This window comes from Xanthobacter pollutisoli, from assembly GCF_040044995.1.
Classification (GTDB): Bacteria; Pseudomonadota; Alphaproteobacteria; order Rhizobiales; family Xanthobacteraceae; genus Xanthobacter.
Window position 1 is genome coordinate 447,116 of record NZ_JBDZDP010000001.1, and the last position, 222,310, is coordinate 669,425.

The window sequence follows — 222,310 nt, forward strand, 5'->3', positions numbered from 1 at the left end:
GTCGAGGAAATAGGCGGCCACCATCACCATGTTCTGGAGGATGGCATTGGCGGCGAGCGTCACGTCGCCGGCGCGGGCACCCTGCGCGGCGAAGAAGGAGAAGGCAAACATCAGCGCCGCCGTGCGGATCATGATGTCGCGGTTGAGCATGAAGGTTTCGGCAAGCCGCACGCGATCGAACAGCACCGCGCGTCGCACCCCGGGCATGCCGCCGAGGGTGTGGGCGCACAGGGCGAGGCCCGCCACCGCTCCGGCGATCTCGGCGATGAGCGTGCCCGCGGCGGAGCCGGCGACGCCCCAGCCGGCGCCAAGCACGAGGGCGGCGCTCAGCCCCATGTTCAGCACGTTGATGCCGACCTGAAGCGCCAGCGCCCGCCCGGTGCGGCCGAGGCCGACGAACCAGCCCAGCACCACGTAATTTGCGAGGGTGAAGGGCGCCGCGAAGATGCGCACGGCGTAATAGTCCATCACCGCCGCGTTCACCTCGGCGCTCGCGCCGGCCAGGGCGAGTGCGGCCTGCGCGATGGGCCGCTGAAGCGCCACGAGGGCGAGGCCGAGCACCAGGGCGACGAGGAGCCCGCGCACCAGCACCGCCCGTTCTTCCACGGTGTCGCGGCGGCCCAGCGCCTGCGCGGCGAGACCCACCGTGCCCATGCGCAGGAAGCCGAACACCCAGAACAGCATGTCGAAGATGACAGCGGCGAGCGCCACGCCGCCGAGCAGCGCGGCATCGCCCAGCCGACCTACTACGGCGGCATCCACCACGCCCAGAAAGGGCGTGGTGAGATGCGCCAGCGTCATGGGCAGCGCGATGGCGAGCACGCGCCGGTGCGTGACCGGGCCGGCCCTCTGCGCGGTCATGGCTGCGGCCTCAGCGGCGGCCGATGAGGCGCATGATGAGCCAGAGGGGGATCACGATCACCGCGCCCAGCAGGAAGTAGCGCCACAGCCGCTCGACCGCCTCGAAGCTGAAGTTGAAGGTGTTGCGCACCAGCCGCTCGAGGCTGGTGAGGATGTTCATGGGGTCGAGGCCAAGCGCGGCGAGGATGACGCCGACCACCACCGAGAGAATCACGAGACGCACCAGGACCCAGGCGGGGGATCCGCCGAAGAAGCGGGTGATCTCGTTGTTGTCAGGCATGGGTCTCTCCTCGCAGGCCGTGATCTAGCACGGGCGCCCGCGAAGGGGGAGAGCGGGCGGCCACCGCCTAGGGCGCATCGAGAAACGGCACGACCAGGGCGATGGTTGCACCGGGATTTTCCTCCATGATCCAGTGGCCACTGCCGGGCACGACGCCGCCCGTCACGTCGGTGGCGGCGAAGCGCATGACGTCGGCCATGGCGGCGCCGAACGACGTCTCGCCGCCGAGAGCGAGCACCGGCACCGAGAGCTTGCCGTCGGCGGCGAGCAAGGCCGCATTGTCGACGGCATCCTGGTCGAAGGCGGCGAATTGCGAAAAGCCCGCGTGCATGGCGCCGGGCAGCGCATAGAGCGCCGCGTAATGGGCCCGCGCGGCCTCGCCGAAATGGCTCGGATGGGCGGAGAATTCATTCCAGAACCGGTCGAGGTAGATGCGTTCGCGCCCCTCCACGAGGCGCTCCATGTCCGGGCCACCGAAGCGGAAGTGCCACAGCAGCGGGTTCTTGAGAATCTCCTCCCAGGGCCCCACCCCCGGCAGCGGCGCGTCGATGAGGACGCATTTCGTCACCCGGTCGCGGTACACAGCGGCGAACGCGAAGCCCACCATGTTGCCGATGTCATGGGTGACGAGGGCAGCCTTCTCGATCTTGAGCGCGTCGAGCACGCCCGCCACGTCGCCGGCCTGGGTCTTCTTGTCGTAGCCGCCGGGCGGCTTGGCAGAGAGTCCCATGCCGCGCAGGTCCGGGACCACCACCGTGTAGCGCGGCGCCAGCGCCGCGGCCATGGCGCCCCACATGTCGCCGGTCTCGCCATAGCCGTGCAGCAGGACCACGGCCGGGCCCTGCCCGCCGGAGCGTACATGGATGGTCGTGCCGTTGGTGGCGATCTCGTCGATACGGAAATCGGCGGGAAAGGGGACGATCTGTCCGGCGGCGGCTGGGGCGGCTGTCTCTGGCGTGTCGGACATGATTTCCTCCCCGCCGATGCCGGCGGACCGTGCTCGCGTGATAGCGCATGACGATACGCTTATAATGACGCCGGAACAGCGGCGTCCGCGCACTTTGGCCACTCGGATTTGCCTCCGCGGCGCAAAGCTGCTACTTACCCGCGCTTCACGAGGACGGCCATGCCGATCCCGCCGACCGGGCCGAGAGCCCGGAGGCCACCGCCCGACAGCGCGTTGCGCTCTCGGGCGCGATGGGCGTTGGCTTGTCCTTCGTGAGCCCAAACAGACGGACACCCATGTTCGATACCCTTTCCGACCGCCTCGGCGGCATACTCGACAAGCTGAAACGGCGCGGCGCTCTCACCGAGACCGACGTCGGCGAGGCCATGCGCGAGGTCCGCCGGGCGCTGATCGAGGCGGACGTGGCGCTCGACGTGGTGCGCTCCTTCACCGACCGGGTGAAGAACCGCGCCGTGGGCGTCGAGGTCATCAAGTCGGTCACCCCCGGCCAGATGGTGGTCAAGATCGTCCACGACGAGCTCGTGGCGACACTCGGCGCCGACGCCGACCCCATCGACCTGAACGCCCCCGCCCCGGTGCCGATTCTGATGGTCGGCCTGCAGGGCTCGGGCAAGACCACCTCCACCGCCAAGATCGCCAAGCGCCTCACCGAACGGATGAAGCGCAAGGTGCTGATGGCCTCGCTCGACACCCGCCGTCCGGCGGCCATGGAGCAGCTGGCCACGCTGGGCAAGCAGGTGGAGGTCGCGACCCTTCCCATCGTCGCCGGGCAGAGTGCGGTGCAGATCGCCAAGCGCGCCATCGAGGCCGCGAAGCTCGGCGGCTACGACGTGGTCATGCTCGACACCGCCGGCCGCGTCACCCTCGACGAGGGGCTGATGGCCGAGGTGGCGGAGGTGAAGGCCGCCACCAATCCGCACGAGGTCCTGCTCGTCGCCGACAGCCTCACCGGCCAGGACGCGGTCAACACCGCCAAGGCGTTCGACGGCCGAGTCGGCCTCACCGGCATCGTGCTCACGAGAGCCGACGGCGACGGCCGCGGCGGCGCCGCCCTCTCCATGCGCCACGTCACCGGCAAGCCCATCAAGCTGCTGGGCACCGGCGAGAAGATGGACGCGCTGGAGGATTTCGATCCCAGCCGCGTCGCCGGCCGCATCCTCGGCATGGGCGACGTGGTGGCCCTGGTGGAGCGGGCCGCCGAGGCCATCGACATCGAGAAGGCGAAGGTCACCGCCGAGCGCATGCGCAAGGGCACCTTCGACCTCGACGACCTGCGCGGCCAGCTGGAGCAGATGGCCAAGATGGGCGGGCTCGGCGGGCTCATGGGCCTCATGCCCGGCGTCGCCAAGGTGAAGAACCAGATCGCCTCGGCCAATCTCGACGACAAGGTGTTCAAGCGGCAGGTGGCCATCATCAATTCGATGACCCCCAAGGAGCGGCGGGCGCCCAAGCTGCTCGACGCCTCGCGCAAGCGCCGCATCGCCGCCGGCTCCGGCACCAAAGTGGAGGAGATCAACCGCCTCCTGAAGATGCACCGCCAGATGGCCGACGTGATGAAGGCCATGGGTGGCGCGGCGGGCAAGCGCGGGCCGCTCGCCGGCCTCGCCAACATGATGGGCTTCGGCGGCGGCAGCCCCTCGCCCGAGATGCTGCAGGAGATGGCGGAGAAGATGGGCAAGGGCGGCATGCCCGGCGGACCCGGCGCGCCCGGCGGCCTGCCCCCCAATTTCCCCGGCCTGCCCGGCGGCGGCCTTCCGGCCAAGTTCCCCGGCGGCTTGCCGGGCCTGCCGAAGGGCCTTCCTGGATTGGGAGGGCCCGGCAAGAAGAAGTGAAGCCTCCGCTCCTCGTCCCACCGGGCGCCTCCGTCGCCCTCCGGCTTGACCGGAGGGCCCATGGTTCGCCCGGGGACTGCGCCGGATGGCGGCGCAGCGGCGAAATGAGCTCTCCGCTCACGCCGGAGGGCGACAATCGATCAATCCCAACAGACGACCCAGACACTGACTTAAAAAGGAAGAAGACCATGTCCCTGAAGATCCGTCTCGCCCGCGGCGGCGCCAAGAAGCGTCCCTATTACCGCATCGTCGTCGCCGACGCCCGCGCCCCGCGCGATGGCCGCTTCATCGAGAAGATCGGCACCTTCAACCCGCTGCTGGCCAAGGATGCCGAGAACCGCGTGGTGCTCGACACCGAGAAGGCGAAGTCCTGGCTCGAGAAGGGCGCCCAGCCCACCGACCGCGTGGCCCGCTTCCTCGACGCCGCCGGCCTGATGAAGCGCGATGCCAAGAACAACCCGAAGAAGGCCGAGCCCGGCCAGAAGGCCCAGGAGCGCGCCAAGGAGAAGGCCGACAAGGCCGCCGCGGCCGCCGGTGGCGAAGCCGCCGCCGAGTGAGCTGGGGCGGCTCTGCCGCCCGCTTGCTCTCCGAGTCCGCGGCAGCCGCGCCGCCGCATTCCGGCCGCTCCCGCGCCGCCGTTCGGGCGGCCGGCACCGGGGTAATTTCCTGCCCCGCCTGATATTCGCAGGCGGGGTGGATGTCTCCAGACCGTGACCGGCCGCGCTCTTGCCGCCCGGAACGAACCGCGCCTAGATCTTCCCCAACGTGCGCGGCCCCAGGGCCGAAGACACGAAACGGGGGAGGCCACATTGCGGATGATTCCTGCGCTGCTTCTGGCGGCGGCGACGCTCCTGCCCGGTGGGGCCTCGGCCCACCCCGAACTCCTGCGCGAGCCCCGCGGCCTCGACACGCTCGAGCCGGCCGCCGTGCCTCCGACCCCGGCGCCCGCCGCCGACACCATCATCATCTATACCGCCAGCAAGATCGTGACCCTCGACCCGGCCATGCCCACGGGCGAGGCGGTGGCGGTGCTCGACGGCCGCATCCTCGGCGTCGGCACCCTCGATCAGGTGCGCGGCTGGGTCACCACGCAGAAGGTGGAGATCGACCGGCGCTTCGAAAGCGCGGTCATCGTGCCCGGCTTCATCGAGGCGCACATGCACCCGCACATCACGGGCATCCTGTGGCAGGGCGTCTATGTGGGGCGCTTCGACCGCACGGCGCCCGACGGCACCGAGGTGAAGGGCGCCGCCACCAAGGCGGAGGTGGTCGCCCGCATCCGCGACGCCGCCGCCCGGCTGCCCGCCGACGGACGATGGATCTTGGCGTGGGGCTACCAGCCCGAATTCTATGGCAACGCGCCATTGACCCGCGCCGACCTCGATCCGGTCTCGGCCGGCCATCCGGTGTTCATCGAGAACCTCTCGATGCACATCTACTACGCCAACAGCAAGGCTTTCGAGATCGCCGGCATTGGCGACACCACCACCCTCACCGGCATCGTCAAGGCCGACGGCAAGCCCACAGGCGAGATCCAGGAGATCGAGGCGGCGCTGACCTTCGTGCAGAAGCTACCGCCGCTCGATGAAAAGGTGCTCCTCAAGGCCACGTGGGATGCCGCCCGCCTCGCCCAGCGCGTCGGCGTCACCACCTTTGCGGACCTTTCCTTCGGCAGCCTCCCCGGCGCCTACAAGGCCTATCAGGCCGCAGCCGCCGACCCGGATTTCCCCGAGCGGATCGTGCTCAACCCCATCATCGAGATCTTCCAGCAAGGGCCCATCGCCCAGAAGGGCGGCCTCGACTATCTCGCCGAGATGCACAAGGCGGACAGTGACCGCCTGAGCTTCGGCGGGGTGAAGTTCGTCATCGACGGATCCATCCAGGGCTACACCGGCCTGTTCCTCTGGCCGCACTATTACAAGACCTTTCAGAATGGCGTCGCCAACCTGCCCCAGGACGAGCTCAGCAAATGGGTTCTGGAGGTGCACAGGCGCGGCTTCCAGAGCGTGATCCACACCAACGCCAGCCTCGCCACGGACATGGCGCTGAAAGCGCTGGAGGCGGCCTATGCCGCGGCGCCCGGACCGCGCACCCGCGACCGGCTGGAGCACAACCAGTATGCCACCCCGGCGCAGCTCTTGAAGATGAAGGCGCTCGGGCTCTCCACCAACCTCTTCACCAACCACATCTATTATTGGGGCGATCTGCACGCCTCCACCTTCGCCGGTCCCGACCGGGCGCAAGGCATGGACCCTGCGGGCAGCGCCCAGCGCCTTGGCATCCCGTTCAGCCTGCATTCCGACGCCTCGGTGACGCCGGTGAACCCGCTCTTCTCCATGTGGACGGCGGTGGCGCGCAAGACCATGTCGGGGCAGGTGCTAGGCGAGAGCGAGCGGCTCACCATTCCCCAGGCCCTGCACGCGGTGACGCTCGGGGCGGCCTATTTGCTCGGACAGGAAGACAGGAAGGGCTCCATCGTCTCCGGCAAGCTCGCCGACTTCACCGTGCTCGACCGCGATCCCCTTGCGGTCGCTACGCCGGACGAACTGAAGGCGATCAAGGTGCTGGGCACGGTGATGGGCGGCAAGGCCTTCCCCGCGCCGGCGCCGCGCTGAATCGCCCCTGCCCCTGCGGCCGCTCTTTCCAATTGGTCGGGGCAACCTATCTTTGCCTCAGTCCCTTGGGCTTGAGCGCGATGGAGCTTGCGGTTCCACCCTGTGTCGCGGCGGGCTAGAGAAGGGCGAGCCGATTCTTTGAACGCCTTTCCTGCCCCTGGAGCGCCGCATGTCCGACCCCGTCACCGTCTCGTTTTCGCGTCTCACCGCCGCGCCCAAGGGGGTGCTGATCGTGCTGACCGACGAGAGCCTCGCCTTCGGCACCCAGACGCAGAAGCTGGTGAAGGGCGCGGACAAGGCGCTGACCCGCGCCTTCGATGCGGAGCGCTTCAAGGGCAAGGCCGGAAGCACCATCGACCTGCTCGCCCCTGCTGGCATGGACGCGCCGCGCCTCGTGGTGATGTCGGTCGGCAAGGCGGCGGAGCTGAAGCCCTCCGACTTTCTGAAGCTCGGCGGCGCGGCCGCGTGCCGCATCCCCTCCAGCGCACGCGAGGCGACCATCGTCCTCGACCTTCCCGGCACCAAGATCGGGCCGGATGCCGCGGCGGAGGTCGCACTCGGTCTCCTCCTGCGCAGCTACACGTTCGATCGCTACAAGAGCAAGAAGAAGGACGAAGCCGAGCGCAGCGGCCTCGCCGTCACCCTGCTCGTCTCCGACGAGGCCGGCACCAAGCGCGCCTTCGCCGCCCGTCAGGCGGTGGGCGACGGCGTGCTGTTCGCCCGCGACCTGGTGAACGAGCCGCCCAACGTGCTCGATCCGCCCGAGTTCGCCCGCCGCGCCGAGGAGCATCTCTCCGCCGTGGGCGTGGAGGTGGAGGTGATGGACGATGCCGCCCTCGCCGAGGCCGGCCTTCGGGCGCTGCTCGGCGTCGGCCAGGGCTCCATCAAGGAAAGCCGCGTCGTGGTGATGCGCTGGAACGGCGGGCCGCAGGGCGAGGCCCCCGTCGCGTTCATCGGCAAGGGCGTGACCTTCGACACCGGCGGCATCTCCATCAAGCCCGCCGCCGGCATGGAGGACATGAAGGGCGACATGGGCGGCGCCGCCTGCGTCACCGGCCTCATGTATGCCCTCGCCGCCCGCAAGGCGAAGGTGAACGCAGTGGGCCTCATCGGCCTCGTGGAGAACATGCCCGACGGCGCCGCCCAGCGGCCGGGCGACATCGTCACCTCCCTGTCGGGCCAGACCATCGAGATCATCAACACCGACGCCGAGGGCCGCCTCGTGCTGTGCGACGTGCTCTGGTACGCCAAGGAGCGCTTCAAGCCGAAGTTCATGATCGACCTCGCGACGCTCACCGGCGCGATCCTGGTGGCGCTGGGCGGGGAATATGCCGGCCTCTTCTCCAACGATGACGAGCTCTCCGAGCGCCTCGCCAAGGCGGGGCAGGAGACCGGCGAGCGGGTGTGGCGCCTGCCGCTGGGCCCGGAGTACGACAAGCTGATCGACTCGAAGTTCGCCGACATGAAGAACACCGGCGGCCGGCACGCCGGCTCGATCACCGCCGCCCAGTTCCTCCAGCGCTTCGTGGAAAAGACCCCCTGGGCGCATCTGGACGTGGCCGGCACCGCCATGTCCTCGCCGACGTCGGACATCAACAGGAGCTGGGGATCGGGCTGGGGCGTGCGCCTGCTCGACCAGCTGGTAAAGGACCACTACGAGGGGTGAGGGAGACTTCCTCCTTTTACGAACTGGCGACGGCGAGATGCTCTTGCCGTCGCCCTCCGGCTTCACCGGAGGGCCCATCTCCCGGGGAGTCATCACTGGGCCCGGTCAAACGCCACCGTGGCCCTCCGGCCAAGCCGGAGAACGAAACTCGGCCCGCCATGCTAGGCTCACCTCGTCTCACCCGACCCGCGGCCCATGACCGAAATCCTCTTCTACCACCTTGAGCGCCGCCCCCTGGAGCAGGTGCTGCCGACGCTGCTGGAGAAGTCGCTGGAGCGCGGCTGGCGGTGCGTGGTGCAGTGCGGGTCGGCGGAGCGGCGGGACGCGCTCGATTCTCACCTGTGGACCTATAGCGAAGCCTCGTTCCTCCCCCACGGCACGGAGGCCCAGCCGCTGCCCGAGCGCCAGCCGATCCTGATCGCCACCAGCGAAGCCAATCCCAATGGCGCTCACGTGCGCTTCCTGGTGGATGCGGTGCCACTGGGCGACGCCACGCCCTACGCGCGCGTGGTCCATCTCTTCGACGGGCGCGACGACGAGCAGGTCGCGCAGGCGCGCGAGCGCTGGCGCGAGGCCAAGGCCGCCGGCGGCCACGACCTCACCTACTGGCAGCAGGACGAGGGTGGCCGCTGGGTGCGCAAGGCGTGAGGTTCAGTTCCGGCGTCGGCCGCGGAACAGCCCCAGCACCATGGTCAGCGCGGGAATGATCAGGCCCGGAACCGCCGCGAGGGAGGCGAACTGGGTGACGCTGGAGGAGGTAGACTTCAGGTTCGCCGAGACCGCATCCAGGGCCGACTGGCTCACCTGATTGGCCAGCGCCAGCTCGCGTGAGGGCTTGAGGGTTGCGCCGATGGCGGCGACGATCCCCGCCAGCACGAGCCCGCCGGCGCCCACGGTCACGGCCGCCCAGACCGGCCCCATGGAATGCTCCAGCACGAGGAACAGGGCCACGCCGAGCATCACTACCCCGAAGCCCGCCACGAGCGCCGCGAAGGCGAACAGGCCGGCGCGCGCCGCAATGTGGCGAAGGTGGATCTCGGCGATGATGGTATTGGAGCGCAGCAGGATTTTGAGGTTCCGCGCCAGCTGGTCGAAATTCATCTTGCGTCCCTTCCTCTGCGCACCGTCACCGGCCGGAGCAACGCGCCCGCCACCGCACCGGCCATGAAGGCCACGGCCATCCAGGCCAAAGGACTGACCCGAACGGCCCGCCGGGCCTTGCGGCTTCCGGCGTTGGCGGCGGCCTTCGGGCCGCTCACCTGGTCCTTCTCCATGGCCGCCCTCAGCGCGACCCCCGCCAGTTCGCTCTGGAGCCCTACCAGCTCCAATTCCCGATCGTCGCTCACATACGCCTCCCGGATGGTCCTCCGGGCCGGCTGAGAGGGGACCACCGCACCACCGCCTGTCAAGCCGGCCCACGCAGACAACTGTCGTGCCGTGGCTTTGATCCGTCGCTAAGCGCGAGAGCATTTATCCGTTTGCCCCTGGCCTGCCGGGGCGCTTGCGGCGCGCAGATCTGGTCTATGATCGACCGCGTCCCTCCTCGCTTGCTCAAGGCGTCCCATGTCCGCAGCCACGCGCACCATCGACTATTATTTTTCCTGCGTCAGTCCGTGGACATTCCTAGGGCACGCCCCGTTCGTTGCGATGGCGCAGCGCCATGGCGCGTCGATTGCCTATTTCCCCGTGGGCCTCGGCCCGGTCTTCGCCGAAACCGGCGGCCTGCCGTTGCCGAAGCGGGCACCGCCCCGCCAGCGCTACCGCATCTTCGAGCTTCAGCGCTGGCGGGTGAAGCGTGGCGTGGACCTAAACATCAACCCCGCCTTCTGGCCGTTCGATCCCACCATCGCCGACCAGACCATCATCGCGGCCGTCGCGGCCGGGCTGCCGGCGGATGCGCTGGCGGGCCGCCTCCTGTCGGGTGTGTGGCAGCGCGAGGAAAATCTTGCCTTGCCCGAAGTGGTCTCGGCGATCGCCGACGAAGTGGGCCTGCCGGGCATGGAGCTCGTTTCCGCGGCCCAAGAGCCGGCGGCGGCGGCCACCTATCTGGACAATCGCGCCAAGGCACTCGCCGCGGGCGTCTTCGGCGCCCCGTCCTACGTGCTCGAGGGCGAGGTGTTCTGGGGGCAGGACCGCATCGACCTTCTGGAGGACGCGCTGGCTTCCGGCCGGGAGGCCTATCGCTCGGACGCACCGTAGATTCTGCGGTGCCCTCTTCCGGCCGGGATCGCGATGCTTACTTTCCTGCAGTGACGCGGCGGAATGGGTCGTCGCATGATACCGGAGGTGGCCATGACCTTCTCGGTGACGTCCTGCCCGGCCCCGCGGCGCAGCGAAAACCTGCGCTCCGTCTCGGCGCGCAGCTTCGCCGCGTGCGGCCTCGCGCTCGGCGCTCTCGTCCTGGGCGCAACAGCGGCTGCGGCGCAGGGTCCGCTGCCGGGGGAAACGCTCGCGCCGCGCTTTTCCTTCGCCCCGGTAGAGGGCGGCGCCCTCAAGCTCGACCGCGAGACCGGGCGCGTGTCCCTCTGCGCCAAGCGTGGCACGGGCTTCGCCTGCGAGGCGGTGCCCGACACGCGCGACGCCTATGAGGCGGAAATTGCCCGCCTGCAGGCGGAGATCGACACGCTGCGCCGCTCCGCCCAAGCCAGCCCGCCCACGCCGCTTCCCCTGCCGGGCCGCCCGCCCGCGGCCGCGCCCGATACCTCCGACCTCGACCAGGCCCTCGCGTATGCCGACCGCTTCTATCGCCGGCTGAAGGGGATGATCGACGATTTGCGGGCGCCGAGCGGCCGGGAAAATCTATGACCCTCGGACGCGCGCTCAGAAATCGGCCAGGAAGCCGTTGATCCGCTTCAGCGCCTGGTCGGCGATGGTGCCGACGAAGCCGATGAAGACGTGGCACCCGCCGGGATAGACATCCATTTCGGCGCCGTTGCCGGCGGCAAGCCAGGCGTTGGCCATGAACAGAGTGTCGTCGAGCAGCGCGTCGCGGGTGCCGACGGTGAACAGGGCCTTCGGCATGCCCTTGAGGCTGGCCAGAAGCGGGGACACGTCGGGGTCGTCGGCGCGGCCCTGGAGGCGCAGATAGTTGTTCACGAAGAAGGTGATGTCGTGGGTGTTCAGCACCAGCGGCAGGTCGCCCCAGTTCCGCGCCGAAGGCGTCAGGCGCAGGTCGTAGCAGCCGGCGGTGAGCACGGCGGCAGAGAAGGGCGACATGAGGTGGCGGTCGCGCAGCCGCAGCAGCGTGGCGACGCTGAGGGTCGCGCCCCCCGATTCGCCGCCGATGGCGAAGCGCTCCGTGCCGAAGCGGTCCCGGCCCTCCCTTACAAGCCACAGGGCCGCCGCCTCGCAGTCATCCGGCGCAGCGGGATAGGGCTGCTCGGGCGCGAGGGCATAGTCCACCGACACCACCGCGAGGCCGCACACGGCGGCGATGCGGTCGAGCATGGATTCGTTCTCCCGCGCCGAGCCGAGCGTCCATCCGCCGCCGTGAATGTGGAGATAGACGCCGCGCGCGGCGCCGTCCGGCATATAGATGCGCACCGGCACCGGCCCGCGCGGGCCGGGGATGGTCTCGTCCCGCGCCCGCGGGCTTTCCGGCGGCAGGGGGAACACGCCCTTGCCCGCCAGCCGGGACGCCCGGATTTCCGGCAGGGGCGTCGCCCAGCGGTCGGGGATCGCCGAGAGGGCCCGGATGATGGCGTCGTTGACCATGCGGGTGTCAGGCGCGACGGCCGCTTCCGAGAAGACGGCGGCATCGAGAACGAGCTTCGACATGCGCGGCGGTTCCTGATCGGTTTCAGGCGGGGAAAACAAGGTCGGCACAGGACGGGCAGGCTGCGAACTGGTACGTGCCGTCCGGAACGGACGCAAGCACTGACGAACGCACCGACAAACGCACCGACGAACGTACACCTGCCCCCACCGACGGACGGAGAGTAAGATGGGACGCATCAGCCGCAGCCCCGCGGTCCTCGCCGCGGCGGTCCGCCATGCCGAGGCCCGGCTTCAGCTGGACACGCCGGGCGAAGGCTTCACCGAGATCACCGCCGAAGCGGCCGCCTTTCTCGCCGAGATCGGCGCCGGCGACGGTGTGCTCACGGCCTTCTGCCGCCACACGTCGGCGTCGCTCACCATCCAGGAGAATGCCGACCCCGACGTGCGCACCGACCTTGTCAGTGCCCTGCGCTCCCTCGCGCCGCGCAACTTCGGCTGGGTTCACGACACGGAAGGACCAGACGACATGCCGGCCCATGTGCGGACCATGCTCTCCGACACCAGCCTGTCCATTCCCGTCAGCGGCGGACGCATGGCGCTCGGCACCTGGCAGGGGCTTTATCTCATGGAGCATCGCGCCCGCCCCCACCGCCGGGAAGTGGTGCTGACCTACACCGGCACCCTTTCGCAGGAGCGACCGGCCATTTGAGCCGTTCGGCTTGTCACGGCTCCGCCATGGATTGATGATCGCCGTAGCGATTCGCGCCGGCGGAATGCACGGCGCGGCATGGGCGACAAGCCTCAGGGGGAGGGTGCATTGGGAGAAGACGCCGGGAGCGGCCTGCGCCTCGTCATCGCCGACGATCACCCCCTGTTCCGCGGCGCCCTGCGCGAGGCTGTGGTGGGCCGCCAGCAGGACGCCCGGATCGAGGAGGTCGGTACGTTCGACGACCTCACCGCCTTGCTGGAGCGCGATCCCAATTTCGACCTGATCCTGCTCGACCTGACCATGCCCGGGGCGCGCGGCTTTTCCGGCCTCATCTATCTGCGGGCGCAATATACCGCCATACCGGTGGTGGTGGTCTCCGGCAACGAGGAAGCTGCGGTGGTGCGCCGCTGCCTCGATCTCGGCGCCTCGGGCTTCATTCCCAAGACCATGGCGGTGGGCAACATGCGCGACGCGGTGGCGAGCGTGCTGAAGGGCGAGACCTTCATGCCGCCGGACATCAACGTCGCCGGCAAGGCGGATGCGGAAACCGACGCCATCATCGCCCGCCTCGCCACCCTCACCCCGCAGCAGGTGCGGGTACTGATGATGCTGGCGGAGGGCCGGCTCAACAAGCAGATCGCCTATGAGCTGTCGGTGTCCGAGGCGACCGTGAAGGCCCATGTGTCCGCCATCCTGCAGAAGCTCGGGGTGGAAAGCCGCACCCAGGCCGTGATTGCGGTGTCCAAGGTGGAACAGGGCCTGTGGAGCCATCCGCAGGCCTGACGACGGGACGCAGGTGCCGGTAGGGTCCTTTTCACCGGTCTCGGTCTAAAGGGTTTGCGGCCGGAGCGTCGGCGCCATGCCGCCCCCGGCGTCCCGGACAACGGCCGAAGGTATCCATGACCGACGAAACCCTGCGCCAGACCCAGACAGAAGCTGCCCCGCGGCGCTCCGCGTGGGATGCGGTGATGGTCTATGGCCATCCGAGCGTCCTCGTGGTCATCCTGCTCGGCTTCTCCTCGGGCCTGCCACTGGCCCTCACCGGCACCACCCTGTCGGTCTGGATGACCGAGGTGGGCGTGAGCCTCGGCACCATCGGCCTGTTCTCGCTGGTCGGCCTGCCCTACACGCTGAAATTCCTCTGGGCGCCGCTGGTGGATGCCCTCGACGTGCCGCTGCTCTCCCGCCTGCTCGGCCGGCGGCGGGGCTGGCTGCTCGCCACCCAGATCGCCCTCCTGGGCGCCATCGCCTTCCTCGGTGCGCAGGACCCCACCGCCTCCCCGCTTCTCGTGGTGGTGGGCGCGCTGGCCGTCGCCACCGTCTCGGCGACGCAGGACATCGTGGTGGACGCGTTCCGCGTGGAACGGCTCGACACCAGCGAGCAGGCCGCCGGCATGGCGGGCTATGTGGCGGCCTACCGCATCGGAATGCTGGTGTCCGGCGCCGGCGTCATCGCCATCGTCGCCTATCTCGAATACGCCGGCATGCCGAAGGATCAGACCTGGTTCTGGGGCTACATCTGCGCCGCCGCCTGCGTCGCGGTGGGTATGATCGCCACCCTCATGGCCCGGGAGCCGAAGGCTCCGGCGCGGCAGGAGGGGGTGGGCGCGGTGAAGCGCGTGGCGGCGACCGCCGTCGGCGCATTCGGCGAGTTCCTTGCCCGCGAGCAGGCGGTGGCCATCCTGCTGTTCGTGCTGCTGTACAAATTCTGCGACGCTTTCGCCGGCGTGCTCACGGCGCCCTTCGTCATTTCCATCGGCTTCGACAAAGCGACCTATGCAGGCATCGTGAAGGGCGTGGGCCTCGCCGCGGCGCTCGCTGGCGGGTTCGCGGGCGGCTTCATCGCCCGCGCCTATCCCCTCGCCACCTGCCTGTGGATCGGTGGCATCCTGCAAATCCTCTCCAACCTCGCCTTCACCGGCCAGGCGCTGGTCGGCGTGAACGTGGCCGCGCTCACCGCCACCGTCGTGGTGGAGAATTTCACCGGCGCCATCGGCACGGTGATCTTCGTCGCGTATCTCTCGGCCTTGTGCGGGGTGCGGGCGCACACGGCAACGCAATATGCGCTGCTCACCGCGCTGACCGCCGTGGGCCGCACCTTCCTTGCGTCGGGCGGCGGCTTCATCGCCGAGGCGACGGGGTGGCCGATCTTCTTCGTCATCACGTCCATCGCCGGCCTGCCGGGGCTGGCGCTGCTGGCCTGGCTCCAGCTGAAGGGCCACTTCCGCGGCCTTGCGCGCGAGAGCGCGGAGGCGGCGTGAGACCGCCCGCCGGGGCTCAGCGCACGGTGACGACGGCAGACCCGAACCGATAGCCCTTGTAGATGGCATCCGGCGGATAATAGGCGGTGAACCGGTGCAGGCCGCGCGCGATACCCCTCACCCGGAAGGTCGCGAGGGTGCCGTTGGCGCCCAGCATGCCGGTACCGATCTTGCGGCCATTGTCGTAGAAGGTCACCGAATTGGTGAGGCGCGGCGATCCCACCGCCACAAGACCCGGGTCGGCGCCGTAGCCCTTGGGGCGGAAGTCGGTGGTCTCGGTCATGGCCGGCTGGAGGACGGCGTTGAGGACGATGTCCGCGCCGGCGGCCGCGGTGGCCGTGGTGAGATTGGTGGCGCTGCCGACCGACGTCACATCTGCCGACACGAAAAGCTCGCCGGTGAGGAAGGGCCACAGGCCGTCGGGGCAGCCATGGGCGGGCACCGGAACCGTCAGCGGGGTGCGGGGCGGGTCATATGCGTTGGTCTTGGCCGTGCTCCACCCGGGCGGCGCCGTCTCGCGATCCAGCTGGTTCAGGCTGGGCGGATAGAGCACGCGCTTGGTGGTCAGCACGTTGCCGATGGCCGCGCCGCCCGACAGCGACGTCTTGCCGAGGGAGATGTCGTCGATGACAACATTGTCGAGCGTCAGGTGGTTGGAGAAGTGCGGGGGATCGGCCACCAGCGTCAGCAAATAGGAGCCCGGCCCGCCAGTGGGGATGCCCTTGCTGAGCGCGGGGAACTGGGCGGTGGGCTTGAGCACGTGGATGTTGCGGAAGGTGACGCCCTCGATGGTCGGAAAGCTCGAGGAGCCCGAGCCGCTCTGTCCTTCCGCCTGCCCGATATAGATGGCGTTCTGCACGTCCTGGAGACAGACCTTGTCGAACATCACGTTGCGGACGGCGCGCTTGAAAGGCTTGCCGTTGTCCTCGCCGAACAGCGTCGTGATCTGGAGGCCGTAGAGCGAGGCTGCGTTTGGCAGGGCCTGACCGTAGCTCTTCAGATTGTACTGCTGCTTCAGCACGGACTCGGGAACGCCGTTGACCGTGGTGCCCACCACGCTCGGCAGGTCCCCCGTCATGTTGAAGTTCTCGATAAGAATGTGGTCCACGCCGTCGGTGTAGAGCGATGCGACGTTGACCCCGCCTCGCGAATAAACCGTGGTGTCGCGGATGGTGACGTTGGTGGTCGCGGGTCCGCTCGGCTCCACCACGATGTCCTGGTCGCCGGCGGAGATGGTCGCCTCGCGGATCAGGATGTCGTTGCCATGGATGACGAAGCCGGCGGTGTTGCCGATGGTCCAGGGGGCCTGAACCTTGACGCCCCAAGCCGTCAGGTTCGTCGCGCCCACCAGCACGTTGTGGAAGGGCGGATTGCGCAGGGTGATCTTGTAGAGGGTGATCTGGTCGAGCAGCGGCTGCTGCGGCTCCGGGCCCATGATCAGGATCGGCGCCTCCTGGAGGCACTGGGCGGCGGGGATGCCGGGGCAGTCCTTGTTGCTTTCCAGGCCCCACCAGCTGGTGTTGCTTATTTTCGAGCCCTGGATGATGGGCTTGTCGCCCTGCCCGTCGATCACGCCGTAGCCGTAGACACCGGTCTGGCTCGAGAGGCTGATGACGGGTAGGCAGCCGTCATTCTGGTCGCCTTTGCGCAGCGAGCTGCACTTGATGTCGGGGTTCTTTGGGTTCTGGTAAAACTCGGCATTGCGCGAGGCATAGACGGTGACGCCGCCGTCGATGATGAGCGACGTGCCCTTCGGCAGCTTGAGCGGATTGACCAGGAAGGCGTTCTGGCCGGTCGTGCCCAGCGCCAGTTCCACTGCATTGCCGCTGCCTGCGCACTTGGTAATCGCCTTTTCGATGCGCGCCGTGTCCGCCTTCGAGGCGTTGTTCTGCGCTTCGGCGGTGGTGAGCCCGCTCGGACCGTCGGGCGATGAGGAAAGCGTCGCGCGCACCACTTCGCAGGTGGTGGGGAAAGTGGGCTCGCGCTCCGGACGGCTGTCCTGCGCCTGTGCCGATCCCAGACCCAAACCGACTCCCAGGCTGATGCCCAGACACGCCATGACCTTGAGCATCCAGCCGCCCTGCATGCGACCCTCCGGCAGTTTGCGGTGATGGCCGGCCGCGGTGCGAGCAGCTGACAACCCGGCCCTAAATCCCCAGCCCGCCTGAACGGGCACGTCCCAGGATACCGCAGAGTGCGCGGCCAGATTGCAAGGTGTCAAGCGAAGCAAGCTTGGCGGCAGCCGGCGCAAACCCCGCAGGACTACCGTCGCCGCGCGGCCTGCTGGGCGACCTGGAGCACCACCCGCTCGCACAGAGCCGGCGCGAGGGCGGCGTTGCGGCGTGCGGCGAGGACCGCATCATCCACCGCCAGCAAGGCTTTCAGGCAGCGGTCCGGGTCGAGCGCCCGCAGAGCCTTCTCGAGCTTCGCCTTGCGCGAGAAATGGATGGGCGGGCGGGCGGAGCCCACCACCTGCTCAGGGCTCGATCCGGCGGCCACTGCGAGCGCCATCTGGTGGAGCGAGGTAAGCGCCCGCAGCAAAGCGCCGAGCACGGCATCGGGCCGCGTCGCCGCGCCGAAAGCCTTGGCCAGGGCGGCAAGCGCCTCCCGCGTCTCGCCGGCGAGGGCCGAATCGACCACATCGTCCAGCGCCAGCGCCGAGGCATCGCCGACGATGACACGCACCTCGTCGGCGCTCACCCGCGTCGTGCCCTGGGCGTAGAGGATCAGCTTGGCGATCTCGCCGCGCGACGCCAGCCGGTCTCCCCCGATGAGAGAGACCAGCAGTTCGCGCGCATCCCGGTCGATGGCGAGGCCGGCCTCGGCCATCATGGCGTCCACGAGGCGGGCGAGGTCGCGCTCGCTGTCGGCATAGCAGGCGATGGCAAGTGCGTTGGGCGCGTTCTCGCACAGGGCCCGCAGCGGCGCCCCCTTCTTCAGGTCGCCCGCCTCCACCACCACCAGGGCGTCACAGCGCTCGGCCAGCACCGGCTGGAGCGCGGGCACGATGTTCTTGCCGCCGGCGCGCACCCACACCACCCGCTCGCCGCCGAACAGGCCGATGGTGGAGGTCTCGTCGATGAGGCGGCGGGGATCGGCGGCGATTTCGTCGCCTTCGAGGCGCACCAAGGCGAAGGGATCGTGGGCGTCGGGCACCGCGCGGCGCACCAGCCCCTCGGCGCGTTCGCGCACGAGGCCGGTGTCGGGGCCGAAGATGAGGACGACGCTTTTGGATGGGTCGCGCCGGACGAGCGCCGCGTCGGCGTCGCCGGGCCGGACCGCGACCATCTCAGCTGGCCGAGCGGGGCGCGTTCGCCGTGCGGATGAAATAGGCGGCGAGCTGGGCCTTGATCTGGTCGGCCACGGTGCGCGCCGCGCGCTTTTCGGCATCGATGGAGGCGCTGTAATTGGCGAAGCGCTGGTCGCTGGTGTCGATGGTGGCGGTGCCCGAGGCCGAGCCGTCTACCACCGTTACCTTCTTCGGATCGTCCGCCCGGATCACCCGCCAGTTGGCGGTGACGCGGATGATCTGGTTCTCGGGCAGGCCCGAGGCGGAGTTCAGCAGCGCCGTGGAGGTGGAGCTGTCCACCGAAATGATCATCTGGAGCGGGGCGCCCTTGGGATTCCCCTCGCCGCCGGTGAGGGCGAAGATGAGGTCGTTGCGCAGCTCGTTACCGAGGCGGCCCTGGATCTGGACGATCTCCACATCCTTGAGCTTGTCCAGAAGCGCCGGGCCGCCCACCGCCGCATTGTCGGCATAGAGCGGCTGGAAGCAGCCCGCGAGGGCGCCCGCGAGCACGCAGACAAGCGCGAGGCGCGCCGCCAGCCGGGATGCGGGCGACGGACGGAAGGCGCGGAACGAGGGATCAGGCAACGACATTCACGATCCTCTGCGGCACCACAATGATACGCTTCGGCACGCGTCCGTCGAGTGCCCGCTGGACGCTTTCGAGCGCGAGCACCGCCGCCTCCACTTCCGCGGGGGTCGCCTCGCGCGGGACGACGATGTCGTCGCGCTTCTTGCCATTGATCTGGATCGGAAGTGTGACCGTGTCCCGCCGCAGCAGATCCGCCTGCGCCACCGGCCAAGCGGCCTCCGCCACCAGCGTGGTATGGCCCAGCACGCCCCAGCATTCCTCGGCGAGGTGGGGGGTCATGGGCGCGACCACGCAGACCAGCATCTCCGCCGCCTCGCGCAGGGCGAAGGCGAGGTCCTCGGCCACCTGCGCCGCCGAACGGGCGGCCGCGACGGCCGAGCCGAAGGTATTGGCGAACTCATGCACATGGGCCACCGCCACGTTGAAGCGCAGGCGCTCCACGTCCTCCGCGACGGTTGCGACCAGGCCGTGGGTGGCGCGGCGCAGGTCGAGGGCGGCCGCCCCGAAGGTGGCGGGCGCCGGCGCATTGGGCCCGGCGCCCAGCTCCACCGCCTCGTTCACCAGGCGCCAGACGCGCTGCACGAAGCGCCAGGCGCCCTCGATGCCGCCCTGCGTCCATTCGCTGTCGCGCTCGGGCGGGGTGTCGGAGAGCATGAACCAGCGGGCGCAGTCCACGCCGTAGGTATCGGCCACCACTTCGGGGGCCACCACGTTGCGCTTGGACTTGGACATCTTCTCCGGCGGGGAGACGATGACGTCCGATCCATCCTCGATCTTCACGGCCTTGCCGTTGCCGAGGAGCTTCACCTCCTCGGGGAACAGCCACTTGCCGTCATGGTCCTTGTAGGTTTCGTGGACGATCATGCCCTGGGTGAAGAGGCCGGCGAACGGCTCCTCCAGGTCCACGCGGCCGCAATGCTTCAGCGCCCGGGTGAAGAAGCGCGAATACAGCAGGTGCAGGATCGCGTGCTCGATGCCGCCGATATACTGGTCGACCGGCAGCCAATGGGCGACCGCCGACTTGTCCAGCGGCTTGTCCACATTGTCGGATGCGTAGCGCAGGAAGTACCAGGACGAATCCACGAAGGTGTCCATGGTGTCCGTCTCGCGCCGGGCGGGCTTGCCGCACTTGGGGCAGGGCACGTCGCGCCACGCCTTGGCGCGGTCCAGCGGGTTGCCGGGACGGTCGAAGGTGACGTCCTCCGGCAGGATCACCGGCAGTTGGTCGCGCGGCACGCCCACCGGCCCGCAGTCGTCGCAATGGATGACCGGGATCGGGCAGCCCCAATAGCGCTGGCGCGAGATGCCCCAGTCGCGCAGGCGGAAATTCACCCGCCGCGTCCCCTGGGGCTCGTCGCCGACGCGGAAGCGCTCCAGCTGGCGGGCCACCGCCTCCTTGGCGTCGGGCACGCTCATGCCATTGAGAAAGCCGGAATTGAACAGCGAACCATCGCCGTCATAGGCCACATCGCCGACGCTGAAGGTGCCGGGATCGGTCTCCGGGGGCAGCACCACCGGGGTGACGGTGAGATCGTACTTGCGGGCGAAGTCGAGGTCGCGCTGGTCGTGCGCCGGGCAGCCGAAGATGGCGCCGGTGCCATAGTCCATCAGCACGAAGTTCGCGACATAGACCGGCACGGTGCGCTTGTCGTCCAGGGGATGGACGACCGAAAGGCCGGTGGCGTAGCCCTTCTTCTCCTGGGTCTCGATCTCCTCCGCCGAGGTGCCGCCCCGCTTGCATTCGGCGATGAAGGCGGACAGCTGCCGGTCGGTGCCGGCGAGGTGCTGGGCCAACGGATGGTCGGGCGAGAGCGCAAGGAAGGAGGCGCCGAAGAGCGTGTCCGGCCGCGTAGTGTAGACCTTCACCGCCTTGGTGCCGGCCGGCAGCTTGCCCGCCGCGAGAGCGGGCTTGGCGAACTCGAACAGGACCTCGAGGCCCTCCGAGCGGCCGATCCAGTTGCGCTGCATGAGGCGCACCTTGTCCGGCCAGCGGTCGAGCGTATCGAGGGCGTCCAGCAACTCCTGGGCGAATTGGGTGATGCGCAGGAACCACTGCGAGAGCTTTCGCCGCTCCACGATGGCGCCGGAACGCCAGCCCCGGCCGTCGATCACCTGCTCATTGGCGAGAACGGTGTTGTCCACCGGGTCCCAATTGACCTCGCTCTCCTTGCGATAGGCGAGGCCGTGATCGAAGAAGTCGAGGAAGATGCGCTGCTGCTCCACGTAATAGGACGGGTCGCAGGTGGCGATCTCGCGGTTCCAGTCGAGCGACAGGCCGAGCAGCTGGAGCTGCTCGCGCATGGCGGCGATGTTCTCGTAGGTCCAGGCCTTGGGGTGGATGCCGCGCTCGATGGCGGCATTCTCCGCCGGCAGGCCGAAGGCGTCCCAGCCCATGGGATGGAGCACGTTGAAGCCCTGCATGCGCTTGGTGCGCGCCAGCACGTCGCCCATCACATAATTGCGGCCGTGACCGATATGGATGCGCCCCGACGGATAGGGAAACATCTCCATGACGAAGAATTTCGGGCGCGGGTCGTCGTTGCGCGTGCGGAAGATGCCGCGCTCGGCCCACGTCTTCTGCCATTTGGGCTCGGCTTCCCGGGCATTGTAGCGGTCTTGCGCGCGCTCGGGGGCACGCTCCAGCGAACGATCTTGGGTCATGGGTCCGTCAGGCATCGAAACGGCCGGGACTAGGACAGAAACGGACCCTGCGGTCAACCTTCGCGGGCGCACGGGGGCGCACGCTGCTTCAATCGTTTGGCCTTGCCACAAGCGGCACCATCGTCCATCAAGCCTTGGTCGGCAATCTGGAGGGTGGTATGGCGGGATTGGGTCGCGCGATGACGTGGGTTTCGGGATCCGCTGCCGCACTCATCCTGGCGTTCGCATCCGCTTCCCCCGCCTCTGCGGCGGAAGGGCTTCCGGTGCTCAACGGCGCCACGCTGTCACTGCTGTGGGGCATTCCGTTCGCCGGCATGCTGTTGTCGATCGCCCTCTTCCCGCTACTCGCCAACCATTTCTGGCACCACCATTACGGCAAGATCGCGCTGTTCTGGGGCCTCGCCTTCGCCGTCCCCTTCGCGGCGGTCTACGGTCCGTCGGCGATGGCGCACGAGGTGGTCCATACCGCGCTCCTGGAATACATCCCCTTCATCATCCTGCTGTTCGCTTTGTTCACCGTCTCCGGCGGCATCCTCATCACCGGCAACCTGAAGGGGACGCCGGCGCTGAACACGACGATCCTCGCCATCGGCACGCTCATCGCGAGCCTCATCGGCACCACCGGCGCCTCCATGGTGCTCATCCGCCCGCTCCTGCGCGCCAATGACGACCGCCGCCACAACGTGCATACGGTGGTGTTCTTCATCTTCCTGGTCTCCAACATCGGCGGCTCGCTCACCCCCCTTGGCGACCCGCCCCTCTTCCTGGGCTTCCTGAAGGGCGTCACCTTCTTCTGGACCACCACCCATCTGTTCCACGACACGGTTGTGGTGGCGGCCATCCTGCTCACCGCCTACTACCTGCTCGACCGGTATTTCTACGCCCGCGAGGACGAGATCGTCCGCGACCCGCCGGATCCGACGCCCACCACCGAGCGCGTCGGCCTGCGCGGCGTGCAGAATGTGCCGCTCCTCGGCGGCATCATCGGTGCCATCCTCATCTCCGCTTTGTGGAAGCCCGGCATCGTTTTCAACGTCTATGGCACCCATGTGGAGCTGCAGTGGATCCTGCGCGACGTGCTGCTGGTCGGCTTCGCCATGGTCTCCCTGGCCATCACGCCGGCCCTGCTGCGCGAGCGCAACGGCTTCGACTGGGAGCCCATCATCGAGGTGGCGAAGCTGTTCGCCGCCATCTTCCTCACCATCATTCCGGTGATCGCCATCCTCAAGGCCGGTATCCACGGCCCCCTGTCGCCGCTGGTGGACCTTGTCACCGGTCCCGACGGCCGGCCGGTGAACGTCTGGTACTTCTGGCTCACCGGTGCGCTCTCGGCCTTCCTCGACAACGCCCCAACCTACCTCGTCTTCTTCAACCTCGCCGGCGGCGATCCCCACCAGTTGATGGGGCCGCTCGCAGTGACGCTGGAGGCCATCTCGGCCGGCGCGGTGTTCATGGGCGCCATGACCTATATCGGCAACGCACCGAACTTCATGGTACTTTCCATCGCCCGCCATCGCGGCGTGAAGATGCCGAGCTTCTTCGGCTACATGGGCTGGTCGATCACCTTCCTGCTGCCCTGCTTCGCGCTCATCACCTTCCTCTACTTCGTGTGAGGCGCGAACAGGGTCCCGGCGCGGCGTGCCAGGACCCTGTTCGCCCGCGAGGCGCACCTACTCGCCGGCTAGGCGCATGGGCGTGCGCTGGGCCGCCTCGGCCCGGCGCAGGCGATCCTCGGCCGCCGCGATGTAGCCGCGCGTGATCGGCACCGCATCCAGCCGCCGCGCGAGCTGGATCTGGAACACGTTCAACCCCTGATAGCGGAACGCCATCTCGCTGGCGGCAAGGTAGAACTCCCACATGCGGCAGAAGCGCTCGTCGGTGAGGCGCACCGCCTCTTCCCAGCGGGCGCGGAAGCGCTGGCGCCAGGCCTTCAGCGTCTCGGCATAGTGCAGGCGCAGCAGCTCGACATCGGTGACGACGAGCCCGGCCTTCTCGATGTGGGGCAGAACCTCCGACAGGGCCGGGATATAGCCGCCGGGAAAGATGTACTTGGCGATGAAGGGATTTGTGACGCCCGGCGGGTCGGAACGGCCGATGGCGTGGAGCAGCATCACCCCGTCGTCGGCCAGCAGCTCCCGCGCCTTGCGGAAGAACTCGCCGAAGTGGTCGACGCCCACGTGCTCGAACATGCCCACCGAGACGATGCGGTCGAACGGCCCCGCCACGTCGCGGTAGTCGCGCAGCTCGAAGCGCACGCGCTCGGAGAGTCCGCGCTCGGCGGCCCGGTTGCCGGCAACGGCCAGCTGCTCGCGCGAGAGGGTCACCCCGGACACCTGCGCCCCCGCGGTCTCGGCGAGATAAAGGCCGAGGCCGCCCCATCCCGAGCCGATATCCAGCACCGACAGGCCGGGGCGATCCAGCACGAGCTTCGCCGCGATATGGCGCTTCTTGGCGAGCTGGGCATCGTCGAGGCTCTGGCCCTCCTGCTCGAAATAGGCGCAGCTGTACTGCCGGTCATGATCGAGGAAGAGGGAATAGAGCCGGCCATCCAGGTCGTAATGGTGGGCGACGTTGCGTTGGGCCCGGCCGCGGGGATTGAACTGGGCGATGCGCCGTCCGAGCCGGCGCGCAAGATAGAGCAGCTTGGCGGAGGCGGAGGGATTGAACGCCTCGGGCTGGGACATCAGCAGCGCGAGGAGATCGGCGATGCTGCCCTGCTCCATCACCAGCGTGCCGTCCATGAACGCCTCGCCGAGGCGCAACTCAGGATCGAGGAAGATGGCGCGCTGCACCGCGTTGGTGGTGAACCGAACCGCGACCGGCGGCGGGGTGGCCGGCGCGCTCTCCGCTGGACGGCCGGAAGTCTCCCTTGCCTCCGGCGGCGCCGCACCGGCGGTGATGACGCGGCCTGAGGCCGTCGTCACCTTCAACGCACCATCCACGATGACCCGTCGCAACACACCTTGCAGCAACCGCTCCATCGGCCGCCTCCACGTTCGCCAGACCAGAATCCTTTCTCCCGTCCCGACCGTGGGCGCCGGGGCCGTCGTCGGGGCGTGGGGCGGCTCGCGCGCACCCGCTTCACCAGCAACGCTCGGCCCACGGCCAAGGTTCAAACTGACCAAAGGGCAGTTGCCCGACCGAGCCCGGAACTCCGCAACGCCCAAGATGAAAACATCACGGCGACGGCACCGCAATACTGACGAACGAGGATTTGAACTGACGTTGCGCAACCGGCCAATCGAGCGGCGCCAAAAGCAACGGCGCCCCGATCGCTGGATCGGGACGCCGTGAATGCTAGACGGATGCTTCGGGACTGCTGCCCCTGGCCGGACCCGCCGGAGCGGGTCGCGAAATCAGGCCTCGGTGCCTTCCTCGGCGGCGAGCTCGGCCGCCACTTCGGCGCGCTCGATGGCGAGCTCGGCCTCAATCTCCGCATCCTCGTCACGGGCGGTGCGCACGTCCTCGCCGCGGGCCTGGCGCTCGGCCTCCTCGGCGTTGCGGGCGACGTTCACCTGCACCGTCACCTCGACCTCGGGATGCAGGCTCACCGGCACCACGTGAAGGCCGAGCGTCTTGATGGGGTGGTTGAGCACCACCTGCTGGCGATCCACGGTGAAGCCGGCGGCGGTCAGGCCCTCGGCGATGTCGCGGGTGGAGACCGAGCCGTAGAGCTGGCCGCTCTCGCCGGCCTGGCGCAGCATGGTTACGATCTGGCCGGAGAGCTTCTCGGCCACCGCCTCGGCGTCCTTGCGGCGCTCGAGGTTGCGGGCCTCGAGCTCGATCTTCATGGTGTCGAAGCGGTCCTTGTTGGCCTTGGTGGCGCGCAGGGCCTTGCCGTTGGGCAGCAGGAAGTTGCGGGCGTAGCCGTCGCGCACCTTCACCACTTCGCCCATCTGGCCAAGCTTGGCGACGCGCTCGAGAAGAATGACGTCCATTTTGATTCTCCTGGTCTCTGATCGTTTGAATGTCGGATGAGGTCAGCGATCGTTCGCGGCGGGCGGGCCCCGGCCCGTGGCCATGCGCGAGCGGAAGTCGAACATGCCGTCGATGAAGCCGAGCACCGCCATGGCGATGACCGGCCAGCCCAGCACGGCGGTGGTAAGCCACAGCCCGGCGAGGATGAGGAATCGCGCCGCATGGCCCAGCGTGATGGCATGCACCACGGCAAATCCGGCCAGGGCATAGGCGAAGATGAGCGTCGCCGCGGCGGCCGAGGCGGAGAGGCCCACCATCTCGCCCGCCATGGCGAGGGCGATGGCCACCGCCAGCACCAGCGAGGTGACCGGCGGAAGGCGGAAGGCCGACAGGCTCGGCCAGGGGCGCTTGAGCCGGCCGGAGATGAGCGCCGCGCGGCCCGCGAGATAGAGGCAGACGAGTTGGGACAGCATGGTCAGCACCGCCGCCATGCCCGGCAGGATGCGGGCGATGAGGGCGCCGACCGCGGTCGGGTCCTGCGGGCCTGCCCCGGGCATCACCTGGCCGGCCAGCAGCGCCTCGAACGCGCCGATGACGGCGCTGCGGTAGCTGTCATAGTCCCCAGCCACGGCGAACAGCGCGATCACCACGGCGAGGGTGGAGAAGGCCGCTGACAACAGCACCAGCCCGCCCACCGGAAACCACACGAGCCCGTCGCGTCCGGCCGGGTCCTGCCGCGCCATCATGGCGGCGTAGGACAGGCCGAAGGCGGGTCCGCCCAGGCTCACGAGATAGGTGATGAGGAAGGTGGTGCCGAAGATCAGCGCCAGGCCGCCGCCCCCCACAGCCACGGCAACAAGCGCGGCCAGCGGCGCGAAGGCAATGCCGGCGATCATCACCGGCAGGGGCGCGAGGTAGAACAGCGGCACGGCCAGCGTCGATCCCGCCGCCACGCCGGCGGCGAGAAGCGCGGAAGCAAGGCCTGCGGCCATGCCGATGAGGAGAAAAGGCAGCATCTCGACCAGCTGTCCCGCTTGCGCGGTTAGAGGCGGCGCGCCGCCCCAGCAGACGCTCCGGGGGTCATTCCCCGAAGCGCGTCGTTTCTAGAAATGGCGCGCCCTCGTAAAACGAGGGCGGCCGGATCAGCGGATCACGAAGGGCAGCAGGCCCAGGAACCGCGCGCGCTTGATGGCGGCGGAGAGCTCGCGCTGCTTCTTGGCGGAGACCGCCGTGATGCGCGAGGGCACGATCTTGCCGCGCTCGGAGATGTAGCGCTGCAGGAGGCGCACATCCTTGTAGTCGATCTTCGGCGCGTTGGGGCCGGAGAACGGGCAGGTCTTGCGACGACGGAAGAAGGGACGGCGCTGACCGCCGCCGGCACCACCGGACGATGCGAACGCCATCAGACTTCCTCCTCACCGTGGGTTTCTTCGCTGGGACGCGGACGGCGCGGGCGGTCCTCGCGGCCGCCGTCACGTCCACCGTCGCGGCCGCCGAAACCACGCTCGCCCCGCTCGCCGCGCTCACCGCGGTCGTCGCGATCGCGCTTCTGCAGCATGGCGGAGGGACCCTCCTCATGCTCCTCGACGCGCAGGGTGAGGATGCGCAGGACGTCTTCGTCGATGCGCTGCTGACGCTCCAGCTCCTGCACCGCCGCCGCGGGGGCGGTGATGTTCATGAGCGTGAAGTGAGCCTTGCGGTTCTTGGCGATGCGATAGGTGAGGGACTTGACGCCCCAATACTCCGTCTTGCCGACCGACCCGCCGTTCGCCTCGATGACACCCTTGAATCGGGTGGTGAGTTCCTCGACCTGCTGCGCCGTCACGTCCTGGCGCGCGAGGAACACGTGCTCGTAAAGCGGCATGTGTCCACTTGCCTTTCATTTCACTCTTCCGCCCACCGGCGCCAAGCCCTTCTTGCCTTTCGGAAAGGCGCGAAGCTCGGAAGGCGGGGACACGGGACGACGGGCCTGCGCCCTGCTCTCCTCCGCCATGGCGATAGGCCGTGGCACAGAAAAGCCGTCCGTTCAGCCCCCGGCCGGGTGCGACGGAAGCGGGGCGTATAGCAGATTTAGGCGGGAAGGCAATGCTGCGGACACATTCCGGTTTCAAAACGCCGGCGCAGCGCCGTGCGCGGCCAAGCAAGCGACCGCAGCGGCGCCGTCTTCAAATCCAGCCGCGCTCAGAACAGGCCCATGGTGGCGCCGGAGCTGCGGATCGGCGCAGGCGGCTTGGTGGAAGCCGGCTTCGGCTTGGGGGCGGCGGCGGTCGCGCCGGCCACGGCAGGGACGACGGCCGCAGTCGTGCCCTGAGGCTTCGGCTTCTTCTTCGGGGCCGGCGATACGGCAGCGACCTTGGGCTCGGGCACGCCCTTGTTCATGGCGATCAGCTCGCTGACCGTGACGAACTTGAAGCCGCGCGCCTTCAGGTCGTCCAGCGTCTTCGGCATGGCCTCCACCGTGGTGGGGTGGATGTCGTGGACGAGGATGATGGCGCCGGCGTGCACGTTGTTCAGGATGCGGTCGTGGATCAGCTGGGGGTTGCGGTCCTTCCAGTCCAGCGGGTCCACCGACCAGTAGATGAAGGTGGAGCCGAACTTTTCCCGCAAATGCGCCCGCAAGGCCGGTGTCATGGCGCCATAGGGCGGGCGCACGTTGCGGATCTTCTGCCCGGTGATCTGCTCGATGGCGGCGTTGGTGTCGCCGATCTGCTTGTCGGCGGCGGCAACGGAGATCTTGGGCAACTGGGGATGGTCCCAGGAATGGTTGGCCACCTCATGACCCTGCGCCACCATCTGCTTGATGATGGCGGGAGAGGCCACGGCGCGGCTGCCGAGCACGAAGAAGGTCGCCTTGATTCCCCGCTGCTCCAGCATCTTCAGCAGCTTTGGCGTGGTCTCGGGGTTCGGCCCGTCGTCGAAGGTGATGGCGATATACGGGCCATCCACCACCGCCGCCGAATAGGCGACCAGGTTCTGGGGCGAGGTCCCGCCCGACTCGGCCGGTGCCGCGTTCGCCGGGGCCGTGGTGGCCGGAGCAGTCATGGCGGGCGCTGGCGCGCCGAGGGAAAAGCCGGGCGCCGGCTCGGCCATGGAGGAAGGCACCGGGCCGGTCATCAGCGCCGGACGGCCCGTGCCCGCGGGCACGAAGGTCTGGCCTACGGCGGGCACGGCCGCCAGAAGGCCGGCGGCGGCAAGCGCAACAATTCCCCAGGGACCCTTCACGGCGGAGCACTCTCTCATGCGGGCGTCACGCCCAATCTCTGTCGTCCCCTATGGATAAATTGTGAAGGCGGCGTGGCCAACCCCCTGCTTTCCCCAAAGAGAGCCGATGTGGCGCGGGCGTTGCCTTGACTCGCCCACATTCCCGGTGTCTCTCCCCTCCCCAAATTTACGAACCGGAGGGCCGCCATGTCGGATGGGCCACGCACATCACCCCATACCGCCTTCATCTTTCCCGGCCAGGGCAGCCAGGCCGTCGGCATGGGAAAGGCCTTGGCCGACAGCTTCCCGGCCGCCAAGGCGGTGTTCGAGGAGGTGGATGCCGCCCTCAACGACAGCCTCACCAAGATCATGTGGGAGGGGCCGGCCGACGCCCTCACCCTGACCGCCAACGCCCAGCCGGCGCTGATGGCGGTATCCATGGCCGCCCTGCGCGTCCTGGAGGCCGAGGCCGGGCTGGACCTCGCCCGCGAGGCCGCCTTTGTGGCAGGGCATTCGCTGGGTGAATATTCCGCCCTTGCCGCCGCGGGCGCGCTCACCATCACCGAGGCCGCCCGGCTGCTCCGCATCCGCGGCCGCGCGATGCAGGATGCCGTTCCGGTGGGCGAAGGCGCCATGGCCGCCCTTCTGGGGCTCGACTACGACCAGGCGGTGGCCGTGGCGGCGGAAGCCGCCGGCGACGACGTCTGCGAGGCGGCCAACGACAATGCCCCCGGTCAGGTGGTGGTGTCCGGCACCAAGGCCGCGGTGGAGCGCGCCATCGCCATCGCCAAGGAGAAGGGCGCCCTGAAGGCGGTGCTCCTGCCGGTTTCCGCCCCCTTCCACTGCCGCCTGATGGGCCCTGCCGCCGAGGCCATGGAGGTCGCCCTCTCGGGCTCGACCGTGATGACGCCGCGGGTGCCGGTGGTGGCCAATGTCCGCGCCTCGCCGGTGACCGACCCGGCCGAGATCGTCCGCCTGCTGGTCGAGCAGGTGACCGGCACGGTGCGCTGGCGCGAGAGCATCATCTACATGGCGGGCGCGGGCGTGAGCCGCGTTGTCGAGGTCGGTGCCGGCAAGGTGCTGTGCGGCCTCGTCAAGCGCATTGACAAGCAGATCGCCGCCAGCGCCGTGGGCACGTCCGAGGACGTGGCGGCCTTCATCGCCGCCCGCAACGCCGCCGCATCCGCCGCCTGAAAACCCTGCGGCAAGGCCCTCTCCCGGCTGCGGGAGAGGATTGGGAGGCGCGGGAGGCGTCCCGCAGAGGCGGCTTTTGCCGGAAGCCTCGTTTCCCTCCCCGGCCCTCCCCCGCTAGCGGGAGAGGGAGTGGCCGAGACCCGCTCCCGCCTTGCTCAAACAAGCGGCGCTCACGCCGCGACATCTGAAGGACTGGGGGCTTACATGTTCGACCTTACCGGCAAGACCGCGCTCGTGACCGGCGCCACCGGCGGCATCGGCGGCGCGATCGCCAAGGCGCTGCACGCCCAGGGCGCCACCGTCGCCATTTCCGGCACGCGGCGCGAGGCCCTGGACACGCTGGCGGCGGAATTCACCGAGCGCGTGGTCGTGCTGCCCTGCAACCTCGGCAATGCGGAAGAGGTGGAGAAGCTTGTTCCGGACGCCGAGGCGGCGCTGGGCGGCCATGTGGACATCCTCGTCAACAATGCCGGCATCACCCGAGACAACATCTTCATGCGCCTCTCCGACGAGGCGTGGGACCAGGTGATCGCGGTGAACCTCACCGCCGCCTTCCGCCTGTCGCGGGCCGCCGTGCGCACCATGATGCGCCGCCGCTCGGGGCGCATCATCTCCATCACGTCCATCGTCGGCGTCACCGGCAATGCCGGCCAGGGCAATTATGCCGCGGCCAAGGCGGGCATGATCGGCATGTCAAAGTCGCTGGCGCAGGAAGTCGCCTCGCGCGGTGTCACCGTGAACTGCGTCGCCCCCGGCTTCATCGCCACCCCCATGACCGACGCCCTCAACGACAAGCAGCGCGAGAGCATCCTGAAGGCGGTGCCGGCCGCAAAGCTCGGCACGCCCGAGGACATTGCCGCCGCCTGCGTCTACCTCGCCTCCAATGAGGCCGCCTACGTCACCGGCCAGACGCTCCACGTGAACGGCGGCATGGCGATGATCTGACGCGCCCCGCCGCGGCACTGCCGCCGCCCATGCCGGCAGACGGCTGCCGGGATTGTGCGCCTGTTCGAAACGAATCTATTCTATAGCTGCGTGCGGGGGATGGGAGGCACGCATGAGGATCGAGCGTGTGGGCGAGCACGCCGGACGCGCGGAGCGCATGTCGGTTCCGCGACGGGGTACCGGCGCGCTGGCACGGCTTCTCGGCCGAATCCTCGATTTCGCGCTGATTCTCTGGGTCGTGCGGGTACCGCTGGCGAGTGTCGCCATCGGCCTCCTGCTCATGGCCGGCGTCACCCAGGCGCAGGACGTGATGCTGGACGTGGCCATGGCGGGCGCGCCCATCGGCGTTGCCGCCGGCCTCTTCCCCGCCATCCTTTCCCTCGTTCTCGGCGTCTTCCTGCTGTGGGCGATGCCCGTGCATTACGCCGCGCGGCTGCTGATGGAGACCGACCACGGCCTTGCCGCGGTCACCGCCCAGCGCAATGCCGCAGCGGGGCGCAGGGGGCATGCAGGGCGGGACGGGCTGCACTGCTTCATGCTGGTGCAGATCCCCCGCATCCTCGGCGCGCTCACCTTCGTGGCCTTCGCCTTTGGGGCCGCAGCGGCGGTCGCCAACCTGCCGACGCTCGGGGATCGCCCGGCGGTGGAGGCGGCGCGCGACCAGCTGTGGCTGGTGACATGGGCCATGCTGGCGGCGATCCCTTTGTTCTACGCCTATGCCATCCTGCGCGGCCGTCTGACGCGGGTTGCCGGGATCGCCGCCGTGGATCGCACGCTCGGCCGGTGGCTCGCGCCGGTGTTCTCGCTCCTCGGCATCGTCCCCCGCCGCGACGATCCCGACGCCGAGCTGCACGCCACCGGCCGCCTTGCCCTGCTGCTCTACGCGCTGCTGGTGATCGCGATCCTGGTGGCGAGCCCCCATTGGCTCGCCCGGCGCCTGCCGCTCGCCTTCGCCGTGCCGCTGATTCTCGGTGGCTGGGTGCCGGTGCTCGCCTATTTCTCCTCGGTGGGCCGGCGCTTCCATGTGCCGATCCTGACGGTGCTCTTCATCGCCGGTGCCGTCGGGGTCTATGTCTTCGGCGACAATCACGCGGTGCGCACGCTCGCCGCGGTGGAGCCGGCGCATCGCCGGACCACAATCGTGCAGGCCATCCACCTGTGGATGCGGGCCAACGGCTGCGCCGAGAACCCGGGCGACTGCCCGCGGCCCGTCATCATCGCGGCGGCGGGCGGGGCGAGCCGCGCCGGCTTCTTCACCGCCAGCGTCATCGGCCATTTCCTCGATTTTGAGCAGCAGAAGGCGGCCTTCAGCTTCACCCGCGCCGACGGCTCGAAGATCAGCCGCGCCGCGCGGGACGACGGCCGCTTCTCGCAGGAGGTGCAGCAGGCCCTCGACGGCAAGGACATCGCGGGGCGGATCTTCGCCATCTCCGGCGTCTCGGGCGGTGCCTATGGGGCGGCGGTGGTGGCGGCCGCCCTCTCCGCCCGCACCGGTGCCGCGCCGCCCTGCCCCACGGACGCGCCGGCCCACTGGTACGGAGGCCGGATCGGCGGCTGGCGCGACTGCCTGGAGAGCATGACTGCCGACGATTTCCTTACCGCCACCTTCTTCGGCCTCGCCTTCCACGATCAGGTGCAGCTCTTCCTGAGGGACCGCGCGGCCCTGCTGGAGGAGGCCTGGGAAGAGAGCTTCGCCCGCCACGTCAGCACGTCCGGCCCGCGGGCGGCGGCCGGCGCCGCGCGACGCCTCGCCGCCCCGTTTCTCGGTGCCGCCCGCGATCCGGCGCGCTGGGTGCCCTATCTGGTGCTGAACGGCACGTCCGTGGAAACCGGGCAGCGCATCATCACCACCGACCTCCTGCCGACCTATGCCGCCAGCGGCCGCTGCCCCAGCGGCGGGCCGAATGCGGAATGCCCCATCTTCACCCATGCCATCGACTTCCACGGCCTGGTGCGCTCCGACCTCGACGTGCGGCTGTCCACCGCCGCCACCAACTCCGCCCGCTTTCCGGTAATCTCGCCGCCCGGCTCGATCTACGAGGTGGACACCGACGTGGTGGACCGCATCGTGGACGGCGGCTACTTCGAGAATTTCGGCGCCGAGAGCGCCCTAGAGCTGGCGCAGGCGATGGTGGACGTGGAGCCCGCCCTCGCGCCCTTCATCCTCGTGATCGCCAACGATCCGGCGAGTGTGCTGACCGAGGAACGCACGGCACGCGGCGTGGTGGTGCCGGACGCCAGCGACCACTTGGCCTTGGCCGAGCTGCGCGGACCGCTGGGCGCCATCGGCGCGGTGCGCGGCGGGCGCGGACGCCTCGCCGTCGCCCATGCGGCCACATGGCTCGACAGGCGGTTCGCCGGCCGCTGCCCGGTCAATCTGGTGCAGATCAAGGTCTGGCCCGAAGGCGAGGACGGCAGATGCCCGGTGGGCACCGCGACGCCCGAAAAGATCCGCGACGTCTCCATGAGCTGGTGGCTGTCGAAGCCGGTGCAGATGAACCTGCATGAGCAACTGGAGCCGACCGCAGACCGCTGCAACAACCGCACGGCGGTGGAGGCGGTGTGGGCCGCATTGGCGACGCCCTCGGCCGCCTGCGCTCCCTCCGCCGCGCGCTGACGTCGCCTTTTGCGCCGGAACGAACGCTTTTAAGCTCGGCCCGTTTCAGCCCGCCGCCGGACCCCGGCGGCCCCCATGTTTTAACCTATTGGAGGAGCCGCCATGGCGCGCGCCCAGACCTGCTATCTGTTCCGGGCCGAGGTGCCCGCCCGCCCCGCCCTGCAGGCGGCGATCGACGCATTCAAGCTCAAGCTGGTCCTGGACGACGGGTACGTGCCGTTCGAGACCTCCGGCTATCTGCCCTGCACCCTCGACGGCGAGGACGCCGGTTGCACCATCCGCTTCCGCGCGGTGGAGAGCGACGGCGCCTCGGCCGTGCTCGCGGCGGCGCGCGGCGGCGCGCGGCGGGCGCGATGTTGCGCTGGATGTGAAATGGAGCGGCGACGTGCGCGAGGAGATCAGCGCCATGGCCCTTGCCGCCGCGCTGGCGGGCAGCTTCGGCGCGGTAGTGCACGATCCCGAGAAGGATGCTCTCGTCGATGCCGCAAAGCTCCTCGCCCGCGCCCGGGAAAAGGCCGAAGAGCTTTAGCTAACTAAAAGGGGGCGCCGGTGGCGCCCCCCTCGATCTTTGCGGCCTTTCGGCCGTGCGGCGCCGAAGCGCCCCGGCTCACTTCTTGGCGGGGTCGGCAGCCGGAACGGCGGGCGCCGCACCAGCCGGGGCCGCCGTCTTCTCGATCTTGGCGTCGGCGCGCAGCTTGGTGACCATGTCCGCCTGGGCCTTGCGGACCAGATACTGCTCCACCTGGTCCTCGACCTGCTCATAGGTGGGCACGGGCTTCTGGCGCTTGTCCTCCACCTTGATGACGTGCCAGCCGAACTGAGTCTTCACCGGGTCGGAGACCTGACCCTTCTCCAGCTTGAACGCCGCCTCGGCGAATTCGGGGACCATCTGCTCCTTGGTGAAGTAGCCAAGATCGCCGCCGTCCTCGGCGCTGTCCTTGGAATTCTCCTTCGCCAGCTTGCTGAAATCCTCGCCGGCCTTGGCCTTCTTGGAGATCTCCTTGGCCTTGGCCTCGTCGTCCACCAGGATGTGGCGGGCGCGCACCTCGGCCTCGGCCGGAGACGACTTGACGAACTCGTCGTAGGTCTTGCGCTTCTCCTCGGCCGTGACCGCCTTCTTCGCTTCCTGGGTCATGATGGTTTCCATCAGAGCCTTGGTGCGGGCATAGGCGAGGCGCTGCTGGAAGTCCGGCGACTGGTCCAGCTTCTGGGCTTCGGCCGCCTTGGCGAGGAGCGTCATGTCGGTGAGGAAGGACAGGACATATTCCTCCCGCGCGGGCCCCTGCACCTGGGGCGGGAGACCCGAGCCGATGTCCTCGAGGGCAATGGTGATCTCGCTCTGGCGGATCGGCGTTCCGTTCACGGTCGCGACCACCGGGTCGGCGGCTGCGGCCGGCGCGGCAGGAGCCGCCACGGGCGCCGGGGCACCCTGCGCGAGCGCCGCGCCGACGGACGCTGCGGAGACGGAGGCGGCGAGTGCGGCGGCGATGAGACGGATCTGGGCGGAACGCATCATGTGTCCGGTTTCCTCGGGGGTTCTTCGGATGCTCCGAAGCGGGCGCAACCTTGCTTAGCTCTCCTCAGCTGACAAGAGGGCATTGTTGGGGCATTCCGCCACCGGAAAACGCACGGCGGGGCTTTCGTTCCCCCGCGCGAGCCTGTATAAGGCGCGCCTTCAATCGGGAATGCTGGCCCTTGAGCGAGCCCCGCGCGAGCCTTCATCAAGGTTCGCAACCGGGCTCCGGGCGGATGCGCTCATGTTCGCGTGCGCCATTCGGGCAGAGCAGGCCCCGATCACAAGTTCGAAAGCCGCAAGCCCGCCGTCGGCGGGCTCTGCACGTTACGCCGTTCAGGAGTTTGGACAATGGCTGTCCCGAAGAGAAAGACCTCGCCGTCCCGCCGCGGCATGCGCCGCTCGGCCGACGCGCTGAAGCAGCCCACGTATGTGGAAGACAAGGATTCGGGTGAGCTGCGCCGTCCGCACCACCTCGACCTGAAGACCGGTATGTATCGCGGCCGTCAGGTTCTGAAGCCCAAGGCCGAAGCCTGATTTCGACGGCGCCGCGCTGCCGGCGCCGCTGACGTTTCGCGCACCGCCGCCGATCGCCCCAAGGGCAAGAACCGGCGGGCGCACCACGGGTTTGCCCGGGCGTGTCCTGGAAATCTGAGCCGCCCCGCGTGTGGCGGCCTTCGGGGCTCCGGCGATTCGTGCTCCACCTGCCCACTCCGTCGCCAGATCGTTCCTGAGGGTCCGAAGCCGGCGAAGAAGGCCCGCGCGAGCGGTATCCCTGCCCTCCGCACTCCCCGTGGCGATCCGGCGCCTCGCGCGCCCGTGACTTTCCGCCCTCGATGTGGCATCGCATCGGCTCTGCCGGGGCGACGGTCGGGTCCTGCGTCCGCGGCGAATCCGCCCGAGGAGCACACATGCTGACGCCCGTCCCGCTGCTGATCGTTCCGCTCGCCCTCTACAACATCATCGTGTTCCTGATGCCCGGCACCGAATGGTCCACCGTGCTCACCACTGTCTCGATGCTGTCCGGCGCGGAATGGACCATCAGCATGGCCGAGGCGTTCGTCGTCCTCAGCCTGGTCTTCCTGTTCTTCGAAATCCTGAAGTCGACGCGCATCACCTCGCGCTCGATCATCGATCACATGCTGTCCATGCTGGTGTTCGTGGCCGGCATGGCGGAGTTCCTGCTGGTGCGCCAGGCCGGCAATTCGGTGTTCGCCATCCTGCTGTGCATCATGCTTCTGGACGTGGTCGCTGGCTTCTCCGTGTCGGTGCGGGTGGCCCAGCGCGACTTCGCCATCGAGCCTCGGGATTCCTGAGCTGCATTGGCGGCACGCGCGGCAAGAAAACGCGCCAGGCGATCGAGACATGCGAAAACGGCCCGGAGCAAATCCGGGCCGTTTGTCGTCAGGGGTTCGGGTTCAGGCCGGTCGCCCCGGCGTCCGTATAGGCGACCCTGAAGGGCGGGACGGCTCAGAGGCCGGTGCTGCCCTCGCCGCCGCCGTCCTTGGGCTCGCTCTTCGTCTCACCCTTCGGCACCAGCTGTTCCAGCTTCGCCTGCATGTCGGCCATCTGCCGCTTGAGCGCGTCGAGCTCGTCGGTCCGCTCGGGCTGGGCCGAGACCGCAGGGGTGGACGAAACGGCGGCTGGAACGGGGGTCGTGCCGGCCGGCTCCTCGCCCTTGGGGAAGGGCAGGAAGATGTGGAAGGCCCGCTCGAACATCTCCATGTTGCGACGCACGTGATCATCGAGGCCGGCAAAGCCGCCACCGGTGATCGTCTTCGCCACATGGTCGCGGAACTTCTCCTGATCCTTGGTGAAGCTGTCGATGGACGCTTCTAGGTAGCGCGGCACCAGCATCTGCATGCTGTCGCCGTAGAAGCGGATGATCTGCCGCAGGAATGCGATGGGCAGCAGGTTCTGCCCCTTGTTTTCCTGCTCGAAGATGATCTGGGTCAGGACCGAATGGGTGATGTCCTCGCCGTTCTTGGCGTCGAACACCACGAAGTCTTCCCCCTCCTTCACCATGTTGGCGAGGTCTTCGAGGGTGACGTAGGTGCTCGTCCCCGTGTTGTAGAGACGGCGGTTGGCGTATTTCTTGATGGTGACTGGCTCTTGCGATTTTGCCATCGTCCGGTCATCCGTTTTCCTTGGGCGGAGCCGCAGGTTACGGCCTTTCCATGTGCAGAGCTACCACTTTGTGTGCGCCGCGCATCTGCCTTTTCGCAGCGCATCCGCGCGCGGCGGGGGAGCGGCACAGACAAAGGTTGTAGGCGACCATTTGCGGCCGGCCCTTGCCATGAGATGGGTCATTGACACATGGTCCGCCACGCCCACGATAGGGCCTAGCCACCTTCCATTTGGCCAATCCGGCTAACGAGGCGCGAAGCCCGCCCGATCTTCCCAGGAGAGACCCCCATGAAGGATGAGGTCGTCATCGTCGCCGCCGCGCGCACCCCGGTCGGGTCGTTCAACGGCGCGCTGTCCCCCCTGCCGGCCCATGAGCTCGGCGCCATCGCCATCAAGGCGGCGCTGGAGCGCGCGGGCGTCCCGTCCGAGGCCGTCAGCGAAGTGATTCTGGGCCAGGTTCTCACCGCCGCCCAGGGCCAGAACCCGGCCCGCCAGGCCTCCATCAAGGCCGGCGTCCCCATCGGCAGCCCGGCGTGGGAGGTCAACATGGTGTGCGGCTCGGGCTTGCGCACTGTGGCCCTCGGCGCCCAGGCCATCGCCAACGGCGACAGCGAAATCGTGGTGGCCGGCGGCCAGGAATCCATGAGCCAGTCGGCCCACGCCGCCCATCTGCGCAACGGACAGCGCATGGGCGACCTCGCCTTCGTCGACACCATGATCAAGGACGGTCTGTGGGACGCCTTCAACGGCTACCACATGGGCATGACCGCCGAGAACGTGGCCAAGGAATTCCAGATCACCCGCGCCGAGCAGGACGAGTTCGCGGTCGCCTCCCAGAACAAGGCCGAGGCCGCCCAGAAGTCCGGCAGGTTCAAGGACGAGATCGTCCCCGTCACCATCGCCTCGCGCAAGGGCGACGTGGTGGTGGACCAGGACGAGTACATCCGCCACGGCGCCACCATCGACGCCATGACGAAGCTGAAGCCCGCCTTCGCCAAGGACGGCACCGTCACCGCCGGCAACGCCTCGGGCATCAATGACGGCGCCGCCGCCGTGGTGCTCATGAGCGCCGCCAAGGCCAAGGCCGAGGGCAAGACCCCGCTGGCCCGCATCGTCTCGTGGGCGCAGGCGGGCGTCGATCCCGCCGTCATGGGCACCGGTCCCATCCCGGCGTCGAAGCTGGCGCTGGAGAAGGCCGGCTGGAGTGCCTCCGACCTCGACCTCGTGGAGGCCAACGAGGCGTTCGCCGCCCAGGCCATCGCGGTCAACAAGGGTCTCGGCTGGGACACCTCGAAGGTGAACGTGAACGGCGGCGCCATCGCCATCGGTCACCCCATCGGCGCCTCCGGCACCCGCATCCTCGTGACCTTGCTGCACGAGATGCAGAAGCGCGACGCCAAGAAGGGCCTCGCCACCCTGTGCATCGGCGGCGGCATGGGCATCGCCATGTGCCTCGAGCGCGACTGAGCCGCGCAGCGCGGGGATGAACGCCAGATCCCCGCGCAACCGGCCGGACCGCGACGCCCCCCACGGGGCGCCGTTGCCGGCCTGCCATATGCCCTTGCTATAGCCTCAGGCAGGAAGTCGTCACGGCTCGCCGAATAAGAGGCGTTAATCCAAAGATTTAGAGGATTTCCCCGATACCCCGTAGCGGGGAAATCCTCTAGAAACCGCCTGGGCGTGGCTCGACCCGCCTGGAACGCTGAAGATTATCTGGTCGGGCCAATAGTCAATCGTAATGGAGGGAGCCATGGGACGCGTCGCATTGGTCACGGGCGGCACGCGGGGCATCGGCGAGGCGATCTCGGTGGCGCTGAAGGCCGCCGGCAACACCGTCGCGGCCAATTTCGCGGGCAACGAGGAGGCCGCCAAGGCCTTCACCGAGAAGACCGGCATTCCGACTTTCAAGTGGGACGTCTCCGATTTCGAGTCCTGCAAGGCGGGCATCGCCAAGGTGGAAGCCGAGGTCGGCCCGGTCGAGATCCTGGTGAACAACGCCGGCATCACCCGCGACGGCCAGTTCCACAAGATGTCGCTGGAGCAGTGGAGCGCGGTGATCAACACCAACCTCAACTCGGCCTTCAACATGACCCGCCCGGTGATCGAGGGCATGCGCGACCGCAAGTTCGGCCGCATCATCTGCATCTCGTCCATCAACGGCCAGAAGGGCCAGTTCGGCCAGACCAATTATTCCGCCGCCAAGGCTGGCGAGATCGGCTTCGTGAAGGCCCTGGCGCAGGAGAGCGCCAAGCTCGGCATCACGGTGAACGCCATCGCCCCCGGCTACATCGCCACCGAAATGGTGAAGGCGGTGCCGGCCGAAGCCCTGGCCAAGATCACCGCCACCATCCCGGTCGGCCGCCTCGGCGAGCCGGAGGACATCGCCCGCTGCGTGGTGTTCCTCGCCTCCGACGAGGCCGGCTTCATCACCGGCTCCACCATGACGGTGAACGGCGCCCAGTACATCACCTGAGCGCGCCTGGGTCCCGCATCCCCGCCACGTCCGCATGCCCCGGCCCGCCGCCGGGGCATGCGCGTTTGATGGGCCTCAGACCGCGATCGTCAGCAGCAGCGCGCGTACCGGATCGGGGATGGGCACCGGGCGCTGGCTCGCCCGCTCCACATAGACGTGAACGAAATGCCCCTGCGCGGCCGCACTCGGATCCTCGCCCTGGAACAGGGCGATCTGGTAGCGGACCGAGGAGGTGCCGAGCTTCGTCACCCGAAGGCCGGCCATGACCGGCGCGGGATAGGTGAGGCTGCGGAAATAGACGCAGCGCGTCTCCACCACGAGACCGATCACCGGGCTCGTCTGCGGGTCCAGCAGCCCGGCCGAGACCAGGTGCTCGTTCACCACCGTGTCGAAATAGGAATAATAGACCACGTTGTTCACGTGGCCGTAGACGTCCACGTCCATCCAGCGCGTGGTGATGGGCAGAATGTGGCGGAAGCCGTCGATCGTCGCCGGCGCCTCGCGTCCCCCCGCCCCCTCAGCCTGTCCCGTCATCGCGCCTCTCCCCTCACGCATCTCGCAGCCCGCAGCCGATAGCGCTTTGCGGTCGGAAGGTGAAGGCCGGCGGAGTCCTTAGCCCGGCTCGTCGCCCGCCGGCGGCAGAGGCACCTCGCGCGCGCCGAGGGCGTCGGCGAGGCGCATCTTGGCCGAGCCGGGCCGCAAGGGCTTCTGCTGGCTCGGGTCCGGCGCCCAGCCGGAGAGGAACACGATCTCGAACGTGGCGCGCAGCTTGCCGTCGGGGTCGGAAAAGCGCTCGGCGTAGACCTCGGCGGCGCGCAGCAGGGTGGCCCGCCGCAACGGCACGCGGCGCCGCTCCACCAAGGGATTGGCGCCGCCCATGCGCCTCAGGTCGGCAAACAGCGTGAAGGGCGAGCCGTAGCGCACCACCACCCGGTCCACGTCGGTGACCGGCAAGGCGAAGCCGGCCCGCTGCAGCAGAGCACCGAGATCACGCACATCGGCGAACGGCGCCACCCGTGGCGAGATCCCGCCGGTGGTCTCGCTCTCGGCGATAGCGAAGGACTGCCGCAATTCGCCGAGGCTTCCACCGCCCAGCATGGCGGCGAGGAAGAGGCCGTCCGGCCGCAGGGCGCGGCGCAGCTGGGCCAGCACGCCCGGCAGATCATTGACCGATTGCAGGGCAAGGGCCGAGACCGCAAGATCCAGCGTCCCCTCGCCGAAGGGCACCGCCTCCTCGTCCGCCACCAGATCCGGCGCCGGCACGCCCGCAAGCAGCGGCGCAGCGCGGAAGAGACGCTCGACGGTGCCATGGCCGGCGAGCGCACGGCGCACCGCGTCGGTGGGCGTGCCGAGATCGAGTGCGGTGGCGAACTGCCGCTTCACCGCCGCGAGCCGGTCGGCGAGGTCTTCCGCCGCGCGCTCCAGCAGGAAGGGCTCAAGGCCGAGACGGGCGGCGCGACCAAGGCGGCGGCGCAGCAAAGGGCGGTCGAACACGAGGGGCGGAGCAGCGCTCATGGCCCCGATATAATGCCTCGCCCCGCGCCATGCACGCCCGTCGCCACCGGTCGCTGTCCCTCCGCCGACCCGCTGCGCGCATTAAAGCAGCCTTTCCCGCCGGCTTATTGATCGCTGGCCTGCGAGCCGCTACAGGCGGCACAGAGGAATAAGACTTTCGCCGCACAGGCGAGGCGGGAGAACGCCCCATGGAGACGAAGCGATGACGACGGCCCCTGCCCTGCCCAGCGACCGCGAAATCCTCGTCACTTTGTTCGATGCCGCCCTCGCCGCGGCATTGCCGGAGGGCAAGTTCAGGGACCGCCTGCCGGCGCCGCCCAAGGGGCGCACCATCGTCATCGGCGCAGGCAAGGCATCGGCCCGCATGGCGCGGGCCTTCGAGGAGGAATGGGGCCGCCCGTGCGAGGGCCTCATCGTGACACGCTATGGCCATGCCTGCGAGACCCGGCACATCGAGATCGTCGAGGCGGCCCACCCGGTGCCGGACCAGGCGGGACTTGATGCGGCGCGGCGCATCCTGGAGCTCGCCCGCAGCGCCGGGCCCGACGATCTCGTCGTGTGCCTCATGTCGGGCGGCGCCTCCTCCCTCCTCACCCTGCCGGCGGAGGGGCTGACCCTCGCCGACAAGCAGGCGCTGAACGCGGCGCTGCTGAAATCCGGCGCGCCCATCGGCGTCATGAACCGGGTGCGCAAATCCATGTCGGCCATCAAGGGGGGAAGGCTTGCGGCCGCCATCGCCCCGGCCCAGGCAGTGACCTACCTCATCTCCGACGTGCCGGGGGACGACCCGGCCGCCATCGGTTCGGGCCCCACCATCCCGGAAGCGTCCGACCCCGAGGCGGTGCTGGGCCTGATGCGCACCTGGGGCATCGCGGTGACTGACAAGCTGGAGGCGGTGATCCGCGCCAACACGGTGGCGGGCGATCCCATCCCCGGGCAGGAGGTGCACATGATCGCCACCCCGCTCATGGCACTGAAGGCGGCCGAGGAGAAGGCCACGGCGATGGGCCTCGCGGCGCTGATCCTTGGCGATGCCATCGAGGGCGAGGCGCGGGAGGCCGGCAACGTGTTCGCCGGCATCGCCCGCTCGGCGTCCGAGCACGGCCTGCCGGCGGCCGCGCCCTGCGTGCTGCTCTCGGGCGGCGAAACCACGGTGACGGTGCGCGGAAACGGGCGCGGCGGGCGGAGCGTGGAATTCCTGCTGTCGCTCGCCATCGCCCTCAAGGGGCGCGCCGGCGTGTCGGCCATCTCGTGCGACACCGATGGCGTCGACGGCACCGAGGACAATGCCGGAGCGTGGTTTGATTCGGGCCTGCTCGCCGCGGCGGCTGAGCGCGGGATGACGGCCGACGCCTTCCTCGCCAACAACGACGGCTACACCTTCTTCTCCACCCTGGACCGGCTGGTGGTGACCGGCCCGACGCTGACCAACGTCAACGATTTCCGGGCGATTCTCATCCGTTAGCCGAGCGCCGCCGCGAGGGGCGCACCCGACGGCAGGCGCGATGGGGCGCGATCAAGGCCAAGCCTCAATGCTGCGGCGCAGCAGCGCTGCACCAAGCGCATGGCTTACTTATTTCGTCTTATGTCAATGATTTAGGTCAATTCAAACGCTAAAACGGTAATCCCATGACCTATGCGTCAAGGTCAGCCGTATTGACCTTTGCTGCGATGCACATAAGTTCAGTCGCGGAGGAACCGGGGGGCTTTCCGACACGCCGTCTGGAGACCACTTATGACCGAACAGGTCGCACCGGGGATCATCCGCAAGCTGTGGACCGGGGAGTCCGGACTTTTCCGGGACCACCTCCTGAGGCTCGACACGGAGAGCCGCCGGTTCAGGTTCGGCTCTGCGGTATCTGCCGAATTCATCGAGCGCTACGCTTCGCGGGTGTTTCGCACCGGAGCCATCATTCACGGCTGCTTCGTGGATGGCGAGCTGCGCGCCGCCGCCGAGCTCTATCCCATGGGTGACGTGCTGCCTGGCGAGGCGGAAGCCGCCTTCAGCGTCGAAAGCGGCTACCAGAACCACGGGCTCGGCACGATCCTAATGGAGCGCGTGATACTGACCGCGCGCAATCGCGGCATCCGCTCGCTCTACATGAGCTGTCTCGCGCACAACCGGCGCATGCAGCAGATCGCCCGCAAGTTTGACGCCGACCTCACCTTCGACACCGACGAGGTGATGGCCGAATTGACCGCTCCCTTCCCCACCGCCCTGTCGCTGGCGCAGGAAGCCAGGGCCGATGCACAGGGCATGGCGGGCGCCGTCATCCAGGCGCAGCGCATGGCCACCGGCCGATTGTTCGACCTGCTGCTGCCGACTCCCCCCGTCGCGGCGGAGCTGGAGGCGAGCTGAAGACCAATCCCGTCTGCCCCGGACGCATGGAAGGGCGGCGCCGCAAGGCGTCGCCCTTTCCTTTTGGCGCGTCGGCGCCAAGCGCGTCTCAGGGGGCGCCCCTCAGTGGGCGACGCTCTTGGACATCAGGTTCACCACCAGCACCCCGGCGATGATGAGCCCCAGCCCGATCAGCGCGGGGAGATCCAGCTTCTGCCCGTGCAATACCCAGGCGATGGCCGCCACCAGCACGATGCCGACGCCCGACCAGATGGCATAGGCGATGCCGACCGGCAGCGTCCGCAGCGTCAGGGACAGGCAGAAGAAGGCGACGCCATATCCCGCCACGACGATGGCGGATGGCCCGAGGCGCGTGAAGCCCTCGGCGGATTTGAGCGCCGACGTGGCGATGACCTCCGCCACGATGGCGATGGCGAGATAGAAATAGCTCATTGTTGGCTGATGCCTCGGAGGGGAGCGCATGCGGAACCCGGCCCGATCCCGAGGCTGCCGCTGGCGGTAGAGAGGCGCGGCGCCCCCCTCCTGTCAACGGGCAAGCCGCGCCCCGCGCGGATGCGAAAAATGCGCGGCGGGCGGCGTTGGATGGGCTATGGTCAAGCCTTCCCGCCCCGTGATGCCCAGCCCGTCCATGACCGCCAGCGCCTTTTCTCCCTCCGATCCCGATTTTGAAGCCAAGGTGCGCGCGAGCTTCGCCCGCCAGCCCTTCATGGCCACCCTGGGCGCCAGGCTCGGCGCAGTGGCGGCCGGACGGGCGGAGGTGGTCCTTCCCTATGCCGAGGCGGTGACCCAGCAGCACGGCTTCTTTCACGGTGGCTCCATCGGCGCAATCGCCGACACCGCCGGGGGCTACGCCGCCTTCACCCTGTTCCCGCCGGACTCAACGGTGCTCACGGTGGAATACAAGATCAACATCATGGCGCCCGGCAAGGGCGAGCGGCTGGTGGCGGTGGGCGAGGTGACGCGCTCCGGCCGCACGCTCACCGTGGTGCGGGTGGATGTCTATGCTGAAGCGGGCGACTCCCGGATCCACTGCGCCACCGCCACCCAGACCCTTATCTGCCTGATGGGCAGAAGCGACACGAAGGCAAGCGACACGAAGGCAAGCGACACGAAGGCGGGTGATAGCGCGGCCGCCTCCGCCTGATGCGCTTCGCCACCCCCCTGCTGCCGGGCCGCCTCGTGCGGCGCTACAAGCGCTTCCTCGCCGACGTGGTGCTGGACGACGGCACCGAGACCACCGCGCACGTGGCCAATTCCGGCGCCATGCTGGGCCTCGACACGCCCGGTGCCCGCGTCTTCCTCTCGCGATCCTTGAACCCGGCCCGCAAGCTGGCGCTCAGCTGGGAACTGGTGGAGGCGGATTTCGGCGCCGGCCCGGAGCTGGTAGGCGTCAACACCATGCATCCCAATCTGCTGGTGGCGCAGGCCATCGCCGCGGGCGCGGTGCCGGCGCTCGCCGGTTACGCGCGGATGCGCCGCGAGGTGAAATACGGCCGCTCCAGCCGCATCGACATACAGCTGGAGGACGACGCCCGCCCCCTGTGCCTCGTGGAGGTGAAGAACGTGCACCTCATGCGCGCCGCGGGCCGCGCGGAGTTTCCCGACTGCGTCACCGCCCGCGGCGCCAAGCACTTGGACGAGCTGGCGCGCGAGGCGGCGCGCGGCAACCGGGCGGTGATGGTCTATATCAGCCAGATCGGTTCGGCCCGTTCCATCGGCCTCGCCCGCGATCTCGACCCCGGCTACGGCCGCGCCTTCGATCGCACGCGGGCGGCGGGCATCGAGGTCATCGGCCTCGTCTGCCGCATCACCCCCGAGGCCATCGAGGTGGCGGGCGAGGTCCCCATGACCGGATGATGCAACCGCTGCATGGACAGGGCGCCGCGACGCACCAATGATGGGACCGCTGCGATTCGCATCCGGGGATACCTCATGCCGCTTTTGCTCCGCCTCGACCGGCGCGGGACCTTGAAGCTTGCGACCGCGCTCGCCGGCGCACTCCTCGCCGACACGCTCCTGCCCGCCACGGCGGCGGACGACCCGGACCTTGCGGCCATCAAGGCGCTGAAGCCGGGCAGCTATGTGTGGTACCCCGAGCGCGCGCCGGACGGCTTCGTCGCCATCGTTGTCAACCTCAGCGATCAGCTCGCCTTCGTCTATCGCAACGGCGTGCGCATCGGCGCCTGCGCCGTGTCCACCGGCAAGGAGGGGCACGATACGCCCACCGGCGTCTTCACCATCCTGGAGAAGGACGTGGACCACCACTCCTCGCTCTATAACGACGCCTCCATGCCCTATACCGAGCGCCTCACATGGTCGGGCGTCGCGCTGCACGCGGGTGGGCTGCCGGGATATCCCTCGTCCCACGGGTGCATCCACCTGCCGCTGGAGTTTTCCAAGCTGGTCTTCGGCGTCACCCATATCGGCACGCCGGTCATCATCGCCGACGCCCATTCGGCGCCGGAGGACGTGCTGCATCCCGGCCTCATCATGAGCGAGGGCCTGGAGCAGCAGTTGGCGGTGGCCGCCACCGGCCAGGGTGCGCCCGCCGACGCGACCGCCGCGCCGGAGCCGGTCTCCATGGTGGTGAGCGGGGCGGACCGCACCATCACCGTGCTGCGCGGCGCCCAGACGGTGGTGCAGGGACCCGTGACCATCGCCGACCCGCAGGCGCCCCTCGGCAATCTTGTCTATGTGCTGATGAGCAGCGACGGCAGCGCGCCGCGCTGGAGCGCCATTTCCTACGAAGGCGCGGGCGTTGCGGCGGGACAGGCGCAGAAGGTGCTGGCCCGCATCAGCGTCGACCCCTCCATCAACAAGCAGGTGGCGGCGCTGGCGGTGCCGGGGGCGACCCTGTTCGTCACCGACCTGCCGGCTCATCCCGGCACGCGCAGCGATGGCGGCTTCGTGGTGATGGCGCAGAAGAGGACCAGCTGATGGCCGGCCCGGCGCCTCGCCTCCGCCAACTGCTGCTGGCGCTGCCGCTGCTGGCACTGGCCGCCACCGGCGCGGCCGGGCAATCGGCACCGAGAAGCGCCGCGCCGGTGCCGGCGAAGGAATTGTTCGGCCGCGTCGCCACCCCCGCGGCGCTCGCTCCCCGCGCCATCGGCTTCTATTCCAAGGGCTGCCTTGCTGGCGGCACGGCGCTGGCGGTGAACGGGCCGAGCTGGCAGGTGATGCGCCTGTCGCGCAACCGCAACTGGGGCCATCCGGACCTCATCGATTTCATGGAGCGCTTCGCCGCCGAGGTGCCGAAGGTGTCGTCCTGGCCGGGCATCCTGGTGGGCGACATGGCACAGCCGCGCGGCGGCCCCATGCTCACCGGACACGCCTCCCACCAGATCGGCCTCGATGCGGACATCTGGCTCACCCCGAGTCCCGGCCGCGAGCTGACCCGCGAGGAGCGCGAGAAGATCTCCGCCACCGTGATGGTGCGCGCGGACCGCCGCGACATCGACCCGGCGAACTGGCAGCCCGACCACTGGAAGGTGGTCCGCGCCGCCGCCGTCGACCCGCGGGTCGAGCGCATCTTCGTCAACGCGGCCATCAAGAAGGCGCTGTGCCGCGATGCGCGGGGCGACCGTGGCTTCCTCGCGAAGGTGCGGCCCTATTGGGGCCACGACTACCACATGCACGTCCGCCTCACCTGCCCGGCCGCGAGCCCCGACTGCCGCCCGCAGGAAGCGCCGCCGAGCGGGGAGGGCTGCGGCTCGGAGCTCGACTGGTGGTTCACCGATGAGGTGCTCCATCCCAAGCCCGAAAAAGAGCCGGCAAAGCCGAAGCCGCCGCTCACCCTCGCCGATCTGCCGGGCGCGTGCGTGCAGGTGCTGGACGCCCGCTAGGTCAACGCACAGACGGCTTCTGACATCGCGAGATCTTGCGCAAGCCGGCGGCGGCCTGCCTGCGGCCGCGCTGGCGCTTGCGCAAGCCGCGGGGCATGATGCCCCCCACAGGCCGCCAAGGCCGGACATGGGATGGGGAGGACCAGATGAGACACCTGATCGTGGCGGTTGCGCTCATGGCCGGCATGGGTTCGGCCGCAGCGGACAAATGGGACCTGTCCACCATGACGTGCCAGCAGTTCCTGCAGGCCGACAAGCCGACGATCACCATCATCCTGACCTGGCTGGACGCGTATTATAAGGACGAGGACGCCCCGCCGGTGATCGACACCGACAAGTTCGTGAAGAATGCGGAGAAGCTGGGCGCCTTCTGCGCCACCTCCCCCAACCTCGGCCTCATCACCGCCGCCGACGAGGTGTTCGACTGAGCGGCGGCCGCCGCCCCGCGCCGCCGCAGCGCGTGCCCCGGACCTTTTTCCCGCGGTACAGATTGTCTCTGACATCCCTCTAGCGCCGGACCCGCCGGCGCCCGCCCCGCCGTCTGCGCGGGCCAGCGCACAGGAGAAGCGCATGTCCGACCTCTCCGACCTCTTCCCCGGCTTTGCCTCCCAATATGTGGACACGAAGGCGGGCCGCATCTTCCTGCGCCATGGCGGCACGGGATCGCCCCTGCTGCTGCTGCACGGCTTTCCGCAGAGTCATGTCATGTGGCACCGCGTGGCGCCCAAGCTGGCGGAGCGCCATACCCTCGTCATTCCCGATCTGCCCGGCTACGGCTGGAGCGCGGCGCCGGAGGGCGGGGCCGACCACGCGCCCTATTCCAAGCGCGCCATGGCCGCCGCCATGGTGGAGGTGATGGAGGACCTGGGCTACGCCCATTTCTCCCTCATGGGCCACGACCGCGGCGCCCGCGCGGCCTACCGCCTCGGCCTCGACCACCCCGGCCGGCTCGACCGGCTGGTGGTGCTCGATATCGTGCCGACCTATGTGATGTGGCACCGCATGGACCGGGCGCGCGCGCTGCAGGTCTACCACTGGTCCATGCTGGCCCAGCCCAAGCCCCTGCCAGAGCGGCTGGTGGGCGGGAATCCCGCCTGGTTCCTGGACTGGACCATGGCGAGCTGGACGGCGACGAAGGACCTCTCCCCCTTCGACCCGCGCGCCATGGCCTATTACCGCGCCGCCATCGGCTCGCCCGACCGGCTGCACGCCATGTGCGAGGACTATCGCGCCGGCGCCACCATCGATCTCGCCCATGACGAGGCCGACATCGCCGCCGGCCGCACCCTCTCCTGCCCGCTCTTCGCTCTGTGGGGCTCGGGCGGCATTCCGAGCCGGGGCGCGAGCCCGCTGGACGCATGGGCGGCGCTGGCGCCGAAGCTTTCGGGCGTGGCGGTGGAGTGCGGGCACTTCGTCGCCGAGGAGGCCCCGCAGGCCGTGCTCAGCGCGGTGATGCCCTTCCTCGCCGAGGGACGGGAATGATCGGCCCGCCTGCGAGCCGCCCGGGTGCCTGCCTCATCGCCCTGCTCGCCACTTGCACGGGCGCGGCGGCCGCCGAGAGCATCGTCGGCACCTGGGCGACGCCGGGCCGGTGCGGGCGGCCGCTCTCCACCATCGTGGTCGAGCCCATGGGACTTTCCGGCGAGGATTTCTTCTGCGAGTTCCACTCCGTCTCGCGCGCCGGCGACGCCGTGCGCTGGCGCGGCACCTGCACCTATGGGGTGGATGCGGAAAAGACCACCGTCACCGCCCGCCTCGCCAAGGGGCAGCTGCGCTACCAGATGAACCGGGACGGCTGGAACGGCCCGCTCCAGCGCTGCCCGAACTAGGCTGCGCAAGCGCGCGCCGTACGCGTCCGGCTTCACTCCACCGCAAGGCGCTCGGCGAGTTCGGTCACGTCGTCCCAGTCGAGATGATGACCGCCGTCGGTGGTCTCCACGTCGAGCCCCTGCTCGGTGACCGCTGCGGAGAATTCCACGTCGCTGCCCACCGGGCTGAGATAGATGGCATCCGTCCGCCGCCAGTCGAAGGCGACGGCGGTGAACGCGCGCGAGAGGGTCCGGCCCTCTTCCAGGGTCAGATCGAAATACGCGCGTTCACTCAACATCATGCGCAGCATGTCGCCAAGCATCCGATGCGGCACGCGCTTGACCAGGGGATAGCTCATGGATCCTCGCTCGTTCCCGCACCTTCATGCCCCGGCACCCGCACGGGCTCAGACCTGCCGCACGTCCTCGGGCTTGGCGATGAACTCCAGCCGGTCCATCTGGTCGAAGTCCGCCAGCGGCACCTCGAACACGAAGCGGTTGGGGTACCAGAAGCTGGCATAGGGCAGGAACAGGCTGGTAGAGGAGAGGCTCGCCAACGGCTGGGCGCCGGCGAACAGCTCCGCGTCAAACCCGACGCCGGCGGTCGGCGCCACGGTGTCGTCGCCGAACACCTCGAACTGGATGAACACCTTGGCGGTCGGAATCCCGCCCTCTGCCGTCTTGATGGCAGTGATGCGCAGGTCCTGGAAGCGACGCCCGATCTTGCCGTCCGCCAGAAGCTGCATGAACTCGTGGGCGCGACCCTTCTTGACCTCGGGGGTGTCGCCCGGCGGCACGCCCAGATCGGCCAGCCCGGCGGGCTTCGCAGGGGCGAGGGTCACGACGGTGCGGGTTTCTTGCAAGGTGGGCAAGATCGGCTCCTTGTAGCGTTCAACGTTGGAAACCCGACGCAAAAGCCGGGTTCGCACGCCACAAGGCATAATGCGCGCCAACCCGCGAGCGCCGCCGGGCGCCCGTGCAACGTCCTAAAACGAAAGGATTTTCCCTCCGCGGCGCGGCAGCGCGTGTGGCGCATACCCGCCAGCGTCCCCCGCCTCGGATCAGCGCTGGCTGGGCGGAGGGAAGAACCATTTGCCGTCGCGCAGCGGCAGGAACGCGCCGTCGTCCACGCCCACCTCTTCGGCGATGCGCGCGTTCATCTTGTCGTTCATCGCCATGACGAGGTCGCGCGCGCCGCCGGTCGCGGCGAGGTTGCGCGTCTCGTTCGGGTCGGCATGGAGATCGTAGAGTTCCAGATCGTTGTTGGCGGCCAGCGCCTCATAGGTGGTCGGGGTGTTGAAGCCGAGCGGCGCGAAATAGCGGCTGAAGCGGTAGCGCCCGTCGAACACGCTGCGGATGGCGCAGCGCTGGTGGAAGTCCGGCTCGTATTGCAGCATCCACGCCCCCTTCTGCGGCCTGGGGATGCTGTCGTCGTGGATCACCTTCTCCGCCCGCGCGATCCACTTGGCGTCCTGGAACAGCAGCATGTTGTAGTTGAACAGGGCGGCGGGGCGCAGCGCATCGAAGCCGGCGGACTGCGGGGCGCGCAGCAAAATCGAGAAATCCCGGCCCGGAAGCCCGGCGGCTGACGCCTTCACCGCCTCGGGCGCCGCTCCCGTGAGCGCCAGGAGGGTCGGAGCGAGATCGACCTGCGATGTCACCGCCCGGCACGCGCCGCCGCCGGGAAGGGCGGGATGCACCACCATGAGGGGCAAATGGTTCTGCTCCCGGTATGTGCTGTTGCCCTTGCCGCGCATCTGGTGGGCGCCTCCCAGCTCGCCGTGGTCGGCGGTGAAGACGATGATGGTGCGCTCGGCCTGCCCGCTCTCGCGCAGCGCGTCGAGCACAGCGACCACCTGCCGGTCGCAATCGCGGATGCAGTTGAAGTAATAGTCGCGCAGGACCCGCCAGCGGCGGTCCTCGTCCGGCCACTGCCCCACCAGCACATCCTGCACCGCCTGGTAGATCTGCTGCGCCGCCGGACGGCCCGGACTGTCGAAGGGCTGGCTGCGCGTCGGCGGCAGAGGCACGTCGTCCCAGGTGGCGCGGTAGATCTCGTCTTTGGGCGGGCGGGCGATCTTCATCGCCGAATACGTGCCCTGTACCGTCTCTCCCGGCCGGTCCGAATTGATATACATGACATCGTGCGGATTGACGAAATTGACCGCAAGATACCAGGGCGTGCCCGCCTCCCCGAGCTCCAGCCCCCTTGTGCGCAGCCACCGCGACGCGAAGGCGGTGGTGGCCTCGTCGTAATTGTAGCCGCCCAGCGTGGTGTCGGTGACGTCGCCGAAGCCGAAGAAGTCCTTGAAGCCGTAGGTTTCGATGATCTTGCGATACTGCCCCATGGGGGCGTCCACGGCATCGTCGACCGTGTCGAGATTGACGCTCAGGTGCCATTTGCCCTGGTAGGCCGCGTGGTAGCCGAGGTCCGCGAGACGATGGCCGATGGTCTTCACCTCGGTCGACATGTCCGCCTGCCACGGCGAGTTGGCGTTGTCGAAGATCTTCGTGTGCTGGATATGCTGGCCGGTATAGAGGGTGGAGCGCGCGGGCGAGCAGACGCAGGACGCCGCCTGGTGGTTCAGGAAGCTGGTGCCGTTCTTGCGGATCCATTCGCGCCCCGGCACCGGGAAGGGCCAGCGCTCGAAGAAGTGCTCCTGGTCCACGAGAATGAAGAGGATGTTGTAGCCGCCGGCGGGCGGCTCGTGGGCGCGGGGGCCCGCGCCCACCGCAGGGCCCTGCGCCGCCGCTGCGGCGGGAAGAAGCTGCGCACCGATGAGGGCGGCCCCGCCGCCGATGACGGCGCGGCGCCCGGGGTCCTGAATGTCGGCGCCGGAACCCGTCTTGCGATCGCCCATGCCGCAAAGCCTCCGGCCGTGATGGCCGCGCTCATGCTTGCACAGGTACGGAGCCGCGGGTAGAGGCGCCGGAAACCCGCGGCGTCAGGCCGGCAGCCGGCTGATGAGATCGCCGGACCCGGCGACGGCGCCGAAGACGCCGCCCTGCATCTTCACCATCTTGATCGCAGCGGCATGGTTGCCGGCATCGGTGGCGCCGCAGCAATCCTCCAGCAGCAGGCACTCGAACCCGCGGTCGTTGGCCTCGCGCATGGTGGTGTGCACGCACACGTCCGTGGTGATCCCGGTGAGGATGAGATTGCGGATGCCGCGCGTGCGCAGGATCATCTCCAGGTCGGTGGCGCAGAAGGAGCCCTTGCCCGGCTTGTCGATGACGATCTCGCCCGGCAGCGGCGCCAGCTCCGGCACGATCTCCCACCCCGGCTCGCCGCGCACCAGCACCTTGCCGCAAGGGCCGGGATCGCCGATGCCGGCGCCGATCTGGCGCGAGCGCCAGCGCTTGTTCTCCGGCAGGTCGGACAGATCCGGCCGATGGCCCTCGCGGGTGTGGATGATCCAGTAGCCGGCGGCGCGCATGGCCGCGAGCACGCGGGAGATGGGCTCCAGCGGCGCACGGGTGAGGGAGATGTCGTACCCCATCGCATCCACATAGCCCCCAGGCCCGCAGAAATCGGTCTGCATGTCGATGACGACGAGGGCGGTGTCCTTCGGCGAGATCACGCCGTCGAAGGGCCAGGCGTAGGGGTCGGCGTCGATGAAAGGCACGTGTTTCCTCCGGACTGACGGCGCGCGCAACCGTGGCGCCCCACGCCCGGGGCAAGATGCGGGCCGATCCTCGGGGTTCAACGAAAAGCACGATATTTCAGCTTGTTGCGCGTGGAAGGCCAGGAAATCCACAGCGAAAGGCTCACCGACAAAACGCCGGAATGCATACACTCGTAGTGCATTTGCATAAAAAATATTCAATTCTAGCCTAATCGTAGTGATCGAGAGGGGAGGCCTGTACACGGAATGGTTTCGGCCTCGGGGATTTCCAAATTCTCTGGCATCCCTTGGCACGGTTCAACCCACGCAGATGGCGTACTAATCGCGCCGTACTTTGATGCCCCTCCCGGGGTTTTTGGCACCCGCCTTGCGTACATCCAACACAGCGTCGCGCGCGGCAGACTTTCGGAGCACCGCCGGCGAGCGATGATTGAGGCCGATACCACGCGTATGCAAACGCACATTAATGCGCATTAAATAGGCAGATTTATGCACGCAGACATTTCGGGATGGCGCCGCTGGGCCTTCATGGCCATTGGTCCTTTGGCCCTGTTCCTCATCTGGTACGCGGTGTTCGTGATGGGGCTGGTGACGCCGAAGCTCCTGCCCTCCCCCGTGCGCACGCTGCAATCGGTGTGGGAGAATCTCGGCGAGGGCCTTGGCCAGGACTTCGGCTTCACCCTGAAGCGCACTCTGCACGCTTTCGGCATCGCGGCGGTCCTCGGCGTGCCGCTGGGCATCGTCATCGGCGCCAGCGAGAAGCTCTACCGGTCGGTGGAGTTTCTCATCGATTTCTTCCGCTCGACACCGGCGACGGCCATGTTCCCGCTGTTCATGATCATCTTCGGCCTCGGCGACTTCTCCAAGGTCTCGGTCGCGGCCTTCGCGGCCTTTCTGGTGATCCTGTTCAACGTGGCCCACGGGGTGATGCACTCGCGGCCCACCCGCGTGCTCGCCGCCCGCGTCATGGGCGCCTCGCGCCTGCGCGTGTTCAAGGACGTGATGTTCTACGAGAGCCTGCCACAGACTTTCGTCGGGCTGCGCACCGGTATTTCGATGGCGCTGGTGGTGATCGTGGTGGCCGAGATGTTCATCGGCTCCGACAACGGCCTCGGCAAGCGCATCATCGACAGCCAGATCACCTTCGACCTGCCGCAGCTCTACGGCACCATCCTGGTGTCTGGCGTCCTCGGCTACGGCCTCAACCTGCTTTTCCTCGCCGCCGAGAAGCTCCTGGTCCACTGGGCCGGCCGCTGATCTCCCCCCGCTCCCCGTGTGAAGGACCCGACCATGACCTCCCGCCGCACTTTCATCCTGGGCGCCGGCGCCGCGACGCTCGCCGCCTCCGCCACCTTGCCCCGGCCGCTGCGCGCCCAGCCGAAGGAGAAGGTGGTGGTCTCCTGGCTGCCCATCATGCAGAGCTTCGCCTATTACGTGGCGCTGGAGCAGAAGCTGTTCGAGAAGCGCGGCATCGAGATCGAATCCGTCCGCTTCCAGGCGCCCAACCAGATCATCGATTCCCTCGTCTCCGGCCGCGCCGACGCCGGCGCGCCGGGCGCTGCGGCCGGCATCGCGGTGATTGCCGAAACGCAGTTTCCCGGCACCTTCAAGGTGTTCGGCCTCCAGGGCGGCGGCATCAAGGTGAACCGCATCAATGACGCCCTGATCGTCGCCAACAATTCCCCGATCGCCACCTTCGCCGATCTGAAGGGCAAGTCGCTGGGCCATCTGCCCGGCATCCAGTGGCGCACCCTGTCGCGCTACATGGTGCGCAAGGCCGGCCTCGACCCGGACAAGGACGTGCGGCTGGTGGAGCTCGCGGTGGGCCTCCAGGTTCAGGCGGTGATCGCCGGCACGGTGGACGCCACCTTGTCCCTGGAGCCGGTGGGCTCCATCGCCGTCGCCTTGGGCGAGGCCAAGCGCGCCATCACCAATCCCATGTCGCTGGCGGTCTACGATCCCTTCTACTCGGGCGTGTCGCTGCTCACCACGAAGTTCATCAAGGAGCGGCCCAAGGTGGCCAAGGCCTTCGTGGAAGCGCTCGACGAGGCCACCATCATGGCCGAGAAGAACTACACCTCCCTGCGCACCATCCTGCCCGCCTACACCGCGGTGAAGCCCGACCAGGTGGAGATCGTCGCGCAGCCCTATCTGCGGCCCTGGACCGAGCTGAACGAGACCGATCTCACGTCCTACCAGACGTTCGTGAACGTCTTCCGCTCCGAGGGCGCGCTGAAGCAGGACTTCGACATCAAGCCCTTCATCCTGAAGCCGTCGGATCTCGCATGAGCGCGACGCCGACCGCCGCGGCGCCGGCGGGGGAGCACGCTCCCCTGCCCGACCTCACCTGGTTCGCGCCCGGCACCCACATCACCATCCGTGGGCTCACCAAGACGTTCCGCGGCAACCCGGTCTATGCCGGCTTCGACATCGACTTCCCCCGCGGCGACATCGTCTCCATCTTCGGGCCGAACGGCTGCGGGAAGTCGACGCTCATCAACATGATCTCCGGCATCCTGCCGTTCGATGGCGGGCAGATCCTGTTCGACGGCAAGACCATCGCGGAGACGCGCATCGGCTACGTCTTCCAGAACTATCGCGAGGCGCTGTTTCCCTGGCAGCGCGCCATCGACAACATCCATTATCCGCTGAAGATGATGGGCGTGCCAAAGGCCGAGCGGGCGCAGCGCATCGAGAAGCTGGTCGCCCAGTTCGACCTCAAGTTCGACCTGAACCGCTATCCGTACGAGATGTCGGGCGGCCAGCAGCAGACCGTCTCCATCATGCGCGCGCTGGTGGTGGAGCCGGAGGTGCTGTTCCTCGACGAGCCCTTCTCGGCGCTCGATTACGAGATGACGCTGATGATGCGCGACCTGCTGCAGAAGGTCCTGGCAGAAACGCGCACCACCACCCTCCTCGTCAGCCACGACCTGGAAGAGGCGGTCTATCTCTCCGACCGCCTGCTGCTGCTCACCCGCCGCCCCTCGCGGATCGCCGAATACATGGAGATCCCCTTGCCTCGGCCGCGCAATTCCGAGACCATCTCGGACCCGCGCTTCGTGCGTCTCAAGGCGCATGCGCTGGACGTGTTCCAGAAGGCCGTGAGGACCAGCGCCCCATGAGTGCCGAAGACCCCGCCGCCCCCGCACCGCCCGACGGCCCCTATCGCGGCTATCACGACATCGGCGGCCGTCCCGCCGGCCCCGTGGCGCGGGACGAATACGCCTTCGCCGACTGGCAGAAGCTCTCCGAGGCGCTGCGCGGCGCGCTGGAGGCGAAGGGGCGCCTGGTATCCCTCGACGAGATCCGCCGCGTCTTCGAGAGCTTCGGCGAAGGCCTCTACAACACGCTCGGCTTCTACGAGCGCCGGGCGGAGGCGCTCACCGTCCTGCTCGACGAGAAGGGCATCGTGCCCCGCGCCGCCGTGCTGGCGCGCATGGACGCCATCGCCGCCACGGAGTGCCGCGCGGTGGACCACGTCGCGAAATCCGTCGGGCCGAAGGCCGGCGACGGACCGGACGGCGCGCGGTGAGCCGCTTCGCGCCGGGCGACCGGGTTCAGATCCTCGACCTCGGCAAGCCGGGGCATGTGCGCATCCCCTGGTACGTGCGCCACAAGACCGGCGTGGTGGAGCGCCATTGCGGCGCATATCCCAATCCCGAGGAACTGGCGGTGGCACGGCCGGGCCTGCCCGCCATCGACCTCTATCGCGTCCGCCTCGACCAGCGCGACCTCTGGCCCGACTATGCCGGTGCCGCCGAGGATACGCTGGAAATCGAGGTTTACGACCACTGGCTGGCGCCGGCGGCCGACCCATCGGCGAAGGACTGACGAGATGCGCGAGCCCACCCTTCCGGATCCCGCCGCGCTTGACCGCGTGCCCGTGCGCGAGGGGTATGACGGCGCCGATTACTACGCCCTCATGACCCGCGCGCTGCACCAGATCCTTCTGGAGCAGGGCCTTCTCGCCCCGGAGGACACCGACCGTGTGATCGCCGCGCTGGAGGCCCCCCGGCCGGAATGGGGGGCTCGGCTGGTGGCGCGGGCGTGGGTGGATCCGGCCTTCAAGGCGCGCCTTCTCGCCGACGGCAGCGCGGCGGCGGCGGAACTCGGCTTCACCATCAAGGAGGCGCGCCTCGTGGCGGTGGAGAATACGGCCGATCTCCACAACCTCATCGTCTGCACCCTGTGCTCGTGCTATCCGCGCTCGCTGCTGGGCCAGCCGCCGTGGTGGTACATCTCCAAGGCCTATCGCGCCCGTGCCGTGCGCGAGCCGCGGGCGGTGCTGAAGGAATTCGGCGTCGATCTGCCTGACAGCGTGCGGGTGCGCGTCCACGACAGCAATGCCGACATGCGCTACCTCGTCCTGCCCCGCCGCCCCGAGGGCACGGACGGCGCGGACGAGGCCGACCTCGCCCGCTTCGTTACCCGCGATTCCATGATCGGAACCGCCCACGCCGACATCCGCGCAGGTCTGGCGAAGCCCGCCTGAGAGCCTCGCCCCAAGGGTTCAGCGCTTGGCGATAAGGTCGATCTCCACCAGCGCGTCGCGGGCGAGGCCGGTCACGCCGATGCAGGTGCGGGCGGGGCGCCGGTCAGCCGGAAAATAAGAGGAATAGACGGCGTTCATCGCCTCGTAATCCTCCTGGAAGCGGGTGATGTAGACCCGCGCCTGCACCACGTGGGACAGGTCCAGCCCGACGCCGGCGAGGACGATGACGAGATTGTCCATCACCCGCGCCGTCTGCGCCGCGATGCCATCGGGCAGGGCGCGGCCGTCGTCGTCAGGCCAGGTGGGCATCTGCCCGGTCACGAACACCCAGTCGTCGATCTCCACCAGATGGGAAAACGGCGCCACCGGGGTGGGCGCGCCGGCCACCATCAAAAACTGCCGCTCTTGCATGCTGCCTCTCGGTCCGGGAAACGCGGTTGGGCCGGACAGCCCTGCCGCCTCCCCCCTCAGGCAATCGGGATGCCAATCGGCGTCCGGTCGGCCGGGGCAGGGTCCACGAGGCCCTGCTCCACGATGTTGGCGCGCAGCATGGCGGAGGTGTCGGCGATGTGGCGGCGCAGGATTTCCACCGCTCGCGGGGCATCGCGCGCCACCGCCGCCGCCACCAGCTCGGCGTGATCGTCCGCCACACCGGCGAGATAGGCCCGGCGCGGAATCCCGAGCAGGCGGTAGCGGTCGTAGCGGTCGTAGAGCATGCGGCAGAAGTCGCCCAGCACGCCCGCCCCGCCCGCCGCCACCAGAGCGAAATGGAAGCGCCGGTGCCGCGCCTCCCATTCCCGGTCGAGGGGGCGGGCATCGCCCACCTTCTGGAGACTCGGGCGCAAGGCGTCGAGGGCGCCGTGCACCTCGGCTTCCCAGTCTGCATCCCCCGCCGCCACCGCGCGCTCCAGCAGCGCCGGCTCCAGCAGCAGGCGGGACGCCACCAGTTCATCGAGATCCGCCAGCGACATGGGCGCGACACGGAAGCCGCGCCGGCTCTCGCGCACCACGAGCCCTTCCCCGGCAAGCAGCGACAGCGCCTCGCGGATGGGGCTCTGGCCGGCGCCATAGCGCTGTACCAGCATCTCGGCCGAAAGTTTCAGTCCCGGAGCAAGGTCGAGCGAGAGAATGTCCGCGCGCAGACCCGAAAGCACGCGGTCGCCGATGGAGGTCGGTTCAGGTTCGCGGGACATGGCCGGCACTATCGCGAGGGGTGGGCGCAAATTCAAGTTCTGCCTGTGATTTGACCGGGTGGCGTCGCCCCGCTGGGCAGTGCGGCGGATTCTCGGGAAAACGCCTCATCTGCCCCTAAGGGAGGGCAAACCGCTCCGCACATGGGCGCAGCATGGCGCCGGTTTCGCAAAAAGCCAGCATTTATGCCCCCAGCACGGCTGGCACACGACTTGCGGTGCTTCCGGCAGCCAGCAGGAAGCCGAGATGCCAGCAGCCGCCGCCGAAATCACCCAATCCCTCGCGCCGCCGCCGCTGATGCGGTTCGAGGAGGTGGGCCACGCCTTCGATACCGCGGGCGGCCTGCTGCGCGTGCTCGACGGCGTCAGCCTCGGCATCGGGCCCAGCGAGTTCGTGTCCATCGTCGGCTCGTCGGGCTGCGGCAAGAGCACCCTGCTGCGCATCGCCACCGGCCTGCTTGCCCCGAGCGAGGGCCGCGCCGCCTTCGGGGGGCGGACCGTGTCGCAGCCGCTGGCCGAGATCGGCATGATCTTCCAGGACGCGGTGATGCTGCCGTGGATGAGCGTCATCGAGAACGTCACCCTTCCGGTGCGCATCGCCGGCGGCGACATGGCCGCAGCCCGTCGCGAGGCGGGATTGCGGCTCGACCGCGTCGGCCTCGCCGGCTTCCATGACGCCGCCCCCGCCACGCTCTCCGGTGGCATGCGCCAGCGCGCCGCCATCGTCCGCGCGCTGATGACCAAGCCTCGCCTGCTGCTGATGGACGAGCCCTTCGGCGCGCTCGACGCACTCACCCGGGAGCACATGAATCTGGAGCTCGCCCGGATCGCCGAGGAAAGCGGCATCGCGGTGCTGCTCATCACCCATTCCATCGCCGAGGCGGTGTTCCTCGCCGACCGGGTGGTGGTGATGACCCCGCGCCCTGGCCGCATCGCCGAGGAGATCGCCGTTCCCCTGCCCCGCCCGCGCACCGAGGCGACCCTGCTGGAGCCGGAGTTCGCCGCCATCTGCCACCGCGTGCGGCGGCACTTCCGCTCCGAGACCGGGATCGAGTGAGGCCGCGATGACCGACGCAACCGCCCCCCTCGCCGCCAAGAGCCCCGCCGGCCACGCCACGACCGCCGCCGCGTCCCGCTCCACCGGCGCCGCCCGCCGCGCCCGCACGCGGCGTACCGACACTTTTCTGCGCATCCTCATCTTTGTCGCCATCCTCGCCGCCTGGGAGGGGCTGGTCCGGCTGTTCAACGTTTCGCCGCTGATGTTCGCGGCACCGTCGGAGGTCTATGCCGCCTTCGTCCGGGGCGTGACGCGCGGGCTCTACTGGCAGCACCTTGGAGTCACGGTGTTCGAGATGGGGTTCGGCCTCCTGATCGGCGCCAGCCTCGGCTTCCTGCTAGGGGTCGTCGTCAGTGAGTTCGAGCGCGTGGGGCGGTTGTTCTTTCCCTATCTGGTGGCCATCCAGTCGCTGCCGAAGGTGGCGGTGGCCCCCCTCGTCATCCTGTGGCTCGGCTTCGATGTGGAATCGAAGGTGGTGCTGGTGGCGCTCATCACCTTCTTCCCGGTGCTCATCAACACCCTGAGCGGCCTCGCCATCGTGGATGCCCAGCGCATGGACCTCATGCGCATCCTGCGGGCGAGCCGCTGGCAGACCTTCCGCTTCGTGCGTCTGCCCTCGGCGACGCCGGCCATCTTCGCCGGGCTCAACGTGGCGGTGATCCTCGCGCTCACCGGCGCCATCGTGGCGGAGTTCGTGGGCGCCCAGCGCGGGCTCGGCGTGCTGCTGCTGCAGGCCCAGACCAATCTCGACACCGCCGGCATGCTGGTCATCCTCGTCATGCTCGCCATCATCGGCATGACGGCCAACACGCTGGTGCGCGTCATCGAGCGGCGCGCCACCTCCTGGGTGTCGCGGCGGGAGGACACGCTGTGAGCGTGCCCGGCTTCGCCACCGCCCTCCAGGACCGCACCAACGATCTGCTGGACCGCTGCACGCGCTGCGGCGCCTGCTTCGACATCTGCCCCATGACCGGCCCGGCCGGCATTGCCGACGCGCCGGCCGGGGCGACGGTGGGCGGGGTGCTCGGCCTGCTCTCCGGCGGCGCGACGACGCCGGCCGCGGAGCGCTGGGCGGCCACCTGCTCCGGCAGCGGAACCTGCATTCCGGCCTGCCCCGAGGGGATCAATCCGCGCTTCATGCTGTCGCTGGCGAAGCTCGCCCTCGCCCGCCGCGCCGACGACGAAACCCGCCGGGCGCGCGGCCATGCGGCCTTCCGTGCCATGAGCCGGGGTGTGCAGGTGCTTTCGCGCATCCAGATGGGGCCGCAGGAACTCGCCCGCTTCTCCCGCGACGAGGCAGAGGGGCCGGCGCCGGAGGTGGTGTTCTACACCGGCTGCAATCTCCTGAAGACGCCCCACATCGGCCTCCTGTGCTTCGACATCCTCGAGCGCATGGGCGTCGACTACAAGGTCATGGGCGGCCCCGGCGACTGCTGCGGCGTGCTCCAGTTCCGCACCGGCGACCTTGAGGGCTCGGAGCGGATCGCCGACCGAACCGCCGCGCGCTTCGGCCGCTTCAAGGCCTCCCGCGTGCTCTCCTGGTGCCCCACCTGCCAGGTGCAGATGTCGGAAAACCTGCTGCCGGGGCGCTGGAACCAGGAGGTGGACGGCACGCGCTACGAGATGGAGGCCTTCGTCGCCTTTCTCGACCGCCATATGGACCGGCTTCGCCTGCACTTGGTGCATCCCGTCCAAAAGCGCGTGGGCCTGCACGAGCACCCCGGAATCGCGGGCGTCGGTGCGGCGGCCGAGCGCATTCTGCGGGCGGTGCCGGGGCTCGAATTCGTCGACCTCGCCCAGCCGAAGGTGGGCTGGATGTGCAACACGCTGCAGCCCCTGCCGCAGTACAAGGCGGACATCCATCAGGCCCTGCTGGAGGCGGCGGCGGCCGCCGGCGTCACCACCCTCGCCGGCGTGTATCACGCCTGCCACCGCGAGATCTGCAGCCACCAGCGCGACTGGCCGTTCGAGGTGGTGAACTTTCTGGAGCTGGTGGGCGAGAGCATGGGCATTTCCCATGAGGACCATTTCAAGCGCCTCAAGATGCTTCAGGACGTGGACGCCATCGTCGCCGACGTGGCCGACCTCGTGGCCCTCCACGGCCTCAACGGCGCGGAGGTGCGCACCGTCGTCATGGAGGCGCTTCTGTCCGAGCAACCCCTCGCGCTGCGCGGACCCGCGTCGCGCGAACCCTCACCTTCTTCCCACGGAGACCAACGATGAAGCGGATAGCCGCCTTTAGCGCCATTCTCGCCGCCGCCGCCCTTCTCCCCGCGGCCTTTGCGCCCGCGGCGCTGGCCCAGGGGCAGCTCAAGACCGTGATCCTGCTCCAGCCGGTGCCCCAGATCGACATCCGCAACGCTCCGTGGGCGGTGGCGGAGGAGATGGGCTATCTCGCCGAGGAAGGGCTCAAGGTGGATATCCGCACCGCCAAGGGCGCATCCGTGGTGATCCAGCAGATCCTCAATGGCAGCGCGCAATACGGCATGCCGCCGCCGGAAAATGCGGTCGTGGCGTTCCAGAAGGGCGCGGCGCTGAAGTTCTTCTTCGCCTTCACCTCGAAGAGCCCGTTCCCGCTGGCGGTGACGGCCGACGGCCCGATCAAGTCGCTGGCCGATCTCAAGGGCAAGACCATCGGCCTGCACTCGCTCACCGCGGTGCAGTTCTACACCACGCAGGCGATCCTCGATTCCGTCGGCCTCAAGCTCGACCGCGACTTCAAGCTGGTGGACGTCGGCGCCGGCCCGGCCGCCCTCAAGGCGCTGGAAACCGGGCAGATCGCAGCCCTCTCCACCAACGTGCTCAACTACGCTGGCTTCGAGAACCGCGGCGCCAAGTTCCGCTACCTCATCTCCGACCAGGTCGCCCCGATCTTCGGCTGGAGCCTCATGGCGAGCGCCGACTATCTGGAGAAGAACCGGGCCGAAGCGGTGGGCCTCGCCCGCGCGTTCAACCGCGGGCAGATGTTCTGCCGGACCCAGGCGGAGGCCTGCGTGAAGGCCTATTACAAGCGCTTCCCCGAGGCCCTGCCCTCCGGCGTCAGCGAGGAACAGGCGGTCAAGGACCAGCTGCGCATCCTCGAGGTCTTCCTCGAGTATTCGCCCAAGGCCGAGGGCCATCCCTGGGGCTATTACGATCCGAAGGCCTGGACCGCCGTGGTCGACTACATGGTCGCCACCGGCCAGATGGAGAAGCCGGTGGACCCGGCAGGTCTCTACACCAACGACCTTCTGGCCGACATCAACGCCGCGCCGAAGACAAAGACTCAGTAGGTCCGCGCTGCACGGCCAGACGATGCAGGGGGCTGCGGGGTACCCGGCATCCCGGCGCCGGGCACCGCATTGCATGCGGGTGCCCGGCGCTGCAGGATGAGGGTTAGGAGGTGGCATGAGCCTTTACCTGAAGCAGCTGCGCTACCTCGTGGCCCTCGCCCGCCACCGGCATTTCGGCCGCGCCGCCGCCGAATGCCAGATCAGCCAGCCGGCTCTCTCCCAGGCGCTGCGGCAGCTGGAAAATGCGTTCCGCATCCCCATCGTGGACCGCCACAACCAGGGCTTCGAGGGGTTCACGCCGCAGGGCGAGCTGGTGCTGGACTTCGCCCGCCGCACGCTGGACGGCTTCGCCCACCTGACGCAGGAGCTGCTCAGCCCGGACGATGCCCTTTCAGGCCACATCCGCCTCGGCGTGATCCCCGTGGCGATGCCCGGCATCTCCATCATCACCACCGCCTTCAACCAGCTCTTTCCGAACGTCAGCGTCTCGGTGTCCTCGCTCAACTTCTCGGCCCTCAAGGCGGGGCTGGAGAATTTCGACGTGGACATCGGCATCAATTATCTCGACCACGGCGCCTCCACGGGCCTGCGGCCGTATTTCCTCTACGATGAGTCCTATTTCCTCATCGCCCCCGCCACCCATTCCATCGCCCGCCAGGACAGCGTGACCTGGACCGAGGCGGGGCGGCTGCCGCTGTGCATGCTCACGTCGGACATGCAGAACCGCCGCATTCTCGATCGCATCTTCGCCAGCGTCGGCGCCTCGCCGCGCACGGTGATCGAGACCGACTGCGCGCTCGCCCTGTGCTCCCACGTGCGGCCGGGCTATTGGTTCGCGGTGCTGCCCAACACCTTCTTCACCATGGTGGGGGAGTGGAGCGAGACCCGCGCCATCCGCCTCGTGGAGCCCACCATCACCAACACCATCGGCATGATGGTGCTGGAGCGCGAGCCGCAGCCGCCGGCGGTGCGGGCCTTCATCGAGGTGGCGGGCGAAATCTCCATGGCAGACGAGCTGATGCGCTACGCGCCGCTCCACATCCGCGCCGCCGCCGTGCCCGGCTGAGGGCACGACCCGGCGCTTGCGCGATCAGGCCGCCGGCAGCACGGCAACGCCGATCATGCAGTCGCGCGTCACCAGATCGGCGAGCGCCGCCTCGTCCAGATCGTCGGTGCCCTCGGGCCGCTGGGGCAGCACCAGATAGCGCATGTCGGCATTGGAATCGTGCACCACCAACTGCACGCCCGCAGGCAGCTCCAGCCCGAATTCCTTCAGCACGGCCCGCGGCTCGCGCACGGCGCGGGCGCGATAGGCCTTGGAGATGTACCAGGCCGGCGGCTGGCCGAGGATCGAGCGCGGGTAGCACGAGCACAGGGTGCAGCAGACGAGATTGTGGGTGGCGGGATCGTTCTCCACCACGATGAGCTGCGCCTCGCCCACCCCGATGCCCAGTTCCGCCACCGCCGACTTGCCATCCGCCAACAGGCGACGCCGAAAGTCGTCGTCGATCCAGGCGCGCGCCACGATCTTCGCACCGAGGTGCACGCCGGGGGATTCGATACGTTCGATCTCGCGCCGCACCTCGCCGGGAGCGACGAGATTGCGCTCCACCAGCAGCGCCTGGAGCGCGGCGACGAGGATCTGGCCCTCGATGTTGCCGGCCTCGTCCTCGATCACCAGCGGCTCATGCGCGTCGTGCCCGTGCGCGTGATCGTGCGCGTGATCCTGGGAATGGTCGTGGTCATGGTCGTACGGATGGCCGTCGGCGCTCATGGTGCCTCTCCGTCGGATTGGGAGGGGAGGCCGTCGGCCTCCAGCCAGTGGTCGTAGAGCTCGATGGCGAGCATGTCGGCGGGATCGCCCGCATAGTCGGGCCACAGCTCCACCATGGCGAAGCCCACCCGATAGAGCGGCACCACGGGCCCGCACACCCGCCCCACCGCGAGATCCTCGGGATTGAGGAACGCGCCGGCGCGATGCATCACCGTGCCCACCCGGTGGCGGACGTAGAAGGGCGTGCGCACGTGCCCCGCCTTGCCGAGGTCGAGCACGCGCACCCGGTCGCCAGCGTCGAAGCGCGGCTTCATGGGGCGCATTCGGGCGGCGGTTCCCACGTCGCCCGCGCCCGCGCCACCGCCGCCTCGTAGTCCGCCCGGGTGAACACCTCCTTCTCGATGAGGATGTCGACCATGGCCTCCAGACGGCGGCGATAGAAGGAATAGGAGCGATACTTGTCCTCGCCGAAGGATTCGAACCCGCGCCGCAGTTCGTCGAGGGACATCATCCGGCGGGTGCCGTCACCCAGCAGGTTGCGGATCGCCTCCACCTGCTTTTCCCATTGCAGCCACGGCAACTCGACGATGGGGATCTCGCCGGCGGGTGCGCCGCCGATGTCATGGTATCCGCGCGTCATGGCGGGCCTCCTCAGGAGCGCTTGATGGCGAAGCTGTCCACATAGGCCTGCGGCTGGGACGGATCGAAGGTGCGGCCGAGGATGGTGTGGGGCGTCGAGGCCGCGGGCGGCACCGGCAGGCCCATCTCCTTCATGCGCTTAGCGGCATCGGTGGAGAGGAAAACCTGCTTGGCGATGGCCTGATAGTCCACGTCCTTCGGCACCATGTCCCAGCGCCTGAGCTGGGTGAGCAGCCACACCGCGGTGGACTCGTAGGGGAAGGGCTTGAAGCCGATGCGGTCCGGCCGGTCCACCACCTGCCCGAGCCCGTCGGCATAGCGGCCGGTGAGCACCTGCGTCAGCACCGTCTGCGGCTGGTTGAGATAGGCCGCCGGGGCGAGCAGCTCCGCCACCTTGGTGCGGTTCTCCGGCTTGTCGGCGAAGGCGGTGGCGCGCACCACGGCGCGGAACATGGCGCCATAGCTGTTGGGGTTCTCGGAGATGAACTTGTCCGTCACCGAGAGCACGCAGCAGGGATGGTCGGGGAAGATGTCGCGGGTGAGCATGTGGAGGAAGCCGACGCCCTCGAACACCGCCCGCTGCCCCCACGGCTCCGCGAACAGCATGCCGTCGAGATTGCCCGCCGCCATGTTGGCCACCGAATCCGGCGGCGCGAACACGCGCAGTTCCACATCCTTGTCGGGATCGAGCCCGTTGTCGGCGAGGTAATAGCGCAGCAGCATGGCGTGCATGGAATGCTGGTGCGGGATGCCGAACTTGAACCCCTTCCAGTCCTTGGGGTTGCGCTTGTCCTTGTGCTTCACGTGCAGGGTGATGGCATTGCCGTTCACGTTCTGCACCGACGACACATAGGTGCGCGTCGCCGGGCCGCCCACGCCCATGGTCATGGTGAGCGGCATGGCCAGCACCAGATGGGTGGCATCGAACTCGGCGGCGATGAGCTTGTCGCGCACGATGGCCCAGCCGGGTGTGCGCGCCAGCGTCACGCTCTCCAGACCCTCCTTGCCGTATTCGCCCATGGCGTGGGCGAGCAGCAGGGGCACGGTGCAGGTGATGGGCACGTAGCCGATGTTGAGGCTGGTCTTTTCCGGCTTGGCGGTTTCCTGGGCAATGGCCTTGGCGGTGCCGAGGGGGAAGAGCTGGGAGATGGCCGCAAGCGCAGTCGCCGCCCCCACCGACTGGAGGAAGGCACGGCGGGCCACCGGATGGGGGACCATGGCGTTGAGGACGGCCGTCTCGACCATGCGGTCGACGTAATTCTCCTCGCCGTCATAGGCGTCGGCCCGCATGGCCGGCCCGAGGTCGTCGCGGTGCAGGCGCATGGCACCGCGGCATCCGCAGGCGCACTCCGCGCTCAGGCGGCGCGGTGGGTCGCGGTCGGTCATGGTCTGACTCCCTCTTGTGGCCGGATGTGGAGTGTGGCGTGCAACGCACGTGCCACGGCCCGGAGGACGGGCGCGACCTTCAGCGAAGCCGCCAAATACATTCTACATAAGTCCTGCTTATCGCCCGTTAAATCCGACACGCCCCATTCATGAGCGACGTTTCGACCATATTTTAAGCTGTCTGGCGCGGGCGATTACGCGCATTTTATCTATGCCTGATCAGTGAGGGCACGGGCGGGGCAACGAATGCATCTGGAGAGACAGCGATGAACGGATTGGGCGGCCTGAACAAGTCGGACGAAGGCGTCGTGCTGGGGCTCGTTCAACTGCAGCTTCCGAACGTCGTGACGCCGGACGACCTTGCGGCGCAGACCCGCAAGATCGTCTCCATGGTGGGCAAGGCGCGCCGCAACCTCGGCACCATGGATCTCGTGGTCTTCCCGGAATACGCCCTGCACGGCCTCTCCATGGACATCAACCCGCAGATCATGTGCCGGATCGACGGGCCGGAGGTGGCGGCGTTCCGGCAGGCCTGCATCGACAACAAGATCTGGGGCTGCTTCTCCATCATGGAGCTGAACGAGGGCGGCATGCCCTACAACACCGGCCTCATCATCGACGATACCGGGGAGATCCGGCTCAATTACCGCAAGCTCCATCCCTGGGTGCCGGTGGAGCCGTGGGAGCCGGGCAATTTCGGCATTCCCGTCATCGACGGGCCGAAGGGCGCGAAGATCGCCCTCATCATCTGCCACGACGGCATGTTCCCCGAGATGGCGCGCGAATGCGCCTACAAGGGCGCGGAGATCATGATCCGCACCGCCGGCTACACCGCGCCGATCCGCAAGTCCTGGCGCTTCACCAACCAGGCCAACGCCTTCCAGAACCTCATGGTGACCGCCAACGTGTGCATGTGCGGGTCGGACGGCAGCTTCGATTCCATGGGCGAGGGGATGATCGTCGATTTCGACGGCACCATCATCGCCCATGGCGAGACCGGCCGGGCGGACGAGATCATCACCGCCGAGGTGCGCCCCGACCTGGTGCGCGAGGCGCGGCGCATCTGGGGCGTGGAGAACAACATCTACCAGCTCGGCCACCGCGGCTACGTGGCGGTGAAAGGCGGCGCGCAGGACTGCCCCTACACCTTCATGCAGGACCTCGTCGCCGGCACCTACCGGCTCCCCTGGGAGGACGAAGTGCGCGTGACCGACGGGACGAGCTGCGGCTTCCCGGCGCCCACGCGCGTCTATGGGGGCTGACCCTCAGGGCTGCCGCGCCAGCGCCTCGAACACGCGGGCCACCGCCTCGGCACCGGGGTCCACCACGCCCTTGAGGTCGGCGCCCGACAGGTAGCTCGACCGCCCGGCCCGCGCCGCCGTCATGGCAGCGGTGGCGTCGGCGCCTTGCCGGGCCGCCCGCGCGGCTGCGGCGAGGCCCTCACCCTTCCCGAGGGCGGTGATGGCGGGCACCAGAGCGTCGATCATGGTGCGGTCGCCCGGCACGGCGCCGCCGTAATGGGTCATGCGCCCCACCCCGGCCTCCAGCGCCGGGGCGAGGCTCGCGCCCTGCTTCAGGGCGACGCCCGCCGCCGCCGCGAAGATGGAGAGCAGCACGCCGCTCGATCCGCCCATCACCCGCGACAGGCGCTCGGCCACGGCCTCGCACAGGGCCGCCGGATCGGCGAGGGGAAGGGTGTCGAGATCCTCAGCCAGCCGGCGCGCCGCGGCAGCGAAGGTGGAGCCGGTGTCGCCGTCGCCCACACGCGCATCGAGCGCGTCCAGCTCCGGATGGGCGGCGATCAGAGTGGCGCAGAGCGTCGCAAGCAGCGCGCGCGTCGCCGGATCGGACGAGGCCGCCGCCGCCGGCGGGGCGAGGCGGGCCGAGGGCTCCACCACGCCGATGGCGCCGGGCGCGCGCGCCGCCGGCCAGGCGGGGACGTCCACCGGCGCGGTGAGCCAGGCGTGGCGCGTGTCGTCGAGGGGCATGAGCGACAAGGAGAAGCCGCGCATGTCCAGCGCCGTCACCGCTCCCGCGGGCCCCAGAACCAGCGCGATGCGCGCGCCGATGGGATGGGTCAGCACCTCGCGCAGCACGATGGCGAGTTCCAGCGCCGGCGCGCCTCCGAGGTTGTTGACCAGCAGGGCGAGGCGGGGCGCCTCGCCCACCTCGTGGCCGAAGCGGGCGAGCATGTCGGCCACCAGTTGCGCGGCACCGGGCAGCACGATGCGCTCCAGCCCCGGCTCGCCGTGAATGCCGAGGCCCAGTTCGGCATGGCCGTCCTCCATGCGCGCCTCGGCCGGACGGCCGGGGATGGTGCAGGTGCTGGTGGCGACGCCCAGCGACTTCACCGCGTCAGCCGCATCCTGCGCCCGGCGCTTCACCTCCGCCAGCGGCAGGCCGGCGGCGGCGGCATGGCCGGCGGCCTTGTGGACGAAGATGGTGCCGGCGATACCCCGCGGGCGCGGATTGTCCGGCAAAGCGATGTCGTCCCCGACAATCACCATCTCCACGTCGAGGCCCTGTGCCCGGGCGCGTTCGGCGGCGAGGCCGAAATTGAGCCGGTCGCCGCCGTAATTCTTGACGATGAGCAGGCATCCCGCCGGCCCCGCCACGGCGAGGATCGCGGCAAGAACCGCGTCCACCGTGGGCGAGGCGAAGACCTCGCCGCAGACGGCCGCATCCAGCAGCCCCTCCCCGACGAAGCCGGCATGGGCCGGCTCGTGGCCCGATCCGCCGCCGGAGATCACCGCCACGCGGTCCGCCTTGCGGTCAGTGCGAAGCACCACCTTGATCTCGGGATAGCCGTCGAGCCGCGCGAGCCGGCCGCCAGAGCCGAGGATCAGCCCGTCGATGGCATCGGAAACCAGCGTCTCGGCGGAATTGTAGAAATGCTTCATGGCGGCTGTCCGTGCTGCGCGTCGCGTGGTGCGGACCATAGAGCGCGACGCGCCGCGATAGAATCCGCCCGCCCCGGAAATTCTCAGGTCCGCGCACGAAAGTCAGCTACAGGAAGGAGGGAACAACCCGGCGGGAGCATTGCACGCTGAAGATGCATACTTTAAAGTTTCAATCTTCAGGCTTGGAGGCGTCCATGTCCCCCTTGTACAAACTCGCCGGACGCGCGTTCGGCGTCGCGCTGCTGGTCTGCGGCGCCGTCCCTTCATACGCGCAGAATGCCACACCCGAAGCCAAGGCCCTCTCCCGGCTGACCATCAAGGGAGATCCCGGCACCAAGAAGGAGCGCAGAAGCCTCAGTGGCATGGCCTGCGCCACGCCAGCGGGGCAAAGCGAGCGGATCTGCCTCCTCGCCGGCGACGAGAACGACCTGTTGTGGAGCGTGACGCTCGGGCCCGACAAGATCCGCCTCCTCGAACGCATCCACCTTTCCGGCAGCGACGCGCAAACCGAGATCGACCTTGAGGCGGTCGCCTTCGATCCGAAGGCCGGTGGCGGCAGCTATTACGTCACCGGCTCGCACGGCGCCGCGCGCAATAAGGGGACGTATCAGGCAACGCGCTACGAAGTCTTCCGCATCCCCGCCGACCCGACGACCGGCAAGCCGACCGGGCTGTCCCGGACCGGCGCGCTGGCCAAGGTCATCTTCGCCATCCCCGAGCTCGCCCAGGTGGCCTGCGGCCCGAACATGAGCTGCGTGCCGCTCAACGCAGGCGGCCTCACCATCGAGGGGCTCGCGGCCCGTGAGGGCATGCTCTATTTCGGCCTGCGGAACATCGCCAAGGACGGGCGGGCCACCATCCTGAAGGTGCCGGCCGACGCCTTGTTCGCCGGCCCGACGCCGAATGGCGAGATGCTTTCCGTACGCCTCGACGGCAACGGCGTGCGCGACCTCGCGGCCGTCCCCGGCGGCTTTCTCATCCTCGCCGGTCTTCCGGGCGATGACGACGACTTGCCCCAGCGCCGAAGCGTGATCCATTTCTGGGACGGGCAAGGGGAGACGACGAAGCCGCTGGCCCAGATCATCTCGACCGGAGCCGCCAAGCCGGAGTCCTTGCTCGTTTTGGCCGACAGCAGCGCCGGCGGCCCATACCGCGTGCTGGTGATTTCAGATGGCGAAGACGAGGGGCTTCCGACCATCTATGAGGTACCGGCGCCCTGATCCGCCGCGCCTTCAGGCCGCCACGTCGGGGAGCCAGTGCACCGACATGGCGAAGCTGTGCGAAGCGCCGGGCGGGATGTGGACGAGGCCGGGCTTCTCCAGGAATGGCCGCGCATCTCCCTGCGGCGTCGCATAGCCGGCCCAGGGCTCGATGCACAGGAAGGGCGCCCCCGGCTTGCTCCAGATGCCGAGCTGCGGCATGCCGTCGAACGAGATCTCCAGCCCCGGCCGCCCCGGCACGCCGTAGCGGATGCGCCGCGAGCGCGGGTCGAGGAAGATCAGCGCATCCCGTTCGAACAGCGCGTCATCCGGCGCCAGCACGCCGTCCGCCGCCGGGCTCGGCTCCGTGGCGCGGGAGAGAAGGCCATTCACCGGCCGATGGATGGGCGCCGGCTCGGGCACCTCGAAGAAAAGCCGGTGTTCGGCGCGGTTGCCGCCATAGGGCAGCGGCCAGAGGAAGCCGGGGTGGAAGCCGAAGCTCGCCGGCAGCACGTGCGGCCCGGGATTGCGTACCTCAGCGGTGATGGCAAGCGTCGCGCTGGCCAGCGCATAGGTCACGTCGAGACCGAAATCGAAGGGGTATTGCGCGCGGATGGCCTCGTTCGGCTCAAGGCGGAACCGGGCGCGGTCGCGCGTCTCCTCCACCACCTGGAACGTGCTGATGCGGGCAAAGCCGTGCCGCTTCATGGGATAGCGCCGGCCGTCATGCACCAGCGCGAGATCGGGCAGTTCCCCGACGATGGGAAACAGCAGCGGCGCGCGACCCGCCCAGACGGCGGAATCGCCGTGCCACAACAGCGCGCGGCCGGCGCCGTCGCGCAGCGCCGTCAGCTCCGCTCCGAGCGTCGAGACCTCGGCCGAAAGGCCGTCCGACGCGAGCGTCACCACCCGTCCGCTCATGCCCCCTCCCCCCACGGTGCGTGCCGGAAAGCGTCAGCCGAAGATGTCCGCCACATGGGCGCGCACGCGGGCGAACGCATCCTCGGCGCCGCGTGCGACCTCGTCCTCCTCGGCGGGGGACAAGGCGACGGCATCAAGCGCCGCCACGAACGTCTTCCAGTGCAGTCCCCGCCCCTCGGGCGCGGCGGCGAGATGGCGCGCGCCGAACTCCTCCCCCAGCCCGAGCCCCGCCGCGGCCTTGAGCAGGAATGCGGCGCCGAGATTCGAGCCCTCCGCCACATAGAGCCAGCCGAGCGCGGTGGGCACGGCGGTTGCCGCATCCAGCGCCGGCGCCGGGGCATCGGGCAGTGCGAGGCCGAGATCGGCAAGATCGGCAGCGATGAGATCGAGGCGGCGGCGCCCCTGAAGATCCGGCAGCAGGCCGGCGAGGGCGGGAATGCCATAGAGGGCGGCGATGTCCCGGTGGAAAAGATACTGGACGGCGAGCAAGCGGCCGTAGCGCTCCCGGCTCTCGAACGGCTGCCCGGCCATGATCGCCTGATCAAGCCGGCCATGCGCCGCCGCGGTCACGGCCTTCAGGCCCTGGGCGCGGGTGGCGGGCTGGTCGAGCGCGCTGGATGTCATCTGCAATCCTCAATTGTGGAAATAGTCTCAATCAAATCCAAGCATCCGCTTCAGCACCGAAACGCGGCAGCGAAAGAAGAACGGACTTTATCTGGCTTATACCAAGTGGTCGCGGCGGTGCCCCGCGCGGACACGCCATGAATGCGAACATATGGCTGCGGCGGAGGCGGAGCAAGGCGATCGACGGCTGCGCAGGGGATGCAAAGCTCCTGTGACAACCTTTGCGCGCCGTGCGGGGCTGCGGCACCCGTCTGCCCGGCATCGGCTCGGCGGCCGGTCGAGAACCGCGAACGGATGATGTAGGCTCCCCCGCGCGGGCATCCCCGACAGCCCCGCCATAAGAAGGAAGACGCCCATGGCCGCTTGGAAATGGTTCGCTGCCGCTTCGACCCTGCTTCTCGCCGCGCCCGCGGCCTTCGCCCAGGCCCCTGCTCCCGCCGCTGCCGCGCCCAAGGTGGTGAAGGCGGACCTCATCGGCAACGACGGCAAGACCATCGGCTCCGCCACCGCCACCGGCACCGAGCGCGTCACCATCGTGCGCATCATGCTCCAGCCCGGCGCGTTGACCCCCGGCTGGCACGGCATCCACTTCCACACCGTGCCGGACTGCTCCGACACCGAGAAGTTCCTGCTCTCCAAGGGTCACGTGAACCACCACGACAAGGCCCACGGCCTGCTCAACCCCAACGGGCCGGACCAGGGCGACCTGCCCAACATCTTCGCCGTCGCCGACGGCTCGGTCACCGCCGAGGTGTCGAGCCCCACCGGCCTCACCGGCAAGGACGGCCTGTTCGATGCGGACGGCTTCGCGCTGGTGATCCACGCCAGCCCCGACGACTTCGTCACTCAGCCCATCGGCGGCGCCGGCGCGCGCGTTGCCTGCGCGCCGTTCAAGTCCTGACACGGACCCGGAGCGGCCGCTCGCCCGGCCGCTCCTTCCACAGTGAGGTTTTGTCATACAAAGGAATAAACGTCGGAAACTGGCTATTATATTGAATCTCTCGATTTAATTGTGTTACTCCGCAACCAGATCCGCGGAGACCCTTCATGCGCCTCGCCTTTGCCCTCGTTCCCGCCATTCTCGCAGCCCTTGCCGGCACCCTTCCCTCCGCCGCTGCCGATCCCAAGCCGCTGCGCATCGGCGTGCTCAACGACCAGTCCGGCATCTATGCCGACATGGCCGGCCCCGGCTCCGTCATCGCCGCCCGGATGGCGGTGGAGGACTTCGGCGGCAGCGTCCTTGGCCGGCCCATCGAGATCATCGCCGGCGATCACCAGAACAAGCCGGATGTCGGAGCCGCCATCGTCACCCGCTGGATCGACGAGGACGCCGTCGACGTGATCGCCGACATTCCCACCTCGTCCGTCCTGCTGGCGGTGCAGGAGATCGGGCGCACCAAGAACCGGCTGGTGCTCGCCTCCACCGGCGGCTCGTCCGACTTCACCGGCAAGGCCTGCGCCGCCACCGGCATCCACTGGACCTACGACACCTATGCGTTGGCTGCCGGGACCGGAGCCTCTCTCGCCAAGGACGGGCCGTGGTTCTTCATCACCGCCGACTACGCCTTCGGCACCGCGCTGGAGCGCGACACCGCCAAGGCAGTGGAGAAGAACGGCGGCAAGGTGGTGGGCTCGGTGCGCCATCCCCAGGGCACCACCGATTTCTCGTCCTTCCTGCTCCAGGCCCAGGGCTCCGGCGCCCGGCTCATCGCCTTCGCCAACTCGGGCGCGGACCAGGTGAACGCCATCAAGCAGGCCAATGAATTCGGCATTCCGCAATCGGGCATCAAGCTTGCCGGGCTCTATCTGCACATCACCGACATCCACGCCATCGGCCTTGCGACCGCGCAGGGGCTCATCCTCACCCAGGGTTTCTACTGGGACCTCAATGACGAGACCCGCGCCTGGTCGAAGCGCTTCTACGAGCGGCACAAGGCCATGCCGACCATGGGTCAGGGCGGCACCTATTCCGCCATCCTGCATTATCTGAAGGCGGTGAAGGCGAGCGGCACCACCGACACGGCGGCTGTGACGGCGCAAATGAAGGCGACGCCGGTCGACGATTTCTTCGCCCATGGCGGCCGCATCCGCGAGGACGGCCGCATGGTCCACGACCTCTATTTGCTGCAGGTGAAGACCCCGGCGGAGCAGAGGTATCCGTGGGACTATCTCAAGCTGATCCGCACCATTCCCGGCGACGAGGCCTTTCGCCCCCTGGCCGAGGGCGGATGCCCGCTGGTCGGCCAGCAGGCCGGCCGCTGAGCGCAGCCCCGCCGCTACAAGGCGCGGCTCGTGGTGCCCTTCATGAGGATCGGGCCGGTGGGCCGCCCGGTGGGCGAGCCGCCCGCCGGCTCCAGCGTGACCTCGAACAATTGGTCGGGCACCGGCGCCGGCAGGTCCTTCAGGACGAGGTCGAGGCTTTTCATGGCATCGATGAGACCCACCGAGACCGGCCCACGCGCCCGGTCCCACAGGGTCCACACCTGAAGCGACTTGCCTTCCGGCGCCGCGAACGCGGCCAGCGGCACCAGCTCGGCGCGGCCGTCGCGGAAGGTGTTCACCACGGCCTGCGGACGGTTCTGGTCGGACAGCAGCACCGCCACCAGCACCGGTGCGCGGGCGCTTTCGCGCATCTGGAAGCCGAGGCCGAGGGCGAGCACGAGGGACGCCGCCAGGGCGCTCAACCCCACGCCGCGCCACACCGGAAGGCTGTCCCACAGCGCCGCCAGCGGCCGGCGGGGGGCGGGGCGCGGCCGGCGGGCCATGGCCGGTCGGGCCATGGGGCGCGTGCCGGCGGCGATGCGCTCCCACAACGCGTCGGGCGGCGGCTCGGGCGATGCCGCAAGGTCGATCTCGGCGAAGCGCGACCGCCATGCGCCGACGGCGACGGCAAAGGCTGCATCGGTCTCCTCCAGCCGGGCGCAGCGCAGCGCCTCGGCCGGATCGAGGAGGCCCAGCACATATTCGCCGGCGAGCGCGTCCGTGTCCTCGCTCATGCCAGGCACTCCCGCAGCGAGAGGAGGCTGCGGCGGATCCAGGACTTTGCGGTGCCGAGGGGAATGCCGAGCCGTCCGGCGAGCTCGCCATGGGTCAGACCGCGGCTGTAGGCGAGGACGATGGCGGCCCGCCGCTGCGGCTCCAGCCGCTCCAGGCAGCGCCGGAGGGCGCCGCCCTCCGACAGGGAGAGGACCACCGCCTCGGCATCCGGCGCGTCGTCGGCGAGGGCAAGGGGCTCGAAATCGTCCACCAGATCGGTGCGGCCCTCGGCGCGCAGCACGTTGAGCGCGCGGTGGCGCAGGATGGCGAACACCCAGGTCACCGCGCTGCCCCGCGCCGGATCGAAGCTCGACGCCTTCTCCCAGATGCTGACGAAGGCGTCGTGGACCACCTCTTCCGCGAGATCGCGCCGCCGCAAAAGACGCAAGGCGACGCCGATCATCTGGGGCGCGAGACGGTCGTAGATCTCCCGCAGGCTCGCCGCGTCGCCCCGCGCGCAGCCGCCCAGCGCATGGGCGATGGCCTCGGGGTCGGCCCGGCCTCTGCCCTGCGCTCCGCCCGAGATGACCTGCACGCGCCCGGCTCCTGTTCCACGCCCTTCCTGATTACGCCGCAGGATGGCCGGCGGATGCGCGGCGCGAAAAAAATCGCCGTCCGCTGCATCCGCCACGGCAGGCCGCGTGTAGCCGCTCTGTCCGGGCCGAGATCCTTGGCCCATGGAGGAGGAATTCAAATGAACAGCCCGATCGTGATCGCCGCCGCCACCGCCGCCGTCCTCGCCGGCCTCGGGTCCGCCGGCACCGCCAAGGCCCAGAGCGTGGTGGCGCTGATGGATGGCAACCAGATCGCCGTGATCGACGCCAAGACCTGGAAGGCCACCGCCCCGCTGAAGGTGTCGGGCGTCGCCGGAACCCTCGTCGGCATCGACGTGCGCCCCGCGGACGGCAAGCTCTACGGCCTGTTCGAGGACGGCACTGTGGCCATCCTCGATCCGGTGAGCGGCAATGCCACCGCGAAGGCGAAGCTCGAGACCATGCTGCCCGCCGGCGCCATGGCCACCGTGGACTTCAACCCCGTGGCCGACCGCCTGCGGGTCATCGGCAGCGACGGCACGAACCTGCGCGTGAACGTGGACGACGGCAAGGTGACGAAGGACGGCACGCTGAAGTTCGCCGACGCCGACAAGAACGCCGGCAAGGCCCCCATGATCGTGGCCGGCGCCTACACCAATTCCGTGAAGGGCTCCAAGGAGACCGCGCTTTACGACATCGACGGCAAGCTCGGCGTGCTGGTGAAGCAGGCGCCGCCCAATGACGGCCTGCTCAACACCGTCGGCGCCACCGGTGCCGAGGGCAAGGGCTACGCCTTCGACATCGTGACCATGGACGAGGGGGCGAACGAAGGCTGGCTGATGGTGGGGCCGATGCTCTACCGCGTCGATCTCGCATCCGGCAAGGCCACCGGCGTGGGCAAGGTGGCGGGCGTGAGCCGCGAGGTGAAGGACATCGCGGTCGTCCCCGCCAAATGATCGAGGCCGCCCAATAAGGACGGCGGCGCGAGCCGCGTGAATGCGCTAGCGGCGGGCGGGAAGAGGCCCGCCGCTGGCGAGATAGACCCCGATGGTGGCCGAGATGATGCCGAGCCAGTCGAGCCCGCTCGGCCATTCGCCCAGGATGGGGATGGCCAGCAGGGCGGCCATCACCGGCACGAAGGCGCCGAAGGCGGCGCCGGCCGAGGCGCCCAGCAGGGTGATCGCCTTGGCGAACAGATACAGCGAGACAGCCGTGGCAAGCACGCCCTGATAGAAGGCCTGGAAGAGGATGCTGCTCAGCGGCGCATCCATCGGCTTCAGGCCATGGATGGCCAGATAGAACGGCGCGAACAGCACCGCCGATCCCACCGAGACGATGGCCACCGCATGCAGCGCGCCGAGCGGCTCTGCTTCAGCACAACGGCGTAGCAGGCCCAGATGAAGGCGGCGGACAGGCACAGGAGATGGCCGGTCGAGATGCCGGACACGGCGGCCGACACGCCGGCGATAAGCACGACGCCGACGGAGATCAGCGCATAGCCGATCTTGCGCACGCGGGCGAAGCGCTCCGCCAGGAGCAAAGCGGAGATGAGGGCGACGAACAGCGGCATCACGCCGGGGATGAGGACGCCCGCCTCTGCCGCCGGCGTGGTCCGCAGCCCCATGTTCGCCACCACCGCATAAGGCGCCCCGGCCCCGCAGATGAGGACCAGGAGCCGCCAGGCCGCGACGCGGTCGAGGCCGAGCCCCTCGCGCAGCAGCACCGGCAGCAGCACGAGGCCGGCCGTGCCGAAGCGCAGCATGGTCATGTCATAGACGCTGAGGGAGGTGGTGACGCCGAGGCGCGTGACCGACATCCAGCCCGCCCAGATCGTCACGCTCGCCAGCCCGAACAATGCGCCGGCGACATAGCGCGTCGTGGAGCCGGACGCGCCGTCTACTCGTCCATCCATGCCGAATCCCTAAGGGTGCCCTCTGGACGGTAGCCCGAACCGGAGCCGGTGAGAAATGAGACTTGCCCGCCCCACCCATGAGCTGCGCTGATGAACCGTGCCCGACGGCGGGCCCGCGCCGGCCTCAGCCGCCCTCGGCGGCCACTGCCTGCCAGCCCGCCACCACGGCCAGCTCGGCCTCGGGCCGCGCCGAGATCACCTCGCGCCGGCCGAGGAAGACGAGGCCCGCCTCACCGTCCAGGGAGAGCCAGTCGCCCTCCCCCACCTCCGCACCGCCAAGGCGGGCGCGGGGCTGCGCCGGATCGATGGCAAGGGCGCCGCAGCCGACCACGCAGGCGCGGCCGAGCTGGCGCGCCACCACCGCGGCGTGGGCGGTGCGCCCGCCGACGCTGGTGAGGATGCCGGCGGCCAATGCCAGGCCGGCGATATCGTCGGTGGCCACGTCAGGACGCAGGAGGATGACGGGATCCCCCGCCTCGGCGAGGCGGCGCGCCGCGTCCACGTCGAATGCCGCCCGCCCGCTCACCGTGCCCGGCGAGGCTGGAACGCCCGCCGCCACCGGCTCGGCCGCGCCGGCGAAGCGCGAGGTGACGAGCGCGTCGAGGTCCACCCCGTTCAGCAGGGCGAGGCCCTCCCCCGGGCTGCGCAGCCCCTCGGCCACGAGGTCCACGGCGATGCGCAGGGCTGCGCGCGGGGTGCGCTTGGCGGCGCGCGTCTGCAGGAAGAAGAGCCGGCCCTCCTCGAAGGTGAATTCCACGTCCTGCACATCGCGATAGTGGCGCTCCAGCGCAGCGACGCCGGCCTTGAGCTCGTCCGCGAGGCCCGGCTGCGCGGCCGCCAGCCGCTTCAGCCCCACCGGCTGGCGGCGGCCGGAGACCACGTCCTCGCCCTGCGCCTCGAACAGCAGGTCGGCATAAAGACCCGGGGCGCCGGTGGCCGGATTGCGCGAGAAGGCGACGCCCGAGCCGGAGCGGGCGCCGGCATTGCCGAACACCATGGCCTGCACCGTCACCGCCGTGCCCGCGAGGTGCTCCAGATGGTTGATGCGGCGATAGTCCTGCGCCTTGGGCGCGGCCCAGGACCGGAACACCGCCTCCACCGCCTCGGCAAGCTGCGTCGCGGGCTCGGCCGGAACGATGCAGCCGAAGCTGTCGCGGGCGAGGTCGAGATAGGTTTGCGCGAGGCGCTCCAGCGCTTCCGGGTCGAGACCGCGGTCAGAGCCCGCCTGCTCGGCGGCCACCAGATCGCGCAGGGCCGCCTCGAACGGTGCCCGCGGCAGGCCGGCCACCACCTCGCAATAGGCCTCGATGAAGCGGCGCCGGCAGTCCATGGCGAGGCGCGGATTGCCGGTGAGCCGCATGAGGCCGCGGACGGTTTCCGCCGTGCTGCCCACGTCCAGCACCGTCTCCAGCATGCCCGGCATGGATTGCGCGGCTCCGGAGCGCACCGACACCAGCAGCGGGCGGCGGCGGTCGCCGAAGCCGCGTCCGGTGACGCGCTCCAGATACTGGATGCCCTCCTCCAGCAGGCGCTCCACCCGCTTGGGCGCGCGCTCCCCGCCACAAAAGGCGGTGGAGAGCGCGAAGGCCGGGGGCACGTTCAGCCCCAGGGCCTGCATGCGCCAGAGCTGGGCCGCCTTGGAGCCGAAATCCGCAGGATCGAGCGGCGCGGACGTGCCGCCCCGGCCGATGAAGGCGATGGGGCCCTGCGCGGCCGGCACAGCGAGGATGGGCGAGGCAAGGGCGGGCGAGGCAAGCGCCGTGTTCTGGGTCGCCGGCATCACTGCGTCACCTCCTCAAGGATGGATGCCCGCAGCGCAAGGGCCGCGCGGGCGAGGTCGTCGGTGCCGGTCTCCAGAGCGCGGGCGAGCTCAAGGGTGCCGACCAGCGCTTCCGCGCGCACCCCCGCATCCGGCGCTGCGGGGCTCAGGGCCGCCTCCTGCACGCGGCGGTGGGCGGCGTCGGCGCGGCGCTCGCCCTCGATCACCGCGTCGATGGCCTCCAGCGCGTCGGACATGTCCTCGCGCCGGCCGGCCGAGCCCTCGCAGGCAGCGGCCGTGGCGCGCACCATGTCCGAGCAGCAGGCGACCGCCACCTCGGCGAGATCGCGCAGCGCCCCCGCCGCCGGGGCGCTGGCCTCCAGCCGCGCGGCACTCAGCAGGAAAGCCGCCTCCTCGAAGGCGTCGGCCGCCTCCTCCGCCGCATCGGTCACGGGCAGGAAGCGACGGCCGCGGCCGAAGGGCCCGGTGGCGTGCTCGCGGGCCGCCACCACCTGCCGGTCCCCCTTCTCCTCCAGCCGCTTGGCGCGGTCGCGCAGAACGGTGCGGGCGACCTCGGGAAAGTCCGCGATGGTGTCGAGCGCTGCGGCCACCTCAGCCGCCAGCATGCGCACGATGCCGAGCTGGCGCAGCGCGACGGCGAGGATCTCCTCCTCGGCCGAGCCGAAGCTGCGCGCGAGCTCCGCCCGCACCTCGTCGCGGATGAGGCGCACCGAGCGATGGTTGGACAGCCCCGCGCTGGCGAGGCGCAACACCTCGCCGAGAAGCCGTGCCACCGCCGGCTGCCCCAACACCCGGTCGAGGCGGGCGCCGTAGGGCACCCGGCCCTCGGCGCTCCGGCGCACGGCGTCGAACACCAGCTCCGCGCCGCCCAGCTCCAGGAAGGCGCGATGCCCGCGCCGCGTGCGCGCCGCCTCGCCGAGGAGATGGATGGCGGTGGCCTTGTCCACGAAGGTCTGGAGCTGCTTGCGCGCCTTGTTCCAGTCGATGAGGAAGACGAGGTTGCCGCCGACGCCGGCGAGGAAGGCGTCAAGGCCGGCCTCGTCCCGGGCCGTGTAGCGCCCGGTGACGAGATGGAAGCGCCCGCCGTCCGCGAGCCCTGCGGCGCTGCGCTCGGCCAGGGGCGTCCACTCCGCATCGAAGGGGGTGAACAGGCCGACGAAGAACTTGGCGCGGGAACGGTGCACGTCGGTATAGGTGACGGTGGCAGTGAGCCCCGACACGGCGACGATGATGACATGGGCATCGGTGGTGCCGATGTCGTTCTGGATGATGAGGCGCGCGCCCGAGCGGCTCGCCGTGGTGTCGAGGCCGGGATGGCCGAAGGCGAGGCCGCGCGTGGCATCGAGGCCGGCCATGAAGGCGGCGATGCGCGGGCGGTCCTCCTCGCGGACGCCGAGGGTGCGGGCGCCGGCCACGCTCTCCACCGAGATGGAGGCGGCGAGCTGGTTCAGCGCCTTGTGCAGGTCCATGACGAGAAGGTGCGCGCTGTCGTCGCCGCCGCGCCGGGCGGAGGTGAGGCGCGCCAGCGCGGCGTCGGCGAGCACGTCCGCCGCGACCGATGAAAACGCGGTCCTGAGGGCGGCGAGGCGGGCGGCGAAAGCTTCGGCGTCCGGCCCCGTCGGCGGCGCGGCGGCGAGCGGCGCGATCATCAGGGCGATGTCGTCCAGCACCCCGTCCACCAGACGGCGCGCACCGGCGACGGCGGTTCCGCCCCCCTCCAGCGCCCGTGCCCCCTTCACCAGTGCATCAAGGCCATCCTCGCCGGCACCGGCAGCGCGGGCCTCGGCATCGAGGGATCGGAATGGGGCGAGCGGCGTCCGGGCACGGGCGGCCGCGTCCTGCAAAGCGGTCATGCGCAGCTTGGCGCGGTCGTTGGCCTGAAGCGCGGTCTCGATGAGGGCCGGAAGCAACAGGCCGCTCTCGCCAAGCTCCTCGACGATCTGGGTCTTGTGCATGCTGCCCCTCCTCGATCGCGGCACGCGGACCCGCCCTCAACTGTCCACCAGCGCGGTGGGGCGGGCCGCGCGGCGGCGCGGAAACGGGACGCCGGAGACGGTGGCGTACGACGCAATTCTGACAGGCAGACGACACCGCGCCCGCCGAAGCGTCGCAGCCGCCCGCGGCCTCTTACGCCCGCGGGCGGTCGGGGCGCGCCCGCCCCAGACGCCGCATCGCCAGCTTGGACAATTCCCGCAGCCACAGCACCGAGCTTGCGACGGCGGCGCACACCAGCCAGTCGAAGGGTCTGAGGGGCACGGTGGAGAAAGCCTCGCGCAGCAGGGGCACATAGATCACCAGCGCGTGCAGCCCGAGCGAGATGGCCACCGCGCCGAGCAGCCAGCGATTGGCGAAGGCGTTGCGGAAGGCGCTCTCCTCGTCGGACCGCGCGTTGAACACGTTGAACAGCTGGAACAGGACGAGGGTAGTGAAGGCCATGGTCTGGCCGTAGGCAAGCGAACCGCTGCCGGCGAGGCGCCCGCCCGGCAGGGAAAGGTCCAGCACCAAAAGCGTGCCCGCGGCCATGATCGCACCGACGAGGAAGATGCCTGCCCACATGCGGGCGGTGATGACCCCTTCGCCGCGGGGACGGGGTGGACGGGTCATCACGTCGGGGTCGGCGGGGTCGATGCCGAGGGCGAGGGCCGGCAGTCCGTCGGTGATGAGGTTGATCCACAGGATCTGAGTCGCCAGCAGCGGCAGGGCCAGGGCGCCCTCCGGGGCCATGGCGGCAAGTCCCAAGGCGTCGGCGAGAAGCAGGCCGAGGAACATGGTGGTGACCTCGCCGATGTTCGACGAGAGCAGATAGCGCAGGAACTTGCGGATGTTGGCGAAGATCGCCCGGCCCTCGGCGACGGCATGGACGATGGTGGCGAAATTGTCGTCCGCCAGCACCATGTCGGCCGCCTCCTTCGACACGTCGGTGCCGGTGATCCCCATGGCGATGCCGATGTCGGCGGCTTTGAGCGCCGGCGCGTCGTTCACCCCGTCGCCGGTCATGGCGACGGTCTCGCCGGTGCGCTGGAGCGCGCGCACGATCCTCAGCTTGTGCTCGGGATTGACGCGGGCGTAGACGCAGGCCGCGCGCACCGTCCGGTCGAGGTCGGCGTCGCTCATGGCGGCGAGCTCCGCCCCGCTCACTGCGCGGCGGTCCGCGCTGATGCCCAGCTCGGCGGCGATGATGGCGGCGGTGCGCGGATGGTCGCCGGTGATCATGATGGCGCGGATGCCGGCGCCGTGCGCCCGCTCCACCGCGGCCCGGGCCTCGGCGCGCGGCGGGTCGATCATGCCGATGAGGCCGATGAAGACGAGGTCGCGCTCGTGCTCCGCCGCGAAGGAGCCCGCGTCCGGCCCGCCGACGGGCAGGATGCGAAAGGCCACCGCGAGCGTTCTCAAGGCCTCCTCGGCGAGGGCATCGTTGCCGGCCAGGATCGCGGCCCGCCGGTCCGCGCAAAGCGCGACCTCGCCCTCCCCCACCAGCTCGTGGGTGCAGCGGGCAAGCAGCACGTCCGGCGCGCCCTTCGTCACCATCACCAGCCGGCCGGGGCGCGCCGCATCGCTGTGCAGCGTGCTCATGAGCTTGCGTTCGGACGAGAACGGCACCTCGCCGATGCGGGCGAAGCGGGCTTCCAGCGCGGCCCGCTCCAGCCCTGCCTTGCGGGCGGCGACGATCAGCGCGCCCTCGGTCGGGTCGCCCTGGACGCCCCAGTCCGCCCCGGCCTCGCTGACCACCGCATTGTTGGCGCGCTCGGCGGCGGTGAGCGCGCGCTCCAGCTCGGCGCGCAGGGCGCTCTGCGAGCCGCCGGCCAAAGGCGAAAGATCCACCGCCCCGTCCGGCCCATAGCCCGTACCGCCGAGATGGACGGCGCCGCTGGCGGTCACCACCCGGCGCACCGTCATCTCGTTGCGGGTGAGCGTTCCGGTCTTGTCGGAGGCGATGACGGTGGCGGAGCCCAGCGTCTCCACCGCCGACAGCCGGCGCACGATGGCGCGGTGGCGCGCCATGCGCTGCATGCCGAGGGAGAGCACGGCGGTCACCACCGCCGGCAGGCCCTCCGGCACCGCGGCCACCGCCAGCGCGACGCCCAGGATCAGCACGTCGAACGTCTGGGCGACACCATGCACGTCGCCGACCAGAAACAGCGTGCCGATCATCACCGCCGCGATCACCAGCACGGTGACGGCGAGCGCCCGCCCGACCCGCTCCAGCTCGCGCTGCAGCGGCGTCAGCTCGTCCGGCGCCTTCTCCATCAGGCCGGCGATGCGGCCCATCTCGGTGGCCATGCCGGTGGCCGTCACCACCGCGCGGCCGTGGCCGTAGACCACAACCGTTCCGCTGAACACCATGTTGCGGCGATCGCCCGGCTCGGCCGGGCCGTCGAGGGTCGCGACCGCCTTCGCCGCCGGCAGGCTTTCCCCGGTCAGCGCCGCCTCCACCGTCTGGAGGGCGGTGGCGTGGAGGAGCCGTGCGTCGGCCGGCACCGTGTCGCCCTCGGCGATGAGGATGATGTCGCCCGGCACCAGCTCCGCCGCGTCTATCGCGCGCGGAATGCCGTCCCGGATGACGCGGGCGCGGGCCGCCGTCATCTGCCGCAGGGCCGCCGCGGCGCGCTCGGCGCGGGCTTCCTGCAGATAGCCCATCAGCGCGTTGATCAAGACGATGGCGAAGATGGCGAGCGCCTCGTAGGGCGCGGGGGTGTCGCGCTCCCACAGCCAGACGGCGGCGGAAACCGCCGCCGCGGCCACCAGCAGAAGCACCAGCACATTGGCGAACTGGGCGAGGAACTTCAGCCATTCCGGCCGCGGCGGCACCACGTCCAGCGCGTTGCGGCCGGCGGCGGCCAGGCGCCGCTCCGCCTCCGGGGCGGCCAGGCCGGCCTCCGCGTCGCTGGCGAGGCGGGCAAGCAGCGCCTCAGGGGACTGGCGGTAGGCATCGGGCGTGGCAATGGGCGGCTGGGGCATGGACATGACGCAAGGATAGCCGCCCTTGCGGCCATGTCTTCTGATCCAGGACAAGCGCCGCGTGCAAATCCCGCGGCGTTCGGGCGGTCAGGTCCTGTAGCCCTCCTCCGCCAGCACCTGCCGCACCACCGGGCGGGCCCGCACCCGGCGATAGTGGGCCTCCACGCGGGGCGGCAGCTTGATGCCCGTGCGGTCGGCCCAGAACTCGTTGTAGAACAGCGCGGCGTCGGCGATGGTGAAGTCCGGCCCGGCGACATAGCCGGTCTCGGGCATCTTCTTCTCAAGCACCTCGAAGGCCTGGCTGACGATCTCGCGGCCGTGGGCGGTCACGTCGTCTTTCAGACGTCCGCCCTGTTGGCTCTCCTGCGCCACGTAGCGATCGGCGACGAAGACGCGGGTGAAACCCTCCCCGTGCAGCTGGATGAGGGCAAACTCCATGAGGTCGATGACCTTCTGCGCCTCGGCCGCGTCCGCCGGCAGCAGCTTGCCGCGGGGATAGGTTCTCGCGAGCCACAAAGCGATGGACTTGAAGTCCGTAAGTGCCTGTCCGTCATCGAGAACCAGCGATGGGATGGTGCCCCGCGGGTTGATCTTCAGATAGTCGGGCCGCAGGTGGTCGCCGGCCGGGATATTGATGATCCAGGCCTCGAACGGCAGCTCCAGCGTCTCGAGCAGGATGTGGATGCCGGTCGCACGAGCCCGGCGTCATGTAGAATTTCATCGCCATGCCGCGCCGCAAGCAAGAAGCGTGACATGCGCCGCCCTTCGCGCGGAGGTGCGGCGAGCGGCCCGCCGGCGATGGGGCGGTCCGGCACCGGTGTGGATCCGCTTGCGCTTGGATGGCGTTGACGGTCCATGGACATGGACCGAAAGACCGACGACGCACCGGACGACGCGCGCCCCATCGGACCCGCTCGCCTGCGCGTTCTCACCTACAACGTGCGGCGCTGCCTCGGCGTCGATGGCCGCTATGCCCCCGAGCGCATCGCCGCCCTCGTCGCCCGCACCGGGGCGGACGTGGTGGCGCTGCAGGAGCTGGACGTGAACCGGCTGCGCAGCGGCGGCGTCGATCAGGCCCTCGCCATCGCCGGCGCCCTGCGCATGGCCCATCATTTCCATCCGGCCATGCGGGTGGTGGAAGAGCTGTATGGCGACGCGATCCTGACCCACCTGCCCATGCGGCTGGTCAAGGCGGGCACCCTGCCCGGCCGCCACACCAAGTGGCAGGAGCCGCGCGGCGCGCTGTGGGTGGAGATCACTGTCGCCGGACGCCCCGTGCAGGTCATCAACACCCATCTCGGACTGATGCCCGGCGAGCGCATCGCCCAGGCCGCCGCGCTTCTCGGCCGCGAGTGGCTGGGCAACCCGGCGTGTGAGGGGCCGGCCATCCTGCTGGGCGATTTCAACGCCCGCCCCTCATCCGCCGCCTATCGCCTGCTGGCCCGCAGCCTTCAGGACGTCCAGCTGGCCGACGGCCGGCGGCCCCGGCCCACCTTCCCCGGCCGCTGGCCTACCCTGCGCATCGACCACGTCTTCGTGCGCGGCGGCGTCGACGTGGCGGACGTGCGCATCGTTACGGAAAAGGAGGCTCCGGTGGCCTCGGATCATCTGCCTTTGTGCGCCGACCTCCTCATCGCGCCGACCGTGGGGACCGCCGTGACCGACAGCGGAGCCGCACGCTCCGGGACGGTGCCGGCGCGCGAGGTGACGGTTTGACCGCGGCGGAAGCGGGACGGATCCCGCGTCGGCGGAGCCTTGGAGCACGAGCCAAGGCCGTTCTCTCATCCCGCGCCTTCCAGATCTGCGCCTTCGCAGCGGCGGTGGCCCTCGGCGGCTTCCTGCTCTACCGGGCGCTGCGGGACTACAGCCCCGCGGAGCTTCTTGCAGCGATCATGGCTGTGCCGGCGGGCGGCCTCGCCTTCGCGGCGCTGTTCGCCGCGGCGAGCTATCTTACGCTCACGCTGTTCGATTATCTGGCGTTGCGTTGCGCGGGCAAGCCGCTCAGATGGCGCCAGGCGGCCCTCGCCTCTTTCTCCAGCCTGTCGGTGGGCCATACCATCGGTTTTGCCGGGCTCAGTTCGGGCGCCATCCGTTACCGCTTTTATGCGCGCTGGGGCCTGAGTGCGGCGGAGGTCGCGCAGGTGGTGCTCTATTGCGGCCTCACCGTCGCGATGGGCCTGTGCACCCTCTGCGGCATCATGCTCCTGGTCGATCCGGCGACGGGCAGCCGGATGATAGGCCTGCCGCCGGGCGCCGTTCTGGCTCTGGCTGGCGCCGCGCTGGCCATTCCGGCGCTCTATCTCGCCCTCGCCGCCATACCCGAGCGCAATCTGCGCCGGCAGGTGTGGCGGCTGCGCCGTCCGCCATTGTGGATCGCGGCGGCGCAGGTCACGGTCGGAACGGTGAATTTCGCCTTTGTCGCCGCCTGCCTCCACCAGGTGCTTCGGCACCTTGGCGACACCGGCTATCCGGCGGTTGCAGCGGCCTATGTGGCCGCCAATGCCGCGACCCTCGTGTCGCATGTGCCGGGTGGGCTTGGCGTCGTGGAAACGGTGGTTCAGCACCTCATCCCCGGCGCGGCCCTCATCGGCCCACTGCTGGTGTTCCGCATCGTCTATTTCCTGACGCCACTCGCCCTCGGCCTGAGCGTGTTCGCCGTGAGCGAGGCGGTGTTCCGCCACGCCAAGGGAAGGACTGATCAGCCTCAGGTCTGATCCGGCCGCTTCGGCCAGAGGCCGTTCCACAGGCCCGCCCACGAGAATGGCTCCGTGGGATCGAGCAGCGACGAGCCGATGATGGGGTCGAGGGCGCCCGGCTTGGTCATGGCGCGGAACGGCTCCAGACGGCGCTCACCGACGTTGAGCTGCTCCACCGCGGCGATCAGCGATCCGGTCTCGGCCACGACCTCCGCCAGGCGCTCTGCCGGCACGCCGAGGTGCTCGCCGAGAAGGCGATCCCGCAGGCGGGTGATGGCCTCGCGGTCGTCTGCCCCCGCCGCCTCGATCACCACCTCAAGCTCGGTATCGAGACCCACGGAGCGGTTGTTGAGGTTGGAGGAGCCGATGCGCAGCAACTGGTCGTCGGCGATCATCAGCTTGGAATGCACCAGGATGGGGCAGCCGCCATCCGGCCCCGGCGCCATGGGGTGGTAGATTCGAAGCCGCCCATGGCGATCCGCCCGCCGCAGCCGGCGGATCATGCGATTGCGGTTGGCGCCCATGATGACCCGTTCCAGGAAGGAGTGGGTCACGTCGCTGACCACAGCGACGATTTCGGGCCCCTCTGGCGCCTTCAACCGCTCCGTGAGGATATGGCCGATGTGGTCGGCGGTAAGGTATTGCGCCTCAATATAGAGGCTGCGGCGGGCCGAGCGCAGGACGTCCTCGATGAGGCGCGGTGCCTCCTTGATGCGACGGCGCGCCGCCCAGGCCGGCAGCGAACGCGCCAGCCCCACCCGGACACCCGTGAAGTCGGCCGTGCGATGCGCCGGCCAGGGCTCCACGTCGCCCGGCGCCGCAGGCATCTCCTCGCCGGTGGCCGCCTTCCAGCGCTTGCTGGCGAGGGCGCAGACGGCGCCCGCGGCGGGGCCGTCCAGCATCAGCATCACGTCGTGCACCGGACCGTAGCTCTTGCCGTTCGGGCACACCCGGCGCGGATCATCCACGACATGTTCGGGCGTGTCCCAGCGATCCACCGTGATATCCATACCGCCGACGAACGCGAGGGCGCTGTCGATGCACACGATCTTCTGATGATGGGAGGCATAGATCGGGTGGGTGGTATCGAGGCGCAGTGAAATACGCGGATGATCCTGCCACGCCGAGCCGAATAGCAGTTCCTGGGGCGAGCTCGGCCCGTGCAGGACCGCGCTGCTCCATATCAGGATCCGCACTTCGAGTTCCGGGCGCGCCTCCACCAGACGGCGCAGCAGGGGACCGAGGTCCCAACCAGCGCCGCCCTGCGGGCGCAGGCGGACACCACCGTCGAAATCCCAGCCGACGATAACGATCGACCGGACCGCGCGGCGCAGCGCCGCCTCCAGTTCGGAGAAATATTCGCAGCCGTCGATGAGCATCGCGGCGCGTTTCGCGGGAAGGGCGCGAAAGCAATTGTGCCCTTCCACGAGGATGCTGCCCGCCTGGGCCGCAGAGCCGGCCTGGGGTCGCCGTTGGACCGCCGAGGCAGGCGCGATACCGCTAAAATGGGAGACCGTCACGCGTCGCCACTCCCGACATTTGAACTTTGTCGGTATCAATGCTGCGCCACCGGGTTCGTTCCTGCCCGGCTGGCGCTCGCAAACCCAATGGCAACGCTCACGATTGCGCGAAATTGCCTGTGCCGCAGGGCGATTAGCCGTTTCGTCCTTCCGTCATCGAGCCTATTCTTGGAACGATAACAGAGAGCGCGAAGGCGCAGATCATGTATGGACGTACTGTCGCTTCTACTTCTGCGCCCCAGGGGCTGGTGAAACGTCTGGGGGGAGCGGCCCTCACGCTACTCGCTCTCCTCGCCGGCACGCCTCCGGCGGCCGCCGAACATGCGGGCGATGGCAGGATCCACCTGCAGATCGTTGGGGGCCTCGCCGGCGTCACCCAATACACCAAGCTGGAGCAGCCGTTCTGGCAGAACGAGATCGCCGAGCGCTCCAACGGCCGCATCACCGCCAGCATCCGCCCGTTCGACGGGGGCGGACTGCGCGGGCAGGAGATGCTCCAGCTCATGCGGCTCGGCGTGGTCCCCTTCGGCACCGCCCTGCTGTCCCTCGTGTCAGGGGATGACCCCGAGCTCAACGCCGTGGACCTGCCGGTCCTCAATCCGGACATGGCGACGCTCCGGCGCAGCATCGCCGGCTTCCGCGAGCATCTCGCCGAAGTGCTGCGCGTGCGCTACGATATCCAGCTCCTCGCGGTCTATGCCTATCCCGCCCAGGTGCTGTTCTGCACCCGGCCCTTCTCCGGCCTCACCGACCTCGCCGGCCGCAAGATCAGAACCTCCTCGGTGGGCCAGTCCGAACTGATGTCCGCGCTCGGCGCGGTGCCCGTGCTGCTGCCCTTCAAGGAGATCGTGAGTGCGCTGAAGTCCGGCGTGGTCGACTGCGCCGTCACCGGCACCCTCAGCGGCTACGAGATCGGCCTTCAGGGCATCACCGACTACGTGCACAGCATGGCCATCACCTGGGGCCTGTCCTTCTTCGGGGCCAACATGGTCGCCTGGAACGCGCTGTCGCCGGAGGACCAGAAGATCATCAGCACCGGCATCGCCGACCTCGAACGCCGCATCATGGACCAGGCGGAGGCCGATACCGCGCGCGGTCTCGCCTGCAACACCGGCGCCATCGCATGCGGCGCTTCCGGCGGCCCGCCCATGAAGCTCGTGCCCGCCTCCGCGGCGGACGAGGCGCGGCGCCAGGAGCTGCTGAGCAAGATCTCGCTGCCACGCTGGATCGAGCGCTGCGGCGCGCCCTGCGCCGAGGCATGGAACCTCCATCTGGCGCCCACCCACACCTTCACCGTCAAGGCCGAATAGGCCGTGCAGAGCCCTGGCATCCGCCGCGCATGATCTGGCATCGCCTCAAGCTGATCGTCGTCGGCGGCATGAGCCTACTCCTGCTGCTGCTGGCGACGGGTACGGCTCTGCTTCTCGACCGCGGCGAGACCGTCGCCATGCCCTCGGCGCAAACCAGTCTGGAGCGCTCCGCCCAGGCGGTGGAAAATGCGCTCAATCGCCAGCTTCTCCAGGTCCACGGCGCGCTGGCGAGCCTGCCGAACCTGTTCGCCGCCGCGCGGGTTTCGCCGACCGACAGGCCCGCGGCGGCCGAGTTGCTGCGCGGCCTCAACTTCCAGACCCTCGCCTTCCGCGACCTTCTGCTGGTGGGTCCCGACAGCGCCGTTCTTGCTTCGGCGCGCATGCGGCGCGCCAACCGTTCGCTGCCGATCACCGCTGCCGCGCTCCAGCGCGAACCCATGACCCTGCTCGGGCCGGTGCTCAACCCCATCACCGGCGACTGGTCGCTCTATGTGGCGCGGGTCGTCTCGGGCTGGAACGGCGTCATCCCCGTCGCGGAAGTTCCCATCGGCACGCTGATGAGCCTGCTTTCGGAGACCGACGTGACTCCCGGCGCGCGCATCCTGCTGGAGCGGCCGGATGGACAGCTCATCGCCGCCCTGCCCCACGACGAGGTCCAGACGGGCAAGGTGAGGCCCAACGCGCTTGGCATGCGCCCGGCGGGCGGGAAGGCCTTCACCCGCGTCATCGACGGCGAGGAGGTGCTCGCCGTGGTGCGCACCTCGCTCTACAACGAGGTGCGCGTCGTCCTCGCCGAGCCGCTGGACGTGGCGATGGCCGCCTGGAGGCGGGATCGCGACCGCACCACGGCCGGCGCGACCCTGGCCGGGCTCGCCATCGCCATCTTCGCCGCGACGCTGTTCATCGCCCTGCGGCAGCGCGAGATCGCCGAGGCCGACCGGACGCGGGCCGCTGCCGTGCTCGCCAATGCCGTGGACGCCATGTCCGACGGCTTCGCCATGTGGGACCCCAACGACCGGCTGGTCACCTGCAACCAGCCCTTCCGCGACCTCTACCCGCGCGCGGCGCCCTTCATGGTCCCCGGCGCACGCTATGAGGAGATCGTGCGCAAGGGCGCGCATGCCGGGCAGTTCGACACCGAGAGCGAGGACGTCGACCAGTTCGTCGCCATGACCCTGGCCTGGCACCGCGCCGCAAACCAGCCGCTGGAACGGCGCCTCGGCGATGGACGCTGGGTGCTGATGAAGGAGAGCCACACCGCCGACGGCGGCACCGTGGCCATCCGCACCGACATCACCGCGCTCAAGACCATGGTCGCCAACCTGGCCGAGGCCAACGCCCGGGCCAAGGACGCCATCGAGGAGACGCGGCGCCAGAACGAGGTGCTGGTGGAGCGCGAGGGGCGCATCCGCTTCCTCGCCCACCACGACGACCTCACGGGCCTCGCCAACCGCGTGCTGTTCCGAACCCAGATCCAGGAGGCCTTGCAGACCTCGCGCGAGCGCGACCTGCGCATGGCCCTGCTCTATCTCGACCTCGACCGCTTCAAGGACGTGAACGACACCCTCGGCCACCCGGTGGGCGACGCGCTGCTGCGCGCGGTGGCGAAGCGGCTGCGGGCCTGCGCCGGCGCGTCGGAGTGCGCGCGTCTCAGCGGCGATGAATTCGCCGTCATAAGCCTCGCGCCGACCCAGCCGGACGAGGCCGAGGCGCTCAGCCGCGCCATCATCCAGGCGCTCGGCCGCCCCTTTGGCATTCTGGGCCACACCATCTCCATCAGCGTCAGCATCGGCCTCACGGTGGCGGACGATTCCAACGCCGATGCGGACGCGCTGCTCAAGCAGGCGGACCTCGCCCTGTATCAGGCGAAGGGCGGGGGCCGCGGCACCGTCTGCATCTTCGCGCCGGAGATGGACGCGCGGCTGCATGCGCGGCTGCAGATGGAGGCGGACCTGCGCCAGGCGCTGGCGCAGCGGCAGTTCGCGCTGGCCTACCAGCCCGTCTTCTCGCGGGCGTCGGGCGCGGTCTGCGGCTTCGAGGGGCTGCTGCGCTGGCACCATCCCCGGCTCGGCCTCATCCATCCCAACATCTTCATCCCGCTGGCGGAGGAAACCGGACTGATCGCCGAGATCGGCACCTGGGTGGTGCGCCGGGCCTGCGCCGACGCGAGCCTTCTGCCGTCCCACATCAAGGTCGCGGTCAATCTGTCGCCGGTGCAATTGAGCTCGGGCAATCTGCTGGAGGTGGTGGGCGAGGCGCTCGCCGCGAACGGGCTGGACGGCCGCCGGCTCGAACTGGAGATCACCGAGACCGCGCTCTTCGCCGAGAGCGAGCGCAACCGCGACATGCTGCAGCGCCTCAAGGACCTCGGCGCCGCCATCGTGCTGGACGATTTCGGCACCGGCTATTCGAGCCTCAGCCATTTGCGGGTGTTCGCCCTCGACAAGATCAAGATCGACCGCTCCTTCGTGGCGGAGATGGCGCAGCGGCCCGACAGCGCGGCGATCGTCGAGGCCATCGCCAGGCTCGCGGGAAGGCTCGGCATCGGCGCCACCGCCGAGGGCATCGAGACGGCGCAGCAGCTGGCCATCGCCTGCAAGGTCGGCTGCACGGAGCTCCAGGGCCACTATCTCGGCCTCCCCGCGCCGCTGGAGGAGGCCATGGCCAAGGCGAGCGCGATGCGCCTCCCGCCTTTCCCGTTCGCGGCAGAGGAAAGGCCCGGCGACGCCTGCGCGCCCTGACGTTCGGTCAGGGTCCGCGGAAGCCGAAAGTGGCGCGCGACACCAGCGTTCCGCATTGACAGGCGGGGCGTCCTGCCGTCCCTTCTGCGTCCTCTCTGCCCTCCCGGACCTCCTCCCGCATGCTCGACTATCGTCCTCTTGGACGCACCGGCCTTTCGGTGTCCTCCATCGCGCTCGGCACCATGACCTTCGGCCAGCAGAACACCGAGGCCGAAGGCCACGCCCAGCTCGACCTTGCCCGCGACCGCGGCATCAATCTCATCGACACTGCCGAGCTTTATTCGATCCCGCCCAAGGCCGAGACGCAGGGCTCTACCGAGCGCATCATCGGCAGCTGGCTGAAATCCCGCGGCGGACGCGACAAGATCATTCTCGCCACCAAGGTCGCCGGCCGCTCGGACAACACCTATCTGCGCGCCGACGGCGCGCCCACCCGGCTCAATGCCCGCAACATCAACGCCGCCATCGACGGCTCGCTGAAGCGCCTCGGCACCGATTATGTGGACCTCTACCAGCTCCACTGGCCCGACCGCGCGGTGCCGCTGTTCGGCCACGCCCGCGGCAGCCGCGCGCGCGGCGGCGGCGACGGGCCCGATGTGCCGATCGAGGAGACGCTCGCCGCCCTCGCCGACGTGGTGAAGGCCGGCAAGGCCCGCCACATCGGCCTGTCCAACGAAACCGCCTGGGGCCTGCACGCCTTCCTCGCCGCCGCGCAGCAGGGCATCGGCCCGCGCGTCGCCTCGGTACAGAACGCCTACAACCTCATCAATCGCACCTATGAGGCGGGGCTTGCCGAATTCCACCAGCAGGAGGACGTGGGCCTCCTTGCCTATTCTCCCCTCGCCCAGGGCTTTCTGACCGGCAAGTATCTCGCCGGCGCGCGGCCACCCGGCGCGCGCAACACGCTATTCAACCGCGGGCAGCGCTACGAGAAGCCCGGCGCGGAGGAGGCCATCCGCGCCTATATGGACCTCGCCGCGGAGCTCGGCCTCACGGTGGTCCAGCTCGCCATCGCCTACGTGACCAGCCGGTCGTTCGTGACCTCCAACATCATTGGTGCCACCTCCATGGCTCAGCTGGAGGAGAACCTCGCGACGCTGGATGTGGTCATCACCCCGGAGATCGAGGATCGCATCGACGCCCTGCACCAGCTGCACGGCAGCCCGGCGCCCTGAGGCGCCAGAGGGCTGCTCACTTCGCCCTGGGTCAGGCGGTCGGCAGGGCGATCTCAGCGGTGAGGCCGCCGCCCGGCCGGTTCGACAGGGTGAGTTCCCCGCCGTGCGCCTTCACGATGCTGCGGGCGATGGCGAGGCCGAGGCCCATGCCGCCGGTTTCCTGGCTGCGGGACGGCTCGAACCGCACGAACGGCTGGAACGCCTGCTCCAGCTGGTCCTCGGCGAGGCCCGGCCCGTCGTCCTCCACCCGCACGCAGACCGTTGCCGGCGAGGGGCGCAGGGTGGTGACCTTCGCGCGGCGGCCGTAGCGGACGGCGTTGTCCACGAGATTGCGCAGCGCCCGCCGCAGGGCGACGGGGCGGCAGGCCAGCAGCACGTCGGCGCCCTCGTCGGCGATCTGCGCATCGGCGCCGACGCTGGCGAACTCCTCCACCACGTCGGCGCAGAGGGCATCGAGATCCACCGTCTGGGTCGCCTCCGAGGTGGCCTCGGCGCGGGTGAAGGCGAGGGTGGCCTCGCAGATGGCCACCAGTTCGTCGATGGTGGCGACGATGTCGGCGCGCACCTCCTGATCGTCCACGAACTCGGCCTTGAGACGCAGCGTGGTCAGCGGCGTGCGCAGGTCATGGCTGATGGCCGCCAGCAGGCGCATGCGGTCGCGCACGAACTGGCTGAGGCGCTGCTGCATGGTGTTGAAGGCGAGGGTCGCCGCCGCCACCTCCGCCGGACCGCGCAGCGCGAGCGCTTCCACCGTCTCGCCCCGCCCGAACCGCTCGGAGGCGTCGGCCAGCGATCGCAGCGAGCGCGTCTGCAGCCGCACGCCGGCGATGGTGACCAGCGAGACCGCCAGCGCGGAAATGAGGAAGGACAGCAGCGTCGGCCGGTTCCAGATGCCCGGCAGCACCACCACCGTGTTCATGTGCAGCCAGCGTGTCCCCGAGAGGGGCACGGAAAAGGCGACCATGCCGAAGCTCTTGCCCTCCACGACGCCGGTGGCGTCGCGCCGCGGCCGCGGCGCGCGCTGCGGGCACAGCCGCTCCCAGCTGCCGTCGGTGGCGATGTGCACCTCCGGGCGCCCGGCCCCCGTCGCACGCAGCCGGCGCTGGAGCAGGCGGGCAAGACCGTCCTCGGCGCGCGTCATCTCCCGGCTTTCGGGCGGCTCGGAGGCGACCCACGCGCAGGCGCCGCGGGAGCCGAAGGCGGCGGCGAGCCGGTCGGCGTCCTCCGCCGGCATGGTCTCGATCAGGCGGGCAAGCGTCACCGTCTGGCTGAGGGCCTGGCCACGCACGATGTCCACGACGATGTTGTCGTGCTCGCTCTGGAGCACGATCACCAGGATCAATTGCGACAAGGCGAGGGTTGCCACCAGCAGCAGCACGAGGCGGCCGGCGAGGCTGCGCGGCCAGAGGAACCGCGCGAGGCGCCTCACGTCTCGACCTCCACCGGCGCGGCGAAGACGTAGCCGTCACCCCACACCGTCTTGATAAGCGCCGGCTGCTGCGGATCGCGCTCGATGCGGCGGCGCAGCCGGCTGACCAGATTGTCGATGCTGCGGTCGAACACCTGGGCCGGCCGTCCGGCGGTGATGTCGAGCAACTGGTCGCGGGAGAGCACCACGCCCGGGCGGGTGACGAGGGCGAGGAGCAGGCGGAACTCGGCGCTGCCGAGGCGCACCTCGCTGCCGCTCTCGTCGAGCAGCACCCGGCGGCCGGGATCCAGCTGCCAGCGATCGAAGCGGTAGCGGCTCGGCTCGCCCTGCGCCGTGCGCGCCGGCCCCTGCGCCCGGCGCAGGATGGCGCGGATGCGGGCGAGCAGCTCGCGCGGATTGAACGGCTTGGTGACATAGTCGTCGGCGCCGATCTCGAGCCCGACGATCCGGTCCGTCTCCTCGGCCACCGCGGTCAGCAGCACGACGGGAATGTCGCTGGTCTGGCGCAGCTGGCGGCACAATGTGAGCCCGTCGTCGCCGGGCATCATGATGTCGAGCACCACGAGATCGAAGGTGCCGGTGCGCATCTGCTGGCGCATGTCGGCGCCGCCGGCCGCAACGCTCACCCGCATTCCGTTCCGCGCCAGATATTTCGCGAGCAGTTCGCGGATCTCGCGGTGATCGTCGACGACGAGAATGTGCGGCGTGCGTTCCATTGGTCCCCAAAATCACCGGGGCGCGACGCACGGCCGCGCCTGCCGGTCATAGCTGGCGGAAAAGCGCCGGCATTCTGCGCCCGGCCCGGCGACTTGAGCGGAGCGCCGGGTGCCGTGCCAGCACGATTTTGTATCCGAATATGTCACGGCTGCCGAGTGAGACGAGCAGTTACGAAGCCGCTGCGCTGGGACAAATTTCCAGGACGGGTATGATCCATTGATAACGTGAACGTCCTTCGCCAGACCCGCCTCGCGCCGTCCAGCCAGCATGTGCCGTTCTGCCTTACGGAGTTCGTCATGTCGCTTGCGCCTGTTCGGTTTGGTCTGGCGTTCCTGCATCGCTGGATCAGCCTCATCCTCTTCCCGGTGTTCCTGGTGATCATCGTCACCGGCGCGATCCTGTCATTCCGCCCCATCGTGAACAGCGGTCCCCCGGCGGTCCCGCCGGGCGCCGGCGTGGACGTGCCGGCGCTTACGGCCCTGCTTGGAAAGATCGAGGCTGCCGGACAGGTCGGCGCGGTGAGCGTGACCGGCGGCGGCCGCGCCGTCACCGTCATGTCGCAGGATCCCAAGGTCGCCGGCCGCTGGGAGATCGCCACGGGGGCGCATACGCCCGCGCCGGTGGGCGGCATCGACCTGTTCCGCACGGCCGAGGGCCTGCACAAGTCGCTGCTGCTCGGCCTCGGCATCGTGGTGGAGGTGGCGAGCTTCCTCATGCTCGGGATCATGGTGGCCGGGCCGTTCCTCGCCTGGCTGCGCTTCCGCAACAGCCTCATGGGCTGGCACACCGCCGTGGGCTGGTGCCTGCTGCCCCTCACCCTCACCTCGCCGGTCACCGCGGTGATGCTGACGCTGGGCATCGGCGAGGGCCAGCGCCCGCAGCTGCCGCGCACCAAGCGGCCCATCGCCGTGAGCGAGGCCGTGACCATCGCCTCCCGCACCCTGGACACCACCCGCATTGCCGGCCTACGCCGGTTCCGCGGCGGAACGGTCATGCTTCAGCTGGCCGGCGATGGCGCCGGCACGAAGCCTGCGTCGTTCATCGTCACCGATTCCGGCGCCACGCCGCTCACCGGCGGCCCGAGCCTGGTCAAGCAGATCCATGAGGGCACCTGGGGCGGCGCATGGTCAGGCACGATTAATTTCGCCATCTCCCTCGCTTTGCTTGGCCTCAGCGTGACCGGCATGGTCTCGTGGGTCCGGCGCTGGCGGCGCAACCGTGCCCGGCCGCTGGCCGCCGGCTCGGACATCCTCGTCGCCCACGCCAGCCAGACCGGAACCGCGGCGCGGCTCGCCGCAGCCACATGCGACGCTTTGACGGCGGCGGGCGAGCGGGCGACCCTCGCCCCCCTCGGCGCGGTGAAGCCGGCCGAGCTCGCCCGCTTCCGCACCGTGCTTCTGGTCGCCTCCACCGCCGGCGACGGCGAGGTGCCCGATGGTGCCCGCGGCTTCGCCAAGGCGCTCAAGCCCGGCCTGTTGAAGGGGGTGCGCGTCGCCGTCCTCGCGCTGGGCGATCACAGCCACGCCCATTTCTGCCGCGGCGGCCGGCGTTTGCGCGACGCGCTGGTCGCCGCCGGCGCCGACGAAGCCGTGCCCCTGTGGGAGGTGGACGGCGACCCCTCCGCCCGCTTCGTGTCCTGGATCGACGTGCTGCGCGCCGAGCTGGAACTGAAGTGCGAGGTGCCCGGCCTCGCCCCGGTGAGCCCGCCTGTCGCGCTCACGGTGGCCGAGCGGCGGCGGCTCGACGACCCGGCCCGCGGCGGCACGCTGGAGACCTGGCGCATCCTCTTGCAGGGCCCCGGCGAGCTCGCCTTCCGGCCCGGCGACCTTGTGCGCGTGTCGCCCGGCGGCGGAGACCGGCACCGCTCCTATTCGGTGGGCAGTTCGAGCCGGGTCGATCCCGGCCGCATCGAGCTGACGGTCCGCCTGCACGCCTGGAGCGGGGAAGATGGGACGCCGCAGGTGGGCCGCGTCTCCGGATTCCTGGTGCGAGAGGCGGCGGAAGGCGCGGTGATCGAGGCACGGCTCGATCCCCACCCCGGCTTCAACCCGCCCTCCGACCCGCAATGGCCCATCCTGATGATCGGCGCCGGCTCGGGCATCGCGCCCTATCCCGGCTTCATCACCGAGCGGCGAGCCTCCGGGCGGCCGGGGCTGGCCTGGCTCATCTTCGGCAACCGCCACCGCGACGGCGACTTCCTGTGGCAGGAGCTGTTCGAGGAGGCGCTGCGTGACGGCACGCTGACGCGCATGGATACCGCCTTCTCCCGCGATCCCGACGACGGCGCCCGGGTGCAGACCCGGCTCAGGGAGAATGCGCCGGCGGTCTTCGACTGGCTGGTGGAACGCAAGGCCATGGTCTTCATCTGCGGCCGGCGTGCCATGGCGCAGGAGGTGGAGGCGGCCATCGCCGATATTCTGGTGTCCGAGGGTGGGTTGAAGCCCGAAGCGGCGCAGGACGAGATCGGCCGCTGGCTTGCGGAGGGGCGCATCCGGGTGGATACGTTCGACTGATGCGACACGAGATGACCGTACGCAGCTTTGCCGCAAGGTTCGGCCCGGTGGCCGGATGCCTGATGGCCCTGGGCCTCGCCGCCTGCGCCGTGGGACCGGAGTACGACACGCCGGCGCTGTCCGTGCCCGCCCATTGGGGCGCCACCGCGCGGCCCCGCGCCGAGGCGGTGCCGAACCTGAAGGCGTGGTGGCGGCGCATGGGGGACCCGCTGCTCAACGCGCTCATGGAGGAGGCGGTGGCCGGCAATCTCGATGTCGCCACCGCCAAGGCCAATGTGCGCTCCGCCCGCGCCAGCTATCGCCAGCAGGTGGGCGGCCTGTTTCCCCAGGTCTCCGGCAGCGCCTCGGGCACGCGCGGCGACAGCGGCGGCGGAGTCAGCTCCGGGGGCGACGTCACCGTGGACAACAGCTACGGCCAGTATCAGGCCGGGCTCGACGCCAGCTGGGAGATCGACCTCTTCGGCGCCAACCGGCGCGGCGTGGAGGCGGCGGCCTTCGGCGTCGATGCCTCGGTGGACGACCTCGACGCCGCCCTGCTGACGCTGGTGGGCGACGTCGCCTCCAATTATGCCGACGCGCGCGGCTATCAGGCGCAGATCGCGCTGGCGCGGCGCACCGCCGCCTCGCAGCGCGAGACCGAGTCGCTCACCCGGCGCAAGCTCGAGGCCGGCGCCGCCACCGCCGTGGACGTGGCCAACGCCTCGGGGCAGGTGGCGAGCACGGAAGCCAATATCCCGGACCTGGAGGCGGCGCTGGCTGCGAGCGTGCACCGCCTCTCGGTGCTCACCGGCCAGCCGCCGTCGGCGCTGGCCCGGCGCATGGCGGCGGTCCGCCCGGTGCCCAGCCCGCGCCTGCCGGTGCCCCGCGGCATCCCCGCCGACGTCCTGGTGAACCGGCCGGACGTGCGCGCGGCCGAGCGCCGGCTGGGCCAGTCCACGGCGCTCATCGGGCAGGCGGAGGCCAACCGCTATCCCGCCATCAGCCTCTCCGGCAACATCGACGCCAGCGGCTCCCAGCTCGGCGATCTCGGTCGCGCCTCCTCCATCAGCTGGGCCTTCGGCCCGACCCTCACCGTGCCCATCTTCACCGGCGGCCAGCTGAAGGCGATCGTGGACCAGACCGAGGCAGCGCGCGACGCCTCCTTCCTGGCCTACCAGTCGTCGGTGCTGCTAGCGCTGGAGGAGGTGGAGAACGCCTCGGTCTCGCTCTCCCAGCAGCGCATCAAGACCGGCAAGCTCTCGATCGCCGCCACCGCCTATCGCGAGGCGGCGCGGCTCTCCAGCTCCCTCTACCGCAACGGCGCGTCGAGCTTCCTCGACGTCCTGACGGCGGAGCGCTCGCTCTATTCGGCCGAGACCCAGCTCATCCAGAGCCGGGTCTCGACGGCCAAATACTACATCGCCCTCAACAAGGCCCTCGGCGGCGGCTGGGACGGCATGGTCGACAGCGCCACGCCCGTGGTGGTCGACGGCTACACCGGGCCGCACTTCGCCCGCCTCCCGCCGCTGGCGAGCCAATGACCGGACGCGTACGCCCATGAATGCCCTGCCGCCCCTGAACGAGGTTCCCCTCGCCCCGCCGGCCACCGCTCCGATGGCCCCGCCGCGGCCCGCAGCGGCCGCCCCGCCCCGGCGCCGGCGGCTGTGGCGCTGGGTGCTGCTCGCGCTCCTCATCGCCGCCGCCGCCTACGGCTATTCGCGCTACACCGCCCCCGTGCCCGGCGCCGGCCTGATGAGCGCGCCGGTGGTGCGCGGGACGGTGGAGGAGACCGTGCTGGCGAGCGGCACGTTGAAGCCGGCCCGGCTGGTGGCGGTGGGCTCGCAGGCTTCCGGCCGCATCCTCTCGCTCAAGGTGAAGCTCGGCGAGCGGGTGAAGAAAGGCGACCTCATCGCCCAGATCGATTCCGTCACCCAGGAGAACGCGCTGAGGACCGCCGAGGCCTCGCTCGCCAACACGCGCGCCCAGAAGGCGGAAAAGGAGGCGACGCTCGTGCTGAACGAGCAGACCCTCGCGCGCCAGCGCACCATGGTGGCGCAGAAGGCGGTCTCCCAGGCGGACTTCGAAACGGCGGAGGCCGAGGTGAAGGTGACGCGCGCGCAGCTCGCCGCCCTGGACGCGCAGATCGTCGGGTCGCAGGTGGCGGTGGACACGGCGCGCGCCAATCTCGGCTACACCCGCATCACCGCCCCCGCCGACGGCACGGTGCTTGCCACGGTGGCGCAGGAAGGCCAGACGGTGAACGCCTCGCAATCGGCGCCCACCATCGTCATCCTCGGCGATCTGGACGTGATGACGGTGCGCGCCGAGATCTCCGAGGCCGACATCGTGCGCGTCGCCCCCGGCATGCCGCTGTGGTTCACCGTGGTGGGCGCGCCCGACGAGCGCCATACGGCCAAGCTCGACTTCATCGAGCCGGCGCCCGAATCCATCAAGAGCGACAGCAGCTTCGCCACGACCACGAGCAGTTCCTCCTCGTCGTCCAGCAGCACGTCGTCCGCCATCTATTACATCGGCGTGTTCGACGTGCCGAACCCCAAGGGGCGGCTGCGGACCTACATGACCGCCGAGGTGCACATCGTGCTTGGCCGTGCCGAGGGCGTCCTCACCGTCCCCGCCACGGCGCTGGAGCGGGCGGGGCGCGGCTATCGCGTGCGGGTGCTCAGCGCCGACGGCACGGTGGAGCGGCGCCGCGTCGAGGTGGGGCTAAACGACAAGGTCACGGCGGAGATCCGCTCCGGCCTTGCCGAGGGCGACCGGGTGGTGACGGGCGAATCCCTGGCGGGCGCAGGCGGGCCTCCGGGCGCGGGCGCGTCGCAGCGCCGTCCCCCCTCGCCCATGGGAGGGCTGTGAGCATGGAGGCGCCGCTCATCCAGCTGAAACAGGTGTGGCGCGAGTATCCCTCCGGCGAGGGCACCATCGCGGCGCTCAAGGGCATCGACCTCGACATCCGCGCCGGCGAGATGGTGGCCATCGTCGGCGCGTCAGGCTCGGGCAAGTCGACGCTGATGAACATCCTCGGCTGCCTCGACCGCCCCACCTCCGGCAGCTACCGGGTGAGCGGCAAGGAGACCTCGGCGCTGGAGCCCGACGCGCTGGCGGCGCTGCGCCGCGAGCATTTCGGCTTCATCTTCCAGCGCTATCACCTGCTCGGCGAGCTGACCGCCCTGGGCAATGTGGAGATCCCCGCCGTCTATGCCGGCGCCACCCCCGACGCGCGACGGACGCGGGCGGAGGCCATTCTGGCCCGCCTCGGCATGGCCGACCGCACCGGCCACCGGCCGGGCCAGCTCTCCGGCGGACAGCAGCAGCGCGTCTCCATCGCCCGCGCGCTGATGAACGGCGCCGACGTGATCCTCGCCGACGAGCCCACCGGCGCCCTCGATTCGCGCAGCGGCGCCGAAGTGCTGCGCATCCTCGACGAACTGAACACCGAGGGGCGCACCATCATCATCGTCACCCACGACATGAAGGTGGCCGAGCGCGCCCAGCGCATCATCGAGATCCGCGACGGCGAGATCGTCGCCGATCGCCCGGGCGGCGCCCGCACCGCAGGCCTCGGCGGCGAGGCGGCCAAGGGTCCGCGCGTCGGCTCGGGCCGCGCCGCGCGCTGGCGGGCCTATGCCGACCGGCTGCGGGAAGCCTTCGTGATGGCGCTGCTCGCCATGAACGCGCATCGGCTACGCACCTTCCTCACCATGCTTGGTATCATCATCGGCATCGCCTCGGTGGTGTGCGTGGTGGCACTGGGCGAGGGCTCGCGCCAGAAGGTGCTGGCCAACATCTCCAGTCTCGGCACCAACACGCTGGAGATCTTCGCCGGCCGCAGTTTCGGCGACACGCGGTCGGGCCGCATCACGACTCTGGTGGTGTCCGACGCGGACGCCCTCGCGCGCCAGCATTACGTGGCCGCGGTGACGCCGACCGTATCGAAATCCAGCACCGTGCGCTTCGGCGCCACCGAGGCGAGCGCCCTCGTCAACGGCGTGGGCGAGGGCTATTTCGAGGCCAAGGGCGCGCGCCTCGCGCAGGGCCGCTTTTTCGATGACGACAGCGTGCGCAACCGGGCGCTCGAAGCCGTCATCGACGAGAACACGCGGCGCACCCTGTTCCGCGAATTTCCCGGCAGCCCGCTCGGTCAGGTGATCCTGCTTGGCGACGTGTTCGTGCGGGTGGTGGGGGTGGTGGCGCCGCAGCAGTCGGGCTTCGGCTCCAGCCAGAACCTCAACATCTACCTGCCCTTCACCTCGGTGCAGACGCGCTTCGTCGGGTCCACCTCGCTGCGCTCCATCACCGTGAAGGTGACCGATGACGCGCCCATGGACGTGGCCGAGCAGCAGGTGACGCGCTTCCTCACCCAGCGCCATGGCACCAAGGACTTCTTCATCATCAACACCGACGACATCCGCAACACCATCACCGCCACCACTGAGACCATGACGGTTCTCATCGCCGCCATCGCCGTCATCTCCCTCATCGTCGGCGGGATCGGCGTGATGAACATCATGCTGGTGTCGGTGTCGGAGCGGGTGGGCGAGATCGGCGTGCGCATGGCGGTGGGCGCACGGCAAAGCGACATCCTCAGCCAGTTCCTCATCGAGGCGGTGCTGGTGTGCCTCGTGGGAGGCATCGCGGGAATCGGCCTCGCCCTCAGCTTCGGCGTGGCCTTCGCTTATTCCGGCTCGAATTTCACGCTGATCTATTCCGCCTCCTCCATCGTCGCGGCGGTGGTCTGCTCGAGCCTGATCGGCGTCGGCTTCGGCTATCTGCCGGCCCGCAATGCCTCGCGGCTCGATCCCGTGGCGGCGCTGGCGCGCGACTGAGTTCGCGCTCCTAGGTCCGACGCCCGAGGAGGGTGGCGGAGAGCGTCGCCGAAAGACGGGCCGTCAGGCGGCGCCGCGGCGCGGGCCTGCGCGCCGCGGCCTCGGCCTGAAGCGCCGCCTCGCGCGCTGCCCGCCGGGCGTCTCCATCCTGCGCCCGGGCGAGCGCGCGGGCGGCGAGTGCGTCGAGGGCCGGATCGCCCGCGTCCCTCAGCCCCTCCGCCGCGAGCCGGCAGAAGTCCGGCACCGCGGATTCGATGGAGCGGGCAAACCATGCCAGCGCTTCGTCGCGAAAACCGTCCTCATATCGGGTGCGGGCGAAATCGAACTGCCCGCGATAGTCGCCGCCTATGGCTGCGCGCCTGTACCAGCGGCGCGCGGCGAGAGGTCGCGGCTGGCGCCCCCAGCCGTGCTCCAGGAACCGCCCGACCATGGCCATCGCCTTGGCGTTTCCGCCCCGTGCTGACCGCACATACCAGCCGAGCGCCTCGACGCGATCGGCCGCCGCGCGGTCCGGCTGGAGCAGCAGGGATGCGAGATTGAACTGCGCCCAGGCGTGGCCAAGGCTTGCGGCTGCACGATAGTGGCGTTCCGCCGCGGCGGCGTCGGGCGCGACGCCCCAGCCCAGTTCGTGGCATCGCCCCACCATGTTGATGCCGTCGAGGCTGCCGGCATCGCCGGCGATCCTGAACCAGCGCAGAGCCGCATCCACGTCGCGGGCCGTGCCTTCGCCATCAAGCAGCATCTGGCCCCACGCCACCTGCGCCGTCTTGATGCCGTTGTGGGCCGCCGCGCGCACCCACGGCGCCGCCTCTGCCGGAGACGCACCCATGCGCCGGCGCAGGCTCTCTTCGTCCATCTCCTTGAGAATCTTGTAGGAAATTCGCTCGTCAGACATCTCTGATCCTGGGCGCGCGGCGCCGGGCAGCGGTGGATGCGCAAAGGGAGAAAGCCAAGGACCGGTGAAGGGGCGCCCCTGTCAATAGACGCGCGGCAGCAGAATACAGATCAGAATTATTATGATTTCAAACCGAGTATGGAATTGTAACGCACAGCATCAGAGTGCAACGAAGACCTCTGATCCAGCCAAACTTAGACCTAATAAAAAACATAATTGTTGCAAGGCCAGGCGCTCGTTCCTTATACCTCGATATATGGCAATGCATCTTCCGCTTCCATTGACTGGCCCCAGCCGATGGCGCCGACTTGCATGAATATACGATCCGATTTGCCTGGGTTTTCGAGCGGGAATTCCTCGATTTCTTTGGACGACTCAGAGTATAGACTTCACCAATATTGATTTAGGTAAATCCGAGACCAGCACACCAAGTTCCTTGATGCCGCTCGGCATTGAATTCGTCGAAATGGCCTCAGTACACGGGGGAAGAAGTTATGGGAGCGTTGACGACACTTCGTCCCGCGATGTCGCATTCCACGGTCACCATGGGACTGGCGATGACCATGTCTGCGGTGCCTTTGCTCGATGCGCTCGCGCAACAGACGCAGGCGCCCGCGGCGGGATCGAGCGAGACCGACCTGCCCACCATCGTGGTCGGCAGCGACGGAGAGCCGGTCAATTCGCTGGAGGCGACCACCGGCCTCTCCCGCCTTCCCGGCACCATCCAGGACACGCCGCAGACCGTCACCGTCATCTCTCAGGAGACGATGCAGCAGCAGGGCGTGACGACGCTTGAGCAGGCGCTGCGCAACGTCCCGGGCGTCACCGTCGCCATCGGCGAGGGCGGCGGCGGCATGAACGGCGACCAGTTCCGCATCCGCGGCTTCCAGGCCAAGGGCGACATCTACATCAACGGCCTGCGCGACTTCGGCGTGTACGTGCGCGACAGCTTCGCCTACCAGAACGTCGAAGTGTTCAAGGGCCCGAGCTCCGAGAGCTTCGGTATCGGCACCACCGGCGGCGTCATCAATACCGAGCTCAAACAGGCGCACCGCGGCAACGTCTACGATTTCGAGGGCCAGTACGGATCCGGGCCGCTCTATCGCGGCGTGTTCGACCTCAACCAGCAGCTCAACGACACCACGGCCGTGCGCATCGTCGGCATGGTCAACGAGCAGGACATCGTCGGCCGCGACCACGTGGAATCCAACCGCTGGGGCCTCATGGGCTCCGTGGGCTTCGGCCTCGGCACGAACCAGACCTGGTACCTGAACTATCTGTACCAGCACGGCGAGCGCACGCCCGACTATGGCGTGCCGATCCTCACGCCCAATTTCGGGGACATCAAGAAGTTCGGGTCGATCGGCCAGCCGGTCACGGAATGGGGCGTGCCGCGCTCCACCTTCTACGGCAAGGAGACTGACCGCGACATCTCCGACGCCAACATGTTCACCTCGAACTACAAGAACGAGATCAACGACTGGCTGACCATCACCAACGACAGCCGCATCGGCTACTACAACCGCAACTTCGCCACCACGGTGCCGGGCTGCGCGGCGGGCGCCACCTCCTCCACGCCGGCGACCCCGGCGAGCTATGCCGCGAGCTGCACCGGGCAGTTCTTCGCGGGCAACAACCCCGCCATATCGTTCGGCGGCGGCAATCCGGGCTTCGATCAGGAAAGCTGGGCGGCGCAGAACGTCGCCACCATGATCGCCAAGTTCAACACGGGGTGGCTGCGCCACGAGGTGGTGACGGGCATCGACTATTACGTGGTCAATGACGAGCGCACCCTCATCTCCGTCAGCGGCAGCAAGGGCACCTCGCACATCTGGAACCCCATCTACGCCAACACGACCGGCTACTTCCTCTACAACAATCCCTACGGCAACAATGGCCAGAAGATCAGTGACACCTCGGACTTCGGCTTCTTCGCCAGCGACCGCATCTGGTTCACCGACCAGATCTCCATTCTCGCCGGCGCGCGCTGGGACAGCTATTCGACGGACTATAAATACTGGTGCGTGAACACGGCCGGCACCTGCGCGGGCAGCCCGGGCACCTGGGTGAACACCGAAGCGGACACGCAGTTCTGGAGCCCCAAGGTCTCGCTCATCTGGGAGCCCACCAAGACCCAGACCTACTACGTCTCCTACGCCAAGTCGTTCACCCCCCAGGGCGCCTTCCCCACCAACGATTCCACGGTGGTCAGCCCGACCCAGCCCAATCTTGATCCCGAAGACAACGAGACCTGGGAGGCGGGCGCCAAGATCTCCGTGCTCGACGGCAAGCTCGGCCTCACCGCGGCGATCTTCCGCGTCGAGAAGAGCAACGTCTCCTACGTCGATCCGGTCACGCTCAGCCCGGTGCCCACCGGCGAGACCCAGCGGGTGCAGGGCGTCGAGCTCGGCATGACCGGCAACCTCACCGATGCGTGGACCATCCAGGCGGGCTACGCTTATTACGACAGCACCGTGCTCACCTCGCCCACCGCCAGCTACATCGGCAACCAGGTGGCGTTCGTGTCGCCCAACAACTTCACGCTCTGGACCACCTACGACCTCATCCGCGGCGGCGTCGTGAAGATGCTGCCGGGCCAGCTGCTGGTCGGCGGCGGCATCACCTATGCGGATCAGTACTTCACCAACAGCGGCAACACCTCGATCATCCCCGAGACCTTCTCGCTCGATGCGCTCATCTCCTACAAGTACGACAAGTACCGGATCGCGCTGAACGGCTACAACCTCACCGACGCGCTCAACTATTCGAGCGGCTTCGGCAACCGCGCCATCCCGGCCTCGGGCCGCAGCTTCACGCTGACGGTGGGCGCGACATTCTGAGCGCCGTGCCGGGCGCGACTTGAGGACCGGGGCTTGCCCCAGGATCGGTGCAGGCGGAGCGGGCGCGCAGCCCCTTCGCCTGCACCTTCGTCTTTGACAACGGATGGGTCATGCTGGTCGAAATTCCCAATCTCCTGACCGCGGCGGAAGTCGCCCATTGCCGCAGCGTTCTGGAGGCCTCCCAGTGGGTCGACGGGCGCGTCACCGCGGGCCAGCAGGCGGCGAAGTCCAAGGCCAATCTCCAGCTTCCGGTCGAGTCCAAGGAGGCGCTGGAACTGGGCGATCTCATCCTGCGGGCGCTCGGGCGCAACCCCACCTTCAATTCGGCGGCCATGCCGCTCCAGGTCCTGCCGCCCATGTTCAACCGCTATGACGTGGGCATGAAGTTCGGCGCCCATGTGGACGGCGCCATCCGCGCCATTCCTGGCGCCGGCCGGCGCATGCGCTGCGACGTCTCCACCACGGTCTTCCTCACCGATCCGGCCGATTACGAGGGCGGCGAGCTGCTCGTCGAGGACACCTTCGGCGTGCACGAGGTGAAGCTCGCGGCCGGCTCTGCGGTGGTCTATCCCTCCAGCAGCCTGCACAGCGTGCGGGAAATCACCCGCGGCAGCCGGTGGGGGGCGTTCTTCTGGACCCAGTCGATGATCAAGGAGGACGAGCGGCGCGCCCTTCTGTACGACCTCGACCTCGCCATCATGGCGATCCGCGCGCGCCTGCCGGACGAGGACCCCTCGGTGCTCGGCATCACCAACGTCTATCACAACCTGCTGCGCCAATGGGTGGAGATGTGAGGGGCGGCATCGCGCCGGGCGGGTCGACGGCGCGGTTCAAGACCTTTCCCCCGCCATCCGCGTCAAGCCGGGGGTGTGCCGAACCCGCCCGGATCCAGCGCCCGCCCATTTTGGCGGCAGCCTGAAACTTGAGCCGCGGCCGGCGGATTTCGCCTTGCCGCGGGTGCGCGGCGTTCCTACCCTCGCGATACAGCTCGACGCGCGGGCGCGCAGCCCTTCGGGGGAGGACGCCGCCTTCGGGGAGGACGCGTCATGAAATGGGACAAGGGCAACACTACGGTCATGCCGCGCATCGTCCCCGGCACGACCATCCGCATTCGCGCCCCGTGGCAGAAGAAGGCGCCGCAGCGCACGCCGCTGCGCCCCGGCGGCCCCGTCCTGCGCATCGTGGAGACACCGCCGGCCGAGGGCGAGGACAAGGCCTGACCGGGCCGCCATCATCGAGGGAGCAGCAGCCATGAGCGAGATGCGCCCGCCCGCCGAAGCCGCCCACCGCCCCGACACCAGCGCCGCGCTGCGGCTGCCGGAGGTGGGTGCAGCGCGCGCCGATTTCGGCGGCTACGCCTTCGACGCCGTCGCGCAAGCGCCCGAGGCGCCGGGCCTGTTCATCGTCACCAAGCGCGTCGGCGCCCGCCTCTATCCGCTGTATGCCGGCGAGGGCGCCGACATGGCCGGGGCGCTCGCCGCCTTCCGCTCCGCCGTCCCGCAGGAGGCCGGCCTCGCCGATGGCCTGTTCGTGCTGGAACGGGCGCTGGAGCGGGTGCGCGTCCATACGCTGCGCGACATCGTCGGCCGCTACAATCCACCGCTGAACGTCGCCCATCGCACCGGATGGGCCGCGCCCGAGACCACCGCCCTGGTGCGTGACCGGGCGGAGGGCCTTGCCGGCCACGGCGAGCAGCCCGGCGCCGCCATGGATGTGAGCGAGGACGATCTGATGCGCCTCGTGCAGGATTTCTATGGCAAGGCGTCCGCCGATCCGCTGCTTGGTCCGGTCTTCGCTCGCGCGATCCCCGATTGGGAGAGCCATTACAGCATCGTGCAGGATTTCTGGTCGCGGACCCTGCTGGGCACCACGCGCTACAGCGGCATCCCGTTCGCCGCCCACGTGTCGCTCCAGTTGCGGCCGGAGCATTTCGTGCGCTGGGTTGCCCTGTTCAGGGAAAGTGCCGCGGCCGTGCTCGATCCGGTGGCCGCGGCGCGCGCCGTCGCCAAGGTGGAGCACATGAGCAGCTGCTTCCAGGCCGGCCTGTTCCCGCCGGATCTCTCCCCGGCCGCCGCACCGCATCCCGCACCCCACGCCTGAACGGCGCTCCGCCCGGGTCAGATGCTGGCGCGGTCGAGCCGGCTGAGGGCGGCCGCATCGAGCCTCACCTGCGCCGCGTCCATGATCTCCTCCAGCTGTGCAAGGCTGGTGGCGCTGACGATGGGCGCGGTGACGGCGGGCTGGGCCATCAGCCAGGCGATGGCGATCTGCGCGGTGGTGGCGCCGAGGCGGGCGGCGATGCGGTCCATCTCGCCCAGCAGATCGAGGCCGCGCGGATCGAGATAATGGGCGACGGTGCCGCCCCGCGCCCGCCCCGCCAGGTCCTCCGGCCGGCGATACTTGCCGGTGAGGAAGCCGGCGGCCAGAGCATAATAGGGAATGACGCCGATGGTCTCGGCGAGGCAGAGCTGCTGCAGCGCCCCCTCGAACAGGGCGCGGTTGGCAAGATTGTAGTGGGGCTGAAGCACGCTGAAGCGCGGATAGCCGCCGGAAGCGCTTGCGGCGAGGGCCTCTGCGAGGCGCGGAGCGGTGTAGTTGGAGGCGCCCACGGCACGCACCTTGCCCGCCGCGACGAGCCCGGCGAAAGCCTCCAGTGTCTCGTCCAGCGGCACCGTGATGTCGTCGATATGGGCCTGGAACAGGTCGATGTGATCGGTGCCCAGATTGCGCAGCGCCTGCTCCGCCGCGGCGATGATGTGGGCGCGGGACAGGCCCTTGCCGCCCGCCTTCATGTCCATGCCCACCTTGGTGGCGATGTGGATGGCCTCCCGCCGACCGCCCCGCTTCAGCCAGCGGCCGATGATTCGCTCGGATTCCCCGCCCTGATGGCCCGGCACCCAGATGGAATAGACATCTGCCGTGTCGATGAGGGAGAAGCCCCGTTCGACGAAGGCATCGATGAGGGAAAGGGAGGTTGCCTCGTCGGCCGTCCAGCCGAAGACGTTCCCGCCGAGGGCGAGAGGGGCGACTGTAAAGCCGGACGTACCGAGCGCGCGCTTTTCCAATGGCATTCCCCAGGAGGGCGGCGCAGGACTGGCCGCCGATGACCGGTGGTTCTGGACCGGAAGGCGTCAGCGCCCGCGCTGGTCCCAGGAGCCGCCCATGGTCTGCACGAGATGGATGTAGTCGAAGAGGTCGCTCAGCATGAAGTGGCGGTTCTCCACCGTCTTCATGTGGGCGACGGTGTGCGGGTCGCCTTCCAGATAGCGGAAGGCGGTGGTGCGGAACTGCTCCGGCAGGCTGAGGTTGAAGGCCGACGGCTGGGTGAGCATGCGGCAGATCTGGTCGAACAGAAACCGGAAGCGCTCGTCCTCCGGGTCCATGTAGACGTCGCCGAAGTCCTTCTTGTACTGGCCGAAAAGCGAAAGGTAGTCGCCGCTGTCGGGCTTTTGCTGCATCTTGGTGTCCCGCCCCTGTCAGGTCGCGCCTGCTCATTCAAGATCGGTGCCAAGGGGCGTTGCGGCGGCGGCCGGATCACGAAGCGCGGAAGGCTCATGAAGCCGGCGCATAGCTGCATGCCGGCAGACCTGTCTTATGGAATGCTGCCGACCAGCCTATGCTCCCCGCCGACCATCATCCCCCTCCGTGGAGAAGACCCATGCAGAAGCGCACATTGGGCAGCACCGGCCTTGAGGTTTCGGCCATCGGCTACGGCTGCATGGGGCTGAATTTCAGCTACGGGACACCCATCGCACGGGCGGACGCCATCGGCATCATCCGCAAGGCGGTGGACCTCGGCGTGACCTTCTTCGACACCGCCGAAGTCTACGGCCCCTACACCAACGAGGAGATCGTCGGCGAGGCGCTGCGGCCGGTGCGCGACAAGGTGGTGATCGCCACCAAGTTCGGCTTCAACATCGTCGACGGCAAGTCGTCCGGCACCGACAGCCGGCCGGAGCAGATCCGCAAGGTCGCCGACGCCTCGCTGAAGCGGCTGGGCGTGGATGTGATCGACCTCTTCTACCAGCACCGGGTCGATCCCGCCGTGCCCATCGAGGATGTGGCGGGCACCGTGAAGGAGCTGATCGACGCCGGCAAGGTGAAGCATTTCGGCATGTCGGAGCCGGGCGCGGCCACGGTCCGCCGGGCCCATGCGGTGCAGCCGGTGGCCGCCCTTCAGAATGAATATTCCCTGTGGACCCGCGGGCCGGAGACCAACGGCATCATCGAGGTGTGCGAGGAGCTGGGCATCGGCTTCGTGCCGTTCAGCCCCCTCGGGCGGGGCTACCTGACCGGCGCGCTCGGCAAGGACACCCAGATGACGCCGAACGACCTTCGCCGGAGCCTGCCGCGCTTCACGCCGGATGCGATGGAGAAGAACCAGGCCCTCGTCGATCTCTTGAAGCGCATCGCCACCGCCAAGGGCGCGACCCCGGCCCAGATCGCCCTCGCCTGGCTGCTGGCCCAGAAGCCCTGGATCGTGCCCATCCCCGGCACCACCAAGGTCCACCGGCTGGAGGAGAATCTTGGCGCCGCGGCGGTCGAGCTGACCGCCGAGGACCTCGCCGACATCCGCCAGGCCCTCAGCGCCATCGACATCGAGGGCGAGCGCTATCCCGAGCAGATGCTCGCCGCCACCGGCCGCTGAGCGCACGACCGGCGCACCTCCCGCGCACCACCGGCCGCTCCGCGCCCGCCGGTGGTGCGCGCCTGTCGGGGCTTATTTTTTCGCCGCCTGGATCTTCGTCACCGTCAGGCGGCCGTCCACCCGGTCCGCCTCGAAGGTGACCTTCTGTCCGACCTTCAGCGTCTTCAGCACGGCGGGATCCGCGACCGTGAAGATCATGGTCATGGGCTCCATGTCGAGGTTCTTGATCGGCCCGTGGCGCAGCGTGATCTTGTTCTGCGCCGTGTCGATGCGGGTGACCTCGCCGGAGGCCGGCACGGCCTGGGCCGCGGCGGCGCCCGCCCACAAGAGCGCGGCGATCGCGAGACTGGTCCTGCGCATGGCACTGTCCTTTCCGTTCATTTGACGATGATGGTGCCGGTCATCCCCGCCTCGCGGTGACCCGGGATCAGGCAGGAGAAATCGAAGGTTCCCGCCTTGGTGAATTTCCAGAGAATCTCGCCGGACGCCCCCGGCATCAGGCGCCGGGCGTTGGGATCGTCATGCTCCATGTCGGGGTGCTTGCGCATGACCTCGGCGTGCTTGAGGTTGTCCTCAAGCGTCGCCAGGACCAGCTCATGGTCGAGCACGCCGGTGTTGCGCAGCACGAAGCGGATCTGGTCGCCCCGGCGTACTTCCACCCTGTCGGGCTCGAACCGCATGCGGCCGTCGGCATCGCTCATCACCACCTCCACCACGCGGGAGGTGCGTGCGGGATCGCCCGGAACGCCATAGGCGCGCTGCCCGCCATGGCCGTGGCCCGGGTCGGCAAGAGCGGGGCCGACGAGGACCACCGAAAACAGCGCGGCCAGCAAAGATCTTGTCATGACATGCCTCTCAAGGTGATGGAGCAGAAAACTCAGCGCGCATGACCGCCGGAATGGCCGGAATGACCGCTCGGCTTCACCACCTTCACCTCCACCCCGCCGGCCGGTGCGGCCGAAGAGGATGGCGCACGGGCGGCGGCGGCGGTCGGGCCCGTCCAGGCATAAGCGACGGTGCCGGGCGGATGGGCGAACCAGCCCGGGTCCTTGTAGTCACCGGATGCGAGGCCCTCGCGCACCTTCACAACGGAGAACATGCCGCCCATCTCCAACGGGCCGAACTGGGCGAAGCCCGTCATCATGGGCAGGGTGTTGTCGGGGAGCGGCATCTCCATCGCGCCCATCTCGGCCATGCCGGACGCGCCCATGGGCATGTAGTCCGGCACCATGCGGCGGATCTTCTGCGCCGCCTGCTTCACGTTCGCGCCGATGTAGGTGCGCACGTCATGGCCCATGGCGTTCATGGTGTGATGCGACTTGTGGCAGTGGATGGCCCAGTCGCCCGCATGCTCGGCGACGAAATCGAACGCCCGCATCTGGCCCACCGCGCAGTCGATGGTCACCTCCGGCCACGCCGCCGCCTCGGGCACCCAGCCGCCATCGGTGCAGGACACCTTGAAGTCGTAGCCGTGCAGGTGGATGGGGTGGTTGGTCATGGTGAGGTTGCCGAAGCGGATGCGCACCTTGTCGTTCTTGCCCACCACGAACGGATCGATGCCCGGGAAGGCCCGGCTGTTCCAGGTCCACAGGTTGAAGTCGAGCATGGTGTTGACCTTGGGCACATAGGCCCCGGGCTCGATGTCGTAGGCGTTGAGCAGAAAGACGAAGTCCCGGTCCACGCGGCGGAAGGCGGGGTCGCGCGGATGGACGACGAAGAAGCCCATCATGCCCATGGCCATCTGCACCATCTCGTCGGCATGGGGGTGGTACATGAAGGTCCCGCTCTTGCGCAGCTGGAACTCGTAGACGAAGGTCTGGCCGGGCTTGATGTGCGGCTGGGTGAGGCCGCCGACGCCGTCCATGCCGCTCGGCAGGATCTGGCCGTGCCAGTGCACCGTGGTGTGCTCCGGCAGGCGGTTGGTGACGAAGATGCGCACCTTGTCGCCCTCCACCGCCTCGATGGTCGGTCCCGGCGACTGGCCGTTGTAGCCCCACAGGTGCGCCACCATGCCGGGGGCGATCTCGCGCACCACCGGCTCGGCGACAAGGTGGAATTCCTTGAAGTCGCCATTCATCCGCCAGGGGGCGGTCCAGCCGTTGAGCGTCACCACGGGCTGGTAGTCCGGGCCCGTGGTGGGCACGAGGGGCGGCTGCATGGTCGCCTCCTTCATCGTGGCGGCCTCGGGAATGGAGGCCGCCTGGACGCGGCCGGAGACCGCGCTCGCCCCGATCAAAGCGAGGGCGCCGGAGGCGCCGAGCATGTCCCTGCGGGAGAGGCTGGAGCGCGGGGGGGTCTTGGGGGAATGGGGCATGGGAGCTCTCCTCAATCGCTCTCGGCGGAGGGGGAGGCGGCGGAGGCGACCATGGCGCGGCCACTGCCGCCGCCGGTGATGGCCGTCTCGAAATCCACCTCGGCGAGGAAGAAATCGCGTTGCGCGGCGATGGCCGCGACGGAGCTGTCGATGCTCTCGCGCTCCGTGGTGAGCAGCTCGAAGACGTCGATGAGCATGCCGTTGTATTGCAGCAGCGCCTGCTCATTGATGATCTTGCGCAGCGGCAGGATCTTCGCCTGGTACTGCCGCGCGATGTCGTAGCGCGCGCGATAGCCCACATAAGCGGCGCGGGCCTCGGAGCGCACGTTCACTGCCTGCTCCATCAGCAGGTTCACCGCCTGCATGTAGACCTCCGCGCCGCGCCGCACCTTCGTCTCACCGAGGTCGAAGAGCGGCACCTGCACCTCCAGCTCGAAGCCGGAGGGGCGCAGCGTCTCGTTGCCGGCGCGCTGGTAGTTGCTGCGATAGGCACCGTCGATGAGCGAGACGAAGCGCGTCGCCTCGGTGAGCCCGAGGGTCTTCGACAGGGCATCCAGCTCGAGGCGGGCGGCGATGAGGTCGGTGCGGCGCATGACCGCCTCCGCCTCCACATGGCCGACGCTCCGCAGGCGGCCGGGCAGCCGCGGCAGCTGCGACGGCAGCCGGAAGGCGGTGTCGGCGCCCCACAGGCCGAGGCTGCGGGTCAGTGCCTCGCGCTCGGTCGCCGATGCAAGGCGCGCCTGCGCCAGGGTGCTGGAGACCTCGGCATAGAAGGCGCTGGCGCGGGCCTGGTCGAGCTTGGTCGCGGCGCCGGTCTCGCCCAGCTTGACGGTCAGGTCGGCGGCCGCATCGGCGATCCGCCGGGCGCTTTCCAGGAAGACTTCCGTCTGGCGCGCCGCCACCGCACGGTAATAGGCCCGCCGCGCCTCGGCCGCCGTGCGGAAGGTGGCTTCCACCGCCCTCTGGCGGGCCGCCTCGAACTGGCTTTTCGCGATTTCCGTGCGCGCGGGCAGCGTCAGCAGGGCAAGCAGGTTGGCGGCGAGCCGGCGCTCGATGTCCAGCTCGCCGCCGCCCGAGAGCCGTTCCACCCCGAAGACGGGGTTGGGTGGAAGGCTCGCGGCCACATAGTCCGCCTCGGAAATGCCGAGGGCATTGTATTGCGCCTGAAGCCCGCGGTTGCTGAGGAGGGCGATCTGCGCCGCCGCCCGCGCGTCGAGGGGCCGGGACAGTAGCGCCGCGACGCGCGCCTGCGCCTCGGCGGCCGCCTCGGTGGAGGAGATCTTCAGCACCGAGGCGCCGGTCTCGCCGGCCACCTGGTTGGCGACGGGCGTCATGCCGCCGTCGGGCGTGAAGCTGGCGCAGCCGCCAAGGAGCAGCAGCAAAGGCGCCGCGAGGTGGCGCCGCAGAGCGATCGCGGCCATCACCGCCCACCCTGTCCCGGCGTGGCGGCCCGGTTCTGCTCGATCCACGAGCGCGGTTCCACCGGGCGGTAATCGACCTCGCCGGCGAACACCGGCGCATAACGGGTGGCGCGCACCGGCGCGGCCGGATCGGCCGGGTCCGGGCCTACGGCGATGGACGGCGGCCCCGAGCACGCAGCAACGAGCACGGCCGTCGCGGCCAGCAGAAGCGATCTCATGAATGCACCCCGCGCGCGGGCGGTCTCGCGCCGCCGCGCTCTGTGTCTGGATGAGGGTGGGGCGGTCCGCGCCAAGGCGGCCGCGACCGGGCGTCGGCGACGGGCGGGATCAATCGGGGCCATGGACGCCGCGGCGCCGGCCGCGCGAAGCGGCGGGAGCAAGGGACGTCACGCCATGGGGTACGCGGGTCGGCGGGCGATGCAACATCCCCCGCCCGGAGCGTCCGGCGACCTCGATGATCCGGCGGATCAGCCGACTTGGGAGATCAGGCCCTTCGGCGGCCGGTCGAGACCCTGTGCGACGCGGGTGACGCCCTTCGTATCGGCAGGCAGCGGCTGCTTGCCCGCCGCGACACGGACGAAGACCGGAACATGGGCCGTCGGCGGCACCGCCATGTGGCAGGCGGTGGCGCAGCAGGGATTGGCCTCGCCCGCATGGTCGTGGCCGCCGGTGGACGCATCGGCACCCGACGCATGGTCGTGGGAGCCGGCGCTCGGGTGGGCGGCGTGCGTCTTTGTAACGTGCGCGGCCTCGTGCGAGGCGGGAGCGTGGCTGCCGTCGGCGCTGGCGTGGTGGGCGCCATGACCGGCGGGCGCATGCGCATGGTCTGCGCCCGGCCCGGTCCCGGCGACTGCCGAAGCCTCATGGGCATGGGCATGGGCCCCGCCGAGGGCGCGCGCACCCGCAGCGTTCCACCCGGCACTCGTCAGCGCGAAAGCGCCGGCAGCGAGGAGGAGCATGAGGATGCGGAGGGTGCGCAGCATATCGCAGGGAAGATAGCCCAATCATCCGGCCCGGCCAAGCGCGGCCGCGGGCGCCGGCGGGTGCGGGCGTCGCGGCGCGCTTCAGGCGGCCGCGTGGAACTGGAGCTGGGCGAGACGGGCGTAGAGGCCGCCCTTGGCCACCAGCTCGGCGTGGGTGCCCTCGTCCACCACGCGCCCCGCCTCCATGACGATGATGCGGTCGGCCGAGAGCACCGTGGCGAGCCGGTGGGCGATGACGAGGGTGGTGCGCCCCACCATGGAATGCTCCAAGGCGGTCTGCACCAGCGTCTCGCTCTCGGCATCGAGGGCGCTCGTCGCCTCGTCGAGGAGCAGGATGGGCGCGCCGCGCAGGATGGCGCGGGCGATGACGATGCGCTGGCGCTGCCCGCCCGAGAGCGTCACGCCGCGCTCGCCGACGCGCGAATCCCAGCCCTGCGGCAGGCGGGCGACGAACTCGTCCACCAGCGCCGCCTTGCCCGCCGCCTCCACCTCCGCGTCGGTGGCGTCGGGCCGGCCGAGGCGGATGTTGGCGCGCACCGTGTCGGCGAAGATGGCCACCTCCTGCGGCACCAGCGCCATTTGCCGCCGCACGTCGACCGGGTCGGCATCGCGGATGTCGGTCTCGTCCAGCAGGATGCGGCCGGCCTGCGCCTCGTAGAAGCGCTCCAGCAGCTGGAACACCGTGCTCTTGCCGGCGCCCGAGGGGCCGACCAGCGCCACCCGCTCGCCCGGCCGCACGGTGAAGGAGACGGCGTGCAGCGCCGCCCGGTCCCCGGCGGTGGGATAGGCGAAGGACACCTCGTCGAAGCGGATCGCGCCGGAAACCCGCGCCGGCAGCGGCACCGGGCGCGCCGGCGGGCGCACCTGCGGCTCGGCCTTCAGCAGCTCGCCGATGCGCTCGGCGGCGCCGGCGGCGGCGGAGACCTCGCCCCAGGTCTCCGACAGATTGCCGAGGGAGGCGGCGGCGAGCACCGCATAGAGCACGAACTGGCTGAGCGCGCCGGAGGTCATGGTGCCGGCGAGCACCGACTGGGCGCCCGTCCACAGCACCGCGACGATGCTGGCGGTGACGAGGAAGATGCCGACCCCTGTAAGCCACGCCCGCGCCCGCGTGGCGCCCCGCGCCGCGGCGAAGGCCTCCTCCACCGCCGCATCGAATCGCCCGCGGGCCGCGCCCTCGGCGCTGGAGGACTGCAGGGCGCGCATGCCGTTGAGCGCCTCGGCGGCATAAGCGGAGGCCTCCGCCAGCGTGTCCTGGGCGTGGCGCGACAGGCGGCGCACCTTGCGGCCCGACGCCACCAGGGGCAGCACGATGATGGGGATGGCCACCAGCACCAGGCCGGAGAGGCGCGGGCTCGTCACCACCATCATCACGATGGCACCGAGGCACAGCACCAGATTGCGCAGCGCGGTGGAGGCCGAGGCGCCCACCGCCGACTTGAGCTGCGTGGTGTCGGCGGTGAGGCGCGAGGTCAGCTCGCCAGAACGCGCGGTATCGTAGAAGGCGCCGTCGAGCGTCACGAGGCGGGCGAAGACGGCGGATCGCAGGTCCGACACGACCCGCTCGCCCAAAGTGGTGACGAGGTAATATCGCACGGCCGAGGCCAGCGCGAGCACGGCCACCACCGCCACCAGAACCGCGAAATAGCGGTCCACGAGGCCGGCATGGTCGGCGGCGAAGCCGAAGTCGATCATGCGCCGCACCGCGATGGGCAGCGCGAGGGTCGCGAGCGCGGCGACGAGAATCGCCGCCAGGGCCGCCAGAACCCGCGCGCGGTAGCGCGAAAGATAGGGGGCGAGCCCGCCGAGGGGCCTGAGATTGCGCCGCGGCTTGGCGCCGGGCACGGGATCGGCGACGGCGGATGAGGTGTCGGCTTGTGTCAAGGCATGCACTCGGCTATAGACCCGCCACTTCCGTCAGGAACCGAATTTGACGCTGCCGGCCGCGGAAGCGGAACGGCGTGGCGATAAAGGATTGAACCAATGAAGAGCGACATCCACCCCGATTACCACTTCATCAAGGTGGTGATGACGGACGGCTCGGAGTACACGACCCGGTCGACCTACGGCAAGGAGGGTGACACCCTCCAGCTCGACATCGACCCGCGCACCCATCCCGCGTGGACCGGCGGCAGCCAGCAGCTGATGGACCGCGGCGGCCGCGTTTCGCGCTTCAAGAACAAGTTCGGCGCCCTGCTCAAGGGCTGAGCCGGACCCGCCGGCCCGGACGGGACGCGCCCCCGGCGCGCCTTGGCCCTGCGCGTCTCGGTCGCAGGGCTTTCGGTTCGGCAGCGTCAGATTGAAAGACCGTCACAGCGACGGTGGGACGAGAGAAAGCCGCGGGCGGCCCCGTCGAGGGACATGCCGCCGTCGCGGCTTTTCGTTGTCCGGCCCCGGCACGGTGCCGGCGGCCGAATTCTCGGTCAGTTGCTGCGAAAGCGTCGCGGCGAGGGCGGACAGGTCCAGCACGGCGAGTCGCGCCGCCGCCGGCAGAGCGGCCAGAAGCCCGGCGGGCGGCGTGAGGTCGAGCGCAGCGGCAACCTCACGGAACTTGGCCCGGCCGATGCCGCCTTCGCGGCGGTCCGCGAGCAGCAGAAGCGCCGCGGAGAGGTCCATCAGGAAACGGGTCACGATCGCGGCATCGGCGCGCGACAGACGCTCCCGCGCGCCGGCGAGGCGCGCCTCGGCGTCGGCGATGCGGTCGAAACCCGCCGCCAGCGCCTGCGCGTCCATGCCGCCTTGATGCCCCACCTGCCTGCCCCTTCCTGTCCGGCGGCAACATCAAGGCGCGCGGCCGCCGCGTCGTAAAGGGGTAACGCGCGAACAGGGGCTGGGGATATCGGGGCTTGCGCAAAGAAGAGCCGCCTTGCGGCGGCTCGAAGTCCGACAGGGAGATATGCCAGAAGTCCGGGGAGGATCTTTCCAACGGACAACGCCATCATGACCCACGGGAATTAACGCCGCGTTAACGCGAAGGCCTTATCCACCTCGCCCCGATTTTTCCCGCGGCACGCCTGCCCCTAGAATTTGAACGCGGCGGCCGCCGCGGCGCGCGAGGCGCGCTTGGCCTCGAGGGCGGTCTCGAGGCGCGCGATCTCGGCCTTCAGCTGGTCGATGCGATGGGCGATCTCGTCCTCCGACAGGCGCGAGATGTCCTGGGCCACCAGCGGGTCGCGCGGCTTCGGCAAAGGCTCCTCGTCCATTGGCTTTACCCCTCCTTGTCCCTATTCTCCCCGGCGACCGGCGACAGGCCTCAGGCCAGCGCGGTTCCCCGCCCTATTTTGCGCGCCGGCGCCAAGGTTTAAAGAGCCAGCCCGGCGGCGCCCCGCCGCTTTCGGAGTAACTGATGTCCGTTGCCGTCGCCCTTCCCGAGACCATGACCGCCATCACCATCGCCGCACCCGGCGGGCCAGAGGTGCTGCTGCCCGGCCCGCGCCCGGTGCCCGCCCCCGCGCCCGGCGAGCTTCTGGTGAAGGTGGAGGCGGCGGGCGTCAACCGGCCGGACGTGATGCAGCGCAAGGGCCTCTACCCGCCGCCGCCCGGCGCCTCGGACATTCCGGGCCTCGAGATCGCCGGCACGGTGGTGGCGCTGGGCGAGGGGGCATCGCGCTTCAAGGTGGGCGATCGGATCTGCGCCCTGGTGACCGGCGGCGGCTACGCGCAATATTGCACCACCCATGAGGCCACCGCTCTGCCAATTCCCGACGGCCTCTCGGCGGTGGAAGCGGCGGCGCTGCCGGAAACCGTCTTCACCGTGTGGAGCAACATCTTCGAGCGCGGCGCGCTGAAGGCCGGCGAGACGCTTTTGTTGCACGGCGGGGCGAGCGGCATCGGCACCACGGCGATCCAGCTGGCGAAAGCGTTCGGCGCCCGCGTCATCGTCACCGTGGGATCGGACGAAAAGGCCGCCGCCTGCCTGAAGCTCGGCGCCGACGCGGCGGTGAACTACAAGACCCAGGACTTCGTCGCCGAGGTGAAGAGCTTCACCGCCGGCAAGGGCGCCAACGTCATCCTCGACATGATCGGCGGGCCTTACATCCAGAAGAATTACGAGGCCGCCGCGCAGGACGGGCGGATCGTGCAGATCGCCTTCCAGCAGGGCGCGAAGGCGGAGGTGGATTTCATGCGCCTCATGCTGAAGCGCCTGACCCACACCGGCTCCACTTTGCGCTCGCGCCCGGTGGCGGAGAAGGCGGCCATTTCCGCCGCTGTGGTGGAGCATGTGCTGCCGCTGATCGCCGACGGGCGCTTCCGGCCGGTGGTGGACGCCACCTTCCCCTTGTCCGACGCAGCCGGCGCCCATGCCCGCATGGACGCGAGCGCCCACGTGGGCAAGATCGTGCTGACGGTGGAATAGGCGGCGAGATCCGGCCGGCCGACCCGCGAACCCCGCACCCCTGCCCCTCTCCCGACGGGAGAGGGGTGGACGCGGTGGATCGGGACGCGGCGCGTGCCTGCCCGCTCAGGGACGCCAGTCGCGCGGCGGCACGCCGCCCGAGCGCTCGATGGCGTCGATGACCTCCCGCTGGCGCCGGTCCGTGCGCCGCATGTGCACGGCGATCACCGCATGCACGCTGGGCACCAGGAACAGCGGCGGGAAAATCAGGCCCAGCAGGATGCAGGGCACGATCATCACCAGATTGACGAGGGCCGAGATCGGCTGCCCGTTCACCAGCAGGCCGACCGGCGGAAGCAGAGCGGCGAGAATGTAGATCATGGTCGTTCGCGGCCCTCCTCAAGGCCCGACGATGCATATGGTGTTCCCCGCAGCTGCCGCAAGGATCGCCCGCCCGCAGGGCGCAGATAGCCGAATCGTGACCCGCCCAAGCCCCGCCCGCCGGCGTCCGGGCAGTTGATCCCGCCAGGGCCAGCCCCTATTGCGGGAGAGACGGGCACGCCCGCCGTCCGCCCCCCGAGGCGCGCGGCCCGATGGAAAAGCCCATGCCGTTTAAGGCGCTGCCGCCCCAGGTTCTCATTCCCCTCATCGTCGCTTGTGCCCTGTTCATGGAACAGGTGGACGCGACCGTCATCGCCACCTCGCTGCCGGCCATCGCCAAGGATCTCGGCGAGGACCCGGTCTCGCTCAAGCTGGCCATGACCTCCTATCTGCTCTCCCTCGCCGTCTTCATCCCGGCATCGGGCTGGGCCGCCGACCGCTATGGCGCGCGCACGGTCTTCCGCTCGGCCATCGTCATCTTCACCGTGGGCTCGGTGCTGTGCGGCCTCTCCTCCTCGCTGGGCGACTTCGTGCTCTACCGCATCATCCAAGGGCTCGGCGGGGCGATGATGGTTCCCGTGGGCCGGCTGGTCATCCTGCGCACCGTGCCGAAGTCCGAGCTGGTGTCCTCCCTCGCCTGGCTCACCATTCCGGCGCTGCTCGGGCCGGTGTTCGGGCCGCCCCTGGGCGGCTTCATCACGACGTTCTTCAACTGGCGGTTCATCTTCTTCATCAATGTGCCCATCGGCATCCTCGGCGTGTTCCTCGCCACCCGCTTCATCGAGAACGTCCGCGAGGAGGACGTGCCGCCCCTGGATCTGAAGGGGCTGGTGCTTTCGGGCGTCGGGCTCGCCGGCCTCGTGTTCGGCTTCGCGGTGGCGGGTCAGGAGGTGCTGGTGCCCCTGTGGGCCGCCCTCGCCATCGCCGGGGTCGGGGCGCTGTCCATGACGCTCTACGTGCGCCACGCCCGCGTCACCCCCCACGCGGTGCTCGACCTCAGCCTCTTGCGCCACGCCACCTTCCGCGCCGGCGTGGTGGGCGGCTCGCTGTTCCGCGTGGGCATCGGCGCCCTGCCCTTCCTGCTGCCGCTGATGCTGCAGCTGTCCTTCGGCCTCTCGCCCTTCGCTTCCGGCCTGCTCACCTTCGCCGCCTCGGCCGGTGCCATGGCGATGAAATTCACCGCCGCGCCGATCCTGCGGCGCCTCGGCTACAAGCGGGTCCTGGTCGCCAACGCCCTCGTCTGCTCGGGCTTCATCGCGGTGAACGCCACCTTCACGCCGCTCACGCCGCACTGGGTCATCATCATGCTGCTGCTCGTGGGCGGCTTCCTGCGCTCGCTCCAGTTCACCGCCCTGAACGCGTTGAGCTATGCCGACGTGGAGCCGCACGAGATGAGCCGCGCCACCTCCTTCGCCAGCGTGGCGCAGCAGGTCTCGCTGTCCTTCGGCGTGGCGCTGGCCGGGCTGGTGCTGGAGACGCTGCGCGCCCACCGGGGGGAAACGACGGTGACGCAGGCGGACTTCTCCGCCGCCTTCCTGGCGGTGGCGGCGGTGAGCGCGCTCAGCCTGCTGTACTTCATCCGACTGCCGAAGGATGCCGGCGCCTCGCTGACCGCCCGCAAGCCCGACCTCGACGACCCGCGCAGCGAGGTGCCGCCGGACTGAGGAGCGCCGTTCAGGCCTCCGCCTCGCCCCCGGTGAGGCCCGCATCGTTGCCCTCGTCCTCCAGGGCAGCGTTCCGCCCCCTGAAGCCCGTGGCCAGCACGTAAAGCTCGGCCGAATCGGCGCGGCTCGCGGCGGGCTTGATGTGCTTCACCACGGCGAAGTCGCGCTTGAGGTCGCCGAGCAGCGTGCCCTCGGTGCCGCCCTGGATCACCTTGGCGAGAAAGGCGCCGCCCGGCGCCAGCACCTGCCGGGCGAACGCGGCGGCGAGCTCGACGAGGCCGACGATGCGCAGGTGGTCGGTCTTCTTGTGGCCGGTGGTGTTGGCCGCCATGTCCGACATGACGAGGTCGGCCTGGCCGCCCAGCATCTCCATCAGGCGGTCCGGCGCCTCGGGGGTGAGGAAGTCCATCTGCGCGAACACGACGCCGGGGATGGGGTCGATCTCCAGGAGGTCGATGGCGACGATCTTGCCGTGGCCTTCCTCAAGCCCGATCTTCTTCGCCGCCACCTGGCTCCAGCCGCCCGGCGCGGCGCCGAGGTCGACGATGCGCAGGCCGCGCTTCAGAAGCTTCGCCTTCTCGTCCAGCTCGATGAGCTTGAAGGCGGCGCGCGAGCGCCAGCCCTCGCGCTTGGCGCGGGCGACATAGGGATCGTTGAGCTGGCGCTGCAGCCATTTCTGCTGGGAGGTGGTGCGGCCGCGCGAGGTCTTCACGCGCACCTTGAGGGGGCGGCCGTCGGGTCCGCGGGGCGGGGTGGTCACGCGGGGGCTCCTCCGGCGGCGGCGGGCGGCGGCCGGTTGCGGCGCCACGCGCCATCGGCGCGCATGAGCTGCACCAGCATGCCCTCGCGCAGGCCGCGGTCGGCCACCCGCAGGCGGTCAGTGGGGAAGATGCGCCGCACCGCCTCCATGATGGCGCAGCCGGCGAGCACGAGGTCCGCGCGCTGGGCGCCGATGCAGGGATTGGCCACCCGCTCCTCGAACGACATGGCCATCAGGCGATCCACCACCTGCTCGATATGGGCGGCGCCGAGCCATGCGCCGTCGACCCGGGCGCGGTCGTAGCGCTCGAGGCCAAGATGAATGCCGGCCACCGTGGTGACGGTGCCCGAAGTGCCCAAGAGATGCATGCGCCCGGGGGCGCGCACGCCCCAGCTCTGGCGCACGCCGTCGAGCATGGCGCAGACCTCGTCCACCATGGTGGCGAAGATGTCGGGCGACACCCGCACCCCGCCGTGGCGCTCGGACAGGGAGACCACGCCCACCGGCAGCGACACCCAGGAGCGGATGCGCGCGCGGGGCGGACCATCGTCGCCGGCGGAGCGGCGGCCGAGCCACACCACTTCCGTGGATCCCCCGCCGATGTCGAACAGCACCGCGCCGTCGCAGGTGGGGTCCACCAGCGGCGCGCAGCCGGTGGCGGCGAGCCCCGCCTCGGTGCGGCGGTCCACCACCTCCAGCGTCAGGCCGGTGCGGCTTTCCACCCGGGCGCAGAATTCCTCGCCGTTGGCGGCGGAGCGGCAGGCCTCGGTGGCCACCATGCGGGCGCGGGTGACGCCGCGCATGTCCATCTTGGTGGCGCAGATCTCCAGGGCGGCGAGCGCCCGGTCCATGGCCTCGGAGCAGAGCCGGCCGGACGCGGCCAATCCCTCGCCGAGGCGGACGATGCGCGAGAACGCATCCACCACCCGGAAGCTGCGGGCGGTGGGGCGGGCCACCAGCAGGCGGCAATTGTTGGTGCCAAGGTCGATGGCCGCATAGACCGCGTGCTGCGGGACGAACCTTGGCTCGGGTGCAGCGTCGGGGGACGGGCCGGGAGGGGCGGAAGAGAATCGGGCGGGCGCGTCGGCGGCCTCGCCGCAGTCCGGCGCGAGGGGTCGGGCGTCGGGAGCGGTGGCGCACGCGGGCCGGGCGGCGCTCCCGTCGGCCTGTGGCGTGCCCGCTTGCCGCGTATCCGCCGCGGCTTCCGCTACGGCATTACCACGGGAGGACTGCTCCGAACCCGCACCGGGCCGGCGCGTCTCGTCCCTCATGTCGAACCCCTCGCCGCAAGGCGGACCGTTGCGCTCAGGCCACGCCGCGTATCCGCTGCGGGCTGCGCCTTGCGGCCAGTGTATCAGCGCAACAGGCGGGCGCAATGCCGCAGTGCCTAAAGGCGCGCCGTGCAGCTTCCTGCGGCAGACGCCTCATTCGGCGGCTTCGCGGCCCTTGAGGTCGAGGGTGAGGCCGGCGGCCAGGGCGTCGGCGCGGAACGCCTTCACCGCGTCGAGGGAGAGCTCGGCGGCGGTGCGCGAGCCCATGGCCGGCAGCTTCTTCAGCACGTCGGCGGGGGCGGTGATGATGTGGCAGCCCATGGCGTCCGCCTCGATCACGTTCCACACCTCGCGGGTAGAGGCCCAGATCACCTCCACGTTGGGGGTGGCGCGGGAGAGTTCCACCGCGCGGGAAATGGCCGGCTTGTAATCGATGCCGAGGTCGGCGAGGCGACCGGCGAAGACCGAGATGATGGAGGGCGCGCCGCCGGCCAGCGCCTTCACCCCCTCCTCCACCTGCGGCACGTCGAAGATGGCGGTGAGGTTCACCTTCACGCCGTCCTGCACCAGATCGCGCACCAGATCGTAGAGCGTCTCGCCGCGGGTGGTGGAGACCGGGAGCTTCACGTGCACATGCTCGCCCCAGGTGGCGATGACGCGGGCCTGGGCGCGCATTTCCGCGATTTCGTCGGAGAACACCTCGAAGGAGATGTGCCGGTCCGGCACGGCGGCGACGAGGTCGCGGGCGTAGGCCTCGTAATCGGTGACGCCGGCCTTGCGCAGCAGGGAGGGATTGGTGGTGAAGCCGGCGATGTGGGGCTGCTTCGCCATTTCCACGATCTGCGCCTTGTCGGCCCCGTCGGTGAACAGCTTCACCTTGAGGTCGTTCAGCTTCACGGACATCGGACGGGCTCCCTGATCGCTTGGTTGGCGGCATCCTAGTGGCGCGGCTCCGCCGCCGCAATGCAACGCAAGGCGACCGCCCGTGCATTAACGGCGCATTGACCATAAGGACAAGCGGGACCCGAGGCCCGCCCCGCGGCAACTTCCGGGAAAGGAGCGCCCGCCATGCTCCGTGCGTCCGGGGGGCTTGCGCGGACAGCGCACCGGACGGTTTGCGTGAAGCGTTTCGCGTTCGAGCGTAAGGGGGCGGGGCATGGTGGCGACGGATATGGTGGAGCGCATGGCGCGCGCGATGCACGCCTATTCGCAGCAGCGCTATCCCCTGCTGGAGCCGTGGGAGACCCTTTCGGCGGAACGCCGCGCCTACCAGCGCCAGCTCGCCGCCCATGCGCTGCAGGCGCTCACCCCGCACGACGTCATCGAGATCACCTCCCGCGCCGCACCGCAGATCGTCGCCATCCCGGTGGACCCCACGCCCTGGGCGCTGGCCGAGCTGCAGGAAGCCGCCATCGCCGATAACGGCACCGCCATGGACGCGCGCCGGCGCTATCGCTCCTTCCTCGCCACCGCCTCGCTGCCGCTGGCCACCCGCCACGCGGAAAGCGAAACCGCGGGCTAAGACCCGCCTCAAGCTGCAGATCTGCGCCGACGACGGTCCGCATCGGGCCAGGTTCACCAGCTGAACCGCCAGCGGGCGCGCCCGCGCCCGAGATTCCCGGGCATAAGGGCCGAGCCGGCTATGGATCACTCGGCGGCAAGGGCCGCCTCGGGCATGGCCCGGCCGGAGCGCGTGAGATAGCGCCGGCACTGCTGCTCGCGGTCGTAGCCCAGCATGGTCCCCAGCATGAAATCCTCTTCCGCCGAGAGGGTGTTGAGCGGCCGCGTCACCAGCGCCCGCGCCACCGCCACGAAGGCCTCGCGGCCGAAGAACAGATTGACCTTGGCGGGGCTGACCTGCTGCACGAAATGGTCGATGCCGTGCCGCTCCAGCCGGGCCAGCAGCGGCGGCAGCTCGCGCGTGGAGATGGTCATCAGGAACAAGGCGCGCACGCCCCGCCCGTATTCGTAGACGTGGTGATGGAACAGCCGCATCAGCGATGCGTCGGCGCCGGCCAGCGGCAGGCGGACCGGCAGCGGAGGCCAATCGGCCTCCGCGCCACCCGTGCCGCCGAGGACCTCGCCTAGAGCGGAAGCGTGCTGAGCCATGCGGTCACCCTCTTGTCGGTCATGCCGGACTGCGTGTCCTGATCGAGGGCGAGGCCGACGAACTGGCCGTCCCGTTCCGCGGTGGAGCCCACGTAATCGTAGCCCTTGGTCTCGGTGAAGCCGACGACCTCGGCCTCGAGCGCGGTGACCTCGTCATAGAGGATGCCCATCGCGTCGACGAAGGAGGTGGGATAGGTTTCCTGGTCCCCGGTGCCGAAGAGCGCGACCTTCTTGCCCTTGAGACGGGCGGCGCGCAGCTTGTCGATGTTCTCCTCCCAGTCGGTCTGGAGTGTTCCGTCGCCATAGGTCGGAGAACCGAGGATGAGAAGATCGCAATTCTCGAAATCGGACGATGTCGCGTCCTTGATATCCACGGAGCGGCCCTTGCACTTCTTGGAGATCTTGGAGGCAACACCCTTTGTGGCTCCACCGTCGGAGCCGAAAATCACCGTGACAGCCATGTCCTCGTCTCTTTATGGATTGAATGAATTTTACGATCGGGAGATGGCGCGGAAACTGCGCCCCTCCGGCTTCCACAATCAACGCTAGCGCAGCACTATTGCGCCAACAACATAGGACAACACCGGATTGAAGATTACAACAAGAAATGCTAACGGTTCTCAGGTCTCGAAACTACCTTTTCGAGAACTATTATAACCTGCCTTCGCAGTTTTTACTTTTTCTCATTTGAGACCTTGCGCGCGGCGGCCGTCGGCGCTCCCCGCCAGCGCCCCCCTCCAGAGCCGCCTGCGCGCAGCCGCCTCAGCGCAGCATGAAGCCGATGGCGAGGGCGTTGGCGATGTCGATGAAGAAGGCGGAGACCAGCGGCAGGATGATGAAGGCGAGCGGCGCGGGGCCGTGGGTGCGCGTCACCGCCGTCATGTTGGCGATGGCGGTGGGCGTGGCGCCGAGGCTGATGCCGGTAAAGCCGGCCGCCAGCACCGCCGCCTGGTAATCGCGCCCCATGGCGGGGAACACCACGAACAGGATATAGGCCACCGCCACCAGCGTCTGCAGTCCCAGCACCGCCGCCAGCGCCGGGCCGAGCCCGCCCAGCGTCCACAGCTGCATGCTCATGAGCGACATGGCGAGGAAGATCTTCAGCGACAGGTCGGAGATCAGCGCCAGGGCCGGGGTGCGGGCCGGCCACGGCAGGCGCGGCGCCAGCCGCGGCACGGCATTGGTGATGAGGATCGCCACCAGCATGCAAACGACGAACATCGGCAGCTTGAGCCCGGTCTTCTCCACCGCCCCTTCCAGGGCGAAGCCGATGATGATGACCACGTTCAGCGCCAGCAGGCTTGCGAGGATGTTGCGATAGGTGATCTGCCCGCCCCCGGGCGCGGTGCTGTCCTCCGGCAGGCCCACCATGGGCGCGGCCGGTTCGGCGCCGCGCAAGTTGAAGCGGGCGATCAGCAGGCCGGCCACCGGGCCGCCCACGAGGCTGGCGATGACGAGCCCGAGAGTCGCGCTGGCGATGCCGATCTCCATGGCGTTGGCGATGCCGGTGCGCTGGGCGATCAGCGGCGCCCAGGCGATGGTGGTGCCATGGCCACCCACCAGCGACACAGAGCCGAGCAGCGGGCCGATGCCCTCGGGCAGGCCCAGCGCCGCCGCGCCGCCCACCGCCACCACGTTCTGCAGCACGAGATAGCAGACGGTGAGCAGCAGCAGGATGGCGAGCGGCCGCCCGCCGGTGGCAAGGTCCGACAGGCGGGCATTGAGCCCGATGCCGGTGAAGAAATAGAGCAGCAGCAGGTCGCGGGCGGTCAGGTCGAACGCCACTGCGATGCCCAGCACCCGATAGGCGAAGAGCGTGGCGAGCGCCGCCACGATGCCGCCCGAGACCGCTTCGGGAATGTTCCAGCGCCGCACCGGCGCGATCGACCCGTTGAGCCCGGCGCCCAGGAAATACACCAGGATGGCGATGGTGAACGTCAGGAGGCCGGGAACCTCGAACGTCGCAGGCATGTGGGCAGGCTCCTCGGCGGCGGTTCAGCTTCTGCTTAGCCGATCCGCGCCCGCGCTCAAACCCATCATGCTGCAAGGCGGCCGCCGGGTTTCGCCGGCCGAGGCGCGCTCCGCCTCAGGGCGCCGCGGCCTCCATGCCGGCGATCACCGCGCCCTTCATCACCGAGCCCACCAAAGCGTTGATCCGGTCGAAGGCGGCGTGGGACAGTTCGCTCGCCCGCATCATGGCATCGACGCAGGCGCCGTGGTCCTGGTTGACATGGGCGGCCACGGCCGCGGTCAGCTCGCTCTGGCCGATGGCGAGGGTGCGCAGCGCCAAAAGCAGGTTGTCGAGATCGGTGCGGGTGAGGGCGAGCCGCAGCGGCGCATCCTCCGAAAGGGCGGTCCAACGCGCGATGGCTTCGGGCGCGATGGGGCTCACCGCAGTATCGTTCATCATGAAAAATCCCCGTCTGAAAATCGCCGGTACGGCCGGGCCGCCCCGCCACTGAAAAAGCCGGCACCCAACGGCGCCGGCGCAAGTCTACACAAAATCGCGGAGCGGGTCCGCCCCCATCCCGCGCCCACCCCCTCAACCGCCGTCCACCGCCCGCTCGATGGCGGCGATGTCCGGCTTCACCATCTCCAGGACCGCGGCCAAAGCGCGCCCGGCGCGGTCCGGGTCGGGGTCCATGAGCAGCGCGTTCAGGCGCTTCGGCACGATCTGCCAGGCGACGCCCCAGCGGTCGCGCACCCAGCCGCACTGCTCGGCCCGGCCCTCGGCCGTGAAGGCCGCCCACAGGCGGTCCACCTCCGCCTGGTCATCGCAGTCAATCTGGAGCGAAATGGCGTGGGTGAATTCCATCGTCATCCCACCGTTGAAGGCGAGAAAGCGCTGGCCCGCGAGCTCGAAGACCACCGCCAGCACCGACCCTTTCGGCCCGGAGGGGGCGTCCACGGCATTCAACTGGATGTGGACGATGCGACTGCCGGGCAAGAGCGAGACGTAGAAGTCCGCAGCCGCCTCCGCCTCGCCGTTGAACCACAGGCAGGGCGTGATCTTCGATGCTGGGATGTCGGCCATGACCGCCTCCGTGGGTGACTATCCCTTCGAGGAACGCCCACGCGCCGTCGCTCCCGACAGCATGACGGGCTTTTTCTGGGTCGCCCCCAACCTGCGTTGACCGGCATCAATGCCCCGGCCCGGCTTCATGGTGACGATCGCGATACCGACAAGACGTCGTCCCGCCGGCGTGCGACTGTGGCCGGCAGGCGGCGACGCGACCCAGAAGCCCCGACAAGGGACGCCGTCAAAGGAACCGCACCATGACAGACATTGCGACCGACACAGCCACGCCCGCCGCCGTGGTCGAGCGCCATCGTCCGGGCCGGGCGAAGATGAAGGCCGCCGTCTTCGTCGAGACCAACCGCATCGTGCTGGAGGACAAGCCGATCCCCGACGTGGGGCCGCTGGACGCGCTCATCCGCATCACCACCACCACCATCTGCGGCACCGACGTCCACATTCTCAAGGGCGAGTATCCGGTCGCCAAGGGGCTTACCATCGGCCACGAGCCGGTGGGCATCATCGAAAAACTGGGCTCGGCCGTGGAGGGCTTCGCCGAGGGCCAGCGGGTGATCGCCGGCGCCATCACGCCGTCGGGCTATTCCAACGCCTGCCTGTGCGGCGTCTGCTCCCAGGACGGCCCGCGCATGAAGCACGGCTTCAAGCCCATGGGCGGCTGGCGCTTCGGCAACACCATCGACGGCGCGCAGGCGGAATATCTCGTGGTGCCGGATGCCATGACCAACCTCGCCCCGGTGCCGGATGCCCTTGCCGACGAGCAGGTGCTCATGTGCCCGGACATCATGTCCACCGGCTTTGCCGGGGCGGAGAGCGGGAAGGTCCGCATCGGCGACACGGTGGCGGTTTTCGCCCAGGGGCCCATCGGCCTCAGCGCCACCGCCGGGGCCCGCCTGATGGGCGCGACGCGCATCATCGCCGTGGACCGCGTGCCCGCCCGCCTGGAGGTCGCCCGCGCCATGGGCGCCGACGAAGTGGTGGACTTCTCCGAGGTCGATCCGGTGGAGGAGATCCTGCGCCTCACCGACGGGCGCGGGGTGGACGTCGCCATCGAGGCGCTCGGTCGGCAGGAGACCTTCGAGGCGGCGCTGCGGGTGCTGCGTCCCGGCGGGACGCTCTCCTCCCTCGGCGTGTATTCCGGCGACCTCAAGATCCCCCTCGACGCCTTCGCCGCCGGCCTCGGGGACCACACCATCGTCACCTCCCTCTGCCCGGGCGGCAAGGAGCGCATGCGCCGGCTGATGGACGTGGTCGCCTCGGGCCGGGTGGATACCCGCGCCCTCGTCACCCACCGCTTCCGGCTGGACGACATCGAGGCGGCCTACGATCTCTTCGCCAACCAGCGCGACGGGGTGCTGAAAGTGGCGATCACCCCCTGAACCGGCCTTGAACCCCGCCGGAAACCTCGGGTGGCGTCATTTCAATCCCACCGGATCGCGCTCTAATCTGCGCGCTCCGGCATCTCGCCGGCCCCCCTCCTTCGGGACCTGCGCATGTCCGATCCGACTCCGGCCGCCCCGCTCATTCCGCCCGCCGACCATGTGGTGGCGGACCAGAGCCGCGTGTTCGCTTTCCTTGAAGATCCAGCCACTTACGGCCTTGACGAGGCGGTGATGCGTATCGACACCCACGGGGCTGCGGTGTTTCTCGCCGGACCTTTCGCCTACAAGGTGAAGCGCGCCGTCCTCTTTCCCTTCATGGACTTCTCCACCCTTGAAAAACGCCACGCCGCCTGCACCGCCGAGGTGGAAATCTCCGGCGCCGCGGCCCCGGGCCTCTATCTCGGCGTTGTCCCCATCACCCGCGAAGGCGACCGCCTTGCGCTTGGCGGCGGGGGTGAAGTCATTGAATTTGCAGTGAAGATGCGCCGCTTCGACAGCGGCCTCACCCTTGACAAGGTGGCGGAGCGGGGGGAGTTGAACGCCCCCGTGACCCGCGCGCTCGCGGCCGCGGTGGTTCGCGCCCACGCCGTCGCCCCCATCCGCCGGGGCTTCGACATAGCCGGGCGGCTCGGGATGTATATCGCGGACAGCACAAGGGAATTTACCGCCCGGCCGGAGCTGTTTCCACCCGACGACATTGCCGAACTGGCGCGGCTGTCGGACGCCGCTCTTGAGCGCGTCGCCCCCGTGCTAAAGTCCCGTAGCGCCGCCGGCTTCGTCCGCCGCTGCCACGGCGACATGCATCTGCGGAATGTCGTCCTTTTGGACGGAGAGCCGGTGCTGTTCGATGCGATTGAGTTCAACGATGAGATCGCCACCTGTGACGTTCTTTACGACCTCGCCTTCCTGCTCATGGATCTGTGGCAGAGGGGCCTCAAGGCTCAGGCCAATGACGTCTTCAACCGCTACCTCTGGGCAAGCGACGACGCCCAGATCGAGGCGCTCCAGGCGCTGCCGCTCTTCCTCAGCATCCGCGCCGCCATCCGCGCCAAGGTGGAAGGGGCCGGTCTGGCGCATCTTTCCAGCGACGCTCGTTCGCAGGCCGAGCGCCGGGTGCGCCACGCCTTTGCCGAGGCCCTCCGCTTTCTCGCCTCCGAGCCGCGAGACGCAACAAAGGATCGCCCGCGGCTGGTCGCCATCGGCGGCCTTTCCGGCAGCGGGAAGACCACGCAAGCCATTAAGATCGCATGCGACTTCAGTCCGGCGCCAGGTGCGGTGATCGTCCGGTCCGACATTGAGCGAAAGCGCATGTTCGGCGTGGCCGAGACCGACCGTTTGCCGCCCGAGGCCTATACTGCGGAGGTCGGTGCAAGGGTCTATGACCGCCTGCGGGACGTGGTACGGCGGGTTCTCGCCTGTGGCTATTGCGCCATCGTCGACGCCGTCCACGCCCGTGCGACGGAGCGCGATGCGATCGAGGCCGTGGCCGAGGAGGCGGGGGTGCGCTTTTCAGGCGTCTGGCTGGATGTGCCGGTGCCCGAACTGCTCAGGCGCGTCGACGCCCGTATGGGCGATGCCTCCGACGCCGACGCCAGGGTTGTTCAACACCAAACAAGCTATGATTTGGGCGAGATCAAATGGCGCCGTACAGGGGCTCTCAAGAGTCTAGCCGAAAGTTAGCCTCAGGCGATCTTGCGAGTTCTCGAATTCGCGCTTGGCTTATCAGCACTTACGCTGTGACCCGACCTTCGGATCGACGCCGGTCACGGTCTGCGGATGATCGCTGGGCGAGCCGGGCGTCGGCACCTGGTTCGTCGTCCCCGTGAACGACCCGCCCGTCGCGCCACTCCAGCCCGTGGACGCGCTGCCGGGCTGGGTGCCCGAATTGGAGCCCTGGGGCACCGGGGTTTCGGCTTGGTGGGCAGGCTGCTCGCATCCGGTCGACGGCGTCGCAGGCGTCACAGATTGCGCTGCGGCGGGAGACGGACCGGCGGAAGCCAGAAGGAACATCACCGCCCCCACCGCTCCCGTCGCGCAGACGCGGGCGCAGGTGAGCGTTGCGGCAGGCACCACAACAGGGAATGCGCGCATACGCGTCGTCGAATGGGCAGTGGCGGGCATGGCCGTTCTCCTTTTGCCGAGGAAACGACCCGGAAAGCGCCAAGGTTCCTTGCGTTGATCGCGGCCCGCCCTCAGCCGGTGATCGCCACCCGTCCCGGACCGGCATCTACGGTGCCGATCAAAGTCGCCGCCGGGTAACCCGCGGCCTTGATCTGCGCGAGCAAGCGGTCCGCCGCCGCCGGGGCGCAGGCGACCAGCAAACCGCCCGACGTCTGGGGATCGGTCAAGAGATGGCGCATCCACTCGCTTGTGCCGCCGGGCAAGTCCACCTCGGCGCCGTAGCTCGCCCAGTTGCGATGCGAGGCGCCGGTAACGAAGCCCTGCTGCACCAGCGCTTCCGCGGAATCCAGAAGCGGCAGCGACGCGCGGGATATGCGCAGCGTCGCGCCCGAGCCGCGGGCCATCTCCAGGGCGTGGCCGAGGATGCCGAATCCCGTCACGTCCGTCATGGCGTGCACGTCTGCGTCGCGGCCGAGCTCCGCGCCAACGCGGTTGAGCTTGGTGACCGAGGCGATCATCTCGTCGTAGGCAACAGCCGAAAGCGCATCCTTCTTGAAGGCGGCGGAATAGACGCCCACCCCCAGTGCCTTGGTGAGGATGAGCGCATCGCCGGGCCGGGCGGTGGAATTGCGCCGCAGCCTCGCCTTGGGCGCACGACCGATCACGGCGAGGCCGTAGACCGGCTCGGGGCAGTCGATGGAATGCCCGCCCGCGACCGGGATGCCGGCCTCGGCGCAGATGGCCTGCCCGCCGGCGAGGATGGCGCGCACGGTGGACGTGTCGATCTTGCCCAGCGGCATGCCGAGAATGGCGAGCGCCATCAAAGGCTCGCCACCCATGGCATAGACGTCGGATATGGCATTGGTCGCGGCGATGCGGCCGAAATGATCGGGATCGTCCACCATGGGCATGAAGAAGTCCGTGGTGGCGATGATCGCCGTCTCGCCATCGAGATCGTAGGCGGCGGCATCGTCGCCGGTCTCGGTCCCGACCAGCAGACGCTCGAAGGGCCCGCCGGGGGCCTGCCCGGCCAGCAGCTCCTGAAGCACGCCGGGCGCGAGCTTGCAGCCGCAGCCGCCGCCGTGGGCGAGGCTGGTCAGCCGGATATGGGGCACGTCGAGCATCGCCTAAATTCCTTCTGTCCCGCCGTCCGAAAACCCCCCGTCGCCATGCCACGCCCCGGCGCGGCGACGGGGGACCGCCCTGACCGGCGGGAGGTCACACCGCGATTTCGGCGGCGCGGATCGTGTACTTGAAGGTGTCGGGATCGAGGCAGTCGAGCGGTCCCCCGGCCGATACCGCCTGCGGATACATCAGGAAGCCGAGGCGGGGGCCTTCGAAGCCCGGCAGGGCCACGTCATGGGCGGTGTTGTAGGCGAACCAATTGCCCTCCCACGCGCCGAACAGCGCCTTGCGCGCCGCCACCACCTTCGGGTCATCTAGGGCGAGCTTGCCCGGCGGCTCCTCCAGAACCACCTTGCGCACATCGGCAGGGTCCATGGGGGTCCAGCCGAACTCGGACAGGTAGACCTCGGCCCGGCAATGCTGCGCCTTGGTTACCACCTCCGAATTGGCGCCGAGGCTCTTGTAACCGAAGCGCGAGGGCACCACGCGCAGGCCATAGACGTCACGGGCGGGGATGCCCTGCGCCCGCACGAGGCCGACGAACAGCGCGTTGAGGTCCGCGCACTTGCCGCCGAGGTCGCCGCTCTTCAGCAGCGCCGCGATATCGCCGATGCCGCAGCCGCGGGTGGCGGCGTTGCGATAGGTGTTCTCCACGATCCATTCGAAGATGGCACGCACCTTCTCAAGCTCGGCGGCCTTGCCGGCGACGATCTTGTCCGAGGTGGCCTTCACAATGCCGTCGGTGGGGATGAGGTCGGTGGCGGCCGTGTTGCGGTGGCGCTCCTCCGCGCTCAGCGCTGCGGGTTTGGCCGGCCGCGAGAGGTCCACCGACCAGTCGCGCGTGGTGGCCCGGCTGACGAGGTCCACCTTCGGCGCGGTTTCGCCCTCGGCCCACACCAGATGCAGCATGTCCGCGCCGGAATGCGGGTCGCGTACGAGCTTGGCCGTGCGGGCGTTGGTGGTCCAGCTGTTCGCGCCGGGCCTGAACCAGTCCGGGTTGCTGAACGAGGCAACCGGCAGCCAGGCCTGCACCTGACCCGCCGGCTTCAGGATCTCCACCGTGGTGGTAATCTGGAAGCTGCGCCAATTGCCCACCGCGGGGGCGAACACGCGGGGCTCGGCGGTGGAGCCCTGGGCGAAGGCGGCGCGCGGGACGAAGGCGGCAGCGGAGACGAGTGCGCCGGCCTTGAGTAGATCCCGTCTGGTCGTCATCTCGACAGTCCTCCCTGGCTTTTTATGGTGAGGCCGGCAGGCCCGGCCACGGCGGAGATCGCGGCATCGGTGGCGGCCGCGTCCCAATCCACTTCGCCCTCATGGGCGAGATGAAGGCGTGCGCCGGCGACTACGAACGTCGCGGGCAGAAGGCTTACGCCCCAGCGCCGCGCCGCCGCCCTGTCCCGGTCCACGAGAATCGGACCGGGCGCGGCGCTGCCGGCGAAGAACCGTCGGATCCTCTCCTCCGGCTCGGCCACGTCCACCAGCAGGACGCGCACGTCCTGGCGGCGCACGGCGAAGCGGGCGAGGGCCGGCAGCTCGGTGCGGCACGGCTCGCACCAGGTGGCGAAGAAGTGGACCACGACGGCGCGGCTGCCCGGCTCCGCTCCGGCGGAGAGATCGGCCGGCGGACCATCAAGCGTTTCGAGCCGAAGCTCGGGCGCGGCGGGAGCGCCTTCGACCTGGGCGAGGAAACCAGGAACCGGGGCGCGCGTCTCCTCGGCCCGCGCCGGCCCGCAAAGAAGCAGGCAGGACAGGGCGAGCGCGATGGAAAGCCGGCCCTGAGCCGGCAAACGTGCGGAACCACGGGATACTTGTGAGACGGACGCGCGAAAGCCAAAACGCGGCCGCGCGGGCGGGGTCGCCGGGCGATGGGCCGCGGGGCCGAAACCTGATGCAAACTTGCCCCGATCCTCGGGAGCCCATGGCGTCTTCACCCAGGCAATCTGCGTCACCGTACCACCAACGGTCAACGCCCGATTCCGTGATCCACGGCCCTCCCGCAACGCATCACGCCGGCCGGCAACGGCACACCGATGAAATCACAGGAGAAGTATTATATTGCCCCCATCCACATTGCGCTGCAGCACGCCTCAGGGCGATTTTTCGTGAAAGCACGGAGACTTGCTCCAACGTAAATTGACATGCTTCCAGTTCCAAAATACCGTCCCCCCGTGCCGGATTCCGGCATGGAGGCGCGGCATCGCGGGCGCCCCCCATCGTCCCCGGTCGGGGCACAACGGGTCGGAGGTTTCCTTCGATGAACATGGAGCTTTCGCGCCGCCAGTTTTTGAAAACGGCGGGCGCGGGCGTGGCGGGAACGACGTTGGGAGCGATGGGCTTCGGCGCCATCGAGGAGGCCTACGCTTCCACCATCAAGCCGTTCCGCCTCGTCAATACAACCGAAGTTCGCAACACCTGCACCTATTGCTCGGTGGCCTGCGGCATCCTCATCTTCGCCAAGGGCAACCTCGCCAAGGGCGAGAAGGCGGACATCACCCACATCGAGGGTGACACCGACCATCCGACCAACCGCGGCACGCTCTGCCCGAAGGGCGCGGCCCTGCTCGACATCGTCAAGTCCGAGACGCGCCTGAAATATCCGATGATCCGGCGCGCGGGATCCGACAAGTTCGAGCGGATTTCGTGGGACGAGGCGCTCGACAAGATCGCCCGCACCATGAAGACCGACCGCGACGCGAACTTCATCGCCAAGAACAAGGACGGCGTCGCGGTGAACCGGTGGGTGACCACGGGCTTCCTCGCCGCTTCCGCGACGACCAACGAGACCGCCTGGGCGACGTACAAGACCATACGTTCGCTCGGCATGCTGGTGTTCGACAACCAAGCGCGGGTTTGACACGGCCCCACGGTGTCCAGTTTGGGCCCAACTTTTGGCCGTGGCGCGATGACCAATTCGTGGACCGACATCCGGAACACGGACCTGGTCGTCATCATGGGCGGCAATGCCGCCGAGGCGCATCCGTGCGGATTTAAATGGGTTACGGAGGCGAAGGCCACCCGTGGCGCGAAGCTTGTCGTCGTGGACCCGCGCTTCACGCGCTCGGCCGCGGTGGCGGACTATTACGCCCCGATCCGCCAGGGCACGGACATCGCGTTCCTGCTCGGCGTGATCAATTACTGCATCTCGAACGACAAGGTGCAGTGGGAATACGTGAAGGCCTTCACCAACGCGACCTATGTCGTGAAGGAGGGCTTCACCTATCAGGACGGTCTCTTCACCGGCTATGATGACGAGAAGCGCGACTACAACCGCTCCACCTGGGACTATGAGATCGGTCCCGACGGATTTGCGGTGGTGGACGACACGCTCCAGAATCCGCGCTGCGTTTGGAACCTCCTCAAGGGCCATGTCGCCCAGTACACGCCGGAACTCGTCGAGCGCATCACCGGCACGCCCAAGGACAAGTTCCTGAAGGTGGCCGCGATGATCGCGGAGTGCTCATCGCCCACCAAGACGATGACCTCCATGTACGCCCTGGGATGGACCCAGCATTCCAAGGGATCACAGAACATCCGCTCCATGGCGATGCTCCAGTTGATCCTCGGGAATATCGGCGTTCGCGGCGGCGGCATGAACGCCCTTCGCGGGCATTCGAACATCCAGGGGCTGACCGACGTCGGGCTCATGTCCAACATGATTCCCGGCTATCTCACTCTGCCCACGGAGCGCGAGCCCGACCTCAACGCCTATATGTCGACCCGCGGCTTCAAGCCGTTGCGGCCGAACCAGATGAGTTACTGGCAGAACTACCGCAAGTTCTTCGTCAGTTTTCAGAAGGCCATGTGGGGTGCCTCCGCGACGGCGGAGAACAACTGGGCGTTCGAAAACTTGCCGAAGCTCGACGTACCGGCCTACGACATCTTGCGCGCCTTCGAGCTGATGAAGCAGGGCAAGATGAACATCTACATCTGCCAGGGCTTCAACCCGCTGCAGGCCTTCCCCAATAAGGCCAAGCTCGCCGACGCGCTGTCGAAGCTCAAGCTCTTGGTCGTGATCGACCCTCTTGAGACGGAAACCGCGCGCTTCTGGGAGAACCACGGCGTCTACAACCCGGCGGATCCGGCGAAGATCCAGACCGAGGTCATCCAGCTCCCCACCACCTGCTTCGCCGAGGACGAGGGCTCCCTCGTCAATTCCGGCCGGTGGATCCAGTGGCATTGGCCCGCCGGCTCGCCTCCGGGCGAGGCGAAGACCGACGTCGCCATCATGGCTGGCCTCCATCTGCGGTTGAAGGAGCTGTATCGCAAGGAAGGCGGTGCCTTCCCCGATCCGATCCTCAACCTCACCTGGAACTACAAGGATCCGCACGAGCCCTCGCCGGTCGAGCTCACCAAAGAGCTCAACGGCTACGTCATCGCCGACGTGCTCGACCCCAACGATCCCACCAAGAAGGTCCTTGAGGCCGGCAAACAGGTGGCGACCTTCGGTGTCCTGCGCGACGACGGCACGACGGCCTGCGGCAACTGGATATATTCCGGCTCCTTCACCGAGGCCGGCAACATGATGGCCCGCCGGGACAATTCCGACCCCGACGACACCGGTGCCTATCTGAAGTGGTCGTTCGCCTGGCCGGCCAACCGGCGCATCCTCTACAATCGCGCCTCCTGCGACATCAACGGCAAGCCGTGGGACCCCTCACGCAAGCTGCTGGAGTGGGACGGCGCGAAGTGGACCGGATACGACGTGCCGGACATCGCCCCGACCGCCAAGCCGCAGGACGTGGGCCCCTTCATCATGAACCCGGAAGGCGTCTCCCGCCTGTTCGCCCGGGGCATGATGCGCGAGGGTCCGTTCCCGGTGCACTACGAACCGTTCGAGAGCCCGGTCGCCAACCTCATCGCCCCCAAGGTGCGGGGCAACCCGGTGGCGCGTGTGTTCAAGGATGACTTCGCCCAGTTCGCGGACGTGGCGTCGAAGGAGTTCCCCTATGCGGCGACCTCCTACCGGCTCACCGAGCACTTCCATTACTGGACGAAGAACAACCACGTGAATTCGGTGCTCCAGCCCGAATTCTTCGTGGAGATCTCCGAGGAACTGGCCAAGGAGAAGTCGATCCAGAATGCCGGCTGGGTGCGGGTGTGGTCGAAGCGCGGCTCCGTCACCGCCAAGGCCTACGTGACCAAGCGCATCCGTCCCCTGATGGTGGACGGCAAGCCCGTGCACATCGTCGGCATCCCCATCCACTGGGGCTTCGTCGGGGCGGCCAAGAAGGGCTTCCCGGCCAACGTGCTGACGCCCTTCGTGGGTGACGCCAACATCGAGACGCCCGAGTTCAAGGCGTTCCTGGTCAACATCGAGCCCTCCACCGGGCCGGTGGCGTAAGGAAAAGGAGAGCCATCATGTTTCCTCCGATTCCGAACCCCACCACCGCCCCGGTGGCGCCCAAGATGGGCGATGCGGACCTGATCCGCCGTTCGGCCTCCGGCGCCCCGTCGAAGGTCGAGTTCAAGGAGCCGGTGGCCAAGCTCATCGACGTGTCGAAGTGCATCGGCTGCAAGGCATGCCAGGCGGCGTGCCTCGAATGGAACGAGCTCCATGAGGAGATCGGCACCTTCAACGGCTCCTACACCAACCCGCCGGACCTCACCCCGGCGTCGTACACGCTGATGCGCTTCACCGAGTGGGTGAACCCCGAGACGGACAATCTCGAATGGCTCATCCGCAAGGACGGCTGCATGCATTGCGCCGATCCGGGCTGCCTTAAGGCCTGCCCGGCGCCCGGTGCCATCGTGCAGTATTCGAACGGCATCGTGGACTTCGACCACGCCAAGTGCATCGGCTGCGGTTACTGCGTGAAGGGCTGCCCCTTCAACATCCCGCGCATCTCGCAGGTGGACCACAAGGCCTACAAATGCACCCTGTGCTCCGACCGCGTGGCGGTCGGCCAGGGCCCGGCCTGCCAGAAGGCGTGCCCCACCCAGGCCATCGTCTTCGGCACCAAGACGCAGATGAAGGAATGGGCCGAGGGCCGCATCAAGGACCTGAAGTCCCGCGGCTACAAGAACGCGGGCCTCTATGACCCGCCCGGCGTCGGCGGCACGCACGTGATGTACGTGCTGCAGCACGCCGACAAGCCGTCGATCTATGCAGGCCTGCCGGACAATCCGCGCATCAGCCCAATCGTCGAGGCGTGGAAGGGCGTGACCAAATATGTCGGCCTCGGCGTCATGGGCTTCGCCGCCCTCGCCGGCGCCCTGCACTATCTCGTCAACGGCGCCAACAAGGTGACGCCGGAAGATGAGGCCAATGCCGAGAAGCTGACGCAGGGAGGGCGATCGTGAGCGCACCCTATGACGTCGAAACGGGCGACGCGGTCCATCCGGGCCGCCCGGTTCAGGTGGACCGCTACACAGTGGGCGCCCGAATCAACCACTGGATCACGGCCATCAGCCTGATCCTGCTGGCGATTTCGGGCCTCGCCTTGTTCCACCCCAGCCTCTACTTCCTCACCGGGCTGTTCGGCGGCGGACAGATGACGCGCACCATCCATCCCTGGATCGGCGTGGTGCTGTTCTTTTCCTTCGCCGGCATGTTCCTGCGCTTCTGGAAGGCCAACCTCTGGAAGAGCGAGGACGGCACGTGGATGCGGCGCATCCGCGACGTGATCGCAGGCCATGAGGAGAAGCTGCCCGAGCTCGGCAAGTATAATGCCGGCCAGAAGCTCGTGTTCTGGGGCATGAGCCTGCTCATCATGATCTTGATCGGCTCGGGCCTCGCCATCTGGAACGCCTATTTCGCCAACTGGACGTCCATCGAGCAGCAGCGCATCGCTCTCCTCGTCCACGCCGTGGCGGCGGTGGCGATCATCTGCGTGTGGATCGTCCACGTCTATGCGGCGATCTGGGTGAAGGGCACCATCGGCGCCATGACGCGGGGGCAGGTCACCGGCGGCTGGGCATGGCGGCACCATCGCAAGTGGTTCCGCGAGCTGGTCAGCACGTCCAAGACCGGACGCGGGTCCGGCACGCGGGGGACTCCCGCCGAATAGCTGCCGCTGTATAATCAGGTCCCGGCCGCCCGGTCGCGGCCGGGGCGTGCACGTGACCCGTGAGGTTCGTGAGGTAATGATGTCGCGTCCGTCCGGCCCGCCTTCGGCCATCATCCCCGATCCCTCCGTGCTGGAGGGGGTGAGCGCCCCGGTCTTCGCCTATCTTCCCGACCCCTCCACCCTTTTCGCCCGCCGCGCCGCGCGGCTGCGCCATCTCGCGCCCGGCCATCCGGTCGGGGCCTATCTGTCCTTTCTCGCCGGCCTGTGCGACGCCCAGCACGCCGCAATTGCTGCAACGCCCGAGCCCGAGGCGACGGACCCCGCCCAGGTGGACCGCGCCCGCGCCAACGAGATGCCCCCTCTCGACCGCAGCCGATTCACCGCAGACGGCGCGTTCGACAGTCTTTTCGACCGCCTGCTCAGCGAAGCGGCCGCCGTTGAGATGCCGGCGCAGGCCGCCGACAATCTGGCGCGCGTGCGCAGCCAATCCGCCGCGGCGCGGGGCGAGATGATCCGCAACGTGCTCGCCACCTCCATCCCCGAGGCCGAGCTCGGCGAGCACCTGTTCGTCGCCGCGGCACTGCAGGCCCATTTTGTGCGTCTTGCCGCCGCCCTCGATGCCGCGCGGCTCGTTCCCGTCGGCGACGGGGTGTGCCCCAGCTGCGGCGGGGTCCCCGTGGCGAGCCTCGTGGTGAACTGGCCCTCGGCCGCCGGGGCGCGCTATTGCGCCTGCGCCCTGTGCGGCACGCTGTGGAACTACGTGCGCGTGCGTTGCACCGCCTGCGGCTCCACCGGCGGCATCGCCTATCAGGAGATGGAAGGCGGCAACGGGGCGGTGAAGGCCGAGACCTGCGACACCTGCCACGCTTACAGCAAGGTGCTCTATCTCGCCCAGGACGACGCCCAGGACCCTGTAGCCGACGACGTGGCGAGCCTCGGCCTCGACCTGAAGCAGAAGGAGGGCCCCTACCGCCGCGCCGCCTTCAATCCCTTCCTGCTCGGCTATTGAGGCGCGCCATGACCCAGGCGGCCGCCCGATCCGACGCCCTCACGCCGCTCCGGCTCCTGCCGGCGGTGGATCAGGTGCTGAAGGCGGAGGCCGCCCGCGCCGCGCTGGAGCGTCACGGACGGCAGGCGACCACCGCCGCTGTCCGAACCGCGATCGACGAGCGCCGCGCCGCGCTGCGGGCCGGCGCCGGTGGACCGGCGAGCGCCGAGGAGATCGCCGCCGCCGCCCTCGCCCGGCTCGACGCTGCGGCCATGCCGAGCCTCAGGCCGGTGTTCAACCTCACGGGCACGGTGCTCCACACCAATCTCGGCCGGGCGGTGTTTGCCGAGGAGGCGGTGGCGGCCGCGACGCGCGCCATGCGCAGCGCGGTCGCGCTGGAATACGACCTCGACGGCGGCCGGCGCGGCGAGCGCGACGACCATGTACGAAACCTCATCTGCGAGCTGACGGGGGCAGAGGACGCGACCCTCGTTAACAACAATGCGGCGGCGGTCCTGATTGTTCTCAACACCTTGTCCCAGGGCCGGCCGGCGGTGGTCTCCCGCGGCGAGCTGATCGAGATCGGCGGCGCCTTCCGAATGCCGGAGATCATGCGCCGGGCCGGCGCGGAGCTGTGCGAGGTGGGCACCACCAACCGCACGCACGCGCGGGATTATCGCGATGCGATCACCCCCGCGACCGGGCTGATCTTGAAGGTGCATACCTCCAACTACCGCATCGAGGGCTTCACCGCGGAGGTGCCGGCGCGCGAGTTGGCGCAGATTGCCAGTGCCGGCGGCGTGCCCCTCGTCAACGACCTCGGGTCCGGCACGCTCGCCGATCTCGCCCGCTACGGGCTCGTGCACGAGCCCACGGTGAAGGAAGCGGTGGCGGAGGGCGCGGACATCGTCACGTTTTCCGGCGACAAGCTTCTCGGCGGTCCACAGGCCGGCTTCATCGTCGGCCGGCGGGAGCTGGTGGCGCGCATCAACAAGAATCCCATGAAGCGGGCGCTGCGAGTTGACAAGGTGCGCCTTGCCGCCATCGAGGCCACGCTGCGCCTCTACAGCGATCCCGACCGCCTCGCCGAGCGCCTGCCCACCCTGCGCTATCTTACGCGGTCCGCCGAGGACCTCGCCGCGCAGGCGGCCCGGCTTGCGCCGCTTTTGGCTCCTATCCTTGGGGCAGGCTTCAGCATTCAGCCTGAGCCTTGCCGCAGCCAGATCGGTTCCGGCGCGCTGCCGCTGGAGACGTTGGCCGGGGTCGGGCTCGCCATCCGCGCCCGCGACGGAAGCGGCGGCCGCATCGCACGCCTGGCGGATGCGCTCCGGCGATTGCCTGTACCGGTGATCGGGCGCATTGACGATCAGGCTCTGGTGCTGGATTTGAGGTGCCTTGAGGACGAAGCGGCGTTTGTCGCGTCGGTGACCGCTTTGGAGGGGGCACATGAGTTGGCTTGATCGCCTGAAGGGCAAGGGGGGCGCGCCGGACGACCCGCGCCGCCCCGGCAGCGAAACCGAGCGCCCCGAGCCGGCACGGCCCGAGCCGCCGGCTCGGCCCATGCCGCGCATGCCGCGTGCGTCGGATCGCCGTCCGCCTGGTGACGCCGAGGTGGATCTCGATGCATTGCTGGGCGACATCGCGAGCGGGCTTGCCCCTGCCCGGCCGCCGGAGCGGCCCGAGCCGGGCCTGCCCCGTCGCCCGCGCCTTGAGGATCGGCTGCGCGAGGACGATCCCTTCGCGCCGCAGCGGCCGGCGGCCCCCGCCCCGTCGGCTCCCGAGCCTCGCGCGCCGACCCCGGTGGCCGTCGAGCCGCCGCGAAAGGTGGAGGTTGCGCCCGCCGCAGCGGTGAGCTTCGAAGAAGAGCTGTTCGCGGCCGCGATCCAGGCGGAGCCGCCGCCGACGGACGTCGAGGAAGCGCCGGAACCCCCTCCCGCGGAGGAGCCCGCCTTGCCGGAAGAACCGGCGCCCGACAGCCGCCCGCCGGATGAGCAGATGGCGGCAGCGCTCGCCGCCGCCACCGCCGGCGACTATGAGACCGCCCTCTCCATCTGGGAGCCTCTCGCCCGCGCGGGCAACGCCCGGGCGCAGAACAATATCGGCGCCTGCTTCGTCGACGGTCTCGGCGTGGAGCAGGATCTGGACCTCGCCCGGCGCTGGCTGGAGCTCTCCGCCGAGGGCGGCGATCCGGTGGGCCGGCGCAACCTCGCCACGCTCTTCTTCAAGGGCGACGGCGTGAAGCAAGACTACGCCCGCGCCGCCGACCTCTATCGCGCCGCGTCGGAGGATGGCGACGGACCGGCGCAGGACATGCTGAGCTGGATGTTGCTGGAGGGCGAGGTGGTGCACCCCGATCCGACCGAGGCCCGGCGCTGGGCGCTGGCGGCGGCCGACCAGGGCATCGCTTCGTCCATGACCCGTCTCGGCATGATCGCCCACAACGCCCTCGGCATGGAGCGCGATGCGGTGGAGGCGGCCCGCTGGTGGCGCAAGGGTGCCGAGGCGGGCGACGCCGACGGACAGGCCATGCTCGGCGCTGCCTACCATTTGGGCGCCGGCGTACCGCGAGACCGGATCGCGGCCTTCGCCTGGCTGGTGCGCGCTCGCACGGGCCACAGCGCGCTGGCTGACCGCTTCTTCGATGCGGTCCGCGCGACGCTCACGCCCGAGGAAGAGTCGGCCGCCCTGCGCCGGGCGGCCATCCCACTGGGGGAGCTGCCCTAAGTGATCATCGGCACGGCCGGACACATCGACCACGGCAAGACCACGCTGGTGCGGGCTCTCACCGGTGTCGATACCGACCGGCTGAAGGAGGAGAAGGCCCGCGGCATCTCCATCGACCTCGGTTTCGCCTATCTGCCGGTGTGCGATGAGGTGCTCGGTTTCGTGGACGTGCCTGGCCACGAGAAGTTCGTCCACACCATGCTGTCCGGCGCGAGCGGCATCGACTTCGCCGTGCTGGTGGTGGCGGCCGACGACGGGGTTATGCCGCAGACCCGCGAACATCTTGCCATTCTCGACCTGCTGGGTGTCTCGCAGGGCATTGTCGCCCTTACCAAGGCCGACCTCGCCGACGATGCCCGCGTCGCCGCGGTTACGGCCGAGATTCGCGCGCTGCTCGCACCCACCGGCCTCGCCGGGGCGCCGATCCAACCCGTAGAGGCCGCGCGCGGCGAGGGCATCGCCGAATTGCGGGACGCCCTCGTGGCGGCGGCCCATGCCCTCGGACGGCGGGCCGGCGGCGGACGCTTCCGCCTCGCGGTGGATCGCAGCTTCACGCTCTCCGGCGCCGGAACGGTGGTGACGGGTACGGTCCTTTCGGGCAGCGTCCGTGTGGGGGATCGGGTGACGGTGAGCCCGACCGGCCTTTCCGCCCGCGTGCGCTCCATTCATGCCCAGGACCGGGTCTCGGAGATTGGCATCGCCGGCGACCGCTGCGGCCTCAACCTCGCCGGGGACGCCATCAGCAAGGAAGCCATCGCCCGCGGCGACGTGGTGCTCGATCCCCTGCTCCATGCGCCCGCCAACCATATCGATGCCGAGCTGAAGGTCCTGCCAAGCGAGCCCAGGCCGCTCTCCCAATGGCTGCCGGTGCGGCTGCACCATGCCGCGCGGGAAGTGGGCGCGCGTCTGGTCCTGCTCGGCGACCCCATCGCCCCCGGCGGCAGCGGCAAGGTGCAGTTGGTGCTGGAGGCGCCCATCGCCGCTGCGGCGGGCGACCGTTTCGTCATCCGCGACACCTCTGCCCAGCGCACCATCGGCGGCGGGTTCTTCCTCGACCTGCGCGGCCCCCTGCGCAAGCGCCGCGCACCCGACCGCCTCGCTCAGCTTGACGCCATGGCCGCGCGCGATCCGGCGGAGGCGCTCGCCCGCCTGCTCGCGGTGCCGCCTCATTACGTCGATCTCGACACCTTCGCCCGCGACCGCGCGCTGGCGGCGGACGAGGTGGAGGCGCTCGTCGCCACGCTCGACCTGAAGCGCCTGGCTGCGGGTGGCACAACGCTCGCGCTCACCGCGACGCGCTTTACCGATCTGAGCGCTCAGATCATCGCGACGCTCGATGCCTTCCACGCAGAAAATCCCGATCTGCCGGGCCTCGGCCGCGAGCGGCTGCGTCTCGCGCTGGTGCCGCGCCTGCCCGCGCAGGTCTTCCCCTCGGCGCTCGCCGGCCTGCCGCCGGGTCTCGTGAAGCTTGAGGGCGCCTGGGTGCGGCGGGCCGGCTTCCAGGTGCGCCTCACCGCTGCGGACGAAACCCTGTGGACCACGATCAAGCCCCTCCTCGAGGGCATCGAGCGCTTCCGCCCGCCCCGCGTGCGCGACATCGCCGGCCTGCTCGGGGTGCCGGAGGCCAATGTGCGGCGGCTGCTCAAGCTTCTCAGCCGTCTGGGTCGGGTTGACGAGGTAGCGCACGACCATTTCTTCCTGCGCCCGGTGGTGGCGGAGATGGTGGCGATCCTCACCCGCCTGTCGGGCGAGCGCATGAAGCTGGAATTCACCGCCGCCGCCTTCCGCGACGAGATCGGCAGTGGACGGAAGGTGGCGATCCAGATTCTCGAATTCTTCGACCGCCATGGCGTAACCTTGCGCCGTGGCGACCTGCGCCGCATCAATCGCTTCCGGCTGGACCTTTTTGCCGGCGCAGAGCTTGAGGCACAGGAGCATTCAGCCGCGGTTGCGCCGCGGGGAAGAGAAGCGTCCCTGGTGGGGCGTCCGGACTTCAAATCCGGGAGGGGCCGCGAGCCGGTCCTTGGTGGGTTCGACTCCCACTCTCTTCCGCCAAATCGCGGGGGATCCGCGGGCGCCGCGAGTCCGCCCGCCCTGGGGGGAAAAAAGGCGGACGGCTGCCCGCCGTCGTGACGCGGGCCCTCGCATCGTCCTTAGCGGATACGGCTCACGAGGCCGGCTCGCTCTGCTCCGAGAAGACGACCACCTGCGAGCGGCCGGCGCCCTTCCCGCGATACATGGCGGAATCCGCCCGCAGGATCAGCGTCTCCGCGCTCACGCTCTCGTTTGTGGCGACCGCTACCCCGATTGAGGCGGAGATGGACGCCTCGCCCTGCTTCAGGTGGAAGGGCTGGCGCAGTCCGTTGAGGATCTTTTCGGCGACGGTGGTCGCACCGACTGCGCCGTCCACGGCGGGAAGCAGCACGACGAATTCGTCCCCGCCGAAGCGCGCGACCGAATCTTCGGAGCGCAGCGCATCCGAGATCCGCTCAGCCGCGAGGCGCAGCAGTTCATCGCCGGCGCCGTGGCCCCATCGGTCGTTGACCTGCTTGAACCGGTCGAGGTCGATGAAGAGCAGCGCGACGGCGGTGTGGGCCCGCCGACTGTGCGCCAGGGCCTGGTTGGCGCGATCGAGGAGCAGCGTGCGGTTCGGCAGTCCGGTGAGCCCGTCGAAGTTCGCCCGCCGCCAGATCTCCTCTTCCTGCTTCTTGCGCGAGGTGATGTCCGAGAGGAGCGTGACGTAGCCGGAGAGAGTTCCGTCCGCCCGCACGATGGCGCTGATGACGGCGCGCTCCACGAACAGGCTGCCATCCTTGCGCCGGTTGGTGATCTCGCCCTCCCAGACGCTCCTGCCCTCCAGGCTCTCGAACATCTCGCGGAAAAACCCCGCCCCGTGCCGGCCGGAGGACAGCACCTTGGGCTGCCGCCCCAGGATCTCGTCCTGGCCGAACCCGGTGATCTCGGTGAAGGCCGGATTGATGCGCACGACCCTGCCGTCGGCGTCCGTCACCATGATGCCCTCGGCGGCGGCCTCGAACACGCGCTCGCTGATGAGCGCCGCCTCCTCCAGTTGGACTACCTTCGTGATGTCCGAATAAGTGAGGATGGCGCCCATGGTCTCCTGGCCGTCGCCAAAGCTGAAGCGCCGCCCGTTGATGTTGATCCACGTGCGCCGCCCCTCTGGGTCGAGCACGAAATAGAGCTCGTCGTGGATGTCGGCCGAGAGGCACCGCATGGACGGCCGCTCCTCCAGGCTCAGGCGCCGCCCGTCGCGATGGTACATATCGAAGGAGCGTGAGACGAGCGCATCGGCATCCACATGCATGAGGCGAAGCGCCTGCTCGTTCCACCCGGCGATGGTGCCGTGCCTGTCAATCACCATCACGCCGGCGGGCATGGCCTCGAAGATCGTGCGATAGCGTGCCTCGCTCTCGCTGAGGCGCCGCTCCAGCTCGAAGCGGCTGGTGACGTCGTGGATGATGGAATAGAGCGCCTTGGTGCCGCCGAACTGCACGGGGCCGGGGAACACTTCCACCATGCGGATCTCGCCCGAGGCGAGCCGATGCGGGAAGATGAAGGAAGTGCCCTCGCCCTCCGCCACCGCCGTCATCAGGCGCGAAATCTCCTCCTGCGGCCGGCAGTTGATCTGGAAGAGCGTCATCCGGCTCAGCTGCTCGCGGCTGTAGCCGTAGAATTCGGCGGCGGCCGTGTTTGCCGCCAGGATCCGCCCGTCCCTCGGATCGGAGACCAGCTTGACGGAATGGTTCTGGTTGAACAGGGCGTGGTAGAGCGCCTCCTGCTCGACGAACCGTGCGTGGTGGCGCACGTCCCTGAGCGATAGAAGGATGAGGCCGGCGGTGAGCAGCACCATGGCTAGGGTGCCGATCACATTGGTGCGGCGGTGCGCTTTGATCGCCTCGTTCAGGGGCGCCATCAGATCGGCGATCGACAGGCCGACCACCGTCACCACCGGCTGCTCGCGCAGGTGGGTCCACGCATAGATGCGCTCGATATTCTCCTGGCTGGAGACCGCGGTGAAAATACCGGCGGGCGGCGCATCCGCCGTCAGGAACGGCCGGCTGGCGACGACGCGCCGTCCCACGACGCCGTCGATGCCGCTGCTGCGCGCGATGTAACTGCCCTCCGGCAGATGGATCGCCGCGACCACGTCATTGGCGCCGAGGCCCACGAGCGCGAACTCCCTCGACAGATATCGCGGCGACACCAGCAGGCGGATGACACCGGCAAACCCCTCGCTCGCCATCAGCGGTCGGGCCAGAGGCACGCTCCAGTGGCCGGGGCGTTCATCGGGCACCGGCACGCCGACGAGCAGCGCATCGTCGGCACCGGAGCGCCGCATCGCCTGGAACTCGGCCGTTGCCGCAATGTTGGGGGGCGCAGGTGCAACGCCGCTGGTCGCGACCAGCTTCCCCTCCGCGTCGTAGATGGTGAGCTGGGCGTCCGCGAGCGGAGGCAGCAGCGCCAGCACCTGCGCCGCCGAGACCTGGAAGTCGGTCGGATCCTGGACGAAATCGCGACGCGCATGCTGCAGCAGAAAATCGGTCGCCCGCAGGGTGGCCGCAAACTGCTCCCGCGTCGCGTCGCTGAGCTGGCTGGCGCGAAGGCGCGCATTCTCGAGCACCACGGCCCGGGCGGTGCTGAACGAATATTCGAGATAGACCCAGTAAGATGCGACCAGCACCACAAGTGCAATGGACGCCGCGATGATCCGGGCAAAGCTCAGTCTTGCGCGCATCAGGGTGGGTCCAGTGAGGGCGGAGCGGGGGGCAGCTCTAGCCAAGTTTTTGTGGCTGCGCAGTTCGGAAATTCAAGCGCTGCGCCGGCATTCCTTTACGTCGCGTAGGTGAGCATGCCTAGCATTAGGTGGGACGGGCCATCGCTCTGCCCTTACCCCGGTATCGCTAGACCCTCATCAACAGCTTTTTTAAGCATCGACCGATATCCAGCCGTTCAGAGCTTGGCGCTTTCGTCGGCCCGCGGCACCAGAATGCCACGAGGTTATACTATAATCCTCAATTATTATGAGGACGCATAGTCTGGTTGCCCTAAGCTGCCGCCGGCATCGAACAATCTAAAACGCCAATAAAATCAAACAATAATCACAGTCGGGAGAAAACGCGCCATGATTGGCCTGCGCTGTTTGCAACGCGCCCTTATTCTGGCCGGCGGACTGGCAACGCTGCCCCTGGCGGGGGCCGCGCTTGCCGAGGATCTCAAGATCGCGCTCATCGCGCCGGTCTCCGGCCCCATGGCCCGCCAGGGCGACCTGATGCGCAAGGGCGCCGAGCTCGCCATCGAGGACATCAATGCCGCAGGCGGCATCAAGGCCCTGGGGGGCGCCAAGCTCGCCCTCGTGGTCGAGGATGCCGGCGACAAGGTGGAGACCGCCAAGAACGCCGCCCAGCGCCTCGTCGCCAACCGCGCCGGCGTCGTCGCCGGCACCGGCTCTTGGAGTTCCTCGCTCACCCTCGCCGTGACCGAGGTGACAGAGCGCGCGGAGCTGCCGTGGCTCACCTTGTCCTACGCCGACCAGATCACCGACCGCGGCTTCAAGTACGTGGTCCAGACCGTGCCGGTGGCGAGCCAGCTCGCGCTCAATTCCATGCCCACCGTGCTGGACATGGCGCAGGCAGCCTCCGGCAAGCGGCCCACCAAGGTCGCCATCATCTCCGACAGCACGGCGGCCTCGCAGGCCTTCGTGAAGCCGCTGCGCGAGGGCGGCTTCGAGAAGCTCGGCGTGACCGTGGTGGCGGACGAGGTGTTCACCCCGCCGCTCACCGACGCCACCGCCATGGTGCAGAAGCTGCGCGCCACCAAGCCGGACTTCATGCTGTTCTATTCCACCAGCTTTCCCGACGCGAAGCTGGTGCTCACCAAGATGAACGAGTTCGGCCTCGGCAAGGGCAAGCTGCCGGCCGTCACCGTTGGCGTGCAGCTCGCCAGCCCCGAGATGCTCAAGGCCGTGGGCCCGGAGCTGCTGGAAGGGCTGATCGTGGTGGCGCCTAACTGGCCTTCGAAAGCGCAGGAAGCCGCGCTGCCGGGCCTGACGAAGCGCAGCGGTGAGCCGTGGCTCGGGCAGGACACCATCAGCACCTACGGCGACGTCTGGCTGGTGAAGGACGCGCTGGAGCGCGCCGGTTCCGCCGACGGGGCCAAGGTGATGGCGGCGCTTCGCGCCACCAATCGCGCCGACGGGCCGGCGGACTATTACCTCGGCGATCATGTCGCGTTCGACGACAAGGGCCGCCGGATCGGCGGTGCCGTGGGCCTCGTGCAGTGGCAGGGCGGTATGCCCTACCTGATCTGGCCGAAGGAAGACGCCGTCCGCACGCCGCTCTGGCCGAAATCGTGAGACCCGGGCGGCGGCCCGCAGCCGCCGCCCCCGGCCCGCTCGAACGAGGCGAATGCTTATGCCTTTCTCCCCACCCGGCCTCGAAGCGGTCCTGCAGGCCGTGGCCACCGGCCTGCTCGTGGGCTCTACCTACGGCCTGATGTGCGTCGCCCTCGGGCTGATCTTCGGCATCATGCGCCTCATCAATTTCGCCCAGGGCGACTTCCTGATGCTGGGCATGTATTTCGCGCTGGCGATCCTGTCGGGGCTCGGCCTCAGCTCGCTCATCGGCTCGCTGCCCGCCCTCATCCTGGCCGCCCTCGCGGCGGTGCCGGTGTTCTTCGCCATCGGCTGGCTCATGCATCTGGCGCTGCTCGGCCGCATCGGCCGGGACCGGCCGGGCATGACCGAGGGCGAGGTGCACCAGACCCAGCTCATCATGACTCTGGGCATCTCCCTCGTGCTGTCCAACGGCGGGCTGATGGTGTTCGGCTCGACTCCGGTGTCGCTCAATACGCCGCTGGCCTCGCAGGCGGTGGTGCTGGACAGCTTCGGCGGCGACATCCTTGTCTTCCTCAACGAGGCGCGGATTCTCGCCGCGGTGGCCGCCCTCGCCGCCTCCTGCGGCCTCTACGCGCTGCTCCACCGCACCGATCTCGGCAAGAAGCTGAGGGCCGCGGCGGACAATCCGCTGGCCGCCACCTATATGGGCATCGACGTGGCGCGCTGCCATCGCGTCACCTTCGGCCTCGGCTTCGGCCTCACCGCCCTCGCGGGCACCATGGTCGCCACCTACTACCCGTTCCAGCCCTACGTAGGGCTCGACTTCATCATCGTCATGTATGCCGGCGTGGTGCTGGGCGGGCTCGGTTCCATCATGGGCTCGTTCTGGGGCGGGCTCGTCATCGGCCTCGTCCAGCAGATGTCGACCCTCGTCCTGCCCATGCAGCTCCAGGGCACCACGGTCTTCGTGGTCTTCCTCCTCATCATGCTGGTCCGCCCGCAGGGGCTGTTCGGCCGCAGCGTGGAGCGCGCCTGATGTTTTCCCAGCGCCCGCGCCTCGCCTATATCGCCATCTGCGCCCTCGTCGCCGCCTATGGCTGTGCCATCCTCTTCACCACCAACTCCTATTACCAGCTGATGCTCGCGCTGGTGCCGGTGTGGGCGGTGATGGGCCTCGCCTGGAATCTCTTCTCCGGCTACAGCGGACTCGTGTCGTTTGGCCACGCCGCCTTCTTCGGCATCGGCGCCTACACCACCACGCTGCTGTTCGCCAAGGCCGGCGTGACGCCGTGGATCGGCATTCCGCTCGCGGCGGTCACGGGCAGCCTCGCCGGCATCATCATCGGCGCCATCACCTTCCGGCTGCGCGGGCACTACTTCGCCCTCGCCATGCTCGCCTACCCGCTGGCCATGCTCTACGTCTTCGAATGGGCGGGCTTCCAGGAAGTGTCCCTGCCCATGAAACGCGAGAACGCCGCGCTCTACATGCAGTTTTCCGACCCGCGCTGGAACGCGCTCATCGGCCTCGGCCTCCTGGTGCTGGCGCTGCTGGTTTCGCTGAAGGTCGAGCGCTCGCGCTTCGGCATGTCGCTGCTCGCCATCAAGCAGAACGAGATCGCCGCCCAGGTCGCCGGCATCGACGCCTTCCGCTGGAAGCTGAAGGCCATCGCCCTCTCCGGTGCGCTGGCGGGGGCCGCAGGCGGCTTCTACGCCGTTATCCTGCTGGTGGTTACGCCCAACACCGTGTTCGGCCTGGCGACGTCCGCGCAGGCCCTCATCGTCACCATGTTCGGCGGCGTCGGAACGCTTTGGGGACCGGTGGTGGGCGCCTTCCTTCTGGTGCCGGCCTCGGAGATCCTGCACGCCGAGCTCGGCGGCAAGCTGCCGGGCATCCAGGGCGTGGTGTTCGGCATCGCCATTATCCTGGTCATGATGAAGATGCCCCAGGGCATCGCCTGGGCGGTGCGCGACCGCTTCCTGCCCCGGCGGGGGCGGCCGGCTCAGGCCGTATCCGCTTCAGCAGTGGAGCGGCTCGCCACACCCTTCGTGCTGCCGCCGCATGCGGCCATCATGCTGGAGGCGGAGGGCATCTGCCGCAGCTTCGGCGGGGTGCGTGCCGTTGCCGACGTGAGCTTCCAGGTGCGGACCCAGGAGATTCTCGGCATCATCGGGCCCAACGGCGCCGGCAAAACCACCCTTTTCAATGTGCTGAACGGCCTCGTGACGCCTGATCGGGGCGCCATCCGGCTGAGCGGGCGGGACATCACCGGCCTTCCGCCCAGCCGCATCTGCGCCCTCGGTGTCGGCCGCACCTTTCAGGTGGCGCGCGTCTTCGCGCGCATGTCGCTGGTGGAGAATGTCGTGGTCGGCGCCTTCGTCGGCACAGCCACCGATGCCGAGGCCGCCGAGCGCGCCCGCGAGGCGCTGGGGCGGGTCGGCCTCGGCGCGCTTGCGGAGGCCCCCGCCGAGGCGCTGACCAATTGCGAGCTGCGCCAGCTGGAGGTGGCCCGCGCCCTCGCCTCGCGGCCGCGGCTGCTGCTCATGGACGAGCCCTTCGCCGGGCTCGATGCCGGCGAGGTGCGCGCCTTCATGAGCCTCATCCGCACCCTGCGCGACGACGGCCTGACCATCGTCATCATCGAGCACACCATGCACGCCATGGTGAAGCTGGTGGACCGCTTCGTGGTGCTCGACCACGGCAGCGTCATCGCCGACGGCGCGCCCCAGGACGTGGTGCGCGACCGGACGGTCATCACCGCCTATCTCGGCGAGAAATGGGTGCCCGATGCTGTCGCTTGAAGGCGTGAGCGTGCGCTATGGCGGGCGCACGGCCCTGTGCGACGTCGATCTCGACGTGGCCGAGGGCGAATTCGTCACCATCATCGGGCCCAACGGCGCGGGCAAGACCACGCTGATGAAGGCCATCTCCGGCGTCGTGCCACTGGCGTCCGGCGTGGTCCGCCTTGCGGGCAACGACCTCGCACCGGTGCCGGCGAGCCGGCGGCCCCACCTCGGCCTCGCCCATGTGCCGGAATACAGGCAGGTGTTCGCCAACCTGTCGGTGATCGAGAATCTCGAACTCGGCGCCATGCCGCTGGCCGATCGCGCCCGGCGGGCGGAGAATATCGAGCACGCGCTGATGCTTTTCCCGGTCCTGCGGGAGCGCGCGCACCAGCTCGCCGGCACCCTCTCCGGCGGACAGCAGCAGATGGTGGCCATCGCCCGCGGCCTCGTCTCTTCGCCCCGCGTCCTGCTGTTGGACGAGCCGTCCATGGGGCTAGCCCCGAGCGTGGTGGATGCCATCTTCGAGCGCATCGCCCACGTCCATCGCGAGACCGGCCTCACCATCGTGCTGGTGGAGCAGCGGGCGGTAGAGGCGCTGGAATTGTGCTCGCGCGCCTACGTGCTCTCCACCGGCCGCGTGGTGGCGAGCGGCACCGGCCGCGAGCTGATGCGCAACGAAGACGTCAACCGCGCCTATCTCGGGGCCTGACCCCTTTCGGCCCTTCCCGGAGACCAACCATGTGCGACGCATGCCTGAAACCGATGACCGGCTGGCACGGCTTCATGGAGCTTCCCGCGCGGCGGCCGCTGTCGGCGACGGGGGACTGGGTCAGCCTGTCCCACCCAGTGGGTCCCGCCATGCCCTGCGCCTCAATCTTTCCGGCGCCGAGCTTCGAGCCGATCCGCCGGGTGCCGCAGGACCCGTTCAACGTCACCGAGATGCGCCTCGTGACCCACGCGGGAACCCACGTGGACTCACCCCGCCATTTCTTCAACGACGCCCCGGCGTTCGATGACATTCCGCTGGAGCGCCTGTGCGGGCCGGGCGTGGTGTGGCACCTGCCGCAGCCGCCCGATGCGGTGATCGGCGTCGGCGAACTCCAGCGCGCCCGGCCGCTGCTCCAGCCAGGCGACATCCTCGCCATCGACACCGGCTGGGCGGCGCGGGTCGGCACCCCGCTGTATGAGCGGCATCCGAGCCTGTCGGTGGAAGCGGCGCGCTGGCTGGTGGCGCAGCGCATCAAGCTCTTCGCCTGCGACTTCGCCACGCCCGATCTCGTCTATCACCTGCGCCGGCCCGGCTTCGACTGGCCGGTTCACCGCGCACTGCTCGGCAACGGCATCCTCGTCTGCGAGCATCTGACCGGGCACGCGGCGTTCGCCGGACAGCGGGTCGAGTTCGTGTTCGGCGCGCTGGAGATCGAGGGCGGCGACGGCGCTCCGGCGCGGGTTCTCGCCCGCACCATCGCCGACTGAGGCGCCTCACGCCGGCGGGAAGGAAGGCGCGCCGCCCCTCCCCTTACACCCGGACGGCGAACGGGTCGCGCACGTCGTCGGAGAAGTCGATCATCACGTTCTTGGTGCGCACGAACTCATAGAGGCCCGCCTCGCCGCGCTCGCGGCCGAAGCCGCTTTCCTTGACACCGCCGAACGGAGTCTGTGCCGCGCTGGCCCGATAGGTGTTCACCCACACCATGCCGGAACGGATCGCCCGGCTGACCCGGTGCACACGGTTGAGGTCGTTCGTCCAGATGCCCGACGCGAGGCCGTAGCGCACGTCATTGCCGATGGCGATGGCCTCCTCCTCGGTGTCGAAGGGCAGGATGGACAGGACCGGCCCGAATACCTCTTCCTGCGCGATGCGCATGGTGTTGCGCACATTGGCGAAGATGGTCGGCTTCACGAACAAGCCGCGGGCGAGGTCGCCGTCCCGCGCCGCCTCGCCGCCGGCCACCAGTTCCGCGCCCTCGGACTTCGCCGAGTTGATGAAGTCGAGGATGAGGTTGAACTGCGGCTCGTTTGCCGCCGTGCCCATCTCGGTCTCGGGGTCGAGAGGATCGCCGAGGCGGATGCGGCCGGCGCGCTCAACAAGGCGGCTCACCATCTCGTCATAGACCGGACGCTGCACCAGCAGGCGCGAGCCGGCGATGCAGGTCTGCCCCGTCGCGGCGAAGATACCCGCCAGCGCGCCCACCACAGCGCGGTCGATGTTGGCGTCGGCGAACACCATGTTGGGCGACTTGCCGCCCAGCTCCATGATGACCGGCACCAGCGCCTTGCCCGCGGCGGCCGCCACCTTGCGGCCGGTGTGGCCGCTGCCGGTGAAGGACACCTTGTCCACCCCCGCGTCGATGAGCGCCTGACCGGCGCGCCCGTCGCCGGTGACCACGTTGAACACCCCCGGCGGGAAGCCCGCCTGCTCCACCAGCCGGGCGAATTCCAGCGTCGTCACCGAGGCGTGCTCGGACGGCTTCACCACCACGCAATTGCCCGCCGCCAGCGCCGCCGGTAGCTTGTTGGCGAGCAGTGCCATGGGCGAGTTCCAGGCGGTGATGAGCCCCACCACGCCCAGCGGCTCGTAGGAGGCGTAGTCGAACACGTTCTGCTGATCGAGGGGGATGACCCGGCCCCAGATCTTGTCGGCATAGCCCGCGTAGAAGCGATAGATTCGGGCCGAGAACAGCATCTGCGGCCGGGTCTCGCGGATCACCTTGCCATTGTCGGTGCTCTCAAGCCGAGCCATGCGGTCGGCGTTCTCCTCCAGAAGCTCGGCGAGGCGCAGGAGGAGCCGGCCGCGCTCGAGGCCGCTGGTGTCCCGCCAGGTGGAATCGAAGGCGCGCCGCGCCGCTGCGACAGCAGCCTGCACGTCTGTGGCACTCGCCTGGGACACCAGCGCCCACGGCTCCTGGGTGAAGGGGTTGTAGGTGGGGAAGGTCTCGTCGCCCCCTGCCGGCGTCCAGCGACCGTCAATATATAGCTGGTACGTCTTGAGCTGGCCGACGGCGTTCATTCCGTATCTCCCTGAAGCCAAAGAGTAGCGCGCGGTGTCGCGGCGCGTTACCGTTCGGGCCAGACGCTAGAAGCGGCGGGCACGGGCGAGAAATAAAATCTGTCCGGCCCGGGATGCCGGCATCGCATACTGACACCCCGCCCCACCATGCAGCTGACGTATACTGAAGGCCGTTTCGTCATTGTCGCTGGATAATGAAGCGCCCTAAGGTCCCGCCGAGGCAAAGACCAGAAGACGGTCCGTAACGGACTGCAAGGACGGTGGGAGCATGGAAGCACGAGGAAACGGCGCTGTGGAGGCGCACGAATTCGACATGGTGGTGGTGGGCGCCGGCTCGGCGGGCTGCGTCGTCGCCAATCGCCTGTCGGCGGATGGCAAGCATCGCGTGCTGCTCATCGAAGCCGGCGGACGCGACAATTCCATCAACATCCATGTGCCGCTGATGGTCGTGAACCTCCTGAAGGACGAGCGCTACACCTGGCCCTTCATGACCGAGAAGCAGGAGCACCTGAACGGCCGCGAGCAATTGTGGACGCGTGGCAAGGTGCTGGGCGGGTCGAGCTCCATCAACGGCAACGTCTATGTCCGCGGCGACCCGGCCGAGTTCGACAGCTGGACCAGCATGGGCTGCCCCGGCTGGGGGTGGGACGACATGCTCCCCTATTTCAAGCGGATGGAGAATTTCGCCGACGGCGATCCAGCCTCGCGCGGCAAGGGTGGACCCATCAACGTCACCCAGCTGAAGAACTTCGACAAGCTCGCCGACGCCTATCTGGAGGCGAACCGCGAGGCCGGCTTCGAGCTGGTGAACGACTATAACGACGGCCATTACGAGGGCGCGTCCTACCTGCAGTATTCCACCAAGCGCGGCTTCCGTTGCTCCTCCTCGGTGGGCTATCTGCGGCCGGCCCGCGGGCGCTCCAACCTCACCATCTGGACCAACACCATGGTTTCCCGCGTGCTTCTGGAAGGCAAGCGCGCGGTGGGGGTCGAATGCGTCCGGGACGGCCGCGTCGTCCAGGCCAAGGCGCGGCGCGAGGTGATCCTATCGGCCGGTCCGCTGCAGTCTCCCAAGATCCTTGAACTGTCCGGCATCGGCCGCCCCGATGTGCTCGCGCCCCTCGGCATCGAGGTGCGCCATGCCCTGCCCGGCGTGGGCGAGAACATGTCGGACCATCCCAACGTGCGCCTGACCTTCGAGTGCGGCGAGCCCATCACCATCAACGACGTGCTGCAGCGGCCCACCAGCAAGCTGAAGGAGGGCATCCGGTACATCCTGTTCGGCAAGGGGCTGTTGTCCATCTGCTCGGCCACCGCGCACACGGTGATGCGCAGTCACCCGCGGGAGAACCAGCCGGACCTCAAGCTCCAGCTCCAGCCCTTCTCCGGCAAGGACCGCTACGCCCGCCGGCCGAAGGACGGGCTCGATCCCTACTCGGGCTTCACCATCGGCATCATGGCGCTCAGGCCCCGCTCGCGCGGCTATGTCCACATCGCCTCCACCGACCCGATGAAGCATCCGCGGATCGACCCCAAGTATCTCGCCGACGAGGCGGACGCGAAGGTGCTGATGGCCGGCATCCGCGCCGTCCGGCGCCTTGCCGCCGCGCCGTCGCTCAAGCGCCTCATCGTGCGTGAGACGCGGCCCGGCCCGGAGGTCGAGACCGAGGAGGAGCTGATCGCCTACATCCGCTCCACGGCGCAGACCACGTGGCACGTGGTGGGCTCCTGCAAGATGGGTCTCGACGCCGATGCGGTGGTGGACCCCGACCTCAAGGTGCGAGGGATCGAGGGCCTGCGGGTCATCGATTCTTCCGTCTTCCCGACCATCCCCTCGTCCAACACCAACGCGCCCACCATCGCGCTGGGGGAGAAGGGGGCCGAGCTCGTCCTGCGCACCTGGGAGGGCTCCGGCCGGATGCACGAGGCCGCCTGAGGGGCGATTGCGTACCCAGCGTCAGAATGCGACGGACATCATGGCCGGGAACGCCCGTCCATGATGCGTGCGCAGCGGCGCTCATGGGGCGACCCGGCACCGGACTCGTTCTCCATCACCACATCACCGCGCAGCTCCTCCGGCCGCGCGCCTCGGCACCGGCGCCTCCTCCGCGGCGCCGGTGCCGCTCCCTGCAACGGCTTTCGAGACGGGTCATGATCGAACGCATCGAGGTCTTCGTCACCGAGCTTCCCATCCGCCTCAAGCGCATCTTCTCCAGCGGCAGCTATGACACCGGCCCGGCCGGCCAATTGCTCGGCAAGCCGGTGTTCGTGAAGATCCACGCCGACGGCGTCGTGGGATGCGCGCAGATCCGCCCCATCAGCCCCGGCCATTTCGTTGCCGACACCACCCAATCGGTGGTGGCCGCCATCAAGGAGATCTACGGGCCCAATCTCATCGGCCGCAGCATCTTCGACATCGAGGCCATCACGGAGATGTTCGACCTGCGCCTCGCCGGCAATCCGGCGGCCCGCGCGGTGCTGGACATCGCGCTCCACGATGCCCAGGGCAAGGCGCTCGGCGTGCCCGCCAGCAGCCTCCTCGGGGGCCGATGCCAGGACACCATCCCCCTCGAATGGTCGGTGAGCCTTGCCGACGACATCGCGGTCATGATCGCCGAGGCCAAGCGGGCGGTGGACGAATTCGGCATCAAGGTCCTGTGTCTCAAGGCCGCCGGCAAGAAGGGCTGGCGCGAGGATGTGCGGAATTTCGAGCAGGTGCGCAAAGCGGTGGGCGACGACATCGTCATCGGCGTCGATCCCAACACCGGCTGGACGGTGCCCGATTCCATCGCCGCCATGGAGGCCATGCGTCCCTTCGATGTCGGCTATGTGGAGCAGCCGGTGGGGCGGCGCGATCTCGCCGGCCTCGCCGAGATCCGCCGCAACGCCCACGGCGTTCCCCTGATGGCGGACGAGAGCCTGTTCACCATCGAGGATGCCACCGCGCTCGCCGAGGCCAAGGCGGTCGATGTGTTCTGCATCAAGCTCTACAAGGTCGGCGGGCTCACCCCGGCCCGCAAGATCGCCGCCGTCGCCCAGGGCGCCGGCATTCCGCTCAATTGCGGCGGGCTCGCCACGGTCTCCACCTTCGAGGCGATGGCCGCGGCGCACTTCTGCGCCACCATCCCGGCGCGGCGCACGTTCGGCGCAGCGGAGTTCGTGTTCGGCCTCGGCCCGATCGGCCGCGATCCGCTGGTGGCCGAGGGCGCGCCGCAGATCCGCGACGGCGCAGTCGCCGTGCCGCAGGGGCCCGGGCTCGGCCTCATCCTCGACGAGGCCGCGCTGGAAAAGGCGACGCTGCTGAGGGAGGTCGTCACCCGCTGAGGCTTGGAGAAGGCCGGCGGAGTCAGTCGCCCCCGGCGCGCCCGTCGTTGGCGTCGCGCAACGCTGCCCGCACCACCGATGGGGTCAGCTTCGGCGCCACCGAGCGGATGAAGTCGAGCATGTAGCCGCGCAGGTAGGTGTTGGACCGCAGGCTGATGAAGATGGTGCTCGGCTCGAACAGATGGCTCGCGTCGCGCGCGCCGAGCTCGGTGTCGCGAGTCGGGTCGAAGGTGATGTTGGTGAGGACGCCGATGCCGAGGCCGAGCTCGATATAGGTCTTGCACACATCGGCATCGATGGCGCTGAGGATGATCTTCGGCTCGATTCCGGCCGCCTTGAAGGCGTTCATCACCCGCCAGCGCCCGCTGTAGCGCTGGTCGTAGGAGATGATCGGATAGCTCCCCACCGCCTCCAGCGTCAGCTCCGGCACCTCAAGGATGGGATGGTCCTTCTGCGCCACCACCGAGCGCGGCAGGGTGAAGCACGGCAGCTTCACGAGATTGGGCATGGCATTGACCGTGTCCGTGCCGATGGCGAGGTCCGCCTCGGCTGCATCCACCATGGCGCAGATGTCCTCCGGATTGCCCTGCCGCAGCACCAGTTGCACGTCCGGATGGGTGCGGACGAACTCCTGGATCACCCGCGGCAGCACGTAGCGCGCCTGGGTGTGGGTGGTGCCGATGGTGAGGGTGCCGTGGGTACCGGAATTAATGTCGTCTTTCAACGACTTGAGCGCGGCCATGTCGGTCACGACGCGCTTGGCGATTTCCAGCACCAGCTGTCCGGGCTCGGTGGGGCCGATGATGCGGTTGCGGGTGCGCTGGAAAATCTCGAACCCCAGCTCGGATTCCAGCAGCTGCACCTGCCGGCTCACCCCCGGCTGCGATGTATGCAGCGCCTCGGCGGCCGCGGACAGGTGATTGTTCTGGCGGACGATTTCTAGAATGTAGCGCAGCTGCTGCAGTTTCATGGCGTCTCTGCATGTGATTTTTATATGCCAGAATAACATTATATTCTGTGCGCGCATACTGAGACAGCCTCTATTTGTTTCCCCGGATGCAGCGGGACGTATCGAGCCCGCCCCGGGAGATGCGCTCGATGTCAGAGCTTGCGACCAAGAATTACGATGTCGTCGTCGTCGGAGGCGGCAATGCGGCCCTGTGCGCGGCGCTGTCGGCCCGCGAGCAGGGCGCGAGTGTCCTCATGCTGGAGCGCGCGCCGCAGGAAGAGCGCGGCGGCAACTCCGCCTATACCGACGGCCTCATGCGCGTCGTCTACAACGGCGCAGACGACATCCGCGCGCTCGCCCCGGACCTGACCGACGAGGAGATGGCAAACTCCGATTTCGGCGCCTACACCGAGGACGATTTCTTCGACGACATGGCGCGGATCACCCAGTACCGCACCGATCCGGACCTGTGCGAGATCCTGGTCCGCCGCAGCAAGGAAACGCTGCTGTGGATGCGCGACCAGGGCGTGCGCTTCATGCCCAATTTCGGCCGGCAGGCGTTCCGCGTGGATGGCCGCTTCAAGTTCTGGGGCGGCGCCACCATCGTGGTGGCCTCGGGTGGTCCCGGCCTCGTGGATGCCCTGTTCGCCACCGCCGAGAAGAAGGGCGTGGACGTGGTCTACGAGGCCTGGGTGCGCGGCCTCATCCATGACGACTCCGGCGTCCACGGCGTCACCTTCCAGCTGCATGGCAAGACGGTGGAGGTGAAGGCCCGCGCGGTGATCCTCGCCTGCGGCGGGTTCGAGGCCAATGCGGAATGGCGGGCGCGCTATCTCGGGCCCGGCTGGGACCTCGCCAAGGTGCGCGGCACCCGGTTCAACAATGGCGACGGCCTCGCCATGGCCCTCGCCATCGGCGCCCAGCCCTACGGCCACTGGTCCGGCTGCCACGCCACCGCGTGGGAGCGCTATGCCAGCGAGTTCGGCGACCTCGCCGTGACGCCCCAGTACCAGCGCCACTCCTATCCGTTCGCGGTGGTGGTGAACAAGGACGGCAACCGCTTCATCGACGAGGGCGCCGACTTCCGCAACTACACCTACGCCAAATACGGCCAAGCGGTGCTCCAGCAGCCGGGACAGGTCGCCTGGCAGATCTACGACGCCAAGACCCGGCACCTGCTGCGCGACGAGTATCGCACCCGCACGGTCACCAAGGTTTCCGCCGACACGCTGGAAGAGCTCGCCGACAAGATCGAGGAGATCGACAAGGACCAGTTCCTCGCCACCGTCCGCGAGTTCAATGCCGCGGTCCAGCAGGACGTGCCCTTCAATCCGAACGTGAAGGACGGGCGCGGTGCGCCGGGACTGCCGGTGCCGCGCTCCAACTGGGCCTGCACCATCGATACCGCGCCGTTCGAGGCGTACGCCGTGACCTGCGGCGTCACCTTCACCTTCGGCGGCGTGCGCGTCACCACCAGCGCCGAGGTGGTCGACACCGCCCAGCAGGTCATCCCCGGCCTCTATGCAGCGGGCGAGATGGTCGGCGGCATCTTCTACTTCAACTATCCGGGCGCGAGCGGACTCACCAGCGGCGCGGTGTTCGGCCGCCTCGCCGGCCGCAGCGCAGCCCTCTTTGCCAAGGGCGTGAGCCACCCCGATGCCCCCGCGGTGGAGACCCGCAAGGTCGGCTGATCGCCGGCCCTCCCAACAGCAGGACAGCGCCGCGCGGCGCTCTGGAAATTCCCCAGGAGCTTGAACAATGAACGTCGCCGTTTCCGTCGAATCGCCCACCCGCGCGCTCGCCGAGTTCGCCGCGAACCTCACCTATGAGGACTTGCCGGCGGACCTCGTGGCCCAGGCCAAGCAGTGCATTCTCGACAGCCTCGGCTGCTCCATCTTCGGCTCCAACAAGCCGTGGACTCTTGCCGTCGCCCGCGTGGTGTCGCGGCTGGACCAGAAGAAGAGCGCGAGCGCGTTCGGCATGAACCTGCGCGCGGACCCCACCGGCGCAGCGCTCATCAACGGCACGTCGGCCCAGGGCTTCGAGCTCGACGACTGCCACGATCAGTCCATGTCGCACTACGGCGCGGGCGTGGTGCCCACCGTGCTCGCCATGGCCGAGGCCTTCGGTCCGTTCTCGGGCAAGGACATCATCCTCGCCACCGTGGTGGGCTACGAGCTCGGCACACGCATCGGCAACACGGTGAGCCCGCATGCTTTCAACCGTGGCTTCCACCCCTGCGGCCTCACCTCCACCTTCGCCGCCGCCGCCACCGCTGGCAAGCTGCTGCGCCTCAACGTGGACCAGTTCGTCAGCGCCCTTGGCCTCGCAGGCTCGCAGGCGGCCGGGCTCATGGCCTCGCAGTACGGCGCCATGGCCAAGCGCTTCCACTCGGGCAAGGCGTGCCAGAACGGCATCCTCGCCGCCATGTCGGCGCAGGAGGGTCTGACCGGGGTGCGCAACGTGCTGGAAGCGCCCTACGGCGGGTTCTGCTCCACCTATGCCGAGACCTACGACCTCGGCTACGCCACGAAGGGCCTCGGCACCGACTTCGAGATGCGCCACAACGGCTTCAAGCGCTATTCCTCGCTCGCCTCCAGCCAGACCTCGGTGGACGCCCTGCGCGCCCTGCGCGAGCTGCATGGCATCAAGGGCGAGGACGTGGAGAAGGTTTTCATCGAAACCACCGCCATGGTTCACCGCCACTGCGGCTGGCCGTATGTGCCGGCCGAGACCATCACCGCCCAGATGAACCTGCCCTACACTGCGGCGGTGACACTGCTCGAAGGCAACGCCTTCATCGACCAGTACACGGACGAGAAGCTCCGCGACCCGACCATCATGGATCTCGCCAACCGGGTGGAGGTGGTCATCGCGCCGGACCTCGACGCCCTTGGCCCGCACGAGATGCGCGCGGTGCGCGTGACAGTGACCATGAAGTCCGGCGAGAGCTTCACCCACGCCCAGACCTACCGGTCCGGGCACTGGAAGAACCCGCTGTCCGACGACGTGCTGAAGGCGAAGTTCCGCGACCTCGCCGGCCGCGTGCTCGCCCCCGAGGCGGTGAAGGAGGTGGAGGCCATCGTCTCCACCCTCGAGACGCAGGGCGAGCCTGCCCCCGCCCTCGGCACCGCCCTCCAGAAGCTGCGCGCCTGACGCGCAGCGAGACGTCGACGCCGGCCGCGCCCTCGGCGCGCCGCCCGCGCACCGGACCCGTCCCGGTGCGCGGGAACACCCCATGAGAAGGATCGCGAGAATGGGACAGCCGACCACAGAGCGCACGCTCTCCATGGATTTCGCCGCATTCGCCACAGCGCTGAGGCCCGAGCAGATCCCCGCCCCGGTGCGTGAGGCCGCCCTTTGGCACGTGGTGGATTCCATCGGCGTGTGCATCGCCGGTGCCAACCCGCGCGAGGAGAGCGGCATGGTCGCCCACAGGCTGGCGGCCAAGTGGGCGGCGCCTTCGGGCGCCACGGTGCTCGGCGTCGGATCGAGTGTGCGTCCCGAGATGGCCGCGCTGCTCAACGGTGCCCTCGCCCAGGCGCTGGAGATGGACGACAAGCACGGCTCCTCCCTTGCGCGCCCCGGCTCCACCGTCATCCCGGCGGTGCTGGCCGTGGCGCAGGCCAACAACCTCTCCCTCGCTGAGGTGGTGACGGCCGTGACCGTGGGCTACGAGGTGATGATCCGCCTCGGCTTCGTCGCGGGAGAGCGCTTCCTGGAGCGCGGCTATCACACGTCCTCGCTGCTCGGCGCCTTCGGCACGGTGGCCGCGGTGGGCACGCTGACCCGCGCGACGCCCGCGCAGATCGCCGACGCGCTCGGCATCGCCGGCACCTTCGCCGCCGGCATCCAGGAGGCGACCCGCACCGGCTCCACCTCCAAGATCCTGCATGGCGGCTGGGGCGCCCATTCGGGCATCATCGCGCTCGATCTCGCTCAGGCGGGCATCACCGGGCCGGCCACCGTCTTCGAAGGGAAGTTCGGCTTCTTCAGCTGCTTCCTCACCCCGATCACCGGCACGCTTGATTTCGCCCGTGCGGCCGAGGGGCTGGGCAGCCGCTGGTATCTGCCAGAGACCGCCTACAAGCCCTACCCCTGCTGCCAGCTGCTGCACGCCTTCATCGAGGCCGGCAAGCAGATCCGCGCCGAAATGGCGAAGGACGGCGTCTCCCTCGATACCATCGAAGGCATCCACTGCCAGCTTGCCGAGCCCGGGCTCACCCTCGTCACCGAGCCGAAGGACAGGAAGCGCGCGCCCCAGCACCCCCACGAGGCGCGCTTCAGCCTGCCGTATGGCGTCGCTGCCACCCTGGTCCACGGCGACGTGGATGTGGAGACCTTCCGCATCGAGCGGCTCGGCGACCCCGTCGTCCGCCGCATCTGCGCGCTGGTGGATGCGAGCGTCGACCCACAGTCGGATTATCCCCAGCATTGCCCGGCTCGCCTGACCGTGCGGGCCGGCGGGCGCACCTACTTCCGGCATGTGCCGTTCCACCCCGGCTCGCCGGAGGCCGCTCTCTCCCACGACGACGTGCTGGACAAGTTCGCCCGCAACACCGGCTGGCTGTTCGGCTCCAACGCCCGCTCGGTGGGCGCGGCGCTCACCACGACGGAGGAGACCGCCCCCGCCGATGCCCTGTTCCGCCGGCTCGCGGCGGAGACGGCACGCAACAAAGTGGCGCAGGCGGTCTGAGCGATGGCCCTGCCCTCCTCCGCCCCGGCCGCCGCGGCCGAAGTCATGCGCTTCGACCGCCTGTTCATCGGCGGCGAATGGGTCGCGCCCCGGTCGGGCCGGGTGATCCGCTCGGTGGACCCGTCCACCGAGGAGGTCTGGGCGGAGGTGGCGGAAGCCGATGCCGCCGACGTCGACGACGCGGTTGCGGCGGCCCAGGCGGCCCTGAAGGGGCCGTGGGGCCGCAACACAACGCCGAGCCGGCGCGGCGAGCTCCTGTCCCGCCTCGCCGCCCTGATGCGCCGCGACGCCGACACCCTCGCCGAGATCGAGAGCCGCGACAACGGCAAGCCGCTGCGCGACACCAAAGGCGAAGTTCTGCGCGCCGCCGACTGGATCACCTTCTTTGCCGGCGCCGCCGACAAGATCAATGGCGAGCAGATCCCCTTCCGCCCGGACGCGCTCGCCTACACGCGCCGGGAGCCGGTCGGGGTGGTAGGCGCCATCCTGCCCTGGAACTCGCCGATCTCCTTGTGCTCGTGGAAGCTCGGCCCGGCACTCGCCGCCGGCAACACCATCGTGCTCAAGCCGGCGGAGCAGACGCCCGCCAGCCTCCTGGCGCTCGCCCGCCTCGTGGAGGAGGCCGGCTTTCCTGCCGGGGTGGTGAATGTCGTGCCGGGCTACGGCGCGGTGGCCGGCGCAGCCCTCGTCGCCCACAGGGGCGTCGCCAAGGTGTCGTTCACCGGCGACCACCGCACCGCGCGCAAGATCATGGCCTCGGCCGCGGACACGCTGAAGCGCTGCACCTTCGAGTGCGGCGGCAAGTCGCCTTACATCGTCTTCGCCGACGCCGACCTCGACAAGGCGCTGACGGTCGCCACGCACAGCGCCTTCCGCTCCACTGGGCAGTCCTGCTCGGCCGGCTCGCGCATCTTCGTGGAACGTCCGGCCTATGAGGCGTTCGCCGCCAACCTTGCGGGACGCGCCGGGCGCATCCGCATCGGCATGCCGCTAGATCCGAGGACCCACATCGGCCCGCAGACCTCGGCCGAGCAGCGGGAGAAGACCGAGCGCTACATCGCCCTCGGGCGGGAGGCCGGCGGGCGGGCCCTGGCGGGCGGCGGGCGGCCCGCCGCATTGCCGCGCGGCTATTTCGTCGAGCCCACGGTGTTCGTGGACGTGGCCAACACGGACCAGCTGGCTCGCGAGGAGGTGTTCGGCCCGGTGGCCGTGGTCATCCCGTTCGACGACGAGGAGGAGGCCATCGCGCTCGCCAACGATACCGACTATGGCCTCGTGGGCGGCCTGTGGACGTCCGACGTGACGCGCGCGCACCGCGTGGCGCAGCGCATCGAGGCGGGGCTGGTGTCGGTGAACACCTTCCGCCCGGTGCACCACATGCTGCCCTACGGCGGCTTCAAGATGAGCGGCATCGGCCGCGAGAACGGGCTCGAGGTGCTGAAGGAGTATACGGAGGTGAAGACCATCGTGGTCGAGCTGGCGTCGGGCGCGCCTGCCGACCCCTTCGCGGACTGACGCTACGCGAGCCCCCGGCAGGCCGAACCCTTGCCGCCGGCTGTTTGAGACGTCCAATTATAGCTGGCGGCGGTTCGATATCATTTGCGCATAGTGCGATCGCAATCGGTATTGGAATCGCTTTGCCCCGAACCTAATCTCAATGGGCCAGAACCGCGAAACGGCAGCCGCGCGCCGCCGAAAAAGACGGTCGATCAATGGCAATCTAGGGAGCACATCCATGATCCGTCGCAGTGGCATCGCGTGCGCCGCGGCCGCATTTCTCGCCCTGAGCGCACCCGTGGCGCGGGCGGAACAGCCCATATCCATCGTGGTCGCCTACCAGGCCGGCGGAACCACCGACACGCTCGCCCGCATCCTCGGGACGCGCCTGTCGGAGAAGCTCGGCACCCCGGTCATCGTTGAGAACCGCGCCGGCGCCACCGGCCAGATCGGCTCCAAGCACGTGGCGAAATCCGCGCCCGACGGGCGCACGCTCCAGCTCGCCACCCAGACCACCCACGCGGTCGCGCCCTCGCTCTATCCCAACATCGGCTACGATCCGCAGAAGGACTTCACTCCCATCAGCCTCGTCGCCTGGTCGCCGCTGGTGCTGGTCACCAACCCGTCCTTCGCGCCGAAGTCGGTGAAGGAGCTCATCGCCTATGCCAAGGCGCACCCGCGCGATCTGAGCTACGCCACCGGGGGGCGCGGCGACGGCTCGTTCATGGCGGCCATGTTCTTCAACAGCATGGCGAAAATCTCGCCGGTCGCGGTGCCCTTCCCGGGCGAGGCGCCGGCCCTGCCGCAGGTGCTCGGCGGCCAGCTGCCCTACATGTTCTGCAGCGCGCCCACGGTCGCGGCCGCCATCGAGGCCGGCCAGCTGAGGGCGCTCGCCGTGACCAGCAAGGTCCGCGCCTCCAACCTGCCCAATGTGCCGACCATGGCCGAGGAAGGCCTGCCGGGCTACGAGATGGTCAATTGGTGGGGCATCTTCGGGCCCGCCGGCATGTCGCCCGAACTGGTGAAGACCCTCAACTCCGCCTTCCTCGACATCCTCAAGGAGCCGGACACCCGGGCGAAGCTGCAGCAGCTCGGCTATGAGCTGACCGGCACCTCCTCGGACGCGTTCAAGACCTATGTCGCCGCCGAGAACGAGAAGTGGGCCGCCCTGGTGAAGGCCGAGGCGAGCGTCCCGGCCCAATAGCCGCCGTCCCCCGGGCGAGGTTCGGCCAAGACCCTCCGCCCGGGCCGTCCCGGCCGCTTCGCGCCGGCTCTCGTCCGGCGCTGGCGACGCCGCGCACGCACCGCCTCATCCGCACCGTCCACCGCCCGGAGGTCGCCCTTGGACCATCCTCGATCCGGCACAAGCCGCGCCTTCGTCCGCGATCCGCAGAATTTCGTCGCCGGCCTTGTCCTCATCGGTTTCGCGGCGATCGGCTGGGCGGGCACTTCCGGCCTCGACGTGGGCCACATGGGTGCGATGGGTCCCGGCCTCGTGCCCCGCTTCCTCACGCTCTGCCTCGCCGCCTTCGGCGTCTTCCTCGCGGCCACGGCCTGCTTCCACCGCGAGGGCACCCGCATCGGCCCGGCCGACTTCAGCGGCGTCCTTCTCGTGGCCGCCATCGCCGCCGCGTCCCTTGCCGTGGGGTCGGTGCTGCCCGCCGCGCCGGACGGCATTCCTCCCGCAGCCTTCGCTTTCGGCATCCTCTATCTCGCGGTGATGATCGGCCTCGTGATCCTCGCCGCGCGCCGCTCCACCTTCCTGGACCGCAGCGGCCTCCGGGGGCCGATCTTCGTGGTGGGCGGCATCATCGCCTTCGCCCTGACGGTGCGCTCGGTCGGGCTTCTGGTGGCGGGACCGCTCCTCGCAATCATCAGCGGGGCGGCGGCGCCGGACACCAAATTCGGCGAACTTCTGCTGTTCGCCGTCGGCATGACGGCCGTCAGCATCGCCTTGTTCCGCTATCTGCTGCAGCTGCCCATGCCCGTGCTCGTCATTCCCGGCGTGCTCTATCTGTGAGGGACGATGGACATCCTCGCCAACCTCGGACTGGGCTTCGCAACGGTACTCAACCTCGCCTACGTCCAGCTGCCGCTCATCGGCGCGGTGCCGCTGCCGACCAATATCCTGCTGTGCTTCGTGGGCTGCCTCGTGGGCACGCTGATCGGCGTGCTCCCCGGCGTGGGGCCGATCGCCACCATCACCATGCTGCTGCCGATCACCTTCGGCCTGCCGCCCACCGGCGCCCTCATCATGCTTGCGGGCATCTATTACGGCGCGCAGTACGGCGGCTCGACCACCGCCATCCTCGTCAACATTCCCGGTGAGGCGACCTCCGTCGTCACGGCCATCGACGGCCACGAGATGGCGAAGCGCGGCCGAGCCGGCTCGGCGCTCGGCATCGCCGCGATCGGCTCGTTCTTCGCCGGATGCGTCGCGACGGTGGTGATCGCCGCCCTCGCCGTGCCCCTCACCCGCATGGCGCTGATGTTCGGCCCGGCCGAATATTTCTCGCTCATGGTGATGGGCCTGGTGTTCGCCGTCGTGCTGGCCCATGGCTCACTGGTGAAGGCCATGGCCATGATCTTCCTCGGTCTCCTGCTCTCCACCGTGGGCACGGACCTTGAGACCGGCCAGGACCGGCTGACCTTCGGCTTCGAGCCCATATCCGACGGCATCGACTTCGCGATCCTCGCCATGGGCATCTTCGGCTTCGCCGAAGTGCTGCGGAACCTTGGAATCGACGAGAAGCGCGATCTTGTCTCCAAACCCATCGGCCGGCTCCTGCCGTCGACGGCGGAGCTCAGGGAAGCCTCCATGCCGGTGCTGCGCGGCACCATCGTGGGTTCCATCCTGGGCATCCTGCCGGGCAACGGCGCGGTGCTTGGGCCCTTCGCCTCCTATTCCTTGGAAAAGCGCATCTCGCGCCATCCCGAGCGGTTCGGGCGCGGCGCCATCGAGGGGGTCGCGGGACCGGAGAGCGCCAACAACGCGGGCGCGCAGACCTCCTTCATCCCTCTTCTCACCCTCGGCGTGCCGCCCAATGCGGTGATGGCCCTCATGGTCGGCGCCATGACCATCCAGGGCATCATCCCCGGTCCGCAGGTGATGACCCGCAATCCCGATCTGTTCTGGGGGATGATCACCTCCATGTGGATCGGCAACCTGATGCTGCTCGTCATCAACCTGCCGATGATCGGGATCTGGGTGCGGCTTCTCCAGGTGCCTTACCGCCTCCTGTTCCCCACCATCCTGATCTTCTCCTGCATCGGCATCTATTCCATCAACAATCAGCCCATGGACGTCATCATGACGGCGGGCTTCGCGCTTGCCGGCTACACCCTCATCAAGCTCGGGTTTGAACCGGCGCCGCTGCTGCTCGGCTTCGTGCTCGGCAAGCTCATGGAGGACAACCTGCGCCGTGCGCTGCTGATGTCGCGCGGCAGCCTGCTCGGCGTCATCGAGCGCCCGCTCAGCGCGGCGCTCCTCATCGTCGCCGCAGCCATCCTGTGCGCCGCCATCCTGCCCACCCTGCGGCGCGGACGCGACCGCGTCTTCGCCGAATAGGCCGTCCCCGCCCGCGCCGCGACGGTGCGTCGATGCCACAAGGCACGGCGCTCGCATCGGCTGCCGGCGGGGCCATATCCGCGCCCTTGCGCGTCACCTCCCTTGACTTGCGCCCGCCCGAACGGAATGGGTTAGGAAAGTGCGCGCGTGAAGGACCTGACGTGACGAAGCCGGTCAATGCGATCGAGGGCAAGCCGGTCAAGGGCCGGCCGGTCAAGGGTAAGCCTGAGAAGGCCAGAACCGAGAAGTCCGGGCCGGTGAAGGCGGCGTGGCCGGGCGAGGCTTCGCCCGCGGGCGCGCCGGTGGAGGCCAAGTCGGCCGAATCCCTGTCCTCGGAAGCCTTTCGGGCCATCGAGGAGCGGATCGTGACGCTCGCCTTCGCGCCCGGCAGCACCTGGTCGGAATCCGCCATCGCCGAGGCCGTGGCCATCGGCCGGACACCGGTGCGCGAGGCGTTGCAGCGCCTCGCCGTGGGCCATGTGGTGAAGATCGTGCGCGGGCACGGCATCGTCATCTCGCCCATCGACCACCAGACCCAGCTTCTCGTCATCGAGACCCGGCGCGAGCTGGAGCGGCTGGTGGCGGTGCGCGCGGCGCGCCGCGTGCTCGCTGCCGACAAGCGCGAACTGCGCAAGATCGCCGACGAGCTGGAGGAGATCGGGCGCACCCAACAGATCAAGGAATTCCTGAGCAAGCAGTTCGTCTACAAGCATCTGCTTGCCGAGATCGCCGGCAATCCCTTTGCCGCCGCCGCCCTGGAGCCGCTGCACATCCTCACGCGCCGATTCTACTTCCGCTACCATCCCGATCTGGAGGATCTGCCGGAGGTGACGGCGGTCCACGCCTCACTGCTGCGGGCGGTGGCGAGCGGCGACGAAGCGGCCACCGCGAAGGCGGTCAACGTGATGATCGACTATGCCGAGCAGCTGACGCGCCGGATCGTCGAGCGCGAGCGATAATCGAAACTAATCAGTGACTTGATTCGAAGCGAGCGGCTTGCCCCGCGAGCCGCTTGACGACCGTCCGTTTTTGGATATTTTTGCGATATATTACAAAAATATCTGGAGCGAGACGCTTGGAACAGGGACGCCAGGGCCGGGATGACCGGCCCCCCATCGCGCTTGCCTGCGACGTGCTGGTGGTCGGAGGAGGCGCTGCCGGGCTCGCGGCTGCGGTCACTGCCGCCCGACAGGGCCTCAAGGTCACTTTGCTGGAGCGCTACGGCTTCTGCGGCGGCGCCGCGGTGGCCGGCCTCTCCGGCACGGTCTGCGGCATGTACGAGGCCTCCACCGACGACAACCGCCCGCCGGTGCAGGCGGTGTTCGGCTTCCTGGACGAGTTCGTTGCCCGCATGGAGGCGCGCGGCGGTCTCACTGGGCCGATCCGCTACGGCAAGACCTTCACCCGCGTCCACGATCCCCTCGCCTGGCGCGAGACGGCCGACGATCTTCTGGCCGACGCGGGCGTCCACATCGTCTACCACACGGTCGTCACTGAGGCGCTGTGCGAGGGCGACCGCATCGAGGGCATCCGCGGCTACACCAAGGAAGGCCCGCTCACGGCGCGGGCGAAGCTGGTGATCGACGCCTCGGGCGACGCCGATCTCGCCGTCATGGCGGGCCTGCCCTGCACCGTGGGCGACGAGGGTCGGGTGCAGAACCCCACCATGATCTTCCGCATGATGGGCGCGGACGTGGATCGCCTGCGCGCCGAGGAAGGCGAGGATTCCATCCTCGGACCGCACATTTCCGAGCTGATCGCCAAGCTCCACGCGCAGGGCGAATACGTGCTCCCGCGCTCCAAGATCTTCCTGTTTCCCACCCCGCGGCCCAACGAGATCCTGTGCAACGTCACCCGCGTCATCGGGCGCGACGGGCGCGAGCTCAACCCGCTGATCGCCGCCGACCTCACCGAGGCGGAGATCGAGGGCCGCAAGCAGGTGCGCCAGTACGAGCGCTTCATCCAGAACCACATCGCCGGCTGCGCCGACGCCTTCGTCAACGATACCGGCGTGCAGGTGGGCGTGCGCCAGACCCGCCAGATCGTCGGCACCAGCCGGCTCGCCAACGCGGACGTGCTGGCGGGGCGCAAGTTCGACGACGGCATCGCCCGCTCGCCCTGGCCCATCGAACTGCATTCCGGCGCCAAGCCCCGGCTCGAATGGCTGATGGAGGACGTCTACGAGGTGCCCTACGGCTGCTTCGTGCCTAAGCGCGGAGAAGGCATTCTCGTTGCCGGCCGATGCCTTTCGGCCGAGCACGAGGCCCTCGCCTCGGCCCGTGTCACCGCCCAGTGCTTCTCCTACGGCCATGCCATCGGGCATGCGGCGGCCATCGCCGTGAAGGACGGCGTGGCCCCCCGCGACATCGACGGGCGCGACCTGCGCCAGGTGCTGAACCGCGACGGCGCGCGGCTCGGCTGACCCCCATTTCAAGAGGAGTAACCCATGCTCAAAGAGGATCGGCACGGGTCGGTCTGCGTCATCGCCATCGACCGGCCCCGGCGCCGCAACGCTTTGGACCACGCCACGGTCGCCGCGATGCGGGTGCGTTTCGCCGCACTGGACAGCGATCCGTCGGTGGCCGCCATCGTGCTCACCGGCAGCGAGCCGGGCTTCTGCGCCGGTTCCGACCTGAAGGAGCTCGCCACCCTCGATACCGACGGAATGGCCGAGCATGAGGCGGAGACGGCCGCCTTCGCCCGCGGCCTCTCCTTCCTGTCGAAGCCGGTGGTTGCGGCGGTGGCAGGCTTCGCCCTCGGCGGCGGCTTCATCCTCGCCGCCTCCTGCGATGTGGTGGTGTCCGAGCCCTCAACCCGCTGGCACCTGCCGGAGGTGCTGAACGGCTGGATCCCGCCGTGGGGCCTCACCGTGCTCGCCGCCCGCTGCGGGCCGGTGGCGGCGCGCCGCCTCACCTGGGGCGCCCGTCCCATCGACGGCACCGAGGCGCTGCGCGTCGGCGTGGCGGACGTGGTGGCCGAAGGCGCCCTCGGCGCTGCCATCGCCGAAGCGGAGGCGCTGGCCCAGCTGCCGGCCGCGGCGGTGGCCTCCACCAAGCGCTATTTCGCCCGCCAGATCATGGGCTCGGGCGAGGCCGACGACATGGAGGCCAACCGGCTGTTCGTCGAGGACTGCCGCAGCGCCGCCGCCACCGCCACCTTCCAACGCTTCGGAATGCGCGCATGAACGCCCCCATGCCCCACCCGCGCAACAAGGTGGTTTCGGCCGAGGTGGCGGCCGGCCTGATCCGCGACGGCGATGCCGTCGCCTGCGTCGGCGTCATCGGCTGGATCACCCCCGACCACATGCTCAAGGCCGTGGGCGAGCGCTTCGCCAGGACCGGCACGCCGCGCGGCCTCACCTTCTATTTTCCCGTCGGCACGGGCGATGCGGTGGACATTCCGGGGATGGACCATGTGGCCCGCGAGGGCCTCATGAAGCGCATCGTCTCCGGCTCCTACATCAACCCGCTCAACCCCAGGACCGGCCAGCGGCCGGCGCTCATGGGGCTGATCCGGGAGAACAAGGTGGAGGCCTATTCCTGGCCCATCGGAGCCACCATGCACTGGCTTCGGGAGGTGGCGCGACGCTCCCCCGGCTACCTCACCAAGATCGGCCTCGGCACCTATGCGGACCCGCGCCACGGCGGCGGCAAGTTCACCACCCGCTGCCAGGACGACCTCATCGAGGTGATGGACTTCCGCGGCGAGGAGCACCTGTTCTACCCGACGTGGCCGCTCAATGTCGGTATCATTCGGGCCGCTTCAGCCGACGAATTCGGCAACCTTTCGTGGGAAGACGAGCCGCTTCTGTCGTCGAACCTGCAGATCGCCCTCGCGGTGAAGGCGTCGGGCGGAAAAGTCATCGCCCAGGTCCGCCGCATCGTCCCGCGCCACTCCCGTCCGGTCTCGTCGGTGCGGGTGCCGGGCGTGCTGGTGGATGCGGTGGTGGTGGACCCCGAGATGGTGATGAGCACGGATGTCGCCTACGACCCGGGCTATCTCGGCATGGCCAACCATCCCCTCCAGCTCGGACCCCTGCCGATCTCGCCGGACAAGGTGATCGCCCGGCGGGCAGCGCGGGAGGTGCGGCCGGGGGAGGTCTCCATCTTCGGCTTCGGCGCGTCCTCCGATGCGCCGCAGGTGATGGCGGAGGACGGCCTGCTCTCGGGCGACCGGCTCTATGACTACGACTTCACCACCGAGCACGGGCCGTTCGGCGGCTTCGTGATGAGCGGATGGCAATTTTCCGCCAACTGGAACCCGGACGCGCTGCTCGACGGCGCCTCGCAGTTCGACTTCATCGACGGCGGGCTCTGCCCCTTCGCCGCCCTCGCCTTCGCCCAGTTCGACGATGCGGGCTGCGTCAACGTCTCGAAGTTCGGCGTCGCCAATCCCGGCGCCGGCGGCTTCATCGACATCGCCGCCAATGCGAAGCGGCTGGTCTTCACCGGCACCTTCACCACGGCGGGTCTCGACTGCAGCTTCGCCGACGGCCGTCTGTCCATCGTCAGGGAAGGCAAGGTGCGCAAGTTCGTCACCACCGCCGACAGCATCACCTACCGGGTGCGCGACGGCGTCGGCCGCGGCCAGGAGGCGATGATCATCACCGAGCGCGCGGTGTTCCGCGTGGAGGCCGACGGGCTGGTGCTGGCGGAGGTCGCCGACGGCATCGACGTGAAGACCGACATCCTCGACCTCATGGAGTTCAAGCCCGTGCGGATCGCCGACCCCCTGCCCAGGATGGACCCGGCGCTGTTCAAGTAAAGATCAAGCATCAAGACAACAGATCGGGCGGATGAACCGGCCCGGCAGCACAATAGGGAGGATCACATGGTCAGCAGACGCAACATGATCGCGGGGGGCGCCTCGCTCGCCGCCGCCGCAACGCTCGCCGCCCCGGCCATCGCCCAGAAGACCCACCGCTGGCGCATCCAGACGCTGTGGCAGGCCGGCACTGTGAACCAGCAGGCGTTCGAGCGCTTCTGCGACAACGTCAAGGCGGCCACCGACGGGCGGGTGCAGATCACCCCCCTCGCGTCGGGCGCGGCGGTGGGCCAGCAGGAGACGCTGGATGCGGTCTCCCGCGGCCTCCTCGACGGCCACCATCCGGCGACCGTCTACTGGACCGGGCGCAACCCCGCCTTCGGCGTCATCGGCGACCTCAACGGTGCCTACGACACGCCCTACCAGGCCCAGGACTATTTCGAGAACTACGGCGGCCTGGACGTGCTGAAGGAGATCTACAAGCCGTTCAAGATCTATCCCATGGGCGTGGCCTGGTGGGGCATGGAATCCATCCCCGTGGCGCGCCCGGTGAAGAGCCCGGACGACCTGAAGGGCCTCAAGATGCGCCTGCCCCAGGGCATGTCGGCGGACATCTTCGCCAAGTTCGGCGTGGTGGCGGTGAACCTGCCGGGCACCGAGGTGTTCAGCGGCCTCGACCGCGGCGTCATCGAGGCGGCAGACTGGGGCACCCTCGGCATGAATGCCGAGATCGGCCTGCACGAGAAGGCCAAGTGGGCGCTGTTCCCCGGCTTCCATTCCATGCCGGTGGGCGACGTCTCGGTGAACCAGGACCGCTGGGACGCGCTCACCCCCGATCTCAAGGCGATCCTCACCATGGCGGTGCGCGACTATTGCCGCGACATGATCCAGTCGGTGGCGCGGCAGGACAGCACCGTTGCCGTGAGCCTCGCCGAGAAGAAGGTGGAGATGATCTCCTGGAGCCCGGACGCCCGCCGCAAGTTCCGCACGGTCGCCGAGGAAGTCTGGCAGCAGTACGCCCAGAAGAACGAGCTCTGCAAGAAGGCGGTGGACGGCCAGGTGGCCTACCTGAAGAGCCGCGGCCTCATCGGCTGACGCGCGCGAAGGGCGCGGCCCGTTCCGCGTCCTTCTCCCCCGAAGGAGAGCCTCCATGAACCGGTTCGACCGCGCGAGCGCCGCTTTCAGCGACGCCATCGCCTGGATCTACTTTGCCGTCTTCCTCATCACCGCCTACGACGTGGTGGCGCGCTACGTCTTCAACGCCCCCACCGTGTGGGGCGCGGACCTAGTGATCGCGCTCGCCGGCTGCCACTACATGCTGTCGGGAGCCGGCGCGCTCCAGCGCGGCGAGCACGTGCGCATCGACGTGATCTACAACATGCTGCCCGGACAGGCGCGGTTCTATTCCGACATCGTCTCGGACATCATCATCATTATGGTTCTTCTGGCGCTCATCTGGTTCGGCGTCGCCCAGGCCCTGCCCTCGATCCATGATTTCGAGACCACCGGCACCGCCTGGAATGCCCCGACCCCTATGGTCATGAAGATCGCCATCCCCGTGGGCGCCGCGCTCATGCTGGCGCAGGCCGTGGTGAACCTCGTCCGCCGCCTGCGCGGCGACGCCTCCCCGCCCGCCATCACCGACGCCACCTCCCGCCCGCTCGACTGAGCCCGCCTCTCGCCCTCCGACCGGCACAGGTATTTCGATGTCCATTGAATACGGCACGCTGCTGATCGTGACGCTCATGGTCGCGCTGATGGTGATCGGGCTTCCGCTCGCCTTCGTCACGGCCTTCACGGCTGGCGTCTTCGGCTTCATCCTCTTCGGCACCGAGAGCTTTTTCCTCATCGTCAGCCGCATCTTCACGCTGATGAACAATTACGCGCTGATCTCGGTGCCGCTGTTCGTCCTCATGGGCTGCATCCTGGAGCGCAGTGGCCTGGTGGAAGGGATGTTCAAGTCCCTCCACCTCCTGGTCGGGCGCATTCCCGGCGGCCTCGCCGTCGCCACCATCGCCGCATCCACCATCATGGCGGCCATGGTCGGCGTGATCGGGGCGGAGATCGTCACCCTCGGCCTCGTCTGCCTGCCCGCCATGCTGCGGCGCGGCTACGACAAGCGCCTCGTCAGCGGGGTGATCTGCGCCGGCGGCTCGCTCGGCACGATGATCCCGCCATCGGTGGTGCTCATCGTCTACGGCCTCGTGGCGCAGGTCTCCATCGGCGGCCTGTTCATGGCCGCCATCGGCCCCGGGCTGCTGCTCGCGGCCCTGTATTCCGCCTATGCGGTCTTCATCTGCTGGCACCGGCCGGACCTTGCCCCGCCGCCGGACCCGCGGGAGTACGACGTGCCGTTTGCCCAGCGCGTCGCCGAAATGCGCCAGCTCATCGCCCCGGCGCTGCTCATCGCCTTCGTGATGACCTGCTTCTACACGGGCATCGCGACCCCCACGGAGGTCGGCGCGCTCGGCACCCTCGGCGCCCTCGTCATCCTCGCCGTCAACGGCCAGTTCAATTATGCGAACCTGCGCCACTCGGTGGTGCAGACCGGCCGCACGGTGGCCATGGTGACCTGGATCTTCTTCGGCGCCTCGGCACTGGTGGGCATCTATACGCTGGCGGGCGGCACCGACTTCCTGCGCGGCGAGATCCTCGATCTCGGCTTCGGCCCCATGGGGACGCTGCTGCTGATGATGGGCATCCTCATCGTGCTCGGCTGCTTCATCGACTGGATCGGCATCGCGCTCCTCACCATGCCCATCTTCGTACCCATCATCAAAGGGCTGGGCTACGACCCCATCTGGTTCGGCATTTTGTTCTGCATGAACATGCAGATCTCCTACCTGTCGCCGCCGTTCGGGCCGGCCGCCTTCTACCTGAAGGGCGTGGCGCCGCCCGAGGTGTCGCTCGGCGACATTTTCGCCGGGGTCTGGCCCTTCATCCTGCTGCAGCTCCTGGCCCTCGGCCTGGTGATCGCCTTCCCGCAGATCGCCATGTGGCTGCCGGCCCACATCCAGTGAGGACACCATGACCGACACCGCACAGGTCCTGGCGGAAGAGGCGTACGGCACGGTGCGCCGCCTCACCCTGCTGCGCCCGCTGCGCCGCAACGCCATGGACGGCGCGCTGGTGGAGACGCTGGCCGCGGCGCTCCGCCGGCTCGACCGGGACGAGAGCGTGCGTGCCATCGTGCTCGACGGCGTCGCCCCCGGCTTCTGCGCCGGCAGCGACCTGAAATACATCAGCGCCATGGAGCTGGACGCCATGTGCCGCTTCGAGCAGGCCTGCGGCGATCTCGGCCGGCTCATGGCCTTCCTCTCCAAGCCGGTGGTGGCGGCGGTGGAGGGCTTCGCCATTGGCGGCGGGCTCACCCTCGCCGCCTGCTGCGACCTCGTGGTGGCCGGCAAGAGCTCACGCTGGAGCCTGCCCGAGGTGCCCATCGGCTGGCTCACGCCCTGGGGCCTCAAGGCGCTGGTGGCGCGGGTCGGCTTCGTGCGCGCCCGCACCCTGTGCTTCTGCCTGGACGCGCTAACGGGCGAGGAGGCCGTGGCCATGGGCCTCGCCGACCGCATGGCGCCGGACGGCGAGGCGCTCGCCAGTGCCCTGCGTCTCGCCGGGCAGATCGCCGAGCTGCCGCCGCCCGCCGTCGCCGCCACCAAGCGCTTCTTCGCCCGCCATGTCATGGCGGACGGCGAGGCCATGGACGTGGAGGCGAACCTGCTGTTCGCCGCCAACTGCGCCGCCCCTGCCGCCCGCGCCACGTTCGCCACGTTCCGCGCCAAATCCGTGTGAGGACCAGATGCTTCTCGATTTGTCCGACGACGAGACCCTGCTGAAATCGAGCCTCGAAAGCTTCGCCCGGCAGGTGCTGGCGCCGCGCATCAAGGCCTTCGTCGACCGTCACGAATTTCCCACCGAGCTGGTGCGCGAGTTCCTCGCCCTCGGCTTCATGGGCACGGCCTATGAGGAGGCGTTCGACGGCGGCGGCATGGGCACGCGCGGTGCCGCCATCGTCGCCGAGACGCTGGCGCGGGCGGAGCCGGGCTTCGCCGCCATCTATCTGTGCAACAGCGCGCCCATGACGGTGATCGCCCGCTACGGCACGCCGGAGCAGAAGGCAAAATGGCTCGCCCCCCTTTGCCGCGGCGAGATGATCGCCTCCTTCGGCGTCACCGAGCCCCACGGCGGGTCCGACGTCGCCGCGACGCGCACCCGCGCGGTGGCGGACGGCGACGATTTCGTGCTCACCGGCGCCAAGATCTTCTCCACCAATGCCGGCACGCCGCTGCACGGGCTCTCGACCTTCATCGCCGTCACCGATCCCGACAAGGGCGCGCGCGGCCTCTCCACCTTCGTGGTGCCGGTGGGCACGCCGGGCTTCCGGGTGGGCAAGGCGAGCCGCAAGATCGGCTGGCGCATCGCCGATTCGGTGGAGCTGTTCCTCGACGAATGCCGCGTGCCCAAGGCCAACATGATCGGCAACCGGGGCGACGGGCTGAAGCAGATCCTCACCACCCTCTCCATCGGCCGCATCCTCGTGGCCGCCACCGGGCTCGGCCTGTCGCGCAAGGCGGTGGACCTTGCGCGGAGCTACGCCGCCGGCCGCACCGTGGGCGGCGCGCCCATCCTCTCCAACCAGGGCCTCGCCTTTCCCCTGGCGGATGCCCTCACCAAGATCCACGCCGCCGAGCTGATGGTGCGCAACGCCGCCGCCATCTCCGACGCGGGCCGGCCGTTCCGCACCGAAACCTCCATGACCAAGCTGTTCGCCAGCGAGATGGCGGGCGAGATCGCCGACATCGCCCTGCAGGTGCACGGCGGCTACGGCGTGTTCGAGGAGTTCGAGGTCTCCGGCCTGTTGGGCGAGGCCAAGGTGCTGCAGATCGTCGAGGGCACGAGCGAGGTGCAGCGCCTCATCATCGCCCGCGAGCTGGCGGGCTGATCCCCCGCATCCGTCTTGCTGGTCCGCCCGCGCCGTGACAGAACGGGGCGCTGGGCGGGCCGGACGGGTATGATGTCGGAAGCAAAATCGCGCGAGAGCATCTGCGCCTTCGGCCGCTCCCTGTTCGAGCGCGGGTTGACGCCGGGCTCGTCCGGCAACATCAGCCTGCGGCTCGACGACGGCGGCTGGCTTGTGACGCCCACCAACGCCTCCCTCGGCTTCCTCGACCCGGCCCGCATCTCGCGCCTCGACGCTGCCGGCCGGCTGGTGGAGGGCGACGCCCCCACCAAGGAGATCCCGCTGCATGCGGCGCTCTACGAAACGCGGGGCAGCGCGCGGGCCATCGTCCACCTGCACTCTACCCACGCGGTGGCGCTGACCATGCTGCCGGAGATCGACCCGCGCGCCGCGCTGCCCGCCATGACGCCCTATTATCTGATGCGCTGCGGCCAGACGGCGATGCTGCCCTATTTCCGGCCGGGCGACCCGGCGGTGGCGGATGCGATCCGCGGGCTTGCCGGGCGCTATTCGTCCGTTCTGCTGGCCAACCACGGGCCGGTGGTGGCGGGCGACAGCCTGGAAGCGGCCGTCTTCGCCACCGAGGAGCTGGAGGAGACGGCGAAGCTCTACCTGCTGCTGCGCGGGCTGAACCCGCGCTACCTCTCGCCGGAGCAGGTGGCAGACCTCGTGAGGGTCTTCGGCCTCACCCTGCCCGCACCCGACGCCGACGGCCACGACCACTGACGGCGGAAGGGGCGCTCAGCCCCCCGCCGGCAGCACCTTGCCGGGATTGAGGGTGCCCTTGGGGTCGAGCGCCGCCTTCAGGCGGCGGGCGAGGGCGATCTCCTGCGGCGCGCGGCGGTGGAGGAGCTCGTCCACCCGGTACTGGCCGATGCCGTGCTCGGCGGAGATGGAGCCGGAGAAGCGCGCCACCACGTCGTGCACCAGCGTGTTGATGGCGGCGCCGTCCTGTCCCGGCGCCAGCACCACGTTGTAATGGATGTTGCCGTCGCCGAGATGGCCGAAGGCGTTCACCCGCGCCCCCGGCGCGCCCTCGGCGATGGCCACGTCGGCCGCCGCGAGGAAGTCGGGCACCTGCGTGATGGGCACCGAGACGTCGTGCTTCATGCTCTTGCCCTCGCGGGCCTCGCCGTCGGTGATGTGCTCGCGCAGCGCCCACAGCTGCGCCGCCTGGGCGCCGGTCTCGGCCACCACGCCGTCCAGGGCGATGCCCTGCTCCAGCGCCGCGGCCAGCGCCGCCTCCGCCGCCTCGCGCAGCCCCGCGAGGCTCGCGCCGGCCTCCATCAGCACGAACCACTCGCCCTCGCCGATGGGAGGTGTCAGGTTCAGATGGCGCTTCAGCAGGTCGAAGGAATAGCCAGACATCAGCTCGAAGGCCGAGATGGTGTCGCCCAGCTCCTCCTGCGCCAGCGCAAAAAGCTCCAGCGCCGCCGCCGGGCTCGGCACGGAGAGGAGCGCCGTCACCGTGTGGCGGGGCCGCGGCACGAGGCGCAGCACCGCGCCGGTCACGATGCCGAGGGTCCCCTCGGTGCCGATGAACAGCTGCTTCAGGTCGTAGCCCGCATTGTCCTTGCGCAGGGCGCGGGCCATGTCCACCACCGTGCCGTCGGCCAGCACCACCTCGAGGCCGAGCACCAGTGCCCGGGCCATGCCGTAGCGCAGGACGTTGACGCCGCCCGCATTGGTGGAGACGACGCCGCCCACCGTGGCCGAGCCTTCCGCTGCGAGGCTGATGGGCAGGAGCCGGCCGGCCTCGGCGGCGGCATCCTGCGCCACCTTGAGGATGCAGCCGGCGTCGGCGGATAGGGTCAGCCCCACCGGGTCCACCGCCCGCACCTTGTTCATGCGGGTGAGGGAGAGCACCACCTGGCCGCCCGAGGCGTCGGGCACCGCGCCCCCGGCAAGACCGGTGTTGCCGCCCTGCGGCACCAGCGCGACGCCGGCGGCGCGGCAGATGTCCACCACCGCGGCGACCTCGGCGGTGGAGGCCGGCCGGGCGACGCACAGGGGCTGGCCGGGAAACAGCCGGCGCCAGTCGATGGCGTAGGCGGCGGTATCCGCCTCGCCGGTGAGAAGGCCCGAAGGGCCGAGGGCGGCAGCAAGCCGCGTCGTCACATCAGCGCTCATGAGGCTCCCCAAGCGCGAATTCGTCGACGCGGCTTAGCGCCTGGGGCGGCGCTTGCCAACAGGAAGGCGCGGGGCACGGGCGCGCACCGCGCCGACCGCGGCTCAGTCGTCGCTCTGGCGGCGGCGCCGGCCCACCTTGAAATCGGCCTTCAGCTCGGCCCGGCTGTAGTGGTTGTTGCCGTCCACCAGCTGGGAGAGCATGGCGAGGAAGGCGGGGCGGAACTCTGGATCGAGTGGCTCCAGAAGGCGCTCCTGCGCCCGCACCATCGAGCCGTACATCTGGTCCACCAGCGCCCGCCCCTCCTCGGTGAGGTAGGCGTTCATGGAGCGGCGGTCCTTTTCCGAGCGGGCGCGGCGCACGAGTCCGCGCTCGGCGAGGCGCTCCAGCACGTCGGCCACATTGGTGCGGTCGAGGCCCACCTCGACACCGATGGTGCGCTGGTCGCTGCCGGAATGCTGAAGCAGCGTGGTCATCAGGCCGTACTGCACCGGCGTGATGTTGAAGGCCTTGCACTCCTCCAGAAACATCGCCGAGTGGATCTGGTGCAGCCGGCGCACCAGGAAGCCGGGGCGCTCCCACAGGGGCATGCGCCGCCCGCCGGCGTCGTCCTCAAAGGGCTTGAGATCCCCGGCAGGAAACGCGACGAGGTCTCCGGCGCGATCCGCGGCGCGGGCCTCCGGCGGCACGGGGGTCTTGCGGGCCCCGGCGCGGCTGGCGTCCTTCGCCATGCGGCCCGGCCGGGCGCTTGCGGCGGGCGTCTTGCGCGGACCGCCTGCGGGGGCCTGCGCCTCGGCGCGCGGCTCCGCGTCCATGTCCTTCCCCTTCAAGGCCTCACCCTTCCCTCGATCCCGAGCCGCTGCGCCCGAACATCCCTCGCGCGCTCCGATGCCTTGCCCGCCACCGATGGGAGCACACCCGCCAAGGCGCCCGCAAGCGGCGAACCGGCGCACGACGGACGCACAATTGTGGAAAGTTGATCGCGGGAAGGCATGTTTCGTGCAGTGTACCACATTGTATCTTGCGCAACATGGGCGTCCTGCGCCCGGCGTATCCGCCCTAGGTGATACCATACAAGGACTGATCGCGATGTTCGGAACGTCTGCCCCGGCTCTCATTGCAACAATTATCAGCTGTATGCTGATGATTTCACCGGCATCCGCCGCAGATGTCATCCGTGTCCGGCTGGATTGGACGCCGTGGGGGGTCCATGCCCCCTTCCACCTCGCCGCCAAGAAGGGCCTGTTCGCCGCCAACGGCCTCGACGTGGAGGTGGTGGATGGCAACGGCTCGGTGGCCACCGTCCAGATCGTGGGCAACGGCGAGTATGACGTGGGCCACGCCTCCCTCGCGCCCATGGCCATCGGCCGGTCCAAGGGCCTGCAGGTGAAGGCCATCGCCGGCTTCGTGCGGCAGAACGACATCGGCCTGCTGGTGGCGAAAGACAGCGGCATCACCGGCCCGGCCGGGCTGAAAGGCAAGAAGCTCGCCTTCACCGCCGGCTCGCTGGAGGCCCCGTTCATCGACCGCTTCCTCGCCGCCGGCGGCCTCTCCCGCAGCGACGTGGACCTCGTGGCGGTGGACGCCTCCGCCAAGGCCGGCACCTACATGGTGGGCCGGGCCGACGGGGTGTTCTCCTCCGTGCCCTTCATCCTGCCGCTGGTGGATGCGCAGCGGCCCTCCAGCGCACTGAACTTCGCCTCCTACGGCCTCTCCTTCCCGAGCTTCGGCCTGTTCGCCACGGAAAAGAGCATCGCCGCCAAGGGCGACGCCCTGCGCCGCTTCGCCAGCATCATCGCCGGCACGTGGACCTACATCCTCGACGGCCACGAGGACGAGGCGGTCGCCGCCATCGTCGAGGCGCGCCCCAACGCCAAGCTCAATCCCGCCATCCTGCGCCAGCAGATCGAGGTGCTGAAGGGCTTCGTGAGCACCCCCGCCACCAAGGGCAAGCCCATGGGCATCATGGCCGAGCCGGACTGGGCGCAGGCCCTCGACGTGCTCGCCCAGGGCGGCCTGGTGCCAGCGGGCCAGTCGGCGCCCGACTATTTCACCAACGACCTGCTCGATCCCGCCCTGTCGGCCAGCATCAAGTGAGCCCCGGCGGGCGCGGGACTGGTCCCGCGCCCGTTCTCACAACGCCGGATACGCGCCGGGACAGGCCGGCGCCGGCACCACGGCGGCGAACGCCGCGGCAGCGGCCAGCAGCGCGGCGTCGCTATTCCACGCCGCCACCAGTTGCACCGCCAGCGGGCCGCCGTTGGCGGCAAGTCCCACCGGCACGGCGATGGCCGGATGGCCGGTGAGGTCGAACAGGGAGAGCGCCGAGGTCCATTCGGCCCGCAGCGGCCCCACCGCCTCGCCGTCGATGGTCAGCGGCCCGGCAAGGTCGAAATCCGCCGCCACCAGCGGCGCCGACACGCAGGGCGTGAGGATGAAATCCACCTGCGCCATTTCGGCCTGAACCCCCCGGAACAGCCGCGTTCGCGCCACCTGGGCGCGCTGGAGATCAAGCGCGCTCCAGCCCCGGGCGGCCGCGATGCCCTCCTTTAGCGCCGGCGACAGGCGTGCCACCTCGGCCTCGGGAGCGGCGGCAAAACGCATGGCCCAATTGGTCTGCTGCAACGTGCTCCAGATGGGATCGGGCGGGGCAAGGGCATAGTCCGCCTCGCGCACTGTCGCGCCCAGGCTTTCCAGCACCCGCGCCGCCTCCCGCGTCGCCGCCTCCACTTCGGGCGCGACGCAGGTGTTGCGGGTGCGCATCCACAGCAGCACCCGCCGTCCAGCGAGGGGCGCGCCTTCCGCCGGCGCCGGTATGGCGCGTTGGCTCCAGGGGTCGCCGGCCTCGGGCCCCGCCACCACCTCCAGCGTGGCGGCGATGTCGGCGACGCTGCGGGCGATGAGGCCGAGATGGATGAAGCTGCCGAAGGCGTCGGGCACGCGCTCGTGCGGCACGAGGCCCAGCGTCGGCTTGAAGCCGTAGGTGCCGGTGGCCGCCGCCGGCAGGCGGCTGGAGCAGCCGGCATCGGTGGCAAGCGTCACCGGCGTCACGCCGAGCGCCGCGCTCACCCCGGCCCCGGACGAGGAGCCGCCGCAGGTGAGATGGGGCGCGAAGGGATTGAGGGTGAGGCCGGTGAGGGGCGAGCCGCCGAGGGGCGAATGGGCGAATTCCGTGGTGGTGGTCTTGCCGATGACGATGGCCCCGGCCGCCCGCAGGCGCGCAACGGCAGCGATGTCGGCGGCGGCCGGCGCCGCATCGGAGAACAGCGGCGAGCCCCAGCGGGTGGGCAGGCCCGCGACATCGAGAATGTCCTTCACCGTCACCGGCACGCCGGCGAGCGGACCGGGCGCGGCGCCGGCCGCGATCTCACCGTCGATCCGCGCCGCGGCGGCCATGGCGCCGGCATCGTCGATGGCCGCGAAGCAGTTCGATGCCGCCTGCGCGGCATGGGCGCGGGTGAGCGCCTCGGCCACCGTGTCGCGCACGCGCACCCGCCCCGCCGCATGGGCCGCGGCGAGGCGCCGGATGCTCCCCTCCCCCATGCTCACACCGGAATGCACAGGGCGTTGTCGATGAGCAGGCTGTCGTAAATGCAGGTGCGCGAGGCGAGCTTCAGCCCCTCCGACGTGCGCTCGAACCGGTCCACGTAGCGCCCCACCTGGTGGATGGTGGCATCCGGCCGGTCGAACAGCACCTGGAACACCGCATAGTTCGCACCGGCGGTGATGGTGCCGTCCGGCTCCTGAGCCACCTTGAGGGAGCCGATCATGTGCCGCAGGTAGCGCGGCGCGAACATGGCGGTCTTTTCCAGCGCAAAGGCGCGGTCGCGGATCATCCCGCGGTTCTCGCAATAGATGAGGCCCACCGGCAGCTTGCGGTCGTAATTCTCGCGCGAGATGATGGTGTAGAAGCCGTCCGGCGTGAACAGCTCCGCCCAGTCCATCAGGCGCTGCTCGTCGAGGGCGCGGGCGTAGGCCTCGTTGAAGGCCTCCACCTCCGCCTTGAGCAGCAAAGCGTCGATCATCTCGTCCCGCGACGGGGTGTTGGGCAGGGGTACGGTCAGCATCTCCGCATCCTCCTCAGGCGATGCCCATGACGTCGCGCCAGTGGCGGTACATGGCGCGGATGGCGGCTTCCGAGATGAGGGTGTCGGCGGTGCCGGCCTCGGTGTCGGGATCGAGCTTTACGAGGTGCTCGCCGCCGGGAATGCCAAGCATGCCGTCCTGCACGAACTTGATGGCCTCGTTGTCCTCGAGGCCGAGGAAGCCGGCCGGACCCATGAGGTTGCCCTGGCGCAGGCGATGGCGTGTCATCTCCGCATCGTCGCCCTCGAAGCCGAACATGGTCCACTTCATGATGAATTCGTTCGGGCCGTTGGGCACGATGTGGCGGATGCCCAGCGTGTTCATCTCGCGCTGGACGATGAGGTTCGGCCAGATGGTCGCCATGGTGACGGACCACGGGCTGTCGAACTCGTCGATGAAGTCCATGAAGCGCGGCTCCTCGAGGGTCATGCCCTCCTTGTAGGCCCGCATCTCCTTCTTCTTGTCCTCGGAAACCACGGCATCCGACTTGGCCGAGGCCATCACCCCGTGCCGGCCGGTGGGATCGGCCAGCATCAGCGACTTGTTGCCCGCCACCAGCAGGCCGAACGTGACCAGGAAGGTGTGCAGCAAGGTGGCGTGATAGGGGTCCTTGAGGTTCTCGTGATAGAGCTTCCAATTGCCCGGCAGGCTGTGGCGGTAGTGCCCGAGCAGGGTCAGCTTGCGCCCGTCGAAGGTGGCCTCGAACTCGCGCAGCACCTCGTCGCCGAGATAGTCGGCGAGGGGCTCCATGTCGTCCGCATAGGAGGCGAAGACCACGCCGCGATGGGTGGTGACGTTGAGCTGCTTCAGGCCATGGTCGGCCGACTTGAAGTCCTTGGGCATGCCGCCCTTGCCGTCCACGCCCCGGCGGAACGGGACGCCCACCAGATTGCCCTTCAGGTCATAGGACCACTGGTGGTAGGGGCAGACGAACTCCTTGGCGTTGCCCGACAGGTCGCGGCAGAACTCGGCGGCGCGGTGGGCGCAGCGGTTCTCGAAGACGTTGATGGAGCCGTCCTCGGCGCGGGCGACCACCACCGGCGTCGGGCCGACGTTGGAGCGGATGAAGTCGCCGGGATTCTCGATCTCGCATTCGAGCGCCACATAGTTCCAGGTGCGCCCGTGGAAGATCTTCTCCACCTCGCGGCGGTAGATGGTCTCGTCCGTATAGACCCAGTCGGGAATGATGGAGAGACCCTCCTTGGGCCACACATAGGTCTTGGCGAACTGGGCTGCGGGGTCCGCGCTCATGTCGTCCTCCTCTTCGCTGGTCGCATCATGGGGTTCGCCGGGCGCGACGAGGCGTGCGCCGGCGGCTTCAAGGTCGAAAATCGTGCCGATCTCCGCCCGGCCGGCGCGCAGGGCGGCGGCATCGGAGAAGGCGACGACGGCGGTGACGCGGCCGGCGTCGTCGAGGGTGCGGTAGAGCGCCCCCTCGGCCGCCGCGGGCCCGCTCACCGCCACCTGGTCGGCAAGGCCGGGCACGCCGGCCATCTGGATGTTGAGGCCGAACTGGTCGGTCCAGAACCACGGCGCCTTGTCCGCCCGGGCGGTCTCGTCGCCGGCGATGCTGCGGCCGGCGGCGGCGCCCTGCTCCTCGGCATTCTGCCAGCTTTCGAGGCGGCCACGCCGGCCGTTGAGCGGGGCGTGATGGAGGGCGCAGTCGCCCGCCGCCCAGATGCCGGGAACGCTGGTGCGGCCCGCCGCATTCACGACGATGCCGCCCTCCACCGCGCAGCCGGCAAGTTCGGCAAGGCCGGTCTCGGGAATGAGGCCGACGCCCACCAGGACGGTGTCGGCGGTGATCTCGCCCTGGGTGGTGGCGAGCACGAGGGCGCCGTCGCGGGCGGCGATGGCCTCCACCGCCACATCGCGGCGGATGTCCACGCCGTTGGCCGTGGCGAGGGTGCGGAAGGCGGCGCCCAGCGCGGGCGGCAGCAGGCGCGCCATCAGCTCGCTCTCGCGCTCCAGCACCACCACCTCGGCGCCGCGGGCGCGGGCGGCGGAGGCGAGCTCTAGCCCGATGAAGCCGCCGCCCACCACGGCCACCCGCTTCGCGCCCTGGAGCGCGGCGGCGATGGCCCGCGCATCTTCATGGGTGCGCAGATGGTGGACGCCGGGAAGGTCCGCCCCCGGCACTCCGAGGCGCCGGGCCGCGCCGCCGGTGGCGATCAGCAGCGCGCCATAGTCGAGCGCCGTGCCGTCGGACAGCGTCACGCGGCGGGCGGCGCCATCGACGCCGGTGACGCGGGTGGAAAGATGCAGGCTGACGCCCAGCGTCGCCGCGTCCTGCATGGAGAAACAGGTGGCGCTCGCAGGATCGAACGTCTCCGAGAGCGCGTCCTTGGAGAGCGGCGGCCGCTCATAAGGCAGATGCGGCTCGGCGCCCACCAGATGGATGGGCGCGGCGAAGCCGGCGGCGCGCGCGGCACGGATGGCGGCGGCGGCGGCCTGCCCGGCGCCGGCGATCACCAGCGGTAGCTGCGCCGGTGCATCGGCCGTCTCGGGCGCGGCCGGTGCCGGGGCGGCGGAGGCGGTTTCGGCGACGGCGCCGGAATCAGGTTGTGTACTGTCTATTTTCAGGTCCACATAGACTGCCCCACCCTCCACCTTTGCGGCGAAGGTCTGAAGGTCCCGGGTCAGCGGTGCGCACAGGGCTTGGCCGGTGCGGATGTCGAAGACGCCCTGATGGAGCGGGCACTCGATGGTGCCGTTCTCCACATAGCCGTCCTTGAGGAAAGCCAGAGCGTGCGTGCAAATACCGTGGGTGGCGCGCACCTCGTCGCCCATGCGGAACAGGGCGATGGGGGTGTTGTCCACCTCCACGCCGGTGACGCCGCCGTCGCGCAGCGCCTCGAATGCCGCCACCTTCCGCCAGGCCATCGCGCCCTCCCGATCCGTCCGACTGTTTTTAATCAGTATACTTTGTATTTTCCGTCGGCAAGCAGTTCTGAGCCTGCCTGCCGTCTGCGGCCTTCTCAGCCGCCGCGCAGGCGGCCGAACCAGCCCTTCACCAGTGCCGCCAGCACCGCCATGACACTGAGGCCGCCGGACGCGGCCACCGGTGCCTCGCCCTTCAGCCGCGCCGCCAGATTTGCCGCGAACAGCGCGGTGAGATGGCTGACGAGGTTCTGCACCAGCGCCCCGCGGGAGAATTGCGCCAGCGGGCCGGAGATGCGGTAGCGCAGCGCCAGATCGATGTCGCTGCCGCCCGCCGCGCCGGGCTTCACGGCGAAGGCGATCTCGCCATGGGCGCGCGAGCCCGAGCCGCTGTCGCGGCCGGAGCCCACCACCAGCCCCGTGCGGGCCGCCTCGTCGAAGCGCACGGTGGCATCGCCGCCGAAGGCCGCCTTGATGGGGCCGAAGGTGACCACCATGCGCCCCTTCAGCCGCTCGCCGTCGAAGGCCAGAACCTCCGCGCCGGGCAGGCAGCTCGCGATGAGGTTCATGTCCTTCAGCGCCGGCCACACCGCTTCCGGTGGGGCATCGACGCTGAGGGACTGGCGGATCTCGCTGCCACCCGCTCCGACGGAAGCCGCGGCCGGCGCCTGCACGGCGGGCTTTGCCGCCGCGGTGGAAGGCGCAGCCGGCGTGGCCGCCGCGACCGCCGCCACATCCGCCACCGCCGCATCGCCCGCCGGCGCCTTGCCGGCAGAGACCGCACAAACGGCGTTCACGATGCCCACATAACCGGTGCAGCGGCAGAGATTGCCGCTCAGTTCCTCGCGCACCGTGCGCTCGGAACTCTCGCCCAGGCGCAGCACGATATCGCGCGAGGAGATCAGCATGCCCGGCGTGCAGAAGCCGCACTGCAGGGCGTGATGGACGGAGAAGGCCTCGCGCAGCTCGCCCATCACCGGGTCGCCGTCGAAGCCCTCGATGGTGCGCACGTCGGCCCCGTCGCAGGCGGCGGCGGAGGCGATACAGGAGCGCTGCGGCTTGCCGTCGATCAGCACGGTGCAGGCCCCGCACACCCCCTGCTCGCAGCCGAGATGCGTGCCGGTGAGGTCGAGATGCTCGCGCAGGAAATCGGCGAGATGGGTGCGCGGCTCCACCAGGCTGGAAACCCGCCGGCCGTTGACGGTGAGGGTGATGGCGTTCATGAGCGCACCTCGTCCAGCGCGCGCTCCACCGCCACCCGGTGCAGTGCGCGGAAGCTCTCCGCCTGGCCGGCGAAGGCCGCATCCACCTCTTCGGCCGCCAGCCGGGCCGCCTTGGCCGCATCCCCCGCGCGCAGCGCGTCCGAGGCCGCGGCGAGCACCAGCGGCGGGGCTTCCACCGCCCCCGCCACCACGCGGGCGAAGCCGCGCGGCCCATCCAGCACCACCGCGCCGATGGCCTGGGCGAACTCGCCGGTCTTGCGGCAGATCTTGTGGTAGCCCGCCCTGGCGCCGGCCGAGAGCACCGGGACCCGCACGGCCGCCAGAACCTCGCCGCTGGCGAGGCTGGTGGTGTAGGCGGCGAGCATGAAGTCCCCCATGGCGCATTCGCGCGCGCCGGCGGCCGAGCGGATCAGCAGGCGGGCGTCCAGCGCGGTGAGGGTGGAGATCCAGTCCGCCGCGGGATCGGCATGGGCGAGGCTGCCGCCGATGGTGCCGCGGTTGCGCACCGCGCGATAGGCGATGCCGTGGGCAACGCGGCGCATGAGGCCGGCGGTCACGTCCGGGACGACGCCGTCCTCGATCTCCGCATGGGTCCAGCCGGCGCCGATGTCGAGATGGGTCTTGCTGCCCTCCAGCGTGCGCAGCGCGCCGACGCGGCGCAGGTCCACGAGGGCCGAGGGCCGCGCGAGGCGCAGGTTGAGCATGGGCCCGAGCGAGCAGCCGCCGGACACCGGCTTGGCGCCCTCCGCCGCGAGAGCGGCGAGGGCCTGGGGCAGGCTTTCGGCGAGGGTGAGGTCGAACGGGGCGGGCTTCATGCCGCGCTTCTCCCCTTGGCATCGGACAGCGCCGCGAGCACGCGCTCGGGCGTCGCCGGGATTTCGGTAAGGCTCGCGCCGAGGCCCTTCAGCGCGTCGTTCATGGCGTTCACCACCGCCCCGGCGGGGGCGATGGCGCCGCCCTCCCCCACACCCTTGATGCCGTGGGCGGAGAAGGGCGAGAGCGTCTCGGTGTGGGCGACGCGCACCTTGGGCAGCTCGGTGGGACCGGGCAGCAGATAGTCAATCAGGGTGGACGCGAGGGGCTGGCCCTCGGCGTCGTAGGTGCTCTCCTCGAACAAGGCGGTGCCGATGCCCTGGGCAACGCCGCCATAGGCCTGCCCCTCGACGATCATGGGGTTCACCATGCGCCCGCAATCCTCCACCACCACATAGTCGAGAATCTCGGTGGCGCCGGTCCTGGGGTCCACCGCCACCACGGCGGCGTGGGTGGCGTAGGAGAACACGCCGGTGTCCACCTGCGGCTTGTAGCCCTCGGTCACCTCGAGACCGCCGGTGTCGACGCCGTCGGGCAGGACTTCCGGCGTCGTGTACCAGGCGCGGGCAACCTCGGCGAAGGTGGTGGAGCCGTTCAGGCCGTGGATGACGCCGCTGTCGAAGCGGATGTCGGAGGGCGCGCACTGGAGCAGATGGGCGGCGAGCTTCTTCACCTTCTCCGCCAGCTTCTCCGCCGTGCGCGAGACCGCCCCGCCGGCCATGACGATGCCGCGCGAGGCATAGGCGCCGGTGGAGAAGGGGGTGGTGGCGGTGTCGCCGAGGATCACCCGGATCTGCGCCACCGGAAGGGTGAGGATCTCGCTCGCCATCTGCGCCAGCGTCGTCTCCAGGCCCTGGCCGATGGTGTGGATGCCGGCGCGCACGTCGGCGCTGCCGTCGGGGTTGATGCGGATGGTGGCCTGCTCGTAGCCGGGCACGAGCGGCGTGCCCCAGGAGGCGAACACCTTGGTGCCGTGGGCCGACTGCTCGGTATAGGTGGAGAAGCCGACGCCGATGAGCCGCCCGTCGCTCTCGCCCGCTGCCTGGCGGGCGCGCACCGCGTCGAAGCCGATCATCTCCCGCGCGGTCGCGAGCGAGGCGGGATAGTCGCCGCTGTCGTAATATTTCTTGGTGATGTTGGTATAGGGCATGGCCGAGCCGGGCACGAGGTTCTCGGCCCGCACGTCCACCGCCTCGCGCCCCACCGCCGCGGCGATGGCGTCGATGGTGAGCTCCATGGCGAAGCACACGCCCGGCCGCGCCACGCCGCGATAGGGCGCGAAGGGCGGCTTGTTGGTGGCCACCGAATAGGTCTTGCAGCGGTAGACCGGCCAAATGTACGGCCCCGGCAGGTTGCCGCCGGCCTGCGCGGCCTCGAGGCAGGCGGTGAAGGGCCAGACCGAATAGGCGCCCACGTTCACCGCCACTTCCGCATCGAGGCCGAGCAGCTTGCCGCGCGCGTCGGCATAGGCGGTGATGACGTATTCATGCTCGCGCGCATTGGCGCCGGCGGTGAGGTGCTCGCGCCGGTCCTCGATCCAGCGGAACGGGCGCTTCAGCGTCATCGCCAGCCACGCCACCAGCACCTCCTCCGGCTGGAGCAGGCACTTGTAGCCGAAGCCGCCGCCTACGTCGGGCGGCGCGATGCGGATCTGGCCCTCCGGCAGGCCGAGGGTCTCGGACAGGCCGGTGCGGATCATGTGCGGCACCTGGGTCGAGGTGTTGACCACCAGCATGTTGGCCTGGAAGTCCCACCACGCCACCAGCCCCTTGCCCTCCATGGGGTGCATGCACTGGCGGCCGGTGCGGAAGCGCTTCTGCACCCTGACGGGGGCGGTGCGGGCCACCTCCTCCATGCCGCCGGAATCGAAGCTCGTCTCGAGGAAGAGATTGTCGCCCCACGCCTCGTGCAGCAGCGCCGCGCCGGCTTCGCGGCCCTGGTCGCAATCGACGATGACGGGCAGCTCCTCGTAGTCGAAGGTCACCGCCTCGCACAGATCCTCCGCCTCGGCGCGCGTCGGGGCATAGGCCATGGCGACGATATCGCCGACGAAGCGCACCTTGTCCCGCGCCAGCGGCGGATAGGCGGAGAGCTTGTAGCCGGGAATGGTGGAGCGGGTGATGATGTCGCCCACGGCCGCCGCATCGGCGCTGGTGAAGATCTCGCCTTCGTGCCCCTGCGGCTTCGTCACCGAGATGATGCGCGCGTGGGCGACCGGGCTCCTGAGGAACGCCACGTCGCTCATGCCCGGCATGCGGATGTCGCCGGCGAAGCGGCCGCGCCCCATGAGATGGCGCGCATCCTCCTTGCGGCGCACCCGTGCGCCGATGCCCTCGCCCTTCACCGCAGCTTCCGCCTGGTCCACGGCCATACCCGTCTCTCCTGTGGCGGACCGGGGCGGCGGCGCCGTCCCGGTCCGGGGTTTCAGTCGATCACAGCCGGGCGGGCCCGGCCACTCACGCTCGGTTGCTCACCCGATCACGGCCGCTTTCCTCACGGCCACTTTCCTCACGGCCACTTTCCTCACGGCCACTTGGGAGCGGCGAAGCGGAAGGTGTCTAGGCGATAGTCGGCGACGCGCATCCAGCTGTTGGATTCGTTCAGGAAGGACTTCCACGGCTCGTAGATCTTCTTGAACTCGGCATTGGTGCCGGCGATCTCGGCGAAGGTCTCCGTGGTGGCCTTGTAGACCGCGTCCATCACCGGCTGCGGGAAGGCGCGCAGCTCCACGCCGAGGCCCAGGAGGCGGCGCAGCGCCTCGGGATTCTTGGTGTCGTAATTGGCGAGCATCATCAGGTTCTGCTCGGTCGCCGCGGTCTCGAACGCCACCTTGTAGAGGGGCGGCAAAGCGTCGAAGGCTTCCTTGTTGGCAAGCGTGGTGATCTGGGCGCTGCCCTCCCACCAGCCGGGGGTGTAGTAGAACTTCGCCACCTTGTTGAAGCCCAGCTTCTCGTCGTCATAGGGGCCGATCCACTCGGCCGCGTCGATGGTGCCGCGCTCCAACGAGGGATAGATGTCGCCGGGGGAGATCTGCTGGGGCACCACGCCGAGCTTGCCGAGGATGCGGCCGCCGAGGCCGGCGATGCGCATCTTCAGGCCCTGGAGGTCTTCCAGGCCCTTGATCTCCTTGCGGTACCAGCCGCCCATCTGCACGCCGGTGTTGCCGCACGGGAAGGAGACCATGTTTTCCTTGCCGAACAGCTCCTGGATGAGGGCCTTGCCGCCGCCGTAATAGTACCAGGCGTTCTGCTGCCGCGCGTTCATGCCGAAGGCGATGCCGCCGTCGAAGGCATAGGCCGGGTTCTTGCCGGTGAAGAAGGCGGTGAGCGTGTGCGAGCACTCCACCGTCTTGTTCTTGGTGGCATCGAACACCTGGGTGGCGCCCACGATTTCGCCGCCGGCAAACGGCATCACCTCGAACTTGCCGTCGGTCAGTTCGCCGATGCGCTGGCACATGGCGGCGGCCGAGCCGTAGATGGTGTCGAGGCTCTTGGGCCAGCTGGTCGCCATGCGCCACTTCACCGAGGGCAGGCCCTGGGCGAGCGCCGGCGCAGCGACGACGGAGGCCGCGGTCCCTGCGGCCATCTGGGTCAGGAAAGTACGACGCTTCATCTTCATTCCCCTCTTCGGTCCCGACTGGACGGCCCGCTGTGCGGTGCCGGAAAAAGCTCTTGGTTCACGCCGGCGCGCACGGCGCCGGTCACAGGCCCGCGCCTGGCTTCGGCAGATCGTTTTTGGGCAGATCGTTTCTGGGCAGATCGTCGAGTCCCGGCATGCCCGGCAGGTCGGAGAGGCCGCCCGGCCCGTCGAGGCTGTCGAGCTGGCGCTGGGCGGCGGCGGGGTCCGCCGTCACGGCGGCGGACTTGTAGTGCATGACGAGGCCGGGGAAGGCGATGATGATGCCCACCATCACCAATTGCACCACCACGAAGGGGATGGCGCCCCAATAGATCTGCGCCGAGGTGACGGGCTCCATCCGCCGGCCGGTGAGCTTGTCGAGATAGGGCACCTTCGGCGCCACCGAGCGCAGATAGAACAGCGCGAAGCCGAAGGGCGGGTGCATGAAGGAGGTCTGCATGTTCACGCCCAGCATCACCCCGAGCCAGATCAGATCGATGCCGAGCTTCTCCGCCGCCGGGCCGAGCAGCGGCACGATGATGAAGGCGAGCTCGAAGAAATCGAGAAAGAAGGCGAGGATGAAGATCAGCGCGTTGATGAACAGCAGGAAGCCCACCTGGCCGCCCGGCAGGCTGGTGAGCAGGTGCTCCACCCACAGATGCCCGTTGATGCCGTAGAAGGTGAGCGAGAACACCCGCGCGCCCACCACGATGAAGATGGCGAAGGCCGAGAGCTTCGCCGTGGTTTGCGTCGCCTGGGTCAGGATGGCGAGGGAGAAGCGGCCCGGATTGTTCTCCAGCCGCCGCTTGATGGCCGCGAGCACCATGGCGCCGATGGCGCCCATGGCGCCGCCCTCGGTGGGCGTTGCGACGCCGAGGAAGATGGTGCCGAGCACGAGGAAGATCAGGAGGAGCGGCGGCACCATCACGAAGGTGACCTGCTGCGCCATGCGCGAGACCAGCCGCACCCCGGTGAAGCGCTCCACCCCGCCGGCGATGAACGCATAGAGCGCGCCCGCCGCGACGATGTCGGCGGCAAGGCCAAGGGCCTGGTGGCCAGTATTGCTCAGCATCCCGTAGGCCAGCGCGAAGCCGGCGGCCAGCACCGCGGAGAGCACCAGGCGGCGCGCGCCGAGGAAGCGGTTGAGCAGGGCGCTCACCAGCGCCACCACCACGGCGATGCAGATGGCGAGGATGACGTAGTCCGCTCCGCCCTTGATGCCCGTGTCGCGCATCACCAGCATGGCGACGCCGGTGGAGAAGGCGAGCAGGACGGCGAGCTGCCACACGCCGCGCGCGCCGGACGGCTCGCAATAGTTCAGCGCCTCGCGCGGCAGTCCGGGGGCGGACTTCGGCGCCACCAGCGTGACCAGGAACACCAGCCCCATGTAGAGGCCGGAGAGGAGCAGGCCCGGCAGGAAGGCGCCCTCGTACATGTCGCCCACGGAGCGGCCGAGCTGATCGGCCATCACGATGAGCACCAGCGAGGGCGGGATGATCTGCGCCAGCGTGCCGGAGGCGGCGATCACGCCCGAGGCGAGGCGCCGGTCGTAGCCGTAGCGCAGCATGATGGGCAGCGAGATGAGCCCCATGGAGATCACCGAGGCCGCCACCACGCCCGTCGTGGCCGCCAGCAGCGCGCCGACGAAGATCACGGCATAGGCGAGGCCCCCGCGCACGGTGCCGAACAGCTGGCCGATGGTCTCCAGCAGGTCCTCCGCCATGCCGGATCGTTCGAGGATCAGCCCCATGAAGGTGAAGAAGGGGATGGCGAGCAGCACCTCGTTGGCCATGGTGCCAAACACCCGCTCCGGCAGCGCCTGGAGCAGCGGCCAGGACAAAGTGATGGTGTCCGGCGCGTAAGGCGAGAGCTCCACCGCGATGAAGAAGAACAGGAGGCCGTTGGCGGCGAGGGCGAAAGCCACGGGATAGCCCAGCAGCATGAACACGACGAGGGTCGCGAACATGATGGGCGCGAGATTCTGGGCGACGAACGCGATCATCGGTAGAGGCCTTGGCCGGTGCAGGCGGACGGGCGGAAGAGGCGAAGGCTCATGGCCGCATGCCCCCTTCGGAGACGCGCGGGTCCACCTTCGCGAGCTCATGCAGGATGCGCTCGGCCTCCGCCTCGTGCAGGTCGCCGCCCGCCGTGTCGTCGAGGTCGCCGCGCATGATGGCGATACGCTTGATGAGCTCGCTCACGCCCTGCAGGAGCAGCAGCACGAAGCCGATGAGGATCAGCGCCTTGGCCGGCCACAGGATGAGGCCGCCGGCATTGGTGGACATCTCGCCCGAGCTGAGCGAGCCGAGCACGAACGGCACCGACAGCCACACCATGAGGCAACAGAACACCATGAGGAAGAGGACGATGCAGGCCACCTCGATGAGGTTCACCGCGCGCCGGCTCAGGCGGGACGCCACGATGTCGATGCGGATGTGCTCATTGAGCTGGAGGGTCCACGGCGCGCACAGCATGAAGACGGCGCCGAACAGATACCATTGCAGCTCCAGCCAGGCGTTGGAGGAGATGCCGAAGGTCTTGCGCACCACCGCATTGCCGGCGGAGACGAGAATGGCGACAAAAATCGCCCAGCAGGCGATGCGGCCGACGAGGGCGTTCAGCGCATCGATGGAACGGGCAATGGCAAGCGGCGTCTTCATGCCTTTACTCCCGGGGCAGGGGGATGCGAGCACGGCGAATGTGCAAATGTAAAAATAACTATTCTAAACTAGGCGGCGTCTGCCTGAAGCTTGGGATGTGTGGAAGAAAAGCAGTCAAGGTCCATGCAATTCTCATAGATCCTGAGCGCCAGCGGGTAATCGGTAAGATCACAGTCGAACCGCAGGGCGTTGAACACCTGGGGCACCAGGCAGATGTCCGCCATGCCGGGGGCATCGCCGAACACGAAGCGCCCGCTCAGCCCGCGGGCGCGCAGCGTCGCCTCGATGCTGCGGAAGCCCTCGGCGATCCAGTGGGCGTACCACGCGGCGCGCTCGGCCTCGGTGCGGCCGAGGCGGGCGTCGAGATATTTGAGCACCCGCACGTTGTTCAGCGGGTGGATGTCGCAGCACACGATCTGGCTGACGCCGCGCACATAGGCGCGGGCGGCGGCGCCCTGCGGCAGCAGCGGCGGGGCGGGATGGGTCTCCTCCAGATATTCCATGATGGCGAGCGACTGGGTCAGCACCGTCTGGCCGTCCACCAGGGCTGGCACGAGGCCTTCCGGGTTGAGCCGCACGAAGTCGTCCGCCTTGTGCTCCATCTTCGGCAGGCTCACGGCCCGCGGCAGCGCGGCGAGGCCCTTGAAGGCCAGCGCGATGCGCACCCGGTAGGAGGCGGACGACCTGAAGAAGCCGTAGAGTTCCATCAGCGCACTCTGGAGGATGTTGTTTTTTTGTCTTCGCGACGTTCGTTGCCGTCGCGATGTCGCTTGCGGCCCGCGGTGCGCCGAGCGCCCGCTGGCAACGGGCGCGCCGCCCTCCGGGGCGGACCCGCCGTGTCGGTGCGGGTGGCGCCCCCGCGCGCCACCCGCAAGGGGACCGGTGACGCGTGTCAGCCGGCCGCCTTGGCCAGGATCTCGTCGGGGGTGCTCGAAACCACCTTGGCATAGCGCGGCACGAAGCTGCCGCCGACGATATGCCGGATGAAGGAGGGCTTGATCTCCTCCGCCAGGATCTTGCGGATCTTGGCGTGCTCCTCGATGTCCTTCCACTCGGCGATCAAGTAGAACCGGAGCGGATTTTCCTCGTCCCGCAGGAGGACGCCGTCCTTCACCTGCGCCCATGACTTGTGCATGGGGTTTCCGTCCGAATAATCGAACGCCTCGAACTCCTTGATGAACTCCTCCTCCACGCCGGGGTGGATGGTGAAGTCATAGATGTGCAGGAAGTTGCCCTTTGTGGCGAGCGGCTCCTGAGCCATGCTTTTCTCCCTCGTGCGCCATCGGCGGAGCCGCCAGCGGCGGACTCCATTAATAGGAGTACACTGATTAATTCGGCCGTCAATGCGCCACATCAGAATTCGACTAAATGCCGACCATGTGGGCTCAATGCTGCATTATTGCGCAGCAAACTGCCTTCCCGCTGTTCGGTTCAGCCGGAAAAAGCAATGCATACTGACTAATTCCGCAGGCGCCCTTCCCGCCCCGCCCAACGCGAGACGCACCGCCGGCGCGGCCGCGGCCGTCAGCGCCTCACTGCGACAGCGAGGCGGAGATTTTCTGGGCGGCATCGAGCAGCGCGGGCAGGAAGCGCGTCTTCATGGTCTCGAGCGTGGTGCGGCCGGCGTGGGTGCTGACATTGAGCGCCGCCAGCACTTCCGAGCGGCGGTTGCGGACCGGCACGGCGATGGACCTCACCCCCATCTCCAGTTCCTGGTCCACCAGCGTCCAGCCCTGCCGGCGCGAGGCGTCGATGGCGTCCTTCAGCGCCACCATGTTGGCCACCGTGTTCTCGGTGCGCCGCTCCAGCTTCACCCGGTCGTAGAACACCGCCAGCTCGGCGGGCGGCAGGCCGGCCAGCAGCGTCCGCCCCATGGAGGTGCAGAAGGCCGGCAGGCGGCTGCCGATGCTGAGGCCGATGGTCATCACCCGCTCTGTGGGCACGCGCGCCACATAGACGATGTCGAGCCCGTCGAGCACCGCGAGCGAGCAGGATTCCTGCAGGCCGTTCACCAGCTCGCGCATCACCGGCTGGGCCAGTTCCCACATGGGCAAGGAGGAGAGATAGGCGAAGCCGAGGTCGAGCACCTTGGGGCGCAGGGAGAAATACTTCCCGTCGGTCTCGGCATAGCCCTCGCGCACCAGCGTGAGCAGGAAGCGCCGCGCAGCCGCGCGGGTCAGGCCGGCGTGCTGGGCCACCTCGCTCAGGGTCATGCGCGGCTTGTACTGGCTGAAGGTGCGGATCACCTCCAGCCCACGCACCAGCGACTGGACATAGTCCTTGTCCTCGGCTGCGTCCTTCATGCGCCGGCTCCCGCCGCGTTGTCGCCATGCGCCCGCGCCGCGGTGCGGGCGGCGGCGCGGGCCTCCATGAGGCGGGCGTCGCGCCAGGCGACCCGCGCGTCCCACTGGTCGAGAGGCAGCGCCGCGCGCCGCGCCGCCGTGGCGCGCGCGACGAGTTCCTCCCCCCAGACGTCCGGCTGGCCGCGCTCGGCGCCCATCTCGCGATAGCGCGTGCCCATGCGCGCGGCGTGCTCGGCGATGCCGCCGCGATAATTGAGGTCCGCCGTCTCGAACGGACCGATGATGGACCAGCGCAGGCCGAGGCCCGAGGTCATCACGGCGTCGATGTCGGCCACGTCGGCGATGCCCTGCTCCAGCAGCCAGTAGGCCTCGCGCAGCACCGCGCCCTGCAGGCGGTTGTAGATGAAGCCGTTGACCTCGCGCTTGAGCAGCACCGGCGCCTGACCGACGGCAGCCATCAGCGCCCGCGTGCGCGCCACCGCCTCCGGCACGGTGAAGGGGGCGGGCACGATCTCCACCACCGGCAGCAGATGGGGCGGGTTGGCGGGATGGGCGACGAGGCAGCGCCCGCGCCCGGGCAGGTCCGAGGCGAAATCCGAAGCCGGCAGGGAGGAGGTGGAACTGGCGAGCACCGCATCGGGCCGGGCGAGTTCGTCGAGGGCGCGGAACAGGTCGAGCTTGAGGTCGAGCCGCTCCGGCACGTTCTCCTGCACGTGCACCGCCCCCTCCACCGCGGCGGCGAGGTCGCCCGCCACGTTCACCCGGGCGAGGATGGCCTCCGGCGCTTCGTCGAGCAGGCCGTAGTCCTTAAGGGCCGAGAGGCGCGCGGCGACGCCGTCCCGCACCTGCGCGCGCACCTCGGCCGAGGCATCGAACACACGGACCTGCCGTCCGGCGCGGGCGAACACCACGGCCCATCCGAGCCCCATGCTGCCCCCGCCCACCAGCGCCACCTGCCCCGTCCCGTCGTCCGCCATGGGCCACCTTTGTGCGATTATCAGATCACTTGTTCGTATTACGCACATTCCAGTGGCCACGGCGCTTTGTCAATCGGGGCTCGGATTGCCGCGCGCATCAGGTGTGAACTGAACATCCCCAAGGTTTTCTCGCTTGAATGCTTTGCAGCATTGCAGGTGCAGCATGAATTCGCCTTGACCTGCGCCGGACGCAAACTGTAACCATAGCCCGCATAAAAGTTCGCAATGCGAACACGCCAATCGAGCCCCATGGTGCCCCATGAGCGAAGCCTTCATCTGTGATGCCGTCCGCACGCCCATCGGCCGCTATGCCGGTGCCCTCTCCGCGGTACGGCCGGACGATCTGGCGGCGCACGTCATTCGCCAGCTGGTGGATCGCCAGGGCGGGCTCGACGCCTCCCGCGTGGAGGACGTGATCTTCGGCTGCGCCAACCAGGCGGGGGAGGACAACCGCAACGTCGCCCGCATGGGCGCCCTGCTCTCTGGCCTGCCCATCGAGGTGCCGGGCTCCACGGTCAACCGCCTGTGCGGCTCGGGCATGGATGCGGTGGGCACTGCCGCCCGCGCCATCAAGGCCGGCGAAGCCGACCTCCTCATCGCCGGCGGCGTGGAAAGCATGAGCCGCGCGCCCTTCGTCATGGGCAAGGCAGACAGCGCCTTCTCGCGCACCGCGAAGATCGAGGACACCACCATCGGCTGGCGCTTCGTCAACCCGCGCATGAAGGCCATGCACGGCACCGATTCCATGCCCGAGACGGCAGAGAACGTGGCCGAGGACTTCCAGATCTCCCGCGCCCGCCAGGATGCCTTCGCGCTGGAGAGCCAGCGCCGCGCCGCCGCCGCATGGGACGCCGGCCATTTCGCCGCCGAGATCGTCCCGGTGCCGGTGCCGCAGCGCAAGGGCGACCCCAAGCTGTTCGAGCGCGACGAGCACATGCGCCCGGAGACCAGCGCCGCGGACCTCGCCCGCCTGAAGGGCGTGGTGAAGCCCGAAGGCACCGTCACCGCCGGCAACGCCTCGGGCGTGAACGATGGCGCTGCCGCCCTTCTCCTCGCCTCGGAGGCGGCGGTGGCCCGCCACGGCCTGACGCCCCGCGCCCGCGTGCTCGGCATGGCCACCGCCGGCGTGGCGCCGCGCATCATGGGCATGGGGCCGGCGCCGGCCACCCGCAAGGTGCTGGAGAAGGTGGGCCTCAAGCTCTCCGAGATGGACGTGATCGAGCTCAACGAGGCGTTCGCCGCCCAGGCCTGCGCCGTGCTCGCCGATCTCGGCCTGCCGGACGATGCGGCCCATGTGAACCCAAACGGCGGCGCCATCGCCCTCGGCCATCCCCTCGGCATGTCCGGGGCCCGCCTCGTGGGCGCGGCGCTGCACCACCTCACCCGCACCGGCGGCCGCTACGGCCTCGCCACCATGTGCATCGGCGTCGGCCAGGGCATCGCCCTCGTCATCGAGCGCGTCTGACGCCGCCTATTTCGCATCAGGAGGATCCATGACGACGAAAGCCACCACACTGACGGCACTTTGCGCCGCCCTCCTCGCCGGCGCCGTGCTCGCGACCCCGGCGCGCGCGCAGTATGCCGGCGACAGCGTCAAGATCGGCGTGCTCACCGACATGTCGGGCGCCTATTCCGATCTCGCCGGCCAGGGCTCGGTCGAGGCGGCGAAGATGGCCATCGAGGACTTCGGCAAGCCCATCAACGGCAAGCCGGTGACCCTGCTCTCCGCCGACCACCAGAACAAGGCGGACATCGCCTCCTCCACCGCCCGCCGCTGGTACGACACCGAGGACGTGGACGCCATCTTTGACATCAACGGCTCGGTGGCCGCCCTCGCGGTGCGCCAGGTGGCCAATGAGAAGGGCAAGGTGGACATCAATTCCGGCGCCGCCTCCATGGCGCTCACCAACAAGTCCTGCTCGCCCACCGGCCTGCACTGGACCTACGACGTCTATTCGCTCGCCGCCGGCACCGGCAACGCCCTGGTGAACGAGGGCTTCAAGACCTGGTACTTCATCACCGCCGACTACACCTTCGGCCACGACCTGGAGAACCAGGTGGCCAAGATCGTGAAGCAGAAGGGCGGCACGGTGAAGGGTTCCGTCGCCCATCCCTTCGGCTCGTCGGACGTGTCGTCCTACCTGCTCCAGGCGCAGGCCTCCGGCGCCAAGATCATCGCCATGGCCAACGCCGGCGCCGACACCATCAACACCATCAAGCAGGCGCGCGAGTTCGGCATCACCCAGGGCGGCCAGACGCTCGCGGCGCTGCTGCTGTTCCTCACCGACATCAAGTCGGTGGGCCTCGAGGCCTCGCAGGGCATGGTGCTGACCACCGGCTTCTACTGGGACTATGACGACAAGACCCGCGCCTTCTCCAAGCGCTTCGCCGAGCGCATGGGCGGCAAGATGCCCACCATGGTCCACGCCGGCGTCTATTCCTCGGTGCTGCACTATCTCAAGGCCGCCGAGGCCGCCGGCACCGACGAGGGCGCCAAGGTGATCGCCAAGATGCGCGCAACGCCCATCGACGACATGTTCGCCCGCAACGGCAAGATCCGCCAGGACGGCCGCATGGTGCACGACATGTTCCTCGCCAAGGTGAAGGCGCCCAAGGACTCCAAGGGCCCGTGGGACTTCTACGAGATCGTCCGCACCATCCCCGGCGACGAAGCCTTCCAGCCGCTCAGCGAGAGCACCTGCCCGCTGGTGAAGTCCTGACCCCTGAGGCCGGGCGGCGCTGCGCCGCCCGGTCGCTCCATCCAAGGGACCGGTCATGCTGTTCCATGTCGAGATGACGGTGAAGATCCCCCACGATCTGCCCGCCGAGAAGGCCGACGCCATCAAGGCGGCCGAGAAGGCCTATGCGCAGGACCTGATGCGCCAGGGCAAGTGGGTGCACATCTGGCGGGTCGCCGGGCGCTACGCCAACGTCTCCATCTTCGACGTGGAGAGCGTCGACGAGCTGCACGCTTTGCTCTCCGCCCTCCCCCTCTTCCCCTTCATGGACATCGTGGTGACGCCTCTGGCGCGCCACCCTTCCGCCCTCTGACGGACCGGCCGCGATGATCGACAAGACGAAACCCGACACGGCGAGCTGCGTCGCCGATATCCCCGACGGCTCAACCATCCTGGTGGGCGGCTTCGGCGGCGCCGGCATGCCGCTCGATCTCATCGACGCGCTGATCGCCCGCGCGCCGAAGGAGCTCACCATCGTCTCCAACAATGCCGGCAACGGCACCAAGGGCCTCGCGGCGCTGCTCGCGGCCGGCCTTGTCCGCAAGGTGATCTGCTCCTTCCCGCGGCAGGCGGATTCCCACGTCTTCGACGGCCTCTACCGCGCCGGCAAGCTGGAGCTGGAACTGGTGCCGCAGGGCAATCTGGTGGAGCGCCTGCGCGCCGCCGGGGCCGGCATCGGCGCCTTCTTCACCCCCACGGGCTACGGCACGCCCATCGCCGACGGCAAGGAAACCCGCGTCATCGACGGGCGCGGCTACGTGCTGGAATATCCCATCAAGGGCGACTTCGCCCTCATCAAGGCGCAGCGCGGCGACCGCTGGGGCAACCTCGTCTATCGCAAGACCGCCCGTAATTTCGGGCCGGTGATGGCCACCGCCGCGAAGGTGACGGTGGCCCAGGTGGAGGATATCGTCCCCCTCGGCAGCCTCGACCCGGAGGGTATCGTGACCCCCGGCGCGTTCGTGGACCGGGTGGTGGCCGTCGGCGCCGGGAGGACCCAATGAGCGATGTGGCAAGCACCGTGGCAACCGACGTGAAGCTTTGGACCCGCGCCGAGATGGCGCAGCTCATCGCCAACGACATTCCCGAGGGGGCGGTGGTGAACATCGGCATCGGCATGCCCGAGCTGGTGGCCGACTGCCTGCCCTCCGACAAGGAGATCCTGCTCCAGTCCGAGAACGGCCTGCTGGGCATGGGGCCAAAGCCCGGCGCCAACGAGATCGACTGGGACCTCATCAATGCCGGCAAGCAGCCTGTGACGCTCCTGGAGGGCGGGGCGATCTTCGATCACACCCTTTCCTTCACCATGATGCGCGGCGGCCATCTCGACATCGCCATCCTCGGCGCCTTCCAGGTGGCGGAGAATGGCGACCTCGCCAACTGGGCCACCAACGACCCCAACGCCATCCCGGCGGTGGGCGGCGCCATGGACCTCGCGGTCGGCGCCTCACGCGTGTTCGTGATGATGGAGATGCTCACCAAGAAGGGCGAATCCAAGCTGGTCGAGCGCTGCACCTATCCCCTCACCGGCCTCGGCTGCGTCTCGCGCGTCTACAGCGACCATGCGGTGCTGGACGTGGTGGACGGCGGCTTCACCGCTGTGAAGCTTGCCCCCGGCCTCACGCTGGAGGCGCTGCGCCAGCTGACCGGCCTTCCCATCCGCGCCGCCTGAGATCCGCCATGCCCTACATGATCGAGACCTTCGACAAGCCCGGCACGCTGGATCTGCGCGCCAGGGTGCGCGACGAGCATCTCGCGTTCCTCGCCGAGAATGCAAAGCTGCTGCTCGCCTGCGGCGCCAAGCTGGACGACGACGGCAACGCCGCCGGCGGCGGGCTCTATGTGGTGGCGCTGGAGACGCGGGCCGAGGCCGAGGCCTTCATCGCCGCCGACCCCTTCCACAAGGCGGGCCTGTTCGAGCGCGTCGCCATCACCCGCTGGCGCAAGGCCTATTTGGACGGCGTGAGCTACCTGCCGCCCGCCCAGCCATGAGCGCCCGCACCCTCGTCACCGGCGGTTCCGGCGGCATCGGGCTCGCCATCGCCCGGCGGGAGATCGCCGCCGGCCGCGCGGTGGTCGTGCTCGACCGCGCGCCGCCGCCGGAGGACCTTGCCGCCCGCTTCATCGCCGTGGACATGATGGACGAGGCGGCCACCGCCGACGGCCTCGCCGCGGCGCTGGCGGACGGGCCGATCACCCGCCTCGTGAACAACGTGGGCATGGTGCGGCCCGCGACCCTCGACGACACCACCGGCGCCGATTTCGCCGCGGTGATGCGGCTCAACCTCGGCGCGGCCATCCAGGCCACGCAGGCGCTGTTGCCGGGCATGCGCGTGGCGCGCTTCGGCCGCATCGTCAACGTGTCGAGCCGCGCCGCCTACGGCAAGGAACTGCGCACCGCCTATGCCATCAAGGCCGGCCTGCTCGGCGCCACCCGCACCTGGGCGCTGGAACTGGGCCGCGACGGCATCACGGTGAATGCGGTCGCTCCAGGCCCCATCGCCACACCCCTCTTCACCGCCGCCAACCCGCCCGACGCCCCGCGCACCCGCGCCATCATCGAGAGCATCCCCGTCGCCCGCATGGGCCTGCCCGAGGACGTGGCTGCGGCCGTCGGCTTCTTCCTCTCGGACGATGCCGGCTTCATCACCGGCCAGACGCTGCCGGTCTGCGGCGGCATCACCGTGGGCAAGGGCAGCGTGTGAGGCGCGCGCGGGCGCACCGCGCGCCCGCTTCAGGCAGCATCTCGCCGTCACCGGCTTGAGGATCAAAGGAGCCCGCATGAGCCAGAATCCCCGCTGGGCGCGCCGCCCCGAAGGCTCCACCTGGGGCGATTTCGGGCCGGACGACGAACTCGGACGCCTCAACCTCATCACCCCCGAAAAGGTGCGCGCGGCGGTCGCCGAGGTGCGCGAGGGGCGCACCTTCTGCCTCAGCCTGCCGCTGGACCGGCCGGGCGGAAACGTGCTGAACGTGCGCCGCGTGCCGCCGGTGCTGAAGCCCACGGGGCCGGAGGAGGCGCCGCGGTTCAACGCCTTGCTGTGCGCCGACGACGCCAGCTTCGTGGACGTGGTGTGCGACGACAAGGTGGAGATCTGCCTGCAATATTCCACCCAGTGGGACAGCTTTGCCCATGTGGGCGCGCTGTTCGACGTGAGCGGTGAGGGCAGGCCTGAGCCGGTCTATTACAACGGCTTCCGCGCCGGCATCGACATCGTCGGCCCGCGCGAGGCGGCGGCGCGGGGCGTGCCGGCCGGCGCCCACCGGCTCGGCATCCACACGGCGGCGGCCCACGGCGTCCAGGGGCGCGGCGTGCTGGTGGACCTGCTCTCGCCGTTCGGACGCGACCGCCACCTTGTGGGCTATGACGACCTGATGCGCACCATGGAGGCGCAAGGCGTCGGCGTGGAGGAGGCCGACCTGCTGTGCCTCTACACCGGCTTCACCGAGGTCATCATGGCGATGGGAGGCAACCTTGACGGGGCTGTCCTCGCCCGCAGCTGCGCCGTACTGGATGGGCGCGATGCGCGCCTCCTGCAATGGATCGCCGACAGCCGCATCTCCGCTCTGGTGGCCGACAATTACGCCGTGGAGCAATTGCCCGCGAAGCGGCTTGCGGCCACCGCCCAGGCCTCCATGCCCCTGCACCACCATTGCCTGTTCCGCCTCGGCGTGCCGCTCGGCGAATTGTGGTGGCTGGCCGATCTCGCCGCCTATCTGCGCACGGCGGGGCGCAACCGCTTCCTGCTCACCGCGCCGCCCTTGCGCCTGCCCGGCGCGGTGGGCTCTCCTGTCACGCCCATCGCCACCGTCTGATTCCGCCGGAGACCGCCGGACATGCCCTTTATTCTCGCCGGAGAGATCACCACCCATTACGCCCTCGAAGGTCCAGAGGGTGCGCCGGTGCTGCTGCTCGCCAATTCGCTCGGCACCAGCTTCCACATCTGGGATGACGTGATGGCGGACATCGTGCCGCATTTCCGCGTGCTGCGCTACGACATGCGCGGCCACGGCCTCACGGATGCTCCGCCCCTGCCCGATGCGCAGTCCGGCTATTCCATCGCCACCCTCGCCGGAGACGCGCTGGCGCTGATGGATGCCCTCCACATTGGCAAGGCCAACGTCTGCGGCCTGTCCATCGGCGGCATGGTGGCCCAGCATCTCGCTGCCCACGCGCCGGAGCGAGTCAACCGCGTGGTGCTGAGCGACACGGCGATGCAGATCGGCCCGCCCTCGGTCTGGAATGAGCGCCTTGCCGGAATCCGGCGCGACGGGCTGGCGGCGGTGGCGCCGGGCGTGATGGCGCGCTGGTTCACCGAGGGTTTCCGCACCGCCCGGCCGGAGCTGATGCGCGGCTATGCCAACATGGTGGCCCGCACCGCCCTCGATGGCTATGTGGGCTGCGCCATGGCGGTGCGCGACGCCGACCTCACGGCGTCCGCCGCGCGCATCCGCGCCCCTGTTCTGGTGGTGGTGGGCGACCAGGATCCCGCGACGCCGCCGGCCTCGGCCGAAGCCCTCGCCGCTGCCATCCCCGGCGCGCGGCTGGAGGTGATCGCGGACGCCTCGCACATCCCCTGCGTGGAGCAGCCCCAGGCGCTGATGGGCGTGGTTCTGCCGTTCCTGCGGGGATAGGACCGAAGGGTCGAACGGACGGCGCGCGCCATGGCGCGTCGATCCCGGACCCGCCTCCCCGCTTCAACGCGGGGCCGGCCGCCGGGGCCTATTTGGCGGTTTTCGCCCGCAGGAGCTCGGCGTCCCGCGCCTCGCGCTCGGCGCGCAGGCGGCTGGACTTGGCCCGGACGGCCTCGAAATCGGCCTTGTAGCGGTCCATCGCGGTGGCGACGGATTCTTCAAGCTGCCGGCGGCGCTCGGCGGACGAAAGGGGGGGATTTGATGAGGACATCCATCATCATGGCACACTTCCTCTCAAAACGCCCGACATATCCTCGGATCGCCCCTGAGGCCCGCCCGGAGTCCCGCCCCTGGGCACCCGCATCCCTCAGGGGGAAGGCCGGTCGGCGGCGGTGGGGCGATGGAAGAGGATCTGCCGCATCCGCTCCGCGCCGACGGCCCGCGTCACGTTCTTGAAGCCGAAGAACGGCAGCAGCGACACGAACAGGATGGTGCCGACGATGGCCACGCCGGCCCATCCGCCGCCGCCGATGGCCAGATCGCCGGGCGCCAGCGCGACGCCGCGCAGCTTGGCCATGACCATGCGCTCCACCAGATGGAAGGCGAGGAAGAACACCGTGCAGATCGCCGCTTCATAGAGGATCACAAGGATCACCGGCCGGCTCCGCAGCCAGCGCGCCAGCTCCATCCGCTCGATCACCAGCATGACCTTGGCGAGCACGAACGCATTCAGCAGGGCAAAGCCCTGGAAGGCAAAGGTATCGCCGTGCTCGCGCTCCACCAGCGCCTGGTTGAGGACGAAGAGGCCGAGCAGCACCCACAGGTAAAGGAAAAGGAACAGGAAGGTGCGGGCCTCCTCCAGCGCGCGCTCCAGCAGCGCCGCGGTGCGGCCTCCCCCAGCCTCCTCGCCCCGCGGGGCCTGATCGCTCATCGCCGCTCTCCATCGGTATGGAAGCTGTGCAATGGCGCGTCCGTACCGGGTTGGCAAGGCGCCGGTCCGCCCGTCCCGCCTCCCGCGTGACGGACTGGGGGGTGCGCTCGCGGGGCAGCCGCGCGTCCCGCGCCCTGCTTGATCGCGGCTATGGCACTTGCTGACGGACCGGCACTGCCTTGTAATCCGGCCGTGGTGGACGCAGCAAAGGCCGATCGCTCATGTGGACGCTCCCCCTCCCGCCCGCAAACGAAAGCGACCGCCTGCGGATCCTCGACGCGTGCGGCGTCATGGACGCATCGCCCGACGAGCGATTCGACCGCGTGACCCGGCTCGCGGCGCGCATCTACGACGCCGACGTCGCTTTCATCGGGCTGGTGGACGGACAGTTCCAGTCGCTCATCTCACTGAACACTGACGCCCTCGGGCGAAACGTCCCGCGCCGCGACAGCGTGTGCAACATGATCGTGGAGAGTGGGCAACCGATGGTGGTGGGGGATCTGAAGACCGATCCCAGACTCGCCGGCCACCCCCTCGTGCCCCATCTCACGCTGCGTTTCTATGCCGGCGCGCCCCTTGTCGCCGAGCCCGATCTGGTGCTCGGCACCTTGTGCGTGATGAAGCGGGAGCCCGGCGATCAGGAGACGTTCGATCTCGGTCCCCTTCTCGATCTCGCGGCCATCGCCGCCAACGAGATCGCACAATGGAAGCTCAATCTGGAGCTGAAGCAGATTTCGGAGACGGACAGCCTCACGGGACTGCCCAACCGGCGCATCTTCGATGATGCGTTCGAACGGGCGATCCGGCGCGCGCGCAGGACCGCGCAGACGGTGTCCTTTCTCATGATCGACATCGACCACTTCAAGGCGCTGAACGACCTGGCGGGGCATCAGACGGGGGACAAGGTCCTGAGCCAGATGGGGCGGCTTCTCTCCGCGATGCCACGGCGGCCACTCGACACCCTGGCGCGGATCGGCGGCGAAGAGTTCGCGCTGATCCTGCCCGATACCGACGGGGCCGGCGCGCGGATCGTTGCGGAGGGAATACTGGAGAAGCTGCGGCAAGCCGCCATCATCCACCCCGCCGGCGGCCTGGTGAGCGCCAGTATTGGAGGCGCCAGCCAGACGGGGGCGGCGGCCTGCGCTTCCGATTTGTATTTCGCTGCCGACATGGCGCTGTACGAAGCCAAGCGCGGCGGGAGGGGGAGATACAGCGACAAGGCGGGTTGAGCCGGCGGGCGCGGCGGCCGGATGAGACCGCCTACGCGGTCAGATCGGGCGGCGGTCGTTTCGAATCAGGTCCGGGAAGGCGCGCGAAGTTCGATCACTCCGCGGCGCGCGCGGCGGGCAGTGAGATCCGCGCCGGATCTGCGCTGCGCGTTTTCAGCTCGTCGGCTGAGACGTTGGGGTTTGGAAATTTGGTGGAGCCAGGCGGAATCGAACCGCCGACCTCTTGAATGCCATTCAAGCGCTCTCCCAACTGAGCTATGGCCCCACCGGGCCGCGGGCTGCGCGCATCGGGGCTCCGGAGAATGGTCAGATAAGACCGGGCCGGAAGGCCGTTCTGCGCGCCGGGAAGTCCCGCGGCGGGGTGCCCGGCGATTCATGTCCGCCGAGCGAGAGCGGCCTTTAAGCACAGGCCGCGACGGGTATCAAGCCTCTTCGTCGTCCTCGAGGCCCTCTCCGATGAGATCGGAGACATCGTCCCCATCATCTTCGTCTTCTTCGAGGAACGTGTCGTCGTCACCGGCCTCGATGTCGTCGTCCACGTCCACGTCGTCACCGGCGACCACCTTGGCGGGGGTCGCGGCTTCCTCGTCGGCCTCCTCGAGGCTGATGACCTCGGCCTCGGCGTCCTCGGTGTCCGCCTCTTCCGGAGCCGGTCGTGATTCGGCCCGGCTGGAGCCGCCGCGGGCGGCGGGCTCGAAATAGGACCGCGGATAGGACTCCCCCGTGAACGGCGACACGATGGGGTCCTTGTTCAGGTCGTAGAACTTGCGCCCCGTGACAGGACAGATGCGCTTGGTGCCGAGTTCGGGCTTCGCCACGGCAAAGATCCTCGGAGCTGTATAAGGAGCGTGCTCCATTGGCGCCTGACTTCTCCCCTGTCAAGGGCAGATCATCACGGCGGCTCAACACCGTGACGCCGCGGGCGGCGCCGTGCTAGAGCACGCCACCACCGATCACGCGGCGATCCCCCCGGCAGGTCCGGGCGGCGGATCGCCCGAGCGAGGCAAGAATGTCCGCCGCTGAAAGCGCAAACGCTGCCGCCACCGCCGTTTCCGGCCATGGCTCGGGCGAGCCCCGGCCCGCCACCGGCCGCCGCTCGCCGGCCCTTGCCGGCCGCGTCCGCGTGCCCGGCGACAAGTCGGTGTCGCACCGCTCCCTCATCTTCGGCCTTTTCGCCGAGGGCACGACGCACATCACCGGCCTGCTGGAAGGCGAGGACGTGCTGAACACCGCCAAGGCCTGCGCCGCGCTCGGCGCCTGCGTCACCCGCACTGGCGAGGGGACGTGGGAGGTGACGGGCACCGGCGGCCGGGGGCTCGCCTCCCCCAAGGCGCCCCTCGACTTCGGCAATTCCGGCACCGGCGTCCGCCTCATGATGGGGGCGGTGGCCGGCCAGGCGGTGATCGCCGCCTTCGACGGCGACGCCAGCCTCCGCCGCCGGCCCATGAAGCGCGTGCTCGACCCGCTCGCCCAGATGGGTGCCGAGGTGGTGGCGAGCGCCGAGGGCGGCCGCCTGCCGCTCACCCTGAAGGGCCAGACCGAGGCGCAGCCCATCACCTACGAGACGCCGGTCCCCTCGGCCCAGGTGAAGTCCGCGGTGCTGCTCGCCGGCCTCGGCGCTGATGGAGAGACCGTGGTCATAGAGCGCGAGGCCACCCGCGACCATACCGAGCGCATGCTCGCCCATTTCGGCGCCCACATCACCGTGGAGGCGCACGGTGCCCACGGCCGGCGCATCACCCTGAAGGGCCGCCCGCATCTCGTCGCCGCGCCGGTGGACGTGCCGGCGGACCCCTCCTCCGCCGCCTTCCCCATGGTCGCCGCGCTGCTGGTGCCCGGCTCCGACGTCACCCTCACCGACGTGATGATGAACCCGCTGCGCACCGGCCTCATCACCACGCTGCTGGAGATGGGGGCCGATATCACCGTGGTGGCCGAGCGCACGGAGGGCGGCGAGCGCGTCGCCGATCTCCGGGTGCGCCATTCCCGCCTCAAGGGCGTGGAGGTGCCGCCGGAGCGGGCGCCGGCCATGATCGACGAATATCCCATCCTCGCCGTCGCCGCCGCCTGCGCCGAGGGCGTCACCGCCATGCGCGGCCTCGCCGAGCTCAGGGTGAAGGAAAGCGACCGCCTCGCCGCCGTCGCCGCCGGCCTTGCCGCCTGCGGCGTCGCCCATGAGGTGATCGGCGACGACCTGCTCGTCACCGGCGCAGACACGGTAAAGGGCGGCGGGCCGGTGGCGACCCACATGGACCACCGCATCGCCATGGCTTTCCTTGTGCTCGGCCTCGCCAGCGAGGACGGCGTGAGCGTGGACGACGTGGCCTTCATCGCCACCTCCTTCCCCACCTTCCTGCCCATGATGCGCGACCTCGGCGCGATCATTGACTGAGCGCTGCAATGGTCATCGCCATCGACGGTCCGGCCGCCTCCGGCAAGGGCACCCTCGCCCGGCGCCTCGCGGCGCATTACGGCCTGCCGCATCTCGACACGGGGCTGCTGTACCGGGCGGTGGGCGCGCGCTGCCTCGCGCTCGGCCGGCTCGCCGACGAGGCGGCATCGGTGGAGGCGGCCCGCGCCCTCGACGTCACCACCCTCGATCCCGAGGCGCTGCGCACCGCGGAGCTGGGCGAGGCGGCGTCCGTCGTGGCGGCGCGGGACGGCGTGCGCGCCGCGCTGCTCGACCTCCAGCGCCGGTTCGCCGCCCGGCCCGGCGGCGCAGTGCTGGACGGTCGCGACATCGGCACGGTCATCTGCCCCGATGCGCCGGCCAAGCTCTTCGTCACCGCCCGGCCCGAGGTGCGGGCGGACCGGCGCTTCCGCGAACTCGCCGGGCGCGGCGAGGCCGTCACCTACGAGGCGGTGCTGGCCGACATCCGCAAGCGTGACGCCCGCGACCAGGGCCGCTCCTCCGCGCCGCTGGCCATGGCCGACGACGCGATCCTGCTCGATACCTCGGAACTCGGCATCGAGGAGGCCTTCGCCGCCGCCCTCGCCGTGGTGGAGGCGCGGCGCAGGGGGCTTTGACGCGCGCGGGGCGCGGCCCTTTCGTGCGCCTTGCGGCCCTTTCCTCCTCCGCGCGCCGGGCTTATGGAGGACGCCGGTCTTCCCCGGAGCGTCCCATGGTGAGCTACGTCTTCCCGCCCCTGCCCCAGCCGCACCTGCCCGTAGTGGGCAGCGACGCGCTGTTTCCCGTCCACCGCATCTATTGCGTCGGCCGCAACTTCGCCGACCATGCGGTGGAGATGGGCCACGATCCCAACAAGGAGCCGCCCTTCTTCTTCCAGAAGAATCCCGACACGCTGGTGCGCTCCGGCGCCACCATCACCTACCCCAAGCTCACCAAGGACCTGCACCACGAGGTGGAACTGGTGGTGGCGCTGAAGTCGGGCGGCGAGGACATTCCGGTGGAGCGGGCGCTCGACCACGTCTTCGGCTATGGCGTCGGCCTCGACCTCACCCGGCGCGACCTGCAGGGCGAGGCCAAGAAGCTCGGCCGTCCGTGGGAAACCGGCAAGGCGTTCGAGGACTCCGCCCCCTGCTCCGCGCTGCTGCCGGTGGCCACCGCCGGCCACCCTGGTGCCGGGCACATCTTCCTCAAGGTCAACGACAAGGTGAAGCAGCAGGGCAACCTCAACCAGATGATCTGGAAGGTGCCGGAGATGATCGCCACGCTCTCCACCCTCTTCCGCCTCGCCCCCGGCGACCTGATCTTCGCCGGCACCCCGGCCGGCGTCGGCCCGGTGGAGAAGGGTGACGTGCTGGAAGGCGGCGTCGAGGGCGTGGGCGAGATCCGCCTGACGGTGGATTGAGCCTGAACGGGCGGGTGCGGCGCAAGCCGCCCCGCCTTTGGCTCAGCCGGCGGCGCGGAAGGCCAGCACGGCGTTGAGGCCGCCGAACGCGAAGGCATTGGCGAGCGACACCTCGGGCGTCCCGGCGCGCGGCGCGTTGGGCACGCAATCCACGTCGCACTCCGGGTCCGCCTCGCGGAAGTTCAGCGTCGGCGGCAGGAAGCCATGCTGCATGGCGAGCAGGGCCGCCACCGCCCCGAGCCCGCCCGATGCGCCGAGGCAATGGCCGGTCATGGACTTGGTCGACGAGACGGGGATCTGCGCCAGCCGGTCGCCCAGCACGCGCTTCATGGCTGCCGTCTCGGTCTTGTCGTTCAGCACCGTTCCGGTGCCGTGGGCATTCACGTAATCCACCGCCCCGGCGTCGATGCCGGCGTCGGCCAGAGCCGCGGCGATGGCCCGGCCGGCGCTGGCGGCGTCAGGGGCCGTCAGGTCGGCCCCGTCGGCGCTCATGCCGAAGCCGATGATCTCGCCGAGAATGGTCGCGCCGCGGGCAAGGGCGCGCTCGCGCTCCTCCAGCACCAGCACGGCGGCTCCCTCGCCCAGCACCAGCCCGCTGCGATCTTTCGAGAATGGGCGGCAGGTATCGGAGGCCAGCACCCGCAGCGCCTCCCAGCTCTTGACCATGCCAAGGGTGATGGGCGCCTCGCAGCCGCCGGTCACCGCCACGTCCATGAGCCCGCCGCGGATCATGTGGAAGGCCAGCCCCATGGCGTGGGAGGCGGACGAGCAGGCCGATGCGGTGCTGAAGCTTGGCCCGAAGATGTGATGGGCCATGGAGATCTGGCTCGCCGCCGAGGACGGCATGACGCGCGGCACGGTAAAGGGCATGGGCCGGGCATTGTCGCGCAGGATGCGCACATAGCCGTCTTCCAGCGTCTGGCAGCCGACCGCGGCGCCGAAGATGACCCCGGCCTTTTCCGGCGCGACGCCTTCGGTGGCGCCGCCCGCGGCGGTCATGGCCTCGGCCGCGGCGATGAGCGCGAACTGGGCCGAACGGTCGAGCATGGAGATCTGCTTGGGCGCGAAGTGCGCCTCGGCCGCATAGCCCGGCACCTCGCCGGCGACGCGCGTCTTGACCTGATCCTGCGGCACCAGCGACAGAGGACCGATTCCGCCCTGCCCTTCCCGAAGGGCGGCCAGATGCGACGGTATTCCGATGCCGAGGGCGGAAACCGCGCCGAGGCCGGTGATGACGACCCTTCGACTCATCGCGCCGGCTGTGCCGAGGCGACCTTGCCGTTCGCCGCGTCGATCATTTGCTCGATGGCGTCGAGCAAAGCGAAGACCTTCACGTCCGTGCTTTCGAGCGGCCCCTGAGACGGTATCTCGATGCCGAAACGTTCCTCGATCTTGAAGATCAGCTCGATGAGGTCGAGGGAGCCGATCCCGAGGTCCGCAATGCTGGTGTCGGCGTCGACGATGGCGGGATCAACGGATGCTTCCTCAGCGATCACCGCCAGAATTTCGGCCTTGCGCCCGCTGATATCCGCCACGCACCATCCTCCGTCCCCAGACAATAGCGGACATGCCGCCGACGCCCCATCCGAGTGGCGGCTAACATGCACAGCGGCACCAGCGCTGTCCACCTCGCAGTCGGTCGCCCGCCCCGGCCCCATGGAGGGCCTCGGCTCCCGATACCTGCGCTGCGCCCCGCCGCCCTGCAGCACCGGCACGATTGATGCGGCGCTGCCGCCCCCGCTTCGTGACTCCGCGACGGGGTGTCCTCGCCATGTGACGGGCACCCTCCTCGGCTGTCGCGGTGGCCCGGCGCCGTCCGGGTCGGCCCGATATCCTCACGACGCAAGTGGGTCACCGACCCTGACCTAGGTTTTACGACGAAGGGCCAAGTCCCCGCGCACCCTACCCGAAGGTATTAGAAAATTGCCCTTGCCCTCACGACCGCCCCAGGCTGCATCCCGCAGGTCTTCGGGGGCGTGATTAAATCGTCGCGATTTCAGCTATACATCTGGTGAATCTGACAAATCCTGATGAAGGTGCCGTTGGATAAGGTATTCACCCATCCCTTGGACGTATGGCCGAAAGTACGGGGTTTCCTCAACTAGCGCGGGCTGATCGTCTGGTCCAGATTGCCGCCCGACGAGGCCGGTCCGGTCCCAGTCATCACGAGAACAACCGAGGCCCACGGGGGACCGCGGGCTCTGAGGGGAGGCCATCCGATGGATGCATCTTTGGCCGCGCGCATCGCGGCTGATCCCAACTACCAGCTCTTGAAGTCGAAGCGATCGAGCTTCGGGTGGATGCTCACCCTGGCGATGCTCGTGGTCTATTACGGCTTCATCCTGCTCATCGCCTTCCGCAAGGATCTGCTCGCCGCGCGCATCGGCGATGGGGTGATGACCTGGGGCATCCCGATCGGCTTCGGCGTGATCGTCTTCACGATCCTCATCACCGCCATCTACGTGCGGCGCGCCAACAGCGAGTTCGATGAGCTCTCCGAGAAGATCAAGCAGGAGGTGCTCAAGTGAAATCGCAGCTCCACACCCTCAGCCGGGCGCTCGCGCTCGCCGCCGTCTCCCTCGCCCTCGCGCCCGCCGCCTTCGCGGCCGAGGCCATCGGCGCGGCGGAGAAGCAGGCCACCAACTGGACCGCGATCTCCATGTTCGCGCTCTTCGTGATCGGCACCCTCTTCATCACCAAATGGGCCGCGGCGAAGACCAAGTCGGCGGCCGACTTCTATACCGCCGGCGGCGGCATCACGGGCTTCCAGAACGGCCTCGCCATCGCCGGCGACTACATGTCGGCGGCCTCCTTCCTCGGGATCTCGGCCGCGGTGATGTCCTCCGGCTTCGACGGGCTGATCTACTCGATCGGCTTCCTGGTGGGCTGGCCCATCCTTACTTTCCTCATGGCCGAGCGCCTCAGGAACCTCGGCAAGTTCACCTTCGCGGACGTGGCGGCCTTCCGCTTCGCCCAGACGCCGGTGCGCGTCTTCGCCGCTTCCGGCACACTGGTCGTGGTCGCTTTCTACCTCATCGCCCAGATGGTGGGCGCCGGCCAGCTCATCAAGCTGCTGTTCGGCCTCGACTACTGGATCGCCGTGGTGATCGTCGGCGCGCTGATGATGGTCTACGTGCTGTTCGGCGGCATGACGGCCACCACCTGGGTGCAGATCATCAAGGCCTGCCTGCTGCTCGGCGGCGCCACCTTCATGGCGGTCATGGTGATGTGGCGCTACGGCTTCAGCCCGGAGCGGCTGTTCGCCGCCGCGGTGCAGGTGAAGGCGCAGATCGCCGCCGCCAAGCCCGGCACCACGCCGGAGGCCGCGGCCGCCGCCGGCCAGTCCATCATGGGACCGGGCAATTTCATCAAGGACCCGATCTCGGCCATCTCCTTCGGCATGGCGCTCATGTTCGGCACCGCCGGCCTGCCGCACATCCTGATGCGCTTCTTCACCGTTCCGAGCGCCAAGGAAGCGCGCAAGTCGGTGATGTGGGCCACGGGCTGGATCGGCTATTTCTACCTGCTCACCTTCATCATCGGGTTCGGCGCCATCACCTTCGTCCTCACCGACCCGGCCTTCCTCACCGGTCCCGGCGGCGGGCTGATCGGCGGCAGCAACATGGCGGCGGTGCACCTCGCCACGGCGGTGGGCGGCAACGTCTTCCTCGGCTTCATCTCGGCGGTGGCCTTCGCCACCATCCTCGCCGTGGTGGCCGGCCTCACGCTGTCGGGCGCCTCGGCGGTGTCGCATGACCTCTATTCGACGGTCTTCAAGAAGGGCAAGGCCGACAGTGCCTCGGAACTGAAGGTCTCGCGCATCACCACGGTGTGCCTCGGCATCCTCGCGGTGCTGCTCGGCATCGCCTTCGAGAAGCAGAACATCGCCTTCATGGTGTCGCTGGCCTTCGCCGTGGCGGCCTCGGCCAACTTCCCGGTGCTGTTCATGTCGGTGCTGTGGAAGGGCTGCACCACCCGCGGCGCTGTGGTGGGCGGCTTCCTCGGGCTGCTCTCCTCGGTGGTGCTCACCGTGCTGTCGCCCTCCGTGTGGGAGGCGACCCTCGGCAATCCCGCCGGCTCCGCGCCCTTCCCCTATACCTCGCCGGCGCTGTTCTCCATGACGCTCGGCTTCGTCGGCATCTGGCTGTTCTCGATCCTCGACACCAGCCAGCGCGCCCGCATCGACCGGGCCGGCTTCGCGGCGCAGGAAGTGCGCTCCGAGACCGGCATCGGCGCGGCGGAAGCCTCGGCGCACTGACGCCGGAGCCATGCCACGGCCGGACGGCACTGACGCCGGCCCCCCTGACGGGGACCGGACCAGCGATCCCCGGGCCACATCGGCCCGGGGCGGAGATGGTCTTCGTCCCGAGGACGCCCCCGCAGCGTCCGGCCCGCCCGCCCCCGGGCGGGCATCGGCTTTTGGGCGGGAGCGGCGGGAGCTTGTCTCGCTGATGACGTCGCGGGTGCGCGACGTGTTTCTCCGCAAGCCCTTCTACGTGGACGGCGCGACCGACCTCGTCACCCTCTGCCGCGAACTCTCGCGCCGCCGGCTCAGCGAGGCGGTGGTACGCGACGGCGGGCGGATCGGCATCTTCACCACCACGGACCTGCGTGACGCGCTGACCCGCGAGACCCCGCCGGCCGCCCTTGCCGTGCGCGACGTGGCGACCTTCGAGCCCTGGTCCATCGACCTCGACGCCGAGCTCTCCGACGCCCTCATCCTCATGCTGCGCCACCGCATCCACCGCCTGCTGGTGCGCGGCGAGGGCGGGGCGGAGACGGACATCGTGGGCGTGCTCGGCCAGCTCGATCTCATGGCCTTCGTCGCCAATCACTCCCATCTCATCGCGCTCGAGGCAGCCCATGCCACGAACCCCGAGGAGCTGAAGGCGGCCGCCCGGCAGATCGACAGCCTCGTGGGCGTGCTCCACCACGACGGCGTCCGGGTGGAGGTGATCGCCGCCCTCGTCGGCGAGCTCAACCGCCAGATCTTCCGCCGGCTGTGGGAGATGCTCGCGCCGGAGACGCTCAGAACCCACAGCTGCCTCGTGGTGATGGGCTCGGAGGGGCGCGGCGAGCAGATCATCAAGACCGACCAGGACAATGCCCTGCTGCTGGAGGACGGCTTCAGCTTCGACGGGCTGGAGGAGGTGACCGCGCGCTTCACCGCCGCGCTGATCGATTTCGGCTATCCGCCCTGCCCCGGCGGGATCATGCTGAGCCGCCCGCTGTGGTGCCAGCCGCTCGCCCGGTTCAAGGACACCCTGCGGCACTGGATCTTCGGCGGACCCGAGGGTCCCGACAGGGACGGGCCGATGAACCTTGCCATCTTCCTCGATGCGGCGCCGGTGGCGGGCAACGTCGGCCTGCTGGCGGCGGCGCGGGGCCATGTGGACTTCCTGATGATGAACGATCAGGGCTATTTCGCCCGCTTCGCCCAGGCGGTGGAGCGTTTCGGCGAGAGCGGGAGCTGGTGGAGCCGCCTGCCCGGCCTCACCGGCCGCGCCGCCGCCGAGATCGACCTGAAGAAGCTCGGCATCTTCCCCCTGGTCCACGGCGTGCGCGCGCTGGCGCTGGAGCACCGCATCGGCGCTCTGGGCACCGCCGACCGGCTGAAGGCGCTGGTCGCCACCGGCCACATGGAGGAGAACTTTGCCCGCGACCTCACCGACGCGCTGCGCCTCCTCATGGGGCTGAAGCTCGCGAGCAACCTGCGGCAGATCGCCGAGGGCCGCAGCCCCGGCAACGCCATCCGCCTCAGCGATCTCGGCACCCTCGACCGGCAGGGGTTGAAGGAGGCGCTCGCCATCGTCCGCGGGTTCAAGCAATGGCTCGCCCGCCACTACCGGTTCGACGCCCTATGACGACGAACCGCATCGAGCCTGCCACCGGCGCCGCGGCCGACCGCGGGCCGAGCCCGCAGGGGCTCGCCGCCCTGTGCGGCGCCGGCGTCCTCGTCTTCAACTTCCCGCTGCTCATGGTGTGGGATGCGGACGTGAGCGTTCTCGGCCTGCCGCTCTTGCCGGTGGCACTGTTCGCCTTGTGGGCCGCGTTGATCGCGGCCCTGGCGTTCGCCAGCGAGCGGGGCGGGCGCGCGCCGGGCCTGCGGCCGCTTCCCCCCGGCGATGACGCCTGAAGCCGCGCGGGCGCCGCCGTGACTCCCACCTTGACCGCCGCCCCCGTCCTTTCCGCGCCGCTGGTGGTGGGCGTCGCGATCGCCTATCTCGCGGCGCTCTTCGCGGTCGCGGCCTTCGCCGACCGGCGGGCGCGGCAGGGCCGCTCGGTGATCGGCAGCGCCTGGATCTATGCCCTGTCGCTGGCAGTCTACTGCACCGCCTGGACCTATTTCGGCAGCGTCGGGCGCGCCGCCACCACGGGCGTGTGGTTCCTGCCCATCTATCTCGGGCCCATGCTGGCGATGGTCCTCGCCTGGGTGGTGGTGCGCAAGATGGTGCGCATCGCCCACAGCTACCGCATCACCTCCATCGCCGATTTCATCGCCGCGCGCTACGGCAAGAGCCCGCTGGTGGCGGCGGTGGTGACGCTCATCACCGTCGTCGGCATCGTCCCCTACATCGCGCTCCAGCTGAAAGCCGTGTCTTCCGGCTTCGCCGTCCTCACCGGTCCGGCCGGTGCCGCCGGTGGTGCGGGCGCTGCCTGGTGGCAGGACGGCACGCTGCTGGTGGCGCTGGCGCTCGCCGTGTTCACCATCCTCTTCGGCACGCGCCACCTCGACAGCGCCGAGAGGCACGAGGGCATGGTGGCGGCGGTGGCGGCGGAATCCCTGGTGAAGCTTGCCGCCTTTCTCGCCGTCGGCGCCTTTGTCACCTGGGGGGTGTTCGACGGCATGGCCGACATCTGGGCACGCGCCCAGACGCTGCCGGGCCTCCATGACCTCATGCGCCTCGGCGGTGCGGAGGGCAGCGCCAGCTTCGGTTATGCCCAGTGGTTCAGCCTGACGCTGCTCTCCATGCTGTCCGTGGTGCTCTTGCCCCGGCAGTTCCAGATGATGGTGGTGGAGTGCGTGGACGAGCGGCACATCCGCCGCGCCGCCTGGGTGTTTCCGGCCTACCTTCTCGCCATCAACATTTTCGTCCTGCCGCTGGCCCTGGGCGGGATGGTTCTGTTCGGCGCCGGGTCCGCGTCCCAGGCCGAGACCTTCGTCCTCACCCTGCCGCTGAGCCAGG

General features: G+C 69.2%; 206 protein-coding genes, 2 tRNA genes and 2 pseudogenes (2 of these 210 cut by a window edge). 115 read left to right on the plus strand and 95 right to left on the minus strand.

Annotated features, from left to right (window positions below; all coding sequences use genetic code 11):
* The 3 genes from ABLE93_RS02125 to ABLE93_RS02135 all read right to left on the minus strand — a co-directional run.
* Positions 1–861: the 5' portion of an MATE family efflux transporter gene (locus ABLE93_RS02125; protein ID WP_348837609.1), read on the minus strand. It extends 462 nt beyond the left edge of the window; only the first 861 of its 1,323 coding nucleotides appear in the window; it begins with the start codon at positions 859–861; its stop codon lies off the left edge, out of view.
* 10 nt (positions 862–871) lie between these two features.
* Complete coding sequence (locus ABLE93_RS02130) at positions 872–1,141, minus strand: DUF6460 domain-containing protein (protein WP_348837611.1); 270 nt, start codon at positions 1,139–1,141, stop codon at positions 872–874.
* Positions 1,142–1,208: 67 nt separating this feature from the next.
* The gene (locus ABLE93_RS02135) at positions 1,209–2,108 is read right to left on the minus strand and encodes an alpha/beta fold hydrolase (RefSeq protein ID WP_348837612.1); all 900 of its coding nucleotides are present in this window, start codon (positions 2,106–2,108) and stop codon (positions 1,209–1,211) included.
* Between the two features lie 275 nt (positions 2,109–2,383).
* Between ABLE93_RS02135 and ffh the strand changes: the two genes are divergently transcribed.
* The 5 genes from ffh to ABLE93_RS02160 all read left to right on the plus strand — a co-directional run bounded on the left by ffh (position 2,384) and on the right by ABLE93_RS02160 (position 8,869).
* Positions 2,384–3,940, plus strand: a complete 1,557-nt coding sequence (gene ffh / locus ABLE93_RS02140; protein WP_348837613.1) for a signal recognition particle protein — start codon at positions 2,384–2,386, stop codon at positions 3,938–3,940.
* 188 nt (positions 3,941–4,128) lie between these two features.
* Positions 4,129–4,497: a 30S ribosomal protein S16 gene (gene rpsP / locus ABLE93_RS02145; RefSeq protein ID WP_348837614.1), complete on the plus strand. Its 369-nt coding sequence runs from the start codon at positions 4,129–4,131 to the stop codon at positions 4,495–4,497.
* A gap of 258 nt (positions 4,498–4,755) precedes the next feature.
* Complete coding sequence (locus tag ABLE93_RS02150) at positions 4,756–6,555, plus strand: amidohydrolase (RefSeq protein ID WP_348837615.1); 1,800 nt, start codon at positions 4,756–4,758, stop codon at positions 6,553–6,555.
* 169 nt (positions 6,556–6,724) lie between these two features.
* On the plus strand, positions 6,725–8,221 hold the full coding sequence (locus ABLE93_RS02155) for a leucyl aminopeptidase (RefSeq protein WP_348837617.1): 1,497 nt from the start codon (positions 6,725–6,727) through the stop codon (positions 8,219–8,221).
* A 195-nt stretch (positions 8,222–8,416) separates the two neighbouring features.
* Positions 8,417–8,869, plus strand: a complete 453-nt coding sequence (locus tag ABLE93_RS02160) for a DNA polymerase III subunit chi (protein WP_348837618.1) — start codon at positions 8,417–8,419, stop codon at positions 8,867–8,869.
* Between the two features lie 3 nt (positions 8,870–8,872).
* Here the strand turns inward: ABLE93_RS02160 and ABLE93_RS02165 are convergent, their stop codons facing one another.
* Complete coding sequence (locus ABLE93_RS02165; protein WP_348837620.1) at positions 8,873–9,322, minus strand: phage holin family protein; 450 nt, start codon at positions 9,320–9,322, stop codon at positions 8,873–8,875.
* Positions 9,319–9,567, minus strand: a complete 249-nt coding sequence (locus ABLE93_RS02170; protein ID WP_348837621.1) for a hypothetical protein — start codon at positions 9,565–9,567, stop codon at positions 9,319–9,321. The genes ABLE93_RS02165 and ABLE93_RS02170 overlap by 4 nt, the downstream gene beginning before the upstream one ends.
* Before the next feature lie 217 nt (positions 9,568–9,784).
* On the opposite strand from ABLE93_RS02170, the gene ABLE93_RS02175 reads away from it, so the two are divergent.
* Together ABLE93_RS02175 and ABLE93_RS02180 are read left to right on the plus strand one after the other, a co-directional pair.
* Positions 9,785–10,420 (plus strand): 2-hydroxychromene-2-carboxylate isomerase, encoded by a 636-nt coding sequence (locus tag ABLE93_RS02175; protein ID WP_348837622.1) that lies wholly within the window; start codon positions 9,785–9,787, stop codon positions 10,418–10,420.
* 93 nt (positions 10,421–10,513) lie between these two features.
* Complete coding sequence (locus tag ABLE93_RS02180) at positions 10,514–11,026, plus strand: hypothetical protein (protein WP_348837624.1); 513 nt, start codon at positions 10,514–10,516, stop codon at positions 11,024–11,026.
* Between the two features lie 15 nt (positions 11,027–11,041).
* Here ABLE93_RS02180 and ABLE93_RS02185 read toward each other — a convergent pair whose 3' ends face one another.
* Positions 11,042–11,998 carry an alpha/beta hydrolase gene (locus ABLE93_RS02185; RefSeq protein WP_348837625.1) on the minus strand — a complete coding sequence of 319 codons (957 nt, stop codon included), beginning with the start codon at positions 11,996–11,998 and terminating at the stop codon, positions 11,042–11,044.
* A gap of 166 nt (positions 11,999–12,164) precedes the next feature.
* On the opposite strand from ABLE93_RS02185, the gene ABLE93_RS02190 reads away from it, so the two are divergent.
* The 3 genes from ABLE93_RS02190 (at position 12,165) to ABLE93_RS02200 (ending at position 14,908) form a co-directional block, all read left to right on the plus strand.
* Complete coding sequence (locus ABLE93_RS02190; RefSeq protein ID WP_348837626.1) at positions 12,165–12,647, plus strand: secondary thiamine-phosphate synthase enzyme YjbQ; 483 nt, start codon at positions 12,165–12,167, stop codon at positions 12,645–12,647.
* Between the two features lie 78 nt (positions 12,648–12,725).
* Positions 12,726–13,430 carry a response regulator gene (locus ABLE93_RS02195; RefSeq protein WP_348837627.1) on the plus strand — a complete coding sequence of 235 codons (705 nt, stop codon included), beginning with the start codon at positions 12,726–12,728 and terminating at the stop codon, positions 13,428–13,430.
* 116 nt (positions 13,431–13,546) lie between these two features.
* Positions 13,547–14,908: an AmpG family muropeptide MFS transporter gene (locus ABLE93_RS02200; RefSeq protein WP_348837629.1), complete on the plus strand. Its 1,362-nt coding sequence runs from the start codon at positions 13,547–13,549 to the stop codon at positions 14,906–14,908.
* A gap of 16 nt (positions 14,909–14,924) precedes the next feature.
* Here ABLE93_RS02200 and ABLE93_RS02205 read toward each other — a convergent pair whose 3' ends face one another.
* The 4 genes from ABLE93_RS02205 to leuS all read right to left on the minus strand — a co-directional run bounded on the left by ABLE93_RS02205 (position 14,925) and on the right by leuS (position 21,447).
* On the minus strand, positions 14,925–16,994 hold the full coding sequence (locus tag ABLE93_RS02205; RefSeq protein ID WP_348837631.1) for a glycosyl hydrolase family 28 protein: 2,070 nt from the start codon (positions 16,992–16,994) through the stop codon (positions 14,925–14,927).
* 176 nt (positions 16,995–17,170) lie between these two features.
* Positions 17,171–18,196 carry a DNA polymerase III subunit delta gene (gene holA / locus ABLE93_RS02210; protein WP_348837632.1) on the minus strand — a complete coding sequence of 342 codons (1,026 nt, stop codon included), beginning with the start codon at positions 18,194–18,196 and terminating at the stop codon, positions 17,171–17,173.
* A gap of 1 nt (position 18,197) precedes the next feature.
* Positions 18,198–18,788, minus strand: a complete 591-nt coding sequence (gene lptE, locus ABLE93_RS02215; protein ID WP_348837633.1) for an LPS assembly lipoprotein LptE — start codon at positions 18,786–18,788, stop codon at positions 18,198–18,200.
* The gene (gene leuS, locus ABLE93_RS02220) at positions 18,775–21,447 is read right to left on the minus strand and encodes a leucine--tRNA ligase (RefSeq protein ID WP_348837634.1); all 2,673 of its coding nucleotides are present in this window, start codon (positions 21,445–21,447) and stop codon (positions 18,775–18,777) included. Before leuS ends, lptE begins: the two co-directional genes overlap by 14 nt.
* A gap of 179 nt (positions 21,448–21,626) precedes the next feature.
* Here leuS and ABLE93_RS02225 point away from each other — a divergent pair, with 179 nt between their 5' ends.
* Positions 21,627–23,060, plus strand: coding sequence for a sodium:proton antiporter (locus ABLE93_RS02225; protein ID WP_348837635.1), 1,434 nt, complete (start codon positions 21,627–21,629; stop codon positions 23,058–23,060).
* A gap of 57 nt (positions 23,061–23,117) precedes the next feature.
* On the opposite strand, the gene ABLE93_RS02230 is transcribed toward ABLE93_RS02225, so the two are convergent.
* The 6 genes from ABLE93_RS02230 to ABLE93_RS02255 all read right to left on the minus strand — a co-directional run bounded on the left by ABLE93_RS02230 (position 23,118) and on the right by ABLE93_RS02255 (position 28,587).
* Positions 23,118–24,428 (minus strand): cyclopropane fatty acid synthase, encoded by a 1,311-nt coding sequence (locus ABLE93_RS02230; protein WP_348837637.1) that lies wholly within the window; start codon positions 24,426–24,428, stop codon positions 23,118–23,120.
* Between the two features lie 375 nt (positions 24,429–24,803).
* Entirely contained in the window at positions 24,804–25,385 is a 582-nt protein-coding gene (gene rplI / locus ABLE93_RS02235; protein WP_348837639.1) for a 50S ribosomal protein L9, read from the minus strand.
* Positions 25,386–25,427: 42 nt separating this feature from the next.
* Positions 25,428–26,381: a DUF2232 domain-containing protein gene (locus ABLE93_RS02240; RefSeq protein WP_348837640.1), complete on the minus strand. Its 954-nt coding sequence runs from the start codon at positions 26,379–26,381 to the stop codon at positions 25,428–25,430.
* A 126-nt stretch (positions 26,382–26,507) separates the two neighbouring features.
* Positions 26,508–26,768, minus strand: coding sequence for a 30S ribosomal protein S18 (gene rpsR, locus ABLE93_RS02245; RefSeq protein ID WP_168456403.1), 261 nt, complete (start codon positions 26,766–26,768; stop codon positions 26,508–26,510).
* Positions 26,768–27,229, minus strand: coding sequence for a 30S ribosomal protein S6 (rpsF, locus tag ABLE93_RS02250; protein WP_348837642.1), 462 nt, complete (start codon positions 27,227–27,229; stop codon positions 26,768–26,770). The genes rpsR and rpsF overlap by 1 nt, the downstream gene beginning before the upstream one ends.
* A gap of 317 nt (positions 27,230–27,546) precedes the next feature.
* A complete protein-coding gene (locus ABLE93_RS02255; RefSeq protein ID WP_348837643.1) occupies positions 27,547–28,587 on the minus strand; it encodes a polysaccharide deacetylase family protein in 1,041 nt (346 codons plus the stop codon).
* A gap of 186 nt (positions 28,588–28,773) precedes the next feature.
* On the opposite strand from ABLE93_RS02255, the gene fabD reads away from it, so the two are divergent.
* The 4 genes from fabD to ABLE93_RS02275 all read left to right on the plus strand — a co-directional run bounded on the left by fabD (position 28,774) and on the right by ABLE93_RS02275 (position 33,851).
* Positions 28,774–29,760, plus strand: coding sequence for an ACP S-malonyltransferase (fabD, locus tag ABLE93_RS02260; protein WP_348837645.1), 987 nt, complete (start codon positions 28,774–28,776; stop codon positions 29,758–29,760).
* A 204-nt stretch (positions 29,761–29,964) separates the two neighbouring features.
* Positions 29,965–30,705 (plus strand): 3-oxoacyl-[acyl-carrier-protein] reductase, encoded by a 741-nt coding sequence (gene fabG, locus ABLE93_RS02265; RefSeq protein WP_348837647.1) that lies wholly within the window; start codon positions 29,965–29,967, stop codon positions 30,703–30,705.
* A gap of 112 nt (positions 30,706–30,817) precedes the next feature.
* The gene (locus tag ABLE93_RS02270) at positions 30,818–33,322 is read left to right on the plus strand and encodes a hypothetical protein (protein ID WP_348837648.1); all 2,505 of its coding nucleotides are present in this window, start codon (positions 30,818–30,820) and stop codon (positions 33,320–33,322) included.
* A gap of 385 nt (positions 33,323–33,707) precedes the next feature.
* Positions 33,708–33,851, plus strand: a complete 144-nt coding sequence (locus tag ABLE93_RS02275; RefSeq protein WP_348837649.1) for a hypothetical protein — start codon at positions 33,708–33,710, stop codon at positions 33,849–33,851.
* A gap of 78 nt (positions 33,852–33,929) precedes the next feature.
* Here ABLE93_RS02275 and ABLE93_RS02280 read toward each other — a convergent pair whose 3' ends face one another.
* Positions 33,930–34,838 carry a peptidylprolyl isomerase gene (locus tag ABLE93_RS02280; protein ID WP_348837650.1) on the minus strand — a complete coding sequence of 303 codons (909 nt, stop codon included), beginning with the start codon at positions 34,836–34,838 and terminating at the stop codon, positions 33,930–33,932.
* 348 nt (positions 34,839–35,186) lie between these two features.
* On the opposite strand from ABLE93_RS02280, the gene rpmF reads away from it, so the two are divergent.
* Both rpmF and ABLE93_RS02290 read left to right on the plus strand, forming a co-directional pair.
* On the plus strand, positions 35,187–35,372 hold the full coding sequence (rpmF, locus tag ABLE93_RS02285) for a 50S ribosomal protein L32 (RefSeq protein ID WP_348830799.1): 186 nt from the start codon (positions 35,187–35,189) through the stop codon (positions 35,370–35,372).
* A 374-nt stretch (positions 35,373–35,746) separates the two neighbouring features.
* Positions 35,747–36,151 (plus strand): hypothetical protein, encoded by a 405-nt coding sequence (locus ABLE93_RS02290; protein ID WP_348837651.1) that lies wholly within the window; start codon positions 35,747–35,749, stop codon positions 36,149–36,151.
* A gap of 154 nt (positions 36,152–36,305) precedes the next feature.
* On the opposite strand, the gene phaR is transcribed toward ABLE93_RS02290, so the two are convergent.
* Positions 36,306–36,962, minus strand: a complete 657-nt coding sequence (gene phaR, locus ABLE93_RS02295; RefSeq protein WP_348837653.1) for a polyhydroxyalkanoate synthesis repressor PhaR — start codon at positions 36,960–36,962, stop codon at positions 36,306–36,308.
* Positions 36,963–37,250: 288 nt separating this feature from the next.
* On the opposite strand from phaR, the gene ABLE93_RS02300 reads away from it, so the two are divergent.
* Together ABLE93_RS02300 and phbB are read left to right on the plus strand one after the other, a co-directional pair.
* On the plus strand, positions 37,251–38,429 hold the full coding sequence (locus tag ABLE93_RS02300) for an acetyl-CoA C-acetyltransferase (RefSeq protein WP_348837654.1): 1,179 nt from the start codon (positions 37,251–37,253) through the stop codon (positions 38,427–38,429).
* A 283-nt stretch (positions 38,430–38,712) separates the two neighbouring features.
* Positions 38,713–39,435 (plus strand): acetoacetyl-CoA reductase, encoded by a 723-nt coding sequence (phbB, locus tag ABLE93_RS02305; protein ID WP_348837655.1) that lies wholly within the window; start codon positions 38,713–38,715, stop codon positions 39,433–39,435.
* Positions 39,436–39,510: 75 nt separating this feature from the next.
* Here phbB and ABLE93_RS02310 read toward each other — a convergent pair whose 3' ends face one another.
* Positions 39,511–39,969 carry an acyl-CoA thioesterase gene (locus ABLE93_RS02310; RefSeq protein ID WP_348837656.1) on the minus strand — a complete coding sequence of 153 codons (459 nt, stop codon included), beginning with the start codon at positions 39,967–39,969 and terminating at the stop codon, positions 39,511–39,513.
* Positions 39,970–40,047: 78 nt separating this feature from the next.
* Entirely contained in the window at positions 40,048–40,950 is a 903-nt protein-coding gene (locus ABLE93_RS02315) for a methyltransferase domain-containing protein (protein ID WP_348837658.1), read from the minus strand.
* A gap of 202 nt (positions 40,951–41,152) precedes the next feature.
* Between ABLE93_RS02315 and ABLE93_RS02320 the strand changes: the two genes are divergently transcribed.
* Both ABLE93_RS02320 and ABLE93_RS02325 read left to right on the plus strand, forming a co-directional pair.
* Complete coding sequence (locus ABLE93_RS02320; RefSeq protein WP_348837659.1) at positions 41,153–42,415, plus strand: glycerate kinase type-2 family protein; 1,263 nt, start codon at positions 41,153–41,155, stop codon at positions 42,413–42,415.
* A gap of 270 nt (positions 42,416–42,685) precedes the next feature.
* Entirely contained in the window at positions 42,686–43,309 is a 624-nt protein-coding gene (locus ABLE93_RS02325) for a GNAT family N-acetyltransferase (protein WP_348837660.1), read from the plus strand.
* 102 nt (positions 43,310–43,411) lie between these two features.
* Here the strand turns inward: ABLE93_RS02325 and ABLE93_RS02330 are convergent, their stop codons facing one another.
* A complete protein-coding gene (locus tag ABLE93_RS02330) occupies positions 43,412–43,741 on the minus strand; it encodes an SMR family transporter (protein WP_348837661.1) in 330 nt (109 codons plus the stop codon).
* Between the two features lie 157 nt (positions 43,742–43,898).
* On the opposite strand from ABLE93_RS02330, the gene ABLE93_RS02335 reads away from it, so the two are divergent.
* The 7 genes from ABLE93_RS02335 to ABLE93_RS02365 all read left to right on the plus strand — a co-directional run bounded on the left by ABLE93_RS02335 (position 43,899) and on the right by ABLE93_RS02365 (position 48,980).
* A complete protein-coding gene (locus ABLE93_RS02335) occupies positions 43,899–44,453 on the plus strand; it encodes a PaaI family thioesterase (protein ID WP_348837662.1) in 555 nt (184 codons plus the stop codon).
* Entirely contained in the window at positions 44,453–45,166 is a 714-nt protein-coding gene (gene sfsA, locus ABLE93_RS02340) for a DNA/RNA nuclease SfsA (protein ID WP_348837664.1), read from the plus strand. Before ABLE93_RS02335 ends, sfsA begins: the two co-directional genes overlap by 1 nt.
* Before the next feature lie 75 nt (positions 45,167–45,241).
* A complete protein-coding gene (locus ABLE93_RS02345) occupies positions 45,242–46,246 on the plus strand; it encodes a L,D-transpeptidase (protein ID WP_348837665.1) in 1,005 nt (334 codons plus the stop codon).
* Positions 46,246–47,151, plus strand: a complete 906-nt coding sequence (gene mepA / locus ABLE93_RS02350; RefSeq protein ID WP_348837667.1) for a penicillin-insensitive murein endopeptidase — start codon at positions 46,246–46,248, stop codon at positions 47,149–47,151. Before ABLE93_RS02345 ends, mepA begins: the two co-directional genes overlap by 1 nt.
* A 146-nt stretch (positions 47,152–47,297) precedes the next feature.
* Positions 47,298–47,579: an HdeA/HdeB family chaperone gene (locus ABLE93_RS02355; RefSeq protein ID WP_348837668.1), complete on the plus strand. Its 282-nt coding sequence runs from the start codon at positions 47,298–47,300 to the stop codon at positions 47,577–47,579.
* 142 nt (positions 47,580–47,721) lie between these two features.
* On the plus strand, positions 47,722–48,633 hold the full coding sequence (locus ABLE93_RS02360) for an alpha/beta fold hydrolase (protein ID WP_348837669.1): 912 nt from the start codon (positions 47,722–47,724) through the stop codon (positions 48,631–48,633).
* Positions 48,630–48,980, plus strand: a complete 351-nt coding sequence (locus tag ABLE93_RS02365) for a hypothetical protein (RefSeq protein ID WP_348837670.1) — start codon at positions 48,630–48,632, stop codon at positions 48,978–48,980. Before ABLE93_RS02360 ends, ABLE93_RS02365 begins: the two co-directional genes overlap by 4 nt.
* Positions 48,981–49,012: 32 nt before the next feature.
* Here ABLE93_RS02365 and ABLE93_RS02370 read toward each other — a convergent pair whose 3' ends face one another.
* From ABLE93_RS02370 to biuH, 4 genes are all read right to left on the minus strand, one after another.
* On the minus strand, positions 49,013–49,318 hold the full coding sequence (locus tag ABLE93_RS02370) for a hypothetical protein (protein WP_348837671.1): 306 nt from the start codon (positions 49,316–49,318) through the stop codon (positions 49,013–49,015).
* A 48-nt stretch (positions 49,319–49,366) separates the two neighbouring features.
* On the minus strand, positions 49,367–49,831 hold the full coding sequence (locus tag ABLE93_RS02375; RefSeq protein WP_348837672.1) for a hypothetical protein: 465 nt from the start codon (positions 49,829–49,831) through the stop codon (positions 49,367–49,369).
* 189 nt (positions 49,832–50,020) lie between these two features.
* The gene (locus tag ABLE93_RS02380; RefSeq protein ID WP_348837673.1) at positions 50,021–51,820 is read right to left on the minus strand and encodes a sulfatase family protein; all 1,800 of its coding nucleotides are present in this window, start codon (positions 51,818–51,820) and stop codon (positions 50,021–50,023) included.
* An 84-nt stretch (positions 51,821–51,904) separates the two neighbouring features.
* On the minus strand, positions 51,905–52,585 hold the full coding sequence (biuH, locus tag ABLE93_RS02385; protein ID WP_348837675.1) for a biuret amidohydrolase: 681 nt from the start codon (positions 52,583–52,585) through the stop codon (positions 51,905–51,907).
* Between the two features lie 489 nt (positions 52,586–53,074).
* Between biuH and ABLE93_RS02390 the strand changes: the two genes are divergently transcribed.
* Genes ABLE93_RS02390 through nthA form a run of 6 tightly spaced genes read left to right on the plus strand, consistent with a single transcriptional unit; the run spans position 53,075 to position 57,077 of the window.
* Positions 53,075–53,842 (plus strand): ABC transporter permease, encoded by a 768-nt coding sequence (locus ABLE93_RS02390; RefSeq protein WP_348837676.1) that lies wholly within the window; start codon positions 53,075–53,077, stop codon positions 53,840–53,842.
* A 33-nt stretch (positions 53,843–53,875) separates the two neighbouring features.
* Positions 53,876–54,874: an ABC transporter substrate-binding protein gene (locus tag ABLE93_RS02395; protein WP_348837678.1), complete on the plus strand. Its 999-nt coding sequence runs from the start codon at positions 53,876–53,878 to the stop codon at positions 54,872–54,874.
* Positions 54,871–55,707 carry an ABC transporter ATP-binding protein gene (locus tag ABLE93_RS02400; protein ID WP_348837679.1) on the plus strand — a complete coding sequence of 279 codons (837 nt, stop codon included), beginning with the start codon at positions 54,871–54,873 and terminating at the stop codon, positions 55,705–55,707. The genes ABLE93_RS02395 and ABLE93_RS02400 overlap by 4 nt, the downstream gene beginning before the upstream one ends.
* Complete coding sequence (locus ABLE93_RS02405) at positions 55,704–56,117, plus strand: hypothetical protein (RefSeq protein WP_348837680.1); 414 nt, start codon at positions 55,704–55,706, stop codon at positions 56,115–56,117. The genes ABLE93_RS02400 and ABLE93_RS02405 overlap by 4 nt, the downstream gene beginning before the upstream one ends.
* Entirely contained in the window at positions 56,114–56,416 is a 303-nt protein-coding gene (locus ABLE93_RS02410) for an SH3-like domain-containing protein (RefSeq protein WP_348837681.1), read from the plus strand. The genes ABLE93_RS02405 and ABLE93_RS02410 overlap by 4 nt, the downstream gene beginning before the upstream one ends.
* 4 nt (positions 56,417–56,420) lie before the next feature.
* Positions 56,421–57,077: a nitrile hydratase subunit alpha gene (nthA, locus tag ABLE93_RS02415; protein ID WP_348837682.1), complete on the plus strand. Its 657-nt coding sequence runs from the start codon at positions 56,421–56,423 to the stop codon at positions 57,075–57,077.
* 18 nt (positions 57,078–57,095) lie between these two features.
* On the opposite strand, the gene ABLE93_RS02420 is transcribed toward nthA, so the two are convergent.
* Together ABLE93_RS02420 and ABLE93_RS02425 are read right to left on the minus strand one after the other, a co-directional pair.
* Positions 57,096–57,488, minus strand: a complete 393-nt coding sequence (locus ABLE93_RS02420) for a RidA family protein (RefSeq protein WP_348837683.1) — start codon at positions 57,486–57,488, stop codon at positions 57,096–57,098.
* Positions 57,489–57,544: 56 nt separating this feature from the next.
* The gene (locus ABLE93_RS02425; protein WP_348837684.1) at positions 57,545–58,270 is read right to left on the minus strand and encodes a GntR family transcriptional regulator; all 726 of its coding nucleotides are present in this window, start codon (positions 58,268–58,270) and stop codon (positions 57,545–57,547) included.
* 244 nt (positions 58,271–58,514) lie between these two features.
* On the opposite strand from ABLE93_RS02425, the gene ABLE93_RS02430 reads away from it, so the two are divergent.
* From ABLE93_RS02430 to ABLE93_RS02450, 5 genes are all read left to right on the plus strand, one after another.
* Entirely contained in the window at positions 58,515–59,324 is an 810-nt protein-coding gene (locus tag ABLE93_RS02430) for an ABC transporter ATP-binding protein (protein WP_348837686.1), read from the plus strand.
* Between the two features lie 7 nt (positions 59,325–59,331).
* The gene (locus ABLE93_RS02435; RefSeq protein ID WP_348837687.1) at positions 59,332–60,198 is read left to right on the plus strand and encodes an ABC transporter permease; all 867 of its coding nucleotides are present in this window, start codon (positions 59,332–59,334) and stop codon (positions 60,196–60,198) included.
* The gene (locus ABLE93_RS02440) at positions 60,195–61,547 is read left to right on the plus strand and encodes a heterodisulfide reductase-related iron-sulfur binding cluster (protein WP_348837688.1); all 1,353 of its coding nucleotides are present in this window, start codon (positions 60,195–60,197) and stop codon (positions 61,545–61,547) included. Before ABLE93_RS02435 ends, ABLE93_RS02440 begins: the two co-directional genes overlap by 4 nt.
* Positions 61,544–62,596: an ABC transporter substrate-binding protein gene (locus ABLE93_RS02445; protein ID WP_348837690.1), complete on the plus strand. Its 1,053-nt coding sequence runs from the start codon at positions 61,544–61,546 to the stop codon at positions 62,594–62,596. Before ABLE93_RS02440 ends, ABLE93_RS02445 begins: the two co-directional genes overlap by 4 nt.
* 115 nt (positions 62,597–62,711) lie before the next feature.
* Positions 62,712–63,662: a LysR family transcriptional regulator gene (locus tag ABLE93_RS02450; RefSeq protein WP_348837691.1), complete on the plus strand. Its 951-nt coding sequence runs from the start codon at positions 62,712–62,714 to the stop codon at positions 63,660–63,662.
* 24 nt (positions 63,663–63,686) lie between these two features.
* On the opposite strand, the gene ABLE93_RS02455 is transcribed toward ABLE93_RS02450, so the two are convergent.
* From ABLE93_RS02455 to ABLE93_RS02470, 4 genes are read right to left on the minus strand one after another with little or no spacing between them, the layout of a single operon-like run.
* Entirely contained in the window at positions 63,687–64,370 is a 684-nt protein-coding gene (locus ABLE93_RS02455) for a nitrile hydratase subunit alpha (RefSeq protein WP_348837692.1), read from the minus strand.
* A complete protein-coding gene (locus ABLE93_RS02460; protein ID WP_348837694.1) occupies positions 64,367–64,684 on the minus strand; it encodes an SH3-like domain-containing protein in 318 nt (105 codons plus the stop codon). Before ABLE93_RS02460 ends, ABLE93_RS02455 begins: the two co-directional genes overlap by 4 nt.
* Positions 64,681–65,010, minus strand: a complete 330-nt coding sequence (locus ABLE93_RS02465) for a nitrile hydratase (RefSeq protein WP_348837695.1) — start codon at positions 65,008–65,010, stop codon at positions 64,681–64,683. The genes ABLE93_RS02460 and ABLE93_RS02465 overlap by 4 nt, the downstream gene beginning before the upstream one ends.
* Positions 65,011–65,021: 11 nt before the next feature.
* On the minus strand, positions 65,022–66,395 hold the full coding sequence (locus ABLE93_RS02470; RefSeq protein WP_348837696.1) for a CmpA/NrtA family ABC transporter substrate-binding protein: 1,374 nt from the start codon (positions 66,393–66,395) through the stop codon (positions 65,022–65,024).
* Between the two features lie 266 nt (positions 66,396–66,661).
* Between ABLE93_RS02470 and ABLE93_RS02475 the strand changes: the two genes are divergently transcribed.
* Positions 66,662–67,657, plus strand: coding sequence for a formamidase (locus ABLE93_RS02475; protein ID WP_348837697.1), 996 nt, complete (start codon positions 66,662–66,664; stop codon positions 67,655–67,657).
* A 3-nt stretch (positions 67,658–67,660) separates the two neighbouring features.
* On the opposite strand, the gene ABLE93_RS02480 is transcribed toward ABLE93_RS02475, so the two are convergent.
* Complete coding sequence (locus ABLE93_RS02480; RefSeq protein ID WP_348837698.1) at positions 67,661–69,295, minus strand: dihydroxyacetone kinase subunit DhaK; 1,635 nt, start codon at positions 69,293–69,295, stop codon at positions 67,661–67,663.
* 194 nt (positions 69,296–69,489) lie between these two features.
* Between ABLE93_RS02480 and ABLE93_RS02485 the strand changes: the two genes are divergently transcribed.
* Positions 69,490–70,515 carry a DUF3616 domain-containing protein gene (locus ABLE93_RS02485; RefSeq protein WP_348837700.1) on the plus strand — a complete coding sequence of 342 codons (1,026 nt, stop codon included), beginning with the start codon at positions 69,490–69,492 and terminating at the stop codon, positions 70,513–70,515.
* Positions 70,516–70,527: 12 nt separating this feature from the next.
* Here ABLE93_RS02485 and ABLE93_RS02490 read toward each other — a convergent pair whose 3' ends face one another.
* A complete protein-coding gene (locus ABLE93_RS02490; protein WP_348837701.1) occupies positions 70,528–71,415 on the minus strand; it encodes an aldose 1-epimerase family protein in 888 nt (295 codons plus the stop codon).
* Positions 71,416–71,448: 33 nt separating this feature from the next.
* Positions 71,449–72,039, minus strand: a complete 591-nt coding sequence (locus ABLE93_RS02495; RefSeq protein ID WP_348837702.1) for a biliverdin-producing heme oxygenase — start codon at positions 72,037–72,039, stop codon at positions 71,449–71,451.
* 355 nt (positions 72,040–72,394) lie between these two features.
* Between ABLE93_RS02495 and ABLE93_RS02500 the strand changes: the two genes are divergently transcribed.
* Both ABLE93_RS02500 and ABLE93_RS02505 read left to right on the plus strand, forming a co-directional pair.
* Complete coding sequence (locus tag ABLE93_RS02500; RefSeq protein ID WP_348837703.1) at positions 72,395–72,940, plus strand: superoxide dismutase family protein; 546 nt, start codon at positions 72,395–72,397, stop codon at positions 72,938–72,940.
* A 146-nt stretch (positions 72,941–73,086) separates the two neighbouring features.
* Positions 73,087–74,301 (plus strand): ABC transporter substrate-binding protein, encoded by a 1,215-nt coding sequence (locus ABLE93_RS02505; RefSeq protein ID WP_348837705.1) that lies wholly within the window; start codon positions 73,087–73,089, stop codon positions 74,299–74,301.
* Between the two features lie 14 nt (positions 74,302–74,315).
* On the opposite strand, the gene ABLE93_RS02510 is transcribed toward ABLE93_RS02505, so the two are convergent.
* Both ABLE93_RS02510 and ABLE93_RS02515 read right to left on the minus strand, forming a co-directional pair.
* Positions 74,316–75,035 carry an anti-sigma factor gene (locus ABLE93_RS02510; protein WP_348837706.1) on the minus strand — a complete coding sequence of 240 codons (720 nt, stop codon included), beginning with the start codon at positions 75,033–75,035 and terminating at the stop codon, positions 74,316–74,318.
* Positions 75,032–75,610 carry a sigma-70 family RNA polymerase sigma factor gene (locus ABLE93_RS02515; RefSeq protein ID WP_348837707.1) on the minus strand — a complete coding sequence of 193 codons (579 nt, stop codon included), beginning with the start codon at positions 75,608–75,610 and terminating at the stop codon, positions 75,032–75,034. Before ABLE93_RS02515 ends, ABLE93_RS02510 begins: the two co-directional genes overlap by 4 nt.
* 159 nt (positions 75,611–75,769) lie before the next feature.
* Between ABLE93_RS02515 and ABLE93_RS02520 the strand changes: the two genes are divergently transcribed.
* Positions 75,770–76,564: a DUF4394 domain-containing protein gene (locus tag ABLE93_RS02520; RefSeq protein WP_348837709.1), complete on the plus strand. Its 795-nt coding sequence runs from the start codon at positions 75,770–75,772 to the stop codon at positions 76,562–76,564.
* A 45-nt stretch (positions 76,565–76,609) separates the two neighbouring features.
* Here ABLE93_RS02520 and ABLE93_RS02525 read toward each other — a convergent pair whose 3' ends face one another.
* From ABLE93_RS02525 to ABLE93_RS02555, 7 genes and pseudogenes are all read right to left on the minus strand, one after another.
* Positions 76,610–76,924: an EamA family transporter gene (locus ABLE93_RS02525; RefSeq protein ID WP_348837710.1), complete on the minus strand. Its 315-nt coding sequence runs from the start codon at positions 76,922–76,924 to the stop codon at positions 76,610–76,612.
* Complete coding sequence (locus tag ABLE93_RS02530; protein WP_348837711.1) at positions 76,885–77,520, minus strand: DMT family transporter; 636 nt, start codon at positions 77,518–77,520, stop codon at positions 76,885–76,887. Before ABLE93_RS02530 ends, ABLE93_RS02525 begins: the two co-directional genes overlap by 40 nt.
* Positions 77,521–77,644: 124 nt before the next feature.
* A complete protein-coding gene (locus ABLE93_RS02535; RefSeq protein WP_348837712.1) occupies positions 77,645–79,300 on the minus strand; it encodes a PEP/pyruvate-binding domain-containing protein in 1,656 nt (551 codons plus the stop codon).
* On the minus strand, positions 79,300–81,255 hold the full coding sequence (locus tag ABLE93_RS02540) for a hypothetical protein (protein ID WP_348837713.1): 1,956 nt from the start codon (positions 81,253–81,255) through the stop codon (positions 79,300–79,302). Before ABLE93_RS02540 ends, ABLE93_RS02535 begins: the two co-directional genes overlap by 1 nt.
* A 172-nt stretch (positions 81,256–81,427) precedes the next feature.
* On the minus strand, positions 81,428–84,265 hold the full coding sequence (locus tag ABLE93_RS02545; protein WP_348837714.1) for a cation-translocating P-type ATPase: 2,838 nt from the start codon (positions 84,263–84,265) through the stop codon (positions 81,428–81,430).
* A gap of 81 nt (positions 84,266–84,346) precedes the next feature.
* Positions 84,347–84,775: a glutathione S-transferase family protein gene (locus tag ABLE93_RS02550; protein WP_348837715.1), complete on the minus strand. Its 429-nt coding sequence runs from the start codon at positions 84,773–84,775 to the stop codon at positions 84,347–84,349.
* A 36-nt stretch (positions 84,776–84,811) separates the two neighbouring features.
* A pseudogene (locus ABLE93_RS02555) lies at positions 84,812–84,943 on the minus strand (glutathione S-transferase N-terminal domain-containing protein); the annotation flags it as partial.
* Positions 84,944–85,120: 177 nt separating this feature from the next.
* Here ABLE93_RS02555 and ABLE93_RS02560 point away from each other — a divergent pair.
* A complete protein-coding gene (locus ABLE93_RS02560; protein WP_510182970.1) occupies positions 85,121–85,975 on the plus strand; it encodes an endonuclease/exonuclease/phosphatase family protein in 855 nt (284 codons plus the stop codon).
* Entirely contained in the window at positions 85,972–86,973 is a 1,002-nt protein-coding gene (locus tag ABLE93_RS02565) for a lysylphosphatidylglycerol synthase domain-containing protein (protein WP_348837717.1), read from the plus strand. Before ABLE93_RS02560 ends, ABLE93_RS02565 begins: the two co-directional genes overlap by 4 nt.
* Here ABLE93_RS02565 and ABLE93_RS02570 read toward each other — a convergent pair.
* Complete coding sequence (locus ABLE93_RS02570; RefSeq protein ID WP_348837718.1) at positions 86,964–88,334, minus strand: phospholipase D-like domain-containing protein; 1,371 nt, start codon at positions 88,332–88,334, stop codon at positions 86,964–86,966. The genes ABLE93_RS02565 and ABLE93_RS02570 overlap by 10 nt on opposite strands.
* A 344-nt stretch (positions 88,335–88,678) precedes the next feature.
* Here ABLE93_RS02570 and ABLE93_RS02575 point away from each other — a divergent pair, with 344 nt between their 5' ends.
* The 3 genes from ABLE93_RS02575 (at position 88,679) to ABLE93_RS02585 (ending at position 93,701) form a co-directional block, all read left to right on the plus strand.
* Positions 88,679–89,785, plus strand: a complete 1,107-nt coding sequence (locus tag ABLE93_RS02575) for a TRAP transporter substrate-binding protein (protein ID WP_348837719.1) — start codon at positions 88,679–88,681, stop codon at positions 89,783–89,785.
* 29 nt (positions 89,786–89,814) lie between these two features.
* The gene (locus ABLE93_RS02580; RefSeq protein WP_348837720.1) at positions 89,815–92,526 is read left to right on the plus strand and encodes a bifunctional diguanylate cyclase/phosphodiesterase; all 2,712 of its coding nucleotides are present in this window, start codon (positions 89,815–89,817) and stop codon (positions 92,524–92,526) included.
* Positions 92,527–92,645: 119 nt separating this feature from the next.
* The gene (locus tag ABLE93_RS02585; RefSeq protein WP_348837721.1) at positions 92,646–93,701 is read left to right on the plus strand and encodes an aldo/keto reductase; all 1,056 of its coding nucleotides are present in this window, start codon (positions 92,646–92,648) and stop codon (positions 93,699–93,701) included.
* A gap of 31 nt (positions 93,702–93,732) precedes the next feature.
* Here the strand turns inward: ABLE93_RS02585 and ABLE93_RS02590 are convergent, their stop codons facing one another.
* A complete protein-coding gene (locus tag ABLE93_RS02590; RefSeq protein WP_348837722.1) occupies positions 93,733–95,130 on the minus strand; it encodes an ATP-binding protein in 1,398 nt (465 codons plus the stop codon).
* A complete protein-coding gene (locus ABLE93_RS02595) occupies positions 95,127–95,846 on the minus strand; it encodes a response regulator (protein ID WP_348837723.1) in 720 nt (239 codons plus the stop codon). The genes ABLE93_RS02590 and ABLE93_RS02595 overlap by 4 nt, the downstream gene beginning before the upstream one ends.
* 225 nt (positions 95,847–96,071) lie before the next feature.
* On the opposite strand from ABLE93_RS02595, the gene ABLE93_RS02600 reads away from it, so the two are divergent.
* From ABLE93_RS02600 to ABLE93_RS02615, 4 genes are read left to right on the plus strand one after another with little or no spacing between them, the layout of a single operon-like run.
* The gene (locus ABLE93_RS02600) at positions 96,072–98,360 is read left to right on the plus strand and encodes a PepSY domain-containing protein (protein WP_348837724.1); all 2,289 of its coding nucleotides are present in this window, start codon (positions 96,072–96,074) and stop codon (positions 98,358–98,360) included.
* Between the two features lie 11 nt (positions 98,361–98,371).
* Positions 98,372–99,880 carry an efflux transporter outer membrane subunit gene (locus ABLE93_RS02605; RefSeq protein WP_348837726.1) on the plus strand — a complete coding sequence of 503 codons (1,509 nt, stop codon included), beginning with the start codon at positions 98,372–98,374 and terminating at the stop codon, positions 99,878–99,880.
* Between the two features lie 16 nt (positions 99,881–99,896).
* Positions 99,897–101,210 carry an efflux RND transporter periplasmic adaptor subunit gene (locus ABLE93_RS02610; RefSeq protein ID WP_510182960.1) on the plus strand — a complete coding sequence of 438 codons (1,314 nt, stop codon included), beginning with the start codon at positions 99,897–99,899 and terminating at the stop codon, positions 101,208–101,210.
* A gap of 2 nt (positions 101,211–101,212) precedes the next feature.
* Positions 101,213–103,180, plus strand: coding sequence for a MacB family efflux pump subunit (locus ABLE93_RS02615; RefSeq protein ID WP_348837727.1), 1,968 nt, complete (start codon positions 101,213–101,215; stop codon positions 103,178–103,180).
* Positions 103,181–103,190: 10 nt separating this feature from the next.
* Here ABLE93_RS02615 and ABLE93_RS02620 read toward each other — a convergent pair whose 3' ends face one another.
* The gene (locus tag ABLE93_RS02620) at positions 103,191–104,075 is read right to left on the minus strand and encodes a tetratricopeptide repeat protein (RefSeq protein WP_348837728.1); all 885 of its coding nucleotides are present in this window, start codon (positions 104,073–104,075) and stop codon (positions 103,191–103,193) included.
* A gap of 557 nt (positions 104,076–104,632) precedes the next feature.
* On the opposite strand from ABLE93_RS02620, the gene ABLE93_RS02625 reads away from it, so the two are divergent.
* The 4 genes from ABLE93_RS02625 to ABLE93_RS02640 all read left to right on the plus strand — a co-directional run bounded on the left by ABLE93_RS02625 (position 104,633) and on the right by ABLE93_RS02640 (position 109,015).
* Positions 104,633–106,915: a TonB-dependent receptor gene (locus ABLE93_RS02625; protein WP_348837730.1), complete on the plus strand. Its 2,283-nt coding sequence runs from the start codon at positions 104,633–104,635 to the stop codon at positions 106,913–106,915.
* A gap of 110 nt (positions 106,916–107,025) precedes the next feature.
* Positions 107,026–107,709 carry a Fe2+-dependent dioxygenase gene (locus tag ABLE93_RS02630; protein WP_348837731.1) on the plus strand — a complete coding sequence of 228 codons (684 nt, stop codon included), beginning with the start codon at positions 107,026–107,028 and terminating at the stop codon, positions 107,707–107,709.
* A gap of 252 nt (positions 107,710–107,961) precedes the next feature.
* Positions 107,962–108,135 carry a hypothetical protein gene (locus ABLE93_RS02635; protein WP_348837733.1) on the plus strand — a complete coding sequence of 58 codons (174 nt, stop codon included), beginning with the start codon at positions 107,962–107,964 and terminating at the stop codon, positions 108,133–108,135.
* A gap of 31 nt (positions 108,136–108,166) precedes the next feature.
* Positions 108,167–109,015, plus strand: coding sequence for a group III truncated hemoglobin (locus tag ABLE93_RS02640; RefSeq protein ID WP_348837734.1), 849 nt, complete (start codon positions 108,167–108,169; stop codon positions 109,013–109,015).
* A 17-nt stretch (positions 109,016–109,032) separates the two neighbouring features.
* Here ABLE93_RS02640 and ABLE93_RS02645 read toward each other — a convergent pair whose 3' ends face one another.
* Both ABLE93_RS02645 and ABLE93_RS02650 read right to left on the minus strand, forming a co-directional pair.
* Positions 109,033–109,980 (minus strand): aldo/keto reductase, encoded by a 948-nt coding sequence (locus ABLE93_RS02645; protein ID WP_348837735.1) that lies wholly within the window; start codon positions 109,978–109,980, stop codon positions 109,033–109,035.
* 66 nt (positions 109,981–110,046) lie between these two features.
* A complete protein-coding gene (locus ABLE93_RS02650) occupies positions 110,047–110,373 on the minus strand; it encodes a hypothetical protein (RefSeq protein WP_348837736.1) in 327 nt (108 codons plus the stop codon).
* A 200-nt stretch (positions 110,374–110,573) separates the two neighbouring features.
* Between ABLE93_RS02650 and ABLE93_RS02655 the strand changes: the two genes are divergently transcribed.
* Positions 110,574–111,563 (plus strand): aldo/keto reductase, encoded by a 990-nt coding sequence (locus tag ABLE93_RS02655; RefSeq protein WP_348837737.1) that lies wholly within the window; start codon positions 110,574–110,576, stop codon positions 111,561–111,563.
* A gap of 72 nt (positions 111,564–111,635) precedes the next feature.
* Here the strand turns inward: ABLE93_RS02655 and ABLE93_RS02660 are convergent, their stop codons facing one another.
* The 7 genes from ABLE93_RS02660 to ABLE93_RS02690 all read right to left on the minus strand — a co-directional run bounded on the left by ABLE93_RS02660 (position 111,636) and on the right by ABLE93_RS02690 (position 118,165).
* On the minus strand, positions 111,636–111,923 hold the full coding sequence (locus tag ABLE93_RS02660; protein ID WP_348837739.1) for a copper-binding protein: 288 nt from the start codon (positions 111,921–111,923) through the stop codon (positions 111,636–111,638).
* A gap of 17 nt (positions 111,924–111,940) precedes the next feature.
* On the minus strand, positions 111,941–112,408 hold the full coding sequence (locus tag ABLE93_RS02665; protein WP_348837740.1) for a cupredoxin domain-containing protein: 468 nt from the start codon (positions 112,406–112,408) through the stop codon (positions 111,941–111,943).
* A 32-nt stretch (positions 112,409–112,440) separates the two neighbouring features.
* Entirely contained in the window at positions 112,441–113,877 is a 1,437-nt protein-coding gene (locus tag ABLE93_RS02670; RefSeq protein ID WP_348837741.1) for a multicopper oxidase family protein, read from the minus strand.
* 11 nt (positions 113,878–113,888) lie between these two features.
* Positions 113,889–115,298 (minus strand): TolC family protein, encoded by a 1,410-nt coding sequence (locus tag ABLE93_RS02675; protein WP_348837743.1) that lies wholly within the window; start codon positions 115,296–115,298, stop codon positions 113,889–113,891.
* Positions 115,298–115,516: a hypothetical protein gene (locus tag ABLE93_RS02680; RefSeq protein WP_348837744.1), complete on the minus strand. Its 219-nt coding sequence runs from the start codon at positions 115,514–115,516 to the stop codon at positions 115,298–115,300. The genes ABLE93_RS02675 and ABLE93_RS02680 overlap by 1 nt, the downstream gene beginning before the upstream one ends.
* Before the next feature lie 249 nt (positions 115,517–115,765).
* Positions 115,766–116,281 (minus strand): hypothetical protein, encoded by a 516-nt coding sequence (locus ABLE93_RS02685; protein ID WP_348837745.1) that lies wholly within the window; start codon positions 116,279–116,281, stop codon positions 115,766–115,768.
* Positions 116,282–116,362: 81 nt separating this feature from the next.
* The gene (locus tag ABLE93_RS02690; protein WP_510182961.1) at positions 116,363–118,165 is read right to left on the minus strand and encodes an ABC transporter transmembrane domain-containing protein; all 1,803 of its coding nucleotides are present in this window, start codon (positions 118,163–118,165) and stop codon (positions 116,363–116,365) included.
* A 99-nt stretch (positions 118,166–118,264) separates the two neighbouring features.
* On the opposite strand from ABLE93_RS02690, the gene rpmE reads away from it, so the two are divergent.
* The gene (rpmE, locus tag ABLE93_RS02695) at positions 118,265–118,489 is read left to right on the plus strand and encodes a 50S ribosomal protein L31 (protein WP_024277552.1); all 225 of its coding nucleotides are present in this window, start codon (positions 118,265–118,267) and stop codon (positions 118,487–118,489) included.
* Between the two features lie 102 nt (positions 118,490–118,591).
* Here the strand turns inward: rpmE and ABLE93_RS02700 are convergent, their stop codons facing one another.
* The gene (locus ABLE93_RS02700; protein ID WP_348837747.1) at positions 118,592–119,014 is read right to left on the minus strand and encodes a hypothetical protein; all 423 of its coding nucleotides are present in this window, start codon (positions 119,012–119,014) and stop codon (positions 118,592–118,594) included.
* A 287-nt stretch (positions 119,015–119,301) separates the two neighbouring features.
* Positions 119,302–119,484 carry a DUF1192 family protein gene (locus ABLE93_RS02705; RefSeq protein WP_348837748.1) on the minus strand — a complete coding sequence of 61 codons (183 nt, stop codon included), beginning with the start codon at positions 119,482–119,484 and terminating at the stop codon, positions 119,302–119,304.
* A 143-nt stretch (positions 119,485–119,627) separates the two neighbouring features.
* Here ABLE93_RS02705 and ABLE93_RS02710 point away from each other — a divergent pair, with 143 nt between their 5' ends.
* Entirely contained in the window at positions 119,628–120,638 is a 1,011-nt protein-coding gene (locus ABLE93_RS02710; protein WP_348837749.1) for an NAD(P)H-quinone oxidoreductase, read from the plus strand.
* 105 nt (positions 120,639–120,743) lie between these two features.
* Here the strand turns inward: ABLE93_RS02710 and ABLE93_RS02715 are convergent, their stop codons facing one another.
* Positions 120,744–120,998: a hypothetical protein gene (locus ABLE93_RS02715; RefSeq protein ID WP_348837751.1), complete on the minus strand. Its 255-nt coding sequence runs from the start codon at positions 120,996–120,998 to the stop codon at positions 120,744–120,746.
* A gap of 224 nt (positions 120,999–121,222) precedes the next feature.
* Between ABLE93_RS02715 and ABLE93_RS02720 the strand changes: the two genes are divergently transcribed.
* Positions 121,223–122,662: a DHA2 family efflux MFS transporter permease subunit gene (locus tag ABLE93_RS02720; protein WP_348837752.1), complete on the plus strand. Its 1,440-nt coding sequence runs from the start codon at positions 121,223–121,225 to the stop codon at positions 122,660–122,662.
* Positions 122,663–122,672: 10 nt separating this feature from the next.
* On the opposite strand, the gene ABLE93_RS02725 is transcribed toward ABLE93_RS02720, so the two are convergent.
* The 3 genes from ABLE93_RS02725 to ABLE93_RS02735 form a co-directional block, all read right to left on the minus strand.
* Positions 122,673–123,422, minus strand: coding sequence for an RlmE family RNA methyltransferase (locus ABLE93_RS02725; protein WP_348837753.1), 750 nt, complete (start codon positions 123,420–123,422; stop codon positions 122,673–122,675).
* Entirely contained in the window at positions 123,419–124,693 is a 1,275-nt protein-coding gene (locus ABLE93_RS02730; RefSeq protein WP_348837755.1) for a Ppx/GppA phosphatase family protein, read from the minus strand. Before ABLE93_RS02730 ends, ABLE93_RS02725 begins: the two co-directional genes overlap by 4 nt.
* Before the next feature lie 153 nt (positions 124,694–124,846).
* Positions 124,847–125,596, minus strand: a complete 750-nt coding sequence (locus ABLE93_RS02735; RefSeq protein WP_348837756.1) for a transaldolase family protein — start codon at positions 125,594–125,596, stop codon at positions 124,847–124,849.
* 253 nt (positions 125,597–125,849) lie between these two features.
* On the opposite strand from ABLE93_RS02735, the gene ABLE93_RS02740 reads away from it, so the two are divergent.
* Positions 125,850–126,215, plus strand: a complete 366-nt coding sequence (locus ABLE93_RS02740; protein WP_348837758.1) for a hypothetical protein — start codon at positions 125,850–125,852, stop codon at positions 126,213–126,215.
* A gap of 125 nt (positions 126,216–126,340) precedes the next feature.
* Here the strand turns inward: ABLE93_RS02740 and ABLE93_RS02745 are convergent, their stop codons facing one another.
* From ABLE93_RS02745 to ABLE93_RS02765, 5 genes are all read right to left on the minus strand, one after another.
* Positions 126,341–126,802, minus strand: a complete 462-nt coding sequence (locus ABLE93_RS02745; RefSeq protein WP_348837759.1) for a DUF2023 family protein — start codon at positions 126,800–126,802, stop codon at positions 126,341–126,343.
* Positions 126,778–127,263 carry a flavodoxin FldA gene (gene fldA / locus ABLE93_RS02750; protein WP_348837760.1) on the minus strand — a complete coding sequence of 162 codons (486 nt, stop codon included), beginning with the start codon at positions 127,261–127,263 and terminating at the stop codon, positions 126,778–126,780. Before fldA ends, ABLE93_RS02745 begins: the two co-directional genes overlap by 25 nt.
* 301 nt (positions 127,264–127,564) lie before the next feature.
* A complete protein-coding gene (gene gltS, locus ABLE93_RS02755; RefSeq protein WP_348837761.1) occupies positions 127,565–128,773 on the minus strand; it encodes a sodium/glutamate symporter in 1,209 nt (402 codons plus the stop codon).
* A gap of 115 nt (positions 128,774–128,888) precedes the next feature.
* Positions 128,889–129,212 (minus strand): hypothetical protein, encoded by a 324-nt coding sequence (locus ABLE93_RS02760; protein WP_348837763.1) that lies wholly within the window; start codon positions 129,210–129,212, stop codon positions 128,889–128,891.
* A gap of 132 nt (positions 129,213–129,344) precedes the next feature.
* Positions 129,345–129,836: a VOC family protein gene (locus tag ABLE93_RS02765; RefSeq protein WP_348837765.1), complete on the minus strand. Its 492-nt coding sequence runs from the start codon at positions 129,834–129,836 to the stop codon at positions 129,345–129,347.
* 314 nt (positions 129,837–130,150) lie between these two features.
* Here ABLE93_RS02765 and ABLE93_RS02770 point away from each other — a divergent pair, with 314 nt between their 5' ends.
* Together ABLE93_RS02770 and ABLE93_RS02775 are read left to right on the plus strand one after the other, a co-directional pair.
* Positions 130,151–131,215 (plus strand): NAD(P)-dependent alcohol dehydrogenase, encoded by a 1,065-nt coding sequence (locus ABLE93_RS02770; protein WP_348838465.1) that lies wholly within the window; start codon positions 130,151–130,153, stop codon positions 131,213–131,215.
* Between the two features lie 291 nt (positions 131,216–131,506).
* Positions 131,507–132,898: a bifunctional aminoglycoside phosphotransferase/ATP-binding protein gene (locus tag ABLE93_RS02775; RefSeq protein WP_348837766.1), complete on the plus strand. Its 1,392-nt coding sequence runs from the start codon at positions 131,507–131,509 to the stop codon at positions 132,896–132,898.
* Between the two features lie 42 nt (positions 132,899–132,940).
* Here the strand turns inward: ABLE93_RS02775 and ABLE93_RS02780 are convergent, their stop codons facing one another.
* From ABLE93_RS02780 to ABLE93_RS02795, 4 genes are all read right to left on the minus strand, one after another.
* Positions 132,941–133,339, minus strand: a complete 399-nt coding sequence (locus ABLE93_RS02780) for a hypothetical protein (protein WP_348837768.1) — start codon at positions 133,337–133,339, stop codon at positions 132,941–132,943.
* Between the two features lie 71 nt (positions 133,340–133,410).
* Positions 133,411–134,463 (minus strand): selenide, water dikinase SelD, encoded by a 1,053-nt coding sequence (gene selD, locus ABLE93_RS02785; protein ID WP_348837769.1) that lies wholly within the window; start codon positions 134,461–134,463, stop codon positions 133,411–133,413.
* Positions 134,464–134,557: 94 nt separating this feature from the next.
* Entirely contained in the window at positions 134,558–135,676 is a 1,119-nt protein-coding gene (locus ABLE93_RS02790) for a transglutaminase-like domain-containing protein (RefSeq protein ID WP_348837771.1), read from the minus strand.
* Positions 135,673–136,251: a TlpA family protein disulfide reductase gene (locus tag ABLE93_RS02795; RefSeq protein ID WP_348837772.1), complete on the minus strand. Its 579-nt coding sequence runs from the start codon at positions 136,249–136,251 to the stop codon at positions 135,673–135,675. The genes ABLE93_RS02790 and ABLE93_RS02795 overlap by 4 nt, the downstream gene beginning before the upstream one ends.
* 467 nt (positions 136,252–136,718) lie before the next feature.
* On the opposite strand from ABLE93_RS02795, the gene fdnG reads away from it, so the two are divergent.
* The 8 genes and pseudogenes from fdnG (at position 136,719) to ABLE93_RS02835 (ending at position 147,238) form a co-directional block, all read left to right on the plus strand.
* Positions 136,719–139,805, plus strand: a complete 3,087-nt coding sequence (fdnG, locus tag ABLE93_RS02800; protein ID WP_348837774.1) for a formate dehydrogenase-N subunit alpha — start codon at positions 136,719–136,721, stop codon at positions 139,803–139,805.
* Between the two features lie 17 nt (positions 139,806–139,822).
* Positions 139,823–140,764: a formate dehydrogenase subunit beta gene (gene fdxH, locus ABLE93_RS02805; RefSeq protein WP_348837775.1), complete on the plus strand. Its 942-nt coding sequence runs from the start codon at positions 139,823–139,825 to the stop codon at positions 140,762–140,764.
* Positions 140,761–141,471: a formate dehydrogenase subunit gamma gene (locus ABLE93_RS02810; RefSeq protein WP_348837776.1), complete on the plus strand. Its 711-nt coding sequence runs from the start codon at positions 140,761–140,763 to the stop codon at positions 141,469–141,471. The genes fdxH and ABLE93_RS02810 overlap by 4 nt, the downstream gene beginning before the upstream one ends.
* Positions 141,472–141,550: 79 nt before the next feature.
* On the plus strand, positions 141,551–142,480 hold the full coding sequence (fdhE, locus tag ABLE93_RS02815) for a formate dehydrogenase accessory protein FdhE (protein WP_348837777.1): 930 nt from the start codon (positions 141,551–141,553) through the stop codon (positions 142,478–142,480).
* Positions 142,481–142,488: 8 nt separating this feature from the next.
* A complete protein-coding gene (gene selA, locus ABLE93_RS02820; protein ID WP_348837778.1) occupies positions 142,489–143,919 on the plus strand; it encodes an L-seryl-tRNA(Sec) selenium transferase in 1,431 nt (476 codons plus the stop codon).
* A 535-nt stretch (positions 143,920–144,454) separates the two neighbouring features.
* A complete protein-coding gene (locus tag ABLE93_RS02825; protein ID WP_348838467.1) occupies positions 144,455–145,183 on the plus strand; it encodes a tetratricopeptide repeat protein in 729 nt (242 codons plus the stop codon).
* Positions 145,184–147,055: pseudogene (gene selB / locus ABLE93_RS02830) on the plus strand (selenocysteine-specific translation elongation factor); the annotation flags it as partial. It lies immediately after the preceding gene.
* A gap of 87 nt (positions 147,056–147,142) precedes the next feature.
* A tRNA-Sec gene (locus ABLE93_RS02835) sits at positions 147,143–147,238 on the plus strand.
* A 112-nt stretch (positions 147,239–147,350) separates the two neighbouring features.
* Here the strand turns inward: ABLE93_RS02835 and ABLE93_RS02840 are convergent.
* Positions 147,351–149,939 (minus strand): PAS domain S-box protein, encoded by a 2,589-nt coding sequence (locus ABLE93_RS02840; protein WP_348837779.1) that lies wholly within the window; start codon positions 149,937–149,939, stop codon positions 147,351–147,353.
* A 387-nt stretch (positions 149,940–150,326) separates the two neighbouring features.
* On the opposite strand from ABLE93_RS02840, the gene ABLE93_RS02845 reads away from it, so the two are divergent.
* The 5 genes from ABLE93_RS02845 to ABLE93_RS02865 are packed head-to-tail and all read left to right on the plus strand — an operon-like array spanning position 150,327 to position 155,798.
* The gene (locus ABLE93_RS02845) at positions 150,327–151,556 is read left to right on the plus strand and encodes an ABC transporter substrate-binding protein (protein WP_348837780.1); all 1,230 of its coding nucleotides are present in this window, start codon (positions 150,327–150,329) and stop codon (positions 151,554–151,556) included.
* A 58-nt stretch (positions 151,557–151,614) separates the two neighbouring features.
* Positions 151,615–152,574 (plus strand): branched-chain amino acid ABC transporter permease, encoded by a 960-nt coding sequence (locus ABLE93_RS02850; protein WP_348837781.1) that lies wholly within the window; start codon positions 151,615–151,617, stop codon positions 152,572–152,574.
* A complete protein-coding gene (locus ABLE93_RS02855; RefSeq protein ID WP_348837782.1) occupies positions 152,574–154,337 on the plus strand; it encodes a branched-chain amino acid ABC transporter ATP-binding protein/permease in 1,764 nt (587 codons plus the stop codon). Before ABLE93_RS02850 ends, ABLE93_RS02855 begins: the two co-directional genes overlap by 1 nt.
* Positions 154,324–155,031, plus strand: coding sequence for an ABC transporter ATP-binding protein (locus tag ABLE93_RS02860; RefSeq protein WP_348837784.1), 708 nt, complete (start codon positions 154,324–154,326; stop codon positions 155,029–155,031). The genes ABLE93_RS02855 and ABLE93_RS02860 overlap by 14 nt, the downstream gene beginning before the upstream one ends.
* Positions 155,032–155,060: 29 nt before the next feature.
* Positions 155,061–155,798 carry a cyclase family protein gene (locus ABLE93_RS02865; RefSeq protein ID WP_348837785.1) on the plus strand — a complete coding sequence of 246 codons (738 nt, stop codon included), beginning with the start codon at positions 155,061–155,063 and terminating at the stop codon, positions 155,796–155,798.
* Positions 155,799–155,841: 43 nt separating this feature from the next.
* Here ABLE93_RS02865 and ABLE93_RS02870 read toward each other — a convergent pair whose 3' ends face one another.
* Complete coding sequence (locus tag ABLE93_RS02870) at positions 155,842–157,332, minus strand: aldehyde dehydrogenase (protein ID WP_348837786.1); 1,491 nt, start codon at positions 157,330–157,332, stop codon at positions 155,842–155,844.
* Positions 157,333–157,600: 268 nt separating this feature from the next.
* Between ABLE93_RS02870 and ABLE93_RS02875 the strand changes: the two genes are divergently transcribed.
* Both ABLE93_RS02875 and ABLE93_RS02880 read left to right on the plus strand, forming a co-directional pair.
* The gene (locus ABLE93_RS02875; protein WP_348837787.1) at positions 157,601–159,268 is read left to right on the plus strand and encodes a GMC family oxidoreductase; all 1,668 of its coding nucleotides are present in this window, start codon (positions 157,601–157,603) and stop codon (positions 159,266–159,268) included.
* A gap of 215 nt (positions 159,269–159,483) precedes the next feature.
* Entirely contained in the window at positions 159,484–160,656 is a 1,173-nt protein-coding gene (locus ABLE93_RS02880) for a mandelate racemase/muconate lactonizing enzyme family protein (RefSeq protein WP_348837789.1), read from the plus strand.
* Positions 160,657–160,678: 22 nt separating this feature from the next.
* Here the strand turns inward: ABLE93_RS02880 and ABLE93_RS02885 are convergent, their stop codons facing one another.
* Entirely contained in the window at positions 160,679–161,626 is a 948-nt protein-coding gene (locus ABLE93_RS02885; protein ID WP_348837791.1) for a LysR substrate-binding domain-containing protein, read from the minus strand.
* A 128-nt stretch (positions 161,627–161,754) separates the two neighbouring features.
* Here ABLE93_RS02885 and tcuA point away from each other — a divergent pair, with 128 nt between their 5' ends.
* The 17 genes from tcuA (at position 161,755) to otnC (ending at position 181,816) form a co-directional block, all read left to right on the plus strand.
* The gene (tcuA, locus tag ABLE93_RS02890; protein ID WP_348837792.1) at positions 161,755–163,296 is read left to right on the plus strand and encodes an FAD-dependent tricarballylate dehydrogenase TcuA; all 1,542 of its coding nucleotides are present in this window, start codon (positions 161,755–161,757) and stop codon (positions 163,294–163,296) included.
* 67 nt (positions 163,297–163,363) lie between these two features.
* Positions 163,364–164,761 (plus strand): MmgE/PrpD family protein, encoded by a 1,398-nt coding sequence (locus tag ABLE93_RS02895; RefSeq protein WP_348837794.1) that lies wholly within the window; start codon positions 163,364–163,366, stop codon positions 164,759–164,761.
* Positions 164,762–164,861: 100 nt separating this feature from the next.
* A complete protein-coding gene (locus ABLE93_RS02900) occupies positions 164,862–166,301 on the plus strand; it encodes an MmgE/PrpD family protein (protein ID WP_348837795.1) in 1,440 nt (479 codons plus the stop codon).
* 3 nt (positions 166,302–166,304) lie between these two features.
* Positions 166,305–167,816 carry an aldehyde dehydrogenase family protein gene (locus ABLE93_RS02905; RefSeq protein WP_348837797.1) on the plus strand — a complete coding sequence of 504 codons (1,512 nt, stop codon included), beginning with the start codon at positions 166,305–166,307 and terminating at the stop codon, positions 167,814–167,816.
* A gap of 220 nt (positions 167,817–168,036) precedes the next feature.
* The gene (locus ABLE93_RS02910) at positions 168,037–169,002 is read left to right on the plus strand and encodes a tripartite tricarboxylate transporter substrate binding protein (RefSeq protein ID WP_348837798.1); all 966 of its coding nucleotides are present in this window, start codon (positions 168,037–168,039) and stop codon (positions 169,000–169,002) included.
* Between the two features lie 138 nt (positions 169,003–169,140).
* Positions 169,141–169,818 carry a tripartite tricarboxylate transporter TctB family protein gene (locus tag ABLE93_RS02915; RefSeq protein ID WP_348837799.1) on the plus strand — a complete coding sequence of 226 codons (678 nt, stop codon included), beginning with the start codon at positions 169,141–169,143 and terminating at the stop codon, positions 169,816–169,818.
* A 6-nt stretch (positions 169,819–169,824) separates the two neighbouring features.
* A complete protein-coding gene (locus tag ABLE93_RS02920) occupies positions 169,825–171,366 on the plus strand; it encodes a tripartite tricarboxylate transporter permease (RefSeq protein WP_348837800.1) in 1,542 nt (513 codons plus the stop codon).
* Between the two features lie 161 nt (positions 171,367–171,527).
* Positions 171,528–172,325 (plus strand): GntR family transcriptional regulator, encoded by a 798-nt coding sequence (locus ABLE93_RS02925; protein WP_348837801.1) that lies wholly within the window; start codon positions 171,528–171,530, stop codon positions 172,323–172,325.
* A gap of 116 nt (positions 172,326–172,441) precedes the next feature.
* Positions 172,442–173,788 (plus strand): FAD-dependent oxidoreductase, encoded by a 1,347-nt coding sequence (locus tag ABLE93_RS02930; protein ID WP_348837802.1) that lies wholly within the window; start codon positions 172,442–172,444, stop codon positions 173,786–173,788.
* Between the two features lie 24 nt (positions 173,789–173,812).
* Complete coding sequence (locus ABLE93_RS02935; protein WP_348837803.1) at positions 173,813–174,550, plus strand: enoyl-CoA hydratase/isomerase family protein; 738 nt, start codon at positions 173,813–173,815, stop codon at positions 174,548–174,550.
* Positions 174,547–176,130 carry an acyl CoA:acetate/3-ketoacid CoA transferase gene (locus ABLE93_RS02940; protein ID WP_348837804.1) on the plus strand — a complete coding sequence of 528 codons (1,584 nt, stop codon included), beginning with the start codon at positions 174,547–174,549 and terminating at the stop codon, positions 176,128–176,130. Before ABLE93_RS02935 ends, ABLE93_RS02940 begins: the two co-directional genes overlap by 4 nt.
* A gap of 66 nt (positions 176,131–176,196) precedes the next feature.
* Positions 176,197–177,225 (plus strand): TRAP transporter substrate-binding protein, encoded by a 1,029-nt coding sequence (locus ABLE93_RS02945; protein WP_348837805.1) that lies wholly within the window; start codon positions 176,197–176,199, stop codon positions 177,223–177,225.
* Between the two features lie 55 nt (positions 177,226–177,280).
* A complete protein-coding gene (locus ABLE93_RS02950; protein WP_348837806.1) occupies positions 177,281–177,799 on the plus strand; it encodes a TRAP transporter small permease subunit in 519 nt (172 codons plus the stop codon).
* 37 nt (positions 177,800–177,836) lie between these two features.
* A complete protein-coding gene (locus ABLE93_RS02955; RefSeq protein ID WP_348837808.1) occupies positions 177,837–179,150 on the plus strand; it encodes a TRAP transporter large permease in 1,314 nt (437 codons plus the stop codon).
* Between the two features lie 7 nt (positions 179,151–179,157).
* Positions 179,158–179,922 carry an enoyl-CoA hydratase/isomerase family protein gene (locus ABLE93_RS02960; protein ID WP_348837809.1) on the plus strand — a complete coding sequence of 255 codons (765 nt, stop codon included), beginning with the start codon at positions 179,158–179,160 and terminating at the stop codon, positions 179,920–179,922.
* 7 nt (positions 179,923–179,929) lie between these two features.
* Positions 179,930–181,072, plus strand: coding sequence for an acyl-CoA dehydrogenase family protein (locus ABLE93_RS02965; protein ID WP_348837811.1), 1,143 nt, complete (start codon positions 179,930–179,932; stop codon positions 181,070–181,072).
* Between the two features lie 72 nt (positions 181,073–181,144).
* A complete protein-coding gene (gene otnC, locus ABLE93_RS02970; RefSeq protein WP_348837812.1) occupies positions 181,145–181,816 on the plus strand; it encodes a 3-oxo-tetronate 4-phosphate decarboxylase in 672 nt (223 codons plus the stop codon).
* Between the two features lie 15 nt (positions 181,817–181,831).
* Here otnC and ABLE93_RS02975 read toward each other — a convergent pair whose 3' ends face one another.
* Both ABLE93_RS02975 and ABLE93_RS02980 read right to left on the minus strand, forming a co-directional pair.
* A complete protein-coding gene (locus ABLE93_RS02975) occupies positions 181,832–183,220 on the minus strand; it encodes an FAD-binding oxidoreductase (protein WP_348837813.1) in 1,389 nt (462 codons plus the stop codon).
* Between the two features lie 102 nt (positions 183,221–183,322).
* Entirely contained in the window at positions 183,323–184,033 is a 711-nt protein-coding gene (locus ABLE93_RS02980; protein WP_348837814.1) for a MarR family winged helix-turn-helix transcriptional regulator, read from the minus strand.
* Between the two features lie 322 nt (positions 184,034–184,355).
* Between ABLE93_RS02980 and ABLE93_RS02985 the strand changes: the two genes are divergently transcribed.
* Entirely contained in the window at positions 184,356–185,315 is a 960-nt protein-coding gene (locus ABLE93_RS02985; protein WP_348837815.1) for an ABC transporter substrate-binding protein, read from the plus strand.
* A 36-nt stretch (positions 185,316–185,351) separates the two neighbouring features.
* On the opposite strand, the gene ABLE93_RS02990 is transcribed toward ABLE93_RS02985, so the two are convergent.
* The 13 genes from ABLE93_RS02990 to ABLE93_RS03050 all read right to left on the minus strand — a co-directional run bounded on the left by ABLE93_RS02990 (position 185,352) and on the right by ABLE93_RS03050 (position 201,778).
* Positions 185,352–186,761 (minus strand): amidase, encoded by a 1,410-nt coding sequence (locus ABLE93_RS02990; protein ID WP_348837816.1) that lies wholly within the window; start codon positions 186,759–186,761, stop codon positions 185,352–185,354.
* 2 nt (positions 186,762–186,763) lie between these two features.
* Positions 186,764–187,285: an aromatic-ring-hydroxylating dioxygenase subunit beta gene (locus ABLE93_RS02995; RefSeq protein ID WP_348837817.1), complete on the minus strand. Its 522-nt coding sequence runs from the start codon at positions 187,283–187,285 to the stop codon at positions 186,764–186,766.
* A gap of 13 nt (positions 187,286–187,298) precedes the next feature.
* Positions 187,299–190,187 (minus strand): FAD-dependent oxidoreductase, encoded by a 2,889-nt coding sequence (locus ABLE93_RS03000; protein WP_348837819.1) that lies wholly within the window; start codon positions 190,185–190,187, stop codon positions 187,299–187,301.
* Positions 190,188–190,282: 95 nt separating this feature from the next.
* On the minus strand, positions 190,283–191,407 hold the full coding sequence (locus tag ABLE93_RS03005; protein WP_348837820.1) for a 2Fe-2S iron-sulfur cluster-binding protein: 1,125 nt from the start codon (positions 191,405–191,407) through the stop codon (positions 190,283–190,285).
* Positions 191,404–192,222, minus strand: coding sequence for an FAD binding domain-containing protein (locus ABLE93_RS03010; RefSeq protein ID WP_348837821.1), 819 nt, complete (start codon positions 192,220–192,222; stop codon positions 191,404–191,406). Before ABLE93_RS03010 ends, ABLE93_RS03005 begins: the two co-directional genes overlap by 4 nt.
* Positions 192,219–194,591, minus strand: a complete 2,373-nt coding sequence (locus ABLE93_RS03015) for a xanthine dehydrogenase family protein molybdopterin-binding subunit (RefSeq protein WP_348837822.1) — start codon at positions 194,589–194,591, stop codon at positions 192,219–192,221. The genes ABLE93_RS03010 and ABLE93_RS03015 overlap by 4 nt, the downstream gene beginning before the upstream one ends.
* A gap of 152 nt (positions 194,592–194,743) precedes the next feature.
* The gene (locus ABLE93_RS03020; protein ID WP_348837824.1) at positions 194,744–195,832 is read right to left on the minus strand and encodes a TRAP transporter substrate-binding protein; all 1,089 of its coding nucleotides are present in this window, start codon (positions 195,830–195,832) and stop codon (positions 194,744–194,746) included.
* A gap of 88 nt (positions 195,833–195,920) precedes the next feature.
* Entirely contained in the window at positions 195,921–197,840 is a 1,920-nt protein-coding gene (locus ABLE93_RS03025) for a TRAP transporter large permease (protein ID WP_348837825.1), read from the minus strand.
* 49 nt (positions 197,841–197,889) lie between these two features.
* Positions 197,890–198,498 carry a TRAP transporter small permease subunit gene (locus ABLE93_RS03030; RefSeq protein ID WP_348837826.1) on the minus strand — a complete coding sequence of 203 codons (609 nt, stop codon included), beginning with the start codon at positions 198,496–198,498 and terminating at the stop codon, positions 197,890–197,892.
* 68 nt (positions 198,499–198,566) lie between these two features.
* Positions 198,567–199,205: a maleylacetoacetate isomerase gene (gene maiA, locus ABLE93_RS03035; protein ID WP_348837827.1), complete on the minus strand. Its 639-nt coding sequence runs from the start codon at positions 199,203–199,205 to the stop codon at positions 198,567–198,569.
* A 185-nt stretch (positions 199,206–199,390) separates the two neighbouring features.
* A complete protein-coding gene (locus ABLE93_RS03040) occupies positions 199,391–199,759 on the minus strand; it encodes a hypothetical protein (RefSeq protein WP_348837829.1) in 369 nt (122 codons plus the stop codon).
* Between the two features lie 271 nt (positions 199,760–200,030).
* Positions 200,031–200,801: an IclR family transcriptional regulator gene (locus ABLE93_RS03045; RefSeq protein ID WP_348837831.1), complete on the minus strand. Its 771-nt coding sequence runs from the start codon at positions 200,799–200,801 to the stop codon at positions 200,031–200,033.
* Entirely contained in the window at positions 200,798–201,778 is a 981-nt protein-coding gene (locus ABLE93_RS03050) for a 3-hydroxyacyl-CoA dehydrogenase (protein ID WP_348837832.1), read from the minus strand. The genes ABLE93_RS03045 and ABLE93_RS03050 overlap by 4 nt, the downstream gene beginning before the upstream one ends.
* Positions 201,779–202,037: 259 nt before the next feature.
* Between ABLE93_RS03050 and pcaF the strand changes: the two genes are divergently transcribed.
* From pcaF to pcaD, 9 genes are all read left to right on the plus strand, one after another.
* Positions 202,038–203,243 (plus strand): 3-oxoadipyl-CoA thiolase, encoded by a 1,206-nt coding sequence (pcaF, locus tag ABLE93_RS03055; RefSeq protein WP_348837833.1) that lies wholly within the window; start codon positions 202,038–202,040, stop codon positions 203,241–203,243.
* Between the two features lie 28 nt (positions 203,244–203,271).
* The gene (locus ABLE93_RS03060; protein WP_348837834.1) at positions 203,272–204,498 is read left to right on the plus strand and encodes an ABC transporter substrate-binding protein; all 1,227 of its coding nucleotides are present in this window, start codon (positions 203,272–203,274) and stop codon (positions 204,496–204,498) included.
* Between the two features lie 55 nt (positions 204,499–204,553).
* A complete protein-coding gene (gene catC / locus ABLE93_RS03065; RefSeq protein WP_348837835.1) occupies positions 204,554–204,829 on the plus strand; it encodes a muconolactone Delta-isomerase in 276 nt (91 codons plus the stop codon).
* Between the two features lie 16 nt (positions 204,830–204,845).
* Positions 204,846–205,520: a 3-oxoacid CoA-transferase subunit A gene (locus ABLE93_RS03070; RefSeq protein WP_510182971.1), complete on the plus strand. Its 675-nt coding sequence runs from the start codon at positions 204,846–204,848 to the stop codon at positions 205,518–205,520.
* A complete protein-coding gene (locus tag ABLE93_RS03075; protein ID WP_348837837.1) occupies positions 205,517–206,188 on the plus strand; it encodes a 3-oxoacid CoA-transferase subunit B in 672 nt (223 codons plus the stop codon). Before ABLE93_RS03070 ends, ABLE93_RS03075 begins: the two co-directional genes overlap by 4 nt.
* Before the next feature lie 8 nt (positions 206,189–206,196).
* Positions 206,197–206,508, plus strand: coding sequence for a YciI family protein (locus ABLE93_RS03080; RefSeq protein WP_348837838.1), 312 nt, complete (start codon positions 206,197–206,199; stop codon positions 206,506–206,508).
* Positions 206,505–207,221 (plus strand): SDR family oxidoreductase, encoded by a 717-nt coding sequence (locus tag ABLE93_RS03085; RefSeq protein ID WP_348837839.1) that lies wholly within the window; start codon positions 206,505–206,507, stop codon positions 207,219–207,221. The genes ABLE93_RS03080 and ABLE93_RS03085 overlap by 4 nt, the downstream gene beginning before the upstream one ends.
* 76 nt (positions 207,222–207,297) lie before the next feature.
* Positions 207,298–208,332, plus strand: coding sequence for a cyclase family protein (locus tag ABLE93_RS03090; protein WP_348837840.1), 1,035 nt, complete (start codon positions 207,298–207,300; stop codon positions 208,330–208,332).
* A gap of 21 nt (positions 208,333–208,353) precedes the next feature.
* On the plus strand, positions 208,354–209,151 hold the full coding sequence (gene pcaD, locus ABLE93_RS03095) for a 3-oxoadipate enol-lactonase (RefSeq protein WP_348837842.1): 798 nt from the start codon (positions 208,354–208,356) through the stop codon (positions 209,149–209,151).
* Between the two features lie 88 nt (positions 209,152–209,239).
* On the opposite strand, the gene ABLE93_RS03100 is transcribed toward pcaD, so the two are convergent.
* Together ABLE93_RS03100 and ABLE93_RS03105 are read right to left on the minus strand one after the other, a co-directional pair.
* Entirely contained in the window at positions 209,240–209,422 is a 183-nt protein-coding gene (locus ABLE93_RS03100; protein WP_348837844.1) for a hypothetical protein, read from the minus strand.
* 96 nt (positions 209,423–209,518) lie between these two features.
* Entirely contained in the window at positions 209,519–210,082 is a 564-nt protein-coding gene (locus tag ABLE93_RS03105) for a hypothetical protein (RefSeq protein ID WP_348837845.1), read from the minus strand.
* Positions 210,083–210,372: 290 nt separating this feature from the next.
* Here ABLE93_RS03105 and ABLE93_RS03110 point away from each other — a divergent pair, with 290 nt between their 5' ends.
* Positions 210,373–211,311 (plus strand): diguanylate cyclase domain-containing protein, encoded by a 939-nt coding sequence (locus ABLE93_RS03110; protein WP_348837846.1) that lies wholly within the window; start codon positions 210,373–210,375, stop codon positions 211,309–211,311.
* A 189-nt stretch (positions 211,312–211,500) separates the two neighbouring features.
* On the opposite strand, the gene ABLE93_RS03115 is transcribed toward ABLE93_RS03110, so the two are convergent.
* Positions 211,501–211,576: transfer RNA gene (locus ABLE93_RS03115), tRNA-Ala, on the minus strand.
* 157 nt (positions 211,577–211,733) lie between these two features.
* Entirely contained in the window at positions 211,734–212,129 is a 396-nt protein-coding gene (locus ABLE93_RS03120; RefSeq protein ID WP_348837847.1) for a TIGR02300 family protein, read from the minus strand.
* A gap of 191 nt (positions 212,130–212,320) precedes the next feature.
* Here ABLE93_RS03120 and aroA point away from each other — a divergent pair, with 191 nt between their 5' ends.
* From aroA to ABLE93_RS03135, 3 genes are all read left to right on the plus strand, one after another.
* Positions 212,321–213,703 (plus strand): 3-phosphoshikimate 1-carboxyvinyltransferase, encoded by a 1,383-nt coding sequence (aroA, locus tag ABLE93_RS03125; protein WP_348837848.1) that lies wholly within the window; start codon positions 212,321–212,323, stop codon positions 213,701–213,703.
* An 8-nt stretch (positions 213,704–213,711) separates the two neighbouring features.
* Positions 213,712–214,338, plus strand: coding sequence for a (d)CMP kinase (gene cmk / locus ABLE93_RS03130; protein ID WP_348837849.1), 627 nt, complete (start codon positions 213,712–213,714; stop codon positions 214,336–214,338).
* A 95-nt stretch (positions 214,339–214,433) separates the two neighbouring features.
* Entirely contained in the window at positions 214,434–215,123 is a 690-nt protein-coding gene (locus ABLE93_RS03135) for a fumarylacetoacetate hydrolase family protein (RefSeq protein WP_348837850.1), read from the plus strand.
* A 42-nt stretch (positions 215,124–215,165) separates the two neighbouring features.
* Here the strand turns inward: ABLE93_RS03135 and ABLE93_RS03140 are convergent, their stop codons facing one another.
* Entirely contained in the window at positions 215,166–216,374 is a 1,209-nt protein-coding gene (locus tag ABLE93_RS03140; protein ID WP_348837851.1) for a beta-ketoacyl-[acyl-carrier-protein] synthase family protein, read from the minus strand.
* Positions 216,371–216,658 (minus strand): acyl carrier protein, encoded by a 288-nt coding sequence (locus ABLE93_RS03145; RefSeq protein ID WP_348837852.1) that lies wholly within the window; start codon positions 216,656–216,658, stop codon positions 216,371–216,373. Before ABLE93_RS03145 ends, ABLE93_RS03140 begins: the two co-directional genes overlap by 4 nt.
* Positions 216,659–217,342: 684 nt before the next feature.
* Here ABLE93_RS03145 and ABLE93_RS03150 point away from each other — a divergent pair.
* The 5 genes from ABLE93_RS03150 to ABLE93_RS03170 form a co-directional block, all read left to right on the plus strand.
* On the plus strand, positions 217,343–217,651 hold the full coding sequence (locus ABLE93_RS03150; RefSeq protein ID WP_348837854.1) for a DUF485 domain-containing protein: 309 nt from the start codon (positions 217,343–217,345) through the stop codon (positions 217,649–217,651).
* Positions 217,648–219,381: a cation acetate symporter gene (locus ABLE93_RS03155; protein WP_348837856.1), complete on the plus strand. Its 1,734-nt coding sequence runs from the start codon at positions 217,648–217,650 to the stop codon at positions 219,379–219,381. Before ABLE93_RS03150 ends, ABLE93_RS03155 begins: the two co-directional genes overlap by 4 nt.
* A 193-nt stretch (positions 219,382–219,574) precedes the next feature.
* A complete protein-coding gene (locus ABLE93_RS03160) occupies positions 219,575–220,987 on the plus strand; it encodes a putative nucleotidyltransferase substrate binding domain-containing protein (RefSeq protein ID WP_348837857.1) in 1,413 nt (470 codons plus the stop codon).
* Positions 220,984–221,259 (plus strand): hypothetical protein, encoded by a 276-nt coding sequence (locus tag ABLE93_RS03165; protein WP_348837859.1) that lies wholly within the window; start codon positions 220,984–220,986, stop codon positions 221,257–221,259. The genes ABLE93_RS03160 and ABLE93_RS03165 overlap by 4 nt, the downstream gene beginning before the upstream one ends.
* A gap of 18 nt (positions 221,260–221,277) precedes the next feature.
* A protein-coding gene (locus ABLE93_RS03170) for an ATP-binding protein (protein WP_348837861.1) crosses the window boundary here: on the plus strand, positions 221,278–222,310 show its 5' end (the start). The gene runs 1,742 nt beyond the window's last position; 1,033 of the gene's 2,775 nt are visible here — the first part of the coding sequence; its start codon is at positions 221,278–221,280; its stop codon lies beyond the right edge, outside the window.

What these genes read in the sequence shown, in the direction of transcription:
- ABLE93_RS02290 (WP_348837651.1), top strand. Translation starts at nt 35,747, where the DNA reads ATGCTGACGCCCGTCCCGCTGCTGATCGTTCCGCTCGCCCTCTACAAC.
- ABLE93_RS02995 (WP_348837817.1), bottom strand. Translation starts at nt 187,285, where the DNA reads ATGCTGACCGTACCCCTGCCCAACACCCCGTCGCGGGACGAGATGATC.
- ABLE93_RS02355 (WP_348837668.1), top strand. Translation starts at nt 47,298, where the DNA reads ATGAGACACCTGATCGTGGCGGTTGCGCTCATGGCCGGCATGGGTTCG.
- ABLE93_RS02665 (WP_348837740.1), bottom strand. Translation starts at nt 112,408, where the DNA reads ATGACAAGATCTTTGCTGGCCGCGCTGTTTTCGGTGGTCCTCGTCGGC.
- ABLE93_RS02950 (WP_348837806.1), top strand. Translation starts at nt 177,281, where the DNA reads ATGAACCGGTTCGACCGCGCGAGCGCCGCTTTCAGCGACGCCATCGCC.
- ABLE93_RS02400 (WP_348837679.1), top strand. Translation starts at nt 54,871, where the DNA reads ATGAGCGCGACGCCGACCGCCGCGGCGCCGGCGGGGGAGCACGCTCCC.
- nthA (WP_348837682.1), top strand. Translation starts at nt 56,421, where the DNA reads ATGCGCGAGCCCACCCTTCCGGATCCCGCCGCGCTTGACCGCGTGCCC.
- ABLE93_RS02175 (WP_348837622.1), top strand. Translation starts at nt 9,785, where the DNA reads ATGTCCGCAGCCACGCGCACCATCGACTATTATTTTTCCTGCGTCAGT.
- ABLE93_RS02880 (WP_348837789.1), top strand. Translation starts at nt 159,484, where the DNA reads ATGATCGAACGCATCGAGGTCTTCGTCACCGAGCTTCCCATCCGCCTC.
- ABLE93_RS03050 (WP_348837832.1), bottom strand. Translation starts at nt 201,778, where the DNA reads ATGGCGGACGACGGGACGGGGCAGGTGGCGCTGGTGGGCGGGGGCAGC.
- ABLE93_RS02670 (WP_348837741.1), bottom strand. Translation starts at nt 113,877, where the DNA reads ATGCCCCATTCCCCCAAGACCCCCCCGCGCTCCAGCCTCTCCCGCAGG.
- ABLE93_RS02155 (WP_348837617.1), top strand. Translation starts at nt 6,725, where the DNA reads ATGTCCGACCCCGTCACCGTCTCGTTTTCGCGTCTCACCGCCGCGCCC.
- ABLE93_RS02150 (WP_348837615.1), top strand. Translation starts at nt 4,756, where the DNA reads ATGATTCCTGCGCTGCTTCTGGCGGCGGCGACGCTCCTGCCCGGTGGG.
- ABLE93_RS02490 (WP_348837701.1), bottom strand. Translation starts at nt 71,415, where the DNA reads ATGAGCGGACGGGTGGTGACGCTCGCGTCGGACGGCCTTTCGGCCGAG.
- ABLE93_RS02460 (WP_348837694.1), bottom strand. Translation starts at nt 64,684, where the DNA reads ATGAAGCCGCGCTTCGACGCTGGCGACCGGGTGCGCGTGCTCGACCTC.
- selA (WP_348837778.1), top strand. Translation starts at nt 142,489, where the DNA reads ATGACCCAGGCGGCCGCCCGATCCGACGCCCTCACGCCGCTCCGGCTC.
- ABLE93_RS02570 (WP_348837718.1), bottom strand. Translation starts at nt 88,334, where the DNA reads ATGCTCATCGACGGCTGCGAATATTTCTCCGAACTGGAGGCGGCGCTG.
- ABLE93_RS02435 (WP_348837687.1), top strand. Translation starts at nt 59,332, where the DNA reads ATGACCGACGCAACCGCCCCCCTCGCCGCCAAGAGCCCCGCCGGCCAC.
- ABLE93_RS02960 (WP_348837809.1), top strand. Translation starts at nt 179,158, where the DNA reads ATGACCGACACCGCACAGGTCCTGGCGGAAGAGGCGTACGGCACGGTG.
- ABLE93_RS02470 (WP_348837696.1), bottom strand. Translation starts at nt 66,395, where the DNA reads ATGACCGACCGCGACCCACCGCGCCGCCTGAGCGCGGAGTGCGCCTGC.
- ABLE93_RS03105 (WP_348837845.1), bottom strand. Translation starts at nt 210,082, where the DNA reads ATGAGCGATCAGGCCCCGCGGGGCGAGGAGGCTGGGGGAGGCCGCACC.
- ABLE93_RS02390 (WP_348837676.1), top strand. Translation starts at nt 53,075, where the DNA reads ATGCACGCAGACATTTCGGGATGGCGCCGCTGGGCCTTCATGGCCATT.
- ABLE93_RS02465 (WP_348837695.1), bottom strand. Translation starts at nt 65,010, where the DNA reads ATGACGCGCGGATACCATGACATCGGCGGCGCACCCGCCGGCGAGATC.
- ABLE93_RS02735 (WP_348837756.1), bottom strand. Translation starts at nt 125,596, where the DNA reads ATGTCCGTGAAGCTGAACGACCTCAAGGTGAAGCTGTTCACCGACGGG.
- pcaF (WP_348837833.1), top strand. Translation starts at nt 202,038, where the DNA reads ATGAGCGAAGCCTTCATCTGTGATGCCGTCCGCACGCCCATCGGCCGC.
- ABLE93_RS02965 (WP_348837811.1), top strand. Translation starts at nt 179,930, where the DNA reads ATGCTTCTCGATTTGTCCGACGACGAGACCCTGCTGAAATCGAGCCTC.
- ABLE93_RS02700 (WP_348837747.1), bottom strand. Translation starts at nt 119,014, where the DNA reads ATGGACGCGCAGGCGCTGGCGGCGGGTTTCGACCGCATCGCCGACGCC.
- ABLE93_RS03025 (WP_348837825.1), bottom strand. Translation starts at nt 197,840, where the DNA reads ATGATCGCGTTCGTCGCCCAGAATCTCGCGCCCATCATGTTCGCGACC.
- ABLE93_RS03015 (WP_348837822.1), bottom strand. Translation starts at nt 194,591, where the DNA reads ATGGCCGTGGACCAGGCGGAAGCTGCGGTGAAGGGCGAGGGCATCGGC.
- ABLE93_RS02975 (WP_348837813.1), bottom strand. Translation starts at nt 183,220, where the DNA reads ATGAGCGCTGATGTGACGACGCGGCTTGCTGCCGCCCTCGGCCCTTCG.
- ABLE93_RS03100 (WP_348837844.1), bottom strand. Translation starts at nt 209,422, where the DNA reads ATGTCCTCATCAAATCCCCCCCTTTCGTCCGCCGAGCGCCGCCGGCAG.
- ABLE93_RS02860 (WP_348837784.1), top strand. Translation starts at nt 154,324, where the DNA reads ATGCTGTCGCTTGAAGGCGTGAGCGTGCGCTATGGCGGGCGCACGGCC.
- ABLE93_RS02680 (WP_348837744.1), bottom strand. Translation starts at nt 115,516, where the DNA reads ATGAGATCGCTTCTGCTGGCCGCGACGGCCGTGCTCGTTGCTGCGTGC.
- ABLE93_RS02980 (WP_348837814.1), bottom strand. Translation starts at nt 184,033, where the DNA reads ATGGACGCGGAGCCGCGCGCCGAGGCGCAGGCCCCCGCAGGCGGTCCG.
- ABLE93_RS03135 (WP_348837850.1), top strand. Translation starts at nt 214,434, where the DNA reads ATGGTGAGCTACGTCTTCCCGCCCCTGCCCCAGCCGCACCTGCCCGTA.
- ABLE93_RS02510 (WP_348837706.1), bottom strand. Translation starts at nt 75,035, where the DNA reads ATGAGCGAGGACACGGACGCGCTCGCCGGCGAATATGTGCTGGGCCTC.
- ABLE93_RS02675 (WP_348837743.1), bottom strand. Translation starts at nt 115,298, where the DNA reads ATGGCCGCGATCGCTCTGCGGCGCCACCTCGCGGCGCCTTTGCTGCTG.
- ABLE93_RS02920 (WP_348837800.1), top strand. Translation starts at nt 169,825, where the DNA reads ATGGACATCCTCGCCAACCTCGGACTGGGCTTCGCAACGGTACTCAAC.
- ABLE93_RS02485 (WP_348837700.1), top strand. Translation starts at nt 69,490, where the DNA reads ATGTCCCCCTTGTACAAACTCGCCGGACGCGCGTTCGGCGTCGCGCTG.
- catC (WP_348837835.1), top strand. Translation starts at nt 204,554, where the DNA reads ATGCTGTTCCATGTCGAGATGACGGTGAAGATCCCCCACGATCTGCCC.
- ABLE93_RS02495 (WP_348837702.1), bottom strand. Translation starts at nt 72,039, where the DNA reads ATGACATCCAGCGCGCTCGACCAGCCCGCCACCCGCGCCCAGGGCCTG.
- ABLE93_RS02270 (WP_348837648.1), top strand. Translation starts at nt 30,818, where the DNA reads ATGAGGATCGAGCGTGTGGGCGAGCACGCCGGACGCGCGGAGCGCATG.
- rpmE (WP_024277552.1), top strand. Translation starts at nt 118,265, where the DNA reads ATGAAGAGCGACATCCACCCCGATTACCACTTCATCAAGGTGGTGATG.
- ABLE93_RS02520 (WP_348837709.1), top strand. Translation starts at nt 75,770, where the DNA reads ATGAACAGCCCGATCGTGATCGCCGCCGCCACCGCCGCCGTCCTCGCC.
- ABLE93_RS02945 (WP_348837805.1), top strand. Translation starts at nt 176,197, where the DNA reads ATGGTCAGCAGACGCAACATGATCGCGGGGGGCGCCTCGCTCGCCGCC.
- ABLE93_RS02650 (WP_348837736.1), bottom strand. Translation starts at nt 110,373, where the DNA reads ATGCAGCAAAAGCCCGACAGCGGCGACTACCTTTCGCTTTTCGGCCAG.
- ABLE93_RS02615 (WP_348837727.1), top strand. Translation starts at nt 101,213, where the DNA reads ATGGAGGCGCCGCTCATCCAGCTGAAACAGGTGTGGCGCGAGTATCCC.
- fldA (WP_348837760.1), bottom strand. Translation starts at nt 127,263, where the DNA reads ATGGCTGTCACGGTGATTTTCGGCTCCGACGGTGGAGCCACAAAGGGT.
- ABLE93_RS02580 (WP_348837720.1), top strand. Translation starts at nt 89,815, where the DNA reads ATGATCTGGCATCGCCTCAAGCTGATCGTCGTCGGCGGCATGAGCCTA.
- ABLE93_RS02885 (WP_348837791.1), bottom strand. Translation starts at nt 161,626, where the DNA reads ATGAAACTGCAGCAGCTGCGCTACATTCTAGAAATCGTCCGCCAGAAC.
- ABLE93_RS02540 (WP_348837713.1), bottom strand. Translation starts at nt 81,255, where the DNA reads ATGCACAAGACCCAGATCGTCGAGGAGCTTGGCGAGAGCGGCCTGTTG.
- ABLE93_RS02280 (WP_348837650.1), bottom strand. Translation starts at nt 34,838, where the DNA reads ATGATGCGTTCCGCCCAGATCCGTCTCATCGCCGCCGCACTCGCCGCC.
- ABLE93_RS03040 (WP_348837829.1), bottom strand. Translation starts at nt 199,759, where the DNA reads ATGGCTCAGGAGCCGCTCGCCACAAAGGGCAACTTCCTGCACATCTAT.
- ABLE93_RS02840 (WP_348837779.1), bottom strand. Translation starts at nt 149,939, where the DNA reads ATGCGCGCAAGACTGAGCTTTGCCCGGATCATCGCGGCGTCCATTGCA.
- ABLE93_RS02745 (WP_348837759.1), bottom strand. Translation starts at nt 126,802, where the DNA reads ATGGCTCAGCACGCTTCCGCTCTAGGCGAGGTCCTCGGCGGCACGGGT.
- ABLE93_RS02425 (WP_348837684.1), bottom strand. Translation starts at nt 58,270, where the DNA reads ATGTCCCGCGAACCTGAACCGACCTCCATCGGCGACCGCGTGCTTTCG.
- ABLE93_RS02870 (WP_348837786.1), bottom strand. Translation starts at nt 157,332, where the DNA reads ATGAACGCCGTCGGCCAGCTCAAGACGTACCAGCTATATATTGACGGT.
- ABLE93_RS02180 (WP_348837624.1), top strand. Translation starts at nt 10,514, where the DNA reads ATGACCTTCTCGGTGACGTCCTGCCCGGCCCCGCGGCGCAGCGAAAAC.
- ABLE93_RS02790 (WP_348837771.1), bottom strand. Translation starts at nt 135,676, where the DNA reads ATGACGACCAGACGGGATCTACTCAAGGCCGGCGCACTCGTCTCCGCT.
- ABLE93_RS02625 (WP_348837730.1), top strand. Translation starts at nt 104,633, where the DNA reads ATGACCATGTCTGCGGTGCCTTTGCTCGATGCGCTCGCGCAACAGACG.
- fabD (WP_348837645.1), top strand. Translation starts at nt 28,774, where the DNA reads ATGTCGGATGGGCCACGCACATCACCCCATACCGCCTTCATCTTTCCC.
- ffh (WP_348837613.1), top strand. Translation starts at nt 2,384, where the DNA reads ATGTTCGATACCCTTTCCGACCGCCTCGGCGGCATACTCGACAAGCTG.
- ABLE93_RS02300 (WP_348837654.1), top strand. Translation starts at nt 37,251, where the DNA reads ATGAAGGATGAGGTCGTCATCGTCGCCGCCGCGCGCACCCCGGTCGGG.
- ABLE93_RS02865 (WP_348837785.1), top strand. Translation starts at nt 155,061, where the DNA reads ATGTGCGACGCATGCCTGAAACCGATGACCGGCTGGCACGGCTTCATG.
- ABLE93_RS02195 (WP_348837627.1), top strand. Translation starts at nt 12,726, where the DNA reads ATGGGCGACAAGCCTCAGGGGGAGGGTGCATTGGGAGAAGACGCCGGG.
- ABLE93_RS02740 (WP_348837758.1), top strand. Translation starts at nt 125,850, where the DNA reads ATGGTGGCGACGGATATGGTGGAGCGCATGGCGCGCGCGATGCACGCC.
- ABLE93_RS03150 (WP_348837854.1), top strand. Translation starts at nt 217,343, where the DNA reads ATGGATGCATCTTTGGCCGCGCGCATCGCGGCTGATCCCAACTACCAG.
- ABLE93_RS02765 (WP_348837765.1), bottom strand. Translation starts at nt 129,836, where the DNA reads ATGGCCGACATCCCAGCATCGAAGATCACGCCCTGCCTGTGGTTCAAC.
- ABLE93_RS02635 (WP_348837733.1), top strand. Translation starts at nt 107,962, where the DNA reads ATGAAATGGGACAAGGGCAACACTACGGTCATGCCGCGCATCGTCCCC.
- ABLE93_RS02230 (WP_348837637.1), bottom strand. Translation starts at nt 24,428, where the DNA reads ATGGAGCGGTTGCTGCAAGGTGTGTTGCGACGGGTCATCGTGGATGGT.
- holA (WP_348837632.1), bottom strand. Translation starts at nt 18,196, where the DNA reads ATGGTCGCGGTCCGGCCCGGCGACGCCGACGCGGCGCTCGTCCGGCGC.
- ABLE93_RS02420 (WP_348837683.1), bottom strand. Translation starts at nt 57,488, where the DNA reads ATGCAAGAGCGGCAGTTTTTGATGGTGGCCGGCGCGCCCACCCCGGTG.
- ABLE93_RS02560 (WP_510182970.1), top strand. Translation starts at nt 85,121, where the DNA reads ATGGACCGAAAGACCGACGACGCACCGGACGACGCGCGCCCCATCGGA.
- ABLE93_RS02575 (WP_348837719.1), top strand. Translation starts at nt 88,679, where the DNA reads ATGTATGGACGTACTGTCGCTTCTACTTCTGCGCCCCAGGGGCTGGTG.
- ABLE93_RS03160 (WP_348837857.1), top strand. Translation starts at nt 219,575, where the DNA reads ATGACGTCGCGGGTGCGCGACGTGTTTCTCCGCAAGCCCTTCTACGTG.
- ABLE93_RS03005 (WP_348837820.1), bottom strand. Translation starts at nt 191,407, where the DNA reads ATGAACGCCATCACCCTCACCGTCAACGGCCGGCGGGTTTCCAGCCTG.
- ABLE93_RS03060 (WP_348837834.1), top strand. Translation starts at nt 203,272, where the DNA reads ATGACGACGAAAGCCACCACACTGACGGCACTTTGCGCCGCCCTCCTC.
- ABLE93_RS02480 (WP_348837698.1), bottom strand. Translation starts at nt 69,295, where the DNA reads ATGAAGCATTTCTACAATTCCGCCGAGACGCTGGTTTCCGATGCCATC.
- ABLE93_RS03090 (WP_348837840.1), top strand. Translation starts at nt 207,298, where the DNA reads ATGAGCCAGAATCCCCGCTGGGCGCGCCGCCCCGAAGGCTCCACCTGG.
- sfsA (WP_348837664.1), top strand. Translation starts at nt 44,453, where the DNA reads ATGCGCTTCGCCACCCCCCTGCTGCCGGGCCGCCTCGTGCGGCGCTAC.
- ABLE93_RS02320 (WP_348837659.1), top strand. Translation starts at nt 41,153, where the DNA reads ATGACGACGGCCCCTGCCCTGCCCAGCGACCGCGAAATCCTCGTCACT.
- ABLE93_RS02475 (WP_348837697.1), top strand. Translation starts at nt 66,662, where the DNA reads ATGAACGGATTGGGCGGCCTGAACAAGTCGGACGAAGGCGTCGTGCTG.
- phbB (WP_348837655.1), top strand. Translation starts at nt 38,713, where the DNA reads ATGGGACGCGTCGCATTGGTCACGGGCGGCACGCGGGGCATCGGCGAG.
- rpmF (WP_348830799.1), top strand. Translation starts at nt 35,187, where the DNA reads ATGGCTGTCCCGAAGAGAAAGACCTCGCCGTCCCGCCGCGGCATGCGC.
- lptE (WP_348837633.1), bottom strand. Translation starts at nt 18,788, where the DNA reads ATGTCGTTGCCTGATCCCTCGTTCCGCGCCTTCCGTCCGTCGCCCGCA.
- ABLE93_RS03165 (WP_348837859.1), top strand. Translation starts at nt 220,984, where the DNA reads ATGACGACGAACCGCATCGAGCCTGCCACCGGCGCCGCGGCCGACCGC.
- pcaD (WP_348837842.1), top strand. Translation starts at nt 208,354, where the DNA reads ATGCCCTTTATTCTCGCCGGAGAGATCACCACCCATTACGCCCTCGAA.
- ABLE93_RS03000 (WP_348837819.1), bottom strand. Translation starts at nt 190,187, where the DNA reads ATGGCCTGGCGGAAGGTGGCGGCATTCGAGGCGCTGCGCGACGGCGGC.
- ABLE93_RS02500 (WP_348837703.1), top strand. Translation starts at nt 72,395, where the DNA reads ATGGCCGCTTGGAAATGGTTCGCTGCCGCTTCGACCCTGCTTCTCGCC.
- fabG (WP_348837647.1), top strand. Translation starts at nt 29,965, where the DNA reads ATGTTCGACCTTACCGGCAAGACCGCGCTCGTGACCGGCGCCACCGGC.
- ABLE93_RS02585 (WP_348837721.1), top strand. Translation starts at nt 92,646, where the DNA reads ATGCTCGACTATCGTCCTCTTGGACGCACCGGCCTTTCGGTGTCCTCC.
- ABLE93_RS03075 (WP_348837837.1), top strand. Translation starts at nt 205,517, where the DNA reads ATGAGCGATGTGGCAAGCACCGTGGCAACCGACGTGAAGCTTTGGACC.
- ABLE93_RS02770 (WP_348838465.1), top strand. Translation starts at nt 130,151, where the DNA reads ATGAAGGCCGCCGTCTTCGTCGAGACCAACCGCATCGTGCTGGAGGAC.
- ABLE93_RS02405 (WP_348837680.1), top strand. Translation starts at nt 55,704, where the DNA reads ATGAGTGCCGAAGACCCCGCCGCCCCCGCACCGCCCGACGGCCCCTAT.
- ABLE93_RS02335 (WP_348837662.1), top strand. Translation starts at nt 43,899, where the DNA reads ATGGTCAAGCCTTCCCGCCCCGTGATGCCCAGCCCGTCCATGACCGCC.
- ABLE93_RS03010 (WP_348837821.1), bottom strand. Translation starts at nt 192,222, where the DNA reads ATGAAGCCCGCCCCGTTCGACCTCACCCTCGCCGAAAGCCTGCCCCAG.
- ABLE93_RS02545 (WP_348837714.1), bottom strand. Translation starts at nt 84,265, where the DNA reads ATGTCCATGCCCCAGCCGCCCATTGCCACGCCCGATGCCTACCGCCAG.
- ABLE93_RS02710 (WP_348837749.1), top strand. Translation starts at nt 119,628, where the DNA reads ATGTCCGTTGCCGTCGCCCTTCCCGAGACCATGACCGCCATCACCATC.
- ABLE93_RS02505 (WP_348837705.1), top strand. Translation starts at nt 73,087, where the DNA reads ATGCGCCTCGCCTTTGCCCTCGTTCCCGCCATTCTCGCAGCCCTTGCC.
- maiA (WP_348837827.1), bottom strand. Translation starts at nt 199,205, where the DNA reads ATGGAACTCTACGGCTTCTTCAGGTCGTCCGCCTCCTACCGGGTGCGC.
- ABLE93_RS02875 (WP_348837787.1), top strand. Translation starts at nt 157,601, where the DNA reads ATGGAAGCACGAGGAAACGGCGCTGTGGAGGCGCACGAATTCGACATG.
- cmk (WP_348837849.1), top strand. Translation starts at nt 213,712, where the DNA reads ATGGTCATCGCCATCGACGGTCCGGCCGCCTCCGGCAAGGGCACCCTC.
- ABLE93_RS02760 (WP_348837763.1), bottom strand. Translation starts at nt 129,212, where the DNA reads ATGATGAACGATACTGCGGTGAGCCCCATCGCGCCCGAAGCCATCGCG.
- tcuA (WP_348837792.1), top strand. Translation starts at nt 161,755, where the DNA reads ATGTCAGAGCTTGCGACCAAGAATTACGATGTCGTCGTCGTCGGAGGC.
- ABLE93_RS02130 (WP_348837611.1), bottom strand. Translation starts at nt 1,141, where the DNA reads ATGCCTGACAACAACGAGATCACCCGCTTCTTCGGCGGATCCCCCGCC.
- fdxH (WP_348837775.1), top strand. Translation starts at nt 139,823, where the DNA reads ATGTTTCCTCCGATTCCGAACCCCACCACCGCCCCGGTGGCGCCCAAG.
- ABLE93_RS02990 (WP_348837816.1), bottom strand. Translation starts at nt 186,761, where the DNA reads ATGGGGGAGGGGAGCATCCGGCGCCTCGCCGCGGCCCATGCGGCGGGG.
- ABLE93_RS02240 (WP_348837640.1), bottom strand. Translation starts at nt 26,381, where the DNA reads ATGCTGCCTTTTCTCCTCATCGGCATGGCCGCAGGCCTTGCTTCCGCG.
- rpsF (WP_348837642.1), bottom strand. Translation starts at nt 27,229, where the DNA reads ATGCCGCTTTACGAGCACGTGTTCCTCGCGCGCCAGGACGTGACGGCG.
- ABLE93_RS02715 (WP_348837751.1), bottom strand. Translation starts at nt 120,998, where the DNA reads ATGATCTACATTCTCGCCGCTCTGCTTCCGCCGGTCGGCCTGCTGGTG.
- phaR (WP_348837653.1), bottom strand. Translation starts at nt 36,962, where the DNA reads ATGGCAAAATCGCAAGAGCCAGTCACCATCAAGAAATACGCCAACCGC.
- ABLE93_RS02850 (WP_348837781.1), top strand. Translation starts at nt 151,615, where the DNA reads ATGCCTTTCTCCCCACCCGGCCTCGAAGCGGTCCTGCAGGCCGTGGCC.
- ABLE93_RS02310 (WP_348837656.1), bottom strand. Translation starts at nt 39,969, where the DNA reads ATGACGGGACAGGCTGAGGGGGCGGGGGGACGCGAGGCGCCGGCGACG.
- ABLE93_RS03140 (WP_348837851.1), bottom strand. Translation starts at nt 216,374, where the DNA reads ATGAGTCGAAGGGTCGTCATCACCGGCCTCGGCGCGGTTTCCGCCCTC.
- ABLE93_RS02660 (WP_348837739.1), bottom strand. Translation starts at nt 111,923, where the DNA reads ATGCGCAGGACCAGTCTCGCGATCGCCGCGCTCTTGTGGGCGGGCGCC.
- ABLE93_RS02655 (WP_348837737.1), top strand. Translation starts at nt 110,574, where the DNA reads ATGCAGAAGCGCACATTGGGCAGCACCGGCCTTGAGGTTTCGGCCATC.
- ABLE93_RS02610 (WP_510182960.1), top strand. Translation starts at nt 99,897, where the DNA reads ATGAATGCCCTGCCGCCCCTGAACGAGGTTCCCCTCGCCCCGCCGGCC.
- ABLE93_RS02165 (WP_348837620.1), bottom strand. Translation starts at nt 9,322, where the DNA reads ATGAATTTCGACCAGCTGGCGCGGAACCTCAAAATCCTGCTGCGCTCC.
- ABLE93_RS02190 (WP_348837626.1), top strand. Translation starts at nt 12,165, where the DNA reads ATGGGACGCATCAGCCGCAGCCCCGCGGTCCTCGCCGCGGCGGTCCGC.
- ABLE93_RS02605 (WP_348837726.1), top strand. Translation starts at nt 98,372, where the DNA reads ATGACCGTACGCAGCTTTGCCGCAAGGTTCGGCCCGGTGGCCGGATGC.
- ABLE93_RS03080 (WP_348837838.1), top strand. Translation starts at nt 206,197, where the DNA reads ATGCCCTACATGATCGAGACCTTCGACAAGCCCGGCACGCTGGATCTG.
- mepA (WP_348837667.1), top strand. Translation starts at nt 46,246, where the DNA reads ATGGCCGGCCCGGCGCCTCGCCTCCGCCAACTGCTGCTGGCGCTGCCG.
- ABLE93_RS03020 (WP_348837824.1), bottom strand. Translation starts at nt 195,832, where the DNA reads ATGAAGCGTCGTACTTTCCTGACCCAGATGGCCGCAGGGACCGCGGCC.
- ABLE93_RS02370 (WP_348837671.1), bottom strand. Translation starts at nt 49,318, where the DNA reads ATGAGCTATCCCCTGGTCAAGCGCGTGCCGCATCGGATGCTTGGCGAC.
- rplI (WP_348837639.1), bottom strand. Translation starts at nt 25,385, where the DNA reads ATGGACGTCATTCTTCTCGAGCGCGTCGCCAAGCTTGGCCAGATGGGC.
- rpsR (WP_168456403.1), bottom strand. Translation starts at nt 26,768, where the DNA reads ATGGCGTTCGCATCGTCCGGTGGTGCCGGCGGCGGTCAGCGCCGTCCC.
- ABLE93_RS02205 (WP_348837631.1), bottom strand. Translation starts at nt 16,994, where the DNA reads ATGCAGGGCGGCTGGATGCTCAAGGTCATGGCGTGTCTGGGCATCAGC.
- ABLE93_RS02825 (WP_348838467.1), top strand. Translation starts at nt 144,455, where the DNA reads ATGGCGGCAGCGCTCGCCGCCGCCACCGCCGGCGACTATGAGACCGCC.
- ABLE93_RS02365 (WP_348837670.1), top strand. Translation starts at nt 48,630, where the DNA reads ATGATCGGCCCGCCTGCGAGCCGCCCGGGTGCCTGCCTCATCGCCCTG.
- ABLE93_RS02895 (WP_348837794.1), top strand. Translation starts at nt 163,364, where the DNA reads ATGAACGTCGCCGTTTCCGTCGAATCGCCCACCCGCGCGCTCGCCGAG.
- ABLE93_RS02450 (WP_348837691.1), top strand. Translation starts at nt 62,712, where the DNA reads ATGAGCCTTTACCTGAAGCAGCTGCGCTACCTCGTGGCCCTCGCCCGC.
- ABLE93_RS02845 (WP_348837780.1), top strand. Translation starts at nt 150,327, where the DNA reads ATGATTGGCCTGCGCTGTTTGCAACGCGCCCTTATTCTGGCCGGCGGA.
- ABLE93_RS02160 (WP_348837618.1), top strand. Translation starts at nt 8,417, where the DNA reads ATGACCGAAATCCTCTTCTACCACCTTGAGCGCCGCCCCCTGGAGCAG.
- ABLE93_RS02730 (WP_348837755.1), bottom strand. Translation starts at nt 124,693, where the DNA reads ATGAGGGACGAGACGCGCCGGCCCGGTGCGGGTTCGGAGCAGTCCTCC.
- ABLE93_RS02900 (WP_348837795.1), top strand. Translation starts at nt 164,862, where the DNA reads ATGGGACAGCCGACCACAGAGCGCACGCTCTCCATGGATTTCGCCGCA.
- ABLE93_RS02940 (WP_348837804.1), top strand. Translation starts at nt 174,547, where the DNA reads ATGAACGCCCCCATGCCCCACCCGCGCAACAAGGTGGTTTCGGCCGAG.
- ABLE93_RS02855 (WP_348837782.1), top strand. Translation starts at nt 152,574, where the DNA reads ATGTTTTCCCAGCGCCCGCGCCTCGCCTATATCGCCATCTGCGCCCTC.
- ABLE93_RS02595 (WP_348837723.1), bottom strand. Translation starts at nt 95,846, where the DNA reads ATGGAACGCACGCCGCACATTCTCGTCGTCGACGATCACCGCGAGATC.
- ABLE93_RS02200 (WP_348837629.1), top strand. Translation starts at nt 13,547, where the DNA reads ATGACCGACGAAACCCTGCGCCAGACCCAGACAGAAGCTGCCCCGCGG.
- rpsP (WP_348837614.1), top strand. Translation starts at nt 4,129, where the DNA reads ATGTCCCTGAAGATCCGTCTCGCCCGCGGCGGCGCCAAGAAGCGTCCC.
- ABLE93_RS02705 (WP_348837748.1), bottom strand. Translation starts at nt 119,484, where the DNA reads ATGGACGAGGAGCCTTTGCCGAAGCCGCGCGACCCGCTGGTGGCCCAG.
- ABLE93_RS03085 (WP_348837839.1), top strand. Translation starts at nt 206,505, where the DNA reads ATGAGCGCCCGCACCCTCGTCACCGGCGGTTCCGGCGGCATCGGGCTC.
- otnC (WP_348837812.1), top strand. Translation starts at nt 181,145, where the DNA reads ATGTCGGAAGCAAAATCGCGCGAGAGCATCTGCGCCTTCGGCCGCTCC.
- ABLE93_RS02780 (WP_348837768.1), bottom strand. Translation starts at nt 133,339, where the DNA reads ATGCCCGCCACTGCCCATTCGACGACGCGTATGCGCGCATTCCCTGTT.
- ABLE93_RS02955 (WP_348837808.1), top strand. Translation starts at nt 177,837, where the DNA reads ATGTCCATTGAATACGGCACGCTGCTGATCGTGACGCTCATGGTCGCG.
- selD (WP_348837769.1), bottom strand. Translation starts at nt 134,463, where the DNA reads ATGCTCGACGTGCCCCATATCCGGCTGACCAGCCTCGCCCACGGCGGC.
- ABLE93_RS02535 (WP_348837712.1), bottom strand. Translation starts at nt 79,300, where the DNA reads ATGCCGGCGACCCAGAACACGGCGCTTGCCTCGCCCGCCCTTGCCTCG.
- ABLE93_RS02630 (WP_348837731.1), top strand. Translation starts at nt 107,026, where the DNA reads ATGCTGGTCGAAATTCCCAATCTCCTGACCGCGGCGGAAGTCGCCCAT.
- ABLE93_RS02455 (WP_348837692.1), bottom strand. Translation starts at nt 64,370, where the DNA reads ATGAGCGCCGACGGCCATCCGTACGACCATGACCACGACCATTCCCAG.
- ABLE93_RS02530 (WP_348837711.1), bottom strand. Translation starts at nt 77,520, where the DNA reads ATGGATGGACGAGTAGACGGCGCGTCCGGCTCCACGACGCGCTATGTC.
- ABLE93_RS02315 (WP_348837658.1), bottom strand. Translation starts at nt 40,950, where the DNA reads ATGAGCGCTGCTCCGCCCCTCGTGTTCGACCGCCCTTTGCTGCGCCGC.
- ABLE93_RS02910 (WP_348837798.1), top strand. Translation starts at nt 168,037, where the DNA reads ATGATCCGTCGCAGTGGCATCGCGTGCGCCGCGGCCGCATTTCTCGCC.
- ABLE93_RS03045 (WP_348837831.1), bottom strand. Translation starts at nt 200,801, where the DNA reads ATGAAGGACGCAGCCGAGGACAAGGACTATGTCCAGTCGCTGGTGCGT.
- aroA (WP_348837848.1), top strand. Translation starts at nt 212,321, where the DNA reads ATGTCCGCCGCTGAAAGCGCAAACGCTGCCGCCACCGCCGTTTCCGGC.
- leuS (WP_348837634.1), bottom strand. Translation starts at nt 21,447, where the DNA reads ATGACCCAAGATCGTTCGCTGGAGCGTGCCCCCGAGCGCGCGCAAGAC.
- ABLE93_RS03110 (WP_348837846.1), top strand. Translation starts at nt 210,373, where the DNA reads ATGGACGCATCGCCCGACGAGCGATTCGACCGCGTGACCCGGCTCGCG.
- gltS (WP_348837761.1), bottom strand. Translation starts at nt 128,773, where the DNA reads ATGCCTGCGACGTTCGAGGTTCCCGGCCTCCTGACGTTCACCATCGCC.
- ABLE93_RS02225 (WP_348837635.1), top strand. Translation starts at nt 21,627, where the DNA reads ATGACGTGGGTTTCGGGATCCGCTGCCGCACTCATCCTGGCGTTCGCA.
- ABLE93_RS02135 (WP_348837612.1), bottom strand. Translation starts at nt 2,108, where the DNA reads ATGTCCGACACGCCAGAGACAGCCGCCCCAGCCGCCGCCGGACAGATC.
- ABLE93_RS02325 (WP_348837660.1), top strand. Translation starts at nt 42,686, where the DNA reads ATGACCGAACAGGTCGCACCGGGGATCATCCGCAAGCTGTGGACCGGG.
- ABLE93_RS02380 (WP_348837673.1), bottom strand. Translation starts at nt 51,820, where the DNA reads ATGGGCGATCGCAAGACGGGTTCCGGCGCCGACATTCAGGACCCCGGG.
- ABLE93_RS02640 (WP_348837734.1), top strand. Translation starts at nt 108,167, where the DNA reads ATGAGCGAGATGCGCCCGCCCGCCGAAGCCGCCCACCGCCCCGACACC.
- ABLE93_RS02935 (WP_348837803.1), top strand. Translation starts at nt 173,813, where the DNA reads ATGCTCAAAGAGGATCGGCACGGGTCGGTCTGCGTCATCGCCATCGAC.
- ABLE93_RS02685 (WP_348837745.1), bottom strand. Translation starts at nt 116,281, where the DNA reads ATGCTGCGCACCCTCCGCATCCTCATGCTCCTCCTCGCTGCCGGCGCT.
- ABLE93_RS02345 (WP_348837665.1), top strand. Translation starts at nt 45,242, where the DNA reads ATGCCGCTTTTGCTCCGCCTCGACCGGCGCGGGACCTTGAAGCTTGCG.
- ABLE93_RS02620 (WP_348837728.1), bottom strand. Translation starts at nt 104,075, where the DNA reads ATGTCTGACGAGCGAATTTCCTACAAGATTCTCAAGGAGATGGACGAA.
- fdhE (WP_348837777.1), top strand. Translation starts at nt 141,551, where the DNA reads ATGTCGCGTCCGTCCGGCCCGCCTTCGGCCATCATCCCCGATCCCTCC.
- ABLE93_RS02720 (WP_348837752.1), top strand. Translation starts at nt 121,223, where the DNA reads ATGCCGTTTAAGGCGCTGCCGCCCCAGGTTCTCATTCCCCTCATCGTC.
- ABLE93_RS02905 (WP_348837797.1), top strand. Translation starts at nt 166,305, where the DNA reads ATGGCCCTGCCCTCCTCCGCCCCGGCCGCCGCGGCCGAAGTCATGCGC.
- ABLE93_RS02185 (WP_348837625.1), bottom strand. Translation starts at nt 11,998, where the DNA reads ATGTCGAAGCTCGTTCTCGATGCCGCCGTCTTCTCGGAAGCGGCCGTC.
- ABLE93_RS02985 (WP_348837815.1), top strand. Translation starts at nt 184,356, where the DNA reads ATGCTGATGATTTCACCGGCATCCGCCGCAGATGTCATCCGTGTCCGG.
- ABLE93_RS02395 (WP_348837678.1), top strand. Translation starts at nt 53,876, where the DNA reads ATGACCTCCCGCCGCACTTTCATCCTGGGCGCCGGCGCCGCGACGCTC.
- ABLE93_RS03030 (WP_348837826.1), bottom strand. Translation starts at nt 198,498, where the DNA reads ATGAAGACGCCGCTTGCCATTGCCCGTTCCATCGATGCGCTGAACGCC.
- ABLE93_RS02430 (WP_348837686.1), top strand. Translation starts at nt 58,515, where the DNA reads ATGCCAGCAGCCGCCGCCGAAATCACCCAATCCCTCGCGCCGCCGCCG.
- ABLE93_RS02360 (WP_348837669.1), top strand. Translation starts at nt 47,722, where the DNA reads ATGTCCGACCTCTCCGACCTCTTCCCCGGCTTTGCCTCCCAATATGTG.
- ABLE93_RS02330 (WP_348837661.1), bottom strand. Translation starts at nt 43,741, where the DNA reads ATGAGCTATTTCTATCTCGCCATCGCCATCGTGGCGGAGGTCATCGCC.
- ABLE93_RS02445 (WP_348837690.1), top strand. Translation starts at nt 61,544, where the DNA reads ATGAAGCGGATAGCCGCCTTTAGCGCCATTCTCGCCGCCGCCGCCCTT.